Origin of the sequence: Paenibacillus oralis, assembly GCF_003863965.1 — a bacterium.
Taxonomy (GTDB): Bacteria; Bacillota; Bacilli; order Paenibacillales; family Paenibacillaceae; genus Fontibacillus; species Fontibacillus oralis.
In genome coordinates this window covers 4,090,342-4,321,027 of record NZ_RRCN01000001.1, presented here as the reverse complement: position 1 = coordinate 4,321,027, position 230,686 = coordinate 4,090,342, and the positions used below count along the sequence as shown (strand labels likewise).

The following is a 230,686-nucleotide window of genomic DNA, read 5'->3' as shown; positions in this document are numbered from 1 at the left end:
GTCCTTGCTTGATTAATTCGATTAATTGCTTGCTCGTATAACGCAAAGCTTCAATTTGTCCCTGAGGGGAAGGATCGTCGTTCAATATAGCGTTACCGCCCAATGCGATTACGATTCTTTTGCCCATAACTTCCTCCAATTTGCTTGTTTTAAAAAAGTAAGAACACCTATTAAAGTATCGTTTCCAGAGGTTGCGCCGTATGCTTGTATCTTTTTTATCGCCTCTGTAAGTTGCTGTTTATTTTCGGATTGAATCGCTTGACAAAGCTTTATCCATTGGGCATTTACATATCCATCAAACAGAGCCTGATAGTACGCTCGACTCACAGCTGTCGTTGATCGATGCTGTAATTGCCGCTGCGTCATACCGGTTAAGAAGGTTCCGCTGCCGGTTATACGCTCAAACAGGATCAGCCCTTGTAAAAAATCATCGCCGGCAGGCGTTAAGCCGACTCCCGCGCCGATCAAAGATCGGACAGCTTCTTCAGAAAAACAATTCGGTTCGTTAACGAAGTTCTCGTACAATGGTTTCAGCGGCGATGAAGCGAATCCGGAATGCTCCCAGATATCCGCTTCTTCAAGCAGATGCAATAAATCGCTTTTGCTCAGCTGCTCATGCGGCACGTACGGTATCGATAAATCCACGCTGCGGACCGACGGGATCGTCATCGTTGTCACCTGAGGCCGGGTGTAACAAATAAATATCAGGCTAAATTTTTCTTCAGATTGGGAAAAACTGCTGCTTATCTTTACCGGGTCGCCGACAGATAGCCCTGCTTGGATAAGCTTGAAATCTGCAGCGTCGATCGCGAGTCCGATTGCCGATAAGCTCTCCACGTCTTTTCCGACGAACAATAAGCGATCTTTGTATGTTAGGTTGAATCCATTCGAAAAAATCGAATGGATTCGCGCAAAGATACTTCCTTTTTGCTGGATCATATGCTGTACGTACGGGCTGATATAAACTTTTTCGCATTTTATGCTGCGTTCATTCATCTTCCACTTTGATGCCTAACGATTTGGCGTAGGCAACCAATGCTTTTTCAAAGCACACGAGAGGCGCTCTGACCGTACCCGCACCAATTTGACCGACACCGGCTTCCTTATGAGCAATACCTGTATTGATAATAGGCGTAATACCGGTTTCTACAACCTTGCGGATATCAATACCCAATGTCGCGCCTTTGAAGTTCCAGTTCGGAATAGCCCAGGCCGGATTGTTCGTAATGGAAATGCGCTGCATCTCTTCCGAAATGACTTGTGCATCGTTCAGTCCGCTTAATCCGACAAAACGTGTCACACCAGGCGCAGCGATCATGGCCATGCCGCCAACACCGACTGTTTCCGTTATGGCACTGTCTCCGATATCCGGATTGGCCAGTTCTGCCGAATAGCCCGCAAAGTATAATCCGTCCGGCGTATTCACGGGACCTGTAAACCATTCATCGCCCAAAGCGCTGATCCGAACCCCAAAGTTCTCCCCGTTACGCGACATGGTCGTCACGACACAGCCTTCTTTTACTTTACGCGCGTAATCGACCATCGCTTTACCTGTGGCCATCATAATATTCAGGAAAAATTGGTCGGTATTCGCCAAAAACTGAATCACGTCCGCTTTATCTTGTTCTTCCACGTCAAGTGTGACAATCGCAGGCGTAATTTCTTTTAGAAATACGAGTGACGCCGCGATGTTACGCTGGTGGAATTCATCTCCCATACCGATTGCCCGGGCAATCATGACGTTCAAATTCAATCCTTCGCCGAACGTTCTTAAAGCCTGTCCCAATACCGGCCCCAGAACATCGCGCATCCATTTCAAACGTTTGATGACATTTTCATTATTGGCGCCGAAACGAAGCACTTCACCGATACCTTCGTTCATAATGCAGTAGCCGGTTGTACCGTCCGTTTTATTTTCTACGATGAATACAGGGAAATTGGCAGATGTGATTCCGCCCATCGGTCCTACTGCACCGACGTGGTGGCAAGGAATGAATTTCACTTCATTGTTTTCCAATTGACGACGGGCGTCCTCATGATCCGCTGCCCATCCTTCGAATAACAGAGCGCCGATTACGGAACCTTTCATAGGCCCGGTCATATTTTCATATTTGATCGGCGGCCCGGCGTGAAGAATGACTTTTTCGCCGGTATTCAGTTCCGGAATAACTTCTTTGGCTGGACGCGCATCTACCAAGAAGGGTTGAGATTCCAACAATCGGCTAACGACTTTATCATTTGCCGCATTGATTTCCGCTTCGCGTTTTTCCAGTTCATTCAAGATGCGAATTAACTTCTGGTTGCCGCCGGCTCTTGGCCGCCATGAGAAATGTAAAGCTTGCCCATTAAATTTGATAATGGATTCGGTGAAGCTTTGAAGCCCGACATTAATAACTCTCGGTACGCTATTCAACAAATCCAGTACTTTCTCGCTTGGTTCCGGTACATCCATTTTCGCTTCCGTATATTCGACGCGGCCTTTATCGGCTACCTGCAGTTCATGTCCCATTAATTTCAAGGCAAGTCGAATGGCACGCGCATTGCTGCTTTCAACGATGACGCCGGCCTCTTTTAACGTTTGAACGGCTTGCGCATAATTTTGCGGATCATTGTCCGTTCCGACAACGCTGCCGATGACATACAGCTGGCGCCCTGTTTCTTTAGCTTCTTCCAAAGCCTTTTGGATACTCGGCGCCAATGCGCCCGCCATATCCGGATGCGCTCCGTATCCCAATACCACATCGACCAAGATGATGCCGGTTGTTTGGTCTTTCAATACTTCCTTTAACTTATTTACTCTGACTTCCGGGTCGATCATCGGATGAGGCTTGCCTTGCGTATAGACATCGTCGCCCAAATCCATCACTTGAAATCCTTGCGTGTTTAAAATATAGCCTTCTTCGCCTTTGACGTTATCAAGTCCCAGCGCGTCGGAGATCAGCGTAGCGGCTTCGCTCGCCAGTGTGCCCCCGGAATACAGCCCTTTTACGGTTTTACCTGCCGGCAGCGGTTGATCGACCTGGAACTCCATCGGATCGTTGTAGTTCGCTTTTACTTCATCTCCATTGGCGATATCGACCGCAATTTTGGCGGCTTCTTCCAATGTATAGGCCAACGACACATTGCCGACGTGCGCTTCGGGTTTCTCGCCCAAAAACAGGGCAACGACCGGTTTGGATAACGATTGCAGCAGCTTCATGACGTGGTCGCGGACTTTTTTTGCCGGCGGTTTGGAAATAATAAGGATCACATCGGTCGGAGCGTGCTGCTCAAGTGCGACGACCGCATCAATCATCGTCCGCGCTTGAACGTCCTCCTTTAAGTCTCGTCCGCCTGTCCCGATCGCATGAACTACGCCGCCGCCCAGGCGATCGATGATGGTTGTGGCTTCCTGGATGCCCGTACCCGATGCGGCGACAATTCCGATATTCCCAGGATTGGTTACGTTAGTGAAAGCCAATGGAACACTTGATAATACGCCGGTGCCACAGTCTGGACCCATCAAGAGCAAGCCTTTTTCATGTGCTTTTTGTTTAAGGCGTACTTCGTCTTCCAGGCTCACATTATCGCTGAACGAAAATACGTGTAACCCCAAATCCAAAGCCTTCTCAATCTCGCCGGCAGCGTAGATTCCCGGGATGGACAGCAGGGCCAGGTTTGCATCCGGCATCGTTTCTAAAGCATCTTTCCAATTGTCAACGCTTGATACCCCACTGTCTTTTTTCTTACCGGAAAGATTGCTTAAAAAGCGCTTTACTTCTTCAACAACCGAATCGAGCACGTGCTGATCGTCGGATTCGACAACAATCGCCATGTCGTTAGCGCCTGCGGCTTCGACTTCGTCGGTGAATAGTCCAGCCGCTTTTAAAATATCTTTATTAGCGTCTGTTGCCATCATAACCTGACCTTGTTTAACACCATCTAATTCATTAATGGAGTTGGTTAACAACATTAAATTGATAGAATCTTGATAATTATTTTTTTGAATCACGGAATACAACATAACACTCCTCCTTTTCACTTCACAGTATAACCGCTTTCAATAGAGCAAAATATGAGCACTCTCTATAAAAACGCTTATATTTTTGTGCACTTTAAATAATAGAGTCGAGGATGCTTTGTGATATGTTAATAAATACAATCGTTAAACCAAATAAAAGTTTGTACAAAAGGTGCTGAGTAAATTGTTTGCCTATGAACGCGTTACGATTCCGATTCATACGATTAACGAGCTCCAATTATATGGAAGTTTTTATCGCGGAAGTAAAAATCAAACCTATAAAGGAACGATTCTTTACTTTCATGGGGGAGGATTGATTTTCGGTCACAGAGAAGATATGCCCAAAAAATATATATCGCTGTTAACGGAAAACGGCTATGGCCTGCTCGCACTGGATTATTTGCTTGCCCCTGAAAGTAAGCTGCCGGCTATTATGCAAGCTATACATCGTTCAATCGAATGGTTTATGAAAGAAGGGCTGCATACATTAAAGATCGATCCTTCTAATTACTATGTAATGGGACGTTCTGCCGGGGGGTATTTGGCTTTGTATCATGCTGTCCATGCTAGCGTTCGGCCTCGCGGAGTGATTGTGTTTTATGGATATTACACATTGAGCGATGCAAGCTTCACTGTACCTAGTCGACACTTCCTTAACTATCCGAAAGTATCGGATAAGATGATCCAGCAGTTGGTGGGAAATCAACCTATTAGCTCAGCGCCGACTGATCAACGCTATCCTCTCTATTTAGCAGCTCGTCAACGTGGAGATTGGCTCAGTGTGATCCTTGATGATACAGATCATCAAAGAACATATTCTTTAACAAAGGAACAATTGATGGGCTTACCGCCAACATTCATTACTGCAGCTCACCAAGATCCGGATGTACCTGTAAGACAAGCAAAATGGCTGCATAAATATATACCGGAAAGCACACTTCATATCGTTGAATCAAATGAACATGACTTTGACCGAACTCATATCGATACTTTAGGTATAAACACATATACGGTATTAGTTGAATGGCTTAATAATCCCCAACAAAAATATAAACTGAAAGGAATTATTTGATGCAGATAGATTTTTTTCTAACTTTACAGAAAGTATCCGTTTTATTTCTACTAATTGTTATTGGATTTATTGCAGGTCGCGCAAATTTAATCTCCGAAAAAGGGCAAAAAGATATAACGCAGTTAGTTCTTTATATAACGATGCCGGCTACAATTTTTTCTGCCATGCAACTTGAGATGAATCAAGAGCGACTGAACACATCGTTTGTCATATTGGGAGTTGTGATATTCTGCTATGTTGTTATGTTTATTACTGGCTTTTTAGTCTCACGACGACTCTCCTTATCTAAAGGGCAGAAAGATATCTTCCAAACAGCATTATTACTATCCAATACATCATTCATGGGATATCCCATCATCCTAAGTCTACTAGGACCTGATGCTCTATTCTATGCCGTTGTTGGAGCTGGCTTTATATTTGAGATCGTATCATGGTCATTGGGCGTTTATTTAATCTCCCGCAATGGATCAGAGACTACGGGATTCAATTGGAAGAAAGTTCTCTTCAGTCCAGGAATCCTCTCAATTATCATTGGTTTGATCTTCTTTATTTTCCAGTGGTCAGTACCCGAACCACTTAACAGTGTGATCGATATAATGAGTCCTGCGACATCCCCCCTTGCAATGATAGTGATCGGACTGATGTTGTCACGCAGTAATATCAATGAGGCATTCAAGAATAAATACTTATATATAGCTGTTGCATTCAAACTACTCATTGTTCCATTTATTATAACAATGGTGCTTAAACTCTTTGGTCTAACGGGTATAGCTCTAGTTATTCCGGTTATGATGATTTCAATGCCTACTGCCTCCTATGTGGCTATGTTCAGTAATAATTACGGTAATGATGCTAAATTTGCGAGTCAGATCGTATTCTTATCATCATTGATGTCAATGATCTCTATTCCTATAATTACATTATTATTCTAACTCATACTCCTCTTCCATAAGCTGATCGGTGTGGTAGATTCGAAATTTAGGTTCAATACAAGTTGACCCCGGAAAGCTAGATTTTCATCTATCTTTCCGGGGTCACGAACCATTACTAAACGATATTAGGTTTCATACATTTTTTGACTGTATTTTTACAAATTCTCCGGGAAAATCCTTTGTCACACCTTCTGCTTGAGAATAAATGACCTCACCCCGTAAAATCGTTGTCGCAACTTGTGCACCAATCTCACGACCGATGTATGGGCTGATCTTGTTGCGGTATTCCAAGTCTTCTGCTTGTAATGTGTAAGGTGCATCTGGTTTGATCAATACAAAATCTGCATCTTTACCTACACTAATACGTCCTTTGTTATCGATCCCGAATCGATCAGCAACGTTTGTTGCAATGACTTCAGCAAATTGTTTTAATGACATGCCGCGTTTTTGGACGCCTTCATCGAATAGAACATCCACATTATTTTGCAATCCGGATATACCGCCCCATGCTTCAAAGGCGTTTTCTTTGTCTTTCAAGTCTGGTGTACATGGTGAATGGTCTGATGTAACAAAGGCAATATTGCCAGCTAATAATTGTTTCCACAAACCGTCCTGATTTTTCTTATCTCTGATGGGTGGTGAACATTTTACAACTGGACCAATCGCATCCAATTCTTCTGTTTCAAAATATAGGTAATGCGTACATGTCTCACAAGTTACATCAACACCTTCTTGGCGCGCCTTCGCAACAGCTTCAACACCCTCTGGACAAGCAACGTGGCAGATATGAATGCGGCAACCTGTTTCTTTTGCGAATAAGATTGCACGTTGAATAGGTTCAACTTCTGTAAATACGGGCCGTGTTGCTACATAGGCTTTTAGTGTTGTTTCATTGTTTTTGTAAGCAATTTCTCCAAGTCGATCAGTAATCCGGGCATTTTCAGCATGAATAGACAATATTTTTCCTGTCTTAGCAACTTGTTTCATACCTTCATATAGAGAGTAGTCATCAACATTCATGAAGTCACCATCAATAGAACGATCTCCGCATGTCGCCATAAAACACTTATAAGCTATAACGCCGCCTTCATCTAATTCTTGGATACCACCTTCATTGACTGTGTAAGGAACTAGTCCGCCATAAGAATATACATCGGATTTCAGTTTCCCTTCACCTGCCGCATATTTAATATTCAATGTCTCGCCATTTGTTGTAGCAGGAATTTGATTGAGCGGCATCTCTAAGAATGACGTTACACCACCCTTTGCTGCAGAAGCAGTCCCGGTAGAATAACCTTCCCATTCACCGCGATACCCGCCACCCGGTTCAGTGATGTGAACATGAGCATCGATCATACCAGGACTAACAATTAACCCTTCTGCATCTATTATCTTTGTTCCTTCAAGGTTAGATCCAATCGTAACGATCACTCCATTATTTACACCAATATCTGTTTGGATTTCTCCACTGTCTAGTATCACTAAACCATTCTTAATAACTAGATCATAACTCATTTGGCTTCCTCCTATTTTTTATTATTTCCAATACCTTAATTCGCTAGATGACAACTTTGTTAAAACAAAATAAATAGTAAATGCAGACGCAAACCCTGCTATCCAAGCAATATCAGAAAGCACTGATAATACCGGAATAAACTGCCCAATAAGTGATAAAATCAAACCTACTAGGGTTGCTATATACGCCTTACGATTGACTCCGTTATATATCCTTTTCGCTGAACCGTCTTTAGCATCATAATATAGTTGATCTAAATCAATGACCTGGTTTTTCACAAAATAATAATGAGCAATCAATACACCGGCAACAGGTCCTAGTAATGCACCAACCGCATTGAGAAAAGCAATAATCGCACCGCCATCAGCCATAAAACGCCATGGCATAATTAAGAAACTAATGATTCCAGCGATGATAACGCCCTTACGATAGTCGATCGATTTAGGAAACAGTGCTGTTAGTTGATAACCAGCAGGAATAATATTGCCTGTTGCATTGGTTGAAATCGTTGTCATCAAAAACACTAATGTGGTCAATAATATTGCAGGCACACTATCCCATTGATTAATAAAATCCAATACTCCATTGCCTGAAGTTGGTGCACCATAATGAATCGTGCCGCCAATAATGATAATTACTGACATGACTGCAAAAACTAAATATCCTATAAATAAACTACCTATCTGGCCAACGGTTTGGTCTTTTTGTGACTTAGCATTTTGGGTAAAATCAGCTACACTCACTCCTGGTGCCGCCCATACTGCTAATACTGAAGCAATGATGACAAGGTATCCAAAGACGGGATTTACGGCAGTTGTTTGAACTCCCTCGTATGAAAGAATATTGCCAATTCCTCCTCCAACATGGATTGCCCAGATCGTCATCCCGCCGAATACAATATAAATAATTGGACTAAGTACTGCTGTAAACTTATTAAGGATTCCACCTCCTCCAAGACCAATAGCCATATTCGCAATCCAAAAAATGACGAAACTAATTAATTCCGGCACAGATATACCCAAGATATCCGCTCCGCCGCCAATCTCTAAATAGGTTGGCCACACTTTTCCAAGTAGAATTGTTAAAGCTGCCGCCCCGGTATATGTTTGAACACCAAACCATGCGATCGCAGCTACACACCCTCTTAGAAATCCTGGTAATTTTGCCCCTACGCTGCCATAAGTGGAACGCAAATGCATGGCAAAAGGAATACCGTATTTTGCACCTGCCCGTCCATTAATAACCATGAATAATGCAACAGCCAATCCACTGAGAGTTATTGCAATGATTACATTTAATGGTGACAGTCCTAATAATAAATAACCTGCAACCGCAGCATAGTTAGGAATGTTGTGAATCGAACCCATCCACAATGTAAAATAATTCAAAGCACTCATATTCCGCTTATTTTGAGTCTTGGGCAAAGTATCCTCACTTTGATAGCCCCTCTGCCGGTATACTTCAACCTCATCATTTGTAACCTGATAATCTAGATTCTCCAACAGTTTCCCCCCTTCAACATTCGCCAATTCAATAACCTATTTCCTATGGCACCGATAACTTCCAACGATGATTACAAATTAATTGTAAGCGCTTATATTTATTAAAACATTGTCTACAATAACTAAATCTATCAAAGAAATTGGTTACTTTGATTAGACTTAACTTTCGTCTTCATCGATTTTTCTATGATAAATCAATAGGCCAATTGCTCAATGGCACTCGCCAAAACCTGAATACCAGGTACGATATCTACCGCTTCAGTATGTTCTCTAGGATTATGGCTAATCCCATCAATAGAAGGTACAAAGATCATAGCTGTTGGGACATAAGCTGCAAAAATCTGAGAATCATGTCCAGCCCCTGAATGCATCACTTTATAATTCAATTTGTTTTCTTTACATACAGATTCAATAATTCGGATAATCTCAGGGTCCATAGGAACTGGTTGCTCATTCATCCAATTATCGATATGAATGTCGATACCCATTTGCTGCGCAATGTCCTTCATGTCACTTTCAATTTCCTGCGTAAATCGATCTAATACTGCTTCTTCTGTATGACGACAATCCATTGAGAAGAGCGTCTCACCAGGAACGACATTCACTGTATTAGGCTTAGGCTCAACTTTACCGAACGTAAGAACGAGTGGATTGCCTTCTTTTTTCGCTTTATCGATACTTTGCGTAATGATTCGTGCCATACATTCAACCGTATCTTTTCGGTACTCCATCAATGTTGTACCAGCATGGTTGGCTTGTCCCTTAAGCGTGATATCATAGCGTTTCTGACCCACGATGGCATTCACGACACCAACTTGATTATGCGTATTCTCGAGGAAATTACCTTGCTCGATATGTAATTCAATAAATGCAGAAATCTTATTGAATCTTGGTTTTCCTTCCAAGAAACCAAACCCGGCCTCATGCATTGCATCGACGAAGCTTACGCCTTGAGCATCCTTGATGTGCTCTACATCATTACGGTCCGCAATGCCAAAGATATTTTTAGAACCCCAAAACGCATACGGGAAACGTGATCCTTCTTCTTCAGCCATCGAGATGATCTGCAGCGTTTTTTTAGGCTTTCCTTTTTTTTCCAATAATTCCTTAATGGCTATATAACCTGCTATTATCCCAAGTTGTCCGTCTAAACGTCCACCCTTATCTACTGTATCAATATGAGATCCTGTCGCAATGATCTCTTCTGGGCTGTCAGTTCCTTTTAATGTCGCAAATAAGTTACCCACTTCATCAAATTCAACGGTCATACCAAGTTCTTCGAATTTTTCTTTCAATGCATTTTGTGCTTCAAGCCACGATTTGCTATAAAGCAAACGTGTTGTTCCAGGACCTGTTTTATCTGATATCCCGGATATCCAATCCATCAAATCATCTACAGTTTGTGGTTCTAACTTTATCACCAAGATTCCCTCCTATTTGACCTTTTCTAAACATAATTTGAACCGATTTCTAAAAATAGTATAATTACACCCGCTTTCAATATCACTGTTCATTTACACAAAAGGTTATTTATTTTTGTTGACTCTGCACAGCTATGATTAATGTTAAAATATCTGTATACTAAATTGTATTTCCAGATGACTGACGATTCTTTTAGTTCGATCTTTATTTCATAGTTAAAGAAAGGATACGAACATGACTACGATTGCTGATATTTTAAATTTACCCCGCTATTCAGACCTAAAGTTATTAACGAATGCGCATCAGACCGACACCGACCAAACCGTTCAAAGTGTAGAAATTTCTGAAACACCCGATATTGAATACTATATTCCGAATGGTGTCTTGCTTCTAACAACGGCGATGAGCTACGCGGACGACCAACAAGGATTAATTTCTTTAATCGATTCTTTGATTCGCGCCAAAGCAGTGGGCTTAGGGATTAAGACTGGACGGTTCTTGGGTGAGATCGAGCCTCAAATTATTGAATATGCAGAGAAAGTTAATTTCCCATTGATTGATATTCCCAATAACTATTCGTTAGGCTCGCTATTGCATCAATTGTTAAATCAAATATGGGGAACGCGTTATGAAGAAATCTCTTTTGCCCTGGATATTCAAAAAAAATTTTTTAACTTACTGCTACAAAATGCGACTAATCAAATTATTATCAACAAATTAAGCCAGATCGTTAAAACGCCGATTATTTTATTGAATCCATTCAAAGAAATTATGGATTATTCCAAACATTTCAATCATTCCAGCAATCCTGTACAGCATTATGTGAATCAGATCGTACAGAAAATTCACGAAACAAATAAAGAGGACGATTCATTTATTATCAATAGTCCAAAAGGGCATGAAATTCAGATCTCGCTTGTTCCGATTCAAGTCCATTCTCACTTTCCGCATTATTTGGTTGTGGTTAATCCCGAACAAATTCCTTATCCGATCTCCAGTTTTGCGATTGACCAGGCGGCTATGGTATTATCGTTTGTTTTATTCAAAAACGAAAAAGTATCGGAATCTCAACAGTCGATTGCAACCGAATATTTCAAAGAATTGATTGATTACCACTCCAGTTCGGATCCGTCCGTACGTTCCTTTGAATTAAACATGAAATACGGTTACTTATTGTCCGATTATTATCAAGTTGTTCACGTTTTTAGCCAAGCGGCTTTAGAAGATACAGCGCCTAGTCTCAATCAGGAAGAACGATTAATATTAGCCTCGCAATGGTTACAAAAACATATTCCGGATTACTTCACCAACGGCTTGGTGCTGTTCTTTAGTGTTACAAAAGAGACTATCATTTTAATCCAACGCGAAGCCCCGGATCTGGACGAAAAATTATTGGCTATCCGTACCCAGCTCAATGACAGTCTGAATATAGAGTTGATTTTTAGTATCGGAAACCCGTATACAGATTGGAAACGCATTAACCAATCCTATATTGAAGCAAAGCTGGTGTTCGACGAACGTAAAAGCAAGCTGCAAACTCAGCCGATTATCCATTATAAAGATAAAGGGATGGTTCAGTTGTTCCATCACCTTGAAAAAAATGATGTTCGATTTTTCTGCGAGAATATATTGAAGGATTTTGCTTATCCGAAAGACCCTACCCTAATCGAACTACGCAAAACGTTATCGGTATACTTAGGCGCACAATGCGAAATTGCCAGTGCAGCCTCCACTTTATTCGTGCATCGCAATACGGTCAAATACCGTATTCTTCGCTGCGAAGAAATACTCGGTCACGCTGTCAATTCGCCCAGTCATTCACTGAATTTACGCCTCGCGCTTGCACTCAGTGAAGAAAATCTTTAAACAAAAAGCATTGAAGCTTGAATCATCAACAAGCCTTCACGATTCAAGCTTCAATGCTTTTATCTATTTTATTAATTTGCAAAAGCCCCGAGTCCTTCATAACGATTGTAATGAATGTCGTCTGACTCAAGGTAGCTAATAATCGATTCGGGAATCTCTACCCCTTCTTGCAAGTTTTTCGCGTAACGTTCATGACTGCCTTGTCCCGGGTACTGAACGTAGTCAAAGCCGGTTGCGGGTCTAATCTCATTCAATTCTTTCATCGTACGCGAAATAGATTGTTTGAACATGTCAAGACCGACAAAACGCTCGGGATCAATAATGATATAAAGCTGTCCAAGATTACGCCCTTCATGCAAATTCCGATACATCGAGCTAACCTCTTTGCCAAACGGCAATCCAAGCAATACCCCGGATAAAATGTCTACCATCATCATTAGGCCGTAGCCTTTCGGTCCGGCAATAGGCAGCAATCCGTTCACTTTATTCGGATCTGTTGTCGGAGCGCCGTTTTTATCCACTGCCCAGGTATCCGGAATCGATTTGCCTTTGGAACGCGCATCCAGAATTTTGCCCCATGCTTGTACCGTTGTGGCCATATCAAAAATTAACGGGTCCGCTCCGTTACTCGGCACGCCAAATGCGATTGGATTGGTTCCGTAATAGGTTTCCGCACCGCCATACGGTACAACCATTGGATCGGATTGACACATCGAGATCCCGATTAAATTGGCTTCGGCAATTTTACGCACATAGTAGGACAGCGTTCCCGTATGACCCACTCTCGACACGCCGACAACCGCTACGCCGCTTTCTTTTGCCATCTTAATGGCTGGTGCCAATGCTTCGTTGGCCGCATAATGACCTTGAGCATTTTCACCGTGGAAGATCGCGGAGCTTGGACCCGTTTGTTTAAACAAAAGCTCGGGATGAATATTGATGCCGCCTTTGTGAATACGCTCTGCGTAATATTCAACGCGTACAGCTCCGTGAGAATGGATGCCGCATAAGTCGGCATATACTAAATGATTAGCCGTTTCCTCGGCTTGCTCTTCTTTCAAACCCGCTTTGATAAGCTTGTTTTTGATTAATTTGTGCAAATGTTCCCCGCTAACTTTTACTACTTTTTCTTCAGCATTCGACACTCTTTATAGCTCCTTTCTCGACACTTATACACCCGGGTTGCGATTCGCGTCTTTGGAGTATACGTAAGCTAAAGGTTCCTTGCGGTCCGTTGAATAAGCGGCTTGCGGGGTATAAGCAGCCATAAAGATATAGTCGCCTTTCTCAACCGGATACCAATTGTTGTCCAGATTATACATCCCTTTACCGGACAATAAATAAGCGCCGTGCTCTTGATAATGGGTTTCTATATAACCGTGACTGGCGGCAGGAGCAAAAGATAAAATATGCATATTCATATCGAATCCTAAATCATCGGTAGGCAATAAGTTCCAAAGCAATACATCTTCCATATCTTCATAATGAATAGGCGTATGATCGGCGCGGTTGCCTACCACTTTATAAGCTTTATGCCCTTCTAATGGCTCGTATTTGCGTTGATACAAGAAAGCTTCCGTTGTTTCAGTCTGTCCATTTTCGAAATACATCTTTTCGTTTACGGGGAAGAAAGCATAACCTCCCTCTGTTAATTCATGCGTTTCATTACTATCGCTTACATTTAACTTTCCGGATATTACATAAACAAACGTTTCAATCCCTGCGCCGCCAAAACCCAAATCATTTTTTCCGCCTTCCAAAAATTCGGCGATAAAATCGGAGAAGCTGGCTCCGATTCTGGGAGAACCCAAAATGCTGATCTTCGTATTCTCAAATCCCGGGACAACGTTATTCACTAAACCATCATGCGGCAAAATGGCATAATTGTTTTTTTTAATGACTGCACGCGATGTCAATACACCGTCAAGATAGCCGACGTTATTATTTTTATAACCCATGTTTAATCGTTTCCCTTCCATGAATAGTATGACAGTCAACAGCACTGTTTCAATTCATTGTAAACGCTTATTCAGGATGAAACTAGTTTCAAAAGCTACAATTCTCGCTGCAAAGTTGTTGATGATGAACAAAGAAACTCCAAAACGCCGGCGATGGCGCCTTCCCGGCAAGCGCAGCAAAAAAGGGACCCTCCAAGGTGTGATCCATCACCTGAAGGCCCCTTTCTCCCGTTACTGTACAGGCGGGGAGGACAAAGCCTGCTGCACGCGGGTTACGCCCTGCGACAGCGCGTTTCCGGCCAAAGCCGCGGAAGCTACAGCGACCGTTTCCAAAATTTCCGCATCGGTCGCTCCCTTAGACTTCGCCTCCTCGGCATGGTAAAACGTACAGATTTCATTATTCGTGGACAAAGCGATGCCAAGCGCGATCAGCTGCTTCGTTTTGGCGTCCAGCTTACCGTCCGCAAGGCTTGCTCCGGTAAACGCGTGGTAAGCTTCCGTGATGCCCGGCAGCGAATCGCCGTAACGGCCGATCTCGTCTTTGTACGCTTTGATTTTCTCGCTCACGAGCGACATGGGCTTAAGCATCCTTTCCTGTAGAGGATAGTCAATCGTATCATTTATACGATGTCCCGCCCGGCAAAAAATATGCTATACCTCCGGCGTAACCCGCGGTTCCCGCGAAGGCTGGTAAATATAATTCCGGTCCAGCTTGACCACATTGCGGTTGGGCCTGCGAATGAGCACATGCGTATCATCCCAAGCCACCACAATCCCCCGGACGTCGTTGGCTTCGATCGCATCGCGAATCACCCGAACTTTTTCGCCGGATAGACGGTATGCGTTTAATTCTTCATCCGTGATCATCGGTAACACCCACCTCCAGCTCTCATTATACAATATATCCAGCCATGCAGAAAAAGACCCCGCCGGCCGAAAGGCCAGTCGGAGTCTTCGGTACTCCAAAACCTTATGGAAAATCGTCATGACTTAAGCTTACCGCTTACCGCGAAGCATGCTCCTTGGTGTCATTTGTCTCGAACCAAAAATCAAGCACCTTGGCCGACATGACCCTTTGTTCCAAATACCCTACCTGCTGCGGACTGAACTGTTCCTTCCAAGGCACATCGAGCTCTTGGCACAGCCCGGTTATCGTCAACAATTGCGACCATGCTACATAGCGTTTGTACCAGAAAAACTGAGGATGTTCTAGCATATAGGGATAAAGGTCGTCAAACTCTGTATGTTTGCAATCCAAGGCACGTTCAAAGGTAACCTTCGCTTCGGACAATTTCGAAAGGAAAAACTCCGCGTCTACTGCCAATTCTTTCCCCATTTTTTAAGCCTCCTCTCCCTAGTAATCCTCATTATAGCGAAAAAAAGGGGGCCTGCAAAGGATTGCTTGCAAAATTGTTTCTTTTTCCAAGCACGCTTTGTCCTTTTTCGCACTTAGTCCGCAAACGTGATTCGCCCGCCATCCAGCGATGCGATGCGGACCAGCGACTCCAAACGGATCCCTTGATCGCGAATCGCCTGGGCTCCCGGCTGGAAACATTTTTCAACGACGATGCCCGCTCCGACCAGCTCCGCTCCCGCGCGGCTGATGATTTTGATCAGCCCCCGGGCCGCGTCGCCGTTGGCGATGATGTCGTCGATGAACAAAACCCGGTCGTTTTCGCCAATAAACTCGCGCGACACGAGGATGTCCGTGACGATGCCTTTCGTAAACGAAGGCACCCGCTCGCACAGCATGTCCGGCTCAGCCAGCAGCGTTTTTTTGCGGCGCGCAAACAGCAGCGGCACCCCCAGCTCGTACGCCGTCGCGAACGCCACGGCGATGCCCGACGATTCTACCGTCACGACCCGCGTAACCCCGGCATCCCCAAACCGTTTCGCAAACTCTTTGCCCATTTCCATCGTTAATTTCGGGTCCACTTGATGATTCAGCAGACCGTCCAGCTTCAGCACCTGCTCCGATACGATCACGCCTTGCTCCGCAATCTTTTGCTTTAACAGCTCCATTTTTTTCCTCCAATAATCATTATCTAAAGTGAGTGTTCAAAAAGTCAGGTTTTCAGCACCGAAGCGTATGCTTCCGAAGTGCGTTTTTTCAAAACGCTTTAGGTCGGATGAAGCTAGGGACGTTAGGAGCGGAGCGTACGTTTTGGGTACGTGAGCACCGGAAGGCCCGGCTGAATTCAAGATTCGACGTCGATTCCGCTTCTTGACCTGCTTCGTGATCAAAAGATGACTTTTTGAACTACCTCTCTATAGGTTTGAGTCATGTCCCGTTCTTGGACAACATACCTTGTACTATATATAGCACATGAACCGGGGGGAAAACCATGAAAAATAGCGTGAAAGTTTTGCAAATCGCTTTCACATATATCGGTACCGTCGTTGGCGCCGGTTTTGCGACGGGACAGGAAATTCTCCAGTTTTTCACCCGGTACGGAAAATGGGGTATTCTCACGATTCTGCTGTCCACGCTGCTGTTCGTTTGGCTCGGCACCAAAATGATGTTGCTCGCCCGCGAGATCAAGGCCGCCTCGTACGAGGATTTGAACCGCAAGCTGTTCGGGGAGCGCGCCGGCCGTGCGCTCAGCTTGTTTACCCTGATTGTCCTGATCGGCGTCAACAGCGTCATGCTGGCGGGAGCCGGCTCGGTGTTCATGGAGCACCTGGGCCTGCATTATCAGACAGGACTTTGGATCACCCTGATTTTTACCTTTTTGCTGCTCGGGCGGGGGATCAAAGGCGTTATGCAGCTTAATTCCATCGTCGTACCGTTGATGCTGATCCTGTCGCTGGTGATCATTTTCAATACGGCGGTCTCGCCGGGGGCGGCGCGTTTTCTGACCCTGGAAACCGATACCCCTCTTCTGGCCGCCTGGGTGTCACCGCTGATGTACTCCGCCTTCAACCTATCGATGGCCCAGGCGGTGCTCGTGCCGATCGGCAGCCACACCGAAAGCCGAAAGGCGATCGTTATGGGCGGGGTTATCGGCGGCGCAGGCGTCGGCTTTATGCTGATGGCCGGCCATTTTGCCCTCTCCGCCAATATGCCGGGGATCGTCCAATATGAAATTCCGATGGGCAGTATAGCCCAGCAGCTTGGGACAACCGTCCAGCTCATTTATGTGCTGCTGATTTTTATGGAGATCTTCAGCACGTTCGTAGCCGACGTATATGGCGTCACTCTGCAGCTAAAGCAGTACATTCATGTGCCGCCGATGCTGATCTCGGTCACGGTATTGGTGATCTGCTACGTAACCAGCCAGTTCGGCTTCAGCTCCCTGCTTTCGGTGCTTTACCCGATTTTCGGTCTGTTCAGCCTGTTTTGGGCGTTTATGCTGGGAGCCTATAAGAGTAAAGGAAAAACCGGAAATTAGTAGGCTGCTCGGGAGCCGTAAGAAAAACGTCAATCGATGTACATTCAAAGAAGACAGACCGCATAAATCAATCCTAATGGACTACAGCGCCGTTATTTCGGCGAAATCAGCCGTTTTCCAAATGTAACGGACACCACAGACCTTATTTGGCGGTTTGGAGCGCGTCTGCAGCCATTTCCAGGCAAATAGAGGCTCTCCTGTCCGTTAAAAATAAAAACGGCGTTTATTCAAGCAAATAAGGTCTGTGGTGTCCGTTAGCCTGCATGCGCCGGATCAGCCGTCACCAACGATTGCGTTATTTAGAGACAATCCGCCCCTCACGATTACATTTCAACGATATGCGCTGCCGGGAGCACCGCCTTAACCCGGCCCACAACGTGTTCGTGGCAGGTCATCATGATGATTTGCTGGTGTTCGGCGACCGTCCGCAGCACCGACAGCGCCCCTTCCAGACGGGAAACATCGAAATTGACGAACAAATCGTCGAGCAGCAGCGGCAGCCTCCCTTGGCCTCCCGCCACCGCTTCGGACAAAGCCAGCCGCATCGACAGATACAGCTGTTCCGCCGTACCCCGGCTTAAATGAGCGCTGTCGATCGGACCATGGTCAGCATGCTCGGCCATCAGTTCCTGGCTGCCCATTTTCATCACAATCCGCCGGTACGTTCCGCCGGTCATCTGGGCAAAATACCGCGATGCCGCCTGCAGTACGGCAGGCTGACGTTCTTCCTCATAAATGCGCCGCACGCGGGAAATCAGCTCACGGCATACGGCCATCACCGCATATTGATCGGTGTATTCCTCCAGCGCCGCCTGCTGTTCCGCCAGCTGCTGCGTCAGATCCTCCTGCCGGCAGCGTGCATCCAGACTTTCCTGCTCCTGCAGCAGACGGCCCCGCCGTTCCTGCAGCTTGCGCCAGCGGGCTTCCGCGGCCTCGCCTGCCGCACGCGCTCCTTCATGCCGCTGCTTCAGTTCCGCTTCGTCCACGCTCGCAAGCAGCCGTTCCAAATCGTTTCGTTTGTCTTCGTCCAAACCGGCAAACAACACCAACTCGCGCTGCCGCAGTTCCCTTTCGAGCGCTTCCCGCCGCTCGGCTGCGGTCCCGATGCGGAGAAACTCCTCTCCGCTGGCGGCTTGTCCTTCCATGAGCAAATGCTGCTCCGTTTGAACTGCCTGCTGCAGGCGATCTTCCAAGCGCAGCCCTTCCTCGTCCAGCGGCCCCAGCTTGGCGGACAGCCGATCGTACCCGGCTTTTAGCTCAAGCTCGCTTTCAAGCTCCGCTAGAGCCTCCTCCAAAAACCTGACTGCGGCACCCGCCCCGGACTCTGGCGTTTCTGATACCGTTGTGTCATTAGCGCCGCCCGTGCCGGCATCCGGACCAGGCACCACTGCGGAGGAAACCGGAATTCCTGCGTTTATGCCGCCGTCCACCGCCTGTTTCTCACCCGGACCGTTCGCCGCTTGCCCACTTGTCCCGTCGTCGCTCTGCAAAGCCAGGCATTCCCGCTCAAACCGCTCATTTTCCGCCTGCAGCCCGGCGATTTTGTCCGTCAGCCCATCGATCCGGCTTAGCCATTCCCGTCCTTGACCGGCCAAATGAAACACATCCATCGCCGCCTCCGGCGACAGGTCGGCGGAAAGCCGCCGCTCCTCGAGCCAGCGCTCCCATTCGGCAGCGAGCTTGGCAAAATCCGCCTCGCGCCGGGACAACTCCCGCTCCACGCTTTGCAGTTCATCTTTCGCGGCCGCAGCGTGGCTGCGCGAAGCCGCGGCTTCCGCTTCGAGCCCGTCATGGCGCTGATCCCACAGCTGCCACTCTTCCATTAACCGCCGCAGCTGCCGCTCCTCCTCGTCCCAGTCCTCCGTGCGAAGCGAAGCCGCAAAGCTGCTTCCCGTGACGGCAGCCGCCGTCAGTGGATGCCGGACGAGCCGGGACAACAGCGCCGCGAGGCGCGTCTCCATTTCGCCGGCTTCCCCGGCTCCGGCTGCTCCGGCAGACCGGCGTGACGCCGAAGCGGAGCGCCGCCCCGGCGACCCCGCCGGCTTGCCGCGGAAAGCGCCGATGGCGAGGTAAACGTCAAGGCCCAGCAGCAGGGCGCCCGTGACAGCGGCGCTCCAAAGCGACCCCGCGGCCAGCCACAGCACGGCGGGAAGGGCAAGCGTCAGCACGCCGGCGCCGGCAAGCAGCTTGCGGTAAAGCGAGCGCAGCCGCGCCTCGGTCAGCGCTTCCGCGTCGGCGGCCCGGATTGCGGTGAGCCGGGAGGCTGCGTTGTCCCGCCAGCGGTCCAGCTCGCCGCGGAGCTCGCCCCACAAGGCGCGGATTTCGCCGCGCTCCTGCGGGAGGAGCATCGCGAACTGCCGGCGCGCCGCCGCCGCGCTGTCCTCGAGCCGCGCCGCCGCGGCCGCGCGGGCCGTCTCCGCGCTCGCCGCCGCCCGCTCCAGCTTGGAGCGTTCGCTTTGCAGCAGCTCCATCTCCTTGTCGTAGGCGGCGAAGCGCGCGCTGAACCGGCGAACCTGCTCCCGTTCGCCGACCGTTCCGGCAAAGGCGCGCAGGTGTTCAGCGCGCCAAGCCGGGTGGATGCTGCGCAGGCATTCCGCCAGCCGGGCCCGGACCAGGGCGGCTTCGCCCGCCAGTTCGGCCAGCTCGCGCCGCCGCGCCTCATAGGCCGGCAAGCGGGCGGCCAGCTGCCGCAGCAGCGGCTCTCGGGCCAGCACCGCCGCGCGCGGCTCCAGCGCGGCCAGCTCCGCCCGCAACGCTTCCCGCCGCCGGGCCCAGTCGCTGCGCTCCAGCTCCAGGCGGTCCTGCTCCGCCTGGAGCCCCTGCCAGCGCGCCAGCCCCTGCTCCGGGAAGCGCGCCGCCGCCGGCAGCGCGGCCAGCTCGGCGCGGATCGCTTCGCGCTGCAACCAGTCGCCGCGGCGCGCCGCCGCCTTTTGCAGGCGGGCGGTTTCCCGCGCGAGCTCAGCGCGCTCCGCTTCGCTGGCCGTCAGTTCCCCGGCCAGCTCCTCCAGTTCCTCGAGCACCTCGTTGTAGCGCGGGAGCAACGCTTTGGCCGCCTCCGCTTCGCGCTCCAGACGTTCGACCGCCTGCAGAAGCTGGGCGATCTCCTGGTTGCGGCCGCGCCGGCGGTACAGCTTGTCCATGTCCTGGGCCAGCTTTTTCTCCCCGCGCAGCACCGCCGCGCCCCCGCCGATGCCGGCGTGGAACAAAAAGCGGCTCAGCTCCTCGGACTGCAAAGCGCCGACCTCCTGCAGCTCCGTGAGCGAGACGGCAAACAGCTGCTTGAACATCGCCTTGGACAAGCCGCCCAGCAGCTCGCGCTGCATCTGCTCCTGCGTCATCTCCTGCAGCCGGCCGTCCGCATCGCTGCGCGTAATCCGCAGCCGGTCGCCGCGCGGGCCCGGCAGGTTTCTGCCTTCCGGCGGCTGCGCATAACGCTCGATGACCCAACGTGAGCCATCGCCCGCGGCGATCGTCAACACGCCGCCGTGCACGCCGCCGCGCACCGGCTCAAACCGCTCGGCGGCAAACGTCCGCGACGGGATGCCGAACAGCATCGCGCGCACGAAGCCGAGCAGCGTGCTTTTTCCCGCTTCGTTCGGGCCGTATAAAACCGTGACCGGGCCCGGCAGTTCCACATCCAGGCCGTGCAAATGTCCGAACCCGCTCACCTGTAATTTCTCCAGCCTCATGATGCTCCCCTCCCGCCAGCCGTTCCTTCTTCCGCAAGCAGCGCCCAGGCGAGTTCCTCCGCCCGTTGCAGCAAGGCCAGGCGCTCCTCGGGTCCCAGTTCCTTCAATAACCGCCGCAGCGTGCGGTTTTCCGTCAGCGGCGCCAGCGCGGCGCCTGTGATGTCCTCAAGCACCCCCGGCTCCCGCCCGGCCCGCTCGCCAAGCCGGAGCAGTTCGCCGAGGAAGCTGTCCTCTTCCAGCAGCCCAAGGCGGTCCATCTCCAGCGATGTCTCCACTTTAAAGCCGGCCGGCCAAACGACGCCGCCCAAGGGCGCCCACGCCGCACCGTCCGCCGCAACCGTTGCCGTAATGCCATGGTTCCTTGCCCCACCGCCGACCGGAGCGCTCCCCGTTTCATCGCCTGCCGTCCTGCCGGATGCATCCTTCGCTGAATCGCCCGCTGCAGCAAACGGCGTATTCTCCGGCGCGATGCCCAAGCCTTCTTCCTCCAGCAGCCGGCTTTCACGGCGCCGCAGCTCCTGCAGCAGCTCCGCGGCCTCCTGCCCGGATTGCAGCATCGCATGGAGCGGGCCGCGCCCGGCAAAGGTCAGCCGCACGATGCTGATCCGGCCCGGTTCGGCTTCCCGCACCTCCTCCAGCGCTTCCTCCACCCGGTCTTTCCACGCCTCCTCGCTTGCCAAACCGTCGATCGGCACCGTAATTTCCCGCCACAACACCTGATCCAGCCGGTGAAACGCCAGGCTTGCCCGTCCATTCTCATGCACATCGACGATGTAGCATCCTTTAGGGCCGGTTTCCTTCAAGCTGCGCCCCTGGATGTTGCCGGGATAAACAACCCAAGGGTTTTCGCTAAGGATCTGCCGTTTGTGAATATGGCCGAGCGCCCAATAATCGTAGCCGGATTCCTTCAACTCGCGAAGCGAACACGGGGCGTAAGCGTCATGCCCCTCTTGGCCGTCCACATTCGCGTGCAGCAGGGCAATGTGGTAGAGCGGCGAGTTCGCCTCAGCCTCATCGCGGCGAAACCGCGGCGCCAGGTTTTCCGTGACCGCCGGCGTTATGTAGGAGATTCCGCTGACGACCGCAACCTGCTCCCCGTCGCTCCGCCGGACGGCGACCCGGCTTTCCGCCTGCGCGCCGAACTCCGTCACATGCGGCGGCAGTTCGAGGCGCAAGCGGCGGCTGCCGAGCGGATCGTGGTTGCCGCGGATAAGATACACCGGGATGCCGTGCCGCCCCAGCTTGTCCCAGCCTTCCCGCAGCCGCAGCTGGGCGCGCAGCGACGAATCGGCGGCATCGTAAATGTCGCCGGCGAGAACGATGAAATCGACCGCTTCCGCAATCGCCAGCCGGATCAGCCGGTCAAAGGCGGCAAAGGTCGAGCCCCGCAAATATGCACGCAGCCGATCCGGCACGCCGGACATCCCGGAAAACGGGGTGTCCAGATGCAGATCGGCGGCGTGGAGAAAACGAAATGATTTCATGATACCAGCTCCATCATTTGAATTGCAGATACAGTTTTTTTAGTTCATGCACAACCCGGTTCAGCGAATAATGCGCTTTGGCCTTGTCCGAGCCGCTTCGCGCCAACTGGTAGCGGTAGTCCGGATCCACGATCACTTTTTCCAGCGCATCGGCCAACGCTAGAGCGTCCTCCGGCGGCACGAGCAGGCCGTTTGTTCCGTCCTCGATCTGCTCGGCGACTCCGCCGACCGCCGTGCCGACGAGCGCCAGGCTGCAGAGGGCGGCTTCGGCAAACACGGAGCCAAACGCCTCGGCCCGCGAGGGCAGGACGAAAATGTCGAAAAACGGCATAAACTCCTCCGGATGCAGCGTGTACCCGTAAAAAATCGTTTCATTGTAAATGCCCAGCCGCTGGGCAAGCTGCTCCAGCTCCTGGCGGATCGGGCCGTCGCCGATAATATGCAGCACGTAATTGTGCCCGCGCTTCTTGAGCTCGGCGCACGCGTGCAGAAGGACGTCGAGCCCTTTGGCCGGAACGAGGCGGCAGACCGTCACCAGTTGGGCCACTTCGTTTTCGTGCGGCACCGGCTTAAATCTTTTTTCATCAAAACCGTTAGGGATGACGCCGATCGCCCCGGGCTTCTCCACATAGGAACCCAAATATTCGGCAAAAGAACGCGACACGGTTAACAGCCGATCCGTCCGGTGCTCAAGCTCCCTATACAGTGAGGTGAGGAAGCGGTGCTCCGGACTGTCCGCGCGAATCCGCCCGTTTAAAATCAGCTCCCGCTCGTAACTCGAGTGAATGCTCTGGATGACGGGGGTATCCGGGAAAACCTCCTTCATGGCCAGCCCGGCAATCGGGTGGTGGGCATGGATCAAGTCGTACGGCTGTTTAATCCGCAGCTTGGTCCACCATAAGTAAGCGCGGTACGTTTGCACATATTTTTGCACGATCGGGCTGTCCCCGAACTCCTCCCAATCAAAGGTGGCAAATTGTACGGGATCGCTCCCTTTGGAGCGGATGCGTTTCGGCAGCGAAAATAACTCCATTTCCCAATGGGGAAGATTAAACCGGTCTTGCAGGTACGGAATCATCGACGATACGCCCCCCGGCTGTTCCGGAGGAAAAAATAAAGCCTGCAACAGTCTCATAGGGTTCTCCTTTGCGCGTCGTTCTTGTTTTGCGGATGACCGCTTCTTTTTCCATTATGCCATAGGCAGGAAGGAACATCCATTCCCCTTTTGAGATTGAAAAGCAATATGATACACTGCTGAAGTAATGTGTACCGGGATTTTTTGGAGGAAAGGAGCGGCGGAAATATGACCATACCTACCCTGCCAGCCGCATTTCGGGAATCGGTGCTGGCGATGCTCGGCCAGGATGAGGGGGAACGCTTTCTCGCCAGTTATACCCGCCCCCGCGCGTACGGGCTGCGGCTGAATACGCTGAAAGTCGAGCTGCACGGCGCGGCGGCGGCCCGGCTCGCGGAGCTGTTCGCTCTGCGCCCCGTTCCGTGGTGCGGTGCGGGCTTTTATTACGAGGAGCACACTCGGCCGGGAAAACATCCCTATCACGCCGCCGGACTATACTATATTCAGGAGCCCTCGGCGATGTCGGCCGTGGAGCTGCTCGATCCCCAGCCGGGCGAAACAGTGTTGGACCTGGCCGCGGCTCCCGGCGGCAAAACGACGCAAATCGCCGCCAAAATGAGGGGACAAGGCTTGCTCGTCAGCAATGAAATCCATCCGCAGCGCGCTCGCATTTTGGCGGAAAACGTGGAAAGGCTCGGCATCCGGAACGCCGTCGTGACGCAGGCCGCGCCCGCGGAGTTGTCCGCGCGCTTTCCGTTCGCCTTCGACCGGATCATGCTGGACGCTCCCTGCTCGGGCGAAGGCATGTTCCGCAAAGACCCGGAGGCCGTGGCCGAATGGTCCCCGGAGGCGGTGGAGCTTTGCGCGGCGCGGCAGTGGGATATTTTGCAGGACGCGGTGGCGATGCTAAAACCCGGCGGACGGCTCGCCTATTCCACTTGCACGTTTAACCGCCGCGAAAACGAGGACACGATCGCCCGCCTGCTGGAGGTTTATCCGTTCCTGCGGCTGATCGCCGAGAAGCGGATTTGGCCGCACCGCGAGCAAGGCGAGGGCCACTATGTGGCCCTGCTCGAGCGGGACGGCGCGGCGGAGGGCGGCGACGTCGCCAAAGGCGGGCGCGGGGAGCGCCCCGGCCGCAGCCGCCGCGAGTCCCGTGCCGGCCACGCCGGCCGGGAGACCGCCGCGGCCTGGGACGCCTTCCGCGCCTGGGCGGCGGACGAGCTGCCCGCCTTCGCGCCCGGGAGCGGCGCGCCGCTCCTGTTCGGCGAAGCGCTGTACCTGCTGCCTGCCAGCAGCAGCCTGCCGCTGTCGCCGGACCACCTGACCGGCCTGAAGGTGCCGCGCGCCGGGCTGCACCTCGGCGACGTCCGCAAAGGCCGGTTCCAGCCCGCCCACGCGCTCGCGATGGCGCTCGGCGCAGAAGACGCCGCGCGAATTTGGCCGCTCGGCGAAGACTCGCCCGCCGCGGCCGCTTACCTGCGCGGCGAAACGCTGGAGGTGCCCGCCGATCTGCGCGGCTGGCACCTCGTCACCCTCGCCTGCGGGGGCGCCAGCTTCCCGCTCGGCTGGGGCAAAGCCAGCGGCGGCCAGCTCAAAAACCACCTGCCTAAAGGCTTGCGGCAGCACTGTTAAAGAGAGGGGGCCAAGCTCCGAAGTCGGACACACGGCAAAATTTCCGAAAGAAGAAATTTGCCGTGTTTTTTAACCTCTCTCTCATGCTCACCAACCGCCCCCTTCACCCCTAATTGGAAAAATTCCAATAGATTACCGGGTATCGAACGCCATTTGCAGCCCTCATTGGAAAAAATCCAATAGATTTCGCTCACATTACCCATTTTACGCCCTACCGAACCCGATCTATTGGAAATATCCAATCAAGCTACTGTATTTACCACTAATATTCCAATTCTATTGGATATTCTCCAATCAACACAAAGTGCTGTGCCACAGAAGCGAGTCACTCGACTATACTATCCTGACAACTCACCGCCCACTAAAATTCCGCCTGCCATACGCAAATGCCAAAACTCCCCGCAACCCGTCCCCTCCCTTTACAGCCCAATCTATTGGAAATATCCAATCAGACTACCCTATTTATCACTCAAATTTCAATCAATTGGATATCTCCAATCAGCGCTTCCGAAACAATCTCCCCGGATTCAGACCCCGCGCTTGTTGACAATACGCTTTTTCCATGGAATAATACACTTATCTAATTAGATGATTATAAAATCAGGAGAGGGATAAACATGCAGCTTGACCGCCTCGTTCATTTCCATAAAGCCGTCGGGGACGTCACCCGCATCCGGATCATCGCGCTGCTTCAAAGCGGGCCGCTTCACGGCCAGGCGCTCGCCGGAAAATTAGGCGTTACGCCGCCGACGATTACCCATCACATCACCAAGCTCAGGGAAGCCGATTTGATATATGAGCGCCGGGACAAAAATACGATTTATTTTTATCTGAACGAAAAAAGCTTAACCCAGCAGGCCCAGGCCATCCTGAATGTCGGCAAATCGCTGCCCGCGGCGGCCGACGGCAAACACGAGGAAGCGCAGCGGAAAGCGTCCGTCGAAAGCAGCTTCTTCAACAAGGACGGCACGTTAAAGCATCTGCCTGCGCAGCGCAAGAAAAAGCTGGTTGTGCTCGAACGCCTCATCAAAGGTTTGGAGCCTCGCCGGAAATATACGGAGAAGGAGATCAACGAGTACATCCGGAAGTTTCACGACGATTTTGCGACCATCCGCCGCGAGTTTATCATGAATCACTATATGTACCGGGAAAACGGCATCTACGAGCTGAACCCTCCGGAAATGTGGGGCAAAAGCTAAAACCGCCGAGCGGCCTAGTCTATCTCACAATCACGATTTTGGCCGGTAATGCGGTAGCGGACGTACTTAGGACGCCTGGCCGCATGGCCTTTTTTTTGCCCAACTAATTAGATGAATATCAAATTAGATTATTATCTTATTTCTGCTTGCTAAGGAGTCTGATGTAAAAATGAAACACCACCAAATGCTGCGTGAAGAAAAACAGTACGCGCGGCTGTTCGCCGCCGGGATCGTAAACGGCATCGGAGACCGCTTCAGCCAGGTTGCCGTTCTCGGACTATTGCTGTCGCTGACGGGATCGGGTTTGGCCGTCGGCATTACTTTTGCCGTTCGCCTGATTCCCTATCTGTTGTTTGGGCCGCTGGGAGGGTTGCTCGCCGACCGCTTTTCCAAAAAATCGATCATGATCTTTACGGATATCGCCCGTTTTTTCTTTGCCTTGACCCCGCTGCTTGTCCGTCATGCGGACGATGTCTGGATCATTTACGTCAGCTCGTTTGCTCTATCGGCCGGCGAGGCGCTGTATGCTCCCGCCCGGATGTCCGTGATTCCCCGTTTAGTCCGCCGGGAGAACCTCCTGGCCGTCAACAGCTTGGAGCAGGCGATGGTCGGTTACGTGCTGATCGGCGGCTCCGTGACCGGTGGATTCGTTTCGGCCTTGATCGGCGGCCAGGCGTCGTTTGTACTGAACGCTCTGACTTTTCTCGCTTCGGCTTTGCTTTTGTCCGGATTGGATCTCTCCCGGGAGCCCAGACGGTCTACGGAAGCACGCGGCTCGGATGCGTCGTCCGGGGTTCCGGACAGGGCATTCACAGAGGCAAGCGAAGAGCCCTCGCGGTCCATTCCCGAGCCCCAAAGCAAACCTCCGGGAGCGCTTCGCCTGCTGCTGTCCCGTTCGTTGTATTTGCGGCTGATGATCATCGTGTTTGCCATTTGGCCAATCGGCGATGGGATGATTAACATTTTGATCAGCGTTTACGCGTCGGAAGTGTTTCATATGGGAGAAATCGGCATCGGCCTGCTGTACGGCGCTTTGGGGATCGGTCTTGTGGCGGGCTCCAAAATCACCGGCAAAATCGGCCGGCGTATGGAAACGGTGGCGATATTCGCCCTGCTGCTGGAAGGTGCGATCCATATGCTGATCAGCCAAAGCGCTTTTTTTATGCTCGCCCTGATCCTGATGGTCGGCTCGGCCATGGTGTCCAGCATCGGCAACGCCTGCAATGAAACGGTTTTGATGAAGACGGTTCCCGCCGGCTGGCAAGGGCGCTTCTTCGGCACGCTGGCCGCCCTGCAAAATGCGATCATGGGGGTATCCATGTTGTTGGCCGGGTTTCTTCTGGACTTCGCGGCTCCCAGGTCCCTTGGGCTTGCTGCCGGGATTTTATTTACGTTGTTGGGAGCCGGAGCAGGAATCGTCTGGGCCGTGTCCCCATCCCGGCAGGCTCGTACGAATATAGAGTCAGAGTCACTTTGAATATAGCGGAACTTTACCGTGTACCGGACAGCTGCATATGGGATAATGTGGTAGAAGCACTCATGAAAACTATGAGGAGGCAGATCATTTGCCGAAGTTTACGATTCGCAAAATGGAGCGGCCTTACGATTTTTCGCAGGTAGCGCCGCTGCTGAATTTCATTTGGTCCGAGCCAACGACGGCAGAACTGCTGAAGGAAGAAGAAGACAAAATCCCCCCGGGGAAGCTGCATTACAACGAAGAAGGCGAGCTGATGGGCTGGGATCGCCCAAAATGGGTGGCTGAAAACGAAGACGGACTCATCATCGGTTATGCACATGCGTGGCGGGCTCCTTGGTCGGACCCGGGGACTTTGCTCCATACCGTTGTTGTGCACCCGGAATTACGTGGAAACGGAGTTGGCCAAGCTTTGTACGATACGCTTCTGCGGTGGTCCGTTGAAGTCAAGGCCTCCCGCCTGATCAGCTTTATTCGGGAAAACGATCAGGAAGGAATTGCTTTTGCGGAACGGCGCGGCTACATCAGGGAACGGCATACCTTTGAATCCGTCCTGGACCTGTCGGCGTTTAACGACGATAAGCTGTTCGAATCGATCAAGGCAGCGGAGCAAACCGGGCTCCGTTTTGTTACACTGGCGGAGGAGCCGGGAGAAGCAAGCGAGAGAAAACTATATGAGCTGTATAAGGACACGCATCCTGACATTCCCGGATTCTCCGGCGACTTTCCCTGGTTTGAGGAATGGAAAAAATGGAGCATCGAGCAGCCCGGCGTACGCCCGGAGTGGATTCTTATCGCCAAGGACGGCGACCGTTACGTGGGTGTCGTTACGCTGCAGCAGAACGAACAGACGCAGGCGATGTATCATGAGTATACCGGCGTGCTTCGGGAATACCGCGGACGCCGGATTGCACTTGCCCTCAAGATGCTTGGCATCCAAACGGCATGCGCCTGCGGAGTTCCCTATTTAAAAACGCACAACGACTCCATGAACGGTCCGATGCTGCACATAAATCGCGACCTGATCGGTTTCCGGGCGGAGCCGGGAACTTACAAGATGGTGTGCGAGCTACAGTGAGAGCTTGGCCTGCAATTTTGAAGCTATGTCGCAGCTAGTAGATTGATCCGGAAATAATATGGCTTATCTGCGGACAGGGGCCATACAGGGGCCATGGATCGCTTTGTTCTATATTTTAGTCATGTGCTCAGTATCGTCCCCATAAAATAGCGGAACTTTAGGGTCTTATTTTCCGAATTTGAGCCTATTCATCACCATAGGGGAACTTTTGGGTCTTATTTTTCGATGAACACGTCGAAAGGCGGATGGCGTAAAATAAGTTGTGTAAGGACAGGTTAGTCTATCAAACGACAAAAAAGTAGGGTATGCTTGGGATTGCGAAGTCACCAAGGAGGAACCCTACTCAATGACAACTATACAACAAAACTCGTTCACAGAACAACTCGAAAATACAATGCAAAGTTTTCTAAAAGAAAAAATTGAAACTCTTTTAAAGGAGGAAATTAAAAATTACTTACAAGTAGAGCACCCGGAAGTGGCAAACAGCCGCAACGGATATTACAGCAGGAACTGGGAAACCCGACACGGGGTGATTCCGGATCTGCAAGTGCCGCGGGATCGCCAAGGCGACTTTCAGACGGAACTGTTCGCGCCCTACCAGCGGCGGGAAGCTTGGCTAGAGGACACGGTCATTCACATGTACAAGGGCGGGATGAGCACAAGAGACATCGCCGCCTTCATTGAAAAAATGTTTGGCGCCCAGTACTCGCCAACGACCGTGAGCAACATCACGAGCACGGTGCTGGAAGACGTTGCGGCCTGGCAGGCTCGACCGCTGGCCAAGCGTTATGCGGTCATCTATCTGGACGGGATGTACGTGAAGCTCAAGCGTCAGTCCGTCGCCAGCGAAGTCATTTATATTGCCATGGGTGTCGATGAGGCCGGACACCGTGAGATCCTTAGCTTCAGCCTTGGCGGCAAAGAAAGCGCCAACGGGTGGAGGGATGTCCTGCGAGACCTCTACAAACGTGGCGTGCACGAGGTGCTGCTGGGCGTATTCGATGGCTTAGCGGGACTGGAGGAGGCCTTCCGGGAAACGTATCCGCAGGCCGGCGTCCAGCGTTGCGTCACTCATAAAATGCGCAATACGCTACCGAAAATCCGCGATAAGGACAAAGCGGATTTCGTGACGGACATGAAGACGATTTACAGTGCCATGGATCGCGATGTCGCCATGGCCAATTTCGACCTCGTGCAAGCCAAGTGGGGCAAGATCTATCCGAAGGAGCTCGCGTCGTGGGAGAACGAGTTACCGGTCCTCCTTCGCTTTTACGATTTCCCAACGATGATCCACTATGCCATTTACACCTCGAACCCCATCGAGCGAACAAACAAGGAAATCCGCAAGCGGCTGCGGCCCATGAACAGTTTGACGAACATGGATGCAGCGGAGAAAATTATTTATCTAGAGGCCCTCTCCTATAACGAACGCTGGAGCAGCCGGGTGTTGCGTGGATTCGCGGATGCAAAAACCCAGCAAGCGCTCAAAAAAATGTTTGACGAAAAATATCCCCAGGCCTGAGCCGATGCAGTCGCGTTAGCCAGGTGTGGCACACAAAGCATAGATAACAAGGACACTTTGACAACTGGAAATGAAAAGGAAATTTTTCAGGGGGGATCCCCCCTGAAGCTTGAAAACCAATGATATCCATTGTCCCAATGGATACCCTACTTCGAACCCTAAAAGATAATTACACAAAACTCTTGACGCTACCGAAAGGCGGCCTTTTGCCACTAAATCGTGAAAATAGCGCCATAAAATTCCTCTATTGCACGCAACATGGGGGGTATCGCTGAAATAGCGCCCTTTTTTTCCTTTATGTTGTCACCCGAGATCCTTTAATAGACTAATTTTGCCGTTTTCTCAAGTCTTCACTTGCCATCATGCTAGCGTTATTTCCAGAATCGTCTACTAGTCGCTATTCGCCCATTTCCCGGGTAATTCCCAAACAATATTTTTCCAGCGCCAGTTTAACGCCTTCTTCGTTGTTGGACTCCGTTACGGCATCGGCCGCGGCTTTGACTTCCTGCGGGGAATTGTCCATGGCCACGCCAAGCCCAGCGAAAGTAAGCATCGTTAAATCGTTATAATAATTGCCGATGGCCATGACGTTTTCCGCCGGAATACCCCGCTTTTCCGCCAACTTTTGCAGCGCAGCGCCTTTAGAAGCATCCTTATGCATCAAATCGATGAAAAAATCGCCGCTGCGCAGCATGTTCAACTCCTGCCGCCATTCGCTCCATTCGGCAAACACGCGGTCGAGCTGCTCTATTTCCCCCGAAACGGTTAATTTGACGATTGGCTCGCGCAGATCGGCCCAAGCCGGAAGGTCCTGCGGCACTACAAAAAATTTGCTGTAGATATCCAGCACTTCCTGGCTCAAGCGGGATGCTCCCTCCACGTATACGGTAAACGTTGTATTAATGTCGAAATGCACTTTATGCTTGCGGCAATACTCCATATATGGCTCCAGCACTTGCCGGTCAAGCGCAAACTCATGGACGGCTTCCTCCGTCCGCACGTCAACCGTGACTGCGCCGTTATGTGTAATGACATACCCCTCCAGACCGATCCGGTGCATAAAAGGGAGCGAACTGATCGGAGCCCGTCCGGTGCACAGCACGAATTCCGCGCCTTGATCCGCAATGGCCCGAATCGTTTCCATCGTGCCAGGCGTCAATTCGTGGTCATCGTTCAGCAAAGTTCCGTCTACATCCAAAGCGATTAGCTTGTATTTCATAATTGTCTCTCCTTTATATTTCTCATCCCTCCCAAACCCTCCCTTACCGTAAGGGAGGGCCCCAAGGGCCTGCTGCCCTTTGGATACCCGCAAAGGGGAGGAACGTGGGAGCTACAGAGGCGCTCCTGCGGCTGTTCCCTGCGGGAATGCGCCCAGCTTCGTGCGTGGAACGCTTTTCCCCCTTCGGGTACGTCTTACTTGGGGTGCTCCCGGGTTACCTGGAAACACGCTGCAGGCACTGCTGCTTTCGCACGCACCCGGGTGACTATGGGGAAGCAGCCGCTTGTCGCCCTTCGGGCACGCTCTGCTTTTGGCGCTCCTGCGAGGGGTGGGGGACTGCTAAGTAGGCTGTTTTTACTGCAACATTTGTGCTTGCATCCGCTCTCCCTTCGGGATTCGCTCTACTTCGGCGCAAAGCTCTGGCTTGTTTGTGCTACTTAGGGCGCGCTGCCCAGTTCCTTCGTGCTTGGAGCCGCTCTCCCTTCGGGATTCGCTCTATTTCGGCGCAAAGCTCTAGCTTGTTTGTGCTACTTGGGGCGTGCTCCCCGGTTCCTTCGTGCTTGCACCCGCTCTCCCTTCGGGATTCGCTCTACTTCGGCGCAAAGCTCTGGCTTGTTTATGCTACTTGTGGTGTGTTACCCAGTTCTTTCGTGCTTACAGCCGCTCTCCCTTCGGGATTCGCTCTACTTCGGTGCAAAGCGTTAGCTACTTTTTATATGCTTTTAAAGCGGCCAGTTCGGCTACGGTCAACTCGCGGAAGGCGCCCATGGGGAGCGATTCGTCGAGGGCGAGCGGGCCCATGGAAATGCGCTTTAAATAGTTTACTTTGGAGCCGACGGCTTCGAACATTCGCTTCACCTGGTGGAACTTGCCTTCGGAAATGGTGAGCCGTATGCGCGAAGTCAGGGTGCCGTCGGCGAGTGTGTTTCGCTCAAGGATGTCAAGCTCGGCGGGCAGGGTGACGTAGCCGTCGTCGAGCTCGACGCCTTGTTTAAAGCGCTGGGCTTCATTGTCCCCAACGTGGCCGTCGACGATGGCCTCGTACGTTTTGGGGACGTGCTTGCGCGGGGACAGCAGGTCATGGGCCAGCTGGCCGTCGTTGGTGAGCAGCAGCAGGCCTTCGGTATCTTTGTCCAAACGGCCGACGGGAAACGGGTCGAAGGCGCGAAATTCGTCCGGCAGCAAGTCGAGCACGGTCTTTTGCCGGAGGTCCTCGGTGGCGGAAATGACGCCGGGCGGCTTATGCAGCATCAGATAAACGAACTCACGGTATACGATTCGTTCTCCATCCAGCTCGATGACGTCCCCGTAGGGGTCGCATTGCGCTCCGCTATCTTTGACGACAGTACCGTTTCGGGTCACCCGGCCTTGCTTCACGAGCTTTTTAATTTCGGCTCGCGAGCCGTATCCGAGATGACCCAGGATTTTGTCAAGTCTTTGTGTTTTTTTGCCTGGGCTCATCGTTATGTCCACCTCCAGCCGGCCGGATACTCGTTTTTGAGCAGGCCGTTTTGCCATTTGCCCCAACCGAGGGAATAACCGTCCACCGTGACGAGCACATAACCTTTCGGGTTAACCCCATCACGGGTATGAACTCGCGAGGGTTCGATTTCCAGCGTTTCCCCTTTCAAATAACGGACGGCCTCCCCGTCGTCGACGGACAAATCGAGCGTTCTGGCCGCCTCGGAAGGTGCCAGCGCCGTAGCCAGCGGATGCCCTGGCGTAAACCTGCCGTTTTTGACCGTGCCGACATACCAGCCCGGGCGTACAACCTTTAGCCCGTCCAGCTGTTCTTTGGCGACCGGGGAAAGGTATACGTTCCCGCCAAACGTCAGCGGCGTCCCAGACAGCTCGGCCCGCAAATGCTCAACGGCAAAAGCGCGCCAGCTGTCCAGCGTCTCCCGTTCGCCAGGACCTTTTTTGTCCGCGCCGGCCGCCTGCCGGGAACGCTGCGAAGGGCGAGCTGCCGCTCTGTCGCGCAACCTTCCATCACGCTCCGAAGCTATGAGTTCAGGTCCCGCCGAATGGGCCGGCAAGCCAGCTTGTTCGCTTTTTTGCTCCAATACCGCGACAAAATGCCCTTCGCCTTCCACTTGATGGGGCCATAGTCTGCCGCAGCCGGCGATTTGCGCTTTGATTTCCTCAGGGACCGAAGCCTTAATGCCCCCGTTTTTGCCGCTTAGCCAATCCAGCCATTCCGGCCGGCCCGGGGAAATACCGGTGTCCCGCGGCACGGGCACAACCTCGAAGTCCGGGTTCCCCAGCAAAAATTCCGCGATCATCGCCTCGTTCTCTTCCGGCGCAAACGTGCAGGTGGAGTAAACGATCCTGCCGCCGGGCGCCAGCATCGCCGCCGCCGTGTTCAAAATATCCCGCTGCATGACCGTACATTTCTCGATCGAATGCCGTTCCCACTGCCGGGCCATGTCCTCGTCCTTACGGAACATGCCTTCGCCCGAACAAGGAGCGTCGATCAGGATTTTGTCAAAATAATGCGGAAAAGCCCGGGCGATCCGCTCCGGCGATTCGTTCAGCACCACCGCGTTCCGCACGCCGTAGAGCTCGATGTTTTTGGCCAAGGCTTTCGTCCGCTCCGCATGAATATCGTTGGTGACGAGCGTGCCTGTGCCGTTCAGAAGGGCCGCGATTTGCGTCGACTTTCCGCCCGGAGCCGCGCACAAATCGAGCACCCGGTCCCCTTCGGATACGTTCAGCAGCTCCGCCGGCGCCATCGCGCTCGGCTCCTGTATGTAATACAAGCCGGCATGGTAATAGGGGTGTTTGCCGGGCTTGACCCGTTCATCCACATAAAAACCCGCCTTGCACCACGGAATCGGACGCAGCGCAAACGGCGACAGCTTCAGGAACGAGTCCAGATTGATTTTTAGCGTATTGACGCGGATTCCCGCATGCTTAGGATCGTCATAGGAGGACAGGAATACCTCAAACTCATCCCCAAGCAGCTCCTGCATTCTATCCAGAAAAACGCTCGGTAGTTGCACCGTCATCTCGTACCATCCATTCTTCAAAAACTCATGTTGAAAAACAACGCTATTGTACCACAGGTTCCCCTACCATAACCTCACATTGGAAAAATCCAATCGATTGACGGATCATGACCGCCATTTGGATTTTTCCCATCAGAACGTTGCGCTAGGTTAGCTTTTGTCCCCGATACGATATTAGGATGCCGAGGCTCCTCTATGTTTAAGCCCGCCCCGATTAAACAAAGGAGGCGGGCCTATAAATCAGCCGTTTAATTCCCGTTGTCTTTGCTCCAGCTTCAGCCGGCGTTCCTCATGTTTATCGCCTCGCTGCGGCTTGCGCCGCTGCGGGATGTTCGGCGCGATCGCCCCCGCCGCTTGCTCCACGGCGTCACGCAGCACTGGATCGACAATGTCAATCGTTAAATCATAATACACAAAAGAATGGACTTGACGTGGCTCCAAAGCTTCCGCATAAGCCGCCGCCTCCCGGCGCAGCTTGCCGAGGCCGATCCCCAGCGCCTCTTCCGGATACGGCGTGAGCCGCTCCAGCGCCGACAGCAGCATTTTCCGGCTGCCCGAAACGTTGCCGCTCCGCGCATGGAACAGCCCGACGGCTACCTGCAGCAGCCCTTTGTACAGCGGATCGTAATTCCGCTCCAGCCAAAGCTCCTCGAGCACCTCATGGCACTCAAAGTAATCGCGGTCCCGGTTAAAATAAACCAGATACGCCACGTACAGCGGCTCATAGCTCATCGCCGGGCTCCTCCACTTTTTTGTGCTGCTTGATCAAATCTTTGACCTCGGTCAGCAGATCCTTGATGCCCTCGAAGTCCTTCGCTTCCCAAAGCTCGTTAAACCGGTGCTGCGCGTCGATCGCTTCGGAGACAAGATGATAGAAATATAGCTGATGAATGGCCGCAAGCAGCGACGACACGATATTGGAGTCGTCCTCAAAGCTTTTTTGCGCCAACAGGATTTCCTGGCGGATGCTCGACATTTCGTTGTCCAGCACAAAGGCGGCTTCGGCCGCTTTCTTCAGCCGGGCGCGCATTTCCTCCGGCAGGCTTTCGCGGTATTTGTAGTTCAGCGAGTGCTCAATCGTCGCCCAAAAGTTCATCGCCAGCGTGCGAATCTGGATTTCGGCGAGCACGTTTTTTTGCCCAAGCGCGGTTTGCACCGGGTATTCGACGATCATATGGAAGCTGCGGTACCCGCTTTCCTTGTAGTTCGTGATGTAGTCCTTCTCGTACAGCACCTTCAGGTCTTTGCGCATGCGGATATATTCGGCCACCCGCCGGATATCCTCCACGAACTGGCACATGATGCGGATGCCGGCGATATCCTCAATGCCCGTCTCCAGATCGTCCATGGACACATTAAGCCGTTTGGCTTTTTCTAAAATGCTGGAAATTTTTTTGACCCGTCCGGTCACGAATTCAATCGGCGCATATTCCTCGCGTTTTTTTAGTTCGGACCGCATCGTTTTGAATTTCACTTTTAACTCCTCAACAGCTTGATCATATGGAAGCAAAAATGTTCCCCAATCTCTACTGTCCATCCCTATGCCTCCTGTCTTCTGTAACCCGGTTTTCTATCGGTGGTCGGCCCCCACCGCCTCGGAAATATGGTTAAACCCGTCGCGCGCAAGCAGCTCCCTCAAGCCGCGATGCAGCTTCCGGTTGATCTCCGGCCCCTCATAAATCAGCGCGGTATAAATTTCCACCAGGCTGGCGCCCGCACGTATTTTGTCATAGGCGTCGGCAACGGAAAAAATCCCGCCCGAACCGATAATCGGCAGTTTGCCGCCCGTCTGGCGATAAACGCGGGAGACGATTTCCGTCGATCTGGCGGCCAGCGGCTTGCCGCTAAGCCCGCCGGTCTCCTTGGCGTTCTTATGGTGAATCCCTTCTCTGGAAACGGTCGTATTCGTGGCGATCAAGCCGGAAACACCACTCTTCTCGATCGTATCGATCATAAACTCCAGCTCCAGGTCGCTTACGTCAGGCGCAATTTTAACCAGCACGGCTTTGCTCGCGCCATGCTTCCTTGCCTCCGCCGCCATCTGGTTCGTCACCGCCTGCAGCAGCGCGGACAGCTCGTCGCCATGCTGCAGATTACGCAAGTCCGGCGTGTTTGGCGAGCTGATGTTCACGACAAAAAAGTCCGCATACGGGTACAGCGCCGAAATGCATTTTTCATAATCGCGAAACGCCTCTTCATTGGGCGTCGTTTTGTTCTTCCCGATGTTCACGGCAACGGGAATCGGCCGCTGCTTCAACGCCCGCAGCCTTGCCGTCATCTCCTCCGTGCCGTGATTGTTAAAGCCCATCCGGTTGATGAGCGCTTCCTCCGGAGGAAGTCTGAACAGCCGCGGCCTGTCGTTGCCCGGTTGCCCGACCGGCGTCACCGTTCCCACTTCCATAAAGCCGAAGCCGATGGCCGAAAAACCCTCCACCGCATCCGCGTTTTTGTCGAGTCCGGCGGCGAGTCCCACCGGGGAAGGAAAATGAATTCCGAATAAATCCGTTGCCAGTTCCGGTACTTCCGGAACGCCGTACATACCGCGCATGAGGGTGAGGGCCCCCGGTATTTTTGCCGCATTATGCAAACTGTTAATGACTAGATGATGGGCATTTTCCGGATCCATCCGGAAAAAAACGGGTTTCCCCAAAAGCCGATACAACACGTTATTTGTCCACTCCGATCGCTGTTTCCTGTGCATTTTTTCTATAAACAGTTTAGCCGTTTCCGGCCGAAAAGAAAAGTTTAACCTCGCGCCATGTGAAAACCGCTACAAAGTGATGGAATTTTAAAATGAAAGCCATTACAATAGGAATATAGCAGTTGTAAAAGTGTGAGTTCAAAAAGTCAGGTTTTCAGCACCGAAGCGTATGCTTCCGAAGTGCGTTTTTTCAAAACGCTCTAGGTCGGATGAAGCTAGGGACGAAAGGAGCGGAGCGTACGTTTTGGGTACGTGAGTAACTGAAATGTTTCCGCAGGAAACATGCTTCGTAAGCATATGCTTGGCCCGGCTGAATTCAAGATTCGATGCCGAATACGCTCCATGTTCTTGCTTCGTGATCAAAAGTTGACTTTTTGAACAACCTCTAAAAGGGAGGGATGTAGCTGTGTCTACCAAACGTGTACCACCCACACTCCAGCAAAAAAAGGACGAAGTCAACAAGAAAGCGCTCATCTGGTCGATTTCCATCGCCGCGGCGCTTATTGTGGCAACTACCGTCCTCTTGATTTTGACGCAAACTTAAAGTCTTTTTAGTTAAGCCAGTGATATACCCGATGGGGATTGGTCTGATTCTGGCGGTGTCCAAGCTTGAATCTTTCTTTCGGGACGCTTTCCAAAGCGGGCAAAATCCCCTTTCCTATCGTCACCTTCGTTCCTTTCGGAGCGAGATCGAACAGCTCTTCCACGTCTTTTTTCCCCATGCGGATGCAGCCCAGCGATTCGTCTTTGCCGATGCTGTCCGGATCGTTCGTCCCGTGAATCGCGTAGTTCGTATCCGACAGCTGCATGCCGCGGCTGCCGAACTCACCGTTGTCTTTTCCGTTCGGGTTGATCACTTTGTCCGAAATGACGAAGGAGCCTTCCGGCGTCCTGTCGCCGCCCAATCCGACGGGGTAGCTGCGGATCAGCTTGTCTCCGCTGACGACGGCCAGCACATGCGCTTTCGTATCCACGATAATCTCAAACGGCTCGGTGAAGTACGGCTGTTCTTCCGGGGCAAGACCTTCCCTTGACGCGTCCGATTCCGCGCTCTGCTGACCCGCCGCACCGGAACCGGCGTTTTGCAGCTTCTTCAGCAGCGGCCCAAAAGCCTTGACCATGACAGGATCGCTGCCGGCAAGCCAATTGTCCGGAAAAGGGCCAGTCAAATCGTCCAGACTGGATGGCCATCCCCCCGTACCCTCTTGATATCTCTGCATCGCCGAAGCAAGCACGCCCAGCGACTCCTGGTACGGAATCCATCGCTCAGCCGCCGCCTGCAAGCCGGAAGCGTCCGGCGGGGTGCAGCGGCATGCTTCCGCGTCATAGGATTGGATCTTCGTCATTCCTTGATTCGGACTTTGCTCCAGTTCATAAACGACCGGCATGTCGTCCGTCCAGAGCAAATAATCGCCTTTCCGCTCCATGCCCAGCACCGCGGCATTTAGAATCGGCGCGCCGGTGCGGCGCTGCAAATCGATCAGCCCGCCGAGCGCTTCGGCCCCGGCCTGCGGCTTACCGAAGGCGTAACCTTGCGCCGTAAATACCGGGCCTTTGACGGCGTTCGCGGCATCCCCCTTCGCCGGATTCTCACCCGGCGGCTTGGCCGGCTTGGCATCGGGCACAGCAGGGGGCGTTTCCGCTCCCGGTTCGTCCTGAGTACCGGCCGTAGCCGGTTCTGCCATCTCCCCCCCGGGCGCATATGCCGAGGGAAGCCCAATCAGCAGGGCGATCAGCAAAGCGATGCCCAACTTGCGCAGAAAGCGGCCGCGCTTTTCCCGCCGCTTCGTCTCCTGCAGCAAATCGGCTTTGTAGCCCATCCATAAATCCTCCGGAATTTTGCTCGCTTCGAAAGCTTCATAGACGCCGTCCGCCTGAATATAACAGTACCGTGCCTTTCCCGTCTGGCCGCTCGCTTCATATTCCTTGCCCAGCAAATACCAGGCCATTTTATTTTTCGGGTGGTCTTCCACAAATTTTTTGAGGTAGGCTGAATCCCCCATACGTTTCCTCCATTAAACGGAAAAGATATGACTTAACTATTACTATATCGGCAAAACGGATGGCGTTTCTAACCCGAACCTGTGATAAAAGCGCATTTTGCGACTTAGTACCTACATCGATTCATCATTTCCCGGGACATTTCGGAAAAAGCAAAAAGCGCGGTTAGCAAGAAGCCCTGCTTTTCCGCGCTTTAGAACTATATAAGTTGCCAGCATGTATAGCCGCTTGATTAAAATTCTTAATCCCGGCTCGCCAATTTCGCCAGCAGGCGAAGGATCTCCAGGTACAGCCATACCAGCGTAACCATCAAGCCGAACGCCCCATACCATTCCATGAATTTCGGAGCTCCCCGGTGCGCTCCCTCTTCGATAAAATCGAAATCCAACACCAGGTTCAGGGCGGCGATGATGACGATCACGATCGAGACGCCGATGCCAATCCAGTCGTTGCTATGGAGATACGGCACCTGAATTCCGAACAGTCCGAGAATAAAGCTGAGCAAATAGACGAGAGCCACGCCCCCGGTCGCGGCGATGACCCCAAGTTTGAACTTCTCCGTCGCTCTGATTAGCCGGGTCTTGTAGGCGATAAGCAAAGCTACAAACACGCCCATGGTCAGAAGAGTCGCCTGCAGCGTGATTCCATGGTATAGGCTTTCATAAGTGGCTGAAAGGGCCCCCAGGAATATCCCTTCGGCAATGGCGTAAACCGGAACCAGATACGGCGCCGTTCTTGGCACAAAGCTGACGATCAGCGCCAGGATCAATCCGACAATCGCTCCCCCGATCGCCATCGGAATGACATTCATCCCGTCGAAATACAGCATCCATGCGCTGAACGCGCTACCGAGGAGGATGACCAAAGTGATAAACGATTTGTTTACCGTCCCCTCGACGGTCATCGCGTTCATTCCGGAGAAAGAATCCGGCCTGTCAAACGTATCGCTTCTTAAAGTTGGGTTACCACTGCGTCCGATCAAAAAACAACACCTCATTTATCAATTTGTTACTATGATATCATAAAATATTCCAACTATACTAGAACATATTGCCGTTTCCATTTGGCGCGATCCAGCCTGCCTATTTCCCGCGAAGTTCCCACGAAATGCACGAAATCCACGAAATGCAAAAGTGCATGCGATTTTCGTCGAAATTCCTCGAAAAGGGTGGTTCAAATGCAAAACTACAGTTCATTTCCGGTCAAAAGACTCTTTTTTATCAAAACGCTCATAATCAAATGTACTTTTGCTTTTCAGACGCTCCATAATTGGTGATCCCTAGAATATGGAATGCACTTTTGCAGTTGACCCGTATAAATTGTCTCATCAAACTTTCTCTTCAAAAAAAACAAACCCCACCGCTGCGGTGAGGTCCCCTGCATTTAACTCGCTTTCGGAAATTAGCCTTCTTTATTGAACGGCTCATCCGCTACTTTGATGGAGTCGGTCGGGCAGCCGTCGCAAGCATCTTGAAGATCATCGAATAAATCTTCCGGAATTTCCGTCACGCCGCGGTTCTTGTCCTCACCATAGATAACTTCCGCCAAACCTTCATCGTCGTAGTCATAAATATCCGGTGCAGTGGCGCCGCATGCGCCGCATGCAATGCAAGTGTCCTTTTCAACCCAAGTATATTTTGCCATCTTTAATCTGCCTCCTGAATAAACGGTACAAGTCCGGTGGTTTATATCACCATGTCCACTATAATATAAATAGAAAGCAATTTCAATTCATTTTCCGTATTATTCCAATCGAGAATCAGGATAATTTCCCTTTTGTTCCCGGAGAAAATCGGTCTGCAGCGAGGTGCCGCGAATTTTGTGGTCGCGAATCAGCGCCGAAGGGTCGTCGGTCAGCATGCCCGCCGTCAAAACGGCGTTTTCCCCGAATTTGTCGCGCAGCATGTCCATCACCCGTGTGAGCGACTCCTTTTTCGGCTGCTCCTCGTAGTCGAACAGATCAAGCTGCAGCGCAGCCTCCTCTTTGGGCACCAGATTCTGCAGCGTGATGCCAAGCAGACGCACCGGCTTATCTTCACTCCAGTGGCGCCGGTACAGCTCGCAGGCTTCGCGGTAAATTTCCTCCGCCTGCTCCGTCACCGTCTCAAGGCTTTGCGAACGGGTAATCGTCTTCATATCCGGCGTGCGGATCGTGATTTGCACCGTTTGCGCCATCAACTGCTGCCGCCGCAATCTGCGGGCGACCTGGTCGGCCAAATTCAGCATAACCCGCTGCACATCCTCCATCCGGCTGATGTCCGCCGGCAGCGTCGTCGTATGGCCGATCGATTTGTTTTTCTCGCGTTCGTCGGTCACCGGGGAATCGTCGATGCCGTTCGCCGCCCGCTTCATCCAGGCTCCGGCCACGCCGAAGCGGTCGATCAGCTTGTTTTCATCGGCCGCAGCCAGCTGGCCGATCGTGTAGATCCGCATCTTCTTCAGCTTTTCCGCCGTTTTACGGCCGATGCCGAACAGCTCGTTGCAAGGTTTGTCCCACAATAGGCGGGGAACGTCGCGGATTCTAAGCACCGTGATGCCGTTTGGCTTCTTCATGTCGGAGCCCATTTTCGCCAGCAGCTTGTTGGGAGCAACGCCGATGCTGCACGGAAGGCCCAGTTCATCTTTAATCCGCTGCTGGATTTGGGCCGCGATTTCCAGCGGCGTGCCGAACTGTTTGGAACCGGTAATATCCAGGTAACATTCGTCAATCGACATCGCCTGCAGCAAAGGCGTGTATTCGTAAGCGATGTCCATGAACGCCCGGGAATATTTGCGGTACAAATGAAAATCCGGCTGGATAACGAGCAGCTCGGGACATTTTTTTAGCCCCTGGCTGACCGTCATTCCGGTGGATATCCCCCTTTTCCGCGCCGTGTAGGAGCAGGTGACGATGACGCCTTTGCGCAGCTCGACGCTGCCGGCCACGGCCGTGGGACGGTTCCGGTATTTCTCCGGTTCCTCCGCCTCATGCACCGAACAGTAGAAGGCGTTCATATCGACATGAAGAATGACCCTGCCCTTGGCGGGATAATAATCAGCGGCATTTTTCACGTTGCTTCCCCTCATTTATCATTTGTTATTCTACCCCTCAGCATACCTTTCCAAGGAATAACGGTCAATATTGGACCATGCAATTTCGCAAAAAGCGTGTTACATTTAAAAAAACAGATGCTATAATTAGAAATTAATACACTCGGTGCTTGTATTTTCAGGACAACCAAAGGGGGACACTTCCATCATGTCAAAGGCTTTATCCATCTTCGACACCACCTTGCGCGACGGCACTCAAAGCGAGGGCATCAGCCTGTCGGCGGACGACAAGTTGAAGATTGCCAAGAAGCTGGATCAGCTGGGTGTCCATTATATTGAAGGTGGCATTCCGGGCAGCAACGGCAAAGACATCGAATTTTTCAAGCGGGTCAAGGAACTGGGGCTTCAGGCGAAAATCACGGCTTTTGGCAGCACGCGCCGGAAGGACAGCTTGGCCGAACATGATGCCAATTTGAAGCGCATGATCGAGTCAGGCGTGCAGGCGGCAACGCTGGTGGGCAAATCTTGGGATTTTCACGTTCATACGGCGCTGCAAACTTCGCTGGAGGAAAACTTAGCGATGATCTACGATTCCATCGCGTATTTGAAACGGCAAGGGCTGGAGGTTATTTTCGACGCCGAGCATTTTTTTGACGGCTACAAAAAGAACCCGGAATACGCCTTGTCCGTCATGCGCAAAGCGGAGGAAGCCGGGGCCGACTGGCTGGTCATGTGCGATACGAACGGCGGAACGATGCCGCATGAAGTACACGATATCGTCAGCGTGCTGGCCGGTACGATCACCGGCTCCCAACTCGGCATTCATACCCATAACGACTGCGAGCTGGCGGTGGCCAATTCCCTTAGCGCGGTGCGGGCGGGGGCGACGCAAATTCAGGGGACGATGAACGGATATGGCGAACGCTGCGGCAACGCCAATTTATGTTCGATCATCCCGAATCTGCAGCTCAAGCTGGGCTACCAGGTTCTCGAACCGGAGCAGCTTAAGCAGCTGACCAATACGGCGCGCTACATCAGCGAAATCGCCAATGTGCATATGCCGGTGAATCAGCCTTACGTCGGCACGGCCGCATTTGCGCATAAGGGCGGCATCCACGTATCGGCGATCCTTCGCGATTCCCGGACATACGAGCACATCGCCCCGGAGATGGTCGGCAACCGCCAGCGCGTGCTCGTCTCCGAGCTTGCCGGCCAAAGCAACATCGTGTCCAAGGCGCAGGAACTGGGCATCGATTTTGATCCGGAAAACGAGAACACGCGGGCGGTAATCAGCAAAATCAAGGACCTGGAGCACCAGGGCTATCAATTCGAAGGGGCCGACGCCTCCCTCGAACTGCTGCTCCGTCAGGCGAATGGCGAACTCAAGGAACTGTTCGTGTTCGAATCTTTTAAGATGCTGGTGGAAAAAACGGCCGACAGACCGGTTGTGTCCGAAGCTTTCGTCAAGCTGAACATCGACGGCGCGAGCGTATATACGGCCGCCGAAGGCAACGGTCCGGTCAACGCGCTCGACAACGCGCTGCGCAAAGCGCTGATTTCGTATTATCCGGGTTTGAAGGATATGCATTTGTCGGACTACAAAGTCCGCGTACTCGACGACAAAGACGCCACCGCCTCCAAGGTGCGCGTACTGATCGAATCCAAGGATTTCACCAACTCCTGGAACACCGTCGGCGTATCTAGCAACGTGATCGAAGCGAGCTGGGAAGCGCTGGTCGACGGTATCCGGTATGCTCTGCTAGGGCTGACAAAACGCGAGGACTACGAAGAAATCCCGTATGCCGGCACGGGTTTGGTGAATCAATAATCCGCCGTTTGACCAAAAGTAAAGCGCGGGGAGCAGGAGACTTTTCCTGCTGCCCGCGCTTTTTTTGCCGGCCATTTCCTGCTTTACAGCAGCTTTTTAATTTTCGCCTCCAGCTCTTCCGGAGAAATGACGCCAAGGATGACGTCCTGAATGATGCCGTTTTCGTCGATCAGCACATTGGTGGGAAAAGCGACGCCGTTAAATTGGCTGTACACTTTCTCTTTCTCATCCAGCAAAACAGGGAAGGTATAGCCGTAGTTTTGGACAAACGCTTTCGCATCGTCCAGCTTGTCGTAAAACGTCACGTTTACCCCGTATACGTCAAGCGAATCCTTGTATTTATCCGCAAGCTTGACCAGCTCCGGCGCCTCTTCCTTGCAAGGATCGCACCAGGAAGCCCAAAAGTTGAGAAGCAGCGGTTTATCCCGTTTGCCGCCGACGTCATACCGCTTTCCGTCCAGCCCCGTCAGCGAGAAAGACGGAGACGGTGTGCCCGGCTTCGGCGCTCCCTCCGCAGCCATGGCCGCGAGCGATTGCCCGTCCTTCCCGGCGGCCGCCTCGGAACCGGCCCATCCCAAGACCGACCGCCAGCCCTCCCGGGTGCCCTGGTCCAACAGCACCAGCACCAGCAGCACAAGCAGAACCCCGGACAATATCCATCGGTTTCGTTTCATCCTGTTCTTCCTTTTCCGGCTATATTAAGTTGAGCAGTTCACCTTATAGCCTTCTTTTTACGCTATTGTACCCTTTTTTCGCGATTTGTTACAATATTCGAAACAGCCTGAAGCGGCAGGACATGGAAAGCGGGGAGAGTGAATGGAAAGTAAATGGATTTTACCGGCAGACATACGCAGACAAATGCTTGAACATGGACGGGACTGCTACCCCGAGGAAGGCTGCGGGCTTCTGTTCGGGACAAAGGCGGAATTCGCGGTCAAGGTCATCACCAGCTTCCTCCCGGTATCCAATACGTCGCCTGCCCCGCTGCACAGGTTCGAATTGGCCCCCGCCGAATGGGTACGCAGTTGCTTTGATCCGGCATTGGTCGGTATTTTTCACACCCACCCCACTTCAAAGCCTGTACCGTCGCCGGAGGATTTAAAACAGCTGCAGCATTTCGCCGGCCAACTCCGGCTCTACTTCATCGGCTCGCCTGCGGAAAACGATAAGCCGCCCGGCGAACCGGACGGCTGGAGTTTAAACGCATATTCTATTGTGCGCGAAACGGACGGCCGCTTTGCCCTGCAACGCGTATCCGTAGGAAGACAGGAACGTGTTTAGTCTAAACCCATAGCGGTAGAAATAACGGTAAAAAAGGGCCTTATTTTCATCAAAAAAGGGGATCAAGTGAAAATAAAGGAATTTTTTACCGCTATTTTATAAAGTAAGGGGCAAACTACCGCTTTTTCTAAGCACAATCGCTAAATAACGGTAAGAATTTCCGCTATTTTGCATAGGAGGGGAGGAATCTCAAAATAACGCCATAAATTACCTCTATTTTTTCGGCAGAGGCAACCGGTCTGCACATCAAAGGACCGCCGGAACGAATACAGCGAAAATTTCTCCGGCGGTTCTTTTGCGAAAAAAGCTTAGTAGCCGACTCTTTCTTATCATCAGGTTTTGCTCAGGAACGTGTACAGATCACCTAACGTGATTACCCCCCGATCCTTTAAGCGGCCGATCAACACCGTCCACAGCTGCGCCGTCATCTTGGCGTCTTCCAGGGCGTGATGGCGCTGCGTAATGGGAATCCCACATACATTCAGCCAGTCGTCCAACCCGGAAATGCGGCAGTCCGGCTCCAGCTTGCGCGCAATCATCATCGTATCGAGCACCCGGTGACCCAGATGAGCTTTGGACGTTTTCCACAACGCCACGTCGAGAAAAGCTTTATCATGGGCGCTTCCGTGCGCAACCAGCACCCGGTCGTCCACAAACGCCATAAACTCGCGCAGCGCTTCGAGCAGAGCCGGCGCATCCTGAACCATCTCCGGCGTAATCCCGGTCAGCTCGGTGATCCGCTCCGGGATCGTGCAGGCCGGTTTGGCCAGGGAATAGTAGACTTCTTCGCTAATGTCCTCCCCTTCCACTTTAACGGCCCCGAAGGACAGGATTTCATCGCCGTAATGGTAATGAAATCCCGTAGTTTCCAGATCAAATACCGCTGTTTTTAATTCCGTGAGCGGAACGTGGAGCGTCTCCGGCCGCCGCTGCCCTTTGGTCAGCGAACGGACAAACGCGATTTGCTGCGCGCTGGGGGCCCCAAGCATTGAAGCGATCCGCGGCATCCCGCCGCCTTTTAACGCATCCCAAAAACCGCCGTTTCCTTTCATAGGTTCTTTCATAGCCATTTCCTTTCTGCGTACCGATGCTGTCTCTGCAGCGTCCGATACATCAGCCTGACTGTGCTGAGAGATTCCCGCAGCTCGCGCCGAAGCTCTTTTTGCTTGATCATCGCTTGCGGCAAATAATGGGTGCCGGTCAGCATCCCGTCTTCGGGCTTCGGCGGAACGATGGACCGGAATTTGACGGCCGTGGCAAAAGCTTTCCGGCACGATTCCAGCCACCGGGTCGGAACCGCTTCGAGCTGGTACAGCTGTGAAATCCTTTCCCAAGTCGAGGAAGACTCGATCCCATACTGCAGGGCAAAATAACGCACCGCGTTCACGATAGGGATATAGAGGCCGTATTTCACGTCAAAATCTCCGGCATGCTCGCCGGTTGGTTCGGTAATCACTTGTCCCAGGATGTTGAGCGCGGCTTTATGGCGCACCGTATTGCGCAAAACCGCGGCGATCACGTCCCGCTCGGTCCCTTGATCAAGCTCCATCACCCGCTTCATCGTTTTGCGCAAAGCAACGGACAACACCTGGTCTCCATAAATATGGCGCATATCCGAAGCGATCATCAGATAGCGGACCTGCTCCCACCCGAGCGCGTCGCGCCACTCCATGAACTGCCTCTCCCAGCGGCTCAAGTCGCCCCGCCACAACGGGTTCGACAGCATCACGTTGCCTGGGCAAGGAGGATAACCGGCCTGCTCCAAAATTAGCGAGAGCTTGTTCCCGAACGCTTCAAAATAAGCGGTGCTCTCCGCTTCATCGCCGTCCCCGTAAATCAGGCCGTTGTCCTGATCGCTCCACAGCGTTTGCTCTGCCCGTCCGGCGCTTCCAAATGCGATGAAGGCGTAATGTGAAGGAGGAGGGCCGAAGCCCTCCTGCCGCAACATCTCTTCGCATAAATGGCAAGCCTGCCCCATGACGGCGTCATGCATTTGCCCAACCGCGCGGTTCCATTCCAGGATCGGCATCGAGGCGAACCGGCCGTGCAGCACATTCTGCTCCTCGATCCTGGCCGACCTGAGCAATCCGGGAGAAGAAGCCGACCGGATCGCTTGCAAACCGCCGTTGTTCATGGCCGTTTCGTGGCTCATGGCCCCCATCTCCCTTCCTTTTCCCGGAACAAACCTCGTTCCCTTACATCATTTTATTCAGCCGGAACACCGGAAGAAGTATTTTTGTTCAGCAAATTCATTTGTTCAGGATAACCGTAAGTGCCATGTTCGCTGATATCGAGGCCCATCGTTTCCTCTTCTTCGGTAACGCGCAGCCCCATGAGCCACTTCATCGCGCCAAGAATCAGGAAGGAAAGGACCAGAACGAATGCGAACGTGCCGATAACTCCAAGGATCTGTACTCCCAATTGCCCGAAGCCACCGCCGTAAAACAGGCCGGGAGCTCCAACTCCAGTCTTCTCCACAAGCTCAGGCGTTGCGAACAGCCCCGTGGAAATCGCGCCCCATACGCCGGCGATCCCGTGTACGGAAGCAGCGAAGATCGGATCGTCCAGCCCGGCGCGCTCAAGCCATCTTCCAGTGAAGAACGTCAGGATTCCGGCGACAGCGCCGATCACGACCGAAGCCCATGCGTCTACAAATGCGCAAGAACCGGTGATGGCAACGAGTGCGGCCAGCACCCCGTTCAGCATGCTCGGGATGTCGGATTTGCCCATAACCGCCCAGGAGATGAGCAACGCGGCAACCGCGCCGGCCGCTGCGGCCAGGTTTGTCGTCATCAGGACATAGCCGAAAAATCCTTCGTTCAGCGGCGTCAAAGCGCTGCCTGGGTTAAAGCCGAACCAGCCGATCCACAAAATGATAACGCCGAGAACCGTCAATACTTGGTTGTGACCCGGAATATTGTTCGGTTTACCGTCTTTGTTGTATTTGCCAAGACGCGGTTTAAGCAAAAACGTTGCCGCAAGCGCCGCCGTTGCGCCGGTCAGGTGGACGACGGTCGAACCCGCGTAATCCTGCATACCCAAATTGCCGAGCCAACCGCCGCCCCACACCCAGTGAGCCACGATCGGATAAATAATGACGATAAAGATCGTTCCGAATACGATATATACGCTAAGCTTGGCGCGTTCCGCCATGCCGCCGCAGGCGATGGCCAGCGATACCGCCGCAAAAGCCATTTGGAACAGAAACATCAGGTTAAGGGGTACGCCGATTTCGGAAAATACGCTAAACGATCCGATATCCCCCTCGCCCCCAAACAGGAACCCGGTTGTTCCCAGGAAGCTGTTGCCGTCCCCAAATGCGAAACCGAAACCGAGCAGCCACCAGGCAAGCACCGCAATGCCCAGCGTCAGCACCGTTTTACCGGCTACGTGGCCGGCGTTCTTCATCCGGACCGTACCTGCCTCCAGCAAGGCGAACCCGGCTTGCATAAAGAATACCAGCATCGCCGCGACGAAAACAAATAATGAGTTCAGGCCCAGCTCAAGCACCGGAGCGGTAACCTCCCCTTCCGCTGCATAAGCCGAAACCGGAAATGCAAATACTGCCGATGATGCCAATAAACCGTAGAGCCATTTCTTTTTCATCTTACACACTCCCCTAATGTTATGTTTCCTAACACAAAATGAATTGTTAAAGTGATTATAAGACTAAAGAAGGAGATATGACAATAGTTTTTTTGAAAAAAACAGATTAATTGTATGTAAACTAACACTATATGTTATATTTTAAAGCATTTTTTGTATGAAGTTTGTTCCGGCAGAGCGAAATTTTCATCCCCACGAACTCCAGCGAATAACATAAGGGCCAAAAATGTCGCTATTCCGGTGATGTACGTCCATTTGAGAGCAATAGTGGAAATTTATGCCGCTATTTTCTCGAATCGCAAGGAAACGCCCGTGTTCTGGACTATTCACAGGAAAATAAGGACTAAAAGTGCCGCTAATGGGGCTGGACATGCCTAGTACCGGTTAATAAGTACAAAAAATACCGCTATTTGAATGCTGAAGATTCGCCATACCAATAGCCTAGATCTAGCCGGCTGTCAAGGACGGATTTCTAGGTTGACCCCAAACTGCTACTATAAAAAATAAAGTATGACGTTTGACTGTACGCTTAATGATCGGTATCATAAATATAAATAAGATATAAATATAAAGCATTGGATAGGCGGGAGAGGTGATTATATTGGAGTAAAAAAATTGTACCGGATCGGGGAACTGGCCAAGGCGGCAAATGTCAGCGAGCGTACGATCGATTATTATACCAAGCTTGGTCTGATATCCCCGGAGAAACGGACGCAGAAAAATTACCGTTTATACAGCGCTGAAACCTTAACCAGACTGGAACGTATTAACCAAATGAAGCAGGAGAAATATACGTTGGAAGAAATCCGTGAAAAGCTGGAGCAGTGGGATCGCGTCACGCACGAGGAACAGGTGTCCGAGAAGCTGAGTTCGCTGGAACTCCACCTGCAGCAGCTGGAACGAGAGGTTAAAGAATTGGAGCCCTTGATCTCCAATCTGCAGCCAAATCAGGTGAAACGCGCTTTTGCGCACCTGATGCCGCAAAGCCTCGCCTGCATGGAAGCGCTCCGGTTCCTGATCAATCACGGCCCCTTTTCATAACGTATAATTGCCTACAGCAGGAAGCCTCTTACTCATCAACGAGCAACTTTAATCGTATATGGAGGAATGATGTATGTATTCAGACGTTATGCTGATTCCGATTCTGCTCGCGTTCGGCCTGTCTCTATGGGCTCAGTTTCGAGTCAAGGGCACCTTCAACAAATACGCGCAGGTTGCGAACATGTACGGTTTGACCGGACATGACGCCGCCAGACGGATGCTGGACGCCAACGGACTGTACGATGTACCGATCGAACCGGTCCCCGGCGCCCTGTCGGACCACTACGATCCGATTCACCGCGTCGTCCGCTTGTCGGAACCCGTGTATTATGAAAGATCGATCTCCGCCGTGGCCGTGGCTTGCCACGAAGTGGGCCACGCGATTCAGCACAAGCAGAAATATCCGATGCTGGTGCTGCGCCACCGGATGTTCCCTGTCGTTAACTTCGCTTCGGGTATTGCGCCTTTTCTGCTGCTCGCCGGCTTCATATTTGGGGCATTGAACCTGATCGGCCTCGGGATTATTTTCTTCTCGGCCGCGGTTTTGTTCCAGCTCGTTACACTCCCGGTCGAGTTCAACGCCAGCAACCGGGCCCGTAAAATCATGGTGCAGCAAGGGTTCATTACGCACGATGAAACACGCGGGGTGGCCAAAGTATTGAACGCCGCCGCTCTGACCTATGTCGCCGCAGCGCTGGTTTCCTTACTGGAACTGTTCCGCTATGCTTTGATCTTCTTCAGCGGCAGCAGCAGCCGCGAGGACAACTAATCGTTCCTTATACAAAAATCAAGCGCAAGCGGCCGAGGGACCTTCCCCGGCCGCTTGCGCTTGTTTCGTTTCGGCAAAGATTTCAGCACCGCTATTGAGCCGGCGGCGTATCGACCTGCAATCCGAAATATTCCAGCAAAAACACCCGGAACGATTGGGCCACCAGCGGCAGCTTTTCATCCATCCTATGGATAAGTCCGATCGTTCGCGTCACCTTCGGCTCGGAAATCCGCACCCGGCTGGGCTGAAGGGTAAAGCTCTGAAACAGCGCCGTCTCCGGCAGCAGACTGACGCCCATGCCGGCGGCCACCAGCCCGCGGATCGTATCGGTCTCCTCCCCTTCAAAGGCGATCTTCGGCGTAAATCCCGCTTCCAGGCAGGCATGCCAAACGATCGGCCGCAAGGAATACCCTTTGCTGAACAAAATAAATTTCTCGTCTTTCAGCTGGCTTAGCTTGATGCTTTGCTCCTCGGACAAAGGATGGCCCGGCGGCAAAATCGCCACCAAATCCTCGGTCAGCACCACGTTGCCCGTTACTTGGTCATGATTTTCCGGAAACGGAGAAATAAAAGCCAGATCCACTTCTCCCGATACGACGTCACGGATTAACGTGGGATAGGTTCCCTGGCGGAAACGAAACTTCACGTTGGGGTACAACTTGCGGAATTCCGCCACAACGCTGGGAATAATGTGAATCCCCAAACTGTTCGGAAACCCGAGCCGAATTTCCCCTTGCTCCGGATCGATAAACTCGTGAACCTCGTTCACCGCCCGATCCAAATCCTTCAGAATCGTTTCCACCCGGCTGCAGAACAGCTGCCCGACGGCCGTCAAATGCAGGTTTCTTCCCTTTTGCATAAACAGATTGATGCCCAGTTCCTGCTCAAGCTGATGGATTTGCCGGCTTACGGCAGATTGCGCCACATGCAGCTCCTCGGCCGCCTGTGTGACATGCTCTTTTTTAGCCACTTTCACAAAATACTGCAATTGTCTTAATTCCACGAGTCTGATCGCTCCATTTCGCATCCGCTGATAATCCGAATTAGGGCTTTTAAAAAATAAGTATTTTTAACATAAATGTACCATTTACCCGCCCCCGGTTCAACGCCGTTTTAACATTCGGATAATCAATCCGTAGATGAAGAAGCCTCCGATAAGCCCGCCGAAATGCGCCATCCAGTTGATTTTAGGGGCAATCAGCGAAAAAACGACACCGATGATCAGCAAACTGTAAAGCGTCTTGCGCGAGCTTTCGTCCATTAGATGACGCTGGAGCAGGGCGATGTACAGAAACGCCCCATACACCCCGTAGACGGCGCCCGAAGCGCCGGCGGAAAGGTGAAGTTCCCCCGATTGCTGATACATCCCAAAGCTGAGCAGATTGCCGATGACACCGCTGCCGAGATACAGCAGCACATACCGCCAGTGGCCGAGCAGCCGCTCCAGCGGCGGGGCAAACACGAGAATCGCAAAGCTGTTGGAAAATAAATGGCTGAAGCCCATGTGCAGGAACATCGCCGTGAACAACCGCCACCACTGGTGTTCAAACGGTCCGTAATTGGTTATCGCGCCATATTTCAGCAGCGTTTCGAAGTTAAGCGAACCCCCGTTAAAGGTCAGAACGAGAAACATGATGATGTTCGCCGCCAATAACAAGCAGGTCACGGGATAATAACGGATATAACTTCTCCAGTTTTCATATCGGATAAAAATCATCAGATCCATCCTTTGCATTCTTTTTTTCCTGATGTTGGACATTTTCTTTTTAAAAAGATTATAATTAATTTTGAATGAATAAATCCATCTGTTTAGGAGGAAATGTATATGGCGCAAGAACGTGCAAACGTAGCTACATTCAAAGGCAACCCGCTTACCCTGGTCGGACCGGAACTCAAGGTTGGCGACACGGCCCCAGACTTCCGCTTGAATAAAAATCTGCTGGAGGAAGCAACCCTTCAGGACTATGCCGGTAAAATCAAGCTGATCAGCGTCGTTCCTTCTTTGGATACGGGCGTATGCGACGCGCAAACCCGCCGCTTCAACGAGGAAGCCTCCAGCCTGGGCGACGATGTCGTTGTGCTGACCGTCAGCGCGGACCTGCCTTTCGCCCAAGCCCGCTGGTGCGGCGCCGCCGGCGTCGACCGCGTCGTAACGCTGTCCGATTACAAAGACAACTCCTTCGGTAAAGCATACGGCGTTCTCATCAAAGAGTTTGCCCTGGATATGCGCGCCGTGTTCGTAGTGGATAAGGAGAACAAAATCCAGTACGTTCAAGTGCTGGGCGAAATGACCGAGCATCCCGATTACGACAAGCCGGTCGCGGCCGTAAAAGCATTGCTGTCCTAAACCAGTGCCAAAACGAAAAGCGAGTAGGAGAGAGAACTCCCTGCTCGCTTTTTTAAATGAATGGCGGCGCATCATCGGAGCTTCTGCGTTCCGTTTCGGCAAACTTGGAACGATATGCGCGGGTTATGTAGATGAGGACGTTTTATATGCGGACAGCTTCTTGTCCAAAACGGAAAACAAATGCAAAATCGTGCGGTAGTTTGCCCCCAAATCGCCCAGCGACCCGCGCGTCGCGGAATAAATGTCCACCGCGCTCCGGACCGGCCCCGTGCCGACGATCGACACCGTAATGTCCATCGTTCTTCCAAAGGCGGTGCGTTTCTCCAGCGTAATTTCGCCGACATTCTGCACCTCGTGCAGCACCTTGTACCCCGGGATTTTTTTGAGTGTGGAGGACACCTCCTCCCAGAGCTTCTCTTTCGAAAGCTGGTAATATCTCGTTTTCAGTTCGGGCACCTTCGCGCGATCGCTTGTTCCTTCCTGGCTCCGGAATATTCCCGTCAACGTTCGCTTCAATGACAACTGTCCTTCCTCCTTCACGATCCTTAAAAACCTGTAGGGTATGCGTTTTCTTTATTATAGTTTAACATTGTTGGAAGACAAACAAAAGCGAACCTGCGGCATTACCCGCGAGCAAAAAAGCACCTCGTCCCTTTTTGTTCAAAAAGAGGACAAGGTGCCGTTCTCATTTCGTATGTAGGACCCGCCTATGCCGTCCGGTTTCACTGTCTCGAACCTGCACCCGCAGGTGGGTGACCGCAACGTCGTTTTTGAAGTCCCCGCATCCTATGGATAGGGCCTTTCAGCCGCGCCGCAATATAGGTCTCCCGAGACATTGTCATTGGTTCAAAACAACATGGAACCGCAACGCACATCGCAGGACGTAAACCTATTATAGTGCTTCGTAAACGAAATGTAAACCAACGCCGCAAGGAAAAACAAGGAAAATTGAAGACGCTTTAATTGGTAAAACAAAACTTGGTCGCGCAAGCGGTCCGCTCAGTCCTTCTCCTTGTCTTCTCCCGCCGACAGATTCAGTTCCAAATCGTCATCGGTTTTGGACAAATTTATACCGTTTGATTCCTCTTCCGCCTCGCGCATTTTTTCCACTTTCTCCTGGATCTTATTATAGGCAATGTAGAAATTGTAGAAAGCGACCAGCGCGGCCAAGCTGCCGAAACCAAACAAGATCAGCCACGTAAAGCGCATCGTCAAAACTCCGAGCACTACCACGCAGATCAGCGTGGACAATGTGCGAAACGGACGGATGATCGTGAACAAAATCGCATTTTTGATCAGTTGGAATGCGCCCAAATGGTAATGGGCCACCAAGGAGAAAAAGTTGAACAGCGACAGCAGCAGCAGAAACAACAAAAACAGCATGATCATGCCGATAATCTGCATATTGCTGATTTGGGTCATGTATACCGTGTAATCCACGTACATGATCACGATCAAAAGCGTATAAAAAATACCGCCCAGCATGCTTTGCTTGTAATTTTCCTTGTATCCTTTGAAGTACACCTTGATAATGCTCAAATCGGCTTCACCCATCACCCATTTCCGCGTCACCGAAAACAGCGCGGCCGTAGCGGGGAACAATGTAAACGGTGCCAATATCCCCATCGCCCATAACGTCAGGTTTTCCTGGGGGGCGTTGGGGCTTTGCAGCAGCAATAGCTTCGTCAGCAAGAAAAACAAAAACGGGGATGAACAGAGCAGCCACAGCAGGTTGCTGCCTGAGATTCTCATAATCCATTCGGTGATTTTATAAAAACCGCCCATAAAACCTTTGTATTCCAAGCAAAAATCTCCTCTCGAGCATAGTTTGTTTCCGTCTATCTTAACTATACATGATTCGCCCATCCCATTCCAGCGCCTAATTTGACGATTATGGGTTAGCATCCAATCTTAACCGAGAGGGCTGCCATAATATAAACCGTAACCACAAAACATCCCAAATCTTTAAAGGAGCCATTCCTGTAATGAAGTAATTTGCCCCTTGAAAAGAAAAAGCGCCTCCTGTATGCTGGGTCTCGGAATGGTGGCCATTCACTGCCCTAATTGAAGGAGGACGCTCTACATGAAGTATAAGCTGAAACAGAAAAAGAATCAACGAATTACACGAATTACCGAATCGACACTGGTCGTCGGAGCGGATATCGCCAAGAAGATTCATGTGGCTCGTGCAGTAGATTTCCGTGGCATTGAGCTTGGAAAAGACTGCGTGTTTCATAATAGCCAGGAAGGGCTGACGAAGCTGGCGACGTGGATGAAGGAGCTCGGGCAGACACACGGCAAGACGGACATCATATTTGGCATCGAGCCTACTGGACACTACTGGTTTCCGTTAGCAGCCTTCTTACAGGATCAAGGGATTCAAGTCGTAGTGGTAAACCCGCATCATGTCAATAAGTCGAAAGAGCTTGAAGATAACTCACCGACGAAGAGTGACTACAAGGATGCAAAAGTCATCGCAAAACTCATTCGGGATGGGAATTACTCCGAACCGAAGTTGCCGACGAAGGAATTCGCAGAACTGCGGATCCTGATGAACCTCCGCGAGAAGGTATCGGACAGTCTAACTCAAGTCAAAAGCCGCATCGGCAATTGGTTTGATCGATTCTTTCCGGAGTACGCAAAAGTGTTTAAAAACTGGAGTGGCAAGGCATCGTTCATGACCATGCGAGCCTTCCCGTTGCCTGCTGATATCGTCGCCAAGGGCGCTAGAGACGTCCTAGCGCATTGGAAGACGGAAGTCAGGCGTGGCGTTGGAATCAAGCGGGCAGAAGCGCTTTACGCTGCAGCAAGCGTCTCCATCGGTCTGACAGAAGGCATCGTTGCCGCCAGGCTGGAACTAAGTACGCTACTGTCGCAGTTTGACCTGTTTAACGAGCAGCTTGAAACGATTATGCATCAAGTGGCCGGAATTTTGGAGGGCATTCCAGGAACGACAGAAATGCTGTCTGTACCCGGAATCGGCGTTCTGACCGTAGCCGGATTTCTAGCCGAGGTTGGAGATCTGAATCACTACGATCACGGTCAGCAGATCATTCGTCTGGCGGGCCTTAATCTGATGGAAAACAGTTCAGGCATACGGAAAGGACAGACAGGCATAACCAAGCGAGGGCGATCACGCCTACGGGCGCTGTTGTTCCGAGCGGTGATGCCGCTGGTTGCAAAGAATCCGGAGTTCCAAGCGCTTCACCGGTATTACACGACGCGGAGCCAGAACCCGCTGAAGAAGAAGCAATCTCTCATTGCCCTATGTGGAAAACTCATACGGGTGCTTTATACCCTGGGAACAAAGCAAAGAATGTATAACGCCAACGATGTCATGGGCCCCGTTAGGCAAGCCCAGCTGCAACAATTGGCTGCATAAAGTCAAGGAAGCAATCACCCTGCAATATCGCTTATTCACATGTGTACAACTAGACAACGGAAGCACCGGAGAAGCCGACGCACGACACACCGTAAGGGCAACGACCCTGTAAAGGAGCGAGAAACGGCATCCACCCCTTGAGAGGTAGAACGAAGGAATGTAAGGGCATAGACCCAGTGTGACATGGGAGGGTGAACCCCAAGGGCGGAATGTGGAGATCCATTGTGCGATCATAACCAATTATCTACAGTTTTGGAAACGAGAAGATCCTAAGCTCTGTTCCCGCCTACGCTCTTACAGAAAATCGTGGTGTAGACTATATTCTCCACCAGTATCTCTTACACTGTCAAAGTTGAAATATTGAGAATGAACGAGAAAACAGGAGAAGTTATTACTTTATAGTGGGAGGTTTTCTTATGTCCGCAGGTTTAGGAGGAGGTTTCTTTACTTCCACAGGTGTAATTCTGGTGTTGTTCATTCTGCTCGTTATTGTGAGCCGTTCGCTTTTCATCTAAATCAAAGCACAGTTAAAACAAAGAAGACGGAGTTTGTCTCCGTCTTCTTTGTTTTGTCCGTTTCCGGACGCTCCGAATGAATCAATTGTCAAAAGATTTGTTCTCGTTGTACTTAGACGGTCTGCGGTCGCCGCCGGAGCGAGGCTTACGGTCGGAGGAACGGTAGGAGTCGCGCCCGCCGTCCCGGCTGTAGCCTCCTTTAGAACCATAACCGCCACGGCTTCCGCCCTCGCGGTTGTCCCGGCGGTACCCTCCGCCGCGGCTGCCGTATCCCGAAGGCTTGCGGCCGCTGGACCGGATGTCCGGATTGCGGCGTTTTACCCGGATCGGTTCTTCCGGCGTTAATTCGATCGCCGAATTTTCCGTTTTATCCCCGGTAATCAACTTGAATGCGGCCGCTAACAGGTTCACCGAATCGTACTGCTCCAGCAGTTGAATGGCGATGCCTTTGTATTCGTTCAGTTCGCCGGCTTCAACGAGCTCCAGCAGACGCTCCGCGGTGATCCGCTGCTTGCCCTCGATCGCTTCGGCGATGCTGGGCAGAGGCTTGCGGGTAATTTTGTGACGCGTGATCCGCTCGATAAAGTGGAGATGGTCGATTTCCCGCGGCGTCACGAACGAATAGGCCGCCCCTTCCTTGCCCGCGCGCCCGGTCCGGCCGATCCGGTGAACATAACTTTCCGGATCCTGCGGCAGGTCGAAGTTGACGACATGGGTTACGCCGGATACGTCAAGCCCCCGCGCCGCTACGTCCGTAGCCACCAGCACATCGATGCTGCCGTCGCGGAATTTGCGCATCACATTGTCGCGCTGATTTTGCGACAGGTCGCCGTGCAGCCCGTCGGCGGAATAACCGCGTTTTTGCAAAGCTTCCGACAGTTCGTCAACCCGGCGTTTGGTCCGGCCGAACACGATCGCCAGCTCCGGCGATTCCATATCCAGCAAGCGGGTTAAAGCGTCGAATTTCTGGCGTTCATGCACTTCGATATAGGCCTGATCAATCAGCGGGGCGCTGACCTGCTTCGGAATCACGGAGACATGCTCCGGATTTTTCAGGAACTGCTGCGCCAGCTTTTGGATATTCGCCGGCATCGTGGCCGAGAATAACATCGTCTGCCGTTCTTCCGGCACAAGCTTCAGGATCGACTGAATATCGTCCATAAAGCCCATATCGAGCATTTCATCCGCTTCATCCAGAACGACGGTCTGTACATCGTCGAGTTTGATCGTTTTCCGGTTAATGTGGTCAAGCAAACGGCCCGGCGTACCGATAATAATTTGGGGTTTCTTCTTCAAAGCGCGAATTTGGCGTACGATATCTTGTCCGCCGTAGATCGGAAGGGAGCGTATGCCTTTGAAGCGGGAAAGCTTGCCGATTTCCTCGGCGACCTGAATGGCGAGCTCACGGGTCGGCGCCATGACCAGGGCTACGATGCGGTCTTCTTCCTTGGTAATTTTTTGGATCAACGGAAGGCCAAACGCCGCCGTTTTCCCTGTGCCCGTTTGGGCTTGTCCGATTAAATCACGTCCGGTCAAGGCGATCGGAATCGACTTCGCCTGAATCGGCGTCGCTTCCTCGAAACCGAGTTCAGTTATGGCTTGTAATACTTTAGGCTCTAGGCCGAATTCTGCAAATGTGCTCAAATTGTTCTACTCCTTCTATATAGTGGACATACCACCGGCTTAACTGTATTCTTAAGTAGCGTTTAAACGTTTATAGACTGTCCAATCAGCCTGAAATTTTACTCATCGCTCTATCGTCGAAAACGGAAAATGGTCCCTACTCAAGAATATCTCAAACATTATAGCACAAAACATAAATGGAACACCAGCAAGCAGGTTGGGATACTTCTATATATTTGAGGTGAAGATCCATGGTTAAAGAGGCTCGAAATGTCACAGTCATTCTGCTTGGGGCGCTCCTGATCGCCGCGGGCTTTAATTTGTTTCTCGTTCCGCTTCACCTGCTGAGCGGCGGGGTATCCGGCTTGGCTATGCTTACCGCTTATTTCTCGCCGCTTGGCATCAGCACGATGTATTTGGCCTACAACGTGCCGATTCTGATCGCCGGCTTGTTCTTGCTTGGCAGACGTTTCGTCGGCCTAAGCATTCTGTCGGTAGCCGGAGCCACCTGGTTTATCGAACTCATCCCGACGCCGGACAAGCTGCTCGCTTCCGACACGCTGATTTCCGCCGTATTCGGCGGCGTGCTCGTGGGGATCGGCAGCGGGATTTCTTTTCGCGTAGGCGGATCGTCCGGAGGGTTCGATATCATCGGCTCGATCATCACCCGGTATCGCGATTTTCCGGTAGGCAACGTGCTGGTCGGCCTGAACGCCAGCGTCATTCTGGCGATGGGATATTTGGAGGGAAACTGGGATCTCGCGCTGGCCTCCATGATTTCAATTTACATCTCCGGCAAGGTCGTCGATCTCATTCATGTCAGCCACATTAAAATCACCTTGTTTATCGTGACCGACAAAACCGACGCGATGGTGCAGCGGCTCCTGACCCTGCCCCGCGGGGTGACGAAGATCAGAACCGAAGGCGCTTTTTCCCATAAGGAAAAAGATATGCTGATGACGGTGACGACGAGATACGAACTGACCGAGCTGCGGGAGATCATCAAACAAACCGATCCGCAGGCGTTCGTCAATATCGTGGAGACCGTCGGCGTGATGGGATCGTTCCGCCGAAGATAACGGATGCGGATTAAACGATCCGCCATTTTCAAGCGCCGGTTTATTTGTTATAATGAACTAAGCGGTTCCTTGTCAATTCCATAAATATCAGCTTTACCTGCTTTCACAGGCTCTGTGCTTTTCCGATTTAGGAACATTCCGAGGTGAATATTTCTTAAGTGGAAAGGGTGATGAATGTGGAAATGGAAACGGTAAAACTGGAACAGATCGTCATGAAGTGGTTTCCTGACATGCTGCCTTTTTTGAAACAGAAGGAACTCAATTCGATGATTGTCCTCCGGGATGGCTTGACCATCTTGGAACCGCAGGACGCGCTGGAGATCATCCAATTCAGCATCTGCGAGCACCAAAACCCGGCTTTTCTTCATTAAAAGCGATATATGCAACACCCGGTCGTTTCTTTTGCTCCGGCAAGAGAAACGGCCTTTTTTGCGCGATAATCTATGAAACTTTTAAAAATATTTCCAAAAGTGACAATCCTGTTCTTTCTCGGGACTTTCCTTCCGATATAATCAATAGCGAGTGCATACAAGGGAGAGGAAATTAAAAATGAACATCATCTGGACGCTGCTGCTTCTGGCCTTGAGTATGGGGAATGGAGGCGCGCAGCCGGCGACGGATCAAGCCGCGGGGAACGGCAAATCGGAATCCATCCTTCCATCCGTCATGCAAACGATGGCCGCCAATCTGGCCGCGGGCCGGATCGACGACCCGTTAACGCCTGCCGATCTGAAGGCCGCTTCCCTGGGGGATGCTCCCAAAGTGAAGGGAATTTACGTCACCGCATACAGCGCGGGAGGCTCGCGCATGAACGAGCTGGTCGACCTCGTCGATAAGACGGAGCTGAACGCTATGGTCATCGACATTAAAGACGATACCGGCTACATTACTTACAAAACGGAAAACCCCGAGTTAAACAAGCTGGGGAAAGCCCAGCCGTTCATTGGCGACATCGACGCCTTGATGGACCGGCTGGAAAAACACGACATTTACCCCATCGCCCGGATCGTTGTGTTCAAGGATACGATTTTGGCCAAAAAACATCCGGAATATTCGTTTGTGCAAAAAGACGGCTCCGTTTGGAGCAACAGAGGCGGCGACAGCTTCGTCAACCCGTACAGCAAGGATGTGTGGGATTACAACATCGAAATCGCCAAGGAAGCGGCCAACCTCGGATTTAAGGAAATCCAGTTCGATTACGTGCGCTTCCCCGAAGGTTTTGAGAAAAGGGCCGATTCGTTAAAATATGAAAAAAACGAGATGAGCCGCGTTGACGCCGTATCCTCGTTCGTGAAATACGCCAAAGAGCAGCTGGAGCCGCTCGGCATCCGCGTCTCGGTCGACATTTTCGGCTATGCGGCATCGGTGCCGGCCGCAGAGGGCATCGGCCAGGATTTTGTCAAAATATCCGACAACGTCAACATCATCTGCCCGATGATCTATCCAAGCCATTATACGACGGGCTGGTTCAACGCCAAAGATCCTGACAAAGCGCCGTATCAGACGATCAAAGGGGCCATCAAGGACACCCAGGACAAACTGGCTCCGCTTGGCGAGGAGCAGCCGATCGTGCGCCCGTGGATCCAGGATTTTACCGCAAGCTGGCTGGGGAAAGGCCATTACACCAAATACGGAAAACATGAAGTCGAAGAGCAAATCCGCGCGCTGCGCGACATGAACGTCGACGAATACCTGTTATGGAACGCGTCCAACCGCTATACACAGGGCGTATCCTATAAATAAAACGTGATGTTATACCATTTGCGGACAGACTAAGTAATAGGGAATTTAACGGTAACCATCCAACCAAACTCGGGTCATAAGCGCCCGGACGGAGCATCCAGCAAACCAAACCCGGGCCACAAGCGCCCGGGTTTGGTTTGGCGTTTTTGCGTTTTGGGGGATGGTTTCCCGCACAGGAAATGGAGTATGGACCAATGAAAGAAACAAACAGCTTAAAACAAAAATACGGGCAATTTATTCGCATTCTTATCCCGATTTTAGTTACCCAGGTGACGATGTCCTTAATGACTTTTTTCGATACGATGATGTCGGGGCACGCGAGCCCCGCGGACCTGGCCGGAACCGCGATCGGATCCAGCCTTTGGGTCCCGGTGCAGACGGGGCTTAGCGGGATTTTGATGGGCATCACCCCCATCGTTTCACAATTGGTGGGCGGCGGCAAGCGCGATAAGGTCGGATACCACGTTATTCAAGCGTTGTGGCTCGCGTTCACTGTCGGACTGATCGTTCTTGTCGCCGGCGGCGTCGCGATCTCCCCCCTGCTGAACGGGATGAACTTAGAGCCGAAGGTGCATCATGTGGCCTTTTATTTTCTCGTGGCCATCTCGGCCGGGATTGTTCCGCTGTTCGGATACATCGTGCTGCGCTCCTTCATCGACGCCTTGGGGCAAACCCGGACATCGATGATCATCTCCTTGATCTCTTTGCCGCTGAATGTCGGCGCCGGATACCTGCTCATTTTCGGCCACGGCGGTTTCCCAAGGCTTGGCGGCATCGGGTCAGGCATCGCCAGCGCCTTTACGTATTGGTGCATCTTTCTCATCGCCGTCTGGATCGTTCATCGCAGCGAGCCGTTTGCTTCCTACGGCGTATTTCGCAAGCTGCATAAAGTATCGCTCGAAAAGTGGTGGGAGCTCGCCAAGCTCGGCGTGCCAATCGGCTTCGCGATCTTCTTCGAAACGGCGGTGTTTGCCGCCGTCACCTTGCTGATGAGCCGGTTCGACACGCTCACGATCGCCGCCCATCAAGCGGCCAACAACTTCGCTTCCACGCTGTACATGATTCCGTTAAGCATCTGTCTTGCGCTAACCATTTTGGTCGGCTTCGAGACCGGGGCCGCACGCCTGAAGGATGCCCGCCAATATGCCGTTATAGGTGTCGGTACGGCCGCGGGGATGGCGCTGTTTACCGCCGTCCTCCTGATGCTGTTCCGCCAAGGCGTGGCCGAAATCTACTCCAGCGATTCCGAAGTCGTCGCGCTGATCAAGCATTTTTTGATCTACGCCATTTTCTTTCAAATGTCGGATGCGATTGCCACGCCTACCCAGGGCGTGCTGCGCGGATACAAGGACGTTAACCCCGGCTTCTGGATCTCGCTGTTGGCCTACTGGATCATCGGGCTGCCGCTCGGGTTTGTGCTCGCCAACTACACGCCGCAAGGCCCTTACGGCTACTGGATCGGCCTCATCACTGGGCTCGCCGTCGCCGCCGTCCTGCTGCTGCGCCGCCTCGTCGTCATCCAGCGGCGGATCGGCCAAAAGCTTCAGGCCGGCGAGCCGCTTTGAATCACATATCCCGCGCCGGGTACGATCCGCTTCTTCTCCACGATGCTGATCTCCCCGATCGCCTTGGCCGGCAACATATGCCGCTGCACATGCTCTTCCGCGGCGGCAAACGCCTGCTCCTCCCCCTCCGCGGCAATGACCAGCGCCAGCAGCCCGGCGGAAGTCTCCGCCTCCAGGTGATATAGATACATTTGATGTCCTCCTTTGTTATTTGAGTTTGATTTTCACCGGAAAACCGGCTAGACTAGTGGGCCACATTTGGGCTAAGGGACCTGAGAGCCCTTATTCGCCCCGAAAAACCGAGTTTCAAATTCTAACGGACCGTAGAGCTCTTATTTGTGCAAAAAAGGCTAAAAAACCGCCCTTCCATGCCAAATAAGGACTCTGGTGTCCGTTAGAACCTGAAAGCTCCCGATTTCGCCGAAATAACGGCGCTACGGTCCGTTAGAATTAGACGGTGCGCTTAGTTCACTTATTATAGCAGTATACGGCGCAGAGCAAAAAATCGAGCCAAGGAAACCCTTGCTCGATTTTTTGCTCTGCGCTGCTTGGTAAAGGAGAAGAGAATAACGAATCGTAGAGAGTTTACGTCCGCATTTGGGAGCCGCTTGTCATCCTTCTATCCATTCAAAAAGACAAGCGGCGGACAAAAGCGGCCCGAAGATCGTTATTCTCGTTCCACCGTCACGCAGCTATACAAAAAGAGCCGGGGAAAACCCGGCTCGGCTTTTAACTTGCCCGTATAACTTTACTCAATGAGAAGCTATGAGAAGCTTCCTACCCTTATTGCGACAACCGCGAAGCCAGCTCGTACAGCTCCATATTAAATTCCTTCTTCGTGGCGACAACTTTCTCGATGTCGGTAAGCACCATTTCGCCGCCGATCATGCCGCAAGCTTTGTTCGATTCGCCCGCGATCAGGCTGCGAACGGCGAAATCGCCGAGCCGGCTGGCCAGGTTGCGGTCGAACGGAGTCGGCGAACCGCCGCGTTGGATATGGCCCAGCACCGTTGCGCGCGGCTCCAGGGAAGGCTGGCGCTTCTTGATCGCTTCCACGACGTCATCGCCTTTGCCCACGCCTTCGGCCACGATGACGATGCTGTGCCGTTTGCCTTTGTCGAAGTTTTGTCTCATGCGATCGGCCACTTCGTTCAGATCAAACGGAACTTCCGGCACAAGGATCGTTTCGGCGCCTGCGGCCAGACCGGCATGCAGCGCGATATCCCCGCAGTGACGGCCCATGACTTCAACGACGGACGCCCGCTCATGGGAGGACATCGTGTCGCGCAGCTTGTTGACGGCGTCGACGACGATGCTGACGGCCGTATCAAAGCCGATTGTGTAGTCCGTAAAGGAAATGTCGTTGTCGATTGTTCCCGGCAGGCCCATCGTTTTGATGCCCAGCTTGCTCAGCTTTTCGGCCCCTTGATAGGAGCCGTCCCCGCCGACGACTACCAGTCCGTCGATGCCGCGGTCGCGCAAAATCTGCGCCCCTTTCTGCTGTCCTTCCGGCGTCTTGAACTCCAGGCACCGCGCCGACTGCAGAATCGTTCCGCCGCGTTGGATAATGTCGCCCACACTGCGGATATCCATCGCGAAGATGTCGTTGTTCAACAGACCTTGATAGCCGCGCTGAATGCCGTAAACCTCAAGCCCGTAAAACAATCCGCTGCGCACAACGGCCCGCACTGCAGCGTTCATGCCCTGGGAGTCTCCTCCGCTAGTAAGAACTGCGATCTTTTTCACTGCTGACATGATAATTCCTCCTAAAAAATTACAGATATTTGCGAATCCAACGGCTATTGACAAAGAAAAACAACCTCATCAGCGGACTTCTTCGCATCAGTCGCCGGGATACCTCACGGATGTCTTCCTGCTGGCTGACTTTCGGATCGGATAAATAAAGCGCCAGCAGCCCTTCTATAATCATTTTATGAAACGAGGAAGCAGGCAACTTTTTGATGTCCCGCCGCGCTCCCTCGACGATAAACGCAATCCGGTCAAGCATCGTTTCCTTATTATCATAATAGCTGCAAAAATTCAAATCCCCGCCAAGCTCGTCCTCCGCCTGGTCAATTAGGTAATCCAGCATAATGTGCAGCCCGCAAACATGGGGGAAATAAGCATCATGAATCACCTTGGCGCTCTTCCCGTCCAAACCCGGGTTGCTGGCCGCCAAAAACAACATGAACACACCCAGGGTCGAACCGGTGGCTGCGGCAAACTCGTTCCAGTGCAATTGCGGCGCCCGGTATTCATGCGTTTCCCACCAGCTTAACAGTTTGGCTTCGCGCAGCTGCGGATCGATATGCTTGTATACCTGAAGATCGCAGTAGAGCCCGACCAAATCGATAATAAACGGCATGGCTGCGGCATATCCGCGAAGCTCGGCGATGTTGGCCCGGCAAGTGCGCACCAGCCGGTGCAAATAGCCCCCATCGTCCTGCTCGGCACGCAGGGCATAGTAGTTTTGCAGTATGCCCTCAGGATTAACGGCATCCAGCATGCTTTGGTGCAATAAGCGGAAATCCTGCTCGTCCTTGGAGGTGCTGCGGTCGCACAGGTTGTCCAAATAATCGCTGATCGTCTGAAATGCTACGATTAAGGGGATCAAAATATGGCGCATCGGCAGGTTAGCGGCAGCGTAGACGGCGCCGCCCTGGCAGTGGAACTCTTTCGTAGCGATGCTGGCAAGCGCCTGCCTTCTGAGTTCGGGGTCGGGGATGGCTTCCGCGTCTTCTCTCCAGCCATCCAGTTCCTGACGGACGTCCGGCAAAATAAACTTGTATACCCGGCTCATCAACCGGATCGGCTCTCTCGGAAACTGATTTCGGCTTTGCTTAAGTTCAATCACTGCCCTGCCCCCATTACGTTGTGTAATGCGCAGTTTGAAAATCAAACTGAAAAGAAAATCATTCTTTATTATAATATGATCCAACTTTTAGCACAAATAATCAATATCACATATGCCTTTTGACCGTCGGTTCGTCCTGGGTCGTCCGGTACCAAATATGCAGATCGTTAATCTGGCTGGCGAGCTCGGCAATTTCCCCGTTAAGCCGGCAGCTTTTCTCAAAATCGCTTTCCTCGTTCATCTCCCGCAGCATCCGTTCGATCGCATGCTCCAGCATCATCACCTTGCTTGGTATGCGGCCGCGGATATCCTCCCAAACCTCGATCATCGACAACCGTTCCTCCAAAGCGTATTCCTCAAAAGGGCGCTCCAGCAGCGGAACGTGGATGTCCAGCCGCTCGTCGTAAACAAAACAGGAATGATTCATGGCGAAAAGCCTCCTTTTATCGTATAAAATATAGAGCCTCTGGTGGAAATTTTAGTACCGCCCGATTTGTTTTTTTCTGATATACTAGCGGTAACTTCATTCATCAGAAACGGAGTTTTGAGACCGGCATGAAAATAAAACCGATGGCCGAGCCCGACATCCAGTGGCTTCGATCCTTTACTTTTACAGTATACGGAACAAGCGTCCTTGTTTCCTCTTATTTTCCGCTTTTTTATGCGCAGCTTGGTTTTACGGGCAGTCAAATCGGCCTGCTGTACGCCCTTGGGCCGATGATATCCCTGCTCTCCAATTTGCTGTGGAGCCTGGCGAGCGACCGCTATAAAACGATCAAACGGATTTTGATGATTTTGTTGGCCGGCCAAGCCGCGCTGGCGTTCCTTCTGTCGGAGTCCACCGCGTTTTCCGCCATTATCGCCGTGATTACTGCGTTCTATTTTTTCTATTATCCCGTCTTCCCTTTGTCGGATACAATCGTCATCTCCACCGCCAATCGGCATCGCATCAATTTTATCTCGATCCGCTTGTTCGGGTCCGTCGGATTCGCCGTATTTGCGATCGTCATCGGTTATGTGCTTGACCGCGTCGGCTCCGCAAAAACGATGTGGGTGGAAATGGCCGTCGCCGGACTTGCGCTGCTGCTCGTGCTTTGGGTAAAGGATCAGCCGGCAGCGCTGGCAAAAATGAATTTGTCGGGGATTTGGGCGATTTTAAAGCAGAAGGAGCTGCTGTGGTTTTTCGGCTGCGTCTTTTGCCTGGCGATCGGCATGCGAATGAACGACGCCTTCCTGGCGATTTCCCTTAAGGAGCTTGGCGCCGGTGAAAACTTGATCGGCTGGGCGATGCTGGCCTCGTCTCTGTCGGAAATTCCCGTGTTTATCTATCTCAGTTTCCATGGGGACAAATACAAGGAGCTGCCGCTGCTGCTGTTCGCCAGCCTGCTGTTTGCGGTCCGCTTTTTCCTGATGGGATTAACCCAATCGGCCTACGGCATCCTGCTGATCCAAATGATGCACGGATTGACGTTTGGCGTGTTTTACGTGACGGCGATCCGCATGCTGACCCGGCTGATTCCGGAGCAGTTCCGGGCAACGGGCATGGCGCTTTACACCATCATGTGGTCGAGCCTGTCCGGCCTGCTCAGCGGCACGTTCGGCGGCATCGTGTTCGAGCAGTTGGGAAGACCTATTTTTTACTGGGTGGCCATGGGTTCCTCGGTCGTCGCGTTTATCGGCTTTGCCAGCCGCTATTTAGTCCGCCGGGCAAACCTGAGCAAACCTGCCGGTCTGGACGAAGAAGCCTGAGCCGCTTCACCTGTAGCCGGACCGCACCCGAGAGACCACTTTGTCGCAATACGCGCTCCCGATTAACCTGCTGAAAGATCAGTTGTTGCAATAGGGTTGTTACTATATAATGGTTATTATCAGATGATAGTACCTGGTATTAAAAAATATAAAGCAGGTGAAAACATGGAGTTCGCAATGTTCCAAGACGTGCTCAAAACCCGCCGCAGCATCCGGGAATTTACCGGGGAGCGCGTCAGCCTTTCCGATATCGAAGACATTATCGACTGCGCCCGTTATGCGCCCAGCGATACTAACTCGCAAACCTGGGAATTTATCGCGGTTATCAATTCGGAGAAAATAAAACGGATCGAAGAGTTTACCTGGGAGAAACTGCATGAAACGGCGGCCCGTGCGGTGGAGAAGGGGCTGGAGCGGGAAGCGAAGCTGCTCGTGAAATCATTTGGGCCTTATGCCACCGCTTTTTCCGGGGCACCGGCCCTGATCGTCTGCCTTTCGACCCCGTACGCTTCCAAATTTCGCGAAAAAATCTTCGATCCGATCGATTTCGTTTCGCCGGAAATTTGGCAAGAGGAAGGGCTGAAAAGCAGCTGCCTCGCCTCCCAAAACCTGATGCTGGCTGCCCATGCCAAAGGCCTTGCCACCTGCCCGATGACCGGCCCGGTGCTGCTGGCCGAGGACAAGCTGCGCGAATTTCTCGACATCCCCGCCGACCGCGGCGTGAACATGGTGATCGCGCTTGGCCACCCGGCCATCGCGCCAAAGCCCGTGCCCCGCAAAGAGGTCGCGGAAATTCTTAGAATTGTGGAGTAGCGCGGTTAAGTGCCAAGATACGTTGGATACGTTGGAAATATCCAATAGATGCCGCAAATCGGCTCTATTTTTGAAGCCAGGTTGGAAATATCCAATAGAACTGGGAATTGAATGGTAAATACGGCAGCGTGAATGGATATTTCCAATAGATTAGGGTTGGCAGGGCGGAAAATAGGTGGGTTGAGCGAATTCTATTGGATTTTTTCCAATGAGCGCTCCAATATACGTCCGATTTCCGTCAATCTATTGGATTTTTTCCAATGTAAGATGGAAAGACATGCATCAAAAAAAAGAGGTCCCCGGACAGCTGCAAAAGCTGCTCTTGGAACCTCTTTTACCTTACAACCGCCCGTAAGCCTTGAGCGTCTTCAGCCTTTCCACAGTGAGCCAGCCCCGCCATTCCTGTTCCCCCGCCGGACTTACCGCCGGAAACGACAAGGGCCAACCGCCGTCTTCCTGCTGCGAATCGATCAGTACATCGAGATGGCGGTTGACCTCCTCCTCGGTCACGAGGCGGGCGGCGTAGCTGTCCGGCGAAGGCGCATAATCCAGCACCTTGTGGACATAACCTCCTGCCAGCGGATTCAGCTCGATGCCGTCCGGCCCGGCCAGCCAGTCATCGAGCACCGCCTTCAACCGGTCCGCCCTCCCCAGATCCGGCTCCGGCACATGCTCCAAAAAGGCGATCCATTGCACAGCGTCATGGTAATCCCCCGGAACGCCCCCGTTCTCCAGCGAGCGCCACAAAAAAGCGATATTGCTTCGGAACCACGATTCCTCCGCAAAATCCGTGCGCTCGCGCTGGGCAAGCAGCAACCCGATGATGCTGCCGGTCGGATTCAGCGAAGGAATCCCGTCCCGCTCGGTGGTCCACCAAGGCGCGTGGGGGTAGGCGTTCACGTCCGTGGTCGCCCTCGGCAATCCACCGCCGTCCAAAGTGATGCTCCGCAAATACCTCAGCACCCCGTCCATCATGTCCGAGCCAAACCCGCCGGCTTCCCGGATCACCATCAGCGCTGTTTCCGTCGTGACCGGTTGGCTTTGCGGGCAGCGCATATCGGGCTCAAGCGCGTTTCCGAAGCCTCCGTCCGCGTTTTGGTAAGGTTTAAGCGCCTCCAGAACCTCCTCTGCCGAACCGTCTTCAAAATAGAACGCAAACCTTTTCCGATCCAGCAGTCTGGCGTTCGTGTAAATAAATTCCCTCGCCCGCCGCAAAGTTTCCTGTTCCTTTTTTACCATGCCGTTTCCTCCTTCACATAGGTTCAAGTTCATGCCCGTTATACCGCCTGATCGCGTAGTATGACTGTTGTTCGCATTCATTGGTATTTTTTCGCTAAAGCCAACGCCCGCTCATGAATCGCCAGGCGCAATTCCTTTGGCTCAATCACTTCCGCATCCGGCCCCATCGAGAAAAAGAACGACACCGCCCAATTCAGCTCCGAAGCGGGCAAGCGGCAATCCAGCAGCCACTGCTCATCGCTTGTCTGCTGAACCTCATGGCCGAAATGCGGGTCCTGCTCGGCAAGCAGTGAACCGCGATAGGTAAGCTTTACGCGGAGATGTACGGTGTCCTTCCCGTCCGCAGGGGTACCGTCCTCGCTATCTTTGGCACTCTTGGCATCTCCGTCCTTGTCACCCTTAACCCCCGTCCCCTCCTTGCCTCCCCTTTCGGTCCCTATCTCCAGCGGGGGAGAGGTTTCGGCGATGTCCTCAAACCGGTCGACGCGGAAGGTGCGCACTTCCCCATGCTCCAGCGACTCGGCCTCGCAGTACCAAAAGCCGTTTGCGGCGTACACGCGCTTCGGCCGAATCGTAAGGTGCCGGCGGTAGTTTTGCGACCGGTACAACACGCGCAGCCAGCGTCCCTCGGCGGCGTGGGACATCAGCGCCTTCAAATGCGGCGTCTTATAACGGCGGTCCGGCACCTCCATCTCCACGTGACGGAGCAGCGGAGCGATTTGGCCAAGCATGGGCCCCGGCAGCGCGGACCGGATTTTGTCGGCCGCCGTCCATTTCGCCTGCCCAAAAGGGCTGTCGCTGTATTTGGCCATCGCGTCCAAAGCAAGCAAAACGGTTAAAGCCTCACCGGCATCAAACTGCAACGGCGGCAGGCGGTAGCCGTCCATCAGCCGGTAGCCGCCGCCCGGCCCGGGCAGAGCGCTGATCGGAACACCGATCTCCGACAAAGCTTGTATATCGCGCAGCACCGTCCGTTTGGAAACCTCAAGCTTGTCCGCCAGGGACAAGGCCGTTTCCGGACGCTGCTGCAGCGCCATGACGATCGCCATCATCCTGTCCATTCGCTTCATCCTGCTCTTTGCCTCCCGCTTATGTCCACTATATCAGGCTAATGGTGACAACAGATTGTCACCATTCTTGCCTGTCTTTTTATACATATGTACAAAAAAACACAGCCCCATAAAGAGCTGTGCTTTTCATTATCGCGCTTGGAACCAAACTTTATAAGTGATCCGTTACCGGAAGTGATCTTATAATTTGATTACGTTAGCAGCTTGAGGACCACGGTTGCCTTCAGTGATCTCGAATTCTACGGCTTGACCTTCTTCCAGAGTTTTGAAGCCGTCACCTTGGATTGCGGAGAAGTGTACGAATACGTCTTCGCCACCTTCAACTTGGATGAAGCCATAGCCTTTTTCTGCGTTAAACCATTTAACTGTACCTTTCAAATGAACAACCTCCTAAAAATAACCGCCATCGTTGGCGAATATCCATATTATACTCTATGCCCACAGACAATGCAACGTGACAATTTCCGAAAGGTTTTTTTCGGGTGTCTGCCACAGAGGAACCAACGGTTTTATTTGCTTTCCTCCAGAGCGTGAGTTATCATTTTACATAAAAATATTACCAATTTTACGCGGCGTTTAAACCCGTGAGCAAAGCCAGAGATTGGAGAAATTACGATGATCAAAAAACACGAAATATACAAAAAAGACAAATGGAATATGATGACTGTAGAAGTTCAGGGCAAATACATCATTCTCCGCGAAATTTCCGATCAGTGGGGTGAAGAATCGCATACCTTCCTCAGCCGCCCGGCGATGATGGATTGGGTGAACCGCCGTTTTCCTAAGGAGGATTTTGCCGGCAACGAAGAGGAATGGAACGACATCATGAACGCCTTCAAGCAGGTTTAGCCTGCCGGCCAAGCCTGCTTGGCAATCATTTTAATGAAACGGAGCAAAGGTAAATGTATAGTTCCAGCATTTTAATCTTCATTATTTGTGCGTTTGCGCTGGCCGTCATACTGATCATGAACAAGGACAACATCCATCCTCGTCTCAAACGCGGGCTTGCCCTCACTGCCTTGATTATGGTGGTGGCGGCGTTTGGTTTAATCATCTACAGCTTTCTGGCTTAGGAAGAGGGTGGCAAATATTTCTTCGGCAGGCGGCCCATACTAGGATAATGCCCGTAGCAGCGAAGTCAACTTCTTAATGCTCCGGGCCCTGATCAAAACAGGGAGGTTTCCTAGTTATGAAATGGCCGCGCACCATCCCTTTGCTGTTATCCTGCTGCCTGCTGATTTCCACGCTGCAGGGCGGCTCCGCTGCGGGCCAGCCCGCGGCTTCACCTTACCCAAAACAAAGGAGGATTCCGATGAGCACCTTAATGAAACGCTCGGAAGTATCACAGGAGAATACATGGAAGCTTGAGGATCTGTTTTCCGGCCAGGCTTCTTGGGACAAATCGTATGACGAACTGAAGGCATTGAAAGGCAAAGCCGCCGAATTCGAAGGCAAACTGAACAATGCCCAAAATATCAAAGCCGTTTTCGAGCTGGAAGACGATCTTTCCTTAAAAATCGAACGGTTGTACGTTTACGCCCACTTGCATCACGATGAGGATACGACCAACCCTACATATCAGGCGCTTGTGCAGAAAGCGAAAAAGCTGAGCGTCGAAGTCAACGAAGCGCTGTCGTTCATCACCCCGGAGATATTGTCCCTGCCGGAACAGGAGCTTGACCGTCTGATCAGCGATCCTGAGCTTGCGGATTACAAATTCACACTGCAGGAAATCAAACGCGAGAAAGCGCATGTGCTGAGCAAAACGGAAGAAGCGCTGCTCGCCCAGGTCGGCAATCTGTCGCAGGCGCCGCAGCAAATTTTTGGCATGATCAACAATGCGGATATGAAGTTCCCGAAAATCAAGGACGAAAACGGGAACGAAGTCGAGTTGACGCACGGCAGCTACATTCAGTTCCTGGAAAACCCGAATCGCGAAGTGCGGGAGCGGGCGTTTAAAGCCGTTTACGAAACGTACCGCAAGCAAAAAAATACGATCGCGGCCACCTTAACCGCCAACATCAACAAAAACATGTTTTATTCCCGGGTGCGCAAATACCCCTCCGTGCTGGAAATGTCCCTATATGGCGACAACATTCCGAAGGAAGTGTACACAAACCTGATCGACACGATTCATGAAAGCCTCCCGCTGCTGCACCGCTACATGAAGCTGCGAAAGAAGCTGCTTGGCGTCGATGAGCTGCATATGTACGACCTGTTTGCGCCGCTCGTAGAGGAATACAAATGGGACATCAGCTATGAGGAAGCGAAAAAAATGGTCGAGGATGGCCTGAAGCCGCTTGGCGAAGATTACCTCAAAGCGCTTCGTTCCGGCTTCGAAAACCGCTGGATCGACGTGTACGAGAACGAAGGCAAGCGGACGGGGGCTTACAGCTGGGGAGCTTACGGCACCCACCCTTACGTGCTGCTGAACCACAAGGACAACCTGAACAGCATGTTTACGCTCGCGCACGAGATGGGCCATGCCCTGCATTCCCATTTTTCGGACGAAGCTTTAAAGTACCGCGATGCCCAATACACGATTTTTCTGGCCGAGGTCGCTTCGACGACCAACGAGGCGCTGCTGATGGATTATTTGCTGAAAAAATCGACCGATCCGAATCAAAAGCTGTACCTGCTGACGTATTATGCCGACCAGTTCCGGACGACCGTGTTCCGGCAGACGATGTTCGCCGAGTTCGAGAAAATCGTTCACGAGAAGGCGGAAGCCGGCGAATCGCTGACCCCGCAGGAGCTGTCTTCCATTTATTACGATTTGAACGCAAAATACCATGGCAAAGACATGGCCGTCGACCAGGATATCGAAATGGAATGGGCGCGCATCCCCCATTTCTACACCAGCTTCTATGTGTATAAATACGCGACCGGCTTCTCTGCAGCGACCAGCTTTTCCAAACAGATTTTGGAGGAAGGCCAGCCGGCGGTCGACCGCTACCTCGGGTTCCTGAAGAGCGGCGGCAGCGACTATTCGATTAATATTTTGAAAAAAGCCGGCGTCGACATGTCCTCGCCGGAGCCGATTCGCGAAGCAATGAGCGTGTTCGAAGACGTCATCGAGCAAATGGAGCAACTGACGAAATAGCGTCCCGCCCTGCGCGGCCGCCCGGTTCCATAAAATCCCTTGCCCGCTTGGGGCAAGGGATTTTATACTGACTTAAAGGAGGTGTTACCTCATGCGAATTCAATGGTCCTTGATCTTAGCGCTTATTTTCGCCTTGATCACCGCCGTGTTTGCCGTTATCAACGTCAACCCGGTACAGGTTAATTTATTGTTCGGCGCCGTCAGCCTTCCGCTGATTTTACTGATCCTCGGTTGCACGCTGCTTGGCGGCATCATCGTCGGCTCGTTTGGCATCTACCGCGGATACCGGCTGCAGCGGGAAGTGAAAGGCTTGCACGCCAAGCTTGTACATATCCAAGAAGCGACCGGCTACACCTTCCCCGAACCGGAAAAGCCCGAAAAAAGGAAGAAAGCGGCCGGCAAAAGCGAAAATTCCGCCGGCAAGCCGGAACCTTCCGCGGAAGATTTAGCTTCGTCCGAGCAATGATCCGGCGGCAGCGAGTTCCTAATTTTTGAGGAGGTTCCCATGAAGATTCAACCCAATGAAACCTATATTTTAAACATTCTGAAAACGCTGCTCGATACGCCAAGCCCCAGCGGTTTTACGCGCGGCATTATGAGTCTGATCCAGCGTGAAGCGGAGGCTTTGGGCATCCCTTTCGCGCAAAACGAAAAAGGCGGCGCCTTCCTGACGCTGCCCGGCCGCGACTCGTCCCGGCGGATCGCGCTGAGCGCTCACGTCGATACTTTGGGCGCCATGGTCCGTTCGATCACCGAGCGCGGCACGCTGAAGATCACCTCGGTCGGCGGATTTATGATGCACAGCATCGAAAACGAATACTGCCAAATCCACACCCGCAGCGGCAAGGTTTACACGGGGACGATCTTGTCGACGCAGCCTTCCGTCCACGTTTACACCGACGCCCGCGACTTCAAGCGCGAGGAGAAAAATATGGAGGTGCGAATTGACGAGCTAGTGGAAAATAAAGACGACGTACTGAAGCTCGGCGTCTCCGCCGGCGATTTTATTTCCTTCGATTCCCGCGCGGTCATCACAACCAGCGGGTACATCAAGTCCCGCCACCTCGACGACAAGGCGAGCGTGGCCGCCCTGTTCGGCCTGCTGGAATCGAGCCGGCGCGAGGGCTGGACGCCGCGCCATGATCTGGTTTTCCTCATTTCCAACTATGAGGAAGTCGGGCACGGCGCAGCGTGGATTCCGGACGGCGTGAACGAAATGATCGCCGTGGACATGGGCGCGATGGGCGACGATTTAAGCTGCAAAGAGACCGATGTGTCGATTTGCGCCAAAGACTCCAGCGGGCCGTACGATTACGACATGACCGGCAAGCTGATCGAGCTCGCCCGAGACTTGGAAATACCGCACGCGGTCGATATTTACCCGCATTACGGCTCGGACGCCTCGGCGGCGCTGCGCGGCGGGAACAACATCCGCGCCGCGTTGATCGGTCCGGGCGTGCACGCATCGCACGCCATGGAGCGGACGCACAAGCAGGCCGTCATCAACACGACCCGCCTGCTCGCCGCTTATGTGGCCGAGTAACGGGGCGGCTAGAACCAAAGGGCCGGGATCGCCCAGTGGACTCGGGCGCTGGGCCGCTGCCTCCGCTGCAGCGGCGGTCATCTTCCTCGGCGTCCTGGCGATGCTCTTGTGGGGAAGCCGATTTCTCCTTCCCCATGCTTACACTTATTATGAAACCGCTGCGGATAACGGCGTGAAGCTGCACGCGCTGGCCGCTTCGCCGGAGCATATCGAGCTGCGGGCTGCGGACCGGCCGTTGGAAGATTACCGCGTATATGGAATTAACGGCGGATTTTTTTACAATGACGCCGTTTTGTCCATCGCGGTCAACGATGACCGGCCGGTCCAAGTCGCTGCCGGCGATTACGGCTCCGGCTGGTTCAACGCCAAATACGCGCGCGGCACGCTCGTTTGGGACGCGGCGGCCGGCCGCTTTTCGGTGCAGGTCGTCTCCGCCGCCGCCGAGCTTAGCGTCACCGACCGCGGCCGCTATTTTGCCCAGGGCGGCGTCAGCATGAAGCTGCGGGACGATGCCGGATGGCGGGCGGCCGCCGTGGACGCCGAGCATCTGCCCTACCCGGATGAGGAGCGCCTCCGCTCCGGCCTCGTCTACGACGATGCGGGCCGGCTGTGGCTGATCGTCACGTCGACCCGTTGCACGGCGGAGGCCTTCCGTACCGCCGTCAAGGAGACGATTGCCCCCAGCTCGGCCGTGGACGGCATCTTCCTCGACGGCGACGGCTCCTCGCAACTGAACGCCGCCGAGATCAAACTCCACGGCGACTCGCGCGATCTGCGGCAGATTATTGCGATTCAGTAATGGCATAAAACAAATAGAATTAACAAAAAGACAATTCGACGGATTTTTGCCGGAGAATTGTTTTTTTATTTTTCAGTTAGAAATTTATATCAACTGCTTGTATTTTCGCTCCTAAATTTACCTTTATGGGTGAGAGAGAAAACGGCAGCGAGTTTGCAGGTTTGGGAATGACCTACAGCCGCTGATTCCCCCTAATATCTCCTCACTAATAATATTTGAGGAGCGATTGAAATGGCAAATTACACATATGCTGCTTACACGGCTTCGAATGGAGTTAAGTTGCACACGATCAAAACTTCCCCAAATAATATCTGGATTAATTATATTGGTGCGTCTAATGTACCCAGTCAAAGTTACTATGGTGTTAATGGTGGTTATTTTGATCCTGATACTGGAAACTTACTTCAAATTGCTTTAAACAATGATAAACCGGTAAATGGGACTAAAAATGATTACGGAAGTGGATATGAAAATGTTAAGGTTGCTCGCGGTACATTGGTTTGGGACGCTACGGAAAGTCAATTTTCCGTACAAATCGTTAAGTCCGCTGCTGATCTCCACGTCATTAAACGAACGAGATATTGGGCGCAAGGCGGTATTAGCATGTCTCTAAACAGTGACAGTACCTGGGCTTCTCAGGCTGATAAAGAAAATATGCAGAATAGAACCGGAAATGCATTTCGAACTGGCCTTGTATACAACAATACTAATAACATTTGGCTTATTGTTACTGATGTAAAATGTACTGCCGCAGAATTTAGAACCGCAATTAAGGAAAAGGTCGGCTCAGGAACGCTCGTCAATGGGATATTCTTGGATGGCAGTGGTTCTTCACAAATGAAGTGCAAAGAGAAAAAAGTGTATGGTGATGAGCGAGAAGTTTATCAAATGGTTGCATTAAGAAACGAATAAATACAATAAATATACCCTAGATTGAGACCCCGGTTTACCTTATTGGTAGCCGGCGGTCTCATTTTCAAATTTGCAATATAAACAAGGTAACTTTTCCATATTTTAGACGTCTATATTTATATAAAGAAAATATGGAGGATAATTTATGAATAAGGTGATTTTCTATACGGTTACTGGAATTGTTACTCTAGGGATACTTACATCATGTGCAAATGGGAAAAACAAGGATCATGTTCAGGAGCAAAACGAAACTCAAACCATTGATACAAATACTTCTCAAAATCAGCAAACAGAAAATAACGACTCGTTTCAAACCGGCGTTGTTATAGACTTTGATGCCATTGACAATTCATTATTCAATGCAGAAATTAAGACATTGCTGAAAACTACCCTGGAAGCAATGGCCAATAAAGATGAAGAATCGTATCGGAGTGTTTTTAGAGATACGCAATCCGCTGATACTTATATGTACTTATTTGGTAAAGATTATTATTATGATTATTTGGGAACTATCGAACAAGATCGTTCGGGTAGAATTGTTGTTGAAGTCAGAGGCAAAGTCAAAGATGATCATGGAATCAGGGAGACACCTAACGGATTTTTTTACTTTATTAAAAATAAAGAAGGGCACTGGGTACTTGGAGCGATTGATTAGGATTGCGGGATGGGGGTTAACTTATGAGGAGGTTTGTTATCTATACTGTAACTGGAATTGTTATTCTAGGAATACTAACATCATGTCGCAATAAGGATCATGTTCAGAAGCAAGCGAAACTCAAACCACTGATACAAACACTTCTCAAAATCAGTAAGCAGAAAATAACGACTCGTTTAAAACTGGCATTTTTGTAGACTTTGATGCCTTGGGCGATCCATTGTATACTGGGGAATTAGGTCCCTTATGAAAACCACCTTGGAAGCCTTGGTCAATAAGGACGAGCAGGCGTTTCGAAGTATATATTACACCAAGCCATCCGAAACAATTCTTGAAGATTATTTAGAAAGAGATTATTATTTCGAGTCTATGGAAGGTATTACGAAAGACCATAATAGATTAAATTGTTCAAGTCAAAACAAAAGCCAGAATTGAAAATGAAGTCATTGAACGTAATGAAGATTATTGCTTAGTCAAGGGCAAGAACGGTCTTGGAAGTTGTGGGTTTAATTTAGCTTGCTTCCCTTATTAAAATAACCATAATATTCGGCATGTCAACAACATGAACATATCGATATTTCTAACAACAAAGCCTTGTTGGCATAAGAGCCAACTAAGGCTTTGTTGCTTTTTGTACTATTAATAGAGATTCATTCTTTCTGCTTAATACATTTAATAGCATCAGACAATTCATTAAGTGATGAATCTAGCTTGTCCAGCTTTTTTCCAATCGTTTGAAGCACATACCTCAACAAAATAAAACACATGGCGACCGGAAAACCAACATTTGTGACGAATGAAGCAAATTCCTCATAATCCATAAAACTCTCTCCTTCATACTTTTTTTTAAATATGGTAATTTGAGAGATGAAAATACAATATCTAATTTAAGAACATTTTGTTATATTTTATTGAACTGTCTCAAACGCCCATTCTTTTCACTTGTTAAATGTAGTTATGAATCGCCATATATTATAGAAAATTCTAAAATATGGGGTGATTAGTATGAAGAAAGAAACGATTATGGATTACTATAGAGGAGAACTAAAACGAATTGCTTGGAAGATTCAATACAAGGCAAGAGTAACCTCTAAACATGAATTACCTTTAAAGTCGGAAAACGTTAGCCGAGCAGCCAACTTTCAAAACGAAGTGGATCGTAAGTTATATGTAGAGTATCTAATCAACTCAATCCCTACAGACATCGGAAGGAAAATTATTTTCGAGATTTATATAAACGAAAAAACCGAAGTTCAAGTTGCTAAAGAATTGAATATAAGCCAACAGGGGGTAAATCAATGGAAAAGAAAAACCTTGAAGTACCTATGTCAGAAGATGAGTTCCTGAACCTGTTGCAATTGGCAAGAAATCATGATCAGACCGCGATGTATAAACTAATTGAATATTATAAGAATGACATCTACAAACTTAGCATGTATATGAAAATGCCACAAGAAGACGCGGTTCAAAGTATCGTTGTGGAAATGATAGATTTATTTATGAAAGCGGATTAATTTACTCATATTCCTGACAAACACACTTTTTACTTTCTATTTCGCAAAAAACAAGGAGACATTTTCCATCTTACAAACGTCAATATAGATAAAAAGCAAAATATGGGGGAAAAATCCATGAACAAATTGATTATATATTCTGTAACAGTAATTGTTACACTAGGGATACTAACATCGTGTTCAAATGAGAGCAATAAGGATCATCTTCAGGAGCAAAACGAAACTCAATTCATTGGGGCTAACGCTTCTCAAAATCAGCAAGTAGAAAATGACGACTCTTTTCAAACCGGTGTTTTTGTAGACTTCGACGCCTTGGACGATCCGTTGTACACGGAAGAAATTAAGTCCCTTATGAAAACCACTTTGGAAGCCTTGGCCAATAAGGATGAACAGGCACTTCGGAGAATATATTACCGAGAGGACTCCGAAGGTATTCGTGAGTATTTTTTTGATAGAGACTATTGTTTTAAGTCCTTAGAAGGTATTACAAAGGACCATGATAGATTAATTGTTAGAGTCAAAACAAAAGCCAGAATGGAAAGTGAAGTCTTTGAACGCACTGAAGATTATTGGTTAGTCAAGGACAAAAGCGGCCAATGGAAGCTAGGATCCATCGATTAGTTACATTCCCAGACAAAGAAGCCTCAGTTGGCATAAAGTCAACTAAGGCTTCTTCCGCTTAGGCCATCATTTTCGCGGTTTCGGCCAGCGGTGGCGGGGGACGTAGCGGATCAAGGCGTGGTGGACCGTCGCCCATTGCGCTTCGGTTAAGGTTCCGACCGCTGTCCGCGTGCCATCGATGCCTAATGTTCGCCTCAAAACCGTTAATTGCGGTTTGGTGAAAAAGGCACTTAAAACGGCATCAAATGAAGCATACGGAGATTTTAGCGCAGCTTCCGCAAGCCCCAGAAAAACGCTGCGTTCATGATAAGGCACAAGCGGCTCGCGTTTTCGGTCTATCCGCACCAGCGCCGAATCGACGCTTGGCGGGGGAGCGAAATTGTCCCTGGAGATGATCTGAATAAATTTGAAATCGAACCACATTTTCCACGCCAATACGTACGGGTCTTTCACCTGTCTTCCCGTAAACCTCCTGGCCGCCCCCTTCTCCATGACCAGGACAGCCCTTTGCAGAGGCGTTGCCGGCTGACTCAATAATTTTTTTAGAATCGGGGTCGTGATGGAGTACGGGATATTGGACACGACGAGAAAAGCTTCCTTCGGAAAACGGATATTCAGGATATCCTGGTGAATTACCTTTATGTTCGCGTGATGCCCGATTTTCCGTTGTAAAATCTCGACGAAGGCCGGGTCGTATTCGACAGCCACTACCTTTTGGGCTTTTTGGCATAACTCGGCCGTTAAAGCTCCTTGGCCGGCCCCCAGCTCCAGCACCGTATCCCCTTCCGAAATACCGGCCATGGCGACGATCTCCCGAATGAGCTTCCGGTTATGCAACAAATGCTGTCCCAAGTCATTGGGAGGTTCTCCTCGTTTTAATCGGGTTTGGTTAGGTTTTTTATTTTTTCGGCTCACTTGCGCTCATCCCTTCGCAAAACGTCACAGCTTCCCAGCCTGCGGCCGGAGCAAAGGGAGTCAGCGCGTAAAAAAGCCCGAATGTGCAACGAAAACAATCCCTCCCCAGCCGGGAAAAGATCATTTAAGCACGCAAAAAAAAGAAGGCAGATGCCCCACCTTCTCTTCTAACCGTTACAGATTGTATGCAGAAAAAAGGCAGACTGAACCCGTTGCTCCGCCTCGCAGGCAGAGCGCTTGAACGTCATTTAATTGTTCAATTCGCGGCGGTTCAGTCTGTCGTTTATCACACGTGATGCTCCTTTCCGTAAAAATCCACATTTTGGACAACAAAAAAACACAGGCAGTTCTCTGCCTGTGCAAGCCGTAATCGGGTGCGGAAAATAAACCTCCCCGCGATTCGCTGGGGAAAGCTTCTTTTCCAGATGCATATCAAATGACAGGTTACCGCATGGGCAGACCAATCCCGATTACTCCGCTACAGGCAGAATGTCAAGAAAACCGTATAAGCACACGTTTTTCTTATCGGGAAAAATCTATCACACGTAACCCTCCGTTCAACTAAGATATGAGAAAGAATAGCATAGAAGCCAGCAAATATCAAATTTTCGCCGGCTCAGCCTCTACCAGCCGGTGCCGGTGCCATTTAGTCCCGTAGAACCGGCGCAGGAAGATGGCTCCCCGGATCCCCCATTCAATATTCATGGCCAGCCATACGCCGATGACGCCAAACGGCAGAACAACGCCCAAAATGTAGCCAAGCACGACGCGGAACAGCCACATGGACAACATCGACACGACCGAAGTATATTTGGCGTCGCCCGCCGCCCGCAAGGCCGACGGAGTAATAAAACTGATCGACCACAGCGGAATTTGCATGATCGTGTTGATCAGGATAATCGTAAAGATTTCGCCTACGATTTCGGCGGGCGGATGAAACAGCGACACCAGCGGGTGGAACAGCGGCAGGATAATCAGTCCCATGACGATGAACGTGGCCGACGATAGCCAGATGAAGGATCGCGTCAATTTTTTGGCGTCCCCGACGTCTCCCCGCCCGATGCATTGCCCCACCACGGTGACGATGGCGATCGACAAGGCGTTGGCCGGAATTTGCACCACGCCCGCCAGCGACGAGCTGATCGCATTGGCGGCGATCGCGTAAGTTCCCAGGCTGACGATAAAAATTTGCGTCAGAATCTTCCCGCCGTTAAAAAACATCTGCTCCGCGGCAAACGGCATGCCGATGGACATGATTTTTTTCAGCATCCCCCAATTTGCCATCAACATGTCCCGGATCCGAATATGCAGGGAAGCGTCCACCCTGACTAAATAATAAATCGCGCAGGCGGCGGCCAAATACCGCGAAACATTGACGGCTACGGTCATCCCGAACACTCCCATATCGGCCAGATTAATGAACACGAAATTCAGCAGGACGTAAGATAAGTTCATGATTAGCGACAGAAAAAGCGATGCCCGCGACCTCCCGATCCCCCGCAGCACCCCGCACACCGCCTCGACGATCGCAATCCCGCAAAAGGAAACGCTGCTGCCGATCAGATATGTTTTGGCGTTACTGAATACATCGGCCTCCGCGGAACCAAACAGCAAGTTCAAGGTCGGATTATGAAGCAAAATAATCAGCAAGCTGATCGCCAGCGCCAGCAAAAATACCGAAGAAACCGAGCCGGCAGCCGATTTGGATACCATTTGATCGTTCCGGTTTCCTTTGTACTGCGCCACCACGACGGTGCCCCCGGTCGCGACGCCGACAAAAACGTTGATCAGAAAAATGTTCAGCGAATCGACCATATTGACGGCGCTGACCGCGGCGACGCCGGAGGAGCTGATCATCGCCGTGTTGACCAGATTGAGTCCGACGATAAACGCCTGGTCGATCAGGATCGGAATGATCAAGGCGATAATCTGCCGGTAAGCCATCGATTCGGCGGAGAAATGTTTGTTCAAGAAACGGTGCGTTTTGGCGCGGATGGCTGCGTTAACCACGTAATCACTTCTTTTTCATAAAAATATTTAGAAAAAATAAAAGACTCTTCAGCGCGAAGAGTTCTATCAGTCACAGCTTTATGGATCGTCTTACATGGTCCGCACCATATTATATCAGCAATCATAAATAAAGGCTCCCCGCTGAAATCGTCCAATTCCACGTTTATCTGAAAAAAAGAGAGATTAATAGGGACTAATCCCCATTTACCTCTCCGGAGCTTCCGTTTTTAAAGTTCCTCATCTAAAGGCGATGAACAGGGCAAAAATCAACGCGAGAATACCCACGGTGATCAGCAAATTCGCCGCTTCACGAAAAATTCCCCGCGCCCCCTCACTTAGAAGCCGTTGTGGCGATTCTCCGAGCTTTCGCTCCGAGAACCGCCCCATTCGTCACTTATTTCTCAACCGGAATCGTTACTTCGAGTTCTTTGATATAAGTTTTGTCGCCATGGCTGTAAGTTCCGTTGCTGTCTTTGCCCTGTCCGACAACGCTCCAGTCGTTTTTATTTACCGTAAGGGTAAACGGTTTGATGGTAATTGACTTCGGCGTCCCGTTAAACGGGCTGTACAACTCGTCAACATGATATTCGGTTTTGGGCTCGCTATGGAAATATCCGAACTTATTCTGGTCCAGCAGGTTGCCCTGATCGTCGACAATATCGTAATACATCATGCTGGCGATATAATCGCCGGTTTGCTCCGCGGATCTCGGCACCTTCCCGGTGCTGTCGATGACCAACTGGGCTGTTACAGGCGTGAGCTTAAGCTGCTTTACCGTATAACTGAAATCCTCGTAGGTTTTGGTGGCATTTGGCTGCAGTAAGATGGCATTGTCCGTGATTTTGACCGGAACTTTAAATTCAAACGGCTCGTCGATCCGCGTTACTTCGGCTCGAATCGTCAATTCAAATTCGTCGCCCCAGTTCACTTCCGGGTTCTCGCCCACCGACATCTCGACTTCGTACGCATTTTCACGTTTCCCAGTATCCCCAAACCCGCCAAATCGTGCCGGTTCACCATTAATAAGGACATCTACATTACTTACGTAGCCCTTCTCCTGCTTTTCCTCGGGAACAACCTTAGGCGCATCACCATACACAATAACCCCCTCTGTTCTCCGGTATGGGGAGGCTGTCCCCTCAAGATCCACGCCTTCCCGGTCCAGCATAAAGGACAGTCTTGTCCCGTCATACAGTAGATCGTTCAGTTTCAGCGTCACCCCGTCATGCGTCACGCTCAGGTTCGGGGCTTTGACGATTCCCTGATCCATCGCGGCCTTCACAGCCTCTTCGGTGGTGCCCTTAAAAATCGTACCGAACACCGGAACTTGCTTTAAAGCCTCCGCCATCGCCGGGGACACGAATCCCGAGCCGATGATCCCGCCTCCGAGAATAACGGCGGCCGAAGCGGCGACTACGGTCCGTTTCCACACTTTTCCTTTGTTTGCAGCGTATTTTCTCGTTCTGCTCATATTCATCTCTCCAATTTTGTTCATAATTTCATCGCTCATGCTTGTTTTCGGCATCGCCGAATGACGAATCATTCGCTCGATCGCCTCCATTTCAGCGGGCTCCGCTCGATCCGGCAAACGTCCCATGGGCCAACACTCCTTTTTCAGTTGCTTTTTCCATCAGCTTTTTGCGTATACGCTCGTACTTCTTGCGCAAGGTCGCCGGCTTGATTCCCATCACTTCGCCAATCTCCTCAAAACGGTATTGTTCTACCGACTTGAGCAGCAGAATATGGCGTTCCTCCGCCGTCAGATACGTTAATAGTTCCTCTACCGCCGACTGATGCGGGGAAATCTCCGGCACCGGGTGCTGTTCCTGGCAGCGGTCGATCAATTTCAACAACCGGCCCTGCTTCTTCTTCATATTGATCAAATGATGGTAGGCTACCTTGTACAGCCAGGCGGAAAACGAAACTTGATTGCTGTACTGATGAAGATTCATATAGGCCCTGATAAAAATCTCCTGAACCGCGTCCTCCGTTTCCGCGTGATTCCGCAAAATGTAATAACAATACGTATACATCTGCCGTTCAAACTGGAGGATAATGGGAGCGTAAGCCTCTTTGTCTCCAGCTTTCACGCGCTCAATCTGCGCTTCGATTTTTTGCCTATCCGTCGTTTCCCCGGGGATGACTGGTTGCAAAAAGCTCACCTCCTTTGCTGTCTACACCTATATAACAACCCGAAAATACCGTTTTGTGACATGCCCTTCAATTTTGCCGAGGATCAATAAAAATAAAAACCCGGATGAGGCCACCATTTGCGGAGTGACCATCATTCGGGTCCATCATTAGGGTTATGCGTCGTCTAAGCAAACTTGTCAGCTGCATTACGAATTCCGCTGGGCCTCGATTTTTTCGGCCAGCTCGTTCAAATACGTCCAGCGCTCCATAAGCCGCTCAAGCTCCGCTTCAGCTTCCTCCTGCTGCTTCATTAGCTCCTGCAGCCGTCCTGCGTCGCTCGACGCCACTGCCATTTCCCCGGCAATATCCGCCAGGCGCTGTTCTGCCGCTTCGATCGTCGCTTCGATCGTTTCAAATTCCCGCTGTTCGTTATAGCTGAATTTCAGCTTGTCGCCGCGGGAAGCGCCACGGTTGTTCGAGGCGGTATCTGCCGCCGCTGACGAGCCCGAATTACCGGCTCCCGATCCCGATGGGCCGGACGAATCGCTCCCGGCCGAAGCTTTCGGCCCGCCGGCCACCGGCTTGCCCGCTCCGCCGCCAACTGCGGTCTTGCTTAATCCGCCGCCGCCCGCCCGCAGCCGCTCCTCATAGTCGCTGTAGTCCCCGACATGCACGGCCACCACGCCGCTGCCTTCGAACGCCATGATTTTATCGACGGTCCGGTCAAGGAAATAGCGGTCATGGGAGACGACGAATACGGCGCCGGGGAACTCATCCAAATAGGCCTCCAGCACGGTCAGCGTCTGGATGTCGAGATCGTTCGTCGGTTCGTCCAGCAGCAGCACGTTTGGCGCGCCCATCAGCACACGCAGCAAATATAAACGCCGCTTCTCGCCGCCCGACAGTTTGGCTACCTGCGTCCACTGCATATCCGGCGAAAACAGGAAGCGCTCCAGCATTTGCGCGGCGGTGATCCGCGTCCCGTCGGCCGTGGTGACAACCTCCGCGGCTTCTTTGATATATTCGATCACCCGCTGTTTGCCGTCCATCTCCTGGTGCTCCTGGGTGAAATACCCCAAATTAACCGTTTGGCCGATCACGATTTCTCCCTGATCCGGCTCAAGCCGCCCGGCGATCATGTTCAGCAGCGTCGATTTGCCGCTGCCGTTTGGGCCTACGATGCCGACGCGGTCTCCGGGCACCGCCGTATAGGTCAGCTCACCGATCAATAGCCGTTCTCCCGCCGATTTGCGGATGCCTTGAATCTCCACGATTTTGCGCCCGAGCCGCGTAGAGGCCACCGAAATATCAAGCGTATCGCTTTTGTATTCGGTTTTTGCCGCCTGCAGCTGCTCAAACCGTTCAATCCGCGCCTTTTGCTTCGTCGAGCGCGCTTTCGCTCCCCGCCGGATCCAGGCCAGCTCGGTGCGCATCAAATTTTGCCGCTTCTGCTCGGATGCGGCCTCCCGCTCCTCGCGTTCGCTTTTAAGCTCCAGGAAACGGCTGTAATTCGCCTCGTAGCGGAACAGCCGCCCATGATCGAGCTCCAGCATGACGTTGCAGACCCGGTCGAGAAAATAGCGGTCATGGGTAATCAGCAGCAGCGCCCCGCGCCGTTTCTGCAAATAAGTTTCCAGCCAGGCCACGGAATCGTTGTCGATATGGTTCGTCGGTTCGTCCATAATCAGCAGCTCGGACGGGACGATCAGGGCGGAAGCAAGCGCCACCCGTTTTCGCTGCCCGCCGGACAAGGTGCCCATCTTCTGGCCAAAATCGCCAATCCCCAGCTTGGACAACACGCTTTTGGCGTCGCTGACCAGCGTCCAGGCCTGCAGCCGGTCCATCTCCTGGGCCAGCCGCGTCAGCTCCGCCTGCCGGGCGGCATCCTCCGGACTTTGCTCCAGCGCTTCCTCGGCCTCCATATAAGCGGATACCACCTGCAGCTCGGGGCCGCCGCCTTGAAACACCCCGCGCAGAACGGAAATTTCCGGCTCGTATTCGGGGTTTTGGGCAAGGAAGTTCACCCGCACATCCCGGTTTATGGCAATACGCCCGTCATCGGCCGGCTCCAGCCCGGCAATCACCCGCAAAAACGTCGATTTGCCCGTGCCGTTGACGCCGATAACGCCGATTTTGTCGTTCTCCTCCATGCCAAAGGAGGCGTCCTGAAACAGTACCTTTTCTCCATAGGTTTTCGTGATATGTTCTACGGTTAGTATATTCATGCCTGATCCCTACTTTATTTAGAGGTTGTTCAAAAAGTCAGCTTCCGGCTTTTTGAACTTACACTTTATAGCATCATCCCGATTCCTAGGGCCAGCCCGCCGGCGGCCAGGGAACTGAGTAAATTCACCGCGTCGTTGTTCATCCAGCGGAAGCCGCGCACCGGCACGGTATCCCGGCCGCAGTGGGAAGCGACCTCCACCTCTTTGCCGCAGACGGTGCAGCGGTGCATCCACTGCAGCGTCGCCCCGAGCCAAGAGTCGGCGAACGCGCCGAGCAGGCCGGACAGACCGCCGATCAGCACCCACCGCAAGAGTTCAGATGCGCCAGTACCAGTAGGCTCGCTGCCCGCCGCATTCCCTGTCCAGATAAGCAGCAGCCAGGCCCCACCGCCGATGAAGACGGCCCCGGCCAGCGCCGCAGCGCTGCCAAGCAAGGTCACCCCGCCCGATGTTCCCGGAGGAATCCGCCGTCCGGTCAAAATCGAGCGCGGCTCCGTCCGGCTGAGCCCGCCCAGCTCGGTCGCCCAGGTGTCCGCGGTGACCGCGGCCATCGTGCCGACAAAAAACCAGCCCCATCCCGGATCCGGCCAGATCCAGTTGCCCAGGCACGCCAGCATGCCGAGCCCGCCGTTCGCCAGCACCTGCCCGGCGTCCCTGCGCCCGCTTTTGGCATAGGAGCGCTCCAATTCCTCCTTGCGGTCGCCGCGATAACGAGACAGCACGGACGAGCTGATGAAAAACAGCAAAAGCAGGCCAAACCAAAACAAGTTGCCCGCGCCATAATACACCGTCCCCATCACCGCAGCCGCAACCATCCCCGACAGGGATAACGAACGTTTCAGGTAAGCCGCTCCAGACACAAGCAGGGCGCAAAGCGCCCCTACGATCCAATCCATCATCATGTTGCGGACGGGCCGGCCTCAATCACGCAGCTGCCGAGCGTCCGCGAGCCGTACGCAAGCTCCAGCTTGTCCCCTCGATAAGCAGGCCCTACTCCTTCGGGCGTTCCCGTAAAGATAAGATCCCCTTCACCAAGCCCATATTGTCCGGCGATGTGATCCACGATCTGCTGCAACGAAAAAATCATCCGGCTGATGTTGCCGCGCTGCACGATTTCCCCGTTTTTGCGCAGCAGGAAATCCTCCTGAGCGGTTGCGGCCGCCCCGGGGAAAGCGATGTAAGGGGTCACTGGTGCGGAATGGAGAAAGCCTTTTGCCGCCGTCCAGGGATGGCCTTTCTTTTTGAGCTCGCTTTGCACGTCCCGCAGCGTAAAATCGATGCCGAACGCCATCACATCCACCAACTCGTCGACCGTCATGCCCGGCTCATAACGGCGGCCGATCCGCAGCACGAGTTCGGCTTCGTAATGCACTTCGCCCCGATCCGCCGGCAGCGCGATCCCGCTCCCGTCCATCACGGTTACGGCGTGGGACGGTTTCAGAAAGATCATCGGCTCGGCCGGGACGTCGTTGCCCAGTTCCTCGGCGTGGGCCCGGTAATTCCGGCCGACGCAATACACATTAGCGATCAATTTGTTCATCATGGCATTTCCTCCAATTTAAAATAGCCTCCCGCCAAATATCCGGCCGGTTCGTGCACAGCAGGATAGCCGGGTGAAGCGCCGCCACCTTCCGCAGCGTCCGCACCTCGTCCATCGTCCAGGCCATCACCTCGATCCCCCGCTTAAACGCTTTGTCCGCAAGCTCCGCCGTTAAGGCGCGGTAATGGATGGACAGAAAATTGCAGCGCAAAAGCTGCATCCGAAGCAGCAGGTCTTTCGGATAATGGTCGATGATCAGGCCGGTGCGGATGCCGCGGCCGAGCTCTCTGATTTTCGCCAGCACGCGAGGCTCAAAGGAGGTAAGCACAACCTCCTGCTCCAAATGCCGCCGCTTGACGGCGGAAATCACTTTTTCCTCCAGGCCGGTGTAAAGATCGCCTTCCGTCTTGATTTCGATATTGGCCCGCAGACGGCCGGCGATCGCATCCAGGAAGTCGCTTAGGCTGAGCAACCGCTCGCCTGCGTAAGCTTTCGATTTCCAACTCCCGGCATCAAGCTCCTGCAGCTCGGCCCATGTTTTGTCCTTGACCGGACCGCGCCCGCTCGTCGTCCGGTTGAGCGTAAAATCATGAATCAGCAGCGGAACGCCGTCCTTGGAGAGCTGAACGTCCACCTCGATCCAGTGGACACCTTGCTGCTCCATCGCCAGTTTGACCGCGGCCATCGTATTCTCCGGCGCGATGCCGGAAAACCCGCGATGGGCTACACATTGATTACGCAAGCTTATATCCTCCCTCCGCGGCCATACCGTTCGCTCTCATGTTCCGATTTGCTCATTAATCAACCCGAGGCGGACACCTCGCCCCTCTCATCGATGGCTACGCCCGGCGATAAGCTCTCCACTTCCTGCAGCAGTTTTTTCCCTTCCTCCGCCGCCATCGGCACCGGCTGCCCCAGCTCCGTGCGGTACGGGATGAGCTGCAGGCGGCAGTCCCCCTCGCGCGTGCATTTGGCCGCAAATACGGCGGTTTCCCAAGTTTTCTGGTCCAGCGATTTCGTAAAAATAAAATTGCCCGTACTGTAGGCAATCCACTTCCCTTTATACTTCTCCAGGCCTTGCATCACATGCGGATGACCGCCGATCACCAGATCGGCTCCGGCGTCGATAAACGCATGGGCCAATTCCTGCTGATGGTCTTCAAGTTCGGTCACACGCTCCTTGCCCCAATGAGCCATCACCAGCACCAGGTCGGCCTGCTTGCGCGCCTCGCGGATTGCTTTAAGCGCCGGTTCGGGGTCATATACGGCCGCCACGCCCGGGTGCTTTTTCAAGGCGGTCCACTCATACTCCGGGATGACGCGGCTGAAGCCGAACAAAGCGATTTTCACGCCTTTGCGTTCGACGTAAACCGGCGCGTACGCTTCCTTGCTGTTTTCGCCCGCACCCATATACAAAATTCCGTTCTTCCGCAAATTCTTTAGCGTATCTTTGAGACCGGACACGCCTTGGTCCAATACATGGTTGTTGGCCAGGTTGACCGCGTCGACGCCGGCAGCGGCCATCGGGCCCAGCGCCTTGGGCGGCGATTTGAACACAAACGTTTTGTTTTCGGCCGCTTCACCGCCCGCCGTCACCGGCGTTTCCAGGTTCAGCACGCTGAAATCGTCGTTTTGAAACAAATCTTGAACGTACTTATACGGATAATCATAGCCGGTTTTTTCGAGTTTTTCCTCCACCTTGCCTGAAAAAATCGTGTCGCCCGCAAAATGAATCAGCAGTTCCTTCCCGCTCCCCGTCTCGGCACCGTCCGTATCCGGCGTTTCTTCCGGCTTGGCTTCGTCCGGGTCCAGGACTGCTCCGTCATCCGCAGCAGCGTCTCCTTCACCGGGGTTCTCGTTTCCGGAAGAGGAATCGTCAGACGAGACCTCCGGCGTTTCGTTATTCCCCTGATTTCCCAGAGCTATGTTCAGATCGTCGCCCGCTTGTTCCGCGCCGTTCCTGGCGCTGTCCTGCCGCGTACGTTCTTCCAAATAGAAATAAGTTCCCAGCACGATGATCAACGAGATAAGGGTCAGATTGATCAACACCCACACGCGGGTTTGCCGCCGCTGTTTTTCAAGTTTCCGTTGCTTGTGTTTTTCCGATCTTGGCGGGTACATTACGGACTCCTTTTAACGCTGTATTTGACCGTATAATTTTATTATATCAGGGATCGGAAAATAAATAGAACCCCTCGCCTATTTTATAGGCAAGGGGTCGCAAAGTCCCTCTCCAAGGGGATTGTCTCTAGGTCTGTGCGACTGTCAATTTGGCGGCCATCCGCTCGGCCAGTTCTTTGGCCTGTTTAATACAATCGGGCAGACCTACGCCTTCAAACGCAGCCCCGGTCGCGTAAACGTTCGGCAGCGAAGTCTCCAGCCGCTTGCGGAAAGCGGCGATGTTCTGCAAATGGCCTACCGGATACTGCGGCATCGATTTCGGCAGGCGGGTAATTTCCGCGAACAGCGGCCGGGCCGTCACGCCCATCAGCTTGTGCAAATCCCCCAGCACCAGTTCGGTGATCTCCTCGTCGGACAGGAACACTTTGTCTTCATCTCCTGAACGGCCGACGTAGCAGCGGAGCAGCATTTTATCCTCCGGGCTCGTATGCAGCCATTTGATCCCGGTCCACGTGCAGGCCGTGATGTTCAGACCTTCCTTGCGCGGCACGAGGAATCCCGAGCCGTCGAAGCTGCCGGTCACGTCTTCCCTTTCAAAAGCGAGCACAACGTTCGCCACGGAGACGTAATTGACCGCATCAAGCGCGGCTACGTCAACATGCGGCCGAAGCAGGCCGGCCGCGGCAAACGCCGGCACGGTCACGATGACGTCGTCCGCCGCCAGCTTTTCGCCGGAAGCCAAAACCACCTCATACCGGTTTTCCCCTGTACGGCGGATTTCCGCCACTTCGCTTTCCAGGCGCTGATCCACGTCGGAAAGCCCTGCCACCAGGCCTTCCACGAGCGTTTTCAAGCCTTTGCGGAACGTCAGGAAGGCGCTGCGCTTCGTACCGGTATGGGTCTCGACCGGCTTTTTCCCGTTCATCATGCCTTTGATCAAGCTGCCGTAGGCCCGCTCCACCTCGCCAAACTGCGGGAAGGTCGACTGCAGGCTGAGCTTGTAGGTGTCGCCCGCGTAAATGCCGGCCAGCAGCGGCTCAGTGATATTTTGCAGCACCTCGGCGCCGAGCCGCCGTTCGATAAAGGCCCCCAGCGATTCGTCCTCCTCGCTCATGCGCGGCGGCGTGACCAGGTCGAGCATCGCCCGCATTTTTCCGTTCCAGGACACCAGATCGGTTGTGAGGAAAGGCTCCAGCTCGGTAGGGATGCCGAGCACCAGGCCGGACGGCATCGGATGCAGGCGGCCGCCGCTGACGATGTACGTTTTTTTCGCGTTCGGGTTCATTTGCACCAGTTCCTGCTCCAGCCCCAACTCCCGCGCCAGATCGATCATCGCCGTTTTGCGGGCGAGGAAGGAGTCCGGACCTTTTTCGATCACGAACTCGCCTTGCTCCAGCGTGTCGATTTTGCCGCCCAGCGTGTTTCCTTTTTCAAGCAGTGTGATTTGCGGTTCCACGCCTTTTTCCAAATAAAATTTGCGGATGTAAAAAGCCGCGCTGAGTCCGGTTAATCCTCCGCCAATGATGACAACCTTGCGGGAAGATTCGCTCATCGTTCTCATCTCTTTTCCCATGTATTCATAATGACGTCGCTCAGCGCCTCCATATACAGCGGTTCGGTGTTCAGCGATTCGATCCGTTCCAGCCGCATATCCAGCTCTTTGGCGATCGTTTTGGCCTCAATGTCGAGGTCGTACAGCACTTCCAAATGGTCGGACACGAATCCGACGGGAGCCACAAGCACGTCTTCCACCTGCTCCTGGCTCAAGTCCTTCAAAGTGTCCAGAATGTCCGGACCAAGCCATGGATCGGCCGTCCGCCCCGCGCTTTGCCAGGTGAACTGCCAATTGGATAACCCGGCTTTGTCCGCAACGGCCTTCGACGTTTCCAGCAGTTGGTCGCGGTACGGGTCGCCCATGTCCAAAATTTTCTCCGGCAGGCTGTGGGCGCTAAACAGTACTTTCACTTCGTCCCGCTTGGCTCCGGCTTCCTCGAACTGGTCGAGCTTGCGGGACACCCGGCCGGCAAAAGCCTCGATCAGTTTCGGATGCAGATGATAGCTATGTACAAAGCTCATGCGGATGCCGGTTTCCTGCGCTTTTGCTTCGGCCCGTTTGATGTAGCCGCCGATGCTCATCACGGAATAATGGGGGGCCAGCACGATGCCTACCGCGTCCTTGATCCCGTCTTTGGCCATCTCGGCCACGCCGTCCTCGATAAATGGCCGCGCATGTTTCAGTCCCTGATAGCAAACGAATTCCCGGTCCGCGCTCGCGTTCAGGCGGTTTAACGTTTCCTGCAGCGCGGCGACCTGTTTGTCCGTGTTGGCGCGCAGCGGAAAAACGCCGCCGACGATCGCCTCGTAGCGGCCGACGAGTTCGGCGAGCTGTTCCGCGGTTGGCGGATGCCCGCGCCGAATGTGCGTATAATAAGCCTCTACCTGATCCATACTTTCCGGCGTACCGTAAGACATCACCAAAACACCGATTTTTGTTTTCACGATTATGGGGTCACCTCTGATCTATTATTTCGAATAAAATAAATTGCGATTGCCCCGCCTGCCTACGTCCGCGGCACCGCCTGGCTCGCGATCGCTTCGGCCGAGTAGGCATGCACAAATTCGGTCAGCTCCCGCAGCTTGTCGAGCGAAGCTTCCGGGAACAGGCCGTGGCCGAGATTAAACACAAAGCCGGGGGCTTTGACGCCATCATCGATAATTTCCTTGGCCTGCTGCTTGATGACGTTCATCGGCGCGGTCAGCACGTACGGATCCAGATTCCCCTGCACCGCAAACTTTCCGCCCGTGCGGCGCCGGCCTTCCGAAATCGACACGCGCCAGTCCAAACCGATGCAATCCGCCGCGAGGCCGGTCAACGCCGGCAGCAGCTCGCCCGAGCTTACCCCAGGGAAATAAATTTTCGGTACATCCAAATCCTGAAGTTCGGCAAAAATACGAGTGATCGTCGGCAGCACATACTTCTGAAAATCTTTTGGCGCCAGCGCCCCGACCCAGCTGTCGAACAGTTGGAACGCTTTGCCGCCGCTTCGTACATGAGCCCGCAAATAGGCGATAACCATATCGCCAAGTTTGTCCATGAGCCGGAACCAAAGCTCCGGTTCGCCGTACATCATCTCTTTGGTGCGGATATAGCTTTTGGACGGGCTGCCTTCGATCAAATAGCTGGCGATCGTAAACGGCGCGCCGGCAAACGTAATCAGCGGCACGTCCAGCTCCCGGTCGAGGATGGAGATCGTCTCCAAAATATGGGACAGATCCTGCTCCACCTCAATCGGCTTCAAACGATCGATATCCGCCGCCGTGCGGAGCGGCTGATCGATGACCGGGCCGATATTTTTGACGATGTCGAATTCGACGCCTAGCGAAGCAACCGGATTCATAATGTCGGAATACAAAATGGCCGCGTCCACCCCGAGCTTACGGACCGGCATCAGGGTAACTTCCGCCGCGAGCTCCGGCTGCCGGCAAATTTCCAGCAAGCTGTATTTTTCTTTGATTTTTCGGTAATCGGGATCATATCTGCCCGCCTGGCGCATGTACCAAACAGGAAGACGATCTACCTCCTGCCTTCTCAGGGCCCGGATCAAACGATCGTTATAAACCAACCAACACGCCTCCAATACGCTATAAAAGCAATTCTAAATGCAGATGTCTGCGAACTTACACTATAAACATTCTAATTTACATTATGCCCTTTTTAAAAGTAAGTAACAACTGTCACAACGGCAAATCGGATGACGATCGCATGACATTCGCATGAAAATGCTATGAAGTCGCCCGCAAACTGCGCCAGCCTACTTGTGATATACTTATAGGACGTGATCAAAAGCGGACTTTTTGAACTCCCCCTAAAGGGTGTTGTTTGCAACCAGATGCGCGGAAAGGAAGTGAAAGCACTTTGAAGACGTGGAAAGTCAATCTCATTGTGCTTTGGTTTGGAGCGTTTTTGGTCAATGCGGGAATGACGATGATTACACCGTTTCTCTCGCTGTATCTGGCCAGGGATTTGCATGTGCAGGGCGAACACGCCATCGGCCTGTGGGCGGGGACGATTTTCGCCGCCAACTTTGCGACGTCATTTATTTTTCAGCCGATTTGGGGCAAGCTTTCCGATAAGTACGGGCGCAAAATCATGCTGCTTCGCTCGGGGTTTGGCATGGCGATCGTCATCACTTTGATGGGCTTCGCGACCCAGCCGTGGCACTTGCTGGCGCTGCGGCTGCTCAACGGGACGATCTCCGGCTTCAATCCCGCCTCGGTTTCGCTCATCTCCGGCACGGCGCCAAAAGAACGGATGGGCTTTGCCATGGGCACGATCCAATCCGGCAACGTCGCCGGCACGATTCTGGGACCGCTCATCGGCGGCTTGATGGCCGAATGGATCGGCTTCCGCCCGATCTTTTACATAACCGGCGCTTTGATGTTTATCGGCACACTGCTGGCGCTCGTATTCGTACGGGAAAACTTCAACCGCGAGGAAGCGGCGCATACCCCACAGCCCTCGGTGCTGCAAGGCTTTTTGGAACTGAATAAAACGCCGCAGCTGACAGCGCTGTTCGCCGTCACCTTCCTGCTGCAATTCGCCATGCTCAGCCCGATGTCGCTGCTGCCGCTTTATGTGGAGAAGCTGCATGGCGCGGCGGCCAACGTTTCGTTTTGGGCCGGGTTCGTCAGCGCGGTCACCGGCATTTCCAACATGGTCACCTCGCCGGTGCTCGGCCGGGTCAGCGACAAGGTCGGAGCCCACCGCATCCTGACGTACTGCCTGATCGGGGCGGCGGCCACGCTGATCCCGCAGGCGTTTGTCCATACCGTCTGGCAACTCATCATGATCCGGTTTCTGATGGGCGTCTTTATGGGCGGGCTGCTGCCGAGCGTCAACGCGCTGATCCGCTTCTACACCCCCGACGGGATGGAAAGCCGGGCGTTTGGCTTCAACAGCAGCACGCTCGCGCTCGGCAACATGCTGGGCTCGCTGATCGGCGGCTTTCTCTCCGGATTTATCGGCATCGAAGGCCTGTTTATCATCTCCGGTATCCTGCTTCTGATCAACACGGTATGGGTACGAATCAAGCTGTACGAAAAGCCGAAAGTTGCAATGCTGCGGCACGGGCGGGGGTAGGCGGGGCGGCTCATACGCGGCTGGCGAGATGTCTCGTGCGGCTGGCTATACGTTGCGGTTGCAGAGTTGCAGAGCCAAGCATCGGCCCTTGCAGTGGTAGCGAGATGTGAGCGGCGGCTCATACGTCGCGGCTGCAGAGCACATCGGCCTATAAACAGCTGGGTAAATGCCAGTGGCGGCTCATGCAATGCGGTTGCTAACCACACTCCGGCCGTTTTAATGTAAGTGAGCCAAGTTGCCAGCAATATCGCCGATCCTAACGGACCACAGCGCCGCTATTTCGGTGAAATCAAAGGTTTTCGGAATGTAACGGACACCAGAGACCTTATTTGGCATGTAAACGCTGGTTTTCGGTCTTGTTTAGGCAAATAAGAGCTCTCAGGTCCGTTAGAAAATAAAACACCCCTTTTTGCGTCAAAAAAGGTCATCTGAGTCCGTTAGCCGCACGCGGTCGCGATCGGGGCCGTCTCCAAGGCCGTCTGGAACTGCGGATATTTACCCATATTATCCGTCAAATAAGTGAAATATCGTTCCGGCTCGTTCGGGAAAATCCGTATGGACGGAGGCTGGACTTAGGAACCTAATGTGCGTTTGGCGTATTCGACGAAAGCTTGCGCATCCTCCCAGGTATCGAACCCGGCCTGCGCCTGCTTGTCGCTGCCGCCGCCCTTGCCGTTAAAAGCCGGCAGATGCTCTTTAAAAAACGCGCCGCAGGAAACCGCCGCTCCTCCGTTATGGGCCATCACCGCTTTATTGTCCGCCGCGGTGGCAAGCAGCACAAGCGCGTCTGCGTCTGCATCTGCGTCCGCGGCCGCGGTCAGCTTCGCCGCCAGGTTTTGCAGATCTTTTAAAGACTTGTCCGCAAAAACAAAAGCGATGATGCCGCCCTCCCGCCGCGATAACAGCTCCCGCGCCAAGTATTCATCATTGAGCGCCTTCACGTTGGCCAACTCCTGCTGCAGTTGCTTTTGCTCCTGCTCAAACTTTTCGATCCGCTCGGCAAGCCCTTCCCGGCCCGTTTTGAGTTTACCCGTCAGCAGCCCCAAAATCCGCTGGTTTTCGTTGAATTCGGCCAGGGCGCGCAGACCGCATTTGAAGTAGATCCGGATGTTGCCCTTCTGCTTTTCCGCCTTTAACAGCTTGATCATCCCGATTTCACCCGTGGACGAGACATGCGTCCCCCCGCAGCCGTTATATTCCACGTCCTTCATCTCGACGATGCGGATGTTCTCCGTCACCTTCGGCCGTTTCACCAAAGGCAGCTTGGCCGCTTCCTCCCCGGTCACGAAATAGCTGATGATCTCGTGGTTCCGGTAAATATGCCGGTTCGCGGCCAGTTCGATGGCGGCTAGTTGTTCCGGTGCGAGCTCCGGACGCTCCACATCGATCGTGCAGTAGTCGGCCCCCAGGTGGAAGCTGACCGTCATCGCCCCGTAAAGCTCGCGGCAGACGGCGGACAGCAGATGCTGGCCGCTGTGCTGCTGCATATGGTCAAACCTGCGCTCCCAGTTCACAGTGCAGTCCACCGCCGCTTCGTCAGGCAAGCGCTCCACTTTGTGCAGCACCTCGTCATTTTCGCTGATCACGTCAAGTACAGGAATGCCCTGGATCGTTCCTTCATCGTCCGGCTGCCCTCCCCCATGGGGGTAAAAGGCGCTTTCCTCCAGGACGACGTAATCCCCGTCCTCGCGCTTCAGCGTGCGGGTGACGCGCGTCTGCCACTCGGTAAGATACGCAGATTCGAAATAAAGTCTTTTTGTCATATTTCATTTTCCTTCCCGTTCCAAGTACCATTACCATACAATTTTTCCCGCCTGCGGTAAAGGAAAGATCAAGACTAGCATACGGCTCCCGAATTAACGTGAGCCTGCGCGGCGGCTCCGCTCTTCTGATGAAGCGAAGGCTTGGGTAAGAAAACAGCCAAGAGTATCGAGCCGCCATAAGGGAAAAAAATGGCGCTATTTCGGCGATATCCCTCATTCTGGCGGCAATAGCGGAATTTTATGGCGCTATTTTCACGAATCGCAGGGAAACGGCCGCTTTTCGTACCATCCCCCCAGAATAAGGCCTAAAAATTCCGCTATTGATGGTGAACCTGCACAAATCCGGAAAATAAGACCATAAAGTTCCGCTATTTTCATGGAGGATCTTCAGCCTTGCCCTCAGATGGATTACGTTATTTCAGGATCGCTCTACTAGCAGAACGATCCGGCGAAAAGCCGATCCTAACGGACACCACAGGCCTTAGTTCGGCAAAATAGCCCGCTTCATCATGCCCCCTCCTCCACATTCATATAAATGAGATGATCGTAACGAGGAGGGAGTAAGTATGGGTCAAAACATAACCGGCATCCGCGAGGAGATTCGCCGATGGTCCGAGGAGTTGGTCCAGCGGCAGGAGCCGGACGGGACCTGGCGGTTTTGCTTCGAAAACGGGACGACGCTCGACGCGGGCGTGATCGTGCTGTTTCGCTCGCTGAACGCGGGCAGCGAAGCGCTGATCCGTTCGCTGCACGACCGCATCCTCGCCGCGCAGCAGCCCGAAGGCTGCTGGCGCTGGTACCGCGACGACGCCGAAGGCCATCTGTCCGCCACGATCGAGGCGTATTACGCGCTGCTGTATTCCGGGTACAGCCGGCGCGAAGACGAATCGCTGCAACGGGCGAAACGCTATATTCTTGAGCGCGGCGGCATCGGAAAAGCAACAAGCCTGCTGACCAAAGCGCTGTTGGCCGCGACCGGGCAAAGGGAATGGCCGGCGTCGCTGTCGCTCATTCCGATCGAGATGCTGCTGCTGCCGTCCTCTTTTCCGCTGAGCTTTTACGATTTCTCCGGTTATTCCCGCGTCCACCTCGTTCCGCTGCTGATCATGGCCGAGCGGAGCTACTCCGTAAAAACCGCGCAAACGCCCGATCTTGGCGAGCTTTACATCGATCGCGGCCCGGAGCAAGCGCCGCTTACAAGGGAGGCCCGGGAACCGTTGGATCACATTCAATCGGCGCTTGGCCATCTGGTCGGCACGCCCCAGCGCATCCGGCAGGCAGCCGTCAAAAAGGCGGAGCAATACCTGCTCGAGCGGATCGAAAGCGACGGCACGTTGTACACGTATGCCAGCTGCACCGTGATGATGGTGTTCGCTTTGCTGGCATTGGGTTACGAGCCGCAGCATCCGGTCATCCAACGCGCGGTGGAGGGCTTGTCCAATCTGCAGTTTACGGTTCGCGGCGGCGAGGACGGGAGTTACACCACGATCCAAAACTCCCCTTCCACGGTGTGGGATACCGCGTTGTTGTCCTATGCCCTGCAGGAAGCGGGGCTGCCGCCATCGCACCCGGCCATTCGCCGGGCCGCCGCTTATTTGCACGGCAAACAGCACCGTAAGCACGGCGACTGGCAAATCCATAATCCCGGCACCGTACCCGGCGGCTGGGGATTCTCCGAAACGAACACGTTCGTTCCCGACGTCGACGATACCACCGCCGCATTGCGTGCCCTCGGCGGCCTTTACGACAGCGATCCCGCCTTCCTCGAAGCCTGGAACCGCGGGCTGAACTGGGTATGGTCGATGCAAAACGGCGACGGCGGTTGGCCGGCCTTCGAAAAAAACACCGATAAGGAAATGCTCACCTGGCTCGCAATCGAAGGGGCGAAATCCGCGGCCACCGATCCTTCGGAAGCGGACCTGACCGGCCGGACGCTGGAGTATTTGGGCAACTTCGCCAAACTTGGCGTTCGGCACGACTGGATCGCGCGCGGAGCCGACTGGCTGATCAGCCATCAAAAGGCGGACGGTTCGTGGTATGGCCGCTGGGGAATCTGTTACATTTACGGAACCTGGGCGGCATTGACGGGATTGAAAGCGGTGGGCATGCCCTCCGGTCACCCGGCGATAGCCAAGGGCGCCGATTGGCTGCTAAGCATTCAAAACGCGGACGGCGGCTGGGGGGAATCGTGCCGAAGCGATCAATCCGAGCGTTATGTGCCGCTACACGCCAGCACGCCCTCGCAAACGGCCTGGGCGCTGGACGCGTTGGTCGCGGTGCACGACCGGCCAACGCCGGCGATGGAGCGTGGAGCCGCCCGTTTGACCGAGCTGCTGCGCGAAGACGGCTGGCCCGCGTCGTATCCGACCGGAGCCGGACTGCCGGGGTATTTTTACGTCCATTATCACAGCTACCGCTACATCTGGCCGCTGCTGGCGCTGGCGCATTACGCGAACAAATATGGGGACGGTTCGCCTTAACGGCGGGTGGTCCGCCCCCTCTTCGTCCGCAATGGATTAAACGACGTTTCGGAAGCCGCAATAGCTTGCTACTTTTGCGCTTGGCCGAGCGCGTTCTCCACCGACTTGAGATAAGCTTTGGAAGTGATGGTCGCGCCGCTGATCGTGTCGACCTGCAACGACTGCGATGCGATCACCCTGCCGTACAGTTTGCCGGTAAATTCCGGCGTTTTATTCTCTTTATGCATCAGCAGCCTGATGTCCGTCACTTTGCCCGAAGACACGGTAACTTGAACTCGGTTGGCTCTCAATTTGTACTTTCCGCCTTCGTATTCTCCGACATACGTGCCGTCCTTCAGGCTATGGAAATCCACGGCGCGGATCGGGAGGTTTTTCCCTTCCCGCCGCTCTCCGGCCGTTAAAAGTATCCCGCCTCCGGCGCTTGCCGCAAGCAGAACCACAACCGCGATAATCCACATCTTCATCCTTCCTTTCCGTTTCTTTGGGATCGCTTTTCCGTTCATACCGCTTTCTCCTCCCTTGGATTTTGAGGTTGAACTGGCACTTTAAACCATGACCACGGCGGTTCCCTCCGCCGCCAGGAAACAATCGTTTAATCCCCGCGTCACGTAGACCTGCAGGCGGTGATCAACGATGACGGCCTCGGCTCCGGGGAAGCTGCGGAGGATCGCCCTCCCCCGCTCCATGCCGGCCACAAACACGGCCGTCGACAACGCGTCGGCTGCCGCCGTGCTGTCCGCGACGATCGTGACGCTGATCAGGCCGGCATCCGCGGGATATCCGGTCGACGGATCGAGGAGATGATGCCGCCGTATTCCCAAGGCATCGATAAAATAACGCTGATCGTCCCCCGACGTGACGACCGCTTTATCGATAACGTCCACCGCGCCGATCAAGCGGTTTTCCCGCCTCGGATGGCGGATGCCGACACGCCACGGCGAGCCGTCCGGTTTGGTACCAAGGACGGCCACGTTCCCGCCGAGGTTGCTGAACGCAGAGGTGACGCCGAAACGGCGGAACACCCCGAGCAGCTTGTCGCTGGCATATCCTTTGCCGATCGCACCCAGATCTACGGATTGGCCTTTACGGCGAAGCCCGGCCGTTTGCGACGCGGGATTCAGGCGCAGATCCGCATGATTCACCAGGGAAAGCGCCTCCCTGATCCTTTCGCGGTCCGGAGCCGCGGCGGCATTCTTATAATCCCACAGCTCTACCAGCGGGCCGACGGTAACATCAAACGCATCTCGGCAGAGGCCCGAAAAATGACCGGCCAGCGCCAGGACTTCAAAGGCCTCCGGGCTAAGTTCAACCTCTCCTCTGCCCGCCAACCTGTTGATCTTTGCGATATCGCTCTCGGGAGCAAAGCGGCTCAGCAGGCGCTCCAAACGTTTGACCTCCGCCCCGACCGCCTGAAGCGCCTTTTCCGCGTTTTTGCCGTAGGCTTTGTGGCACAAGCCGGTTCCCATCCCCAAACCTGCGGATTCGACCGACTCTGTTGATTTTGACAGGCCCATGCTCGGATGGCCTCCTCCCCCACAATCACGTTATTGAGAACGACGAGTCAGGCCGTCCATGATAAACTCCGTCATATAATCCAGCAACTGTGGAAAATTGGCCAGCCCGATTTCTTCCTTGTGCGTATCGATGCTGATGATGGCCGCAAACATCGCCATAATCATCTCGCTGTCGATATCCCCTCGCATCTTCCCTTCCGCCTGCCACCGTTTCACCAGTTCGAGCGAATCACCATAAAAGCAATCGACGGCACTCCGGCCGTTTTCTTCCCGATACAGCTTTTCGATCTTGCCGAACACGTCGCGGTTGTACCATTCCTTCAGGATCGGGTGCGACTTCATGCCTTCCTGATTCCGTACCAGGATACCTTGAATCACCCGTAAAGGTTCTTCGTTCAGGTCTGCCGATTCCATCAGGTTTTTCTTGAGCCGTGCGTTTTCCTCCAAAAAAATCTCCATGAACAGCTTCTCTTTTGAAGAATAACAGTTATAAAACGTTCCTACGCTTACCCCGGCTTTTCGGGTGATATCGGCCACATTCGTGTCCTTGAATCCTTTGGCGCCGAACAACTCCTTCCCGCATTCGTAAATTCGGATTTTCTTGTCCTCCACTGTCTTGACCTCCGATGTTGGATTGGCCAGGAATGTTCATTTTTGTGATATTTTTCACTTTTCCCGGCGGAGCTTGCCGATGAATGAATATTTTTTCGTTCATTCATAATATATTCGAGCCCCCTCTTTTTGTCAATAGTTTCCGGTGCAACGAACTCAATCGGGAAACGTTTTTGGCAGCGATGGGATTTCAGGTTGTTTCCTTTGCTTACGATGATGCCGCGAGCCGCCCGGAGCTGTGCATCACCCTACTGCGCTTGATGCTAAACCGTTAATATCCGGCAACTGCCCCGGCCGATCTAAAAAATCGCCGATAAATCCGTCTCCCGGATCCATGGAATACGCCATACAGCTATCTTCCTTTCAGCCCGCTTTCTATATAACCCATGTATTTTCGGCGAATAAAATCATGTCCTTAGATTTCATCCAAACAAATTTGGGTGAATTGCTCAGGCTTAATGCCTTATCCACTTCTTCGCGGCTAACGTATAATGTGCAGACAACTAACGTGAAGAAAGGACAAATCAGATGATCGAATTAGCTTTGGCTTTCCAAGATAAGGATGGGCAGTATGCCGAGCATGCCGGTGTCGTTTTGGCGTCGGTTTTCCAAAATACGAGATCCTCTGTAAATGTTCATATTTTGCATGATGAGACCTTGAGCGAGGATAACCGGCAAAAACTCATCGAATTAACCGCCAGCTATAATCAGACGATTATTTTTTATCCCCTTGCGCTGCCTGAAGATTTACTCCAGGTGATGGCGAGTGTGGGCTCGATTAACGTGTGGACGCCGGCCTGCATGTATCGATTGCTTTTGCCGGCAATCATACCGGCGGACAGAATTATTTACCTGGACTGCGATGTTTTGGTGAACATGGATCTTGAAGAACTGTGGCAGGTCGAATTAAATCATTTTTATTTGGGCGCGGTTTGGGACCAGAACATCATGAACGTAACAAATACGATCAGCTCCAAGGGGCTGAATCCGGAACTTTATTTTAACTCCGGGGTTATTTTATTCGCCTTGAACACGATCCGCGCGAATCTTAATTGGTACGGAGAAACGCTTAACTTTTTACGGAATTTCCCCGATACTGCGATGCCGGATCAGGATGCGCTCAATGCGGTTTATGGTAGAGCTTACCTCCCTTTGGATGTACGTTTCAACTTATTCAACATGGCTGCGCCCGATCGCGACTTTTCGAATAAAATCGTCCATTTCGCCGGAGATGAAAAATGCTGGGACCGCCATTCTTCAGGCTGGGAACTATACCGGTATTACCTCAACCTGACGCCATGGAGAGAACAAACGGTCGAAGAACCCGTAAATGCGGACTTTTCCGCCACGCCGATCAATGGGAACCGCATAAAATCGAGAAAGCGGAAAACAACCGGAAGAAGATTCCGCACCAGAAGAAACAGGTTTGTCCGGATTGCTTTAACCAATTTGACATCTGTCAAATCAGCCAAGCGCAACAGGGCGGCAGGAATCCGAAAAAGAAGAAAAATCCGTCGGCGGATCTATCGTTGATGGTCCGGCTCAGGCGGCTTATTTCATAAACCAGCGGATCAAGTACATGATCAAAGAGAACACAACGCTGATCAAAATGCAGGTGACGAGCGGAAAATAAAACTTGAAGTTGCCCCGATCGATCACGATGTCGCCGGGAAGCCGGCCCAATTGGATAAACCGGCCGAGGAACATCCAGGCGAGCCCGATGACAATCAGGACGATGCCGGAAACGATGAGGATTTTCGGAAAGTTGCTCATAACGCAATATCGCCCTCCTATTCGCTAAAATCCTATTTTCACTTAATCTCTTCCCGAATCATAGTCTACCGGCCCTGTGCATAAATATCCAGTAGAAGTACAACGCCTAAGCGAAATAAGAAAGGCAGGGAACAATTATGGCGGTCTCTTATAAGGATTTCACTTCGCCATCCGCGCAATTTACGTATGACGTCAACCACAACACATCCGTTAAAAAGGATAATCGCAACTTTATCAACGAGCTGTCCATCAAACAACTGAATACGCTCGGCAATTTGTCGATGCTGGACACCTATTTGGACAAAGGCAACGCCATCGAACCCCACCACCACCCAAACGCTTCGGAGCTCGTATATTGCGTTGCGGGCGAGGTCGTCGTCTCGGTCATCAATCCGTTTACGAAAGAGCTCCGGCATTATCCGAACCGGCCCGGCCAGGTGACCAGCATCCCCCAGGGGTGGTGGCATTATGACACCGCTACCGTGGACGGGACACACTTTTTGGCTATTTTCGACGCGCCGGTCCCAGAAATCATCCCCGTCTCCGATATGCTCCGGCTCACGCCGCCCGAGGCGCTCGCGCACATGTACTGCCTCGATCCGGCCAAAGTCAGCGTGGCGCTTGCGCCGCTGAACCAAACCGTAATCATTGGGCCGCCAGCAGACTGCCCGAAAGAAAATCAGGACGTCGATTACCAAACGCAAAATCCGCAGCCCGATGCCGCAGCCCATACCAGCCACCCGCCCTACAACCAGGGCTACGGCCTTCGCCCATACCAGCAAAGCGACGGCAATCCCCGGCGGCCGCAGGTCATCGGAAACGGCTGGGCACATCTGTACCATGACGGGCCTTAAAGAATCGGCCAGGACTCCGCTGTTAACACAAGGGACGTACCGTAAGTCGTCTGACGGCTTGGGGACGCCCCTTATTCATTAAATTTAATGAATTACCGATACTTTTCCGTTGAATGCGAGTGCGAGATTTTTCCCCAAATACAAAAGTGCATGCGATTTTCGTCGAAACTCCCCGAAACGGGTGGCTCAAATGCATAAGTGCAGTTCATTTCCGGCCCAAAGACCCTTTTTTATCGAACAACCTCAAATGAGATGTACTTTTGCATTTCAATCGTTCTAAGGGCGGCATTTAAAGAAAATAAGATGCACTTTTGCAGCACAATTAGAACCGCATGTCCGGCAAAGTTAATTAAGCAACAATTCGACCCGGCTTTTCTTTCTCCCCCAAGCGATGCTTACGGCGGCGGCCACAAGGCCTGACCCGATCAAAAGTCCTCCCAGCCAGGGATGAAAGTAAAGCGTCCCCGTCGATTCGAGCACGAGGCCTCCCCCACCGGCGCCAAGCGCCAGCCCCAAGTGGGTGATGGAGGTGTTGATGCTAAGCACCAGATTGGAGGACTGCGGCGCCCGCGCGATAAAATAGCTTTGAATGGCCGTTCCTGCGGCAAACATGGACAACACCATAAGGGAAAGGAATACGATCCCCGGTATCGTCCTGCCCGCCCACAATGGCAAAATCGAAATGGTCACGGCATGGATCACCAGACCGGCGAGTAAGACGCGGGAGGCTCCCCAGCGGTCGATGCAGTAACCGCCCAGGCGTGATCCGACGGCCCCGACAATGCCTAACAGGAGCATGACGAAGCTGCTGTAGGAAGAAGGTAAAGCAAAGATGTTTTGCATAAAAGGAATGACGTACGTAAACAGCAGGTTATTGCCCGACTCTCTGAACAACGTAATCATAAGCCCGCTGACGATAACCGCGCTGCCGAGAACTTTAAACTGCCGGAAAAAAGGAACCGCCGCATCTCCTTCCATGGCCGGAGCCAGCTTGTAAATTAAGTACGCCACCCCTATGCTAAGCAGGGCCAGGATCAGGAAAATCGCCCGCCAGTTCAGCCATTCGGCAATGGCCATACCGATCGGAATTCCCAAAATCATCGCGCTGCTGAAACCGAGGACAACGGTGCCGATCGCGCTGCCGATTTTGTCCGGGGGGACGATTTTGGCGGCTGCGCCGAACACAACGACCAGAAAGACACCTGAACTCACGCCCAAAATAACTCGGGATATCATCAAAACGGCCATATTCGGGCTCATCCATGCCGCCAGGCAGCCGGCGATAAACACGGCCAGCGAGGCCAGCAGCATTCGTTTGCGGTCCTGCCACGAGGTTAGCGATATGATCACCGGGGTACCGATGGCGAAAGACAGAGAGTAAACCGTAACCAGCTGTCCGGCTAACGCCAGCGAAACGCCCAAATCTTCGGATATCGTACCGATGATCCCGGAAACGATCAGCTCCGAGGTCGCCGTAAGAAATACGCCGATGGTCAACACGTAAATTGCAAGCTTTAGTCTATTCATGTTAAATTCTCCTCCTCACATCTTCTTGATTGCATTATAATGAGGTTACATACGATATGTAAGAAGGCAAATCTTTTGGATATTATCCAATTATTTTGACTAACTATATTTAAGTAAGTATGAGGAGGAAGAAAAATGGAACAGCAACAAAAAGAAACCGAGGACCTTTCCGACATCTGCTCCGTACTGCAAATCCTCGGAGCCAAATGGTCCTTTCTGATCATCGCCGAGCTGTCCAAAGGCCCGCGGCGCTTTCAGCAGCTCCACCGCGATTTGAAGATCGTCCGTACGCAATCCTTAACCGATGCGCTGCGGCATTTGGAGAAAAGCGGCATCGTGCGCCGTGAGGTTTTTCCCACCGTCCCGGTAACGGTCGAATATTCGCTGACGCCAAAAGGCCTGGATTTTCAAAGCTCGCTTAAGGAAATGGAAAAATGGGCGGCCAGGTGGAGAAATTGACAAAAAAACCGTGATCCCTACGTTTGTGGCGCATGAATCACGGCCCTTTCTATTTCACCATCGCCAGCGCAAGGCCGTCATAAGCCGGCAGCAGCGTGCTGATCAGCCGCTCGTCCCGGGCGATCATCTCGTTGAACCTGCGCATCGCCTGCACCGACGGTCCACTCTTCTCCTCATTGAGGGTACGCCCCCGCAGCAAAATATTGTCCCCGGCAATGAGCGCGCCCGGCTTGGCCAGTTTTATCGCGTATTCGAGGTACGCCGGATAGTTTTCTTTGTCCGCATCGATGAAAAAGAAATCGAACCGCTCCCCCCGGGCCTCCAGCGTCGCTAGACTATCCAGCGCAGGGCCGATCATATACTCGGCCAGGCTGCCGAATCCGGCGGCTTCCAAATTCCGCCGCGCCAATCCGGCGTTCTCCTCTTTCAGTTCCAGCGACACGAGCCGCCCGTCCGCCGGCAGTCCCCGGGCCAGGCAAATCCCGCTGTAGCCGCCAAGGGCACCGATCTCCAGCACCGCTTTGGCTCCCGCCAGCTTGGCCAGCAAGGTCAAAAGCCGGCCATATCCCGGCGCGATCGACACGTCCTTCAACCCGCTGTCCAAAATGGACCGGGTCACCCGCTCCAGTACTTCATCTTTGGCATATAATTCGTCCCCGTATTGTTCCGGCATCAGCATCGCAATCTACATCCTTTCGTTCGTTTCCTTATGTATACGGCGCAGATCGTCTCGCAACATTTTTGCATTGCGATCCAAAGAACCGTTTGTAACTTGACAAGCATTGGCCTATACTGAATTGTATGGTTTTTACGCAGTTCTCACAAGTATAATGCCGAAGCTGGAGTGATCTACAAGAATGTCTGGACCTTTGCAACTGATCGCGACCGCCCCGATGGGGCTGGAAGCCGTGGTGGCGCGCGAATTGAAAGAATTGGGATACGAAGATACGGCGGTCGAAAACGGCCGCGTCCATTTTACCGGCAATCTGATCGATATTTGCCGCTGTAATTTGTGGCTGCGGACGTCCGACCGGATTTTGATCAAGATGGGCGAATTTACCGCCCTGACCTTCGACGAGCTGTTTGAAGGCACCAAAGCGCTGCCTTGGCAGGAGTGGATTCCCGCAAACGGGGAATTCCCGGTGGAAGGCCGGTCGCACAAGTCGCAGCTCAGCAGCGTCCCTGCCTGCCAGGGAATCGTCAAAAAAGCGGTCGTCGAAAAGCTCAAGCAATCGCACTCTACCGAATGGTTTAAGGAAACCGGCCCGCGTTATGTCATCGAAGTTAATCTATTGAATGACAAGGCGCTGCTCACGCTCGATACGACCGGGCCGGCGCTGCACAAACGGGGCTACCGCAAGCATGCGACAGAGGCGCCGCTGAAGGAAACGATGGCCGCCGCGCTCATTTTGCTCAGCCGCTGGAACCAAAATCCGGCGCGGCCGTTCTACGATCCTTGCTGCGGCTCGGGCACGCTGCCCATCGAAGCGGCGATGATCGGCTGGAACCTGGCGCCGGGACTGCGCCGCACGTTTAATGCCGAAAGCTGGCCGGCTGTGCCGGAGCGCTTATGGCAAGAGGCCCGGGAAGAGGCGTTTGACGCGGTGCGGGACGATATCCCGCTGAACATCGCCGGCAGCGACATCGACCCGGAGGCGATCGAAATCGCCAAGGCCGCCGCCAAAAGCGCCGGATTGGCGAAGGAAATCAAGTTCGAATGCCTCCCCGCCGTCAAAATCCAACCGCAGGGCGATTACGGCTGCATGATTACTAATCCGCCTTACGGCGAGCGGATCGGGGAAGAAAAGGAAGTGCGGAAGCTGATCTCCCAGTTCGGCCGGATCATGGCGGGACTGCCTACCTGGTCCTTTTTCGCGCTGACGCCTACTAAGCAATTCGAGCACGATTTTCAGCGCAAGGCGGACAAACGCCGCAAGCTGTACAACGGCCGCATCGAATGCCAATATTTGCAGTTTCTCGGGCCCCTTCCTCCACGCCACTAAACGTGGAAGAAGGGTTCTCCCTTTTAATAGGTAGTGGTGCTTAAAAGCTGACTTTTTGAACTATATATGTTGAACTAAAAAAATGAGCGAGTTAGGCAAGAGTGTGAAATGATTCTGAAGAAACGGCAGTGGTCGCCTTTGTGACCGGATTTCTACCATTTATGAATCAACTTAATCATAGAAATCTGGGAGCAACAGCGATCGTAAGAACATTTCACACGGCTGCCCTATCACGTACAATCATTAGTTCAACTTATATAGTAAGTTAAGGAAAGGAGTTTTTTAGAACATGCTGCGTCTTACCGGGGATCGCGGGTTGGCCGAGCGGATAAATTGGCTACTGCGCATCATCCCGTTTGGATATATTTTGTTTGTGCTCGCGATTTTTTTGAAGCTCAGGATGCTGCACAGCCAGCTGCACGCCCTCTATATCGACATGAACCTGCTCGACAACCTGATTGCCATCGGTTCGGTGATGCTTGTCTCGTTCTGGACGCTGTGGCTGCCGCCGCGCGGCAGGTCGATCGCCCTAGCCGCTCTGAACGTGCTGCTTACCGCTCTGATTTTTTCCGATCTCGTATATTACCGCTATTTCAGGGATTTTATTACGGTGCCCGTGCTGCTGCAGGCTGGTCAGGTCGGGGAGCTTGGCGGCAGCATCCGCTCGCTGATTTATCCTTACGACCTGTGGCTGATCGCGGATTGGGGAGCATGGCTGGCGCTTAAGCTGGGAATGATGGCGTTGAAGAAAGGATTCGGACGCGGCGGACAAGGACAAGATCAACCGGTGTTCCAACAGGCAAACCGATTGGCGGATGGCGGTGCAGGCACCTTGTCCGAGGCCGCCCGCCGCCAAGAACGGCGGCGCCGCTTGCTGGGACGTTTCTCCGCCGGCGTCATCGCCTTTGCGGTCGGCTTTGTCCTCGCTGTGGGACCGATCCGTCATTACGCCAAAACATGGGCGGGCGACCTGTTTGAGAATAACTGGTGGAACGTTTCACTATACAACGTGACCGGCCTGTTGGGATTTCATTTTTACGACGCATCGAAATACGTTATGGAGCAGCTCAGCGGAACGGACACGGTGTCCGCGCAGGAACAGACGGAGATTAAGCGCTGGTTTGATGAAGCCCGGAGCCGCCGCGCGGTACAGAATGAAACGTTCGGCGCTTATGCGGGCAGCAACGTCATTGTGATTCAAGCCGAAGCGTTTATGAATTTCATGATCGGCAAACAAATCGGCGGACAAGAGATTACGCCCCATTTCAACCGGTTGATGGAGGACAGTCTTTATTATCCGAACTATTATCACCAGACCGGGCAGGGGCGCACCTCCGATGCGGACTTTTCCTCACACAGCTCACTGCATCCGCTGCCGGCCGGCTCGGTGGCCATGCGTTATCCAAGCCATACGTTTGACGTGCTGCCGCGGATATTGAAGGAGCAAGGAGGATATACGGCGGAAGCTTTTCACGCTTACGAAGGCAGCTTTTGGAACCGCAATAACATGTACCAGGCAATGGGTTACGACCGGTTTTTCAGCAAAAAAGACTTCACGATGGACGAACCGCTCGGCTGGTCCTTGGGCGACAAATCGTTTTTCCGCCAGTCGCTGGCCCGGATGACGCAGGAGAAGCAGCCATTTTATAACTTTCTGATCACCTTGTCCAGCCATCATCCGTATACACTGCCGGCCGACAAGAAAGAACTGGATACCGGAGAGTTTGAGGGCACGGTGTTCGGCGATTATCTGCAGTCCGTCCATTACGTGGACGCCGCGCTTGGCGAACTGGTCGAGGGGCTTAAACAAGCAGGGTTATGGGACAACACGATTCTGTATTTCTACGGAGATCATGACAATTCACTTACGGACAAAGCGGATTACGAGCGGTTTCTCGGCAAATCTCTGTCCGATCTGGACATGCATCAAATCATGAATCAGGTGCCGCTGCTGATCCATCTGCCGGACGGCAATTTAACCGGCACCGATGATCGGCCCGCCGGGCAGTTGGATATGGCCCCGTCGCTGCTTCATCTGTTGGGCATTTCTTCGGCGCCTTATTACATGATGGGCAACAATTTGTTCGCCGGCGCCGAAACGGAACGACTGGTCGTGCTGCGCTCGGGAGCTTTCACCGACGGCGGGCTGTATTACATCCCGTCGGCCGACAACCGCTTCGAAAACGGGCAATGCTACGATTTGGAGAGCCGCTTACCCATCGGTATCGAGCGCTGCCGGGCCCCTTACGAGGAAGCTCAGACACGGCTGCGCATCTCCGACACGATCATCACCGGGGACCTGATCGCTGATTTTAGAAAGGAAAATTAGTAAAAATCAATTTTACGGGTTGCCCGCCCTCCCTTTTTGCTGTGCAATATCATGTGCGGTATATAGCGGATGACGGTACCTGCCTTTGGCCATCGATTTGGTTTTGCGGATTTGGATGGCTTGGCGCGGACAGTGATTGATGCAGGCAAAGCAAAAATAACATTCCGTCTCTTCTTTCCAAACCGGCCTGCCGTCCTGCTGCTCAATTTTCCTGGACAAGCATACTTTCGAACACAGGCCGCATCCGATACAACGGTCATCGGCATAAAAATTTTTGTCCGTGTGCAAATAGTTTGTTTTGCGCAAGACGAACGACAAAGCCGGAAAAAGCAGCATTTTTCTCCAAAACGACTTTTCCGAGTCCGGTGCGTGCACTTCATCCTTGTTCCTGATGGCTGTTTTAATCGGTTCCAGCTTGACCCGCGCTTCCGCGCACAACCTTTCTATGAGTGTCTGATCAGGCGTGTCCGCAATATGGCAAAAATTGTTGGGCATATCAATAAACCAGTGCGCGTTCAGCACCTTTCCTTTTTTCCGAAGCAGACGGTCCATATCCCGAAATACATTGCAGGGAGAGCCTCCCCGCGTTGCGATGGCAAAAAGATAGGAGGCCTCCTCCAGGTTTATTTTCTCCAAAAAATGCTTAACCGGTGCCGGCATCGTAAACGCATGAACCGGGAAAACGAAACCCACGACATCAGCTTTAACGGAATAGTCCGTTAATTGGATGATCGGTACGACGGCAGCCTCGGGAAACGATTTATGCAGCTCCTGGGCGATAAACAGCGAGTTGCCCGTTCCCGAAAAATAAAAAATCTGCATGCTCGTCATACCGCCGTATATCCCCCATCCACCATCAGGCTGGTTCCTGTGATGAATGAAGCGTCGTCACTGGCCAGAAACAGAACCGCTTTAGCGATCTCCTCAGCCGTACCCAATCGGCCTGCAGGGTGTAAACCTATGAGGTAGTTTTTGACCTCCTCGCCCAAACGGTTGATCATCGGCGTATCGACATATCCCGGGCATACGGCGTTTACGCGGATATTTCTGGCCGCGTAAGCTACCGCCGTAGATTGGGTCAGCATTTTGACCCCGCCTTTGGCCGCCGCATACGCACTGACTCTCGCTTTCCCGACATGGCTGTGGACCGAGCCGCAATTGACGATCGCGCCGCCGTTTCCCTGGCTCAGCATTTGCTTGATCGCGTATTTGTTGCAAAGAAACACACCGGTCAGGTTTATATCAACGGCAAGCTTCCAATCCTCAAGGCTTAACTGATCCGTCGGGCCATCGGCTCCGACACCGGCGTTGGCGAACAGAATATCCAGCTTGCCGTAGCGCTCGACGGTTTTCTCCACCATCCGCTCGACTTCACCTTCTTGGGTCACGTCCGTTTTTATAAAACTTGCCGTGAGCCCGCTTTTTGTTAATTCATCCGCCAGCATCTGCCCTTCCTCGGATAAATCGGCAATAGCCACCTTGGCTCCTTCCTCCGCGAACAATCGGGCTGTCGCAGCGCCGATCCCGCCGGCTCCACCGGTGACAATAACGACCTTTTGCTGAAATCTCATAACATTCATCCTCCAATTTAATCTAACTAGTTATTTATATTTAAGGCGAAAATATTGCCAAGCTCCCTAGGCTACAGGATACTTGGCTCCATTACACCGTAAATAACGAATTTTGCGATCTGTTCTCTAAACTGTTCCTGCGTCATCGGCGGCATACGGTCATCCGGAAAAATCTCGCTAAATCTCCGGAAAGATTGAAGGAACGGGATCACCGTATTCATCAGAATCATCGGGACCATCATCGGTTCCATATCCCGCCTGATAATTCCATTCTTCTTCGCCGCCAAAGTCAATTCATACAAACGGGGAAAATCATCATCCGGATTGTAGGCGATTTTCTTCCATGTCTTCCAGTTCTCAGCAGCTTCCCAGGCGAATATTTTCAAATAACGGGGATTGTCCGTCAACAGCTGATAGGAAAAGTCGATCACCTGTTCAAGCAGCTGCCTGAACTTGTCGGGGTCCGAGGCGGTTGTCTCATCCTTAAGCAGGTCCCCCACCCGCTCTTCCGACATTTTGTTTCCGTACAGGTCCGCCCGCTTGACCACCTCCGTATAAAGTCCCAGTTTATCTTTAAAATACTGATAAATCAGACTTTTGTTATAGCCTGCCTCGTCAGCGATCGCATCGATTCGCGTAGCGGAGTAGCCATGTTCCGCAAACAATCCTTCCGCCGCGTCAAGAATGATCGCTTTAGTGCGGGCGGCATCGTAAGTCCTCTTCTTTTTGTCGGTCATCATCATCTTCTCCACCAAAATAAACTAACTGTTTAGATTTTAATGTGAAATCATAAACGTGTCAAGCAATGACTCCCCCCGGCCCTTCGCACGTTGCCTGCGGACATGGTATAGTTAGTAACAACGGAATCATATTGCCGATCGTTGAGGGGGATGCCAGTATCTATGTACAACAAGCTAACAGCCTATTGCTTATCGAAAAAAGGGGCCGTTCAGGAATATCCCTTTGGTCCGGACCCGTTGGTCATGAAGGTGGGAGGGAAAATATTCGCCCTGATCTCCGGCACGGGAAATGAATCCGCAGTACAAATTTCCTTAAAATGCGATCCGGTTATCGCCGCCAATCTAAGGGAACAGCATGCGTGCGTTCAGCCCGGTTACCATTTGAACAAGCAGCACTGGAACACGGTGACCGCCGATGGCAGCCTGCCGATAGACGATCTGCAAGCGATGATCGATCATTCCTATGACCTGGTGCTCAAGGGGTTGACGAAGGCGGCTCGCGAGGCCGTCCTGATGAGAATAGAGGGGGATCGCGCCGGCGATTTTTGAACCTGTGAAAAAAATGAAACGGGCCGGGCAGTTGCCCGGCTTAGCGCTGTAACTGCTCCCGCAAAAAAGCGTACGCCTTCAAGCGGTGTTCGTCGGGACCTTCCTCATGGCCCATAAATGGATAGAGGAGGAGTTCCTTTCCCGGCGCGGGATTGCGGTTGTATGCCGCGGCGATCGTCTCCGGCCAGCAGATCATGTCCTTGAAGCCCGCCGAATACAGCACGGGGATATTGATTTTTTCGGCCAGATTGAGATTATCGAAATAACTCAGCGTCGCCAGCACCCGCTCCAGTTCTCCCGGATTTCTGGCCAGAAACTCGGCGATTTCCGCTACTGAACCGGTCGAATTCATCAAGGCGAACTCCAGATGGCACAGATTGGGGACATTGGCCACGGCCACGCGCGGGACGTCGCTTAACGCCGCCATCTGCAAGGCCAGGCCGCCGCCCTGGCTCGTTCCGTACACCCCAATTCGCTCCGGATCGATCTCCGGCTGCTCCTTGACCCACTCTAACGCCTTCCAGGCGTCAATCGTCATCGCTTTGGCGTAAAATTGCTCCGGCTCCAAAATGCCCTGGGTCATCCACCCTTTCACGATGCCTTGGCCGGAGGTCAGCCGGTTCCCCGTCTCCCCGGTCTGCCCCCGCGTATCGACGGCAAAAACGGCGTAACCCATCAGCAGCCAAGCGGCGTAATTTTCCGGAAGCCCCCGATGGCACTGGTAGCCTTGATAGATCACTAGGCAAGGATGCTTTTTCCCGCCCCCGCCCCCGTCCGGTACCAAAAACCAGCCGTGCAGCGGGGTGTCGTCGAAGCCTTCAAACATCACATGCTCGGCCGTAATCCCCTGCATCATCGTTTCCGCACGCTCCCGGCGGCCGTTCAAAGGTTTGGACGCCAACCGGTCCAGCGTCCGGCTCCAGAACTCGTCAAAATCCCCTCTCGCCGTACGTTCGGCCCGGTACCGCTCCACTTCCGCAATGCGCTCCTGAATCGCTCCCATAATTGTCTCCTTGTTTTTCGTTTATAGCTAAAAATATGCTTAGATCCATTCTATCTTTCCGCCCGGATTACATCAAACCGCTTATTCCAGGATAAGTTAGCCGGGTCACCCAGCAGCAAGTCGGGAGCTAGGAGAAATAGCGGTAATTTTAGGCGTTATTTCGGTGATGAGACTACTCTATTATAATATAACGGCATTTTGTGGCGTTATTTCTCAGCGCAAGTGGTGTAACCGCCATTTCCGGCCCTTCGCTGGGAAAATAAGGACAAAAAAGTCCGCTATCGGGGCAAATTTGTTGGATCGCCTTGAATAGTGGACTTTTTTACCGTTAAATTGGGCTCAACCTCAAAATCGGCACTTGTTAATACATAGATTTGCGATGCATATTAATTCTATGTATAATGATTGGTATGAAAATGGAAGGGGGCGCCCAAATTGAAAGTAAATAAGGAACTGCTTAAAGGAAGCACCGGCATGCTGATCCTGACGCTGCTGGACAAGCAGGACCTGTACGGTTACCAGTTGATCAAAGAGCTGGAGCGTATGTCGGAAGGCACGTTTGCCCTGAAGGAAGGCACGCTTTACCCGATTCTTCACGGCATGGAGACCGAACGCTGGCTGGAAGCCTATTGGGAGGAAGCCGAAGGGCGAAAACGCAAGTATTACCGGATCACGGATAGCGGCAGACAGCAGCTTCAGGAAAAGAAGCGGGAATGGCAGTTGTTCCGTGGGGCCGTCGATCGGGTGCTCGGGGAGGGACCAGCATGAGAAATTTGCATCCGCTTTTGCAGGAGTATGCGAAACAGGTGTGCAGGCAAGTAAAGGCGCGAGAGCTGCGTCAAGAAATAAGCGAGGAGATTTCCGGCCATTTGGACGAGCTTTGGGAATCCCTGCGCGCCCAAGGCTTGGATGATGAAGCGGCCGCGCGGCAGGCCATTGCCCAGATGGGAGATACGGATGCGGTCGCGCTAGGGTTGAACCGGGTGCACAAACCGCGTGTTCCATGGGCCATGTTGTCCGTCTTGACGCTGCTGCTGGGCATTGCGCTGCTATCCATGTATGCCGTGCAGCTCAGCTATGGTGCCGGAAGCAGTTATATGTCAGGTGTCTCCTTATTCCCCAAACAAGCAGTCTATATGGCGGGGGGATTGGCGGTTCTGTTCGCGTTAAGCCGGATTCATTATCGAGGTCTGCGCAATTATTTGTGGGCGATTTACGGAACAGCGATCGTGTTTTTGCTGGGGGCACAGCTTTGGGGCCAGCAGGTTAACGGTACGCGTGATTGGTTCAGCTTGGGATTGGGGCTGAATTTGAATTCCACCGTGTTCTCCCCCTATCTCTTTACCGTCGCGGCGGCAGGTGTGCTTTCCCGGGGATATGAGAACGGCAGAACCGCTTTTCGGCAGCTCGTTGTTTTCGGCATTATCCCGCTGCTTATGTTTGCGTTGATTCCATCCTTCGTAAACCTGGTACTCTACGCTGCTACCTTCGTCTTGATGTTATGCTTTTCCGGGTATGGCCGGCGCTGGGTTATGGCGTACCTTTCCCTGGTCACGGTGGTCTTTCTTCTTCCGGCGTTGCTTAGCGGCCAGGATCGGCTGATCGCCTTTTTATGGCGCTATCGGGACGCCGACGGTTCAGGATACACTTATACGAAAATCGATGAGGCGATTCGTTCGGCCGGATGGCGGGGACATGGCTTCGGTTTGCAAATGGACTGGTTGCCCTCCATCCATTCGGATCAAATATTTACATATCTTGTTTACAGTTTAGGTTGGTTGTTCGGTGCCTTCGTTTTGCTCAGCGTCCTGTTTTTCATTTTCCATTTGATCAAGGCAGGTTTGGCCATCAAAGAATCCTACGGAAAAATGCTCATCACCGGTCTCGGAGCTTTATTCGCCGTTCAATTCGCCTGGAGCATCGGTATGTCGCTGGGGATTTTGCCGATCTCCGCCGTATCCTTTCCTTTCATCAGCTACGGAGGAAGCGGACTGCTGGCGCAGCTCGCTGCCATCGGACTCATCTACAGCGTATACCGGCGGAAGGATATGATTCGCGTAAGGTGACAGGGAACGCTCGCGCTTGAGGTCCGGCGTGCAGCTCCCAGCGCGCGATGTTGCGCGCGATGCTACAATTTGAGGTTGATGTAACGATTTGAGGATAATGTATCGATTTGATGCGGCAATTTGAGGACGATGTGACAATTGGAGAATGATGCGACATTTCATGAAATGCAAAAGTGCAGGCGATTGAAGCCAATCCCCCTTGATAATGACCTGCCAAATGCAAAAGTACATCTCTTTAGGGACTGTTAGACAATTTGGCCGGAAATGAACTGCATTTTTGCAGTTGAACCACCCGTTTCGAGGTATTTCGACGAAAACCGCATGCACTTTTGCAGTTAGCGCAGTTAGCGCTAGTTGGTGCACTTAGCGCACTTAACGCACTTAACGCAGTTGACCCAGCTCTAAAAAAAACCGCCGGAGCATAATCCCCCGGCGGTAATCTATTGGCCGCGTCTCCCGGCCTAATTTCCAGGCAGCCCTAACTGGCTGCCTTCTATAGTTTCGGTTTTTTCACAAACGGGGCTGCTTTAGCCAGCACTTCGTCTTCCGTCGACGCGCTGATGTACCGGCCGTTGATATATACGAACGCTCTTTTGCCGCAAGGGCCGCAATAAGATTTGCAGCCGACTTTGATTTCGGCGTCCGGCGCGAGCTTCTGCAATTTTGGTACAAACGTCTTCATGCGGATATGATTGCATTTATCGCAAATCCGAATATCGTTAGCCATGCTTGATCCCTTCTTTACTGATGCTTTGCCTTAGTGATCTCCGTGGTTGCCTTTGGACGGATTGGTGATGACGAAACCTTCCTCCGGAAAATACAAGTAATCGATCTTCACGCCGTCGAGCAGCGGGTCCGTACCTTCAACAAGCACGTCGATCTCTTTATCCGTCTTTACAATCTGCCCCTTCTCGTCCTGTTTCACCAGATCCAGGCCATAGTGGGCATGGTCGCCATGCGAGTGGGTGATGAACACTTTAAGCACCAGGCCCTGGTTTTCTTCCTTTTCCAATTCTTTTTTTATCACTTTCGCCGCGTTGCGGGTAATTTTCACGTTCATACGATCTCTCCTATCCTTAAATGGCTTGCCTAACATTCCTATTGTAAAGAAACCCGGCAAAACAAGCAAGGCCGCCTGCTAAAAATTGTCTGCTAAAAATCCGTATTGCACCACCAACGTTCCATCAAATCAGATCTGACAAGATACATTTCTAACCACGTAACTATTTTAACGGTTGCCACAGCCGCTATTTGCTCCAAAAACGCCAATTTCAAACTCTAACGGTTGCCACCCGCGCTTATTTCACTTAAAACTGGCTAATTTCACCTGGATCAAGGCAAATAACGGCGCTCACAACCGTTAAAATTTAGAAAAGGTCTTTTTTCGTAAAATAGCAGCTGTTACAACCGTTAGATTTCAAGGCGGCCAATAGATAGGATCAATTCGTAATCAATCGAAATCAATCAAAAAAAGCCCGCCCGGCTTACACCAGGTGAGGCCAAAGCTAAACTCCCGGATATTTCCGCTCCGTCCGAGTGACGAACCAATTCATCAACAGCAGCGTCACGGCCATGTCATCGATCGGAATAAACGGCAGCACATCCGGCAGAACCCAATACAATAGCGCCGGTGCGACCAGCAGCAGCTTGTCGGTGAACGGCACGTTCCCGGAGGTCAGGAGCGGCAGAGTGCGGCGAAAAATATGGGACCAATGCCGAAGCGATAAAATTTTCGTCCATCTCAAATGACTTCACCCTCCTCTTTGAATCCCTAAACCCTACTATATAGTTTATCCCAAATCGTTGATTTCAGCATCCGGAACCCTTTCGGCGCAAAATTATATCCCCAGAATATAAACCACCACCGCCAAAACGGCCAGATGCGCCGGATAAAAAGCCCGCCACACCCAGCGCGGCAGCGTCCAGGACTCCAATCTTCTCCACAGCCCGGGTCCGTAAGCAATCACCAGCGTCGGAACGATGCTGGCCAGTTGAATCACCCAGCCGTAAGCCAGGAGATAGGCCAAATTCAGGAGCAAATGCATCACAACCATTCCGCCCTTGTCCGCATATTTGAAAATCAGCACGAGAAGCAGACCGTAGGCGCCGTAGTCGAACGGCAGAACCTCCATAATGATGCAGGCGGCCGCGATCGTGAGAGCGGATACAATCCCCGGTTTAACCGAATCCAGCAGCCTCAGAACCAGGGAAGAGACGAAAAGCGTGGCGACGACGTTCAGGCCGTTGGTGTCGAAAGCGAGCTGATAGGGGATTTGCGACAATACGGCGATGATAAACAAGCGGGAAATATATTTCCGGTAATTGGAAGTGTAGACATGCCCCTGTACCAACGCGTAGGCATAAATGGGAAAGGCGATTCGTCCGATGATCCGCCACAGCATTTCTCCGGGAAAAAACAGCAGCCCGACATGGTCGATCAACATCGTGATCATCGCTATGAATTGCATGGTCCGCCCCCCTTTTCTTGACAATTTTGAAAAAACCTTTGGCCGGGAGAACGTCCCGCCAAAGGTTTAAGGCGCGGGTCAGATTGCACTGAACACCTGCCACACGATGGGCGTCAACTCGATCTGCTCGCCCAGCCATTGCCGGGCGATTTTGCGGAAGATCCCCGGATCGCCACTGCAGAAAAACTGATGCACCGGAATTTCGTCCCTGTGTGCCAAGCAGCCTCTTTGATGCAAAACCGTGCTGATTTCCCTGGCCGTTTCATCCGCCGAGCTGATCAGTTTGACTTTAGGACCCATGACTTGCTGAATCGGCTGTTTTAAAAAAGGATAATGAGTGCAGCCCAGAATCAGGCAATCGATCGGATGTTCCTTCATATCCCGCAGCGAGTCCTGGACGACGTACAAGGCCTCCGGATTTTCATAGAGCCCTCGCTCGACCAGGGGGACAAAATCGGGACAGGCTTCGCTGACGATCTCGATTTGCGGGTTGAGTTCGCGGAGGGCCTTGTCGTAAGCGCCGCTGCAAATGGTGCCGATCGTGCCGATAACCCCGACTTTCCCCGTTTTGGTGGCGCTGATGGCTGCCCTGGAACCGGGATGAATCACGCCGATAACAGGAATTTTGACCTTCGCCTTAATATAATCCAGCGCAGCCGCCGTTGCCGTATTGCAGGCGATGACGATCATTTTCGGATCGAACTGAATGAGATAATCGACGATTTGCTCGGTAAACAAGCGGACTTCTTCGGGAGAACGGGGACCGTAGGGAGCTCTGGCCGTATCTCCGAAGTAAATAATTTTCTCTCTGGGAAGCTGTCTCATGACTTCCTTGCAGACAGTGAGGCCTCCTACTCCCGAGTCTAGTATAGCGATGGCTTGCTGCACGAACATACCGCATCCTTCATGTGTAGTTTAATGCTCTCCCGTTACTTTATGAAATTAGAGCGTAAAGCGTACCTAAATATTACCTCAATTTATAGGGCGGAACAAGGATTCAGCCATTCCCTGAACATAGAAAAAGACCCTTTAAACAGGGTCTTCTTCGTATGATTAGGATTCTTCTTTAGACGCGGCGCCGGCCAATGACGTGGCCTTTTCCGCTTCGCCTGCGATATCCTCCGCAAATCCCGACGCTTGTGCCGCCTGCGCTTCTTCCTCTTCCGGAACATGGCCGGCACGGCGCGCTTGGAATTCGCTGATGATTCCTTCGGCCGTATCTTTAATTTTGCCGACCAGGACAGCACCTTGCTCCGTCACCTTGCCGGCGATCTCCTGCGTTTTCTCGCCGGCCTGCCGGGCCCCGTCCGCGATATCCTTACGCAGCTCGCGTCCGGGTTTCGGAGCAAACAACAGCGCAGCCACCGAACCGACGATCGTGCCGACAGCGGCACCCCACAACCAACCTTTGTTTCCTTTGCTCACGACTCATCTCTCCCTTGCCGGCATTTCCCTGCCCATACGAAAGCGGAGCGGGAGTCGCTTGCGGACTGCCGGTTAACCATGGATCAGGGCGAATGCCTATATAGTTAATTTATATATAAGCAGCGGTGCCCAAATTGGTCACACCGGACGAGTCCGAATTTTTACCGGCTTGTCAAGATTAGCCCGTTTGCTTCAGGAAGTAATGCCCTCACGGGTCAAATAGTCCCGTACGCTATCCGCAAAAGCGGCGAGAACGCCGGGAAGCCGGTCCGCCAGCCCGCGAACCTGCGAGCGGTCCCAGGCATAATAATCCTGCACCAGCGGTTTTCGGAGGCGTACCAATTCCGTTAACACCGCATGCTGCCCGGAATCGATCACCTTCTCGTCGAAAATGATGTCCACGATGTCCTCATAGCTGCTGGCGTCGCGCATAATAAAGCCGTCGATCAAGTAGCTGCCGACGTCGGTGACGATTTCCACCGCCAAGTGCAGGGCGCGTTCCTCCGCGTAACGCTCCGTCAAAGACGGCTGCGGCGCCTTGTCCGCTCCCCGCAAAACCTGGGCCAGCTCCGGCAAAAGCTCCAGCCTGCGTTCGATTTGTTCCCGGTTTACGTAATACACGGCGTTTCCTCCTTCAGCCCGTAGCGGCTGTCTAATTAGAGAACGGTCCCCCTTCGGGAACGACGTTAAAATTCAAAATCGACGGCCACCTGGCTTTCCCGGACCTGGGTCATATGTTCGATCACTTTTTTATGCTCCGGATGAACCTGATATCCTTCAAGATCCTCCAGCGAATCAAAGGTGGCGATCAGCGCGATGTCATAAGAACGCTGGGAGCGGACCACATCAATGCCGACCTCCAGCGCGCGCAGTTGCTCCACCTTGCCTTCCAAACCGCGCAGCACCGCGGCCGTGCGCTCCACGCTTTCCGGCGATGCGTCTTTTAATTTAAACAAAACGATATGCTTAATCATCTTTAACGTCTCCCCTTGTGCTCAATTTCGATATCTGTAAAAAATATAACATAACCGATATCCGCAGGAAAGACGAGCACCCGCACGCTATGAATCTATCAACATACTATATAGTGTCTCTTTTGATAGAGACCATATTTGATAGAGGAGGTGACACCTAATGAGCGTTCTTCGCTTCCTTCTTAACGGCCCGCTGCGCAGACGGATTCGCAGGCTTCAGGCGCAGCTGGAACTGCTGACCGGCCGCGTCGAGCGGTTGGAGGAAAGCATCGCCGCCGCCTCTTTTCCCGATCCGGACACGCAGCAAAAACTGTCGCAATCGGTAGGACAGAACATTTCGATCGAAACGTCAAACTCGGCCCTGCGCGGAATTTTGATCTCCGTGCAAAGCGATTCCCTGGACCTGAGCGACGAGCTTGGGCAGCGCGTAATCGTGCCCGCCGCCAGAATTACGGCGATTCGCTTGAAAGAGAAGTAATCTTTTTCATCTTTTGCTTCCGGCTAATCATTGCCGGATTTTTTTTGCGAGATCACATGGCAATTCAGGTCATTGCGCTTCGCCTCGAATATGGTGCCACATCTTTGGTGCCACATCGTTATCATATCGATCCAGCCGCGATGCTCGGCGATCTTTCCGTCCACTACGCGGGTATTGACGATACAACGAAACATCAATTTGGTTCCCCGTAGGCGCAGTTCCAAAAAACACGCCTTGGTGCGTGCCTTTTACCGTCATTCTTACGAGTACCTTTTCCCCTTGACCGATGATCTCTTCCGCCAACGGATTGCCGATCGTCATTTCGGGATTAAAAACTTTGCTGAAAACCGGCGAAATGCTGGCAAGCGAGTAAACAAATCATGTTGAAATCCCCTATGAAAAGAGCTGTGTGACAACATGGTTATTTTTGATAGGATATTTTATTAAAAATAGCTTGACACCTAATACTCACTTTTATATAATAAAATAGTCGCTCACGGGGCCATAGCTCAGCTGGGAGAGCGCATCGCTGGCAGCGATGAGGTCAGGGGTTCGATCCCCCTTGGCTCCACCATATTACACCTTGAGGATCGTTAGCTCAGTTGGTAGAGCAGTTGACTCTTAATCATCTGGTCCAGGGTTCGAGTCCCTGACGATCCATAGACGAAAACGGCAGATATGCCGTTTTTTTGTTTATGTTTGCGATGGTCACGGTTTGACTGCGAAAATAGCGGTAAAAAAGGTCTCTATTTTAGCCAATGATGAAGTTTTGCTAAAATAAAGGAATTTTTTACCGCTATTGTCGTTAGATGAGGTGGATTAGAGCTTTTTCCAAGGGTTATCGGCGAGATAAGAACAAAAAATTCCGCTATTACACCGACAAGGGCCGGAGTATCAAAAATAACGCCCAAAATTACCGCTATCTTCGGCGTGGGCGGCCGAAAATTCCCGACTAGGCATTAAAAAGAAGCCCCTTACAACGGTTGCTTGCCGCTTCCGCCGTCTAAGGGAGCTTCTTTTTTTCGTGTTTCGTGTATTAATTGATAAATTCGAGGTATTCCAGCATGCGTTTCAGCAGAACAGCGCTTTGGGCGCGGGTGGCAAGCTCGTCGGGAGCAAACGCGTTGTTGTTCGCGCCTTCGATTATCCCTGCCGCAAGCAGTTGCTTGACGGGGTCCTGAGCCCAGCCCGCAATGCCGGAATGGTCGGAAAAGCGCTCAAGCGAAAGAGTATGCGCCTCCGGCAATTTCCCGGCAAAATCCGCGGCGCGGGCAATCATGACCGCCATCTGCTCGCGGGTGATCGGCGCGTTTGGCTTAAACGAACCGTCCGGATACCCGTTAATGAGCCCGGCGGCAACGGCAGCTTCTACCGTCCCTGCGTACCAGGCGCCGCCCGCCGGAACGTCGTTAAAAGCGGATTGGCCCGTTTTTTCGCGAAGCCCCAGGGACCGTACGAGCATTGCTGAAAATTCGGCGCGGGTGACTTGACCGTCAGGCGTAAAACGCCCGTCAAAGCTGCCGGTCAGGACAAGCTTGTTCGCGAGCATTTCAACATCGGTTTGCGCCCAATGCCCCCGGACATCCGAAAAATTGCGTTCCGATTGAACCACGGTATACATGCCGTTATGCGGCGCATAGATGAAGGCTTCGGTTCCGTCCCCTTCCGCTTTAAATACCGAAGGGACAAAATGTGCCCGCCCGTTTGCATCCACCCGCACCGCGGTGGACTTGGCGGGATTAACCCCGCTAGTAAGCCTGATCGATCGCTTCGTATAAACCGCTCCTGTATCCGTCAGCTCCTCACCATCTAAGGAAAGTGAAAAGTCAACCGGTGCCGCAAGCAATTGGTAGCCTTGTCCGGCCAGCGTTTCTTCCAGTTCACCGGCTGCGGCGTCCGTCTGTTTGGCGATGGTGACGCTTAGGACCGGTCCGCCGGAAATGTTGTCCATGACTTGCAGCGGCAGGCCGTAGCTAAGCCCGCCTGAACGTATCTGCAAAACCCCCTCCGGCTGCGTCAAGAGCGACTCCCGCAATGCTTCCACGGGCAAGTCGGCTATGGTGATCGGATCCAAGCCGTTAACGGCGATGATGACTTCGCGTTCCGAGGCAAATGCGGCGCTTAGGAGCTCTCCATCCAGAATGAGCCGCGTTATAGTTCTCCCATCGTTTGCCGTTTCTTTTACGACATTAACCTTGGCTTCCTTCCCGTTGACTTCAATTGTCATGGTTGAACCCGACGCCGGAGTATCTCCCGGCTTATCCGCACCGGCTGAGGAACGGGAGCGGTGCGATCCCGAAGAACCGGAACTCCCCGGTGTACCCGGATCAGTCGGGCCGGTTGGGCCGGTTGGGTCGGTTGGGTCGGTTGGATCAGTTGGACCGGCCGGGCCATCCGGATCATCGGGATCCCCCGGATTTTCCGGCGTATCTTCGATCGTCATCGCGATGCGGCCCACATCCGTGCTCTCCCCCGCGGTTACGTTTACAGTAAGGGAATAGGTTTTATACCCTGAAGCCGTAAACGTAACGGTTTGCTTTCCTTCAGGAATGTTATACAAAATAAAATTCCCTTGGCTGTCGGTCGTGGCACTGTTGCCGTACACGGCGGCCGTAACTCCGGAAAGCGGGGCTTCCCCCCTTCCGTAAACAGTTCCTGTCACCGTTCCGGCGGTTGCCGGAGGCGGCATTACGGTCACCTTGGCGGTTGCCGTAAAGGAGCCGTCCACGGTCGTGACCGTGATCTCGGCTTCACCCATCGCCACCGGAGTGACTTCGCCGCTTTGGTTGACCTCGGCCACCTCCGGTGCGCTGGAACTCCAAATCACCGCAGGTTCGGTCGCCCCTTCGGGCAGGACGACGGCGGCAAGCTTTTGCGGCGCCTGGCCCAGGACAAACGTCAGCCGATCCGGCTCCAGCCTAACTCCGGTGACGCGAACCGCTGCCTGAATATCGGCCGCCGTAAGCCGGACGCTGGTCCAGGCCCGGATCAAGCCATTCGAATCCGCCTCGAATACGTTTAAATACTGCCCCGAAGTAACGTCCGGAATGTCCTCTCCTAACCGGTACGCCACAGCGCCCTCAGGAAGCCCGGCGCCAAGCAGCGGCCGAACATCCGCCGAATCGCTAAGCGTATAAGCAAACGTATGATTCGCGCCTTGCGGCTCCGCCGTCACCTTGGCGGATTGGTACGCGGCGCCGGGGCCGACACTGAAGGTAGCTATCTCGGGCGCTTGCTCTTTAACCGTCAGCTGGAGCGTCGTACGGTCGGTGGCGCCTCCGGCATCCGTTACCGTAATATTGATGCTGTACGTGCCGGGCTGCTCCGCCGTACCTTGAAGCACCGCCGTATGCATCCCCGTACCGATTAGGCTCAGACCGTCGGGAAGGCCGGTCGCGCTCCAGGTAATTCCGCCTCTTGCACCGTCAAATACCGCAAGCGAAACCGAATAAGGGACAGCTTTGACCGCATCCGGTAAATCTTCAGTTAGAATCGCCGGTCTTAGGTAAGGATACCCGTCATTTACCGCCGGATTGATCGCCCACGTATTCGTGAAATCCCAGCCCGCATCCGTATATGTGGATTGCTGCCGCATCTCGCTCGTCTCCCGGGCGTTCGCTCCGCTCGGATCGCTGCCGGCCGTTACCCCGGTGGTAACGGAGTCGAAAAAAGAATCCGCAACGAAAGAACCTGCGAAATTGTCTATCCCCACCAATCCGGCGATCAACGAGTAAGACGCCCCCGCTAAATTGGACTTGTCGACATACCCGGCCGCATAAGTACGCTGAGCGCTGCCGTAAACGATATGGGGCACAAGGCCGCTGGAGAAGAGATAATAGTTCGTGCTGGTCTGGTTCGATACGTTTCCTATCGCATACGAATCGCTGATCCCGCCTCTGCTTTGACTGCCGGCCAACCCGCCGACATAGATGTTGGGGGCCGTACCGCTAACGACGGATGCCATAGAAAAGGAGCGGGTGATTTCGCCTCTGGTCCCTCCTGCCAATCCGCCAGTAACCGCACCCGGAGCGGCGTTCTCCCCCCCTTTGACACTGCCCGTTACATAAGCACGGTCGATGCTGCCGTCGTTCATCAGACCGACCAGTCCGCCGGTATAGGCGCCTCCCTCGATATGAACATCTACCCCCAGGTTTTTGATCACCCCCGTTGAGCTGCCGAAAAATCCGACATTTTCCCGTTGGCTGTCGATCACCTCAATACCGGAGACCAAATGGCCCCTTCCATCAAAAATACCGCTAAATGCGGCATGCTCGTTGCCGCCGAAAGGAATCCAGTTAAAACCGGTTAAATCAATATCGTTCTCAAGGCGAATCTTCCGGTTTAGATATTCCTCCTGGTTTTGATCGATATAAACGAGTTGCTCCACCGTGAATATTTGAACCCAGCCATCCGCTTCGGGCGGCGCTGAAATAGCGGCTTCGGCATGGACGGCACGGCTTCCCCACGGTTCAAGTATCGCAAACATCATTAGCAAGGCTAAGAAAGCAGATAAGCGTTTTGTCATATTGGATCCCCTTTACAAGTAATAGATGCGTAAGAAAAACGCCTGACGTCGTCTTTCAGTGGCTCTGACTTCTACTTTGGAGCGATTGGAGGCTCTTCCTAAACTTTGGACGCTGCTCTAACGGACACCAGCGACCTTATCCGCCTATTTCCCGGGTATTTCCCAGCCTAACGGACACAGGCGACCCTATTTCGCCCTAAACCCGTTCATCCAGGACGATTTGAGGTAAATAACGTCATCTGTGTCCGTTACATTTTGCAAACTCCCGTTTTTTCGCAAATAACGGCTCTGGTGTCCCTTAGCCTCCGCCCCAGGTTCCTCTTCTCCTCCCCCTCTCTACCTGCGGATCACCCTCTACCATGCCCGAAATTTTATAAATTCGATAAGGTTAAGAAAAACGTCTATCGACGTACTCTCTGAGCAGCCACACCGCGTTTAGCGGTAGTTTTTCCCCACGATTATAGAATCGCTACCGCTCCGCTGAAAATTTATAGATTCTATAACCTTAAAAAATACGAATTTTTATTTTTAATAGTCGCATTTCATAGTGTAATATAATGGCATGATCATGATGTTTCATTTTTGTTTCAGATTTTAAATATAGAAGGAAGATGGGGAATGGAATCGATATCGACAGAAAAAAATGAAATTGCCCGCCGTCAAGTAATCGGCTTTTCCCGGGAAATGAACAGTCTGGAGCAGTGGGTGGCGGACCCCAGTGGGGATTTACGGCTATTCTCGGTTTCCGGTATCGGCGGCATCGGTAAAACGACGCTGCTGACGGAAATGTTCCGTAGGGCCAAACAAGCTTCGCTGCTTGTGTTGTGGCTGGATGGCCAATCCGAGCTAACGACTTCCGGAGCTTTTTTATCCAGTCTGGAAATGAGCCTGCAAAACGAATACGGCAGATTCAGGGACCCGGATGTCCCCCTCCTGCCTTATCTGGTGGCGGAGCTGTCCAAGCAGCGGTCCGTTTTGGTGATGGATAACTGCGAACGTTTGGACCTGATTGAAAGCTGGCTGCTTTCCAGCTTTTTGCCGAGGCTGAAAGATGCGGAGGTGCTGCTTGTCATCGCCTCGCGAAACGGCCTTCCCGTCAAATGGCGGACGAATCCGCTTCTGGACGGGCGCATTCAAACGTTTCCCCTGAAGCTTTTTTCGCGTGAAGAAATACACGAGTATTTGCGCGATAGCGGTTTGGAAGAGGCCGTGCAAAAGGAAATCGCGCAAAAAACGGAGGGGCTTCCCCTGCTGCTGGCGATGATCGTGGACTTGCAGCGTTCCCGGGAAGGGGATGTCCGGGAAATCCCCAGCATGCTTAGCGCCGAATTTTTAAAAGAAGTCGCTTCCCCTTCCCTGTTCCAAGCGTTAACCGTCCTGTCGCTGCTGCCGGCAGCCGACCAGCCTGCCATCGACAATTTGCTGGACGATCCGATAACCGCTTCCGGCTATTTTGAGCTCGGGAAGCTGTCCTTTATCCGCAGCACTCCATACGGCCTGTCCCTGCACCATGTCGTTGCCCGCCTTTTGCGGGAAGAGCACGCCCGGCGAAACCCAAGCCAGTTTCGGCGGCAGCGTCTTCATGTGTTCAAGCTGCTCGCCGAACAATTCCGGCTGGCGGATAAACGCCGGCAAATGCAGATTGCCGCCCATGTGCTGGAGCTTTACCGGGAGTTTCTGCCGGCTGCCCATGCCTACGCCGATTTTTCGTCCACCCTGAAGCCGCAGGAACACAGCCCTTATCGTGCGGAGGATTTGCCCGACCTGCAGCGGTTTCTGGGCTGGTCGATTTCCAACTCCGATTGGCAATCCGAACTGGTCGATCCGCGAGAATATCACGAACTTCTGGAAACGATCGCCACCGATCATCCCGAGGGGATTTTTGTCGTGCGTGACCCGGGCGGAACCCCAGTGGCGTTTTGCGCCGGCTTCTGGCTGCATGCCGGGACGATGCCGCTATTGGATCGTTACGCTCCCCGGCTTAGTTCCATATTGGGTGAGGATTCTTCCGGGCTGCGCCTTCTCCCCGCGGAAGCGGCCGACACGATCTGCGTGCTGCTCGCCGCGGTGAATATCCGGCACCCCCTTTACCGTCCTGAGGAATTGGGCGCTTTGCTGATGCGGCAATGGCTGATTTTTATGACCCGCGGATTTAAGGGCATCAATATCACCGCAGATCCGAATTTAAACAGCTTATTTTCCCTGATGGGTTTCAAGGAAAGCGGCCGGATCAAACCCGAAGGCCCTGAAGATACGGGAGGACTGACGCAATGGGAACTCGATTTTCGGCAAGCTGCGTTTGAGGAATGGGTGCAAAAGGTGATCCGGCAGACCGGCCCGGCAGACGATGCGCCAAACATGCCAATGCCCGGAGCTGGCCAAGACCTGTCCGTGCCGATCGATGGCAAGACCGTAAAACGAATCTTGGAGCGGCTGTACGATACCGAACAGCTGGAACGGATACCGTCCGTTCGTGCCCTGCATCTGCCCGCTGCCGCCTTGCAAAAAAACGTGCTGGATCTATTGATGGCCGAACCTCCAGCCTATCCTTTAACAAAGCTGGAACAGCAAATCCTCAGGGAAAGCTTTGTGCGGAAAGAATGGAACAAAAACGAGCTCGCCGCCCGTTTCCATATGAGCCGGACGACATTTTACCGCCATTCCCGGACCGCCTTGGAACATTTTGCCCATGTGCTGTCACGTCTGGTCTGATGTTGCATTCGAATTCACTCATGTACACGCCGATCCGTCCGGGTCGGCTACCCGTTTTTCCGCACGGCGCCTGCACTTCCTCCCCTTTTCTCCGCCAATCACCTCTATTCCTAACCCTGCATACCTATAAAGAACCATTCAAATTTAGAATAATTTTTTCGGCAACAAAGTATGTTTTTATCAAAAGGGCTTGTAAGCGGATACAATCCGGCAAGCTTTTTCCGCTACACTATCGGCATTCTTACTTCAGGGAGGGAAAAAACATGGCCTTCATGAAACAAAACGGTTGGCAGATTGCGTCCGTCGTGTTGTGCATCGCATTGTGCGGAGCTTTGCTATTCGGCTGTTCCGGCAAAAGCGGCGAAGGGGCTGGCGGGTCCGGAAAAACGGCGATTACGATCACGTACCGGGACGACGGCGCCGGGGAAAAAGGTACGTTTTACAAATGGATCAATGAAGTTGCCGCCGGCTATCCGAATAAAAACGTGGTAATCAAGCCGACGCCGATTCAGGCGTCCGAAGGGGACTATTTTGCTAAAGTCGCTTTGGCTCTGAAATCGAAAGATACGGCGCCGGACATCGTCACGGAGGATACGTTTATCTTGAACTCCGACGCCAGCGCGGGTTACCTTGAGCCGCTTGATGAACGGCTGAAAGCATGGGAGGATTGGACCAACGGCTCGTTTATCGAAGCGATGAAAAAAGGCGTGACCGCCAGCGACGGCAAGGTGTACGGGGTACCCTACAATACCGATTCACGCGGACTTTGGTATAACAAGGAAATTTTCAAGCGGGCCGGACTTCCCGAGGATTGGCAGCCCAAAACCTGGGACGAAGTGCTGGGCGCAGCCCGGACGATCAAAGAAAAGGAACCGGACGTCGTGCCGATCTGGATGAACATGGGCAAGGCAACGGGCGAAGCCACCTCGATGCAAACTTATGAAATGCTGCTGTACGGGACGGGCGAACGGCTTTACGATGAGGCCGGCGGAAAATGGATCGTGCAAAGCCAAGGCATCCTCGACGCGCTCGGGTTTATAGAAACCGTGAACAAGGAGCAGCTCGGGCCGCCGCTCTCCAAAGTGCTGAACGGTCAGGCCGGCAACACCGCTTCGCGTGAATATTTGCCGAAGGGCAAGCTGGCGATTTCGCTCGACGGCTCCTGGATTACCGGCAACTATCTGGACACCGGAGCCGCCCCTTGGCCGGAATACAAAGACGTGCTCGGCTTTGCCCCGATGCCGACGAGTCAAGGCCAGGATCCCGGCACGATCACGCTGGCCGGCGGTTGGGCGTTGTCCATCCCAAGCAATGCCAAACATAAAGACGAAGCTTGGGAGTTTATCAAATACGCGCTAAACAAAGAAAACAGCCAAAAACTCGTCATGTCCTCCGGTAACATTACGGTTCGGGCCGATGTGGCCAAAGATCCGGAATATACGAAAATGCCGTTTAACGAAATCGCCACGGAATATTTGCAAAACGCCGAGTTCAGACCGGCCCAGGAAAAGTACCCGGAAGTGTCCACGCAAATCCAAACGATGGTCGAATCCGTAGCCACGGGAACATCTCCAGCCGACGCCGCCAAAAAATACGCTCAGGATATCACCCGCATCGTCGGCGTAGATCATGTGACGCAAAAATAGCGGTGAGCGACTTGCCTTCGGGAGGTGAACGACATGAGCAGCATAACGGCCGAACCGTATCGGCAAAAAAGAAATTCATTAACGTGGCTCTACTTTTTGCTTCCGTCCGTCCTCATCATGCTGATTTTCTTCATTTATCCGGTATTCCTGACCTTTTTCTATTCGTTCACGAATTTGGCCTTAACCGGAGAATCCGCGAAGGAACTGAAATTTGTCGGGATCGATAACTATATCCATATGTTCAAGGACCCCACGGTTCGCATCAGCATCTGGAATACGCTGATTTTCCTGTTTGGCTCGGCGGTGATCGGCCAGCAGGTGCTCGGTTTTGTCATCGCTTTATTGATGAAGCATAAAAACAAGCTGTTCCGCCGCGTCATCGGCACGATCGTGCTGGCCGGCTGGGTAACTCCGGAAATCGTCTGCGCCTTGTGCCTGTACAGTTTTTTCGGAGACGAAGGCACGTTAAACTCAGGTCTCGCCTTTTTTGGCATCCCGGTGGTCACCTGGCTGTTCACCGTGCCGATGCTGACGATCATTCTGGCCAACATCTGGCACGGGACCGCCTTCTCCATGCTCGTGTTTCAAGCGGCGCTGGACGATGTGCCAAGCGAGGTCGAAGAGGCGGCCGTCGTCGACGGGGCCTCGAGATGGCAGGTGCTCACCCGGATCATCTTGCCCTATATTAAGGAAAGTTTTGTCACCAATATGATGCTCGTTACCTTGCAGACGCTTGGGGTATTTGGGCTGATCTACGCCATGACCGGCGGAGGACCGGGCACTTCGACGACGACGCTGCCAATCTTTATGTACAATCAGGCCTTTGTCAATTATCAGCTGGGATACGGAACGGCGATCTCCCTGCTGCTCCTGCTGATCGGAGTGGTGCTCAGCCTGTTCTATATCCGTTCGTTGAAATAACCTTTTGACAAGGAGACTTCGTATGAACGCCAAACAACGCAAAATCGTCTACAGGGTGTTGCCGTACGCCATTCTTACCTTTATCGGCATCTGTTTCGTGCTGCCGCTGCTTTGGGTCATCGTCGCCTCGATTGACTCGAACGCGATGCAGACGCTGAAACTTCCGCATCGGGTGACGGCGGATAACTATATCGAAGTGATCACCAGCCGGGAAAATCAGCGCGCCTTCCTGATCGGACTTCTTATGTCGCTTGGCCAGGCGGTGCTCGTCGTGGTCCTGGCCCTGCTTGCGGCCTATCCCTTATCACGGTACCAAATGAAATATAAAAAGCCGTTCATGCTGACCGTTTTATTTATGACCTCCCTGCCGATTACGGCCGTGATGGTCCCGGTGTACCAATTGTTCCTCACCCTGAATTTGTATGATCAGATTTACGGGGTAATCCTGTTTTATGTCGCCTCCTCAATGCCTTACGGGATCTGGATGCTGAAAAACTTTATGGACTCCGTGCCGCAGGACCTGGAGGAAGCGGCATGGGTCGACGGAGCGTCGGTGTTTACGGGCATCCGCAAAGTGATTGCTCCCCTGATGATACCGGGCATCTGCACGGTGGCCATCTTCACGTTTTCGGGAAGCTGGGGCAATTTCTTCGTTCCGTATATTTTGCTGCAAACCCCCGAAAACTTCCCGGCTTCCTTAAAGCTGTACCAGTTTTTCGGACAATACGGGATGGTGGAGTACGGGAACCTGGCCGCTTTCTCCATCCTGTATGCGGTCCCTTCCGTCGTTTTGTATATCCTTTCGCAGCGGTTTATGTCCAAAGGCTTTGGCCTTCAGGGCGGCACGAAAGGATAAGAAGAACGTCCATCAACGTACTTTCGAGGAAGCCAAACCGCGCTTAAAGGTAGCTTTTCTTGCGATTATAGAATTGCTAAAGAAGAGGGGAAAGCCCACGAAATGCAAAAGTGCAGGCGGTTTTTGTCGAAACTCCCCTAAACCGGTGGCTCAAATGTATAAGTGCAGTTCATTTCCGGTCAAAAGTTACTTTTTTAGCGTACAGCCCTAAATGAGATGTACTTTTGCAGTTGATCTCACCGGGTTCCCTTTCTTCCCATGAAAAACAATCTTTCCGCCGCTCTGTTTCAGCGTCAACTCTACAGGTAGATGATGGCTTTCCCCAATTACATCAAGGCCTACTTGCCGATATAAATAATCTTACAAAGAAGCAGGGCCGCGCCTGCGGACGCGGTCTCCCTTATTTATTCAGCTTCCTTGTTCATCCCCTCATAGTGGCCGGCCATATCCGCGCAAATCCCCGCCATCCGCCGTACGAGACGGTCAGGCTCGCGAATCGTCAGCGCTTTGCCGTAAGGCAGCAAATAGTACGGCACATAAGTATACAGAGCGGATGAATCCATTTTGAATTCCGCTTCCCCTTCACTCCGCCGAACCAGCGTGTGGCCGAACATCCAATGGTTTTGCAGTTCATTTAAGACCCGGTCATGTCCGGTTATGCGAACGGTGACCAGGGACTCCTCCCGCAGCGAAGACGGCAGCAATCCGCCCAGCAAAAAATCTTTCGCGGAAAAATCCGCCGGCCGCTCAAACCGGTGATCCGAAGGCTCCAAGCGGACGATGCGGTCCACCCGGAAGCTGCGCAGACCCTGCCGCAGGCGGCAAAAACCGGCCGTATACCAGCTCCCCTTCCAGTGAATGATGCCGTAACAATCAAACACGCGGCTCTCCACGGCCGAATCCTTGCCCCGCGCATACTCCATAACAAGCGATCGGCCTTCCGCCGCCGCTTCCTCCAGCTGCTGCAGAAAAACCGACTGCTTCTCGCCCACGGGCGGATAAATCACGGACACGCCGCGGCCGTGGCGTTCCATTTGATCCAGTTGCTTCTCGTTCGTATAACGCTTAAGTTTCTCTAACGCCCGCTCCAACTCGGCGGAAAACGGGTACCCCGCCTCCTTGGCGAATATCGAAGCGTGCACCAGCGCCTTCTGCTCGTCCGCATCAAACAGCAGCGGCGATTCCGCGAAGTCGCCGAGAATCCGATAACCCCCGTTAGGTCCTGAATCGGCGATGATCGGCACGCCGCTGGCGCACAAAGAATCGATGCAGCGGTATACGGTTCGGATATGGATCTCCAGCTCGTCCGCCAGCTGCTGGGCCGTCATCTTTTTTCCCGACCGCAGCAGCCAAAGAATGGACAACATATTATCGGCTTTGGACACGGCTCTCTACCTTTCTCATGGGAAATTCTTGTGCGTGAAGTAATGCCTCTATTGTAAATGGATCAGGCGAGCGGCGCCATCTCTTAAACTTTAGTTGGAGTAACTGCGGCATCCCGGGCTCCAGTCTTTTGCTAACGGTTGTATATGAGTGGGGCGCCCAGTTTCGTTTAAACATGACCATCGTTTTCATTTGCAGCATATGATAATGCAAGTTGACTTCAAAGCAGGTGGTGTGCTTGGCAAAAAGAAGACGAAAGACGAAAAAAACGGACGATGCGATAGTTACCGCCAACGATCTGGCGATCATCGGGGCCGGATTCGCCGCTCTGGGGAACTTTTTTGAATTGCTGTCCCTGCTAAAGCTTCGGGAGGAGGAGACAGCCGACGGGGAAGCGGCGAAGACCCCCAAGCCTAAAAGGTCATAAGGGGTTCAGAATAGTCAAAAAAGGCGCGGGATCATCGACCCCGGGCTCCTTTAAGTGCGTATGAACTACCTTTTAAGAGTTTCGCGACAGCTTGGCTACTTTTAGCCGCCACTTTCTCCACTTCACATATACAATCACCAGCAACAGAGCCCCAAGGCCCATAAAGAAATACTTCAGATACTTCTCCACCAGCCCGATCACGTACTGCCACTGCTCGCCAAACACGAATCCAATGCTTACAAAAGCGGTAACCCATATAGCCGCACCGACATAGGCATAAAGGGCAAACGTACGAAAAGGGACGCGAATGATGCCTACAAAATATCCGAAAAACTGTCTGACCCCAGGTACGAAAAAGTTGATCAACAGCATCTTATTCCCGTACTTTTCATAAATCCGCCTTGTTTTCTCTAAATGGGAAGGTTTCAAAAAAATCCATTTGCCGTAGCGCTCAATCAGCGGCGCCCCGATCCGGCGGCCGATCCAATACGTAATCGTTACGCCGATCACCGATCCGGCGTAGCCGGCCAGTAAAGCCGGAACGAACTGGAGTACCCCTTTATAGGCCAAATAACCGGTATATGTTAGCGTCGTTTGTCCCGGCGGCAACGGCAGCGCGATAAAATCCACCGGCAGTCCGAGCAACAATACGAAATAACCGTAATGCTCGAACATCCGCTCAATCCAAGCCAGCACATTCATGATCGTTCTCCTTTTACGAGTTCAAGGCGCCGCCATCAATTCGCCTCATTCTTTTTTTATGTTAACAGTATACGCGGAGAATTTCCAATCCAAAATGGCCCGGGGGCGGGTTCCATCCTGGACTGCGGGCGGGGCGGCCTTTCAGTGTGGACGCTGCTCTAACGGACTCCAGCGACCTTATTCACCCATTTCCCGGGTATTTCCCAGCCTAACGGACTCACATGTCCCTATTTCGCTCTAAACTAGTTCATCCAGGCCGATTTGAGGTAAATAAGTGCATCTGTGTCCGTTACATTTTGTAAACCTCCGTTTTTCCGAAATTAACGGCTCTGGTGTCCCTTAGCCCCCAGCTCCCTCTTCTCCCCCCTCTCTACCTGCGCATCACCCTCTACCAGACCCAAAATTTTATAATTTCTAATCTTAAGGCAAAAACCGAGCCCGAGGAAGCTGACTCCCCTGACTCGGTCTTTTTAAAAAACCGGTTCATCCAAACCGCCCGGAAATGTAATCGTCCGTCCGTTTTTCCGAAGGGTTCGTAAAGATTTTGCTGGTGTCGTCAAACTCGACCAGCTCACCCATAAGGAAAAACGCGGTTTTCTCCGATACCCGCGCGGCCTGATGCATGTTGTGGGTAACGATGATAATGCAGTATTCGCGTTTTAATTCGGCGATCAGTTCCTCGATTTTGGCGCTCGAAATCGGGTCCAGCGCAGAAGCCGGCTCATCCATCAAGATGATGCTCGGATTCACCGCGATCGAGCGGGCGATGCAGAGACGCTGCTGCTGTCCTCCGGATAAAGCCAGCGCCGAGCTGTGCAGCCGGTCTTTCGTCTCGTTCCAGAGCGCGGCTTTGGTGAGCGACTCCTCCACGATCTGATCCAGCTTCTTCTTGTCGCGAATGCCGTGATAACGCGGTCCAAACGCGATATTTTCATAGATCGATTTATGAAAAGGATTCGGTTTCTGCCACACCATGCCGATCTTTTGCCGCAGCAGCACGACATCGGTTTTCGAATCATTGATATTGTCGTCCCCGATCCAGATGTCCCCGGTGATCCGGGCGCCGGATATCAAATCGTTCATCCGGTTCAGACTGCGCAGGAACGTCGATTTCCCGCAGCCGGACGGCCCGATTAACGCCGTCACCTGCCGCGAGGCGAAGTCGAGCGAAATGTCTTTTACGGCTTGTTTTTCTCCGTAAAACACGCTCAAGTTTTTCGTGGATAATGCGGTATTTTGCACCTCGGAGCCCTCCTATTTCGTAGCCGTAAATTTCTTGTACATCAGGCGGCCGACCCAACGTGCGAGCAGGTTGAACAGAAGCACCGTGATGATGAGCACGGCCGATGCGCCCGCGGCGATTTCGGGAGCATCCGGAGCCAGTCCTTCGGAATTGATCTTCCAGATATGGACGGCAAGCGTCTCCGCCGGGCGAAACGGGTTCAGCGGCGACGTCGGGCTAAGCGGGTTCCAGTTCCCGAAATCCAGTCTCGGGCTGCTCATGCCCGCCGTAAACAACAGTGCCGCCGCTTCGCCAAACACGCGGCCCGCAGCCAGAATCGTCCCGGTCAAAATGACCGGCAGCGCGATCGGCAGCATGATCGATTTGATCGTTTTCCATTTGGACAGGCCCAGCGCCAGGCTCGCTTCCTTCTGCGCCTGCGGCACGCTGGCCATGCCCTGCTCCGTAATCCGCACCATCAGCGGCAGGTTAAATACAGTTAACGCCAGCGCCCCGGAGAACAAGGAGAAGCCGAAACCAAAAACGTTAACGATCACAAGCAAGCCGAACAAACCGACGACAATCGACGGAAAAGAAGACAATACTTCGACGATCAGCCGGATAAAATTCGTCAGTTTGCCCGGTTTCGCATATTCACTCATATAGATGCCGGCGCCGAGTCCAAGCGGAATCGTGATGATCAGCGTCAGAACAAGCAGGAACAAGGAATTGAATAATTGCGGACCAATCCCGCCGCCCGCCTTGATCGTTTCCGGCGGAGAAGTCAGAAAATCAAAGCTGATATGGCCTAGCCCGCGGACTAAAATAAACCCGAGCAGCCCGACCATGATCAGCACAATAACGCCTGCCAGCGCAATAATGACGGCAGTGGCGATTTTGTCTGCTGTTTTTGCACTCATCGTTTTGCTCTCCTTTCAAGCCACCGTACGATAAAGACGAAGACGAAGGTCATCAGCATCAAAATTAAGGCAAGCGTCCAAAGCACGTTGTTTTGCATCGTCCCCATAACCGTATTGCCCATGCTGAGCGTAATGACGCTGGTCAGCGTGGAGGTGGATTCAAACAGCGAGCGCGGAATATGCGGCGCGTTCCCGATCACCATCTGTACGGCGAGCGCTTCCCCGAAGGCCCGGGCCATCCCCAGCACGACCCCGGTGAGCAGCGAAGGCAACGTGGTTGGCAGGACGGTCCGCCACAAGGTTTGCCACCGCGTGGCCCCCAAAGCATAAGAACCTTCTTTCAAGCCGGGAGGTAGAGCGGTGATCGCATCCGTGGCGATGGACGTAATCGTAGGCAATATCATGATCGACAATACCGTCGCCCCCGCAAAAATGCCCAGCCCTTGTCCGGGAAAAATGTCCCGGTAAAACGGGACGATCACGCTCAGGCCTACAAAACCATAAACGACCGAAGGGATCCCGGCCAGCAGCTCGATCACCGGCAGCAAAAACTTTTTGCCGAATTTTGGCATAATTTCGACCATAAACAGAGCCGCGCAGATGCTGAGCGGCGCAGCGATGAGAGCCGCCAGGATCGAAGTGCTGAACGATCCCAAAATGAAAGGGAGCGCTCCGAACATCGGAGGTACGCCCTCCGGCCTCCACTCGGTGCTTCCAAAAATTTGGCCGATCGAAATCCCGTCCTGAAAAAAGGTGCTTAAGCCCTTGGTTGAGACAAAATACACCATCGAGAAAATCGTCACAACCAGCAGCACGATGCAAAATGAAGTAAATATTTTACCGGTCCATTCCTCTATAATGTGCGGCTGTACTTTTTTATTTTCGCCGGACTGAGCCATGAAACCTCTCCCTTTACACAGCACAGAAAGAGGCAGAAATGTCCGCCTCTTCACTCTGCCGATATGATGTTATCGTATACTGTTATTTATTTGGTAATGTTGCCGTCTACATCGCGTTTAACTTGCATTTTGCTAATCGGAATGTAGCCAAGCTCTACAACATCGCCGTCTTCTTTTTGCACATCTTCGGAAACCATGTAGTCGAGGAATGCCTTAGTAACTTCGTTAGGCTCGCCCTTCGTGTACATATGCTCGTAAGCCCATACCGGATAAGTGCCGTTTGCCACATTGTCTACAGTCGCATCCACACCTTCGTATTTCACGACTTTTACGCTGTCATCGAGGTAGGAAAGCGCCAGATAACCGATGGCTCCCGGCGTTTCGCCGACAAGCTTCTTAACCGTACCGGAGGAATCCTCTTGAATCGAGCCTTGCAGGTCTTCCGTTTTCGTGCCAAGCGCGTATTTCTCAAAAGTAGCGCGCGTACCGGAACTCGAAGGACGGTTTACGATTTGAATCTTTTGATCCGGGCCGCCCAGGTCTTTCCAGTTCGTTACTTTACCCGTAAAGATTTGCACCAGTTGGTCTTTCGTAAGGTTATCGATCGTTACCTCCGGATTCACTACAGCGGCCATAGCGACAACCGCTACTTGATGGTCAACCAGCTCGGAAGCTTGAGCGGCTTCCAGTTTCTCTTCGGCAAACACGTCGGAGTTGCCGATGTCAGCCTGTCCTCCGGAAACTTGCGTCAGCCCCGTGCCGCTGCCTCCGCCTTGAACCTGAATGGACACGTTTGGATTTTGCTCCATGAATTTTTTCGAAACTTGATCTACCAGCGGTTGGAGAGCCGAGGAACCTACAGCCAGGATCGAACCGGACAAATCCGAAGTTGCCGCGTTCCCGCCGTTGTTCGCCGGTGCCTCGTTCGTCGCCCCACCGTTACCGCCTTCAGCACCCGAGGTGTTAGTTTTCGCGTTGCCACCCTGACCACAAGCCGCCAAGGTCAAGCTTAATACCAAAGTCAAAACCATAAGCATACTCTTTTTCATTGTCTTAGGTTTCCCCCTTATTTGTTTTACAAACTGATTATAGGCGGCGAAGATCAATCCCGTGTTTTCGTAATGTAAACTTTGTGTAAAATAACAATGTTGGGCCCCCTTTAATTTCGACAAAGGCAAACAAAAATAAACACTCCCCTCAAATGGATACAGGGAGTGTTTGTTCAATCAAACCGGTTATTCGATTTCTCTCGTATTTTTGGACAGCAGCCCGGTCAGTTCCTTCATAAACATATTGATATCTTTAAACTGGCGGTACACCGAAGCAAAACGAACATAAGCCACTTCGTCCACGGGATACAATTGCTCCATCACCAGTTCGCCGATCTCGCGGCTTTCCACTTCGGCATTGGCCGAATGGCGCACGGACCGCTCCACCTCGGACACGATGCTTTCCAGCCGCTCCACGGAAACGGGGCGTTTCTCGCAGGCGCGGATCAAGCCGCGCAGCATTTTCTCGCGGCTGAACTCCTCGCGGCTTCCATCCTTTTTAATGACGATCAGCGGCATTTCTTCCACCATTTCAAAGGTCGTAAACCGCCGGCTGCATTGCTCGCATTCCCGCCGGCGGCGGATCGACCTGTTTTCGTTGGCCGGCCTTGAATCCAGCACCTTTGTCCCCAAATAATCGCAATACGGACATTTCAACGTAAGTCTCCTCCCTTCCACAGATTGCAATTTACATTAATTCCAATAAATAACTTCGAAAAAAAGTAATGAAGTTGATAGTCCCGGCACATAATACTGTTACCAACCACAAGGAGGTGAACATCATGGCACAAAATAATAACTCTTCGAACGACCTGGTGGTTAGACAAGCTTCCGGAGCATTGGATCAAATGAAATATGAAATCGCTCAGGAACTTGGCATCTCTTTCCCACAAGACGGATATGCTGGTAACCTGACTTCTTACGAAAACGGTTCGATCGGTGGTTTCATTACGAAACGCTTGGTTACTCTCGCTGAACAACAGCTGGCGGGCCAAGCTGGCCAAGCAGGCCAATTCTAATAACGCCGATCACCCCGAAGCATTGACAGGCGGATAACGCCGGTCAGTGCTTCTCTTTTTTCATGATAAATCAAAACTCGTCGTAAATGTCGGAATACTGTTTATAGTAATGCGTTACCCGCTGAACGTAATGACGGGTTTCGCCAAAGGGTATATTTTTGGACGTTTCCAAACGGCCGTCCCATTTCCCGCTTTTGATCCAGTTCTTGACATTGGTCGGCCCCGCGTTGTAAGCGGCGATCATGGCAATCGCATTGCCGTCAAACTGGTCCGAGAGCGACTTTAAATACCAGGTCCCGATTTCGATGTTGGTCCCGATCTCGTTTTGCACCTGATCCAGCGACGTATCGGGCAAACCCGCTTTCGTAATGACCCAATTCGCCGTATCCGGCATGATTTGCATGATCCCCAAAGCCCCTTTTTTCGACTGGGCTCCGGTCTTGTAATTGGTCTCCACTTTGATGATGGCCGCCACGATAAACGGGTCGATGCCGTTGTTTTTCGCGTGAGAGCGAATTTCTTCCTTATAATAAATCGGATAAAACAACGAGAGCCAAGCGGAATTAAAAAAGATCAAAACGATAAACCCCAGGAATAACAAAAGCAGCACTCTTTTTTTGCGAAGCCACCTCATAGCAGTCCCTGATCCCGCCAAAACTCGTCAATCTGACGCTCCGTCTCATCCAGTCCACGGCTGTTGTCGATCAAGATATCCGCCCTTTCTTTTTTCAGTTCGATATCCATTTGCGCATTCAGCCTGCGCTCTGCCTCTTCCCGGCTTAAACCGTCCCGCTGCATCAATCTGGACAGCTGCACGTCCCTCGGTACGTAAACCACCATGATCCGTTCATAGAGCCGTTCGAGCCCCGACTCGTACAAGAGCGGAATATCCGCGACGACAAGCCGGCGGGGACTTTCGGCTTCGAGCTCGGCCATGCGTTTTCTCATCTCGGCGCGTATCGCCGGATGTGTCAAGCTTTCCAGCGCTTTTCGCTCCTCAGGGCTTGCGAACACGATTTCGCCCAGCTTTTTGCGGTTGACTGTCCCGTCAGGGTGCAGCACGGCTTGTCCGAAACGCTCCGCAACGGCGGCCAAAACCGGATGCCCGGGCTCCATGATTTCCCTGGCGATGACGTCCGCGTCGATCAAAACGGCTCCCTTTCGCACCAGCATGCGGGATACCGTGCTTTTGCCTGTGGCGATGCCTCCGGTCAGGCCGATGTTCATCCCTTCAACACCTCACTGTTTTCGCGGGAGCGGGAACCGGGCCGTCCGGGCCCTGCCTTGCTTTGTCCGCGGCTGGGCCGGTAAGGCTTCTGGCATATGGGGCAAAAATGGGTTCCCCGGCCGCCGACGACCGTCTTTTCCACCGGATGCCCGCATACGAGACAAGCCTGGCCGGTCCGCCCGTAGATGCGCAAGGCATGCTGGAACATGCCCATCTCCCCTTGACCGTTCACATACGATTTGATTGAGGAGCCGCCGGCGTTCACCGCTTCGTTCAGCGTGGCCACGATCGCCTCGTGCAGCCGGTCGAGCTTAAGACCGCTAAGCTTGTCCGCCGGATGCTCCGGATGGATGCCGGCACGGAACAAGGCTTCATCCACATAAATATTCCCCAAGCCGACGACATATTCCTGGTTCAGCAGCGCGGGTTTGATTTTCGTCTTCCGCCGCGATATCAGCTGCCGGAAGATCTCCGGCGTAAAGGAATCCTCCAGCGGCTCCAGTCCCAGTTTGGCCAAAGGCTGGTTCGTAAATTCCTCCCCCGGCGAAAACAGATGCATCGTGCCGAACTGTCTGACATCCTTATATCTCAGCTCCGTACCGTCCGTAAATTTGAAAATGACATGCGTATGCTTTTCGACGGGCTCGCCCTCGGAATACAGTCCGTATCTGCCCTCCATACGCAAATGGGAAACGAGCACAAGCCCGTCCATCACGATCCGCAAAAACTTGCCTCTGCGGCCGATTTCCACGATCCGGTGGCCCGCAAGCTCCGTCTCAAACCGCTGTATATCGTCCGGCCGCTGGATAATTCGCGGCAGGTACACTTTGACGGAGCGGATCGTTTTCCCCACGATCAATTCGGTCAGCGTTCTTCTGACCGTTTCCACCTCCGGCAATTCCGGCATGTTAGTCACCTCTTCGCTCGTTCTACTTCGCTTCGTACCAGTTGTCGCCGCTGCTGACCTCCGCCTTCAGCGGCACGGACAGCTTAATCGCGTTCTCCATCGTTTCGGGCACGAGCTTCTTCATCATGTCCAGCTCCTCCGGAGGGACTTCGAATACCAATTCGTCATGCACCTGCAGCAGCATCCGGCTCTTCAAGCCGTGCTCATAAAGCGCCTTGTCCATCTTCACCATCGCCAGCTTGATAATATCCGCCGCGGTTCCTTGGATCGGCGTGTTCATCGCGGTGCGTTCGGCAAACGAACGCAAATTGAAGTTCGAAGCGTTGATTTCCGGCAAATAGCGCCGCCGCTCCAAGAGTGTTTTAACGTAACCGTCACGTTTGGCGTCCTTGACGATCTCGTCCATATACCGGCGAACGCCCTGGAACGCTTCAAAATACTGCTCGATAAAGCGGGCCGCTTCCTTCCGCGTAATGTTCAGGTTCTGGGATAAGCCGTAATCGCTGATTCCGTATACGATGCCGAAGTTGACCGCTTTTGCCGAACGGCGCATATTCGCGTCCACTTCGTCCGGCCCGACGCCAAAGACGTCCATCGCCGTCTTTGTATGGATGTCCATATCGTGCAGGAAAGCCTCCTGCAGCCCCTCGTCGCCGGAAATATGGGCCAGGACGCGAAGCTCGATCTGGGAGTAGTCGGCGGCGAGAATAAACCAGCCTTCCTCCGACGGAACGAACACTTTGCGGATTTTGCGGCCTTCCTCCAGGCGGATCGGGATATTTTGCAAGTTCGGATATTGGCTGCTCAGCCGTCCGGTAGCGGCGACCGTTTGCCGGAAATAGGTGTGCACTTTGCCCGTCTGCGGCATAATTTCCTTCAGCAAACCTTCCACATAGGTGGACTGCAGCTTAGCGAGCTGACGGTATTCGAGGATAAACTGGACGATCTCGTGGTACGGCGCCAACTTTTCAAGAACCTCCGCATCGGTGGAATAACCCGTCTTGGTCTTTTTAATGACCGGCAGCCCCAGTTTATCGAACAGAATTTCCCCTAATTGTTTAGTCGAGTTCAGGTTGAATTCCTGCCCGGCGATTTCATAAATTTGCGCCACCAGCTTGTTGATCTGCGCTTCGAATTCGACTCCGAGCTCTTTCAGGTCTTCCCGGTTGACGGCTACGCCCTGCTTCTCCATGTCGGCCAGGATCCGCGACAGCGGCATCTCCAGATCATAAAACAGCCCGTGCATTTCGTATTTCTCCAAATCGGCGCGCTGAAGCGGAACGATGCGCAGCAGGGCGTCCCCTTTGCGGGCCAAATGCCGGCCGAGCGTCTCGGGATCGGGCACCTTGAATTTCGCGCCTTTGCCGTACACGTCTTCATCCGCAGGCACGTGCGGAAGACCGTATTTTACGGCCAGTCCGCTGATCGTCTGGTCGTTTTCCGTCGGATCGAGCAAATAAGCGGCAAGCTGGACGTCATGCTCCGCGCCGGCAAAAGTGATGCCCTGCCAAAACAACGCAAGATCGGCGCGATGCAGATCGTATCCGCGTTTGGGGATGTTTTCGTCCGCCAGCCAGGACAGCACATCCGCCGCTTCCTCCCGCTTCAGCAATTCAAAGGGCAGGAAAAAATGCCGCTTCGGCGTCGACAGCAGCAGCCCCATCAGCGTGGCATGATGCGGATTATCCCCGTAAGACTCGATGATCATCCCTTCTACTTCCGCAAGCTGCCCGGATACTTCCGGCAAGGTGTCCGCGTCCACCATCGTCACGTTGATGTCCGCCGCCTGGGCCGCATCCGCATCCGCCGCGGCGTTCCCGCCAGCTCCCGCGGTAAAGGACAAGCGCTCCAGCAGCGATTTGAATTCCAGCTTGCGCAGCATCGGAACCGCTTTGTCCTCTTCAATGCCGGAGAATTGCATATCCTCCCAGGACCGCTCCACCGGCACTTCGCGGAAAATCGTCGCCAACTGCTTGCTGAGCCGCGCATCCTCGGCATGGTTCACGAGATTCTCCTTCATTTTGCCCTTGAGCTCATCGGTATGGGCCAATACTTCCTCCACGGAGCCGAATTGATGCAGCAGCTTCAGCGCCGTCTTCTCCCCGATGCCCGGCACGCCCGGGATATTGTCGGACGTATCGCCCATCAGTCCCTTCAGGTCGATGATTTGCAGCGGCTTAAGGCCGTACCGCTCTTCAATTTCCTTCGGCCCGTAAGGCTCCACTTCGCTAACGCCCTTGCGGGTTAGCGCCACCTTGACCCGGCCTGTGACCACCTGCAGCATATCCTTGTCCCCGGTGACGACAAGCACTTCGCGGTCCGAATCCTCGGCCTGTTTGCTCAGCGTGCCAATGATGTCGTCGGCCTCGTAGCCGGGCAGTTCAAACCAGGCGATGCCGAAGCTTTCCAGCAGCTCCCGCATCAGCGGGAACTGTTCCGACAGCTCCGGCGGCGTTTTTTCCCGGCCGCCCTTATACTCCTGGTAGCCTTCATGGCGAAACGTCGTTTTGCCCGCGTCAAACGCGACCAGAATGTGAGTGGGCTGCTCCTCCTGAATGAGCCGGAGCAGCATATTGGTAAAACCGTAAACGGCATTCGTGTGCAGCCCGCCGGAGTTCGTCAGCGGCGGCATCGCAAAAAACGCCCGGTAAATAATGCTGTTGCCATCTATAAGGATCAATTTATCCATACTACACCTCGTCCCGAGTGTTTTGTTCCTGTTACCTATGATAACACAGCAGGCCTCCGGTTAACACCGCGATGCCCCGTAAAGAGCGCAAAACAATAAAACCGGCAGCCGCCTGCATTTTGCGCAAGGCAGCTGCCGGTTGATCAACCGGTACACAGCGTGTTAAAGAACATTTTTACTGATTCAAGTCCGGACGTTGGCCGGTGACGAGATACACCGCGCTTTCCCCGATATTCGTGGCATGGTCGGCGATCCGCTCGATATAGCGTCCAACCAGGGTCAGCAGCATCGCCTGCTGCAGGGAATCCGGATTTTCAATCATAAACGTATACAGCTCCTGGATCGTCTGGCTGTACAGATGATCGACCTCGTCGTCGTCCTTGGCCATTTTGTAGGCCAGGTCCGTATTTTCGTCCAAGTAAGACTGCAACGACTCCCGCAGCATCAGGATAACCAGGTCCGACATTTTCGGGATATCGACCAGCGGCTTGATCAGCTTCTGGCCTTCCAAACGCATCGTTACTTTCGCAATATCGACGGCCAAATCGCCCATCCGTTCAAGATCGCTGGAAATTCTAAAGGCGACGATAATCCGCCGCAGGTCCTTGGCCACCGGCTGCTGCGTTACAATGAGCCGCGACCCGATTTCCATCACCTGCTCTTCCATCTGGTTCAGCTCGATATCGCGCTCAACGATCTCTTTGGCTTTCTGCGAATCCATGGCCCGCAGGGCCCCGATAGCTTCCGTAAGCCCTTGTTCAACATGCTCCCCCATTTGTCTGAGCAATTGCCGTAGTTCTTCCAGATTCTGATCGAATTCTTTTCTTTGAATCATTCAGCAGCAGCCTCCTTGTTATCCGAAACGACCGGAAATATAATCTTCTGTGCGCGAATCCTGCGGGGTGGAAAACAGCTTCTGCGTATCGTCCGCCTCAACGATTTCCCCGTTCAGGAAAAAGACGGTCCGGCCGGAAATCCGCGCCGCCTGGTGCATGTTATGCGTGACCATCACGATCGTATACCTGTCTTTGAGCTGCTGGACCAGTTCTTCGATTTTCAAGGTGGAAATCGGGTCCAGCGCCGATGTCGCTTCATCCATCAGCAGAATGTCAGGCTGCACCGCAATCGCCCGCGCTATGCAAAGCCGCTGCTGCTGCCCGCCCGACAGGCTGAGCGCCGAGCGCTTGAGGAAATCCTTCACCTCGTCCCAAAGGACGGCCTGGCGCAGGCTTTGCTCCACAATTTCATCGAGGGCGGCCTTGTTTTTGATCCCGTGCAAGCGGGGGCCATAGGCCACGTTATCGTAAATCGATTTCGGGAAAGGGTTTGGCTGTTGAAATACCATCCCCACCCGTTTGCGCAGCTCCTCGACTTCCACCTCATCGCCGTAGATGTCGCCCCCTGCGATTTCCACACTGCCTTCGATCCGCGTTCCGGGAATCATGTCGTTCATCCGGTTCAACGTGCGCAGCAGCGTCGATTTGCCGCAGCCGGACGGTCCGATGAAGGCGGTAATCGTTCGCTCGGGGATATCCAAAGAAACGTCCTTTAACGCATGAAATTGTTCATAATATAAGTTCAAATGTTGAATCCGGATCACGGTTTCCATGTCAGTTCTCCTTCGTCCAACTACCGTTTATTATTAAAGCACGATTAAATCCTTATCCATTTTAGCTTGCTTATGTAAAAGAAAATGAATCAAAATGTAAACGTAATGTAAAATATGTTTAAGTGCGTGTTCAAAACGTCGGCTTTTCAGCACCGAAGCGTATGCTTTCGATGTGCGTTTTTCCAAAACGCTTTAGGTCGGATGAAGCCAGGGACTGAGGAGCGGAGCTGAACGTTTTCGGAGAAAACGGCTTCGGAAGCATAGGATCTTGTGAGGGTACGTGAGCACCTGAAATGTTTCCGTAGGAAACATGCTTCGGAAGCATATGCTTGGCCCGGCTGAATTCAAGATTCGACGTCGAAACCACTTCCTGACCTGCTTCGTGATCAAAAGATGGCTTTTTGAACAACCTCTTTAAGCTTTCGTAAATTGCTCCAGCTCACGCAGCACGGTTTCCGTTCTTCGTGCAGCGATATCCGCGGCATCGCGCATCTCCCGTTCCCTCGTCTCCACGGACCGGACCGACCGCACCAAGGCCTCGAACGTTTCATCCGCTTTGCCCACCCGCATATGGCCGGCTTCCATCTCCGCGGCCGTCTGGCCGGACGTCGCCGCCGCTTGCTGCACATGACGGTTGACGATATCCAGCGTTTCGCCGATTTCCCCCGACAGTTTCTGCGTCTGCAGAGCAAGCTTGCGGATTTCGCTCGCGACGACGGCGAAGCCGCGTCCATGTTCTCCGGCGTGCGCCGCTTCGATCGAAGCGTTCAGCGCCAGGATCCCGCTCAGATTGGCCAATGCCTGAATGCTGGCGGTGATCGACGAAATTTGCTGCGTGCGCTCCAGCAGCTCCGACATTTGCGCCGCCTGGCTGCGGGACGCCTCCAGCACCCGGTCGAAGGCGGCCTTCACTACTTCGAGTTCGGCCCTGCCCGTTTCGGCCTGTCCGCTCATCGATTCCGACTCCCGCAAGCTTCGTCCGGCGGAATCGGACACTTGCCTAACCGAATGTTCGATGTCCTTGATCAGCGAATAGCTTTCGCGAACGACTTCCCCCCGGATTTGATCCGCTTCCCGCTGCAGATCACGCGACATCCGCATGAGGTCCTGCACCGTCAGGATGCCGTAAAACCGCCCATTTTCGGTCATAATCAAACCCTCGTAAAAATGGGCGCCCTCCCGGTTTAACGCCGCATCCACCACATCTCTGGCCGGAGTCTGCAAATCGCATACAAGCGGATGCTCATCGGCAAATCCGGACGCCGGGCGATCGTAAAACAAATCGGCCGCAAAACGCCCGGCCAAAAAGCGGTAAAACCGGTCCCGCATCAAAATTCCCAGCGGTTTGTTACTTTCATCACAAAGGACGATGCACGAAAGTTCGGAATCGCGCTGAAACCGCTGCAGCACACCGCGGCAGGATTCCTTCCGCCCGATCACCGGCACGCTTCTGCAGTACTTACGCACATCCACCGCAGTTTCCTCCAGGTTGGACGGGACCGCCGCCTGCTTTGCCTCCGGTTCCCCGCCGGCGGTTTGTATCGGCTCCAGCCGCTCCAATTCCGCTACCATCTGTGCTCCCAACACGAACAACTCCCCTCAGATTGGCGCATATTCATTAACAAAGCATACCCGGAAACTGTTTGCTTAATGTTTACGGCATTTTGATCGTATGTAAAAAAACGTCCATCATCTTGCTTAGGTGATGGGCGTTTTTTTCTTGTTTACGACCAGCTTATATCCTACGCCGCGAATGGAATCGATATGCACCGACTGGGGATCAAGCTCCAGCTTTTTGCGCAGCGAGCTGACATGGACGTCCACTGTACGCTGACCGCCGATGTAATCGAAGCCCCAGACCGCGTTCATCAGATCGTCGCGGGTCATCACGACTCCCGGCTTTCGCGCCAGGTACAGCAGCACTTCAAATTCCTTCGGTCTTAGCGTAATGGCTTCCCCGTTTAAAGTAACCTCGTATTTCTCGGGGAAGATGGTCAAAGCCCCCAGCGAAATCTGGGAGTTGTCCTGTACCATGGCTTCCCGTTCCTCCTGGCCGTTTGCTCTGCGGAGGACCGCCGCCACCCGCGCCAACAATTCGGCGACCCCAAAAGGCTTGGTAATGTAATCGTCAGCGCCCGATTTGAGGCCCTGCACCACTTCTTCCTCCGCATTTTTGGCGGTCAGAATAATTACCGGGGTCGTCACGCCTTCGCCCCTCAGCTTGGACATGATTTCAAACCCGTTCATGCCCGGAAGCATCAAATCCAGCAATATCAGGTCAAATTTTTGTTTGAGCGCCGTCTCATATCCGGTCTGCCCATGATCTTCCACGACAACCTCATAGCCTTCGCTGGTAAGATTGTAAGACAGCAGCCTGGATAACGTCGGTTCATCTTCGATAACCAATAGACGTTGCGTCATAGAACCCCTCATCTCTACGTGTTTGATGACAAGCCCAGCATATCACGGGAATGTTAACGCGGTGTAAAAAATATAAAAATGGGTAAAATCGGCTCTGTATAAGTTGAACTAATGATGTACGTGATAGGGGCAGCCGTGAGAAATGTTCCTACGATCGCTGTTGTTCGCGGATTTCTATGATCAACTAAATTCGAATGCGGTTGAAATCCGCTCACAAAGGCGACCACTGCCGTTTCTTCGGAATCATTTCACACTCTTGCCTAACTCACGTTTTTCTTTAGTTCAACTTGTACTAACCCTCATCCAAAGTATGCATAAACGGGAGCTCCACTATGAATGAAGAGCCTTCGCCGACTTTGCTTTCCACGCTGATCGTGCCATGGTGCAGATCGACGAGATGCTTCACGATGGACAGCCCCAAGCCGGTTCCTCCGGAGCTGCGGGATCTCGCTTTGTCCACCCGGTAAAAACGTTCGAAAATGCGCGGCAAATCTTTTTTCGGGATGCCGATCCCCGTATCGCTGACGATGATGCGAACCTTCTCGTCTTCCCCGCCCTCGCCCAAAATGGCGACATCGACGCGGACTCTGCCGCCTTCCTGCGTATAACTGATCGCGTTGGACAGCAGGTTCATGAATATTTGCCGGAGCCGGTCTTCGTCCCCTTCCATAAACAGGTGTTCGGGAATGTCGTGGTCCATCGCAATCGACTTCTTCCTGGCCGCGGGCAGCAGCACTTCATAGATGCTGTCGAACAATTCCTTTAGGTTCACGGGAGCGTATTCCAGCGGCACGAGCTTGGATTCGATTTTGGACAGATCGAGAATGTCGCCGATCAGGCGGTTCAGCCGGTCCCCTTCATCGTAAATGATCTGCAGGAACGAACGGGCCGTTTCCTCATCTTTCACGCCTCCGGCGAGCAGCGTTTCGGCAAAGCCTTTGACCGCGGCAATCGGCGTTTTCAACTCATGGGACACGTTGGCCACGAATTCGCTGCGCATTCGTTCCAGCCTGCGAATGTCGGTCACGTCCCGGAGCAGAAACAGCATCCCCCGGTAATTCCCGTTGTCCTCGAACATCGGCACGCTGTCGAACAGCAGTATTTTTTCCTCCGGATCGTAGACGTTGCGCTCCTCCTGGACATATTCCTGGCGGGAAATCCCCTCCTCGGCGAACTTCGTAAATTCGTAGTTGCGTTTGATGTCGCGGTACGATCTTCCCAACAGCTGATCACCCTTGACATGCAGGATGCGCTCCGCCTCCCGGTTGATCAGGGCGATGTTGCCCGAAGCGTCAACCATTACGATCCCGCCGGTCATGTTGGCCAGCACGCTTTGCAGCAGATCTTCATTGTCATGAATCCGCTTGAGCTGCTGCTGCAGGCTGTCCGCCATCCCGTTGATCGCCTCACCCAACTGGCCGATTTCGTCCCGGCGGGTCAGCCTTACCCGGGCGTTGTAGTCCAGCTTGGAGATGCGGTGCGCGACGCGCGTGATCTGCTCCAGAGGCCGGGTCATTCCCGCGGCGATCCGGTAGCTGACGAAGCCGGCTACGAGGAATAAAATCAGCAGCCCGCCGGCCATCAGTATCCACCCTTGGGTCAATCCCTTTTCCACGGTGGCCAGGCTCATCGACAGGCGGATGTAACCGTCGAATCCGTTCGCGGAGGTGACGCGGCGGGCGACGTAAAGCATATTTTCGCCGACCGTATGGCTGTAGCGGATCGCGCTGCCTGCGCCCCCGCCCGCCGCCGATTCGATTTCCTTCCGATGGGCGTGATTGTCCATCGCCTCGGCATCCATTTCCGAATCGCCGACTACCTTTCCGTCCAAGGTAATGAAGGTGACGCGGGAATCGGTCATTTCTTCCAAGGCTTTGGCCTGCTCCTCGTAATAGGCTTCCGCGCCGGCGTTACCTTGAACCGGGACAAACCGGAACGTATCCTCCAGCAGGCTGATTTCCCGCTCCATATTCTCCTCCAGAGCATGGATATGGGAATTTTTAAACAGCTGGGCCATCGTCAGGCCGGCAGCCAACATCGAGATGCCGACGAGACCCATCAAAATGAGGGAAAGCTTGGTTCTGAACGTCTTCATCTTATTTAAAAACCGGCTCTTTGAATGCGGACAACTTCGCGAGCGAGTCCTTTTCCACTCCTTCATGCAGGCTGTCTCCATGGGAGTCCATCGTGACGATCGCGGCAAACCCGTCAACCTCAAGATGCCACATCGCTTCCGGGACGCCGAATTCCATAAAGTCGACGCCGTTCACATTCTTGATACATTCCGCATAATATTGGGCGGCTCCGCCGATGGCGTTTAGGTATACCCCGCCATGCTCCTGCAAAGCGGCTAGCGTCTTGGGGCCCATTCCGCCTTTGCCGATGACGGCGCGGATGCCGAATTTCTTCATGACATCGCCTTGATACGGCTCCTCCCGGATGCTGGTCGTCGGACCAGCCGCTTTGACATGCCAGCCTTCCTCGTCCTTCAGCATGACCGGTCCGCAGTGGTAAATCACCGCTCCGTTCAAATCCACCGGGGCATCGTGATCCATCAAATATTTGTGCAAAGCGTCGCGGCCGGTGTGCATTTCGCCTTTGAACACCACAACGTCGCCCACGCGAAGCTGCCGGATTTGCTCCTCCGTAACCGGCGTCTGCAGCACGATTTCCCGGCTTTCCCCCGCGGCTGCGGACGCCTCGGCATCGGCCGCTCCCCCTGCTGCGGCGAGATCTTCGGCTCCTTGCCCCGCCGATTCCTCTACGGAAACATCGCTGCCGCGCTCGTACAACCAATTGCTGATCGCGCCGGTGGCGCCATCGATCTCCACCCCTTGGCGGCGGAAAGCCCAGCAGTTGTAGGCTACCGACACAAAGAAGCTGGCAGGCAGCCGGTTCTCGACGCCTACTTTGCAGCCCAGTAAGGTAACTTCGCCGCCGAAACCCATCGTGCCGATGCCCAATTGATTGGCCGTTTCCACAATATATTGTTCCAAACGGTCCAGGTCCGGCTTTGGATTGACATCGTCGACGGTGCGGAACAACTGCCGTTTGGCCAGTTCATAGCCCGTCGTCCGGTCGCCGCCGATGCCGACGCCGATAAATCCCGCGCTGCATCCCTGACCTTGAGCCTGGTATACCGCGTGCAAAATGCATTTGCGGATCCCGTCCAGGTCGCGGCCCGCGCGGCCCAGGCCTTCCAAATCGGCGGGGAGGCTGTATTGAATGTTTTTGTTCTCGCAGCCGCCGCCTTTCAGAATCAGGCGCATATCGATATAGTCATTTTCCCACTGTTCAAAATGAATGACCGGCGTGCCCGGCCCCAAATTGTCGCCGCTGTTCGCCCCGGTCAGCGAATCCACGGAGTTCGAGCGCAGCTTGCCTTCCTTGGTGGCCCGCTGTACCGCGCTTTTGATGGCCCGCTTCATTTCAATCTGATTCGCTCCGACCGGGGTATGGATGATGAAAGTTGGCATTCCGGTATCCTGGCAGATCGGCGACACCTGCTCCTCCGCCATTTTAATGTTGCGGGCGATAGTCGACATCGCCAGCCCGGCCCGCGTGGCCCGGTTTTCCATGGAGCGGCCAAGGTTGATCGCCCGGCGCACATCTCCCGGCAAATTGGTGGAGGTTTCCACGATTAATTGGTATACGCTTTCTTCAAACTGTTGCATGGTTCAAGAATCCCCTCTCTCGTCATCTTGATAAACATATAAGCCCGAAAGGCAGCTTCAAAATTCCATCGCAATTCATATCTTCTTCAACAAGTTTATAATAACATAATAACTACCTTGAGATGACGATTTCTGTCCAAAAGAAAGTCCGAAAAAGAGAGGTTTATCACTGCACAAAAAAATCCCCTGCCTCCAGTGAATCAAAGGGCAAGGGGATATGCTCCGAAGATCAGCCGCCTACAATTTCGCCACCATTGACGTGCAGGACCTGGCCGCTCATATAAGAGGAGTCCTCCGAGCCGAGGAAGACGTAGGCCGGAGCGACCTCCTCCGGCTGGCCGGGGCGCTGCATCGGCGTCGTGCCGCCGAATTCCGCCACCTGCTTCGCATCAAAGGTGGACGGAATAAGCGGCGTCCAGATCGGCCCGGGCGCGACGGCGTTGACCCGTACCCCCTTGCTGCCGGCCAGGTTCATCGACAACGAGCGCGTAAAGCTGACGATCGCGCCTTTGGTCGCCGAATAATCCAGCAGCTGCGGGTTTCCTTTATACGCGGTCACCGATGCCGTATTGATGATGGCGCTGCCTTTTTTCAGATGGGGCAGGGCGGCTTTGGTCAAATAAAACATCGCGAAAATATTCGTCCGGAACGTCTTCTCCAGCTGTTCGGCCGTAATACCCGAAATATCCTGCTGCGGATGCTGCTCCGCCGCGTTGTTGATCAGTATATCGAGGCCGCCAAGCTCGTCCACCGTGCGCTTGACCGCTTCTTTTACAAAAGATTCGTCGCCGATATCCCCGGAAACAAGCAGGCATTTGCTTCCCTCTTGCTCGACCTCTTTTTTCGTCGTCTCCGCATCGCCGTGCTCGTTCAAATAGACGACCGTCACGTCGGCTCCCTCTTTGGCGTAAGCCACCGCAACCGCCCGCCCGATGCCGCTGTCGCCGCCGGTGATCAACGCCACCTTGCCTTTCAGCTTCCCGGCCGCTTTGTACGTTCCTTCATACACCGGACGGGGAAACATGTCCGCTTCGACGCCGGGCTGCTGATTTTGATGCTGGGGAGGCATCGTCTGCTTGCTCTGTCCATTTGCCATCCTGGCACTCTCCTTTGCCGTGTTGTCGACTGTTGCCTTATAGTGGTTGTTCACGCACTTATAGGATAGCCCGGACAGGCGTGCTTATGCTCCTTACCCCATGCAAAATACGATGCCAAAGCGGTTTAGAAACCACGTATCGTCGTGTTGCCGGCAAAGCGCGTACTTCTGCCTTCTTTCATACGTCAACTCCCCGACCACCAGCTCGTCCCCGCCTTCGGGGCCAAAAACGTCTTCCGCCAACTGCCGGCAAAACGAGATTTGAGGTTCCGAGAAATGCAAATAGGCCAGTACCATCAGATCCCTTCCCCATCGTTCCCCGCTGTGATCGTAAGGGAAATTTTGCCGAAAAACCTGCACCAGAGACACCTCCGGAACATAACGGCAGGTTCCTCCGAGCAGCCACATTCTTAGCGAAAATTCCGCGGTTTCCAGTTCTTTTCCGGCAAACCCGTCCTCCATCCCGCCGATTTCCTGAAACCGGTCCCTCCGGATCGCAAAACATTCCCACGACAACCACGGCAATTCATTACGCTCTTCCGATACGGCCGGGTAACACCGTATGGATTTTAGCCAGCCCGAAACGGCTTCCGTCTTTGGCACCACGGAACGCTCATGCATGATGAAGGAAGGCGAACAGCAATCGGCTTCTCCCTGGATGAGCGGCTCAAGCAACGCCTCCATCCAACCGTCATCGTAATACAGATGCGCCCCGCAGAAGATCAGGTAGTCTCCGGTAGCATGCTCGGCGCCGATATTTCGAGCCGGCACCCCCGGCGTTCCTTTCAGACGTTTAAGCGGTTTCTCAAAACGGTAACCAAGCAAAAAGTCACAGCATCCATCCACCGAGCCTTCATCGACGATAATCACTTCATAAGGAAGAGTGGTGCGCGACACCTTGAGCGATTCCATCGTCGTGTAGAGATCGATTCCATTGTTTTTTACGGTAATGATGATCGATACGGTCTTTGATTCGCTAGACATCATATAAGCTCCTTAAAATGGGTATAATATATAAATTATTGTAAATCAGTATAGACGATAATTCCATAATAACCCAATTCATACTTTCAGTAAACACAAACAAAACACCTAGTTTATTATATTTCCCTTTAGTTCTCACTATGGTAAATACAGGAGGGGGTTTTATGGACTACGAGGCATTGGGGAAAAGGCTGCGCCAAGAACGGCATAAAATGCATTTGACTCAGGAGAAACTTGCCGAAAAAATCGAGGTTTCGGACGCATACATAGGACAAATTGAACGGGGCGAACGCAGTTTATCTTTGGATACGCTCGTGAAGCTCGCTAATCAATTGGGAGTTACCGTCGATTATTTGCTCCATGATTCGCTGGAAATCAGCGACGATCATTTTATCGATCAAATTCAGCAAATCATGGCAGGGCGCACCTCAAAAGAGAAACAACTCGCGCTCGATATCATGAAACTGATGTTCACCCATCTCGATGAATTGCAAAAGGAAACGAAGGAGCCTTCATAAGTCCGCTGATTTCGTTAGAAAACAAAGACCTGCCGGCAGTTCCGGCAGGTCTTTGTTTGCGGATTTAGATAATGGTGCTGAACACCATGAAAAACGAAATGACGAGCACGGACACGGACAACAGCGCGCTTAATGTACGCAGCTTGCCCTCCTCGGCCGCAATCGGTTTGTTCTGGCGAATGCCCTCCAGCGCCAATCGCAGCGGCTTGCCCATAATCCCGCTGAGCGCGCCGATGGCCAGGAACAATAAGACGATCACGATCATCCAAGGCACCGAGTAGTTGCCCTGACCGATCAGATATCCGCCGGTCAAAAGCTGGAGAATCAGGCCAAACTGCGCAAATCGGTTCAACGTCTTCACGGCCGACACGGTGCCTTCCTGCCCGGCAAGCGACAATTTGCCCAGCGTCCCCAGCACAAACGGCAATATCAAATAAAAGCCGAGCGCCAAAGCCCCAATAATATGTAGGAATAACATGACCTGATACATTAACACAACCGCCTTTCAACGTCAATTACATTTATTATAAACTATTGTAACAATAAATGGAACGGCTCCTTGGGAAGGCGAGTTTGCACAAGTTAAATAGCGATAATGTACTTTATAATACTTTCTTCTGGCGGCTTTAAACCAAAACGGTGCTTGAAGTTAACGGACACCACAGCCTCTATTTGGCTTCGTGGGGCTTAAAGGTAGTTTTCCCTACGATTATAGAATTCCTCAGCTCCGTTGAGAACTTATAAGAGGGGGAAATCCCACGAAATGCAAAAGTGCATGCGATTTCCGTCGAAATCCCTCGAACCGGGCAGTTCAACTGCAAATATGCAGTTCATTTCCGATTATAAGCTACTTTTTTATCCGATAGCCGCAAATGAGATGTATTTTTGCACTTCAACCGCTCAAAAGCAGAAATTTGCGGAAATTCAAATGTACTTTTGCATTTGATCCCATCGAGCCGTCCTTCTTCCCATGAAAAACGAGCAACTGCTGGAACTGATCCATGAAGTCGCTGTCAAAGACAGGAAAAAGAGCTTTCCACTCTAATTTAGCGTCAATTCTACGGGTAGAGGGTGGTTCCCCAATTACATCAAGGCTTGCTTGCCAATCCATGCTTGGCCGCACCGAAAGTTGAGTTATCAATTCTTAATCTTAAAAAACCCCGTCCAGTTTTAAAAGGACGGGGTTTTTCAGCAACTAAAACAGAGGATTATCCAACGATCAGCCTTTCACGACCGCAATCACGCTTCGGACCGAGGCGGCGGATTGGTCGAGCGCGGCTTTTTCCTCGGCCGTTAATGCAAGCTCGAACACCTTTTCGATGCCGCCCCCGCCGAGAATAACCGGTACGCCCATGAACAAATTGTCGTAGCCGTATTCGCCTTCAAGCAAGGCGATGACCGGCAAAATCCGCTTTTTGTCCTTGAGGATCGCTTCGGTCATCTGCACCAGCGACGCCGCAGGCGCGTAATAAGCGCTGCCGTTGCCAAGCAGGCTGACGATTTCGCCGCCGCCGGCGCGCGTCCGCTGCACGATCGCTTCGATGCGGTCAGCCGAAAGCAGCGTATCGATCGGAATCCCGCCGACGCTGGAATAGCGTACGAGCGGAACCATATCATCGCCATGGCCGCCAAGCACAAAACCGCGCACATCTTCCACGGAAACGTTCAGCTCTTCGGCGATAAACGTGCAATACCGGGCCGTATCCAGGACGCCGGACTGACCGATGACGCGTTTTTTTGGGAAACCAAGCGTTTGATAAGCCACGTATGTCATCGCGTCCACCGGGTTGCTGAGGATGATAACCGTGGCATCCGGACAGTAATTTTTCACGTTTTCGCATACGGAGCGGACGATGCCTGCGTTTGTGTTGACGAGGTCGTCCCGGCTCATCCCGGGTTTGCGGGCGATCCCCGCCGTAATGATGACGAGGTCGGAGCCTGCCGCATCCTCGTAGGAGGAAGTGCCGGCGATACGGCTGTCGAACCCTAGAACCGGGCCGGCCTCGAGCATATCGAGCGCCTTGCCTTTCGTCGGGCTTTCCAGTTGCGGAATGTCAACCAACACGACGTCTCCAAGTTCTTTTTGCGCAAGCATAAACGCCGTGGTTGCGCCGGTAAAACCGGCGCCGACAACGGTTATCTTTTTGCGTTGGATAGCCATGCGGGGCAAGCCTCCTACATGTTTTTGATCACTTCACCGGCAAATTCGGAGCATTTTACCTCTTTAGCGCCATCCATCAGACGGGCGAAGTCGTAAGTTACCGTCTTATTGTTAATCGAAGTTTCCAGTCCCTTGTAAATGAGGTCCGCCGCTTCCTGCCATCCGAGATGCTCAAGCATCATAACGCCGGACAAAATGACGGAACCCGGGTTCACGACGTCCAGATCGGCGTATTTTGGCGCCGTGCCATGCGTTGCTTCAAAGATCGCATGCCCGGTAACGTAGTTGATGTTCGCCCCCGGCGCGATCCCGATGCCGCCCACTTGCGCAGCCAAAGCGTCGGACAAGTAATCGCCGTTCAGGTTCAGCGTGGCGATGACTTCAAAGTCGGTCGGGCGTGTCAGCACCTGCTGCAGCGCGATGTCGGCAATGGCATCCTTCACGATGATTTTGCCGGCTTCCTGCGCGGCTTTTTGCGCCTGGTTCGCCGCATCCGTGCCCGACTGCTCCTTGATCCGGTCATATTCGGCCCAGGTGAACACTTTATCGCCGAATTCCGCTTCGGCCACTTCGTAACCCCAGTTTTTGAACGCGCCTTCGGTGAATTTCATGATATTGCCTTTATGCACCAGCGTAACGCTCTTACGGCCATGCTTGATCGCATATTCCACGGCGGCTCGGACAAGGCGCTTCGAGCCCTCCTCGGAAACCGGCTTGATGCCGATGCCGGACGTTTCCGGGAAGCGGATTTTTTTCACGCCCATTTCATTTTGCAGGAACGCAAGCACTTTCTTGACTTCCTCGGAGCCTTCCTTGTATTCGATTCCCGCATAAATATCTTCCGTGTTCTCCCGGAAAATCACCATATCCACCAGTTCCGGATGTTTCACCGGGGAAGGCACCCCATCAAAATAACGGACAGGGCGCAGGCAGACGTACAGGTCCAGCTCCTGGCGCAGCGCTACGTTCAGCGAGCGGATGCCGCCGCCGATCGGCGTTGTGAGCGGTCCCTTGATGGCCACGATATACTCGCGGATCGCGGTCAGCGTGTCAGCCGGCAGCCACTCCCCGTAGGCATTAAAGGCCTTTTCCCCCGCAAAAACTTCGTACCAGGCGATTTTCTTGTCCCCGCCGTAGGCTTTCTCCACGGCGGCGTCCAATACGCGTTTGGATGCTTTCCAGATATCGCGGCCGGTACCGTCGCCCTCGATAAACGGAACGATCGGATGGTTCGGCACCTGCAGCTTTCCGTCTTGAATCGTAATTTTTTCACCTTCGGTAGGGAGATCAAACTTTTCTAGCTTCAACATGTTTTCGGTTTCCTCCTCGCATTCTTTTCAACTTTTCACGGTCTCCATTTTATCATAAATTTCCATGGAGCTCCCGTACTGCTGCTTATCTTAGTTCAATCGGTACATAAGACTGGTTCGTGGCCCCTACATATTCCGCGCGCGGACGGATAAGCCGGTTGTCCTCAAGCTGCTCCAAAATATGCGCAGTCCAGCCGGAGAGACGGCTTATCGCAAAAATCGGCGTAAACAAATCGCCCGGAATGCCCAGCATCGTATATACGGAAGCGGAATAGAAGTCTACGTTAGGCTTCAACCCTTTTTGTCCTGTCACGAGCTGATCCACTTTGACGGAAATGTCGTACAGCGTCGAGTCGCCTTTGAGCGCGCTGAGCTGACGGGACATTTTTTGCAGGTGTTTGGCCCGCGGGTCGCCGTTTTTGTATACACGGTGTCCAAAGCCCATGATTTTCTCCCGGTTGGCCAGCTTCCGCTGAATATAGGGTTCCGCCTGATCAAGCGTCCCGATTTCGCTCAGCATCTTCATCACCGCTTCGTTGGCGCCGCCGTGGAGCGGCCCTTTCAACGTCCCGATCGCCGACGTCACCCCGGAGTAGATGTCCGACAGCGTCGCGATCGTTACGCGCGCGGAGAACGTGGATGCGTTGAGCTCATGGTCCGCATGCAGCACAAGCGCCTGGTCCAGCGCTCGGACGGCGATCGGATCGGGTTCTTCACCGGTTAGCATGTATAAGAAATTGTGGGCGATGGATACGCCTTTTAGCGGAGCCACCGGTTCCTTGCCTTGACGGATACGGGCAAACGCGGCAATCAACGTCGGAATTTGTGCTTGCAGCTTGATCGCTTTTTTCAAATTGCTTTCGCGCGTGTTGTCATTGGCGTTCTCATCGTACAAAGCAAGAGCCGATACGGCAGTACGAAGCACTGCCATCGTGTTTGCACCCTGCGGATACAACTTCATCTGCGCGAGAACCGCCTGCGGGACAGCCGCATAATCGCTGAACTGCCGCTGGAGCTGCTCCAGCTCGGATTGGTTGGGCAGTTTACCGTTCCACAGCAAGTAAGCCGTTTCTTCAAAACTGGCGCGTTCAGCCAAATCATCGATATTAATGCCGCGATAGCAGAGTACGCCGTCATGAATGGAGCTGATCGAAGAAGTTGCCGCAACAATGCCTTCAAGGCCTTTCGTAGCTGTCATGATACATCTCTCCTTTGTTAACATTTTGTGAGCAACAAGCTGTGAAAACATTTTCAAATTAAAAGTTTTAAATTTTTACGAAGTGACGCGAAAACGACCCTGAAAAAAGGAATCACGCTATAAATGCTTACTAATTCATCATACTGGATTTCTCGGAGCATGGGAACCCGCTACGGCGCAGCCCGCCAGATCAAAAATTTCTTTCACAATCATAAAGAATTTTTGTAAACGATTTCAGTTTTGCAATAAAAAATGTCACATTAATTGAAAAAAAGTAGGCTCGTCATACTCCCCGCGGACCCATAATATCCTAGAACTAGGACATGTATTCATGAAAAAGGGGGAATGCCGTTTGGATAGCGTAGTCGTCAAACGCGTATTGCGCGGAAGCTGGATTTGCGTCGTCGTTGTCGGTTCCCTCGCCGCGGTTTACTGGCTGATCCCGCTCCTTTACCCGTTTCTGATCGCCTGGCTGATCTCCTATGCGATGAATCCGTTTGTCCTCTGGCTTCAGCAAAATATAAAACTCCCAAGGTGGCTGGCGGTTACGGTCTCGCTGCTCGTCTATGTCGGCAGTGCCGCCATCATCCTGTCCGCGGCGTTAACCCGGCTCGTCAAGGAGCTCATCCATCTGGCCGAATCCTTCGACGTTCGCATTGAGGAGTGGAGGCGTCTGTTTATCTCCTGGACGCAAAGCGAAAGCATTCAGTCGATCCTCACTGAAATCAACCGATTTATCGCCGATAATCCCGGCTATGAAAATACGATCCACAAAAACATCGACAACACCGCGGAAAAGATAGGTTCCGCCGTCTCGCACCTCGTCAACAATTTTTTAAACATTGTGGTAGGTTTGATATCTTCACTGCCGAACCTCGGCGTCATTCTCGCCGTCATTCTGCTCGCGACTTTTTTTATCAGCAGCCATTGGGAGCGGGACATGCGCTTTCTGGCGCGCAGCATTCCCGCTCCGTTCCGGAGAACCGCCGGCGACATTTGGAAAGATCTGCAAAAGGCGCTGTCCGGCTACCTGCGCGCCCAGTTTATCATGATCTCGATAACCGCCTTCATCGTGCTGATCGGCCTGCTGATTTTGGGCGTGGAATCCGCGTTCACTTATGCGCTGCTGATCGGGCTGGTCGATCTGCTGCCTTATTTGGGTGTGGGAACGATCATGATCCCCTGGCTCATCTATGCCTTTGCGACCGGCGACATGACGCTCGGCATAGGTCTGTCGGTCCTGTACGGCATCATCCTGGTGTCCAGACAGCTCATTGAACCGAAAGTGCTGGCCAGCAGCGTCGGCCTTGATCCCTTACCCACCTTGATCGCCATGTTTGCCGGTCTAAAGCTGTTTGGCGTGTTGGGCCTGATCGTCGGCCCCGTGACTCTGGTCATCTTTGGCGCGGCCTTCCGCGCCGGAGTGGTGCGGGACTTGCGCAATTATATCCTGCACGGAAGATTGAGGTGAATAATCCCCCTACATTCGCTCGGGCGCCTGCAGGCCCAGAAGACGCAGCCCGTTGTGCAGCGTGATTTGTACGCATTTCACCAAAGCGCCCCGGGCTTCCCGAAGCTCGCGATCATCGATAAGCACAGGACACTCATGATAAAAACGGTTAAACGCCTGGGCCAAATCGATCAAATAACGGCTGACGATCGACGGCTCCATTTTGCCGGCGGCCAACTTGATCCGTTCCGGAAACTGCGACAACCGCTTCGCTGCGCCGTACTCTGCCGAATGCGTCAACAACCCGCTTTTTATGCCGCCGTCACGCTCAGCGCCGAGTTTGTCCTGTTCGTCCAATTTGCGCAGAATGCTGCACGCTCTGGCATGAGTATATTGCAGGTAAGGGCCTGTTTCCCCTTCAAAGCTTAGCGCTTCCTCCCAGGAGAAATGGATATCCTTGATCCGGCTGCCGCTTAAATCGTGAAAAATGACCGCCCCGACGCCAGCCGCTCCTCATCCCCCCATAAGCGGTAGGCGACGATCAGCTTCCCATACTGAGTCCCCCAGTCTCCCAAATGATTAACCCCGATCACGCGGTATCCGAGACATGAGAAGATCCGGTAAATCGCGCTTCCGATCACCGTCGAACGCAAATGCCCGATATGAAAAGGCTTGGCGATGTTGGGCGAGGAAAAATCGATCACAATCACGCGGCCTTGGCCGATATTTTGCACCCCGTATTTTTCACCGGCGGCATGTATTTCACTGACCACTTCCTGCGCAAAAATCCCTTTGTCCCAATAAAAGTTCAAATATCCCGATGCGGCCTCACCCGCTCCCTTATCCAAAAATTCGGGAAAACAAAAAAAGCCCCCCGTCTCAAAAAGAGACGAGAAACCTCTGGTTCCCGCGGTGCCACTCTAAGTGCTAACCATAATTAGCCACTCTTTACGTTTAACGGCCTGTTGCCGGATTTGCCTACGCCGTGCTGCCGGTTCGGCAAACCATTTCCCGGGTCCGCTTCATTCACGCCTTTCGTACCGGAGTCAACGCCGGAAATAGGTGATCGTGCCGTCCTTCATTTTTTTATGGATCCATTTCATCAGCGGGAAACGGTACAGCGGCCGGGTTAACGGAAACACCATCGTAAACCCGATGATATCCGTAACAAATCCGGGGATCAGCAGCAGGATGCCGCCGGCAAAAACGCAAATACCGTCGAGCACCATCCGCCCGGGAATCTGCCCTCCGGTCATTTGGGCCCTAGCATCCGCCAGCACCTTGCGCCCTTCAAACTGCATCATCAGCCCGCCGATCACCGAAGTGGCCAAGGTCAAAAAGATCGTCTTCCCGACCCCCAATCTTTCGCCGACAAACAAATACCCCCAAAACTCCACGAGCGGGACTACGATAATTAAAGCGGCAATCCATTTACGCATATTTATAGAAACTCCTTTAAGCTTGCAGCATAATAAAATATTGATCGTATATATATATTTTACCGCTACAAAGGAGGAGAATCAAAAATCATGATTTGCTCGCTTTCTCAAAGGCCGCAAACCATTCGGGAAATACCTTTTTGAACTGAACCGGCTTAAAATCCTCGCGCCGTACGACATAGTGAGAGGACGAGCCTTCCACGCAAAGCGTACCCTCCCCGTTAAACACATGGTACCCGTAAACGGTCTTCACGCCGCCGTTTTCGATGATCCATGTCCTCAGCAGCACTTCGTCGCCGTAACGGATGCCTTTTTTGTACTCCACCTTCATTTCATGAACGGGAGATATGTATCCCGCCTGCTCCATATCAATATATTTGAAGCCGAGGTCCTCGCACAGCTTCGAACGTCCCGCCTCAAACCAGCCGAGGTAGTGAGCGTGATAAATGATCCCCATCATATCGAATTCAAAATATTTCGGCTCTATAGCCAGTTCGCTGACATACACGTGATCCCTCGCTCCTTTCTTTTGCTGCAAAAAAAGCAATGGTTCCCGGTTTACAGGGTTCCCCATTGCCTTTTTTTAAATCGTTCGCACGATCGTTGCTATATCTTAAACCAGAGCTACTTACGGATTTGGCCAATCTTGATCAAATTGGTGGACCCGGAACGCCCCAGCGGAACCCCAGCGGTAATGACGACAAGGTCGCCTTCTTTCACCACTCCGGAATCCAGGCCGCCCTTCATCGCCTTGTCGAACATTTCGTCCGTGGACGAAGCAACCGCGCCCTTCACCGGCGTAACGCCCCAGTTCAAAGCCAAGCGGCGCAGCGTTTGGTCTTCGGTCGTCACCGCGATGATCGGCGCTTTCGGACGATATTTGGACACCATCCGCGCCGTATAACCCGTTTCCGTGGAAGTGATGATCGCTTTGGCGTTCAGTTCCAGCGCGGAGTTGGCTACCGCCTGGCTGATCGCTTCCGTCACGGTTGTTTGCTGGGCATTGCTTTGCTTAATGAAAATTTCACGGTATTCGAGACCGGATTCGGCTTTTTCCGCAATACGGGCCATCGTCAGCACCGATTCCACCGGATATTTCCCGGCAGCCGTTTCGCCGGACAACATGATTGCGTCCGTACCGTCGAAAATCGCGTTCGCCACGTCGCTCGCTTCGGCGCGTGTCGGTCTTGGATTACGCTGCATCGAGTCCAGCATTTGCGTGGCGGTAATAACCGGTTTGCCGACGCGGTTGCATTTTTCGATCATCCGTTTTTGTACCAGCGGCACGTCTTCGGCAGGGATTTCCACGCCAAGGTCGCCGCGGGCTACCATCAAACCGTCGGACACTTCCAGGATTTCGTCCAGGTTGTCGACGCCTTGCTGGTTTTCGATTTTGGAGATAATTTGGATGTGCGCAGCGTTATGTTTCTCAAGCAATTGACGGATTTCAAGCACGTCGCTCGCTTTACGAACGAAGGAAGCGGCAATAAAATCGATGCCTTGCTCGATCCCAAACTTGATATCGTTAGCATCTTTCTCGGTGATGCCTGGCAGGGAAATGTTAACGCCGGGAACATTTACACCTTTCTTGCTCTTAATGGTGCCGCCGTTGACGATCCGGCACTTGATTTCCGTACCTTGGATGTCAACTACCGTCAGTCCGATCAAACCGTCATCGATCAAAATGGTCGAACCTGCTTCCACATCACCCGGAAGCTCTTTGTACGTAATCGAGAGGCGATTCTTGTCCCCGAGAATTTCTTCCGTAGTAAGGGTGATGAATTCGTCTTGCACGAGCTCGATCGGTTCTTCCTTTAATTTGCCGGTACGGATTTCTGGACCTTTGGTGTCCAACAGTATGGCGATTGATTTCCCCAGCTCCGCGCTCGCTTGGCGGATCGTTTTGATCCGGCCGCCATGCTCTTCAAAATCTCCATGGGAGAAGTTCAGGCGAGCGACGTTCATTCCGGCCATGATCAACTTCTTGATGTTCTCTAACGATTCACTGGAAGGACCGATAGTACATACGATTTTTGTTTTGCGCATTTGGGTTTCCTCCGTTTTAATAGTTCTCTCTATATAGTCTTTTCCAACAACTAAATTTACTACAATTTTGTCGATTTGTATAGGAAGTTTATCATATTGTCACGAACATTCTATTCTTTTACACTGCGAAAACAATCTATAATAGCCGAAAAATCCGAGGCCAAAGCCCCGATTTTTCGGCTATTTGATAGTTTATTCCTGCTTATGCACCAATTCCGAGGAGGCGGCCTTTGGGGCATCGGGCTTGTCGCTAGTTTCTTGCTCGGCATCGGCTTCCCCATCGCCGGCATCTTCGCCGTCCCGGCCGGAATATCCCGAAACATCCAGAGACGTTTGTTCCTGGCCCAAGTCCTCCACCGGCACGGCGGAACCCGCGGGAGATCCCGCGTATACACGCGCATCCGTATTCTCAGCCACCGTAAACTTGCCGATTTTCCGGAATTTCCGATACCGGTCCTCAAGCAGCTCGTCCGCGTGCATGATCGACAATTCCTCCAAATGGCGGACAATCGCTTCCTTAATGGCGCCTGCGGTAACTTCGTAATCGCGGTGCGCCCCGCCCCGCGGCTCCGGAATGACCTCTTCGATCACTTCCATTTCCAGCAGGTCCTGGGCCGTAATCTTCATCGCTTCCGCCGCCTGGTCTGCCTTGGATGCGTCCTTCCACAGAATCGAAGCCGCACCGTTCGGCGAGATCACGGAATATATGGCGTTCTCCAGCATCAGCACGCGGTTGCCGACGCCAAGCGCCAGCGCGCCACCGCTTCCGCCTTCGCCGAGGACCACACAAATAACGGGCACCCGAAGCATCGCCATTTCCCGCAGGTTGCGGGCGATCGCCTCGGATTGTCCCCGTTCCTCCGCCGTAATGCCCGGATAAGCCCCTTTCGTATCGATAAACGTAACGATCGGCCGCCGGAACTTGTCCGCCTGCTGCATCAGCCGAAGCGCTTTGCGGAAGCCCTCCGGATGCGCGCTCCCGAAGAAGCGGGCGATGTTGTCCTTCGTATCTTTGCCGCGCTGCTGTCCGAGCACCGTCACGGGGATGCCGTTCAGCTTGGCCAATCCGCCAACGACGGCAAGGTCGTCCCCAAATACCCGGTCCCCGTGAAGCTCAATGAAGTCCTCAAAGATCAGGCCGATCATATCCAGGGAAGTCGGACGCTGGTGATGCCGGGCCAGATGCATTTTTTGCGAGGGCGAAATTTGGCTGTATATCTCCTCTTCCAATTGCCGGTACCGTTCTTCCAAACGAGCAATCTCCTCGGCAAAATCGATGCCTTTTTCTTTACCAAACTGCTCCAATTCCTGAATTTTCTCGCGCAGCTTCACAAGCGGCGTCTCGAAAGGCAATTCGCCCGCCATTTATGCTCCTCCCTTCACACCGTGCAAATCCAGCAATTTGGACAGCGTGGCTTTCATTTCCTTGCGGTGAACCACCAGATCGAGCTGCCCGTGCTGCAGGTTGAATTCGGCCGTCTGAAAATCGTCCGGCAGCTTTTGCCGGATCGTCTGCTCGATTACGATTCTCCCGGCAAAACCAAACACCGCTCCCGGCTCGGCCAGAATGATATCTCCGAGCATGGCAAAGCTGGCCGATACGCCTCCGGTCGTCGGATCCGTAATGACCGATATGTAGAGACCGCCCTGCTCGCTCAAGCGGGCCAAAGCGGCGCTCGTTTTCGCCATCTGCATCAGACTGAGGATGCTCTCCTGCATGCGGGCTCCGCCTGACGTCGAGAAAATAATCATCGGCAGCCGTTTCTCCGCCGCTGCTTCAATGGCGCGCGTAATTTTTTCGCCGACCACGGAACCCATGCTGCCGGTGAAAAAATCAAAGCTCATGACCGCCACAACGGCCGGAAAACCGCCGATGGTGCCTTGTCCGGTCACAACGGCCTCGCGCAGCCCCGATTTTAGCGCCTGCTGCTCCAGCTTGCCGGCATACCCCGGAAATTCGAGCGGATCAACGGAGATCAGGTCTGCGTCAAATTCCGTAAAACTTCCTTCGTCCATCGTATAGCGGATGCGCTCCAGCGCGTTAAGCCGCATATGATAGCCGCAGGAAGAGCAAACTTTAAAATTCTTCTCCAATTCCTTGCTGTACTGAATACTGCCGCAACGGGCGCATTTATTCATCAGACCTTCGGGAATTTCCCGTTTAGGCCGGTCCATCGACTGCGATCCGTCTTCGCTCCCTCGACGTTCTGAAGGAATGGTCGCGTATTTTCTTTTTTTCTGAAACAAGTCTTTAAACACAACTACACCTCTTCAGCCGTTTATATTCATGGCCAGTAATACAGTCATGGATCTATCGCACCATAGCCTTGCGCATTTTTTAGGACAATCCCGCCTAAGGATGCAAAATCGTATTCAAAACCTCTTGCACTTCCTCCAGCTCCCCGGAAGGAACCAGGATTTCGAACTGCTGCTTGGATAAATTGACAGGACGTGTTTGGACGAGGAAGCCTTCTTCGGTGAGTTTCGTTTTGATCATATCCGCAACCTTGGCGGTTGGCGCAATATACATTACAGTCCACATGTCCTTTTCAAAGCCCCCTACTTTAATCTTTGAGCCCGTATAATAGAGTTATGATAACATAATTTTCAAATCCCCCGCAACAAAGGGAAGGGTCGCAAAATGGAAGCGGCAGGCGCGAAATCCGTCGGAATTCGGGCTGTCCTCCTAAGCTGCGAAACGCCCGTTCCCGCCGGAGAGGGAATCGCGGGCCCCCCTATGCCGCGAAGCATGTCATAAGCTGTCCGTCTTAAAAAATTGCAATTTCTATATGCTAAAATAGCAGCTTCCTTACATTTCAGTATCAATTCCTTTTCTGCAATAGCAGCTCCTTCAATTCGGGGCAAGGCACTGTTATTTTTGGGAATAAGTGGCGGCATTTTTGTGGTTATGGGCGATTCTGGCCGAAGCGGCCGCGGCCAAGCCGGCTACGAGATCATCCATAAACACATGAATGTTCGCGCCCTTGTTGTTCAACTTGCCGATGATTTCGGGCTTAACCTTGTCCAAATAACCAAAGCTTGTCAGCCCGATCATGCCGAAAACGCTCGTAATGCCTAACGCCATCGTTTCGTCAACGCCGTACAGCGGCTCATCCGCTTCCATGATCGATTGCAGCGGCTCGGGAAGAAGCCCTTGTTCCGCCAGCTCATCCAAGGCAATACCCGTAAACAAAGTGTACTGCACCTCTCTTTTTTGCAGCACCGCCTTTACGCTATCCAAGCACTGCTCCAGCGTCAAATCGTCGTGATAGGCAATTTGCAAAGAATGGACGATTTGCGCGATTTCCTCCAACCTAACACCTCTTCGCAGCAACTGGGCTTCAGCCATTTCATAGGACATCTGATTACCTCCTTACATTCCGGAATAAGCGCTCTGCTTGGGTCGTCCGTCCGCCGGCATGCAGGGCAACACCGTCCCGCTCTAGGAGACGCGCCGGGAGCAGCACGCTTTTCCGAAATACCACTCAGACCCGGGGGGCCTTGCTCATGGCGTATTGTGTTCCTAAGTGTATGCTTGAAGCGTAAAAAATGTTCGTTAAAAACGGAGCCAAGCCTGAAAATCCACTGGTATAGGGGGGCTTATAGGAGCTAGGGTAGCCAGTACAGCCGGGCGACAGACTTTCGTGATCTGACGCCTCATTCTGATTGGAAATATCCGTTAGAACTGGAAATGTGGGACGAGTGGGCTGCTTTGTATTTTTTGGGCCAGACTGGGGTTGCCTGCAAAATTAGAAGACCTTGCTGACCGCCCGCGTTACTGGTGTCCATTAAACCTTGTGCTGCTGCGTCCCACGCCTTTTTAAGTCTGAACCGCACTCTTTAACGTACACTGGGCGGGCTTACCAAAAATGCAGCCCTCCTTCAATGGGTGCTTGTCGCTTCCATTTTGCAAGGAGGGCTGCTTTTACATCCTTTTCAAGTTAGCTAGTTGAAAAGCTCAGGCGAAAACATAAGAGAAAAAAATGGCGCTATTTCGGCGATAGCCCCACTTTGAGTGAAATAGCGGAAATTTATGGCGTTATTTCTACGTATCGCAGGGGAATAGCCACTTTGTGCACCATCCGTTGGGAAATAAGGCCAAAAAATTCCGCTAATGGTGTTGAACATGCTCATTTCCGGAAAATAAGACCTTAAAGTTCCGCTATTTTTTGGGTGTTCCGCCAGTCTGACTCTTGCCATCTATTCCGTTCATGCTCGCTGAGCGTTTGCGATACTATTGCCAGGATCGGATGGGGAACAGCGATTTATAGTACTCACCTAGAGATAAACCATGTTATTTCCGGATCGGTCTACTAGTTTTTCGCGAAAAGCACACCTTTCCCGCGTGAAAGCTTTGCTAGGGAGGCAAGCGATAGTCCGGCCAATGGACATGAATGCGAAGCCGACCAATGGACAAGGACGAGCATAGTCCGATTACCTCACCTTTACGGTGTCCGGTCCGAGCATCTGTTCCATTTCACGGAAAAGCGCAGGGGACGGTTTGATGCTGTAACGTTCGGACAAGGCCAACAGCTTGCCGGTGCTCTCGTAGAACAGCACCGTCCCAACCGGTCCGGGGTGCTGCTCGAGCAGCGTCTTCAACTGCTCGAGCAGGCGCGCGTTCTCCGACGCGGCCGTGATTTTGATGAAGACGCGCTGCTGTCCGCGCGTCTCCCGCCCGTGGCGGCCGCCCTGCGCGGGCGGTGCGGCGCTGCCCGCGGCATCGCCCGCGCCGGGGCACCCAGCAGCGGCGCCTTGCGGCGCCCCTGCCGGCGCGGGCTCGCGCCGGGGCTGGCCCGCAGCCGCAGGCGCGTCCTGCGCCGCCGCTGCAAGCGCGGGCGGCTGCTCAGCGCCGCCGCTCCGGCCGGCGCTCGCGCCCCTGCCGCCGCTGCCCGCTGCGGCGCTTCGGCCGGCGCCGCGCCCGCGCGTAAGCCCGCGGCGCAGCTGCGCCAGCGCCGGCGCGCCAAGCGGGGCCACTTCGTCGGCCAGCAGCTTGAAGCCTTCGTCCTGCAGCTGGACAGTGGCGCGCAGCGCAAGCAAAGCCCCCTTGCTGACATGCGCCGAGCAGCGCCGCCACACCTCGGGGAACAGCACGACCTCACAGCGTTCGATCTGGTCCTCCAATTCCATGAAAGCCATCGCCTTGCCCTGCTTGGTCGTGATCGCTTTGACCGACACGACCATCCCGGCCACAACCGTCCGGCTTTCATCCGCCGCTTCCGCCAAATCCATCAGCCGGTCAACGCCCCCCTGCTCAAGCAACTCATCGTAATCGTCCAGCGGGTGGCCGGACAGGTACAAACCGAGCAGCTCCCGCTCCAATTCCAGCTGTTGCGCGGCCGTAAACGGCGGAACTTCGGGATACTCGATGTCCCAGTTTGGCGATTCCACAAAATCGAACAGCTGGATCTGCAAATCCTCCCGCTCCTTGCGCCATTTGAGCGCGGCTTCCACCGTCTCGTCCAGCATTGCCAACAGTTGAGCGCGGTGTCCCGGGAGGGAGTCGAACGCGCCGCCCTGGATCAACGATTCAATGACGCGTTTGTTGCACGTCCGCAAATCGACGCGGCGGCAAAAATCGAGCAGGCTGTCGAACGGCCGCTCCTTCCGCTCGCGCATAATGCTTTCGATCGCCTGGGTGCCAACGTTTTTGATCGCCGCGAGCCCGAAACGGATCACGCCCAAGGCAACATCAGAATCGCCCGTCGCCTCGCCGTCTTCCCCGCCGGACTCACCGGCCTTAGCCTGTTCCGTCAAGCCGGTTTCGGCCGCAAACGCGCCTTCCCCTGCTTCCGGGCCTCCCGCCGTTCCTCCAGCGGAGCCCTCGTCCGCAGCCCCGGCGCCAACCCGAGCCTGCGGCGTAAACAGCACGCCGCTTTCGTTCACGTCCGGCGGCAGCACGGTGATGCCCATCCGCCGGCATTCGACGATATACTCCGCCACCTTGCGGTGGCTGCCCATAACGGCGGTCAGCATCGAGGCCATGAACTGGACGGGGTAATGCGCCTTAAGATACGCCGTCTGGAACGCCAGCACGCCATAGGCGGCCGCATGCGCCCGCGCAAAGCCGTAATCGGCAAAGCGAACGATCATATCGTACACGGCGTTTGCCTCCTCGGCGGTATAACCCTGGGCCAAGCTGCCGCTGACGAAATGCTCACGCTGCTCGTCGAGCACTTCCCGCTTTTTCTTCGAGACGGCGCGCCGCAGCAAATCGGCTTCTCCCAAGGAAAATCCAGCCATTTTGGAGGCGATTTGCATGATTTGCTCCTGATAGACGATGATCCCATACGTGTCCTTCAGAATCGGCTCAAGATCCGGATGCGGAAACTCAACCGTGATCTGCCCGTGCTTGCTGGCGATGTATTTCGGAATGAACTCCATCGGACCGGGACGGTAAAGCGCGTTCACCGAAACGATATCTTCGAACAACGTCGGCTTCAATTCGCGCAAAACCCGGCGCATCCCCGCGGATTCCATCTGGAACACCCCGGTCGTCTCGCCCCGTCCGAGCATGTTATAAGTAGCCGGATCATTATCGGGAACATGCCGGAAATCGGGAACGCTTCCCGTCTGCTCTTCGATCCAGCGCAGGCACCGCTCGATGATGGACAATGTGCGCAGGCCCAAAAAGTCCATTTTGAGCAGGCCGATCGATTCGAGGTTTTCCATTGAAAATTGAGTTAAAGCGGTATCCTCGCTCCCGGATTGCAGCGGCACCGCGTCCGTCAGCGGATCGCGCGAGATGACGACCCCGGCGGCGTGCGTGGAGGCGTGCCGCGGCATGCCTTCCACCTTCATCGCCATGTCCAGCAAATTTTTAATTCGCGGCGCCGATTCGTACATCGCTTTTAAATCCGGGCTCTCTTTCAGGGCCCGCTCAATCGTGATGCCCAGATGCGCCGGAATCAGCTTCGCCGCCTTGTCGACTTCGCCAAACGGCACGTTCAGCGCCCGGCCTACATCGCGAACGGCGGCGCGGGCCGCCATCGTTCCGAACGTAATGATCTGGGCCACGTGCTCCGCACCGTACTTGTCGGCCACATAGGCAATCACCTCGTCGCGGCGCTCGTCGCTGAAATCGATATCGATATCCGGCATCGTCACCCGCTCCGGATTCAAAAACCGTTCAAACAGCAGGTTATATTTAATCGGGTCAACGTCGGTAATATGCAGCACGTAAGCGACCAGGCTGCCCGCCGACGATCCCCGGCCCGGGCCGGTGACGATCCCGCTTTGGTGAGCGAAGGCGATGAAATCCCAAACGATAAGAAAATAATCGGAAAATCCCATCTTGCCGATCACTTCCAGCTCATACCGCAGCCGCTGCTCAAGCCGTTCCCGATCCGCCTTATCCCGCCACACGTCCAGATGGCCGTAGCGCTCCTCCAGTCCTTTTTCGCACAGCTCAGCCAAATAACTCTCCGCGGTCATCCCTTCCGGAATCGGGCGGTAAGCCGGCAAAATATGGCGGCCGAATTCCAGCTCAAGCTCGCAGCGGTCAGCTATCTTCACCGTATTGGCCAGCGCCTCCGGCACATGCGGGAACAATGCGGCCATCTCATCTCCGGTTTTTAAGTAGAGCTGGTCCGTGTTCATCTTGAGCCGGTTTTCGTCGTCGACCGTTTTGCCGGTGCCGATGCAAATGAGCACATCCTGAACCTCGGCGTCCTCCCTGTTCAAGTAATGCACATCGTTGGTGGCCACCAGTTCGATCCCTGTCTCTTGCGCCAGCTGAACGAGCTGGGGGTTTACCTTTTTTTGCTCCGGAAGGCCGTGATCCTGCAGCTCCAGATAAAAATCTCCCCCAAACGCCGACTTATAGCGCAGCGCCGCTTTTTTCGCTTCTTCGTAAGACCCGCGCAGCAAATGATGCGGCACCTCTCCGCCCAGGCAGGCGCTTAAGCAGATCAGCCCTTCCCGATGCCGCTCCAGCGCCTCCCAATCGATCCGGGGCTTGTAGTGGAAGCCTTCCAGATGACCGATCGAGACCAGCTTCATCAAATTCCGGTACCCGGTCTCGTTTTTAGCCAGCAAAATCAGATGATGGATCGGCTGATCCTGACGGCTCCCCCGCTCCTTGCGCGAGCCTGCCGTAAAATAAACCTCGCAGCCGATAATCGGCTTGATCCCGTGAGCCTTGCACAATTTATAAAAAGGAACCGCGCCGTACATGACTCCATGATCCGTCAGCGCGAGCGCCTTCATACCGGAAGCCGCCGCCTTGGCGACGAGCTCTTCCAGCCTGGCCGCGCCGTCAAGCAAGCTGTATTCGCTATGTACGTGCAGATGAACGAAATTGTCCATGCGATCCCTTCCTTTCCTTTTGCTTATATCTATAAATATTTTATCATACATGGCCCAAGCGCGCCCATAGAATGGTAGAGGACAGGACAGACCTCGGAAAGGGGAGCTTTTATCGTGAGTTCGTTTTTGAGCAAAGCGGTTATGGACTTTTTTATCGCATTCGGAATCGTCGTGGGCGGGGCAATGGTTGGCGGAATCGGTGCCGTCGTTTCCCTGCAGCCGCCGACCCAAACGATGCTGGACATCGCCGACCGCATTAAAATTTGGGCGCTTGCCGCCGCGATCGGGGGCACGATCGATCCGATGCGGGTCATCGAAAGCAATTTTTTTGACGGAAACTTGTCCCCGGCCATCAAGCAGATTTTGTATTTGCTGTTTGCTTTCTTTGGCGCCCATATGGGTTCCGAGCTGGTGAGATGGATGTGCGGGGGAAGCCGGGGATGAGTGAAGCAAAGCGGCCGGAAATCAAGGGATTCCGTCGGTTTTTGCAGCTTGCCGCCGTGTTTGTTTTGGGGATGGTGGCGGGAAGCATCGTATATAACGTAATCTATCAGACAAGCTACAACATGCTGTGGATTCAGAACAAGGATCTGCAGATCCAACTGCATCAAGCCGAGGAAGACCTCCGGACGCTGAAAAAATACAATAACCGCTCGACCGTGATCAAAGAAATCAAGGTGCGCGTGGAGGAACGTGACCCCCCGCTCGATTCGCTTGCGGTCAAAGAGGTCACCAAACAGCTGCATGACGAACTTGAGGTGCTTCGCGGCAGGAACATTTTCGACATCGATTCCGACGCCAAAATGGCCAGGACGCTGCTGAACCGGAAAATCTATGTCGTGCGCGACAAGGAATACAGCATCCAGATCAAAACGATGCTCGTGAGCGAAGGCGTGCTGCAGGTGTGGGTGGACATGCGGCCGTATATCCGGCTCTAACTTTTCATGCTACAATAGGGTTGTTAAAAAACGGATTTTGATCGCGAAGCTGTTCTTGGGGGCGGATTCGGCGTCCAATCTTGAATTCAGCCGGGCCTAAGCGGACGCTTCCGAAGTATGTTTCCTGCGGAAACTTTTCAGTTGCTCACGTAAGCCGTGTGCTTAAAAATGAGGAAAAATAAGGGCTCAAGACGCAGTGCTTGACAAAATAAATGATGACGGAGATGAGGGGGGGTTGTCTCTCCAAACCACTTTGCACGATTATCCCTTTGGTTCAGAAAGCCAAGTCACATGATCAAACGGGATAATCGTGCAAAGCCTCCGGATAGCGAGTCTCGCTCCAGGCCACGGTCTGTTTCCGGCTTGACTGTCAAGCACTGATGATTAGGTTGAACCAAAATAAGAGCAAAAAATGTCGCTAATGGGGATGAACAGGCCTGGCTCCAGATAAATAAGTACATAAAGTGCCGCTATTTTGAAGACCGGCGGTCGGCCGCTCCAGTAACCGGCGGTTCGTCGTTCCAGTAACCGGCGGTTAAGCGCTGATTTCTAAGTTGAGCCGATGCTCACTCGCATTTTTCATAGCAATCAAGCCATTCATATAAAGGAGCTGTAGATCTAGCCATGATCCAAACGATTCAATACGTCCTGTACGCGGTGCTCATTATCGCTTGCCTCTGTTCCGTTTTCTTCAGCTTTAAGTCGCGCCGTTCGCTCGATCCTAAGGTTCGCGGGCTGTCCGCCGCCAAAACCAACATCAGCATGGGGGTCATGCTCATCATACTGGCTCTGATCCAAATGTTCATGTTCAGCGGCTCTTCGCTCCGCGTCGTCATCGGCGCGTTGTTTATGGTGCTTGGCGCGTTTAACATTTTTGCCGGCATCCGCAATCACGGTGTCTTTTCCCGCCGCCAAAAAGCAGAGTAGTTAAGCTCGTTTCCGGGAAATTTCCGTATATCCCCGCTATGCGTGGTCGATCGATTGCAGCGCCATGACCGCCTTGGAGATGAGGAGGTCCTGGTAGGTTAACATAATCTCCAGCTTGCAGGCCCGGCGGCTCATTTCCAAAACTACCGGAAGGATGACGACCGGGTTTTCGATCTGCACCGGCCGCACGAAATAGGTCGTAATGTTGTCGACGACGAAGTCCATGCCGCTTGCGTCCTTGGCGGCCCGCAGGCCGGCCTGGCTCATCAGCGAGGTGAGCACGCCGTGCGAAATCGTGCCGAGGTCGGTGGCCATCTGAGGCGTAATCATCCCGCGAAAAAACAGTTTTCCCTCCGCATCGCGCTCTTCGGCAAAACCGTTCCACATCAGGTGCTCGAACGTTTCCCCGAGCTGCGGCTGGTTGCGCACGTCGCGCATCGCCTGCAGCACCTCCCGGCGCGTAACGGAAGAAACCAGCTTCCGGTTGCGGTCCACCACCGGCAAGAAATCGATCCCTTCCCAGACCATGATTTGCGCGGCCGATGCCAGCGACGTCTGCAGCCCCACCGTAATCGGATGGCGGGTCATGCACTTTTCAATGGGCTGATCCCCGCTGAGCTCCTCCACATTTTTGCGGCTGACGATCCCGATGACCCGGTTCCATTCGTCGACGACCGGAAAATGCTGATTCCCCGTTTCCAGCGACAATTCGTCAAAATCGGAGATATTGCTCGCAGCTTTCAGCATGTTCACCCGCGGCTTCCGGGCGACGATATCCTCGACCAGCATGATTTTTTTCTTGATCAACCTGTCGAAAATGGCCCTGTTGATCATGGAAGCAACGGTAAACGTATCGTGGCGCGAGGAAATGATCGGCAGCGCCAGCTTGTCCGCCAGCGCTTTGACCTCGCGGCTGGTGCCGAAGCCCCCGGTCACCAGCACCCCCGCTCCTTGTTCCAAGGCGAGCGAGTGGGCGTTGTCGCGGTTCCCGATGATCAGCAGGCTCCCGGCGTCGATATACCGCGCCATGGCATCGATTTTCATCGCGCCGATGACGTATTTGTGCAGCGTTTTGTCCAGCCCTTCACCGCCGCCCAGCACATGTCCTTCCACGATATCGACCACATCGCCGAACGTCAGCTGGTCGGAGATGTTTCGCGGCTTCTTCTCGACCCGAACGGTGCCGATCCGCTCCTTGGTGATGACGATGCCGAGGTTTTCCGCCTCTTTAACCGCACGGTAAGCCGTTCCCTCGCTCACCCCCATAGCCTTGGCCAGCTTGCGCACCGAAATTTTCGTCCCGATCTTAAGGTGTTCGATATGTTGAAGCAGCTGTTCATGTTTTGTTACGCTCTCGTCCCGCCCCTCCAACTGTTATACCCCCTTGCCCGAATCTGTACTATTCTGTTTCTATTATACACGTTCAGGCATAAGTCATCCATACGGCCGCAAGCACGATCACGGAATAGACAATTTCCATGATTCCGGTTTGCTTCGCCGTCATCCCAGTGCGCGGACACCACGCGGCTCTGGCCAGCAACAGCAAAGCCGGCAGCAATAGCGGGAGGGGGAGCAGCCATGCGGTGAGCAGTATCAAAATCAGGTGATAGCCCACGGAATACCAATAATAACGGGGGTTGTTCCGCTCGCGGATAATCGTTTTTACATAAAAAGCCGTGCCGACGAAATAACCTGTGCTGATCAAAAACAGCTTCACAGCTAACCTGTAATCCGTGCCGCCGCCCAGTTCGAACGAAAGGAATACCATGATGCTGAACTGCACGATGGCGACGATGTCATTGACTAGCGCGCGCTCGCGTTTTTGCCTGGCGTAGTAGACGTTGACGGCAAACAGGGGCAGGAACCACAGCGCCATGATGATGACGTCGGGGCGAAGCAGGACGAGCGCCGTTCCGGCAGGGACGAGAAGCGCTCCATACAGGAGAGCCGGTTTGCGGTAGCGGTCGCCTTTGCCTGTGCGGACCCACTGCAGCAAAGGAAACATCAGCAAGTAAATCAGCAGCCAGCAAACAAACAGCAGGGCATGAATCCACCCGGGGGTCGAGGCGGCCATGCCGAACAGAAACGGAATGATCAACATCGCCCAAGCTCCATGCTGATTGGGGATATAATGCTTCAAGCGCATGACGGCATTCTCTCCTTATTTTCCAAGTGGATGGGGTAAATTCCCGATCATTATATCCGCCGGAAGAAAACTCCCCAGTGACGCGAGTCACTGCATTCATGACAGCTTCCCAACAGATAAAAAGCCGATTTTATGCGGCTCCTCAATCTTGTGACTGATATCACAATCGTTTCCGAAACCGTTGATATAATGAGGGCGAATCGTTAAATTTTTAAATTATGGGAGGACTACACATGAGTCAATTTAAAGCAACCGTTAACGCCACCGAATATCCGCCGCAACTCAAGCATAAAACGATTTTTGCCGCATACAACGACTTGGCGCCGGGGGAAGCGATGCTGCTGATCAATGACCACGATCCGGTACCGCTGCGTTTCCAATTTGAAGCGATGCATCCGGGAGAATTCACCTGGGAGTATCTTGAGCAGGGGCCGGAAAAGTTCCAGGTGAAGATCGGCAAAAACTAAGCGGGGGAATGCCCTATGGCTACGATTACGGTTATCGATGAAAAGACGATAAAAATCGCCGTCGAGCTGGAGGACGCTTTGCGCATGATTGAGGAAGCGGAGAGCGATCCGGAGCTTTACGCCAACGAGATTTTAACGATCGCCGAAAAAATGCCCGAATTTCAATATACGTATTTCTGTTTCTACGCCTATGACACCGCCGCCTTGTTTGAAAAAATGCTGGGAATCGATCCGAAGCAATATCTTTCTTTTTCGCTGGATGCCCCGGATGCATTTTTCTATACGTTGTATGGCGGCATGAAAGGGCTTAGCGGCATGGCAAGGCTGTGCCGATCGCTGGCCGCGGAACGTACCGACGTGGAGGTGAACATTTAATGGAAAACCGGGTCGTTGAACTCGACGTACGCCCGCAGCTGCGCCAAGGTGAGGAGCCGTTTGGGATCATCATGGACGCCTTTGAACGGTTGGAGGCGGACGAAATTTTCGTGCTGCACGCTACGATCAAACCCGTTCCGCTGCTTAAGCTGCTGGAGACGAAAGGCTACACAAACGAATGCGAGCAGTTGGCTGCGGATCACTGGAAGGTGACTTTTAAGCCAAGCAATTAAAGTTAGCGGTTTGCCATATGAACGCGTTAAAAAAGCGCGGGCGCAGGAGTTCCATACCTCCTGCTGCTCGCGCTTTTTGGTTTTGCTTGCCCACGAAATTGCCGCCGCGCCCTCCGGCCTTAAGTCTTGGCTCCATATCCCTGCGGGATATACACGCAGTACGGGTCGCTCTCCAGATAATCGCCGGTCACGGCGTACGCTCTGGCCCGGGAACCGCCGCAAAGCTGCTTGAACTCGCAGGCGCCGCATTTGCCCTTCAGCAGCGACTTGTCGCGGAGCTGCCGCATGACCGGCGAATTCCGGTAAATGTCGGGAAGCCGCGAATCCCTCATATTGCCGCAGCTTACCGGCAAAAATCCGCTCGGATACACCTCGCCGGTATGGCTGATAAACACGAACCCGTCCCCGTCGTTAACGCCCTTGGGCGAACGGCCGAGCACATCCTTCCGCTTCACCGCCCCGGCCTCTTCGCCGGCAGCTGCGCCGCGTTTTTGCTGCTGCAGAAACACGCGGCGGTAGTGCGGCGCCTCCGTCGCTTTGATGCCGTAAGGCATCGCCCGCTGCATCTTGGCCAGCCATTCCATCACCCGTTCATGCTCCTCGGGCGTAATCATGTCCTTCACCATGCCCCGCCCTGTCGGCACGAGGAAAAACACGCTCCAAAGCACGGCCCCCATCTCCTTCACCGCTTCGGCGATCCGCGGCAGGTCGTCCAGATTGTAACGTGAGACCGTCGTATTGATCTGGATCGGAATATTGAGCTGTTGCAAAAAACCGATCCCCTTCATCGTCATTTGATAGGAACCCGGTGTTCCGCGAAAATGGTCGTGGATTTCGGCCGTCGAACCATCGAGGCTAAACGCCCAGCGGGACAAGCCAACCTCCTTCGCCTTGCTCACAGCGGAAAACGTGACCCGCGGCGTGGCGCTTGGCGTCATCGAGACGGGCAGCCCTTTGTCCTGAATCGCGTACCGGGCCAGCTCGAACAAATCGGGGCGCATCAGCGGATCGCCGCCGGTAAACACAAACAGCGGTTTATCCATTTCCGCGATGTCGTCGATCAGCTTCTTCCCCTCCTCAAGGCTAAGCTGCCTCGGGTCGGGATGATACTGGGCTTCCGCCCGGCAGTGCAGGCATTTTAACGCGCAAGCCCGCGTCACTTCCCAGATGACGATAAACGGATTTACGTTGTAGTCCCTGTCCTGAATCATTTGCATCACCGTCCATCCCCCAAATAAGCTGCCATGTTTTCAGCGGCTTCCTTGCCTTGCCGGATGCAGTCGGGGATGCCTACGCCGGCATATCCCGCGCCGCACAGCTGCAGCCCCGGCTTCGCGCGGGCCAATGTTTCGCGCAGCGCCGCAAGCCGCTCAACATGGCCGACCGGATACTGGGGCATCGATTCCGGCAAAGAAGCGAACTCGCAAAACAGCGGGCTGGCGGTGATGCCCAGCAAATCGTGCAGCTCGGCGGCCACCCGGCGCTCGATGTCGGCCCTGGTCATCGCGGTCCATGCCTCGTCGCCCAAGCGGCCGATATAGGTTCGCAGCAGCGCTTTATCGCCGGGAGCCGAGTGCAGCCATTTCGAAGAAACCCAAGTAATCGCCGTAATCATCCGGCCTTCCCCGCGCGGGATAAGCACGCCGGAGCCGTTCAAATCGTGCGGAACGTCTTCCCGCCGGTAGGCGAAGGCCAAATTGGCCACAGACACATAGCGGATTCGCTCCAGATAAGCCGCTTCGGGAACGTCTTCCAGCAGCCGGGCCGCGGCAAAAGCCGGCGCCGCCAAAATGACCCCGTCGGCGATCAAACGCTCGCCCCCGCTTAAGCTAAGCTCATAACCTGCTCCTGCTCCTGCTTCTTGCTTCGACAGCCCGGTTACCGACTGCCCCGTAATTACGTCTTCTTCCTTCAGCGATTCCGCCAGCGCGTCCGTCAGCACTTCCAAACCGCCGGTTAACGTCAGAAACATGCTGGTTTGCGCGGCCTTCGGCAGCGGATCCTGGCTTCGCCCCTGCGGCGGCTGCTTTTTGCTGGCCAGCAGCCCGAGGATCAGACTGCGGTGCTTGCGCTCCATCTCCATAAACTGCGGAAACGTCGCTTTCAAACTAAGCTGCCCGGTATCCCCGGCATAAATGCCGGCCAAGAGCGGCTCCGTCATCTGCTCCAGCACCTCTCTGCCGAGCCGGCGGCGGATGAATCCGCCCAGCGATTCGTCGCCGCCGCCGCGCCGCGCGGGGAGCAGCAGGTCCATGGCGGCTCGCAGCTTGCCGGCCGGAGAAAGCAGCCCCGTCTTGACCATCGGCCACATTTGCGTCGGTATGCCGAGCATCAGCCCCGGCGGCATCGGGTGAAATTTGCTCCGATGCAAGATATAACTCCGCTTCGCCTGCGGGTTCGTCCCCGCCAGCAAATGTTCCAGCCCGAGTTCCCGGATCAATTCCAGCGCGGCGGGCTTGCGCGCGATCATGGAATCCGGGCCTTGTTCTATCGTAAAGCCGTCACGGCGCAGGGAACGGATTTTACCGCCCAGCCGATCGGACTGCTCGATGAGGGTAACCCCGGCGTCCACTCCCCGTTCGCGCAGCGATTTGCGCACGTAATAAGCCGCGCTTAACCCGGTGATTCCCCCGCCGATGACGGCGATTTTTTTGCTCACGTCTAACTTTCGACCTCCTTAATACCGCAAGCCGAACGCCTTAAGGCTTTTAGGGCCTACGTATTTTTTGCTCTTAAGCTATCGTAACCTCTGGACCAGCGCGTTTTTTATGACTTGAGTCACTCCGGGTTCAACATTTCTCGGTTAAAATTGTCAAAAATCAAGCGGAAAGGAAGCTAACGATGAGTACAAACCAGACATTGCGGCTTAAAACGGGAGCGGAGCTGTTGATCGAATGCTTGCGGGAGGAAAAGGTCGATACGATTTTCGGGTATCCCGGCGGCGCGGTAATTCCGATTTATGACGCGCTTTATGACTGCTCCGGGATGCGGCATATTTTGACCCGCCACGAACAGGCCGCCGTGCACGCGGCGGACGGATATGCGCGGGTTACGGGCCGGGCCGGCGTAGCCCTGGTCACCTCGGGACCGGGAGCCACAAACGCGGTGACGGGCATCGCCAACGCCTTTATGGACTCGGTGCCGCTGGTGGTGTTGACGGGCCAGGTATCCACCGATCTGATCGGGCGCGACAGCTTCCAGGAAGTGAACATTTTCGGCATGACGATGGATGTGACGAAGCATAATTATGCCGTTTCGGACATCGGCCAATTGCCGCGGATCGTGAAGGAAGCCTTTTATATCGCCACGACGGGAAGACCCGGACCGGTGCTGATCGATTTGCCCAAAAATGTGATGGCGGGCAAAACCGGACTCGTTCCGGCCCTGCAAACCTCGATCCGCGGTTATCAGCCCGCTCCTCCCATTCCTGATGAATCCGTGCGTATCATCCGGGACAAACTTGCTGCATCCCGGCGGCCGGTCCTGGTGGCCGGGGGCGGCGTGGTCTCATCCGGCGCCGCCGAGGAGCTCGTCCGGTTCGCGGAGAGCGCGCGGATTCCCGTCGCTACCACGCTGATGGGGATCGGAGCTTTCCCTTCCCGGCATCCGCTGTACCTCGGCATGCTCGGCATGCACGGAACCTATGCCGCCAACCGGGCCGTCCATCAGGCCGACCTGCTGCTCTGCCTCGGCACGAGGCTAAACGACCGCTTGTCCGGCAAAGCCAAATCGTTTTCCCCGCAGTCCTGGAAAATCCAGGTCGATATCGACAACGCCGAGTTGGATAAAAATATCCCCATGGATCTGAACGTCCAGGGCGATATCCGGGAACTGCTGGCCAAGCTGAACGCTTCGCCTTGCGGTGGCCCAGGAAGCGAATGGGCGGATGGCACCGCCGGCTGGCAAAGAAAAGTCCCGCACTTTACCGCCCCCGCCGATGCCGGCAAGGACGCGCTGAATCCGCAGGAAGTCATTAAGCTGCTCGATACACTGACGGAAGGCGGGGCGGTCGTAGCCACGGATGTCGGCCAGCATCAAATATGGACCGCCCACCACTACAGATTTTCCCGTCCCCGTTCGTTCCTGACGTCGGGGGGACTCGGCACGATGGGCTTTGGCTTCCCCGCCGCCATCGGGGCGGCGGTCGCCCAAGGCAGCGAAACGCGGCCGATCCTGTGCGTGACCGGAGACGGGAGCTTTCAAATGAACCTCCAGGAGTTGATGACGGCCGTCGACTACAAGCTGCCGATTAAGATCGCTATCCTGAACAACGGTTATTTGGGGATGGTCCGGCAGTGGCAGCAGCTGTTCTATGATCGGCGTTATTCCTCCGTGCAAATTTCCTCGCCGGATTTTGTCGCTTTCGCGGGCGCATACGGGGTTCCCGGTTTTCGCGCGCAGACGGTGGAGGAAGCCGAATTCGCGATTCGCCGGGCTCTGGAAATCCCGGGTCCTGTGCTGATGGAGTTCAACGTCAAGGAAGAGCAAAACGTTTACCCGATGGTGCCGCCCGGAGAAAGCAACGACAAGATGCTGACCGGCGAGGACGACCTGTAGCTCCCGGTCGAAGCATGGCCTCGGCAGGCAAAACCGAAGTACTCGGTACTGCTGATCATGAAAGAAGGGGAAGGATTCTCGTAGTAGAACAGAAGAGGGGATGGGTATGGGGTGGAACCCCATACCCATCCCTCCCCTTGCGCTGAGCGTATGGGTTTGCGCGGGCAAGGGCCTCGCCGGCGGCGAGGTTTTTCCTAAGCCGGGGCTCTTGCTAAACTGCGGACGCTGCTCTAACGGACACCAGCGACCTTATCCGCCCATTTCCCGGGTATTTCCCAGCCTAACGGACACACATGACTCTATTTCGCTTTAAACGAGTTCACCCTCGCCGATTTGAGCTAAATAAGGTCATCTGTGTCCGTTACATTTTGCAAACCTCCGTTTTTCCGTAAATAACGGCTCTGGTGTCCCTTAGCCTCCAGATTCCTCTCCTCCTCCCCTCGCTATCTGCGCATCGTCCTCTCCTTCCCCTCTCTACCTTCGCATCGTGCTCTCCCCCTCCCCTTCTACCTTCGCATCGTCCGCTACCTCGCCGGAAATTTTGTGAATAATGTAAAAAAGGGCTCCCCGAGAAGCATCATCTTCGTCGGGAAAGCCCTTTTTCTCTTAGCCCAAGCCCTGAATGGTTCAATCGAAACCGCCGTCTTGCCAAGCAACCGGCGTTATACACTCTGGCCGCGCCCGCCTTCCTCCTGCCACTTCAGCTCCCATTCCCGCAGTTTCGCCCGGCGGATTTTGTCGAGTTCGCGCTGTTTCTCTTCGTTTACGCCCAGCAAAAAATGCAGATGCGCTCCGATCACAAGAAAAGCAAAACCCGCCCATACCGCGCCGAACAGCGATACCCAGCCGGCCCAGGGATCAAAGGAAATAAGCGGCAGCGCGTACACGAGCATCGCCAGCGCCAGAATTAAATAAACGACATGCTTCCATTTGTTTGGTTTCTTTACCGTCTTCATCTTTCGCAGCTCCTTTATTTCATAGATTAAGAGATTAAGAGATTCGCACCTTCGCCTGTCCGCTTGTTCTCTTCTAATCTATGAAGGGAAACGAAAGAATATGAGAACCTTTTTTCGTTTACATTCCCGCCCCGTACAAATGCTGCAGGCTGTCCGTAATGATCTTGTTGATGTCTTGGATAATTACGCTAAGCCGGCGCTCCGCATCAAACAGGCGGCGAATGTTCAGGTTCAGGCTCAGCACCTCGAACTGCTTCTCCATCTGTTCCATTTCTTCGGGAGCCGGCATTTCCCCCGCCATCATCCGCTGCTGCACCGCGTTTTGGCGGACGCGGAAATCATCCAGCATCCGTTTGCTCTCCGGGTCGGCTTCGATCAGCTTCATCGCTGCCGTAATTTCCGTCACTTCCGGGCTGCCTTTCAAGGCGGCCGCCAAATCATGCGCTTTGTCGTAAATACTCATGTGTATTCCTCCTAAAATTGACTTTATTCTTATTCCGAAATTTATGCTACCTTGACACCAGCATCAACAGCGACTGGAACAGTCCGATGATCCCGCCAAGCAGAACGCCCAGCCAGGTGATCGCGCGAAATTCCTTGCCGGACACGCTGAGAATGATTTCCTCGAGGCGCTCCACCGGAAACTTCCGCACCTGCTCCTCAACCAATTGCGGCAGCTGCACGGCCTGCATGGCGGCGGGGATTCCATTGGCCGTGAGGTTTAGCGCCCGCAGGGTCACCGCGGGAACCGCCGCGATCGCCCGCTCTTTCCACGGGGCCAGCAAGGACCGCAGCGGCGTTTCTTCCGCATGTTCGATCCATGCTTCCACCGGAAGAAGCCCGAGCTTCCCGGCCAGCCAGTCCAAAGCCTCTTCCCCGGTCAGGGCGGCAAGCAGCTCGGCGGCCGGCTTTTCTCCGTACAGCTCAAGCCGCGCTTCGATCGCTCCCGCCGTTTTGCTTACCGTCTCTTCCCCCCGCAGCGCCCGGACGAGGGCTGGCGTCAGCTTTTGCACCAGCTTATCCTCATCCACAAATATCGCGGCCATCGTGCCGAGAAATCCGCCGGCGTTGTCCATCAGGCCGGAAGCCATCTTGGACAACATGCGCTGCCCTCCGGCGGACAACAACTCCTCCTCCACCGCCTGCAGGATCGCTTGCGCCGCCGCGGTGCTCCATTTCTTGCGGTTTTCCTCCGACCAGCCGGGAACGAGCTGTTTCAAAGGAATGCCGTCCCACTCGTAACGCCGCCACAGGTGTTCAAGTCCTGCCGCCGACGCACGCCGCACTTCGCCGGCCAGCCGCGATTTCATTGCTTCCCATTCCGCTTCGCCCCAGGTCCTCACGGCCGCTTCGCCAAGCGTCAGCGGGCTTGCCTCCCAGCGCTCGATCAGACCGCGCAAATACCCCTCCGCTTTTTGGCGGAAGGCCGGCCGCAGCACGGTCTCCTGCAGTCCTTCGGCCGTAACCAGGTATTCCGCCACCACTCGGCCCAGCGACCCGGCGATATCGTCCCGGCGCTTCGGAATGAGCCCCGGCGTAAACGGAATCTTGAACTTGCCGATATGTACCGGTTTTCTGGGATGAAACAGCATTTTAATCGCAAAATGATTGGTTATTCCGCCCACGAAGGCAGCCACTACCACGTTAATGACTACATAAAGCCAATCGGCCACCCCGATTTCCTCCTTATCTTAGGCTACTACCTAATATCTTAGGCTATTACCTAACTCTTCTCTCGCAGACTTACGCTTTCCGCCCGCGCCCGGACCGGGAAACGCCGCTTCATCGCCAGCCCTTAAAGCCCGCGAAAACGGGCATGGGTTAATCACCAAGGATTCTATGTCCTCATATGATGCATTACATGCATTTGACGCAGACGGTCTTTGCTTGCATCCAAGACTCAAGCTTAGCTTGGAAGGAGATCCGCTACATGCCCTCCAAAAAAATTAAGATACAGATCATGGGTCCGGGCCTGCTTGAAGACGATACCCTCGCGCTCGGAGACATGCTGATCAAACAGTGGAAAATACCGACCGATCTTCCACTCTTCCTGGCCTTCGGATCATTCCGGCATAGTGTAAAAGTCATCCCTTTAATCAGATCCGACGGAGTTCGAATGAGTGCTGGACTTGCAAGGAAAATGGGAATTCAGCCGCGATCGCCGCTGCGGCTCATATATCGCCCTCATTCATCTACCATTCAATTCGGCCCCTTGCTCGGCGTGTTGCTTAGCCAGGATGATGCGGAAAATCCGGAAAGACCTTTCGGTAAAATGACTTCATTTTGCAGGGAACTCGCTAACGCATGCTCCAGGCAAGGGGTGTTTGTCTACTTTTTTACGCCGGAGCATATCGGCAAAGACTCCGAACAAGTGTCCGGCTGGGTCTTCCACAAAGACGAATGGAAAAAGACCCCCTTGCCGGCCGCAGACGTATTTTACAATCGGCTGACATCCCGCAAACTGGAGAACAAACCTAGCGTACAGCATTTTATGAAAGAAGTAAAATCCCGCTACGGGAGCCATTTTTTCAACGAGAAATATCTCGATAAGACCGAGGTGTTTGACGCGCTGGCCAAAGACGGCCCGCTGCTCCGTTATTTGCCGGAATCCCATCTGTTTCGGGGCTATGCCATGCTCAAGACCATGTGCGCCAAATACCCGATCATTTTTTTGAAGCCGGTCAAAGGCAGCTTGGGAAAAGGGATCATTCGCATTTCAAAGCTCGAAAGCGGCGCCTATCAGGCGCTTACTGCTCAGGTCGGCGGCACGCGGCGCCATACCTATCCCAGCCTCGCCAAGCTTTTCTCCGCCTTAAGCGGCAGAATGAAGACGACAAGATACCAGATCCAGCAAGGGCTGCACCTGATCGAGATCGATCATCGGCCGGTCGATTTTCGCGCGCTTGTCCAGAAAAATTTGTCCGGCAAATGGAGCACGACCTCGATCGTCGCCCGGATTGCCGGAAACCAGCATTTCGTGTCCAATCTGGCCCGCGGAGGGACGCTCAGCACGGTCAAGGACGCGAGTACCCGCAGTTCATTGCTGCCGGGAATGAAGAGCAAGGTCGGCGCCAGATTGAAAAAGGCGGCGCTGGACATCGCCCAGGGCGTTGACGCCAACTTGCCGGCTCATTTCGGGGAATTCGGCATCGATCTGGCGGTCGACACAAACGGCAGGGTTTGGCTGCTGGAGGTCAACTCCAAACCTTCCAAAAACGACAATACCCCGATGGGCACTGGAAAGATCCGCCCGTCGGTCAAGCGAATTATAGAATACACCCGCTATTTGTCCGGCTTCTAAGGAGGAATCATCCGATGAATCATGCTCTCAAAGGCAGCGTCGGCGTTCTTGTCGCCGAAAGCGAAGGCCCGCTTCCTTTCGCTGAAGCTTCCTTTTGCCGCAAGCTTTGCCGGATCGGCGAAAGGAAGGGCATGTGCGTGTATGTATTTTGTTTGCCTTCGATTTCGGAGGGCAACGCAAACGGGATTCCGGGTTACATGTTTGAGCGGGGAATCTGGGTCCGCAAATGGCTCCCCAGGCCTGACATCATTTATGACCGCTGCCTGACCCATGACCGCAAAGGGCAGCTGCGCAAACATCGCCTGCTGTCCCAGTTGGCCGACAAGCATCCGTATATCTATCTGACGCGGGGGCTTGCGGGAAAATGGGCGGTGTACCAGGCGCTGCGCAAATGCCGGGATCTCGCTCCCTATTTGCCGGAAACCGCATTGTACGAAGGTCCGCTGAGGCTTGCCGAATGGCTTGAAGCCCACGACAAGGAGGTTTTTCTGAAACCCCGAAACGGTACGCACGGCAGAAGGACGCTTTACGTCAAGCTGGCGGACTCCGGCGAACAAATCGGAATTATCGGCCGGAGCGGCAGCAATACGTTGTTCAAACGGCGTTTCTGTTCCCGTAAAGCCGGGCTGGAATGGATCGATAAGTTTATCGGAGCCCGCCCCTTTCTAATCCAGCCTTATCTGCAGTTAAACAACGCGCAAGGCGAGCCGTTCGATATTCGAGTTCTCATGCAAAAAAACGAAAAAGGGGAATGGAGCTTAACGGGAATGGCGGTGCGGGTCGGTCCAAAGCATTCGCTGACCTCCAATCTTCACGGCGGCGGCACCGCGCATAAAGCGCTGCCTTATCTGATTCGGGAGCTAGGGGAAACCGCCGGGAAATCCGCCGTCCAAACCATCCGCCATCTGTCCTTGCGGATACCGGAATATTTGGAGACCTGTTTTGGCCGCCTGGCGGAGCTTGGCCTCGATTTCGGCGTGGACCGCGAAGGCCAAGTTTGGATCCTGGAGGTGAATTCCAAACCGGGACGGACTTCGTTTTTCCGGATCGGTGACCCGATAAGCGCCCGAAAATCGATTGAAAATCCGATTTCCTACGCCCGCTATTTGCTTCTGAGCAAACCCTGAAAACGTTTAGGAGGATAAAATTCATGAGTTTGACTTATTGCAACGTCCATTTCACGCAGGAACCCGAGCGGGTCGTCTACTTGTCCGGGGCATTAATGAAGAACCTGAAGCTGTCAGGCAAAAAGTCGGTTCATCTGAGACTCGGCGGGGAACGGGTGCCCGCCGCCGTCAAGCGGATCAATAAAACGGGCAAACACTTGTACTTGGCTAACGGGGTACGCAAAGGCATCAAAATTCCGAAGCAGGGCGGCGTTTATCTCCGCAGTCTTCAGGAAGGCGAGGTGCAAATCGGACCGCTGATCGGCGTGCTGTCCGACGGGCCGGCATCCTCCCGCGCGAACCCGTTTGGTTCGCGTACCGGCTTTATCAGGCAGCTAATGCGCCAAGGCAGCAAAATGTCCTACATTTTTGCTTTTACCCCGCGCGACATTAACTGGGATAACGAAACCATCAACGGGTATTTCCTGAACGAAGCCGGACGTTTCGTAAGAAAACGTGTGCCGCTGCCCGATGTCGTGTACAACCGGCTGCCCAGCCGCCGGGCGGAGACATCGCCCTTGATCAATCAGCTCAGGGACCGGTTTGTCCGCCGGAGGATCCCTTTTTTCAACTGGAGCTTCTTCAACAAATCTGACATTTACCGTCTCCTGGAAAGGGACCCCACGGTCAGCCGTTATGTGCCCGAATCGATCATGAGCCCAACCCCGGAGCAAATCAAGGATATGCTCGACCGCCATTCGCTCGTTTATTACAAACCAAACAGCGGAAGCCTGGGCAACGGGATATATCGCCTTTCCTATATACCGAAAAGCGGCTATTACGCCCGTTACCGCAAAAACGGCCATAACGCCCTGCTCAGGTTCAACTCCTTCGCCAGCCTGATGCGAACGCTGCAGGCCAGACACGGCCGCTCGCTGCGGGGCTATGTCGCCCAGCAGGGCATCCGCCTGATCGAGATCGACGGCTGTCCGATCGATTTCCGTTTTCATATGCACAAAAACGGCAGAAACCAGTGGGTTGTCGTCGGCATCGGCGCCAAAAAAGCCGGAAAAGGCAGTGTAACGACCCATTTGAAAAACGGCGGCTCCCTGTTGACGCCGGACCAGGCGCTCAATCGTGCCTTTGGCTCACGCGCCGACGAGGTGCTGAGGCACGCGAAAAACGCAGCCATTACGCTGGCGGAGGCGATCGAGTCGCATCATCAGCATCTGATCGGCGAAATCGGCTTCGACATCGGGATCGACCGGGACGAACGAGTCTGGATGTTTGAAGCCAACGCCAAACCCGGGCGCTCCATTTTCAAGCATCCCTCGCTCCGCGCCGAAGGGAAGGCCTCGATCGATCATATCCTCGAACATTGCCTGTATTTAAGCAAATTCCGTAGGAGGGACGGCTGATGAGCAGTCCGCTTTTGAGCGAAAAAAAACCGGTAGTCGCCGTGCTGACGGTCGATGACGATTTCAAACTATTCCGGGGTAACCGCGCCAATTTCCGGGATATCGTAAAAACGGGTCTGGAGCTTGATATCCCGGTTTACGTCGTCACCGCCCGGGACCTCAAGCTCAGCGCCAAAAAAGTGCAGGGGTACGTGTTCCATCCGGAGGATAAAACGTGGAAAAAGCACTGGGTCCCCCTGCCCGACGTCGTCTACAACCGGGTCCCGCTGCGCGAGGATGAACGGAAAGCGGAGGTGCGGCGGAAAATCGACGAGTGCCTCCGGCATGAGTCGATCCAATTGTACAATCCTTTTTTCTTCAATAAATGGCGCCTGTTCGATTGGCTGAAAAAGGGCCGAACGACCCGAGCGCTCGTGCCGGATACGAAAAAAATGATCGGCCCCAATACGCTGGATGCGATGCTGCAAAAATACGGCAGCCTTTATTTAAAACCGGTGAGCGGCAAGGCGGGGAAGGGGATTATGCTGGTGAAGCTTAACGAGAACGAGGAGAAGCGCTACCGGCTGACGCTTCAGGGCAAAAGAAGCAGGAACGTCGTGTTCAAAACGGCCAGTCTTCCGGCCCTTTGGAAGCGGGTCAAGTCCGAAGCGGGCAGGACCCCGTACATTATGCAGGAAAGCATCCCCCTCGCCTCTTACCGCGGACGCCACTTCGATATGCGCGTGCTTGTGCAGAAGACGGGCAAGGGCGTCTGGACGGTCACCGGGGTCGGCGCCCGCCTCGCCGGGCCGAAGCGAATTACAACTCATGTACCGCAAGGGGGGAGCATTGAGGATCCGGAAAAGCTGCTGTCCCCGGCTTTCGGCTCGGACATGACGGACTTTCTGATCAGCCGCGTGAAATCAAACGCCCTGCTCATCGCCAAGCAAATCGAAAAGGAATGCGGTCATACACTGGGGGAAATGTCCATGGACTTAGGGATTGATACGGAAGGACAAATCTGGTTTTTTGAAGCCAATGCCAAGCCGATGAAATTCGATGAGCCGCATATTCGTAAAAAGTCGCTGGAGCGGATATTTCAATACAGCCAATTTTTATCCCGGCAGCCGAAGCACAAGTAGCGAGGGGGTGAGGAGCGATGGAAATTCGAAAACTAAAACCCGAAGACGGGCCGGGTTGGGAACAGCAGCACGGCGATGTGCTGGTCTTTGCGCGCAAGTATGGGGCGGGACGCATCCCGCCCTTCGCCTTCCGGGCACTGATGAAGCTGTCGCCGAGAGAGCTCGGCTTCCCGGGGAGCTCGCTGCTTGTAGCCCGGATTCAAGCTGACGACGGGCCCCGCATTGCCGGCGTCTCCTGCGTTACGGATTACGGCCGCGGGCTTTGCCTCGTCGTGGTCCATCCGCTGTATCGGGGACGTGGGCTCGGCTCCAGGCTGCTTGCGGAGCAGCTTTCCATTTTGCGGCAATTGTCGTGCCTGGTGGCCTGCGACCAGATCTCCAGCCTGCAGATGTGTTTCCGCGCAGGCCTTTATGCCCGCCGGCTGGTCAAGGTCCGCGGCGGAAAACCGCAGCTGCTCCTCGAAAACAGCCTATCGCGGACAGCAAGCGGAGGCGGCACTGCCCATTTCAACGAAGAAGGTGATTCTCTTTGTCTCAACCCGTTTTAGGGATCTTGACTTTGTACCTAAATGACAAGAAACGGTTGGAGGAACCGCATATTTACCAAAAAATGATCTCCGAAGGACAGCGGCTTGGGCTGGACGTTTTTGTATTTACCCCTGCGGATGTCTATGAGAAAAAAAAGCTGATTTATGCGCTCGTTTACGATCCGAAACACAAAAAATGGTCCCGTAAATGGCGCCGGTTTCCGAATCTCATTTTCGACCGCTGCCGGATCCAACGCAGCAAAAGGTTCGAACAGCTGAGGCGCTTCCGGGCGCGCCACGGCAGCCTGACCTTCCTCAACCGCCCGCTGCGCAACAAATGGACCATCTACCAAACGTTATCCCGCATCGAGAGGTTCAGGGAGCATCTCCCCGAAACCATGTTGTTTCAGCATAGCGGGGATGTGCTCGGGTTGCTGAAAAAATATCCGACCGTTTACGTCAAGCCAATCAGCGGTACCGGAGGCCGGGGAATCCTGCGGATCGAGCGCTTTGGAGCGGATCAGTTCTTGATTCAAGGTCGGGAACAAAACCGCAGCATCGTTTCCCCCCGGAAAATCCATAAATCCCGGCTGAGCGCTTACCTGCTTGCCTGGAAGGGCAGCGCCGAATTTCTCGCCCAGCAGGGGATTCAAATCAAGCTGCCGAACGGCCGGGTTCACGATTACCGGATGCTGGTGCAAAAAAACGGGCAGGGCCGCTGGGAAGCGACCGGTTGTGCCGGGCGCGTCGGCCCGCCCCGCAGCGTAACCTCCAATTTGCACGGCGGCGGGCATGCGGTGGCGATGAACACGCTCCTTAAGCAGTGGATTCCCGGGGAGGAACGGCGCGCCGAAGTGCGCAGAACCGCTGAGCGGCTAAGCCTGGACATCGCGGAATATTTGGAAAAAACCTTCGGTTCCCTGTGCGAGTTGGCCCTCGATTTAGCCATCAATAAGCAAGGGCATATCTACGTCCTCGAGGTGAACCCCAAGCCGGCGCGGGAGGTCTTCATGAAATCCGGCGATCCCGACGCCTACCGGAAAGCGATCGTACGGCCGCTCGAATACGCCATGTGGGTACACAAACAGAAAGCCGCCCCTTCCTGACGGAAGGAGCGGCTTCGCTTTATTTGGCCTGCAGCGGCTCTATGGTTACTCGCCTTTGAGGTATACCGGATCCGATTGGTTGCCGGCATAATCCTCCATGATGACATACACTTCTTTCGCCGCCGAGGTGAAACTGAGGCTCGCCTTGGTCGTCCTGCCCCGAATGATCCGGTCCTTGTCTCCCACACCATAGGTTATCGGGAATTTTTTTCGGACCCCGTCCTCGTATACATACATGTACCGCCAATCTCTGGTGCTTGGCATCGGCAAATTCAGTTTATCGCCGTCCCATGACCAATCCTCGGCGTACGGCTCGGAAATTTTATCGATAAACCGGCCGCTTATCGAAACCGGCGTAGCGTCTTCCGAAGCAATCGTCACCAGATAATCGTCCCCGTTTATTGGCATGCCGCTAAACAGCGCGGAGGTGGACCCTTTCGGAACCGTTACTTTGGCGGAGACGGGTTCCTTAGTGGTGATCCAGTTTAGTGATTGCACGCTGACCGTAATATCGCCCGCCGGTTTATGCGGATTGGTCCAGGTTACCCGGAGGTCGCCGTTTTCCTGCGAATCCGCGGCGATATCCGAGACCGAATGGGTCAGATTGAAGTTGATTTTCGCGGCCTGTCCTTCCCGGCCGTCCGCCCCTACGGCGGCGACTTTGATCGTGCCCGATTTCGCCGGCAAATTTTTAATGTAATAGATGCCGTCGTATTTACCGCCAATGAATACATCGTTTACGTATACATTGTATTGTTTAACCACGGAGTAATCCGGGTCCATATCCCATTTGACCGTCATCTCGCCGGTATTCGGATAGGCTGCGGAAATCGTTAGCCCCACAGGCGCGGATGGCTTGACCGCCGAACCGTCATCGATACGGATTTGCCCGATATTGATCTGATAGTTATCCACCGGTTGTTTCCCCGGATCGAACACGAGGCCGAAAGCGGCAATGGATTTTCCGCTGTAGCCGCTAAGGTCAAGCTCCGCCGTGACCCAATCTTTCGTGCGTTTCCCGCTGTCCGGAACGGCAATTTTCACCACGTGCTCCGGATCGTCCGCCAGGATCAGGCCGGCATACATCGTCGAACCGTCATTGGCCGAGCTTTTGTTGTAGGTTAGCGAAAGCTTCGAGCTTTTATTTACGTCAAGATCCGTCTTATACAAGCGCAAGAAATTCTCCGCATTCAAATCGCCGTTCACGACCAGCGAGCTGCCGCCTTGGTAAGCGCCGATTTGCTCATAGTCGTATCGATCCGTATCCGTGAAGTTATATTCCGGGCCATAGTCGAAATCGACGGTAAGCTTGTTGCCGGCCGTATCCTGCCACCATTGCCAGGTCACCGGAACGTCCTGCAAGCTCATATTGGACCACTCGTCCCCGCCCGACACCTTGCCGTCCACGTAATAGGACAATCCGTGTCCCGTGTTGAAATTCGTATAGAAGTCCGAACTGCCGATAACGGAACGCTCGGCGATCACGGACGCCATGCCCGGCCAATACCGGTTGTCCGCATAGACGTCGCCGGCCGTGTTCGTCCCGGGCACCTGTGTGTTTTGCGGATCAATGTTGGGTCCCGACCACCACAATTGTTCGCGGACCTTCGTCATCCATTGGTATTCGTTTTCCTGGCGATGCCGGACCGGCCACGCTTGATTCATATCCTCGTCGAGCCCGGCATGGACGAAATCGGCGCCAAGCGTGGCGATGCTAAGCAGCGGCAGGCCGTTATTGAGTTTATTTTTCAGCGCCGTTCCCTGAACGCTCTTAAACCGGTCGCGTCCGGCCTCAAGCCCGGCAAATCCGACATCGTAAATATCGAAGCTCGTTCCCTGGGAATCGTTTAGCTTGTTCAAATAGCTTTTGGCTGCCGCGATTTGGCTCGCGCCCATACCGTAATCAAAAAAGAAGGATTGGGCAACCTGCTTACTATCGTTTTTGTCGTACAAGAACGAAATATTGTTATCGTTGAACGTTCTGGCAAAGGTGTTCGCACCGGTGCGGGTATCCAGCGAATCATACCACTGAACGTACAACCCGCCATTTTGCAGCGCTTTCATAAAGGCGATATAGTCGGGAATGTCCTTGGTGTCGACATTGGGGCCGATTTCCTCCTGGTTGATAAAGTACCCGTCATACCCGAAATAGCCGGCCATTTCAATCAGCTTGTCGGCCACCGGAAAATGGCCGCGCTCATCCTTGACGATCATCTGTTTATACGTCTGTTGCCCGCGGTCGTTGTTGGAGAAGAAAATCCCCGCCAAAGACAGCACCCCGTTTTTGTGGGCCGCGTCGGTATACGTCGGATTCGGAATGTTCAGGATGCCGAATTCAAACCATTTTTGCTGCCAGTCCTTCTGCGCCAATTCGTCGTAATATTCCGGCGGGGTATAGGCCGTCGCCGTTCCGTGCCAATAGGAGTAATAATCGATGTACTGCCAAAAATTAAAATGATATTGGGCAAATTTGTTCGTGTAAGGCGCATTTTCGATAAAAGCGTTTCCATAATCGCCCGCCACGTTCATCATTTGCACGTCCGTGCTTAGCTTGGGATTGGCTTGGGTGGCCGGGAACGGGGCGATTCGTTTTTGCAGCGGCACATGGGATCTGAGCAGTTCGGCGTCAGGGTCGGTTTCCGGGCTCCAATTCTGAATATGTCCGCTGGTATATCCGTGTACGCTGGGCTGGTTTTGCCCGTGAGCGCTCGCTCCCTCAAAAGGCCAGGTGTCCCCCGCCTGCGCCTCAAGCGGAAAACCCGTGACAACCACGGCTAACACCACTGCGATCGAAGTGATTTTGGCGATTGCTTTTTTTCCGGTTTTTACGATCATTATTTCCCCTCCATTTTCATGTCATCATGCTTGCCCCAATCCGGATTGGTCATTTACGTTATCACTCTATCCGATGAAAACCCTTCCAACAATGGGACAAATTAAAGATATTATGGTTGATTTAAAGAAAAAGCAGACCTCTCCCTTGGGGAGAAAGATCTGCTTAACCTTCATTATTTGCTATTTGCCGCTTCGTCATATAATTCGAGCAGCTCAGCGAAGGCGCCGATCAACACGTCGGCCCCCGCCAATTCCCGGTCATTCCCAAAACCCGCGTAAGCGCAGCCGATGACGGTCTGACCGTTTTTACTGCCCGCTTCCACATCGGAGGAGCGATCACCAACCATCCAGGCGGTGCGGATGCCGTGGTTGTCCAGCAGCAGCTTGACCAAATCCACTTTGGACGCCGTCTGATATTCGCCGGCGCTGTATAGTCCTTCAAACAACGGAAGAATGCCGTGCGTGCCGGCCACACCCTTTACGTAATGCTCCAGCCCGTTGCTGGCCACAAAAAGTCTGACGCCCTGCTCTTTTAGCCGCGTCAAAGTTTCGCGCACCTGCGGGTACAGCTCGGAGGGGAGTTCCTTCAGTCCGGCCAGCTCTAGCTCGAGCAACAGCTCGTCGGCCCGTTGACGCACCTTTTCACTTTGATCCGGCAGCACTCTTTTCCAGATTTCCGGCAGCAGCATGCCCAGACAGCTTAAAATCAATTCCTCAGGTGGTGTTTCGCCTTCATACAGCCGCTCCTCCCGCAGCCGGTCAAACACTTGGTGAAACACGGGAACAAGCAGCGTTTCCGTCTTGAACAACGTTCCGTCCATGTCAAAAATCATCGCTTCGGGTTTCGTCAGCATAGGTTTTGCGTTCTCCATCCCCACAGTCCTTCCCTCTATTGTATAGCCCCATAATATGTCAAAACGGCGTCATTTGTAAACCTTGCCCTTAAAAAGCAAAAACCGCCCCTTCCGTGAGGAAAGGGCGGCTTGAAACATCCGTTATTTTTATGAGGATCGTTTATCCAAAGACGAGCTGCGGTTGTCGGCATCATAGACATATCCGCGAATTCTGTAGTCCGGATAGTTGTCTTCCAAGTCGTCAATCATGTCGCCCAACAGATTTCTTTGATTAGAGCTGGAGAGATTCTCCCAGTTGCTCTTTTTGATGTAGACTTTTAAAGAGACCTCTTCACGTTTATCATCCACGGACAGGACGATGCTTACCGGATAACCCCGATAAGGGGAGTATTCATCCTCCAATTTCTCCAGCATTCTGGATTCGCTTAGGCCGCTGCTGCTGTTGCTGCCTAAACGAACTGTTCCCGAGCTGTTGACGGAGAAGTTTGTCAGTTTGGAAGATTTTTTGTTTTTCACGCTTCCCTCGATATCCGCTTTGCTGTACTCATGCAAAATATCGTCGACGATGTCCTGCAGATACGATTCCTGTCTCGAGGACGACAAATAGTTCCATTCGTCTTCGTCCACTTTAATGGTCACTGTAATGTCGTTTTTATCCCCGGACAGGGAAATCGAGGCGTCCAGATCGAAAGAGTCTTCGTAGTCGCGATTAAGGTTTTTTTCCAAACTGCTCAGGTTGTCGTTTTTGTTGTCCAAGGCACTTTGCAGTGATTTGATTTGCGATTCCAGCGAGGAAATCGTTGAATCCTTCGACGTAATCGTCGAATTCGCCGTGCTTAATTCTGATTTTAAATTCGCAAGCTGTTTGTTCAATTCCGTAACTTCCGCATTCAGTTTGTCGAGCTCGGCTTTATCCGTAGACGACGTAACATCCGTAATCGTGACGATCTTGTTCGTCCCGTCCCAGGATAACGATTTGCCGAGCGCTTCGCCCGCCATCCGGATCGGCACATAGGTGGTTCCGTCAACCATAAAAGGCTCCTGGCCAGAGGTAGACGAAATCGTTTGTCCGTTATATACGAGTTTAATATTGCTAAAAACCGCCTTCAATGTTTTCGTGGCATTCGCCGCAAATGCGTCGTTGGTCAGCAAAGTCCCGGAAATCAGCACGGAAGACAAGGCTATGAGGCCGACCGCTTTCTTGTTAAACTTCATTATTACCGACATTCTCCTTTTCCCAATTATTGCCCTGCCGTTTAAAGATTGGATTAGCTGACAAGCTCTCTATTAAATTTAATTAGCAGGTAGCTTAAGGTTACCATATTTTTCAGCCACAGGCCAATTTCATTTTGGTAACAATTTGGTATTTCTTAAGTGCTACTTCAGGCGGATTCCCTTCACCGTGCCGCCGTCAAAATCCTTCACAAGGAATTCATCGCCCGCAAGAATTCCGTAGGAATGGGGATAGTTGTCCTTCGGCAGGGCGATCGATCCCGGATTCAGCACAAACACCCCGCCCTTGCGGTCGGCGACAGGGATATGGGTATGCCCCTGAATAAACACGTCGTTTTCGGCCAGCGGCGGCAACTGGTCGATATTAAAGCCGTGGCCGTGGGTTGCATAGATGCGGCGGCCCTCATGCAAAATCATGGCGTAGTCCGCCATCATCGGAAACTCCAGCAGCATCTGGTCGACTTCCGCGTCGCAGTTGCCGCGAACGGCGGCGATTTTGTGCTTGTGCCGGTTCAGCGTCTCCGCAACCCGCTTAGGATCGTAGCCTTCCGGGAGCGGATTACGCGGCCCATGGTAGAGGAAATCCCCCAGCATGACGAGTTGGTCCGGCCGCTCCTCCTCCATCTTCTCCAGCGCCCGGTCCAGCCAATGGCCGGACCCGTGGATGTCCGAAATAAACATCAATTTCATGGCTTACTCTCCGTTCAACCGGTACCCCGCATGGAACACCGGTCCGACATATTCATTAAAGCGATATCCGGAACGGATGGCGGCGGTAACGAATTTCTTTGCCTTAGCCACCGCTTCCTTGACCGTTAAGCCGTTCGCCAAACCGCCGGTAATGGCTGCCGCAAACGTACAGCCAGCGCCGTGATTATAGGCCGGTTCAATTTTCGGCGACTCCAAAACGACATACTCTGCGCCGTCGTAGAACAGGTCGATCGCCATTTCCCCGTCCAGCGCTTTGCCGCCTTTAATGACGACGTTTTTGGCGCCGCGCTTGTAGATCGCTTGAGCCGCCGCCTTCATCTCATCCAGCGTGGTAAGACGCCCAAGCCCCGACAATACCCCGGCTTCGAACAAATTCGGCGTCGTCACCGTGGCCAGCGGCAGCAGCAAATCGCGGATCGCGTCCGCGCTTTCCGGGTTCAACACTTCATCCTCGCCTTTGCAGACCATCACTGGGTCGATGACGACATTTGGCTGATCATATTTACGGATGCAGGACTCCACGGCTTCGATAATCGGTACGCTGCCCAGCATTCCGGTTTTCATCGCGTCAACGGGGCCTCCGGCATAGACGGTTTTGAGCTGCTCGGCTACCAATGCGGCTTCCATCGGGTAAACGTTATGGTGCCACCCCCGGTCCGGATCCATCGTGACGATCGTCGTCAAGGCGCTGAAGCCGTAAGTACCGTACTCTTCGAATGTTTTCAAATCGGCCTGAATCCCGGCTCCCCCGCTGGAATCACTGCCGGCAATCGTTAATGTTTTGAAGATCTTTGACATGTTGGGTTGCTCCTTTACGATGAACTTCCTAGCTCCCGAATTTCGGCGGGAACTGATAACATCTATTTTAGCACTATTTTTAGAAAGTTCAGACGAAATTACTCGAATATGGCCCATCAAATGCAAAAGTACAGTTCATTCCCGATCAAAAGTCCCTTTTTTATCAAATAGCCCCAAATGAGATGCACTTTTGCATTTCAAGCGATCTAAAACGAACATTCGTAGAAAATCAGATGTACTTTTGCATTTGGTTCGGCCAAGCCACGAAAATTCGAATCGCCCCGGTAAAGTGTTCCATGCCAAATGTTGAGGGTTGTCCCCCTTCTCCCCCCACCATACAATGGATAACATGGGAGGAGGTGATCCGCAGTGAAGATATTCCGGGGATTGATATTGGTTATGGTCATAACCTTCGGATTAGGATTCTACGGCGAAACCACGCAAGCCGCAGCCAGCACACTGCAAGTGGGCAGTAAGGGCGGTGATGTATGGGATCTGCAATACCGGCTGAAGGCGCTTGGCTTGTTTAACCAGCAGCTAACCGGCTATTACGGAACCTACACGAAAAACGCGGTGCAAAGCTTCCAGCGAAATTACGGGCTCCAGGTTGATGGGAAGGCAGGCTCGCAAACCTGGCAAGCGCTCAAAAAATACTCGCTGAATCAAAGCGAAATGGACATTATGGCAAAAGTGATCTACAGTGAAGCCAGGGGAGAACCTTACGTGGGTCAGGTAGCTGTCGGCGCCGTCGTCATGAATCGGATCCAATCCGCTAAGTTTCCCGACAATATACGCGATGTTGTGTTTCAGCGCGGTGCGTTTACGGCCGTAGATGACGGCCAGTTCTGGCTTACGCCGGACAAAACGTCTTATCTGGCCGCCCAGGATGCTGTCCGCGGATGGGATCCGACATACAACTCGCTGTTTTATTTTAATCCGAAAACTGCAACAAGCGCCTGGATTTGGACGCGTCCGCAAAACGTTACCATAGGCAATCATATATTCACCGATTAATCCGGTAAAACTGGGACAGGATATGCAGCAGTGCTGCAGCCTGTCCTTTTTTACATAGTTTCGTTGTTTTTGCATCGGGGCCTAAGAAATTTTTGACATTCATATTTCAGCTTAGGCTCGGAAACACTTTTTCTTAGTTCAGCAAATTAAAAAAGATAGGTGTGTACAGCTTCATGTATTTGACCCCGCGATTGTATCACTCCATCGTACGCCCCAGATGGTTTACCGAAAAATATATTCACAACCATATTCGAGACCACTTCTCCTTGGAGAATAAAATGGTGCTTGATTTTGGCTGCGGAACCGGGGCGAACTGTTCCATGAGTCAGGCTGAGCATTACTGCGGTATCGATCTCGATAGCCGGAGAATCGGCTTTGCCAAACGGTTGTTTCCAAACCACACTTTTGTCGTATTTGACGGAAAACAAATCCCGCTGCCTGATCAAACGGTGGATCTCATATTGATTATCGCGGTTCTTCACCATATCCCAAACGAGCTCATTAACGACTATTTGTATGAGTTCCGCAGAGTTTTGAAGCCGGGCGGCAACATGGTCGTTATTGAACCTTATTTATGCCAAAAAAACAAATTCAATAACTGGTTTATGAACCGCTATGACGACGGAAACTACATTCGCAATGAAAATGATTACCTCCAGTTATTTAAAAACGGGCGGTATGATTGTAAAGTGTTAGAAAAATTCAGAAAGTGTTTCCTGTATAACGAAATTTTTTTTAGCGCTACCCCCCACAATCCCCATATGTTGACAGAACAACATGAAATATAGCAATATCGAATAAACAGATAGGCTTCAGATTTTTTAGAATAAAAGATCTAAGCCTGAACGGGGGGCTGTGCATTGAAAAGCGAGCAGGAAATGAGAAATTTGTTTTTGGATTTCGCCGCGAAAGAGGATAGAATCCGCTTAGTGACTATGGAAGGATCGCGCACCAACGTAAACATTCCCCCCGATTCATTCCAGGATTACGACATTTCTTATTTTGTTACGGATATGGATTTTTTCAAGGAAAACGATGAATGGCTCGGCGTTTTTGGAAAGCGCATCATGATGCAGAAACCCGAGGATATGGAGCTTTTTCCTCCGGAACTGGGCAATTGGTTCTCCTACATCATTCTTTTTGAGGATGGCAATAAATTGGATTTGACCCTGATTCCCGTAAAAGAGTTGGAGCTTTATTTCGCCGAAAGCGACGGTTTGGTGCAGGTATTGCTTGATAAAGACCGTCTCGTCAACAATGAAGTGACCGCAAGCGACCGCCAGTATTGGATTAAGAAGCCGGCCGCCAGGGAATTCGATGATTGCTGCAACGAGTTCTGGATGGTTTCGACCTATGTCGTTAAAGGGCTGGCGCGACAAGAAATTCTGTTTGCCATCGATCATTTGAACGAAATCGCACGGCCCAATTTGCTGCGGATGATGGCCTGGCACATCGGCTCGGTGCATGGGTATACGTTTAGCGTGGGGAAGAACTATAAATTTATTAACCGCTATCTTCCGCGTGAAGATTGGGAAACATTGCTGTCAACCTATGATGGAACCGGCTATCCGGAAATGTGGCGCTCTTTATTTACTTGTTATGAGCTGTTTAGAAAATACTCCAAAGCGGTGGCGCAAAACCTTAGGATTACATACCCGGATTATGATGAAGCGATCACGAAGTATACCGGGGCGGTTTATGATTCGTTGGCGGAAACGAGGTAAACGCTTTGCACGCTGCCCTTTCGGCAAGTGAAAACCGCCGGAGAATTTGCTCCGGCGGTGCTTCGATACGCGGGTTTAATCGCAGCCTCCCCTGCTGAACACGTGATCTATAAATATAGCGGTAAATTATGGCGCTATTGTTGAAATGTTGCTTTCAGCGCGCAAAATAGCAGAATTTTTCGGTCTTATTTGGGGACCAAGCTCGGAAAAAAGTGCCTCTTTCTCCCCGTCCCTCAAAATTAGCGGTAAGAAATTCCTTTACTTGAGCTAACCTCCCTGTCTTGGCAAAAATAACGCCCTTTTTTACCGCTATTGTCTCGGCCGGCCGTTTACGTCATGGCTCTAATTCAATCTCAAGCGTCTTATCCACCTGAACGGGATCCGTCTCCCGCATCATGCGAATTTCGTAGGTATCCTGTTTGGGAACCAAAAAGGACAATTCGTATTCCTCTTTCCCCTTGGACGGAATGATCAGTTCCTTCCTTAAGTCCGCTTTCTCCCCGTAGTACTCCTCCCAAAGCTCCGGAGACTCCTCTTTATCGGGACGCAACGAAGGGATATCGAAACGGACGCTCATGCGGTCTTCCGCTTTCTGCAGCACCTTAAGCTTTAACAACCCGTCTTCATACCGCGTTTCCGTAATCGTCATTTCCTTACCTTTAAAACGGATCGGCTTCGGCAGTTCATCGTTCAGGCCAAGCGTAAACGTATCGCTTCCCGTCCAGTCCGATATCTCCACAGCGTTGACATGAAGCGTTAAGCTTTTCACCGTCTCGTCAAAAAACGGGGAGGAGTTAAACGTCAGCTCGATCATGCCTGGCTGATATCTCTCATCCAAAGGCAGGTATTCCGAAATCGGCCGGTAGGAGTCCAGCGGATACACCTTGCCGTTGTTATCCGTCAGTTTGATGGCATCTTCGGCCGAATCGATATCCAGCAAATAATCTCTACTGTTATCGAGCCGCAATTCAGCGTAGGTATTCAGCGGTGTGATCCTGATATTTTCCAGTACAAGGCCCCTAATATCCGGATCGCCCGCAACTTCAATCCGCTGCTGTCCCTGAATGATCCGGTCTTCCAACCATTGAGAAGACGAAAACGGCACATTCATGGCATAATTCCGTTCCCCTTCCCGTTGTCCGAGTTTTGGTTCTGGGTCTACAAAAATCGTAAAATGCAAGGTGTCGGGATTTCCTTTCAGAAACGCTTGGACTTCCTCCGGGTTCAGTTCCATGATTTCGGAAATGACCAAAATCGGCTCTCCCGTTTCCTGGTCAGTAATAATGTCTTCGCTGCTGCCCGCCCCGCTTATATCTTCGAAGTCCGAATTCTGCACAGCGTAGAAGTCGGCAGTTCTGTCGAGTGTCAAGCTGCCATCGGGATTTTTGGCAAGATGGTCTTTGATTCCATCCGTTTGAATAAAAGCTTTGTACATCAGTTTATCGCTGGTCAGATAGACGTCCGCCAGGCTTACCTTCATATCTCCGAACTGCTGAACCACTGGTTCAAAGGGAGTATACTTATTAGCAGCGGCGTTCTTGACCCCGTCCTGGCTGCGGATCGAGTCCAGCCAGTCGGCGGCGACCGAAATGCCGGGGATTTGCTTAAGCATGCTGGCAAATGCCGGAGAGATCTCGGCCGAAATGAACAAGATCGAAACGGCGGCGGCTCCCGCGGCTACCCCGGTAAGCCATGCTTTTCTCTTTTTCGGAAGGGGATGCACCTTGCTGCTCTCACTATGTAACGCGATATTCCGGGCAAAATCCCTCAGTGCCTCTGGGGCCGTTAACTGGTTCAGCGACCACTGCAATTCCTTTTTCATGTTCATTTCAATCTTTGTATCCAACATTCATCATCACCTTCCTGTTATCGGTAGATTGATAAAGCTTGAGCAGTTTGTGCCGTGCCCGGTGCAGCCGGGATTTTACCGTTCCTTCCTTCACACCGAGCGCGGCCGAAATCTCCTCGATGGACATTTCCTGATAGTAAAAGAGCAGGATCACCGAACGATGTTGAATGTCCAGCGACATCACCTGGGAGAGCAGTCTGTGCTGTTCCTCTTTTTTCAATAGGGCTTCGATTGGCTGCGCCCCCTGATCCACAGGCTCCAAATGCTCCAGATCCTCGGTCATTCTGTTCAGCCGCGAACGCTTCCTCGCCAGATCGATCGCTCTCATGGCGCACAGGTGCTTGAACCAACCGGCAAAACTGCGGATTTCCTTTCCGTTCATAATGGCCCTATAAGCCTCGATCATGGCGTTCTGCACGGCATCCTCCGCCAAATGCGTCGAGCGCAGTATCGCGGCGGATGCGCTGTATACCCGGTCCAGCAGCGGTTCGACCAGCTTGTAAAACGCCTCCCGATCACCGTTCCTGCATCGTTCCATCAACGCTTGTTCCTCTTGCATTAATATCACTTCCTAAAGTTGATCTCGATATATAGGCGCAGCCAGCTTGGCACTGGTTCATTTTTCGGAGAAAAAAGAATAACGCCTCCTCTGGATTTATCGGCTCCAAAGAAGGCGCTGTGCAGGATAAGAAAATTAGGGCAATTCGTTAGCCGTTAACTGCCGGCAGACTTTTGGGGCAAAGGACGTGGGAGAATGTTGTCCAAACCATCGGCAATTCGCAAACGGTCCCGCGCTTCGATCCATTCCTCCGGAATGATCAGATGCCGGCAGGCGCTGCTCTGCAGATAGGTGTAGATGATCTGCGCTTCGTCAATTTCGTCGCGGGCCAGCGGGCTGGCCGGCAGCGTCTTCTCCGCTCCGAAACCGCCGAGGATCGCCTCCGTGATCTCGGCCCGCAACTGCTCAGGCGGTCTGCCGGCAACATGATATTTTTCACTGAAAAGCACGCGATTCCGCTTCACCAGAAACAGCTTGATTGTCTGTTCGTCCAGGGCTTCAACGATGGCGAGGCTAAGGTTCTGCTCGGTGAAATGAATCATGGCTTCCTTATTTACCAGCAGGTTCACCGCTTGAAGCGAGTCCCTGTACCTGGCCGCGGCCGCAAAATCATACCGTTCGGCAGCCGCCGCCATCTCTTGTTCCATGGCCTCGTATAAACTCCGGTCTCTCCCCGCCAGAAGCTCGATAAAGCGGTCGACAATCCGCTCGTATTCCCGGACCGCCTCGCCTCCGAGACACATGCCGCGGCATAACCCAAGCGAATAATTCAAACAAGGGGTTTGACTGATGGAAGATCGGGCACAGGCGATTTGCAAGCACTCCTGAATCCCCCGGACCGCCTCCAGGACGGTATTTTTGCTGGCCGTATAAGGTCCGAAACACGCCGCCCCGGCCTCCCCAATGCCCGAATGATGGGTGACCTCAATGCGGCGGAAGCCGTTCCCCGGCCGGATGGTGATATAAACATATGCGAGCGGGTTTTTCATTTTTTTGTTGTATACCGGCTTCCATTCGCGAATTAACCGGCATTCCAGCATAAACGCTTCGAATTCGGTATCGGTCACCCTGATCTCCAAATCGCGTACGTTATTGACCAGCCTTTTGATTTTATTGGAATGGGGCGCGGAAGGATAAAAATAAGACCGAACCCGCTGCTGCAAATTTTTCGACTTGCCGACGTACAAAATTCCCCCGTTCCCGTCTTTCATCAAGTAGACTCCCGGCGATGACGGCAGATTTCCAAGCTTGTCCTTCATCTGCGTGCTTCCCCCTCTCTTAACCAGTCTCGACTCTTTGAAATTACCATAAAAACCGGACTCTTCAAAGAGGCTGTCCTCTGCCCCCCTGCTGCTTCATAATATCGGTCCCCGGAGCTAATTTGTGCAAAATGTAACAAACTAGATTGACAATTTTGCTTTCAAAGTGGGAGCATGTAAGAAGTAAGATTTTTCAATATTTTTCTATTGCATCCATAAACAAGATGTCTATCAAAACAAGGGTGATGTGAAATGAACTGGAATCCCCAGCACACGGAAGTCATTATACGTTACCGCGACGGGACCGTCACTGCGGCGGAAGATGCCGTCGTATCCGAACAGCCGGTTACGATCAAAATCAATCGCGAAGAATTCGTGACCCTCGTCTGCACACCGGAATACATCGAAGACATGGTGATCGGCTACCTGGCTTCGGAAGGCATCATCGAACGCATGGACGATGTCCGGGAAATGTGGGTGGAGGAGGCGGGCGGCTTCGTTCACGTGACGTTAAAAGAGTGGAACCCCCTGTACCGCAAGCTGTTCGCCAAACGTTACGTCACCTCGTGCTGCGGAGCGAGCCGGCACGGGTTTGTGTACGTCAACGACGCGCGGACGGCCAAGGTTTTGCTGGACCGGCAGGTGCAGCTCAGTTTTGCCGACTGTTTTCGGCTTATGGAGGAGCTGCAGCGAGGGGCCGAATTGTTTCGCCACACCGGAGGCGTACACAGCGCGGCCCTTTGCGATGCCGGCGGGATCCTGCTCGCCCGCAGCGACATCGGGCGCCATAACGCGCTCGATAAAATTTACGGCCACCGCCTGAGGCACGGCATGAGCCCGGACGGGCAAATCATCGCCTTCAGCGGCCGGATCTCTTCGGAAATCCTGCTCAAGGCGGCGAAGATCGGCTGCGCGGTCGTGTTGTCCAAATCCGCCCCCACGGCGCTGGCCCTGGAACTCGCCGAACATCTCGGGATTACGACGGTCGGCTTCATCCGCGGTCATTCCTGCAACGTATACACCCATCCGGAGCGGATCAGCGGCTGCGACCCGGAATCGCTGTTACATTGATTTAGAATTCATCTTTAAGATTGGAGGAAAACGCGACGAGTCGAATCCATTCACCCCAAGTCGGAACGTTATTGGACCGTCTGTATGCCGAGGCCGCCTTAAACCGTCAGGAGCTGCTTGACGTTCTGCGCCACCTGAATCCGGAGACCCGGGCACAGCTGCGCGCGCTTGCGCACCAAAAACGGCTCCGCATGTACGGAACCAAAGTGTATTTACGCGGCCTGATTGAATTTTCGAACATCTGTAAACAAAACTGCCTGTATTGCGGACTGCGTTCCGCAAACCGGTCGCTGGAGCGCTATCGGCTGACCCCGGAAGAAATTACGGATTGCTGCCGGGAAGGCTACGAACTGGGCTATCGTACATTTGTGCTGCAGAGCGGGGAAGACGACTGGTACACGGCGGATAAGCTGGTGCGCCTCGTCAGCGGGATCAAACGGCGGTTCCCGGACACGGCGGTCACCCTGTCGATCGGGGAACGGGACGACGAGACCTACGCCCGCCTGTATGCCGCCGGAGCCGACCGGTTTTTGCTGCGCCACGAAACCGCCTCTCCCCGCCTTTATCGGGAGCTGCACCCGACCATGTCGTTTGAGAACCGGCGGGACCGGCTTCACGCTTTGCAGCGGATCGGCTATCAGGTGGGAGCCGGGTTCATGGTCGGTTTGCCGGGTCAAACCGCCGAGGATTTGGCCAGGGATCTGCTGTATCTCAAACGGCTTGACCCCGATATGGTCGGAATCGGCCCGTTCCTGCCCCACCATGCGACGCCGCTTAAGGATTATCCTGCCGGAACGCTGGAGGCGACGCTCGACATGATTGCTCTGACCCGGCTTTTGCTCCCGGCCGCTCTGATTCCGGCCACAACCGCGATGGGAACGGCCCATCCTTACGGCCGGGAGATGGCGCTCAAAGCCGGAGCCAACGTGGTCATGCCGAATTTGTCGCCATTGACCGTACGCCCTAAATACGCGCTTTACGACAACAAAATTTGCATGGGCGACGAATCCGCGCAGTGCCGTTTTTGCCTGGAACGGCGGATAACTTCCGTTGGCCTGGAGGTCGACATGGGCCGCGGCGACAGCCTAAAATCGCTGTCCGGCGCGATTTGAAATTTTTACTAAAACTTCACTTCGTGATCAAAAGCGGACTTTTTGAACTACCTCTATACAAATATTCCAAAAGGAGTGGATCATTTTGAGTCGAGTTACCGAAAGCGAACCTGCCCGTTTTATTCAGGATGAGGAGATTGCCGCGGCATTGGGTTATGGAAAAGAGGCGGCAAAAGACCACGGCGCGGTCGAGGCGATTTTGGAAAAAGCGATGGACTGCAAGGGGCTGACCGCCCTCGAAGCGGCCGTTCTGTTATACGTTGATGACGATGACATTCTGCAGCGGTTGTTCGCGGCTTCCAGACAGATCAAAGAGCGGATTTACGGCAACCGGATCGTGTTGTTCGCCCCGCTCTATGTTAGCGACTACTGCGTTAATCACTGCGTTTACTGCGGATACAAACATTCCAATACCGAATTTGAGCGCCATCGCCTGACTATGGAGGAGATCGCCAAGGAAGTGAGCGTGCTGGAGTCGCTAGGCCACAAGCGTATCGTGATTGAGGCGGGCGAAGATTCCCGCTACTGCGACATCGACTATATCCTCGATTGCATCAATACCGCCTACGCAACCAAAACGGGCAACGGCAGCATCCGCCGGATCAACATCAACATCGCGGCCACGACGGAAGAGGAATACCGCCTGCTCGCGGGAGCCGGCATCGGCACTTATATTTTGTTTCAGGAAACCTACCATCGTCCCAGCTACCTCCATTACCATCCCCGCGGACCCAAAAGAGACTATGACTGGCACACCACCGCCATGGACAGAGCCATGCGCGCCGGAATCGACGATGTTGGCATCGGCGTGCTTTACGGTCTTTACGACTATCATTACGAAACGGTCGCCATGCTGAAGCATGCCGAGCATTTGGAAGAAACCTTCGGCTGCGGTCCGCACACCATTTCCGTTCCGCGTCTGCGCGCGGCGGAAAATGTGCATCTCGACAACTACCCTTACCTCGTCAACGACCGGGATTTCATGAAAGTGGTGGCCGTATTGCGCTTGGCGGTCCCTTATACCGGCATGATCCTGTCCACGCGCGAGGACCCTGAGCTGCGGGATGAGATCATTAAACTCGGCATCTCCCAAATCAGCGCGGGTTCCGCCACCGGTGTCGGCGGATACGCGGTCAACAAGGGAAAGGACGACAACCCGCAATTTCAGGTTGGTGACCATCGTTCACCGCAGGAAATCATCAAGTGCTTATGCCAGGACGGTTACGTCCCCAGCTACTGCACCGCCTGCTATCGCGAGGGCCGGACGGGCGACCGGTTTATGCAGCTCGCCAAGTCCGGACAAATCCATAACATCTGCCAGCCCAACTCCCTGCTTACCTTTCAGGAATATTTGCTGGACTATGCGGACGATGAAATGCGCGAGCTTGGAGAACGGACAATTGCGGAAAATCTCCAACGCATCCCCCGCGAATCGACGCGCAAGCTGACGATGAAACGCCTGGATCGCGTTCGTAACGGCGAAAGGGATTTGAGATTTTAGACCACAGCAAAAACGCCTGCGGAAGTGTCGCTTCCGCAGGCGTTTTTTTGGTGATCCAGGTAAAAGTAGGAAAGAATAGGAGGGTGCAAAGGTGCAGGAAAAATAGCGGTATTTTAGGGCGTTATTCCGAACTTTCTGTCATGAATTTCATAAATAGCGGTAATTTTGGGTTTTATCCCCTGGGAAACTTCCCATGAAGCGGCCTTCATCACCTTTCGGACGAAAATAAGGCCATTATATTCCGCTAATTCCCGATACGCCCGTAACTCCGAAGAATAGGGCCCTTTTTTACCGCTATCCCAATACCACCGCTTCAACTGTTTCATGAATGACTAACGGGAGATCCCGCCAAACAGCAGCAAAGCCTGAGCCGTGGCCGTGCGTTTATCGGCGACGGATTCCTGAACGCGCGCGGGGACGATGAGCTGCAGCGCATTGGTCGGACAGACGTTGACGCATGCCGGCCCGCCGGAGGTACCCTCGCACAGGTCGCATTTGCTGGCCACGATTTTTTCCTTGGGAATCCATGTTCCGTATACGTTAAAGCGCAATCCCGCTTGCAGCTGTTTCTCTCCATCGCGAAACAACGGCACCATCTCGATCGCTCCGTACGGGCAAGCCAACATGCAGGTTTTGCAGCCGATACAGGTGTCCTGATTGATGCAAATACCGTCGCCGCTGCTGGTGATCGAACCGTTTGGGCACACATTGGCGCATGGCGCATCCTCGCAATGCCGGCATTGCACCGGGGCCGTTATATTTCCCGTCTTCACAACGGTAAGCCTGGGGTAGAACTCCGTTTCTTCGGGCGTTTGCCGAAAAAAATCCTGGTCCGAATGAGCCACCGCGCAGGCCGCTTCGCAAGTATGGCAGCCGATGCATTTATCGGGCTCGGCAAGCACAAAGCTGTTCATAGTTTGACCTCCTCAAAGTTGTTGTGAGTGTTACATCTTAGCTATACTTCGAACAAGAACTCGCTGCGGAAGCATTAACTTTAAGGCTTACTTCCTCGGACTTCCGCCGGGACTGGAAATGGGTATGCAGCAAATGGTGCGAAACGCTGCCCAGCGGCTCGCCCAAGACATCTTCGTACACTTTTTTAATCGCCGGGTTTTCATGCGCTTTGCGTACAGACAGCCCAGCGTCATGCCGGTAAACCGCACTTTTCCGGGCGCGGTGAGCAAGCTCGCGCATTTGCTGCGTCAACAGCTTCGGCTGTCCCCCGCCGCTGATGCAGCCCGCCGGGCAAGCCATCACTTCGATGAAATGATACGGGCAAGTCCCGTCCGCCACCGCCTGCAGCACGGGACCGACATGCTGCAGTCCGGCGACCACCGCCACTTTGAGCTCCAGCTCGCCGACCTGCACGTCCGCGGTGCGGATCCCTTCCTCGCCGCGCACAAAGTCGAGCTGCAGCCGGGGAATTTCCTGCTGCGTCAGCAGCTCGTAGCCGGTGCGGATCGCGGCTTCCATGACGCCGCCGGTGACGCCGAAAATCGTGCCTGCGCCCGAATATTCCCCGAGCGGAGTGTCGAACGGTTCGTCGGGCAAACCGGCAAAATCGATCCCCTGGTCCTTAATTAGATAGGCCAGTTCACGGGTCGTAATGACCGCGTCCACGTCGCGATATCCGCTGGCCTGCAGCTCCGGGCGGGCGCATTCAAATTTTTTGCAGGTGCAGGGCATAACCGCCACGCTGTAAATGTCCGCCGGGTTCACTCCGGCCAGCTCCGCGCCGTAGGTTTTAATCAAAGCTCCGGCCATCTGCATCGGCGATTTGCAGCTGGATAAATGGTCAAGCAGCTCCGGAGCCGCCGTCTCGGCGTGCTTCACCCAGGCCGGGCAGCAGGAGGTGAACATCGGCAGCCGTTCCCCGTCCAGCACCCGCCGGATCAGCTCCGTCCCTTCCTCCATCACCGTTAAATCAGCGCCAAAGTTCGTATCGTAAATTTTGTCGAACCCAAGCCGCCGCAGCGCGGCCGCCATTTTGCCCGGCGTCAGCGTCCCCAGCGGAAAGCCGAACTCCTCTGCCAGCGACACGCGGATAGCCGGTGCGCATTGCACGACCTTGTGCAGCCCCGGACGGCCCAGCATTTGCCGGACCTCAAGCGCGTGCCCGGTGGAATAAGCGGCAAACAGCGGCTCCCGCACACTGGCGGGCATTCCCCGGAGCGTACGCTTCTCCGCCAGCCGCTCCCGCTTCTCGAACCCGCCGGCAAGGCCGCTACCCGCCGGATCCCCGCTCGATTCGGCGGCGTAATCTTCGGTATAGTCTGCGGCAAACGCAGTGCACACCTGCACACATTGCCCGCAAATCACGCAGCGGTCGGCGTCGATCGTCTGGGGGCTGCCCGCGTCTCCAAGAATCGCACCGACCGGACAAACGGAGGCGCACCGCCTGCAGCCGGTGCATAATTGTTCATCGATATGAATAATTGGATCATCATAGCTGGAACTTGGCATAACTCTACCTTCTTTGCCATTCATTTGGTTTGCTTATTAAAGCGGAACTGCCTTTAAATCCGGAAATGGGCGCACTGTCCGCTCCGGCTTCCCCGTTACCAGGGACAATGCGCCGACCGGACAGGCGTCGACGCAAGCGGGAGACGCTGCGGCGTCCGCAGGCTCGGACCCCAACGACCGGCCTGCAGGCCGCGATTCCGCCGCTCCCGCCTCCATGGCGCCGTCCTGCGTTTGGTCCGCCACCTCGGCCCATGTATGCAGCGGCGCGCAGCTTTGGCACAGGTCGCATTTGCTGGCGACCAGCCTTGGTTTGCGTTCCGCGCCGTGTTCGGTATGCTCCGAAAGTCCGCTCTGCAATACTTCCCGGCTATGCGAGTACGATTTGACCAGCGCGATCGCTCCAAACGGACAAGCCAGCGCACAGGCCTTGCAGCCGATGCAGCGCTCCTCTTCGATCAGGATGACGCCGTTTTCCTGGCGGATCGCCCCTACCGGGCAAGCCGCCGCGCAAGGCGCGTTTTCGCAATGCCGGCATTGCACCGGCGCCGCGGAGCGCCCCGTCTTCGTTACGTATAACCGCGGGATTACCGGAACGGTAATCGTCCCGATGGCGGCGCTCACTCCGTTTTTCCGGTTATGCACCGCAAAGCAGGCCAGCTCGCAGGCTTTGCAGCCGATGCATTTGCCGGCGTCCGCTATGACGAATGGGTTCGTCTCCATTTTCCCGGTGCCCATATGCTTCTCTCCTTTCCAAAAATGCACGCGCCGGCCGCGTTTCATCGCATAGCCCGCGCTTGCACGCTTAACTTGCACGCTTATACCGTGACGTGCATCTGCTTGCGGAGCTCCTCATATTGCTGCCGGACCTCCTGCTCGGCCCGTTCCTGATCGGCGATCCGCTCAAGCCGAATGGCGCAGAATTTATACTCCGGCGTTTTGGATACCGGGTCCAGGAAATCGCCGGTCAGCTCATTGCATGCCCCGATCCAGTAATGGTAGGTCATGTACGTGGCTCCGGGCTTGACCCGGTCGCTGATCTGCGCCCTGGACACGACCCGCCCGCGCCGGGACATCACCCACACCAGTTCCCCGTCGCGCACCTGAAGCGCCGCCCCGTCCTCCAGGCTGATTTGGATAAAACCCGGTTCATCGGACAGCCGGCTGAGCGCGCGGCAGTTTCCGGTCATCGTGCGCACCGAATAATGTCCTACTTCGCGCACCGTGGACAAAGTGAGCGGGTAGTCCGCATCCGGCAGTTCCTGGGGAGCCCGCCATTCGCAGGCGAACAACCGTCCTTTGCCGTTGGGCGTGCTGAAGCGGTTGCCTTCGTACAGGAATGGAGTCCCAGGATGATCGTCGGACGGACAAGGCCACTGCACGCTTCCCTGCTCCTCCATCTTCCGGTAACTGGCGCCGGCAAATTTCGGGCACAAACTGCGCATTTCATCCCAAATTTCCTCCGTATTGCGGTAAGACATCGGATAACCCATCGCCGTGGCCACTTCACAAATAATTTGCCAATCCGGCTTGGCTTCGCCCTGCGGCTCCACCGCCTTGCGAATCCGCTGAAAACCGCGGTCCGCCGAGGAATACACTCCGTCATGCTCGCCCCAGGAGGTGGCCGGCAGGACAACATCCGCGTGCAGCGCTGTCTTGTTCATGAAGATGTCCTGCACGATCACCAGCTCCATCTCATCCAGCGCTTCGCGCAGCTCGGCCGCGTTCGGGTCGCTTTGCACCGGATCTTCGCCGAAAATATAATAAGCTTTCAGCTTCTTTTCCTTAAGCACCAGCCGGGGCACCTCCGTCAAATGGAGGCCGACTTTATCCGGCAGACTCACGCCCCATGCTTTCTCGAATTTTTGTCTGATCTTCTTGTCGGTCACCGGCTGATATCCCGGGTAAACATTCGGCAAAGCGCCCATATCGCACGACCCTTGGACATTGTTCTGTCCGCGCACCGGCCCGATCCCTACGCCGCGCCGCCCGAAATTTCCGGTCAGCAGGGCCAGGGAAGCCAGTCCTTTCACGACGTCCACTGCCTGTGAGAACTGGCAGACTCCCATCCCGTACAAAATGACCGCCTTATCCGCCCGCGCATACTCCCGCATCGCCCGGCGAATGTCGGCGGGATCGACACCGGCAATCGCCGCGGCGTATTCCGGGGAATATTTTTTGATCCCCTCCGCATACTCGTCGAAGCCTTCCACGTAACGGGAGACATAGTCCCGGTCGTATAAACCCTCGTGCACCAGCACATGCCCAAACGCGTTGACCAGGGCCATGTTGGTTCCGCCTTTGAGCGGCAGCCATAAATCGGCGATGCGCGCCGATTCCGTTTTGCGCGGGTCCACGACGATCACGGTCGCTCCTTTTTGCTTGGCGTTAACGATTCTTCTGGCAACGATCGGATGAGTATCCGCCGCGTTGTAGCCAAAAACCAGCACAAGGCTCGCTTCCTCGATCTCCGGAATCGAATTGGACATCGCCCCGTCGCCCAGCGAATAGCTCAGCCCCGCTACCGACGGGCCGTGGCATACCCTGGCGCAATGGTCGATGTTGTTGGTGCCGATGCAGGCGCGCATAAATTTTTGCATTACATAATTCGCTTCATTGCCCGGCCCCCGGGCTGACCCGGTCCCCATTATCGCGTCGGGTCCGTACTTCTCTTTAATGGCCGCAAGACGCTCAGCCGTAAACCGGATCGCCTCCTCCCAGGGAACCTCCCTTAGCTGCCCCTCCTTGCGGATCATCGGCTTGCGCAGCCGTGCCGTCAAAAGCTGCGGATCGTTCAAAAAATCCCAGCCATAATGCCCCTTCAGGCATAACTTGCCTTCGTTGGTTCGCCCGTTCGCAGGTTCGGCGCCAACCACCTGCCCGTCCTCCACCTTTAAATACAGCTGACAACCGCTCCCGCAATACGGGCAAACCGTAAGCACTTTGTTTCCCATTGCTCTAACGCCACCTCTTTTGTGAATTTTTGCACAAGTGTGATTAAACAAAAAAGCCAATACAAAGGCGCGCTTGTCACACCATGTATTGGCTTATTAAACAGCGAAAAGGCAGGCGCCTCCTTCTCTTTAATCAAACCGCTTATTCAGTTCAATGATGATGGCCCGTTCCCCTTGCCGGTCATGGCTAATGGTCCATGAATAGGTAAAGGGGCCGCCCACCGTATCCGCCGCTTCCTGCATAAATTCGCGTTCCAAATAAGGCTGCAACACGTTCCAGTATTGTTTGACGAGGTCGGTGGCACCTTCTTTCACTAAAATTTCCGATAAGTTAGATAAAATCCCCTTGATTTCGACGGTCACCTTGCCTGCGCCGTCCAAGTTCACTTTTACGTTCTCCGGCCCTTTTCCCCGGTAGTGTTTGACGATTTTGATCGCCAGCCTTCTTATCTTCTCCTGAACTTCAAATACCGTGGCAATAGACATACTGAGAACCTCGACAAATGAATGCCTTATTTTGGAAAATATTTCACAATTTAAATGTTACCCCCGTCAGAAATGTTTTGTCAAACCAAAAAAAGGGTTATATCCACCCATTTCTATGAAATTTCCGCAACTTCTCCGCCAAAACAATGTGATTTCTGCGAAATAATCGTCGTCATGTGGACAGGAGGGCAGCGCAGAAAAGGAAGCGGGGCTGCCCCGCTTCCTTTCGATTTCCTATCTGTTTGTCCGGGTTATTGCAATTGCCACAAAGCTGGCACATTCGCCGGCTCCCAGCCGGAAAGCGAAGTGTGCGCCTGAAGGCACAAGTAGATGCTGCCGTTGTAGGACACGAGGTCATTTACACTGTAGGCCACTCCCGCTTCCCACGGCCGAACCTCGCCATCGCCCGGATTTTCCTCCGCCGTCGTCTTCCCTTGAACGGAAGCGGCCGCGGATACATTGCCGGCGGCGTCTCTTGCGGTTACCGTGAAGGTGTAAGCCGTGTCCGGCGACAGACCGGTAATGGTTGCCGAAGTTTCGGTTACATTTATGCTGCCGGTACCATAAGCAACGGTGTATCCGGCAACGCCCACGTCATCCGTGGAAGCGTCCCAAGCCAGGCTGATGCTTGTTGGCGCGGCTCCCGTCACGCGCAGCTGGCCGGGAGCGGCCGGCGGCGTGGTATCCTGTCCCGGTTCAGGCTCGGGCTGCGGATCGATTGATCCGTTCGGGCAATCCTCAATATATTTCCATGCGCCATCCGCGCCGCTTTGATCAGGGCGATCCCCTTGGGTCCACCATTTGGCTTCATATATTTTGCCGTTGTAAACTGCACGCTGGCCGCCGGTATATACCGCGTTGCTATCCCAGGCCGCGTACGGGCAGTCGCTTCCCTCGGCAGTCTTCACCTTGATCGAAGCGGCTGCGGACAGGTTGCCGGCCGCATCTTTCGCCTTGACCGTAAAAGTATATTCCGTATTCGGCGAAAGGCCGCCAACCGTAGCCGTGGTGCCTGTTACATTCAGGCTGCCCGCGCCATAAGCGACGGTGTATCCGGTCACGCCCACATTGTCCGTGGAAGCGTCCCAGGCGAGCGTTACGCTGGTGGCCGATTGGGCCGTCGTACGGAGATTGCCGGGGACGGTAGGCGGTGTTTGATCGTCGTTCCCGCCATCGCCGCCACCGCCGCCGTCAACGGCCAAATCGCCGGCCAGCTTGTTCAGCAGCGTTTTGTTCCGGTCGCCGCTAAACTCCCAGAACATGGCGCCGCCCAAATGGTTCGCTTTAATGAAATCGCTCTTGTAGCCGATCGATTCTTGATCGTCATAGCTGATGAAGGTTCCGTTATTCGGATTGAACAGATAAGGCACCTTGGCGGTATCGTTCCAATAACGGGTATAACCGTTTTTGCTGATATAGTTTTTCTCCAAATCACTATAGTCGAAAACGCCCTTTTCCCAGGTTCCTGCCGAAGGGCCGGCGTTTTTTTGATATTGGCCGTTGCCGGCAGCCGCCGCTCCGGTCCAGCCCCGTCCGTAGAACGGAACTCCAAGCACGAGCTTACCCGCCGGTACGCCCGCGTTCAGATGCCCGCGTACGCCCGCTTCCGCATAAAAGCTTTCCGAGTCCGGAACACCGGCCGCCACCGCCGCCGGATCCAGGTACAAGGGAGCGTTGTGGGCGGTGATGTTCTGCCAGCCGCCATTGAAATCATAAGTCATGATGTTGATCCAGTCGACAATTTCGGAGATTTTGTCCAGCTCGGTGTTCTGAGCAAACGCGGGGGATGCGCCCGAGGCGATCGTCAGCAGATAATGCTTACCGTCCTTGGCTCCCGCGGCGTCCAGCTTCTCCCGGGTTTTCTGCAGCAGCAGCGTGAAGTTTTGCTTATCCTCCACCCGTCTGCTGTTGCCCTGAAGTCCTCCGCTGACCGGATACTCCCAATCCAAGTCGACGCCATCAAATTGATATTTGCGGAGAAAATCGACGGCGGAATTGGCGAAATTTTCGCGTAACGCCGGGTCGGCGGCCACGTCCGAAAACCGGTTGGACCACGACCAGCCGCCGACGGAAATGAGCGTCTTCAGATGCGGGTACTGCTGCTTCAGCTTGATCAGCTGATTGAAATTGCCGCGCAGCGGTTGGTCCCAGGTATCACCGGAATAACTTTTTTGCCCGTCGATCCACGGATCGCCCATCACAATTGTACCGTTCGGTACGTTGATAACCCCGACCTCATCCTGCGTACTCCAGGTTTGCGGGTTGGGACCGGTCGGGTCCGGATTGCCGTGGATGCCGTTCCAGGCGATATCGGCAAATGCGTAATTGATATGCGTAACTTTGGAAGCATCGATATCCGAAACTAGATAATTTCTCGCATAAGCCCCCCAGGAAGGATAATAGCCTACGATCTTGTAATCTGTCGTGCCGGCGGCTGCCACACGATTCTCACCCAACGGGGAAAGCGAAAATAAAGGAACGATAAGCGCGGCAACGAGCAGCCATATCCCCGGTTTCTTGAATCCTTTTGCATGCATCAACAATGCTTCTCCTCCTCACACAGTAAAAATAAGATGTTGAACTTCAAGTCAACCATCAGCCGAATTGCATGAATTTACCTATCATATGCCCCCTCCCTAAATATGGTTAATCTCCTAAACTAAAATAAAAAAGAGACTACCAAAATAGATATTTTTACATATTCCGCCATTATTCCTCCTATTATTTTCAATATTTACTTTGATTTGATAGGGATACGCTCGATTTCCCTCTAATTTCTGTCGAAAATGCCCGATGGTTAAAGGGTTTCGGGAAATTATGACAAAAAAGGGAACTTTCAAGAAGGATCATAGATTCAATGGAATCCTCCCCAACATACAACAAGCCCGGCGCCGTTTCCGGCACCGGGCTCGTTTAGACGCTCCAGAGCGAACTAACTTAATTGGAGAGTTGTGATGCAAGTGTTGTCGCTGTCAAACGTGGAAATCTCCGACTCGGCCGTTTTCCCGTCGTGACCGACCGTTATTCGGTACGTCTTGTCCCGCGGCAGCCACAGGTCGATAAATCCGTTGGCCTGAGACTTCATTTTTTGATCCATTATGGTGTTGCCCTCCAGATCGGCGATGGATACATCAAACTCTTTATCCGCCAGTTCCCCTTGGCAGCCTGTCAAACTGTGGATATCGCATGGATGCGTTTGCTCGAGATACGGCGCGATGGACACAAAAAACTCGTCTTCCGGCAGATCATAGGCCGTAGAGTCTTTCCCTTCGTCGGTCACTACGAGCTGACGCGCCGTGATCGAAGCTGATTGGGCTTGCAGTTTGTCCGTGCTGTAATCGTGCACCAGTTGCTTCACGCTTTGCGCATCCAGCTTGGTGGTTGCAACTTCTTTTTCAGCGCTTCCCGTAAAAATATAGTAGGTTCCTAACGCCGCAACCACAATAACTCCGGCTGCCAGCAAGATATTTCTCCGTTTCATTCCTTGCACCCCTTCTGTTTCACAGGTTATTTTCTTCACTTAATAGGTTGAACGCTTCCTCATTCTGCCTAATTATACCATACATACGTATAGTATTGAGCAAAAAGAGGACGTTCATTCCTGAACGTCCTCTGAGTGGCCTGCCTAGTTTACCCGCTCTATTTTTATGGAAGAGGTCTTGTCATTAAAATCGTCGCCGACATAGGAAGTGTCCGCAAGCAATACTTTGCTTGCTCCCTGGAAATCCTTATGCTCGTAGAGTGTAACCTTGTAGCCGCTTGGTACTTTCACCGAAGAAATCGAATCGTTAGGAATCCCTTTGGCGATTAAATCAGCAACATTATAACTGCCTGCTTCGAGGCTGACTGAGTTTCCTTTGTAATTAGCATCGACATAAAAGGCCGGTATTCTTTCGACTTTGAGGGAAGATGTCTTATCGTTAAAGTCGCCGAGATAAGCGGTGTCCGAGGTGATGACTACTTTCCCGCCGCCGAAATTCGCATCTTCATAGAGTGTCACTTTAATGCCGGGAGTCACCTTCACCGAGGAGAGCTTATCGTTGGGAATGCCGGCCTTGATCATTTCATTGTAGTTGTATGTGCCAACTCCCAGCGCCACGGCAAAACCGCCATAGTTGGCGTCTCCATAGAAGACAGCCCCCTCTGAAATCGTCACGTCTCCACCATAAGAGATTTGCGGAAATTCCTTGCGTGCCGCCTGATATTGGCTTTCGTATTCGTTCGTCCAGCCGAAAGCACCGGACGCCAGCGATTTCAAATCGGCTTTTGCCGCGCCGCTCATAAAATGCACATACTCGCCCATGTTCAGATCTCTCGTGAAGTAACCGGCAGAATTTCTCGGAAAATATTGGGCAAGCAGCTGGAAGAAGCGCGTAAGCGCTTGATTTTTTCCATAGTTGTCGTAAACCGGATAGAACCAGTTCTTAAACCAGTAGGTCCCCGCCCGCGGGAAGTTTTCCGACGTGCTAATAAAGCTGTTATAAATTCGCTTTGCTTCGCTATCGTATCCTAAAGCTTTGTAAACGTCATATTGGTAAATTTCCGCCCATTTGCTGTCGCCCCAGAGCCTGAAAGCCGGGGAGCCCTTGGCCCCGTTTGCAGCAAATTCAACGATATGAGCGATTTCATGGACAAGGATATCCAAATTCCATCCGCCCCGGCTGCTGAAATCCGAGCCGCCGATATCGATCACGTTGCGGTAGTCATGGTCGGCATTATAATAGTAGCCGGGATGACCGCCGCTGTATTTTTTGTTGTGGACCACAACGTAAAGTCGGCCGTCGCCGCCCATGGGGCCGTAGGTTTGCTTCGTATACCTCCATACGTCGGCGGCCGTAGAATAAATCCAGTTGGCTTGATTCGGGTTAATATCATCGTCAAAATACACGGCCACCTCATCGTCATAATAGGCGAGCTTGAGCAATTCCTTATGCTCGAACCAATGCTCCTGCCAGGTCGAAGGCGGAGCGCTCGCCGCGTTTGCCGGAGTTTGCGGAAGAAAACCGAAGATCATCACCAACGCCATCAGTAAAGCAAACAATTTTTTCATCATTCATACCTCCTCAAAATGATTAATGATTAATGATAATTTCGCCGCATCACCATCCTTGAATTTTGATATTTTACTATAATATTACAATATATGATATAATTAGAATAGTTGATTTTCATAGAAAAATCAACATGAAAATAGATATTCAGCTATTACTCCAGATAATTTATATTGACAAAAAAATAAATCTAATGTAGCTTTTACAGTACTGATAACGTTGTCAAAAAGATAGGTGCAAAATGATCATCGAGAAGAGAATCAATAACAACGTTGTTCTTGCTAAGGATAACACTCAACAATTCATCTTAATGGGAAAAGGCATTGGATTTCAGGCGTACCCGGGAAATATAGTGAATGCGGAATTGATCGAGAAGAAATTTTTCTCGGCCGGTTCCTTGTCCATTGAGCAAATGTCCGCATTAGTCACCGACGCTTCCCAGGAAGAGATTGAAGTCATTGATCAGGCAGTCTCCATGGGTGAAGAGATTTTAAATGCCAAATTAAATCCGAATATTTTTTTCACCTTGTTGGATCACGTGCTCTTCGCTATTTCCAGGGTAAAAAAACAAATGGATATCGCTAACCCTTTGGAGTGGGAAATCAAAAAGTTTTATCCTGCGGAATATAAAATCGGCAAAGAAATCGTCAGCTTAATTAATAAGCGATTAAATGTCGAGCTCCCTCCTAGCGAAGCTGCATCTATTGCATTGCATTTCGTGAATGGGCAAATCGAATCGAAAACGGTTCAAAAAGTCATTGAGTTGACCGAGATCATTAACAGTATCGTTAAGCTGATCAAGTATCACTTTCAAGTTGATTTTGATGATGAGTCCATTGCTTTTAATCGCTTTGTCACCCATCTGAGATATTATTTGATGAGACAAAAAAGCGGAGAGGTTTTGGATTTTGAACAATCGTCGCTAACCCAACTCATCAGCGAAAAATTTCCTGAAGAAAAACAGTGTGCAGATAAGATCGCTCTATATATTCAAGATCAAATGGGCCTGCAAACATCGGATATCGAAAAAATGTATCTCACGATGCACATCGGAAATTTAGTGAGAAAAACATAATAACGTTAATCAAGGATTCGTTACAGTTCGGCTGGCAAGACCTTAATCACTTTCATCCTATTTGTGATGAGAGCGGTTAGGGTCTTTTTTTCATAAAAAACCTCATAATACCCATCAAGGATTCGTTACAGTTCGGCTGGCAAGACCTTAGTAGATTTCATCATTGTGTTGGTGAAGTTTATTAAGGTCTTTTTATATAGATTGATCTGCATCCATTAAAAGGAGGAAGTTTTATGGACAATAAGGAAATGTCCAAGAAAATCATCGAGTTCATCGGGGGAAAAGACAATATTTCGGAGTTAACCCACTGTGTTACGAGGCTTAGATTTGTGCTGAAAGATGAGGCAAAGGCACAGACGGAAGAAATCGAAAAATTAAATGTTTTGGGTGTGCAAAAGCAAGGCGGCCAATATCAAATTATTGTCGGCGATAATGTAGGGAAGTTATATAACGAGATTATTGAGCAAATTCCCGGATTCGAAGATAGTTCCAATCAAGCGCAAGCACCGGCAGATACGAAAAAAGAGTCTATTTTTAACCGGCTGATCAGCACGCTTTCCAGTATTCTGGTCAAAGCCTTGCCGCCATTGGTGGGCGGCGGGATGCTCAAAGGTATTTTGTATTTTTTCACATCCAATGGTTGGCTCGATCCCGCCAGTTCATTAGGGATGATTTTGGATATCGCTTCGAGCTGTATGTTTTATTTCTTCCCGTTCTTGTTGGCTGTAAGTGCGGCGCAAAAATTTAAAACCAATGAATATATGGCTCTATCACTCGCAGGTGCATTAATGTATCCAAGCATTATTAAGGCGGCCTCGGAAGGTGCGGATCCTATCCGGCTGTTTGGGCTGCCTATTCCAATGCTGGATTACAGTTCTTCGGTAATTCCGATTATTTTATCCGTTCTATTATTGAAATACGTTTACGGCTACATTCAAAAGATCATGCCGTCTATCGTCAATTCTATATTTACGCCGCTTTTAACGATTATCATTATGGTCCCTGTTTCCCTGTCGCTGCTTGCGCCGTTGGGTTATTACGGGGGGAACTATCTCGCTTACGGGATCGACTGGATCGTCAAAACCGTCCCGTGGCTGGCCGGATTTGTTATTGGCGCGATTCGCCCGTTCCTGGTATTAACCGGCATGCACCACGCCATCCGGCCGATTTTGCTGCAGCAAATCGCCACGTTTGGTTATACCAATATCAGCCCGGCCAATTTCTTAAGCACCATGGCGCAAGCGACATCCACATTGGCGGTCTACATGCTGATTAAGGAAAAAAGCAAGAAACAGCTCGCTTTATCATCGACCTTTTCCGGGTTTTTGGGTGTTACGGAACCGGCCCTTTACGGCATTATCATCAAATATAAAGCGGCGCTGATCGGTACTGTTTTAGGCGGCGGGATCGGCGGAATGGTCGCCACGATTATGGGAGCGAAGGCGTACGCCTCTTCCATGCCGAGTATTTTTAGTATTCCCGTTTATGCCGGCGGCGGTTTTGCCAGCATTTTGGTCGGTCTTCTCTTCACGTTGGTCGCCACTTTTGTGATCACCATAGTGCTTGGCAAAGGGATTTTCCGGATCAATCCGGCGGAACCCGAGCAAGCTTCGGAAACAGAAACAAAAGCTCCGGCGGCTCCGGCTGAAAAAACTTCGGCTGCCGAACAAGCGGGTACGCTGGAAATTTTCAGCCCGGTATCGGGCAATTTCCTGGATCTGAAAGAGTTAAATGATCGTACTTTTTCCGAAAAATTACTGGGCGAAGGCCTGGCGATCGTCGCTGATCAACATCACATTGTCGCTCCAGCAGACGGTAAATTGACGGTTTATCGCACGAACCATGCCGTGGGCATTGAAACGGACGCCGGCGTTGAACTCCTGATCCATGTCGGGATTGACACCGTGAAATTAAAAGGAAAGCATTTTAAATCTTTCCGTAAAACCGGAGATGTTGTAAAGAAGGGCGATATTCTGTTGGAATTTGATAAAGAAGCGATTGAAGCTGAAGGATATAATTCAGCCGTCGTGATCATCGTTACCAATCCGAATAACTATGCTTCCGTACAAATCGTTTCTAATAAACCATATGTAGGCCAAAAAGATGTTATTTTGACACTTAAATAAATAGGAGGAGTCATGAAGATGTTTGAGCGATTCGCAGGATTTCCCGATCGGTTTTTATGGGGGGGCGCCATTTCGGCTCCCCAGGCTGAAGGGGCTTACCAAGAAGGCGGAAAAGGATTAACGGTAGCCGATATGGCTTTGCGATACGATAAGAGCGTTTCAAGGAAAGAACGCAAATACGTTGACAGACAAAGAATCGAAGACGCGATTAACTACGAGGGGACCGACAAATATCCCAAGAGAAGCGGTGTTGATTTTTATCATAGATACAAAGAGGATATAAAATTATGCGCCGAGATGGGATTTAAAGTTTTTAGAATGTCCATTTCGTGGAGCCGGATTTTCCCAAAAGGAAATGAACAACACCCTAATCAAGCCGGGCTCGATTTTTATGATCAAGTGATTGGGAAGATTGTCGATTACGGGATGGAACCGCTCATCACCATAAGCCACTTTGATTTACCGCTGCATTTAGTTGCTGAACATGGCGGCTGGAAAAACCGTGAGCTGATTGATTTCTATGTCCGGTATGCGACGCTTCTATTTGATCGATATGGAGATAAGGTGAAGTATTGGATCGCGTTTAACGAGATCAATGGCGCCCGTTTTACCCCGTTCAATTCACTCGGAATCTATGCGGAAGGAAGCGAGCACTTTGTCCAAGATTGTTATCAGGCGGTGCACCATCAATTCGTTGCGTCAGCTCTGGCGGCCAAAATTTTGCATAAAAAATATCCGGAGGCAAAAATCGGCTGCATGATCGCAAAATTCACTACGTATCCGGCCACCTGCAACCCGGAAGACGCCATGTTATCCGTGATCGATGAGCAGATCGATAATTACTTCTTTACGGATGTATTATTAAGAGGGACGTATCCTAGATATATCCATCGCTATTTTAATGAACACGATATTTCGATCCAAGCCCAGGATGAGGATTTCGAGCTGCTAAAAGAACATACCGCGGATTTTCTGGCCTTTAGCTATTATATGTCCTCCATATCCAGCAGCAAAAAAGAAGATTTGGAAAAAACGGACGGCAATCTTCGCGAGCAATTAAAAAATCCGTATCTGGAAACATCCGAATGGGGATGGCAAATTGACCCTATCGGCTTAAGATATACATTAAACACGCTGTATGATCGTTACCAAGCGCCATTATTTATCGTTGAAAATGGAATCGGCGCCAACGATACGCTTGATGAACACGGAGAAATCCATGATGATTATCGAATTTCATACTTATCCAAGCATATCGAACAAATCAGAGAATCGATTATCGATGGAGTTGAAGTTATCGGTTATACCGCTTGGTCTTCCTTCGATATTGTTTCGTCCGGGACGTCGGAAATGTCCAAAAGATACGGATTTATTTACGTTGATTTGGATAACCATGGCGAGGGAACATTAAACAGAATTAAAAAAGATTCATTTCATTGGTATCAAAAAGTGATTGAAACCAATGGGGCTTCTTTAAGCGAAAAAGAATGACGTAATGGATAGGAATAATAAAAACCCACCTTTGGCGCACAATTTTTGGGTGGGTTTTTGTTATTCCACACTTGCCCAAAATCCCCTGCGATGAAATCGAAATCTTCGATTTCAAATTGCTGCTCGATGAACCCCTACGTTAATTTAAAATTATTAGTTTATAAATTTTAACTTATAGGTTCAAATTAACCTTGTATGCATGTATCGCCCATGAAAGGATTGTTACAATTTAGGCAGGTGATGACATGGGTTACGATTATTCGCAAATTGGCAAAAGAATCAAACGGGTCAGAGAGAATCGAGGGTTGACGCAAGAAGTGTTGGCCGAGAAATTGGATGTCTCCAACGCCTATATAAGCAAAATTGAACGCGGAAAAACGGCGATCAATCTGGACAGATTGTCCCAGCTTTGCGTTGTTCTCGAAGAATCGCCCGAATATATTTTGAGCGGCACCAACATTCAGGGAAAGGATTATCTCCGGCACGAGATTCTCGAACTGCTGGAGGATTGCTCTCCCGACAAGATTAATTTGATTATGCAGGTGATCAAGCCGATCGTGGACTTCAAGGAAAACGCCACGTCCGACGGCTATGATACCTAGAAGCGCCGCTCCTCCGTCATAAACGGAAGAAACCCCAACCCCCGCAATTCCCGCGGTTTTTGAGGTTTCTTTTTTTCTGCTCACAGACCATTTTTGGTAGTCCCCGTCTGTCGGCACCTGCATGTTGTACAAAGCCCCCCATTCTTTGACGGGAAAATCTTTTTCACTGGGGAACAGGTCTTTCCAGGTTGTTGCTTGGTAAGCGGCCAAAGTTTCCTTCTCGGGGAATGATTTGAGCAACGTATATTTAAAATGGTTTACAGCGGATGAACAGTTTCCTTTTTTTATTCAATACGGAGGGCATGAAAATGATACGTCCCTTCATCGGCATGTTGACTTTTCCGAGCTGGTCATTGTGCTGAACGGAAATGCAACGCACCTCGTCAATAACGATGCGTCATTCATCAAGAAGGGGAACGTTTTTGTCATCAACGGCGAACCCCCGCATGCCTACAAAGAAATTTGCGCAAGCATCCCCGCCTATACAACCGCTTTTCTGGTTAAAGATCCGTCATGCTCCGGCAGGTCCCGCTCCGGCTCCGGCTGCAGGTTTTACGGTCTTATGGCTGCACTCGCTTACCGGGCGTTCGGCATGGCCATCATCGTCGGTACACCATGATTGCGACTGGAACGCAAGAAACATCCCTGCCCACCGGTTTTCTTGCGCAAAATGAATCAAAATCCCTCCGTCCTGCCAGATCCCGTCGTCCTCGCGAAACCTCGGATCGTTCCCTTGGTTCATATGGATATCGTGCATACCATTACCGCTGGAGAATTTTTCGCCATAGACGTAGATGTCGGCATTTTTCGTTTTTGCTTCCTGAATGTAATGGTCCACTTTCTCATTCAAATCATTATCCGGGCCGTCTTCATTAAATGGAAGCTCCATCATTTGAGAAGGGTCAAAAAGTCCGCCGCGGATATAATCCAGAGCAAGCTCCCGATTGGACCGGGAAATCTCCGTAAAACCTTCATTTAAATCCGGTAAATGGGTGATTTGCTCGGAATTAAAATGTTCACTAACCAGATAAAGCAGCTCGGAAGGTTTCTTCAGAGACTTTACATTAATCGCCAGTTGGTAATTCCGACGATTTGCGCGCACTACGGCATGATAATGAGGGGTTTTGTCGCCATCTATGGGTGCCTTAGTTCCTTCCACTACTTTTCCTTTCAAAACACCATACGGATGGATAGGCATAGCTGATCTTCTCCTTTTTTGTTGTTATTAGGTATATTGGCTTAAATCAGGTTTGTTCCGCTTCCAGTACTCGGCTAGCAGTCCGGGAGCGGTCAAGTAGAGCAAACCGTTTCCCTCCGCGGATTTTTTTCTGCCGAGCGGGATGGTGCATTTTACGATTTGAGCATACAATTCGGCTTCGGTCAAGGAACGGCCGAATTGCTCTGGTCCCTGGCAATAATTGAGCACCAGCGCCAACGCCCCCGCTACGTGCGGAGAGGACATGGAAGTTCCGGAAATCACTTTGTAAGGTTCATTGCGGTCAGGAACCAGATTGAGCGGATAACAAGACTTTATATTAACCCCCGGGGCAGTTAGGTCAACCTCATTATTTTTGGTTAAAAAAACGGCGTCCTCACCGTTAAAATCGACGGCTCCTACCGAAACGCACTCATTGTACGCTGCCGGATAACGTTTTTCCTCCCTCGATGAGTTTCCGGCCGCGCAGACGACGATGATGTTATTTTCGACGGCGCGCTGAATCGCCTTGTGTATCCCATCGTGTTCGCCCCCGGCGGAAAGGGACATATTGATAATGTTCACCCTTTGAGCGATTGCGTATTCAATCGCCTTGGCAATCCATTCGGGCCGGCCTTCTCCACGGCGGTTAAGAACTTTTAAAATTAACACCCCCGCCTCCGGGGCTACGCCCACAACGCCGTTATCATTTTTGGAGGCTGCTATCGTCCCGGCCACATGCGTACCATGTCCATTGTAATCAGTATATATCTCGGAATTACCGCCGTCGTCATCCGTAAAATTCCGCCCGCCGATGATTCGCTCCTTTAAATCGGGATGGGAGACGTCGCAGCCGGTATCCAAGACGGCAATCTTTACTCCCCTCCCGTAGCTTCCTTTTTCCCAAAAAGCCGGAGCCTGGATCATCTGAATCCCTTTCGGAATTTCTTTAACATGGCGGGTAACGTCCTCTGCTTCAAAAGGTAAAAGCTCTACCGTATCGTTTACACTTGCCGTTACGGACATATCTTACGTCTCCTTTTTATTTTTTAGTTCTAGTGCAATGGGCGGAAAACGCTGAAATCAATCCGATCCGCCAACTGCGGAAGATCGATCAAGGGATTGCGGTTGCCCTGAATTTGGTAAATCTCCTGGTTTCTGTGTTTCTCATACTTGAGGTTGGGCGGAAAATCCTTGTGCCACTTCAGCAGCACATCGATATCCATTTTCACTTTGTGTCGAAGCTCAATCGCCCGCGGATAGCGCAGGATAAAATAAAGCATCGCTCTGGCAACCATCCCTTTACCGTGCTCCGGCTCGAAACGTCCGTCAATATGACCTTCGCCTCCCTCACCTTTCCCGCATTCATTCCGTACCGAATCGGCACCGAACAGATCCGGGTTATAGTCCGCGAAATCCCAATACACTTTATTGCCTCGAAAAGAGTTGCAATCCTTTTCGCAGTAAAACAGATGGTGGAGATCTCCGCGCATGGGTTCTTTTTCGTTAAACCATGATTGGGGCACCACATGTTCGACATTGGCGAGATGCCCGCTCTCCGTTATTTGATCTTCCGCTGCGGTAAATTCCTCCTCATCCTCCTCATCCTCCTCAATGACTTTATGAGGCTCGGCTTCTTTACCGGAGTAGATACTTCTCAGAAAACCGTCGTCGTGCAGATCCACCAGCGTCTTTAAATAATCATCGCTTCTCTTGTACCGAATTCGATTAGTATGCGTACGCTCAAGCAAATCCGTCAGCGCATGGTAGAGCTCTCTGCCGTCTAATCCGTCAAGTTGAACGGAGGCGTAATACCGCTGCGCATCGGCTCGGTCAGCGGCAGAATCGTAATACTCCCGTTCATCGGCCCGAAATTTTTCCAGGTTGGCTTCGAGTCTCGACAATCGATCCGCAGCAAAGACGTTCTCTTCCTCATGAGATTGAGTACGTAGTTCAGTATCCATCTGAACAACTCCTTTACGTGAAATTTAATTTTATAAAAACACTACGATCGGACAGGCTCGCGAACTTTCAATTCCGTCACGGCATAGCAAAATTCCGTAATCGCCGCGCTGACATCGGCGATAATCAACTTCATTTCCTCGTATGGCGGAACGAATTGCCGGCCGAATTCAAAAGTAAAGCCATAGATCTTCGGTTTGCTCGGATCGACGAGATGGCGGCTGTAAGCATAGTCGGTAGTTGTTCCACTCGTGTAGTACAATCCTGACCCGGGCTTTACTTTATAAGATTTTCCGCGAACCGCCTGCAAAGCCTGGTTCATCCGGTTGGCCAGGCTGATTTCCAGGCGTTCGTCGTCCGGAGAAATATATTCTTCATACAAATTTCTCTCAGGTATGCTTCCAAACAACCCGCGCATCCCGTTAAAACGCTTATTTTGAAAATTTTTGTCCTTATCAAGGCTCTGATTTTCATCATCGCCCCAATTGTACAGAATCAGTTCCCCATAGCTATGAATATCGAGGTAGAAGCGGATATTCGTGTCCGTATCCAGCAAGTGAATGATGTTTTGCGTTTCCGGCTCGGAAGCCGGCGACGGTCCTCTATATACAAGAGACTTCTCATCGGTCGATGCGCCGATTCCGCTTTCCCATAAAAAATCAAAGTTGCGATTCACATCGACACCAACCACGGTTCCTTGCTGGTTGCGGTAACGATTTTTACGCCACCAAAATTTTTCGCCCGAATTAGAATCGAAGCCCCGTTCATTTTCCTCAGCGAAGCTCTGGCTGTATATTTTGCCGTCGGGATTAACCTCCGGAAAAACATACAGATCAATGTTTTCAAGAATCCGGCGGATCTGCTCAAAAGCGAAGTTTTTACCGCCATAAGCTATAGCTTGTCTAGAATCATAAGCCTGAACGAGCTGCTTAAGAACATTGAGCGTGATATCAGAGCCTCCCCATTCACGGGCATGAACGTTGCCGGTGAGTAAAATGCCAATCCGCTCCCCGCTGCTGTTCCGTGAATTTACGCTTAACTTGGCGGCTAAACAACTCCGGCCTTCCCGGGTCCCGAAAGGCAGTTCTATGAGCTTTACCCAATTTGGAAAAAGCCGTGCAGTTTGCCTTAGTTCCTGTTCGATTTCCGCTACCGTCAAGTAGCCATCGC

The 230,686-nt window shown here is 53.0% G+C and carries 213 protein-coding genes, 2 tRNA genes, 1 other RNA gene and 2 pseudogenes (2 of these 218 running past the window's edge); 79 read left to right on the top strand and 139 right to left on the bottom strand.

Annotated elements, in window-relative coordinates; translation table 11 throughout:
- From arcC to fdrA, 4 genes and pseudogenes are all read right to left on the bottom strand, one after another.
- Window positions 1–127 carry the 5' portion of a carbamate kinase gene (gene arcC / locus EHV15_RS19350; protein WP_128632642.1) on the bottom strand. 815 nt of this gene lie to the left of the window's left edge, so 127 of the gene's 942 nt are visible here — the first part of the coding sequence; its start codon is at window positions 125–127; its stop codon lies beyond the left edge, outside the window.
- On the bottom strand, window positions 109–996 hold the full coding sequence (locus EHV15_RS19345; RefSeq protein WP_128632641.1) for an oxamate carbamoyltransferase subunit AllH family protein: 888 nt from the start codon (window positions 994–996) through the stop codon (window positions 109–111). The genes arcC and EHV15_RS19345 overlap by 19 nt, the downstream gene beginning before the upstream one ends.
- On the bottom strand, window positions 989–2,251 hold the full coding sequence (locus EHV15_RS37405) for a YlbE family protein (protein WP_246061949.1): 1,263 nt from the start codon (window positions 2,249–2,251) through the stop codon (window positions 989–991). The genes EHV15_RS19345 and EHV15_RS37405 overlap by 8 nt, the downstream gene beginning before the upstream one ends.
- A gap of 30 nt (window positions 2,252–2,281) precedes the next feature.
- Window positions 2,282–4,003 (bottom strand): annotated as a pseudogene (gene fdrA / locus EHV15_RS37400) (acyl-CoA synthetase FdrA); the annotation flags it as partial.
- Window positions 4,004–4,184: 181 nt separating this feature from the next.
- On the opposite strand from fdrA, the gene EHV15_RS19335 reads away from it, so the two are divergent.
- Both EHV15_RS19335 and EHV15_RS19330 read left to right on the top strand, forming a co-directional pair.
- Window positions 4,185–5,072 carry an alpha/beta hydrolase gene (locus tag EHV15_RS19335; RefSeq protein WP_178075894.1) on the top strand — a complete coding sequence of 296 codons (888 nt, stop codon included), beginning with the start codon at window positions 4,185–4,187 and terminating at the stop codon, window positions 5,070–5,072.
- Window positions 5,072–6,004, top strand: a complete 933-nt coding sequence (locus EHV15_RS19330; RefSeq protein WP_128632638.1) for an AEC family transporter — start codon at window positions 5,072–5,074, stop codon at window positions 6,002–6,004. Before EHV15_RS19335 ends, EHV15_RS19330 begins: the two co-directional genes overlap by 1 nt.
- 132 nt (window positions 6,005–6,136) lie before the next feature.
- Here EHV15_RS19330 and allB read toward each other — a convergent pair whose 3' ends face one another.
- From allB to allC, 3 genes are all read right to left on the bottom strand, one after another.
- On the bottom strand, window positions 6,137–7,519 hold the full coding sequence (allB, locus tag EHV15_RS19325; protein ID WP_128632637.1) for an allantoinase AllB: 1,383 nt from the start codon (window positions 7,517–7,519) through the stop codon (window positions 6,137–6,139).
- A 21-nt stretch (window positions 7,520–7,540) separates the two neighbouring features.
- Window positions 7,541–9,022, bottom strand: a complete 1,482-nt coding sequence (allW, locus tag EHV15_RS19320) for an allantoin permease (RefSeq protein ID WP_128632636.1) — start codon at window positions 9,020–9,022, stop codon at window positions 7,541–7,543.
- 194 nt (window positions 9,023–9,216) lie between these two features.
- On the bottom strand, window positions 9,217–10,443 hold the full coding sequence (allC, locus tag EHV15_RS19315; protein ID WP_218571241.1) for an allantoate deiminase: 1,227 nt from the start codon (window positions 10,441–10,443) through the stop codon (window positions 9,217–9,219).
- Window positions 10,444–10,678: 235 nt separating this feature from the next.
- Between allC and EHV15_RS19310 the strand changes: the two genes are divergently transcribed.
- Entirely contained in the window at window positions 10,679–12,310 is a 1,632-nt protein-coding gene (locus EHV15_RS19310; RefSeq protein ID WP_128632634.1) for a PucR family transcriptional regulator, read from the top strand.
- A 71-nt stretch (window positions 12,311–12,381) separates the two neighbouring features.
- Here EHV15_RS19310 and allD read toward each other — a convergent pair whose 3' ends face one another.
- The 6 genes from allD to EHV15_RS19280 form a co-directional block, all read right to left on the bottom strand.
- Window positions 12,382–13,455, bottom strand: coding sequence for an ureidoglycolate dehydrogenase (gene allD / locus EHV15_RS19305; protein WP_128632633.1), 1,074 nt, complete (start codon window positions 13,453–13,455; stop codon window positions 12,382–12,384).
- Between the two features lie 24 nt (window positions 13,456–13,479).
- On the bottom strand, window positions 13,480–14,268 hold the full coding sequence (allE, locus tag EHV15_RS19300) for a (S)-ureidoglycine aminohydrolase (protein WP_128632632.1): 789 nt from the start codon (window positions 14,266–14,268) through the stop codon (window positions 13,480–13,482).
- Window positions 14,269–14,499: 231 nt separating this feature from the next.
- Window positions 14,500–14,844: a carboxymuconolactone decarboxylase family protein gene (locus tag EHV15_RS19295; RefSeq protein WP_128632631.1), complete on the bottom strand. Its 345-nt coding sequence runs from the start codon at window positions 14,842–14,844 to the stop codon at window positions 14,500–14,502.
- 75 nt (window positions 14,845–14,919) lie between these two features.
- Entirely contained in the window at window positions 14,920–15,135 is a 216-nt protein-coding gene (locus EHV15_RS19290; RefSeq protein WP_036624225.1) for a hypothetical protein, read from the bottom strand.
- Window positions 15,136–15,271: 136 nt separating this feature from the next.
- Entirely contained in the window at window positions 15,272–15,604 is a 333-nt protein-coding gene (locus EHV15_RS19285; protein ID WP_128632630.1) for a hypothetical protein, read from the bottom strand.
- A gap of 113 nt (window positions 15,605–15,717) precedes the next feature.
- On the bottom strand, window positions 15,718–16,290 hold the full coding sequence (locus tag EHV15_RS19280; RefSeq protein ID WP_128632629.1) for a xanthine phosphoribosyltransferase: 573 nt from the start codon (window positions 16,288–16,290) through the stop codon (window positions 15,718–15,720).
- A gap of 323 nt (window positions 16,291–16,613) precedes the next feature.
- On the opposite strand from EHV15_RS19280, the gene EHV15_RS19275 reads away from it, so the two are divergent.
- The gene (locus EHV15_RS19275; RefSeq protein ID WP_128632628.1) at window positions 16,614–17,660 is read left to right on the top strand and encodes a YkvI family membrane protein; all 1,047 of its coding nucleotides are present in this window, start codon (window positions 16,614–16,616) and stop codon (window positions 17,658–17,660) included.
- A gap of 323 nt (window positions 17,661–17,983) precedes the next feature.
- Here the strand turns inward: EHV15_RS19275 and EHV15_RS19270 are convergent, their stop codons facing one another.
- The 3 genes from EHV15_RS19270 to EHV15_RS19260 are packed head-to-tail and all read right to left on the bottom strand — an operon-like array spanning window position 17,984 to window position 23,968.
- A complete protein-coding gene (locus tag EHV15_RS19270) occupies window positions 17,984–21,349 on the bottom strand; it encodes an AAA family ATPase (protein ID WP_128632627.1) in 3,366 nt (1,121 codons plus the stop codon).
- Entirely contained in the window at window positions 21,346–22,833 is a 1,488-nt protein-coding gene (locus EHV15_RS19265; RefSeq protein ID WP_246061679.1) for a metallophosphoesterase family protein, read from the bottom strand. The genes EHV15_RS19270 and EHV15_RS19265 overlap by 4 nt, the downstream gene beginning before the upstream one ends.
- A gap of 13 nt (window positions 22,834–22,846) precedes the next feature.
- The gene (locus EHV15_RS19260) at window positions 22,847–23,968 is read right to left on the bottom strand and encodes a glycosyltransferase family 4 protein (RefSeq protein WP_128632626.1); all 1,122 of its coding nucleotides are present in this window, start codon (window positions 23,966–23,968) and stop codon (window positions 22,847–22,849) included.
- Window positions 23,969–24,136: 168 nt separating this feature from the next.
- Here EHV15_RS19260 and EHV15_RS19255 point away from each other — a divergent pair, with 168 nt between their 5' ends.
- The 5 genes from EHV15_RS19255 to EHV15_RS19235 all read left to right on the top strand — a co-directional run bounded on the left by EHV15_RS19255 (window position 24,137) and on the right by EHV15_RS19235 (window position 30,816).
- The gene (locus EHV15_RS19255) at window positions 24,137–25,543 is read left to right on the top strand and encodes an RsmB/NOP family class I SAM-dependent RNA methyltransferase (RefSeq protein WP_128632625.1); all 1,407 of its coding nucleotides are present in this window, start codon (window positions 24,137–24,139) and stop codon (window positions 25,541–25,543) included.
- A gap of 617 nt (window positions 25,544–26,160) precedes the next feature.
- The gene (locus EHV15_RS19250) at window positions 26,161–26,742 is read left to right on the top strand and encodes a DUF2087 domain-containing protein (RefSeq protein ID WP_128632624.1); all 582 of its coding nucleotides are present in this window, start codon (window positions 26,161–26,163) and stop codon (window positions 26,740–26,742) included.
- A gap of 169 nt (window positions 26,743–26,911) precedes the next feature.
- Window positions 26,912–28,219: an MFS transporter gene (locus EHV15_RS19245; RefSeq protein WP_128632623.1), complete on the top strand. Its 1,308-nt coding sequence runs from the start codon at window positions 26,912–26,914 to the stop codon at window positions 28,217–28,219.
- 88 nt (window positions 28,220–28,307) lie between these two features.
- Window positions 28,308–29,294 (top strand): GNAT family N-acetyltransferase, encoded by a 987-nt coding sequence (locus EHV15_RS19240; protein ID WP_128632622.1) that lies wholly within the window; start codon window positions 28,308–28,310, stop codon window positions 29,292–29,294.
- A 346-nt stretch (window positions 29,295–29,640) separates the two neighbouring features.
- The gene (locus EHV15_RS19235) at window positions 29,641–30,816 is read left to right on the top strand and encodes an IS256 family transposase (RefSeq protein WP_128630411.1); all 1,176 of its coding nucleotides are present in this window, start codon (window positions 29,641–29,643) and stop codon (window positions 30,814–30,816) included.
- A 397-nt stretch (window positions 30,817–31,213) separates the two neighbouring features.
- On the opposite strand, the gene EHV15_RS19230 is transcribed toward EHV15_RS19235, so the two are convergent.
- From EHV15_RS19230 to EHV15_RS19205, 6 genes are all read right to left on the bottom strand, one after another.
- On the bottom strand, window positions 31,214–32,035 hold the full coding sequence (locus EHV15_RS19230) for a Cof-type HAD-IIB family hydrolase (RefSeq protein ID WP_128632621.1): 822 nt from the start codon (window positions 32,033–32,035) through the stop codon (window positions 31,214–31,216).
- A gap of 705 nt (window positions 32,036–32,740) precedes the next feature.
- Window positions 32,741–33,496, bottom strand: coding sequence for a pseudouridine synthase (locus EHV15_RS19225; RefSeq protein ID WP_128632620.1), 756 nt, complete (start codon window positions 33,494–33,496; stop codon window positions 32,741–32,743).
- 2 nt (window positions 33,497–33,498) lie between these two features.
- The gene (locus tag EHV15_RS19220; RefSeq protein ID WP_128632619.1) at window positions 33,499–35,043 is read right to left on the bottom strand and encodes an RsmB/NOP family class I SAM-dependent RNA methyltransferase; all 1,545 of its coding nucleotides are present in this window, start codon (window positions 35,041–35,043) and stop codon (window positions 33,499–33,501) included.
- Window positions 35,044–35,283: 240 nt separating this feature from the next.
- Entirely contained in the window at window positions 35,284–35,775 is a 492-nt protein-coding gene (locus tag EHV15_RS19215; RefSeq protein ID WP_128632618.1) for a DUF309 domain-containing protein, read from the bottom strand.
- Entirely contained in the window at window positions 35,765–36,580 is an 816-nt protein-coding gene (gene yjbM, locus EHV15_RS19210) for a GTP diphosphokinase (protein ID WP_128632617.1), read from the bottom strand. Before yjbM ends, EHV15_RS19215 begins: the two co-directional genes overlap by 11 nt.
- 33 nt (window positions 36,581–36,613) lie before the next feature.
- Window positions 36,614–37,708 (bottom strand): quinone-dependent dihydroorotate dehydrogenase, encoded by a 1,095-nt coding sequence (locus EHV15_RS19205; RefSeq protein WP_178075893.1) that lies wholly within the window; start codon window positions 37,706–37,708, stop codon window positions 36,614–36,616.
- Between the two features lie 442 nt (window positions 37,709–38,150).
- Between EHV15_RS19205 and EHV15_RS36575 the strand changes: the two genes are divergently transcribed.
- A complete protein-coding gene (locus tag EHV15_RS36575) occupies window positions 38,151–38,288 on the top strand; it encodes a hypothetical protein (RefSeq protein ID WP_178075892.1) in 138 nt (45 codons plus the stop codon).
- A gap of 7 nt (window positions 38,289–38,295) precedes the next feature.
- Here the strand turns inward: EHV15_RS36575 and EHV15_RS19200 are convergent, their stop codons facing one another.
- From EHV15_RS19200 to EHV15_RS19185, 4 genes are all read right to left on the bottom strand, one after another.
- Window positions 38,296–39,747, bottom strand: coding sequence for a L,D-transpeptidase family protein (locus tag EHV15_RS19200; RefSeq protein ID WP_128632615.1), 1,452 nt, complete (start codon window positions 39,745–39,747; stop codon window positions 38,296–38,298).
- Window positions 39,748–39,986: 239 nt separating this feature from the next.
- On the bottom strand, window positions 39,987–40,727 hold the full coding sequence (locus EHV15_RS19195) for a Bax inhibitor-1/YccA family protein (RefSeq protein WP_128632614.1): 741 nt from the start codon (window positions 40,725–40,727) through the stop codon (window positions 39,987–39,989).
- 419 nt (window positions 40,728–41,146) lie between these two features.
- Window positions 41,147–41,389 carry a ferredoxin gene (locus tag EHV15_RS19190; RefSeq protein WP_128632613.1) on the bottom strand — a complete coding sequence of 81 codons (243 nt, stop codon included), beginning with the start codon at window positions 41,387–41,389 and terminating at the stop codon, window positions 41,147–41,149.
- 99 nt (window positions 41,390–41,488) lie between these two features.
- A complete protein-coding gene (locus EHV15_RS19185) occupies window positions 41,489–42,796 on the bottom strand; it encodes a DNA polymerase IV (protein ID WP_128632612.1) in 1,308 nt (435 codons plus the stop codon).
- A gap of 187 nt (window positions 42,797–42,983) precedes the next feature.
- Between EHV15_RS19185 and cimA the strand changes: the two genes are divergently transcribed.
- Window positions 42,984–44,603 (top strand): citramalate synthase, encoded by a 1,620-nt coding sequence (gene cimA / locus EHV15_RS19180; protein ID WP_128632611.1) that lies wholly within the window; start codon window positions 42,984–42,986, stop codon window positions 44,601–44,603.
- A gap of 83 nt (window positions 44,604–44,686) precedes the next feature.
- On the opposite strand, the gene EHV15_RS19175 is transcribed toward cimA, so the two are convergent.
- Window positions 44,687–45,277, bottom strand: a complete 591-nt coding sequence (locus EHV15_RS19175) for a TlpA family protein disulfide reductase (protein ID WP_178075890.1) — start codon at window positions 45,275–45,277, stop codon at window positions 44,687–44,689.
- A 142-nt stretch (window positions 45,278–45,419) separates the two neighbouring features.
- Here EHV15_RS19175 and EHV15_RS19170 point away from each other — a divergent pair, with 142 nt between their 5' ends.
- Window positions 45,420–45,884, top strand: a complete 465-nt coding sequence (locus EHV15_RS19170) for a M67 family metallopeptidase (protein WP_128632610.1) — start codon at window positions 45,420–45,422, stop codon at window positions 45,882–45,884.
- Between the two features lie 332 nt (window positions 45,885–46,216).
- Here the strand turns inward: EHV15_RS19170 and EHV15_RS19165 are convergent, their stop codons facing one another.
- Genes EHV15_RS19165 through EHV15_RS19155 form a run of 3 tightly spaced genes read right to left on the bottom strand, consistent with a single transcriptional unit; the run spans window position 46,217 to window position 49,490 of the window.
- Entirely contained in the window at window positions 46,217–46,948 is a 732-nt protein-coding gene (locus EHV15_RS19165; protein ID WP_128632609.1) for an exonuclease domain-containing protein, read from the bottom strand.
- Window positions 46,945–48,036, bottom strand: coding sequence for a DUF294 nucleotidyltransferase-like domain-containing protein (locus EHV15_RS19160; protein ID WP_128632608.1), 1,092 nt, complete (start codon window positions 48,034–48,036; stop codon window positions 46,945–46,947). The genes EHV15_RS19165 and EHV15_RS19160 overlap by 4 nt, the downstream gene beginning before the upstream one ends.
- Before the next feature lie 53 nt (window positions 48,037–48,089).
- Entirely contained in the window at window positions 48,090–49,490 is a 1,401-nt protein-coding gene (locus EHV15_RS19155; protein WP_128632607.1) for an ammonium transporter, read from the bottom strand.
- Window positions 49,491–50,105: 615 nt separating this feature from the next.
- Between EHV15_RS19155 and EHV15_RS19150 the strand changes: the two genes are divergently transcribed.
- Both EHV15_RS19150 and EHV15_RS19145 read left to right on the top strand, forming a co-directional pair.
- Complete coding sequence (locus EHV15_RS19150) at window positions 50,106–50,531, top strand: MerR family transcriptional regulator (protein WP_246061678.1); 426 nt, start codon at window positions 50,106–50,108, stop codon at window positions 50,529–50,531.
- 73 nt (window positions 50,532–50,604) lie between these two features.
- A complete protein-coding gene (locus tag EHV15_RS19145) occupies window positions 50,605–51,300 on the top strand; it encodes a zinc metallopeptidase (RefSeq protein WP_128632606.1) in 696 nt (231 codons plus the stop codon).
- Between the two features lie 91 nt (window positions 51,301–51,391).
- Here EHV15_RS19145 and gltC read toward each other — a convergent pair whose 3' ends face one another.
- Both gltC and EHV15_RS19135 read right to left on the bottom strand, forming a co-directional pair.
- Window positions 51,392–52,303, bottom strand: coding sequence for a glutamate biosynthesis transcriptional regulator GltC (gene gltC / locus EHV15_RS19140; RefSeq protein ID WP_128632605.1), 912 nt, complete (start codon window positions 52,301–52,303; stop codon window positions 51,392–51,394).
- A 99-nt stretch (window positions 52,304–52,402) separates the two neighbouring features.
- Window positions 52,403–53,017 (bottom strand): rhomboid family intramembrane serine protease, encoded by a 615-nt coding sequence (locus EHV15_RS19135; protein ID WP_128632604.1) that lies wholly within the window; start codon window positions 53,015–53,017, stop codon window positions 52,403–52,405.
- 108 nt (window positions 53,018–53,125) lie between these two features.
- Here EHV15_RS19135 and tpx point away from each other — a divergent pair, with 108 nt between their 5' ends.
- Window positions 53,126–53,647, top strand: a complete 522-nt coding sequence (gene tpx, locus EHV15_RS19130; RefSeq protein ID WP_128632603.1) for a thiol peroxidase — start codon at window positions 53,126–53,128, stop codon at window positions 53,645–53,647.
- Between the two features lie 123 nt (window positions 53,648–53,770).
- Here the strand turns inward: tpx and EHV15_RS19125 are convergent, their stop codons facing one another.
- The 3 genes from EHV15_RS19125 to EHV15_RS19115 form a co-directional block, all read right to left on the bottom strand.
- Window positions 53,771–54,169 carry a DUF1499 domain-containing protein gene (locus EHV15_RS19125; protein WP_128632602.1) on the bottom strand — a complete coding sequence of 133 codons (399 nt, stop codon included), beginning with the start codon at window positions 54,167–54,169 and terminating at the stop codon, window positions 53,771–53,773.
- Between the two features lie 174 nt (window positions 54,170–54,343).
- Window positions 54,344–54,533: non-coding RNA, 6S RNA (gene ssrS, locus EHV15_RS19120), on the bottom strand.
- A gap of 113 nt (window positions 54,534–54,646) precedes the next feature.
- Window positions 54,647–55,450, bottom strand: a complete 804-nt coding sequence (locus EHV15_RS19115) for a YesL family protein (RefSeq protein WP_128632601.1) — start codon at window positions 55,448–55,450, stop codon at window positions 54,647–54,649.
- A gap of 280 nt (window positions 55,451–55,730) precedes the next feature.
- On the opposite strand from EHV15_RS19115, the gene EHV15_RS19110 reads away from it, so the two are divergent.
- Both EHV15_RS19110 and EHV15_RS37395 read left to right on the top strand, forming a co-directional pair.
- Window positions 55,731–57,029, top strand: a complete 1,299-nt coding sequence (locus EHV15_RS19110) for an IS110 family RNA-guided transposase (protein ID WP_128631682.1) — start codon at window positions 55,731–55,733, stop codon at window positions 57,027–57,029.
- A gap of 416 nt (window positions 57,030–57,445) precedes the next feature.
- Complete coding sequence (locus EHV15_RS37395; protein ID WP_128632600.1) at window positions 57,446–57,544, top strand: sporulation protein YjcZ; 99 nt, start codon at window positions 57,446–57,448, stop codon at window positions 57,542–57,544.
- An 81-nt stretch (window positions 57,545–57,625) separates the two neighbouring features.
- Here the strand turns inward: EHV15_RS37395 and cshA are convergent, their stop codons facing one another.
- A complete protein-coding gene (gene cshA / locus EHV15_RS19100) occupies window positions 57,626–59,188 on the bottom strand; it encodes a degradosome RNA helicase CshA (RefSeq protein WP_128632599.1) in 1,563 nt (520 codons plus the stop codon).
- 230 nt (window positions 59,189–59,418) lie between these two features.
- Here cshA and EHV15_RS19095 point away from each other — a divergent pair, with 230 nt between their 5' ends.
- The 4 genes from EHV15_RS19095 to EHV15_RS19080 all read left to right on the top strand — a co-directional run bounded on the left by EHV15_RS19095 (window position 59,419) and on the right by EHV15_RS19080 (window position 63,554).
- Window positions 59,419–60,246 carry a YitT family protein gene (locus EHV15_RS19095; RefSeq protein WP_128632598.1) on the top strand — a complete coding sequence of 276 codons (828 nt, stop codon included), beginning with the start codon at window positions 59,419–59,421 and terminating at the stop codon, window positions 60,244–60,246.
- A 170-nt stretch (window positions 60,247–60,416) separates the two neighbouring features.
- Window positions 60,417–60,617, top strand: a complete 201-nt coding sequence (locus EHV15_RS19090) for a hypothetical protein (RefSeq protein ID WP_178075889.1) — start codon at window positions 60,417–60,419, stop codon at window positions 60,615–60,617.
- 178 nt (window positions 60,618–60,795) lie between these two features.
- Window positions 60,796–61,989, top strand: coding sequence for a putative glycoside hydrolase (locus EHV15_RS19085; protein WP_128632597.1), 1,194 nt, complete (start codon window positions 60,796–60,798; stop codon window positions 61,987–61,989).
- Between the two features lie 194 nt (window positions 61,990–62,183).
- On the top strand, window positions 62,184–63,554 hold the full coding sequence (locus tag EHV15_RS19080) for an MATE family efflux transporter (RefSeq protein WP_128632596.1): 1,371 nt from the start codon (window positions 62,184–62,186) through the stop codon (window positions 63,552–63,554).
- Here EHV15_RS19080 and EHV15_RS19075 read toward each other — a convergent pair.
- From EHV15_RS19075 to EHV15_RS19060, 4 genes are all read right to left on the bottom strand, one after another.
- Entirely contained in the window at window positions 63,533–63,745 is a 213-nt protein-coding gene (locus EHV15_RS19075) for a DUF3906 family protein (RefSeq protein ID WP_128632595.1), read from the bottom strand. The genes EHV15_RS19080 and EHV15_RS19075 overlap by 22 nt on opposite strands.
- Window positions 63,746–64,337: 592 nt before the next feature.
- Entirely contained in the window at window positions 64,338–65,309 is a 972-nt protein-coding gene (gene pfkA / locus EHV15_RS19070; RefSeq protein WP_128632594.1) for a 6-phosphofructokinase, read from the bottom strand.
- 19 nt (window positions 65,310–65,328) lie between these two features.
- Window positions 65,329–66,408, bottom strand: a complete 1,080-nt coding sequence (locus EHV15_RS19065) for a tetraprenyl-beta-curcumene synthase family protein (RefSeq protein WP_128632593.1) — start codon at window positions 66,406–66,408, stop codon at window positions 65,329–65,331.
- Window positions 66,409–66,514: 106 nt separating this feature from the next.
- Window positions 66,515–66,835 (bottom strand): hypothetical protein, encoded by a 321-nt coding sequence (locus EHV15_RS19060; protein ID WP_128632592.1) that lies wholly within the window; start codon window positions 66,833–66,835, stop codon window positions 66,515–66,517.
- Window positions 66,836–66,963: 128 nt separating this feature from the next.
- Between EHV15_RS19060 and EHV15_RS19055 the strand changes: the two genes are divergently transcribed.
- Complete coding sequence (locus EHV15_RS19055; RefSeq protein ID WP_128632591.1) at window positions 66,964–68,157, top strand: MFS transporter; 1,194 nt, start codon at window positions 66,964–66,966, stop codon at window positions 68,155–68,157.
- A 165-nt stretch (window positions 68,158–68,322) separates the two neighbouring features.
- Window positions 68,323–68,970 (top strand): nitroreductase family protein, encoded by a 648-nt coding sequence (locus tag EHV15_RS19050; protein WP_128632590.1) that lies wholly within the window; start codon window positions 68,323–68,325, stop codon window positions 68,968–68,970.
- Window positions 68,971–69,309: 339 nt separating this feature from the next.
- Here the strand turns inward: EHV15_RS19050 and EHV15_RS19045 are convergent, their stop codons facing one another.
- The 3 genes from EHV15_RS19045 to EHV15_RS19035 all read right to left on the bottom strand — a co-directional run bounded on the left by EHV15_RS19045 (window position 69,310) and on the right by EHV15_RS19035 (window position 71,657).
- Window positions 69,310–70,209: a hypothetical protein gene (locus EHV15_RS19045; RefSeq protein WP_128632589.1), complete on the bottom strand. Its 900-nt coding sequence runs from the start codon at window positions 70,207–70,209 to the stop codon at window positions 69,310–69,312.
- A 77-nt stretch (window positions 70,210–70,286) separates the two neighbouring features.
- Window positions 70,287–71,279, bottom strand: a complete 993-nt coding sequence (locus EHV15_RS19040) for a helix-turn-helix transcriptional regulator (RefSeq protein ID WP_128632588.1) — start codon at window positions 71,277–71,279, stop codon at window positions 70,287–70,289.
- A 180-nt stretch (window positions 71,280–71,459) separates the two neighbouring features.
- Window positions 71,460–71,657, bottom strand: coding sequence for a cold shock domain-containing protein (locus tag EHV15_RS19035; protein ID WP_036624279.1), 198 nt, complete (start codon window positions 71,655–71,657; stop codon window positions 71,460–71,462).
- Between the two features lie 237 nt (window positions 71,658–71,894).
- Between EHV15_RS19035 and EHV15_RS19030 the strand changes: the two genes are divergently transcribed.
- From EHV15_RS19030 to EHV15_RS19000, 8 genes are all read left to right on the top strand, one after another.
- Window positions 71,895–72,128: a hypothetical protein gene (locus EHV15_RS19030; RefSeq protein WP_128632587.1), complete on the top strand. Its 234-nt coding sequence runs from the start codon at window positions 71,895–71,897 to the stop codon at window positions 72,126–72,128.
- A gap of 53 nt (window positions 72,129–72,181) precedes the next feature.
- The gene (locus tag EHV15_RS36570) at window positions 72,182–72,352 is read left to right on the top strand and encodes a hypothetical protein (protein WP_178075888.1); all 171 of its coding nucleotides are present in this window, start codon (window positions 72,182–72,184) and stop codon (window positions 72,350–72,352) included.
- 239 nt (window positions 72,353–72,591) lie between these two features.
- Window positions 72,592–74,382 (top strand): oligoendopeptidase F, encoded by a 1,791-nt coding sequence (gene pepF / locus EHV15_RS19025; protein ID WP_128635427.1) that lies wholly within the window; start codon window positions 72,592–72,594, stop codon window positions 74,380–74,382.
- A gap of 91 nt (window positions 74,383–74,473) precedes the next feature.
- The gene (locus tag EHV15_RS19020; RefSeq protein WP_128632586.1) at window positions 74,474–74,848 is read left to right on the top strand and encodes a LapA family protein; all 375 of its coding nucleotides are present in this window, start codon (window positions 74,474–74,476) and stop codon (window positions 74,846–74,848) included.
- A 39-nt stretch (window positions 74,849–74,887) separates the two neighbouring features.
- Window positions 74,888–75,925, top strand: coding sequence for a M42 family metallopeptidase (locus EHV15_RS19015; RefSeq protein WP_128632585.1), 1,038 nt, complete (start codon window positions 74,888–74,890; stop codon window positions 75,923–75,925).
- Window positions 75,912–76,724, top strand: a complete 813-nt coding sequence (locus tag EHV15_RS19010) for a hypothetical protein (RefSeq protein ID WP_246061677.1) — start codon at window positions 75,912–75,914, stop codon at window positions 76,722–76,724. The genes EHV15_RS19015 and EHV15_RS19010 overlap by 14 nt, the downstream gene beginning before the upstream one ends.
- Window positions 76,725–76,955: 231 nt before the next feature.
- Window positions 76,956–77,636: a phosphodiester glycosidase family protein gene (locus EHV15_RS19005; protein ID WP_128632584.1), complete on the top strand. Its 681-nt coding sequence runs from the start codon at window positions 76,956–76,958 to the stop codon at window positions 77,634–77,636.
- A 145-nt stretch (window positions 77,637–77,781) separates the two neighbouring features.
- The gene (locus EHV15_RS19000; protein ID WP_128632583.1) at window positions 77,782–78,291 is read left to right on the top strand and encodes a hypothetical protein; all 510 of its coding nucleotides are present in this window, start codon (window positions 77,782–77,784) and stop codon (window positions 78,289–78,291) included.
- A 650-nt stretch (window positions 78,292–78,941) separates the two neighbouring features.
- Here the strand turns inward: EHV15_RS19000 and EHV15_RS36565 are convergent.
- Complete coding sequence (locus EHV15_RS36565) at window positions 78,942–79,112, bottom strand: hypothetical protein (protein WP_164815309.1); 171 nt, start codon at window positions 79,110–79,112, stop codon at window positions 78,942–78,944.
- 184 nt (window positions 79,113–79,296) lie between these two features.
- Between EHV15_RS36565 and EHV15_RS18995 the strand changes: the two genes are divergently transcribed.
- From EHV15_RS18995 to EHV15_RS18985, 3 genes are all read left to right on the top strand, one after another.
- Window positions 79,297–79,638 carry a DUF1492 domain-containing protein gene (locus EHV15_RS18995; protein WP_128632582.1) on the top strand — a complete coding sequence of 114 codons (342 nt, stop codon included), beginning with the start codon at window positions 79,297–79,299 and terminating at the stop codon, window positions 79,636–79,638.
- On the top strand, window positions 79,590–79,805 hold the full coding sequence (locus EHV15_RS18990; RefSeq protein WP_036624288.1) for a helix-turn-helix domain-containing protein: 216 nt from the start codon (window positions 79,590–79,592) through the stop codon (window positions 79,803–79,805). The genes EHV15_RS18995 and EHV15_RS18990 overlap by 49 nt, the downstream gene beginning before the upstream one ends.
- Window positions 79,806–79,922: 117 nt before the next feature.
- Window positions 79,923–80,426, top strand: a complete 504-nt coding sequence (locus EHV15_RS18985; RefSeq protein WP_128632581.1) for a hypothetical protein — start codon at window positions 79,923–79,925, stop codon at window positions 80,424–80,426.
- A 66-nt stretch (window positions 80,427–80,492) separates the two neighbouring features.
- On the opposite strand, the gene erm is transcribed toward EHV15_RS18985, so the two are convergent.
- The 12 genes from erm to hemE all read right to left on the bottom strand — a co-directional run bounded on the left by erm (window position 80,493) and on the right by hemE (window position 94,993).
- A complete protein-coding gene (erm, locus tag EHV15_RS18980) occupies window positions 80,493–81,341 on the bottom strand; it encodes a 23S ribosomal RNA methyltransferase Erm (protein ID WP_128632580.1) in 849 nt (282 codons plus the stop codon).
- A gap of 600 nt (window positions 81,342–81,941) precedes the next feature.
- Window positions 81,942–83,285, bottom strand: a complete 1,344-nt coding sequence (locus tag EHV15_RS18975; RefSeq protein ID WP_425464480.1) for an MATE family efflux transporter — start codon at window positions 83,283–83,285, stop codon at window positions 81,942–81,944.
- Between the two features lie 460 nt (window positions 83,286–83,745).
- Window positions 83,746–84,948 (bottom strand): DUF4179 domain-containing protein, encoded by a 1,203-nt coding sequence (locus EHV15_RS18970; RefSeq protein ID WP_128632578.1) that lies wholly within the window; start codon window positions 84,946–84,948, stop codon window positions 83,746–83,748.
- Window positions 84,914–85,504, bottom strand: a complete 591-nt coding sequence (locus tag EHV15_RS18965) for an RNA polymerase sigma factor (protein ID WP_128632577.1) — start codon at window positions 85,502–85,504, stop codon at window positions 84,914–84,916. The genes EHV15_RS18970 and EHV15_RS18965 overlap by 35 nt, the downstream gene beginning before the upstream one ends.
- A gap of 186 nt (window positions 85,505–85,690) precedes the next feature.
- Window positions 85,691–87,709, bottom strand: coding sequence for an ABC-F family ATP-binding cassette domain-containing protein (locus EHV15_RS18960; RefSeq protein WP_128632576.1), 2,019 nt, complete (start codon window positions 87,707–87,709; stop codon window positions 85,691–85,693).
- 65 nt (window positions 87,710–87,774) lie between these two features.
- A complete protein-coding gene (locus tag EHV15_RS18955; RefSeq protein ID WP_128635425.1) occupies window positions 87,775–88,605 on the bottom strand; it encodes a DUF92 domain-containing protein in 831 nt (276 codons plus the stop codon).
- Between the two features lie 2 nt (window positions 88,606–88,607).
- On the bottom strand, window positions 88,608–89,249 hold the full coding sequence (locus tag EHV15_RS18950; protein ID WP_128635424.1) for a fumarylacetoacetate hydrolase family protein: 642 nt from the start codon (window positions 89,247–89,249) through the stop codon (window positions 88,608–88,610).
- A complete protein-coding gene (locus EHV15_RS18945) occupies window positions 89,230–89,991 on the bottom strand; it encodes a glycerophosphodiester phosphodiesterase (protein WP_128632575.1) in 762 nt (253 codons plus the stop codon). The genes EHV15_RS18950 and EHV15_RS18945 overlap by 20 nt, the downstream gene beginning before the upstream one ends.
- Window positions 89,992–90,050: 59 nt before the next feature.
- Window positions 90,051–91,370 (bottom strand): CapA family protein, encoded by a 1,320-nt coding sequence (locus tag EHV15_RS18940; protein WP_128632574.1) that lies wholly within the window; start codon window positions 91,368–91,370, stop codon window positions 90,051–90,053.
- A 127-nt stretch (window positions 91,371–91,497) separates the two neighbouring features.
- Window positions 91,498–92,922, bottom strand: a complete 1,425-nt coding sequence (hemG, locus tag EHV15_RS18935) for a protoporphyrinogen oxidase (protein ID WP_128632573.1) — start codon at window positions 92,920–92,922, stop codon at window positions 91,498–91,500.
- A 5-nt stretch (window positions 92,923–92,927) separates the two neighbouring features.
- Entirely contained in the window at window positions 92,928–93,869 is a 942-nt protein-coding gene (hemH, locus tag EHV15_RS18930; RefSeq protein WP_128632572.1) for a ferrochelatase, read from the bottom strand.
- A 62-nt stretch (window positions 93,870–93,931) separates the two neighbouring features.
- The gene (gene hemE / locus EHV15_RS18925) at window positions 93,932–94,993 is read right to left on the bottom strand and encodes a uroporphyrinogen decarboxylase (RefSeq protein WP_128632571.1); all 1,062 of its coding nucleotides are present in this window, start codon (window positions 94,991–94,993) and stop codon (window positions 93,932–93,934) included.
- Between the two features lie 293 nt (window positions 94,994–95,286).
- Between hemE and EHV15_RS18920 the strand changes: the two genes are divergently transcribed.
- The gene (locus EHV15_RS18920) at window positions 95,287–96,510 is read left to right on the top strand and encodes an MFS transporter (protein ID WP_128632570.1); all 1,224 of its coding nucleotides are present in this window, start codon (window positions 95,287–95,289) and stop codon (window positions 96,508–96,510) included.
- Between the two features lie 572 nt (window positions 96,511–97,082).
- Here the strand turns inward: EHV15_RS18920 and EHV15_RS18915 are convergent.
- Window positions 97,083–98,273, bottom strand: coding sequence for an alanyl-tRNA editing protein (locus EHV15_RS18915; RefSeq protein ID WP_128632569.1), 1,191 nt, complete (start codon window positions 98,271–98,273; stop codon window positions 97,083–97,085).
- Window positions 98,274–98,839: 566 nt separating this feature from the next.
- Between EHV15_RS18915 and shc the strand changes: the two genes are divergently transcribed.
- Window positions 98,840–100,753: a squalene--hopene cyclase gene (shc, locus tag EHV15_RS18910; protein ID WP_128632568.1), complete on the top strand. Its 1,914-nt coding sequence runs from the start codon at window positions 98,840–98,842 to the stop codon at window positions 100,751–100,753.
- 68 nt (window positions 100,754–100,821) lie between these two features.
- Here the strand turns inward: shc and EHV15_RS18905 are convergent, their stop codons facing one another.
- Genes EHV15_RS18905 through EHV15_RS18895 form a run of 3 tightly spaced genes read right to left on the bottom strand, consistent with a single transcriptional unit; the run spans window position 100,822 to window position 102,879 of the window.
- Window positions 100,822–101,256, bottom strand: a complete 435-nt coding sequence (locus EHV15_RS18905; protein ID WP_128632567.1) for an FMN-binding protein — start codon at window positions 101,254–101,256, stop codon at window positions 100,822–100,824.
- A gap of 42 nt (window positions 101,257–101,298) precedes the next feature.
- The gene (locus EHV15_RS18900; RefSeq protein WP_128632566.1) at window positions 101,299–102,267 is read right to left on the bottom strand and encodes an FAD:protein FMN transferase; all 969 of its coding nucleotides are present in this window, start codon (window positions 102,265–102,267) and stop codon (window positions 101,299–101,301) included.
- A gap of 30 nt (window positions 102,268–102,297) precedes the next feature.
- Window positions 102,298–102,879 (bottom strand): TetR/AcrR family transcriptional regulator, encoded by a 582-nt coding sequence (locus EHV15_RS18895; protein WP_128632565.1) that lies wholly within the window; start codon window positions 102,877–102,879, stop codon window positions 102,298–102,300.
- A gap of 528 nt (window positions 102,880–103,407) precedes the next feature.
- Here EHV15_RS18895 and EHV15_RS18885 point away from each other — a divergent pair.
- Window positions 103,408–104,412, top strand: a complete 1,005-nt coding sequence (locus tag EHV15_RS18885) for a glycosyltransferase family 8 protein (RefSeq protein WP_128632563.1) — start codon at window positions 103,408–103,410, stop codon at window positions 104,410–104,412.
- Window positions 104,413–104,430: 18 nt separating this feature from the next.
- Here the strand turns inward: EHV15_RS18885 and EHV15_RS18880 are convergent, their stop codons facing one another.
- Window positions 104,431–104,652 carry a DUF2905 domain-containing protein gene (locus tag EHV15_RS18880; RefSeq protein ID WP_128632562.1) on the bottom strand — a complete coding sequence of 74 codons (222 nt, stop codon included), beginning with the start codon at window positions 104,650–104,652 and terminating at the stop codon, window positions 104,431–104,433.
- Between the two features lie 137 nt (window positions 104,653–104,789).
- Between EHV15_RS18880 and EHV15_RS18875 the strand changes: the two genes are divergently transcribed.
- Complete coding sequence (locus tag EHV15_RS18875; RefSeq protein ID WP_128632561.1) at window positions 104,790–105,506, top strand: cupin domain-containing protein; 717 nt, start codon at window positions 104,790–104,792, stop codon at window positions 105,504–105,506.
- Window positions 105,507–105,851: 345 nt separating this feature from the next.
- Here EHV15_RS18875 and EHV15_RS18870 read toward each other — a convergent pair whose 3' ends face one another.
- Window positions 105,852–107,033, bottom strand: a complete 1,182-nt coding sequence (locus EHV15_RS18870) for an MFS transporter (protein ID WP_128632560.1) — start codon at window positions 107,031–107,033, stop codon at window positions 105,852–105,854.
- A gap of 135 nt (window positions 107,034–107,168) precedes the next feature.
- On the opposite strand from EHV15_RS18870, the gene EHV15_RS18865 reads away from it, so the two are divergent.
- On the top strand, window positions 107,169–107,492 hold the full coding sequence (locus EHV15_RS18865; protein ID WP_128632559.1) for a winged helix-turn-helix transcriptional regulator: 324 nt from the start codon (window positions 107,169–107,171) through the stop codon (window positions 107,490–107,492).
- A gap of 49 nt (window positions 107,493–107,541) precedes the next feature.
- Here the strand turns inward: EHV15_RS18865 and EHV15_RS18860 are convergent, their stop codons facing one another.
- Window positions 107,542–108,171: an O-methyltransferase gene (locus tag EHV15_RS18860; protein ID WP_128632558.1), complete on the bottom strand. Its 630-nt coding sequence runs from the start codon at window positions 108,169–108,171 to the stop codon at window positions 107,542–107,544.
- 178 nt (window positions 108,172–108,349) lie between these two features.
- Here EHV15_RS18860 and EHV15_RS18855 point away from each other — a divergent pair, with 178 nt between their 5' ends.
- Both EHV15_RS18855 and EHV15_RS18850 read left to right on the top strand, forming a co-directional pair.
- Entirely contained in the window at window positions 108,350–109,495 is a 1,146-nt protein-coding gene (locus EHV15_RS18855) for a THUMP domain-containing class I SAM-dependent RNA methyltransferase (protein ID WP_128632557.1), read from the top strand.
- Window positions 109,496–109,784: 289 nt separating this feature from the next.
- A complete protein-coding gene (locus EHV15_RS18850) occupies window positions 109,785–111,824 on the top strand; it encodes an LTA synthase family protein (RefSeq protein ID WP_128632556.1) in 2,040 nt (679 codons plus the stop codon).
- A gap of 12 nt (window positions 111,825–111,836) precedes the next feature.
- Here the strand turns inward: EHV15_RS18850 and EHV15_RS18845 are convergent, their stop codons facing one another.
- The 3 genes from EHV15_RS18845 to EHV15_RS18835 all read right to left on the bottom strand — a co-directional run bounded on the left by EHV15_RS18845 (window position 111,837) and on the right by EHV15_RS18835 (window position 114,138).
- The gene (locus tag EHV15_RS18845; protein ID WP_128632555.1) at window positions 111,837–112,655 is read right to left on the bottom strand and encodes an EFR1 family ferrodoxin; all 819 of its coding nucleotides are present in this window, start codon (window positions 112,653–112,655) and stop codon (window positions 111,837–111,839) included.
- Window positions 112,652–113,395: an SDR family NAD(P)-dependent oxidoreductase gene (locus tag EHV15_RS18840; RefSeq protein ID WP_128632554.1), complete on the bottom strand. Its 744-nt coding sequence runs from the start codon at window positions 113,393–113,395 to the stop codon at window positions 112,652–112,654. The genes EHV15_RS18845 and EHV15_RS18840 overlap by 4 nt, the downstream gene beginning before the upstream one ends.
- Before the next feature lie 71 nt (window positions 113,396–113,466).
- Entirely contained in the window at window positions 113,467–114,138 is a 672-nt protein-coding gene (locus EHV15_RS18835; RefSeq protein WP_128632553.1) for a TetR/AcrR family transcriptional regulator, read from the bottom strand.
- Window positions 114,139–114,297: 159 nt separating this feature from the next.
- Between EHV15_RS18835 and EHV15_RS18830 the strand changes: the two genes are divergently transcribed.
- Entirely contained in the window at window positions 114,298–114,684 is a 387-nt protein-coding gene (locus tag EHV15_RS18830) for an MmcQ/YjbR family DNA-binding protein (RefSeq protein ID WP_128632552.1), read from the top strand.
- Between the two features lie 40 nt (window positions 114,685–114,724).
- Here EHV15_RS18830 and EHV15_RS18825 read toward each other — a convergent pair whose 3' ends face one another.
- Window positions 114,725–115,687 carry an acetylxylan esterase gene (locus EHV15_RS18825; RefSeq protein ID WP_128632551.1) on the bottom strand — a complete coding sequence of 321 codons (963 nt, stop codon included), beginning with the start codon at window positions 115,685–115,687 and terminating at the stop codon, window positions 114,725–114,727.
- 435 nt (window positions 115,688–116,122) lie between these two features.
- Between EHV15_RS18825 and EHV15_RS18820 the strand changes: the two genes are divergently transcribed.
- Both EHV15_RS18820 and EHV15_RS18815 read left to right on the top strand, forming a co-directional pair.
- A complete protein-coding gene (locus EHV15_RS18820; RefSeq protein WP_178075887.1) occupies window positions 116,123–116,455 on the top strand; it encodes a PadR family transcriptional regulator in 333 nt (110 codons plus the stop codon).
- Entirely contained in the window at window positions 116,452–117,753 is a 1,302-nt protein-coding gene (locus tag EHV15_RS18815; RefSeq protein WP_178075886.1) for an FtsW/RodA/SpoVE family cell cycle protein, read from the top strand. Before EHV15_RS18820 ends, EHV15_RS18815 begins: the two co-directional genes overlap by 4 nt.
- A gap of 493 nt (window positions 117,754–118,246) precedes the next feature.
- Here the strand turns inward: EHV15_RS18815 and EHV15_RS18810 are convergent, their stop codons facing one another.
- The 8 genes from EHV15_RS18810 to EHV15_RS18775 all read right to left on the bottom strand — a co-directional run bounded on the left by EHV15_RS18810 (window position 118,247) and on the right by EHV15_RS18775 (window position 122,620).
- On the bottom strand, window positions 118,247–118,480 hold the full coding sequence (locus tag EHV15_RS18810) for a DUF1450 domain-containing protein (RefSeq protein WP_128632549.1): 234 nt from the start codon (window positions 118,478–118,480) through the stop codon (window positions 118,247–118,249).
- Between the two features lie 30 nt (window positions 118,481–118,510).
- Window positions 118,511–118,813: an iron-sulfur cluster assembly accessory protein gene (locus tag EHV15_RS18805; RefSeq protein WP_128632548.1), complete on the bottom strand. Its 303-nt coding sequence runs from the start codon at window positions 118,811–118,813 to the stop codon at window positions 118,511–118,513.
- A 445-nt stretch (window positions 118,814–119,258) separates the two neighbouring features.
- Entirely contained in the window at window positions 119,259–119,498 is a 240-nt protein-coding gene (locus tag EHV15_RS18800; RefSeq protein ID WP_128632547.1) for a hypothetical protein, read from the bottom strand.
- 93 nt (window positions 119,499–119,591) lie between these two features.
- Entirely contained in the window at window positions 119,592–120,221 is a 630-nt protein-coding gene (locus EHV15_RS18795; protein WP_128632546.1) for a TraX family protein, read from the bottom strand.
- 78 nt (window positions 120,222–120,299) lie between these two features.
- Window positions 120,300–121,115: a glutamate racemase gene (gene racE / locus EHV15_RS18790; protein ID WP_178075885.1), complete on the bottom strand. Its 816-nt coding sequence runs from the start codon at window positions 121,113–121,115 to the stop codon at window positions 120,300–120,302.
- A gap of 159 nt (window positions 121,116–121,274) precedes the next feature.
- Window positions 121,275–121,646 (bottom strand): YtxH domain-containing protein, encoded by a 372-nt coding sequence (locus EHV15_RS18785; protein WP_128632545.1) that lies wholly within the window; start codon window positions 121,644–121,646, stop codon window positions 121,275–121,277.
- A 192-nt stretch (window positions 121,647–121,838) separates the two neighbouring features.
- Complete coding sequence (locus EHV15_RS18780; protein WP_128632544.1) at window positions 121,839–122,267, bottom strand: DUF86 domain-containing protein; 429 nt, start codon at window positions 122,265–122,267, stop codon at window positions 121,839–121,841.
- Between the two features lie 65 nt (window positions 122,268–122,332).
- Window positions 122,333–122,620 carry a Dabb family protein gene (locus tag EHV15_RS18775; RefSeq protein ID WP_128632543.1) on the bottom strand — a complete coding sequence of 96 codons (288 nt, stop codon included), beginning with the start codon at window positions 122,618–122,620 and terminating at the stop codon, window positions 122,333–122,335.
- A gap of 160 nt (window positions 122,621–122,780) precedes the next feature.
- Here EHV15_RS18775 and EHV15_RS18770 point away from each other — a divergent pair, with 160 nt between their 5' ends.
- Window positions 122,781–123,098, top strand: a complete 318-nt coding sequence (locus EHV15_RS18770) for a DUF2642 domain-containing protein (RefSeq protein WP_128632542.1) — start codon at window positions 122,781–122,783, stop codon at window positions 123,096–123,098.
- 23 nt (window positions 123,099–123,121) lie between these two features.
- Here EHV15_RS18770 and EHV15_RS37390 read toward each other — a convergent pair whose 3' ends face one another.
- Window positions 123,122–123,295 (bottom strand): ester cyclase, encoded by a 174-nt coding sequence (locus EHV15_RS37390; RefSeq protein ID WP_246062032.1) that lies wholly within the window; start codon window positions 123,293–123,295, stop codon window positions 123,122–123,124.
- A 301-nt stretch (window positions 123,296–123,596) separates the two neighbouring features.
- Between EHV15_RS37390 and EHV15_RS18760 the strand changes: the two genes are divergently transcribed.
- Window positions 123,597–123,672, top strand: a tRNA-Ala gene (locus tag EHV15_RS18760).
- A 13-nt stretch (window positions 123,673–123,685) separates the two neighbouring features.
- A tRNA-Lys gene (locus EHV15_RS18755) sits at window positions 123,686–123,758 on the top strand.
- 376 nt (window positions 123,759–124,134) lie between these two features.
- Here the strand turns inward: EHV15_RS18755 and EHV15_RS18750 are convergent.
- Entirely contained in the window at window positions 124,135–127,623 is a 3,489-nt protein-coding gene (locus EHV15_RS18750; protein ID WP_128632541.1) for an S-layer homology domain-containing protein, read from the bottom strand.
- Window positions 127,624–128,241: 618 nt separating this feature from the next.
- Between EHV15_RS18750 and EHV15_RS18745 the strand changes: the two genes are divergently transcribed.
- The 4 genes from EHV15_RS18745 (at window position 128,242) to EHV15_RS18730 (ending at window position 133,758) form a co-directional block, all read left to right on the top strand.
- Window positions 128,242–130,335, top strand: coding sequence for a P-loop NTPase family protein (locus EHV15_RS18745; protein ID WP_128632540.1), 2,094 nt, complete (start codon window positions 128,242–128,244; stop codon window positions 130,333–130,335).
- Window positions 130,336–130,607: 272 nt separating this feature from the next.
- Window positions 130,608–131,981, top strand: coding sequence for an ABC transporter substrate-binding protein (locus tag EHV15_RS18740; protein WP_425464479.1), 1,374 nt, complete (start codon window positions 130,608–130,610; stop codon window positions 131,979–131,981).
- A 33-nt stretch (window positions 131,982–132,014) separates the two neighbouring features.
- On the top strand, window positions 132,015–132,902 hold the full coding sequence (locus EHV15_RS18735) for a carbohydrate ABC transporter permease (protein WP_128632538.1): 888 nt from the start codon (window positions 132,015–132,017) through the stop codon (window positions 132,900–132,902).
- A 22-nt stretch (window positions 132,903–132,924) separates the two neighbouring features.
- Window positions 132,925–133,758, top strand: coding sequence for a carbohydrate ABC transporter permease (locus EHV15_RS18730; protein ID WP_128632537.1), 834 nt, complete (start codon window positions 132,925–132,927; stop codon window positions 133,756–133,758).
- A gap of 404 nt (window positions 133,759–134,162) precedes the next feature.
- On the opposite strand, the gene EHV15_RS18725 is transcribed toward EHV15_RS18730, so the two are convergent.
- Entirely contained in the window at window positions 134,163–135,143 is a 981-nt protein-coding gene (locus EHV15_RS18725; protein WP_128632536.1) for a helix-turn-helix transcriptional regulator, read from the bottom strand.
- 236 nt (window positions 135,144–135,379) lie between these two features.
- Between EHV15_RS18725 and EHV15_RS18720 the strand changes: the two genes are divergently transcribed.
- Window positions 135,380–135,568 (top strand): hypothetical protein, encoded by a 189-nt coding sequence (locus EHV15_RS18720; RefSeq protein WP_128632535.1) that lies wholly within the window; start codon window positions 135,380–135,382, stop codon window positions 135,566–135,568.
- Window positions 135,569–135,640: 72 nt separating this feature from the next.
- On the opposite strand, the gene EHV15_RS18715 is transcribed toward EHV15_RS18720, so the two are convergent.
- From EHV15_RS18715 to nrdR, 6 genes are all read right to left on the bottom strand, one after another.
- Window positions 135,641–136,270: a DedA family protein gene (locus EHV15_RS18715; RefSeq protein WP_128632534.1), complete on the bottom strand. Its 630-nt coding sequence runs from the start codon at window positions 136,268–136,270 to the stop codon at window positions 135,641–135,643.
- Window positions 136,271–136,753: 483 nt separating this feature from the next.
- A complete protein-coding gene (pstB, locus tag EHV15_RS18710; RefSeq protein ID WP_128632533.1) occupies window positions 136,754–137,512 on the bottom strand; it encodes a phosphate ABC transporter ATP-binding protein PstB in 759 nt (252 codons plus the stop codon).
- Window positions 137,513–137,524: 12 nt separating this feature from the next.
- The gene (gene pstA / locus EHV15_RS18705; protein ID WP_128632532.1) at window positions 137,525–138,412 is read right to left on the bottom strand and encodes a phosphate ABC transporter permease PstA; all 888 of its coding nucleotides are present in this window, start codon (window positions 138,410–138,412) and stop codon (window positions 137,525–137,527) included.
- On the bottom strand, window positions 138,409–139,311 hold the full coding sequence (gene pstC / locus EHV15_RS18700; protein WP_128632531.1) for a phosphate ABC transporter permease subunit PstC: 903 nt from the start codon (window positions 139,309–139,311) through the stop codon (window positions 138,409–138,411). Before pstC ends, pstA begins: the two co-directional genes overlap by 4 nt.
- 86 nt (window positions 139,312–139,397) lie before the next feature.
- On the bottom strand, window positions 139,398–140,360 hold the full coding sequence (locus EHV15_RS18695) for a phosphate ABC transporter substrate-binding protein (protein WP_128632530.1): 963 nt from the start codon (window positions 140,358–140,360) through the stop codon (window positions 139,398–139,400).
- Between the two features lie 186 nt (window positions 140,361–140,546).
- Window positions 140,547–141,017: a transcriptional regulator NrdR gene (gene nrdR / locus EHV15_RS18690; protein ID WP_128632529.1), complete on the bottom strand. Its 471-nt coding sequence runs from the start codon at window positions 141,015–141,017 to the stop codon at window positions 140,547–140,549.
- Between the two features lie 125 nt (window positions 141,018–141,142).
- Between nrdR and EHV15_RS18685 the strand changes: the two genes are divergently transcribed.
- Complete coding sequence (locus EHV15_RS18685) at window positions 141,143–141,379, top strand: alpha/beta-type small acid-soluble spore protein (RefSeq protein ID WP_128632528.1); 237 nt, start codon at window positions 141,143–141,145, stop codon at window positions 141,377–141,379.
- A gap of 70 nt (window positions 141,380–141,449) precedes the next feature.
- Here the strand turns inward: EHV15_RS18685 and EHV15_RS18680 are convergent, their stop codons facing one another.
- From EHV15_RS18680 to EHV15_RS18625, 12 genes are all read right to left on the bottom strand, one after another.
- On the bottom strand, window positions 141,450–142,013 hold the full coding sequence (locus tag EHV15_RS18680; RefSeq protein WP_128632527.1) for a lytic transglycosylase domain-containing protein: 564 nt from the start codon (window positions 142,011–142,013) through the stop codon (window positions 141,450–141,452).
- On the bottom strand, window positions 142,010–142,606 hold the full coding sequence (gene coaE, locus EHV15_RS18675; protein WP_128632526.1) for a dephospho-CoA kinase: 597 nt from the start codon (window positions 142,604–142,606) through the stop codon (window positions 142,010–142,012). Before coaE ends, EHV15_RS18680 begins: the two co-directional genes overlap by 4 nt.
- On the bottom strand, window positions 142,603–143,514 hold the full coding sequence (gene mutM / locus EHV15_RS18670; protein ID WP_128632525.1) for a DNA-formamidopyrimidine glycosylase: 912 nt from the start codon (window positions 143,512–143,514) through the stop codon (window positions 142,603–142,605). The genes coaE and mutM overlap by 4 nt, the downstream gene beginning before the upstream one ends.
- Window positions 143,515–143,536: 22 nt before the next feature.
- Entirely contained in the window at window positions 143,537–146,203 is a 2,667-nt protein-coding gene (gene polA / locus EHV15_RS18665) for a DNA polymerase I (protein ID WP_128632524.1), read from the bottom strand.
- 175 nt (window positions 146,204–146,378) lie between these two features.
- Window positions 146,379–147,038 carry a phosphate signaling complex protein PhoU gene (gene phoU / locus EHV15_RS18660; protein ID WP_128632523.1) on the bottom strand — a complete coding sequence of 220 codons (660 nt, stop codon included), beginning with the start codon at window positions 147,036–147,038 and terminating at the stop codon, window positions 146,379–146,381.
- An 18-nt stretch (window positions 147,039–147,056) separates the two neighbouring features.
- Window positions 147,057–147,812: a phosphate ABC transporter ATP-binding protein PstB gene (pstB, locus tag EHV15_RS18655; protein WP_128632522.1), complete on the bottom strand. Its 756-nt coding sequence runs from the start codon at window positions 147,810–147,812 to the stop codon at window positions 147,057–147,059.
- 414 nt (window positions 147,813–148,226) lie between these two features.
- Window positions 148,227–149,399, bottom strand: coding sequence for a methyl-accepting chemotaxis protein (locus EHV15_RS18650; RefSeq protein ID WP_128632521.1), 1,173 nt, complete (start codon window positions 149,397–149,399; stop codon window positions 148,227–148,229).
- Between the two features lie 111 nt (window positions 149,400–149,510).
- Window positions 149,511–150,233, bottom strand: a complete 723-nt coding sequence (locus EHV15_RS18645; protein WP_128632520.1) for a response regulator transcription factor — start codon at window positions 150,231–150,233, stop codon at window positions 149,511–149,513.
- A 292-nt stretch (window positions 150,234–150,525) separates the two neighbouring features.
- The gene (pnpS, locus tag EHV15_RS18640) at window positions 150,526–152,328 is read right to left on the bottom strand and encodes a two-component system histidine kinase PnpS (RefSeq protein WP_128632519.1); all 1,803 of its coding nucleotides are present in this window, start codon (window positions 152,326–152,328) and stop codon (window positions 150,526–150,528) included.
- A 1-nt stretch (window position 152,329) separates the two neighbouring features.
- On the bottom strand, window positions 152,330–153,907 hold the full coding sequence (locus EHV15_RS18635) for a fumarate hydratase (protein WP_128632518.1): 1,578 nt from the start codon (window positions 153,905–153,907) through the stop codon (window positions 152,330–152,332).
- Window positions 153,908–154,136: 229 nt separating this feature from the next.
- Window positions 154,137–155,003 carry an SDR family oxidoreductase gene (locus tag EHV15_RS18630; RefSeq protein ID WP_128632517.1) on the bottom strand — a complete coding sequence of 289 codons (867 nt, stop codon included), beginning with the start codon at window positions 155,001–155,003 and terminating at the stop codon, window positions 154,137–154,139.
- 93 nt (window positions 155,004–155,096) lie between these two features.
- Window positions 155,097–155,987, bottom strand: a complete 891-nt coding sequence (locus tag EHV15_RS18625; RefSeq protein ID WP_128632516.1) for a glycosyltransferase family 2 protein — start codon at window positions 155,985–155,987, stop codon at window positions 155,097–155,099.
- Window positions 155,988–156,151: 164 nt separating this feature from the next.
- Here EHV15_RS18625 and EHV15_RS18620 point away from each other — a divergent pair, with 164 nt between their 5' ends.
- Entirely contained in the window at window positions 156,152–156,505 is a 354-nt protein-coding gene (locus EHV15_RS18620; RefSeq protein ID WP_128632515.1) for a helix-turn-helix domain-containing protein, read from the top strand.
- A 64-nt stretch (window positions 156,506–156,569) separates the two neighbouring features.
- On the opposite strand, the gene EHV15_RS18615 is transcribed toward EHV15_RS18620, so the two are convergent.
- The 5 genes from EHV15_RS18615 to citZ all read right to left on the bottom strand — a co-directional run bounded on the left by EHV15_RS18615 (window position 156,570) and on the right by citZ (window position 161,174).
- A complete protein-coding gene (locus tag EHV15_RS18615; protein WP_128632514.1) occupies window positions 156,570–156,995 on the bottom strand; it encodes a hypothetical protein in 426 nt (141 codons plus the stop codon).
- Window positions 156,996–157,397: 402 nt separating this feature from the next.
- A complete protein-coding gene (locus tag EHV15_RS18610; protein ID WP_128632513.1) occupies window positions 157,398–157,616 on the bottom strand; it encodes a hypothetical protein in 219 nt (72 codons plus the stop codon).
- 108 nt (window positions 157,617–157,724) lie between these two features.
- Window positions 157,725–158,666, bottom strand: coding sequence for a malate dehydrogenase (gene mdh, locus EHV15_RS18605; RefSeq protein ID WP_128632512.1), 942 nt, complete (start codon window positions 158,664–158,666; stop codon window positions 157,725–157,727).
- Window positions 158,667–158,680: 14 nt separating this feature from the next.
- Window positions 158,681–159,976, bottom strand: a complete 1,296-nt coding sequence (icd, locus tag EHV15_RS18600; protein ID WP_128632511.1) for an NADP-dependent isocitrate dehydrogenase — start codon at window positions 159,974–159,976, stop codon at window positions 158,681–158,683.
- 85 nt (window positions 159,977–160,061) lie between these two features.
- Window positions 160,062–161,174: a citrate synthase gene (citZ, locus tag EHV15_RS18595; RefSeq protein ID WP_128632510.1), complete on the bottom strand. Its 1,113-nt coding sequence runs from the start codon at window positions 161,172–161,174 to the stop codon at window positions 160,062–160,064.
- Between the two features lie 352 nt (window positions 161,175–161,526).
- Between citZ and ytvI the strand changes: the two genes are divergently transcribed.
- Window positions 161,527–162,645, top strand: a complete 1,119-nt coding sequence (gene ytvI, locus EHV15_RS18590; protein ID WP_128632509.1) for a sporulation integral membrane protein YtvI — start codon at window positions 161,527–161,529, stop codon at window positions 162,643–162,645.
- Window positions 162,646–162,654: 9 nt separating this feature from the next.
- Here the strand turns inward: ytvI and EHV15_RS37380 are convergent, their stop codons facing one another.
- The 11 genes from EHV15_RS37380 to EHV15_RS18540 form a co-directional block, all read right to left on the bottom strand.
- Window positions 162,655–162,981, bottom strand: coding sequence for a DALR anticodon-binding domain-containing protein (locus EHV15_RS37380; RefSeq protein ID WP_246061676.1), 327 nt, complete (start codon window positions 162,979–162,981; stop codon window positions 162,655–162,657).
- A gap of 116 nt (window positions 162,982–163,097) precedes the next feature.
- Window positions 163,098–163,436, bottom strand: coding sequence for an arginine--tRNA ligase domain-containing protein (argS, locus tag EHV15_RS37375; protein ID WP_246061675.1), 339 nt, complete (start codon window positions 163,434–163,436; stop codon window positions 163,098–163,100).
- A 234-nt stretch (window positions 163,437–163,670) separates the two neighbouring features.
- A complete protein-coding gene (locus EHV15_RS18580; RefSeq protein ID WP_128632508.1) occupies window positions 163,671–164,063 on the bottom strand; it encodes an FxsA family protein in 393 nt (130 codons plus the stop codon).
- A gap of 88 nt (window positions 164,064–164,151) precedes the next feature.
- Entirely contained in the window at window positions 164,152–164,571 is a 420-nt protein-coding gene (locus tag EHV15_RS18575) for an acyl-CoA thioesterase (RefSeq protein ID WP_128632507.1), read from the bottom strand.
- A 116-nt stretch (window positions 164,572–164,687) separates the two neighbouring features.
- The gene (gene pyk / locus EHV15_RS18570) at window positions 164,688–166,109 is read right to left on the bottom strand and encodes a pyruvate kinase (RefSeq protein WP_128632506.1); all 1,422 of its coding nucleotides are present in this window, start codon (window positions 166,107–166,109) and stop codon (window positions 164,688–164,690) included.
- A gap of 192 nt (window positions 166,110–166,301) precedes the next feature.
- Window positions 166,302–167,474, bottom strand: coding sequence for an acetyl-CoA carboxylase carboxyltransferase subunit alpha (locus EHV15_RS18565; RefSeq protein WP_246061673.1), 1,173 nt, complete (start codon window positions 167,472–167,474; stop codon window positions 166,302–166,304).
- The gene (gene accD / locus EHV15_RS18560; RefSeq protein ID WP_128632505.1) at window positions 167,475–168,368 is read right to left on the bottom strand and encodes an acetyl-CoA carboxylase, carboxyltransferase subunit beta; all 894 of its coding nucleotides are present in this window, start codon (window positions 168,366–168,368) and stop codon (window positions 167,475–167,477) included.
- 94 nt (window positions 168,369–168,462) lie between these two features.
- Complete coding sequence (locus EHV15_RS18555; protein ID WP_128632504.1) at window positions 168,463–168,651, bottom strand: glutamate decarboxylase; 189 nt, start codon at window positions 168,649–168,651, stop codon at window positions 168,463–168,465.
- Window positions 168,652–168,981: 330 nt separating this feature from the next.
- On the bottom strand, window positions 168,982–169,470 hold the full coding sequence (locus tag EHV15_RS18550) for a phosphatidylglycerophosphatase A family protein (RefSeq protein ID WP_128632503.1): 489 nt from the start codon (window positions 169,468–169,470) through the stop codon (window positions 168,982–168,984).
- A gap of 584 nt (window positions 169,471–170,054) precedes the next feature.
- Window positions 170,055–170,309: a hypothetical protein gene (locus EHV15_RS18545; RefSeq protein WP_128632502.1), complete on the bottom strand. Its 255-nt coding sequence runs from the start codon at window positions 170,307–170,309 to the stop codon at window positions 170,055–170,057.
- A gap of 234 nt (window positions 170,310–170,543) precedes the next feature.
- Window positions 170,544–174,416, bottom strand: coding sequence for a DNA polymerase III subunit alpha (locus EHV15_RS18540; protein WP_128632501.1), 3,873 nt, complete (start codon window positions 174,414–174,416; stop codon window positions 170,544–170,546).
- 114 nt (window positions 174,417–174,530) lie between these two features.
- Between EHV15_RS18540 and EHV15_RS18535 the strand changes: the two genes are divergently transcribed.
- From EHV15_RS18535 to EHV15_RS18525, 3 genes are all read left to right on the top strand, one after another.
- A complete protein-coding gene (locus tag EHV15_RS18535) occupies window positions 174,531–174,860 on the top strand; it encodes a YtrH family sporulation protein (RefSeq protein ID WP_036624406.1) in 330 nt (109 codons plus the stop codon).
- Window positions 174,857–175,354 carry a sporulation membrane protein YtrI gene (locus EHV15_RS18530; protein WP_128632500.1) on the top strand — a complete coding sequence of 166 codons (498 nt, stop codon included), beginning with the start codon at window positions 174,857–174,859 and terminating at the stop codon, window positions 175,352–175,354. Before EHV15_RS18535 ends, EHV15_RS18530 begins: the two co-directional genes overlap by 4 nt.
- Before the next feature lie 624 nt (window positions 175,355–175,978).
- A complete protein-coding gene (locus EHV15_RS18525; protein WP_128632499.1) occupies window positions 175,979–176,281 on the top strand; it encodes a YtpI family protein in 303 nt (100 codons plus the stop codon).
- Between the two features lie 36 nt (window positions 176,282–176,317).
- Here the strand turns inward: EHV15_RS18525 and EHV15_RS18520 are convergent, their stop codons facing one another.
- Together EHV15_RS18520 and EHV15_RS18515 are read right to left on the bottom strand one after the other, a co-directional pair.
- A complete protein-coding gene (locus EHV15_RS18520) occupies window positions 176,318–177,652 on the bottom strand; it encodes a DRTGG domain-containing protein (RefSeq protein WP_128632498.1) in 1,335 nt (444 codons plus the stop codon).
- Between the two features lie 52 nt (window positions 177,653–177,704).
- Window positions 177,705–178,427: a YwiC-like family protein gene (locus EHV15_RS18515; RefSeq protein WP_128632497.1), complete on the bottom strand. Its 723-nt coding sequence runs from the start codon at window positions 178,425–178,427 to the stop codon at window positions 177,705–177,707.
- Between the two features lie 233 nt (window positions 178,428–178,660).
- Between EHV15_RS18515 and EHV15_RS18510 the strand changes: the two genes are divergently transcribed.
- The 3 genes from EHV15_RS18510 to EHV15_RS18500 are packed head-to-tail and all read left to right on the top strand — an operon-like array spanning window position 178,661 to window position 179,502.
- Complete coding sequence (locus EHV15_RS18510; RefSeq protein ID WP_128632496.1) at window positions 178,661–178,894, top strand: DUF2249 domain-containing protein; 234 nt, start codon at window positions 178,661–178,663, stop codon at window positions 178,892–178,894.
- Window positions 178,895–178,909: 15 nt separating this feature from the next.
- A complete protein-coding gene (locus EHV15_RS18505; protein WP_128632495.1) occupies window positions 178,910–179,269 on the top strand; it encodes a hypothetical protein in 360 nt (119 codons plus the stop codon).
- Window positions 179,269–179,502 (top strand): DUF2249 domain-containing protein, encoded by a 234-nt coding sequence (locus EHV15_RS18500; protein ID WP_128632494.1) that lies wholly within the window; start codon window positions 179,269–179,271, stop codon window positions 179,500–179,502. Before EHV15_RS18505 ends, EHV15_RS18500 begins: the two co-directional genes overlap by 1 nt.
- 119 nt (window positions 179,503–179,621) lie before the next feature.
- On the opposite strand, the gene EHV15_RS18495 is transcribed toward EHV15_RS18500, so the two are convergent.
- Together EHV15_RS18495 and hemG (EHV15_RS18490) are read right to left on the bottom strand one after the other, a co-directional pair.
- Window positions 179,622–180,719, bottom strand: a complete 1,098-nt coding sequence (locus EHV15_RS18495; RefSeq protein ID WP_128635421.1) for a TIGR04053 family radical SAM/SPASM domain-containing protein — start codon at window positions 180,717–180,719, stop codon at window positions 179,622–179,624.
- Window positions 180,719–182,161: a protoporphyrinogen oxidase gene (gene hemG, locus EHV15_RS18490; protein WP_128632493.1), complete on the bottom strand. Its 1,443-nt coding sequence runs from the start codon at window positions 182,159–182,161 to the stop codon at window positions 180,719–180,721. The genes EHV15_RS18495 and hemG (EHV15_RS18490) overlap by 1 nt, the downstream gene beginning before the upstream one ends.
- Before the next feature lie 182 nt (window positions 182,162–182,343).
- Between hemG (EHV15_RS18490) and ilvB the strand changes: the two genes are divergently transcribed.
- Window positions 182,344–184,059, top strand: coding sequence for a biosynthetic-type acetolactate synthase large subunit (ilvB, locus tag EHV15_RS18485; protein ID WP_128632492.1), 1,716 nt, complete (start codon window positions 182,344–182,346; stop codon window positions 184,057–184,059).
- Between the two features lie 662 nt (window positions 184,060–184,721).
- Here the strand turns inward: ilvB and EHV15_RS18480 are convergent.
- The 3 genes from EHV15_RS18480 to EHV15_RS18470 all read right to left on the bottom strand — a co-directional run bounded on the left by EHV15_RS18480 (window position 184,722) and on the right by EHV15_RS18470 (window position 186,688).
- Window positions 184,722–185,015 (bottom strand): hypothetical protein, encoded by a 294-nt coding sequence (locus EHV15_RS18480; protein WP_128632491.1) that lies wholly within the window; start codon window positions 185,013–185,015, stop codon window positions 184,722–184,724.
- Between the two features lie 118 nt (window positions 185,016–185,133).
- Window positions 185,134–185,478, bottom strand: a complete 345-nt coding sequence (locus tag EHV15_RS18475; RefSeq protein WP_128632490.1) for a YlbF/YmcA family competence regulator — start codon at window positions 185,476–185,478, stop codon at window positions 185,134–185,136.
- Window positions 185,479–185,524: 46 nt separating this feature from the next.
- Complete coding sequence (locus tag EHV15_RS18470) at window positions 185,525–186,688, bottom strand: DUF445 family protein (RefSeq protein ID WP_128632489.1); 1,164 nt, start codon at window positions 186,686–186,688, stop codon at window positions 185,525–185,527.
- A 257-nt stretch (window positions 186,689–186,945) separates the two neighbouring features.
- Between EHV15_RS18470 and EHV15_RS18465 the strand changes: the two genes are divergently transcribed.
- Genes EHV15_RS18465 through EHV15_RS18440 form a run of 6 tightly spaced genes read left to right on the top strand, consistent with a single transcriptional unit; the run spans window position 186,946 to window position 193,594 of the window.
- Window positions 186,946–188,316: a YheC/YheD family endospore coat-associated protein gene (locus EHV15_RS18465; protein ID WP_128632488.1), complete on the top strand. Its 1,371-nt coding sequence runs from the start codon at window positions 186,946–186,948 to the stop codon at window positions 188,314–188,316.
- A gap of 14 nt (window positions 188,317–188,330) precedes the next feature.
- Entirely contained in the window at window positions 188,331–189,443 is a 1,113-nt protein-coding gene (locus tag EHV15_RS18460; protein WP_128632487.1) for a YheC/YheD family endospore coat-associated protein, read from the top strand.
- A 23-nt stretch (window positions 189,444–189,466) separates the two neighbouring features.
- On the top strand, window positions 189,467–190,840 hold the full coding sequence (locus EHV15_RS18455) for a YheC/YheD family endospore coat-associated protein (RefSeq protein WP_128632486.1): 1,374 nt from the start codon (window positions 189,467–189,469) through the stop codon (window positions 190,838–190,840).
- Window positions 190,840–191,961 carry a YheC/YheD family endospore coat-associated protein gene (locus tag EHV15_RS18450; protein ID WP_128632485.1) on the top strand — a complete coding sequence of 374 codons (1,122 nt, stop codon included), beginning with the start codon at window positions 190,840–190,842 and terminating at the stop codon, window positions 191,959–191,961. The genes EHV15_RS18455 and EHV15_RS18450 overlap by 1 nt, the downstream gene beginning before the upstream one ends.
- Before the next feature lie 17 nt (window positions 191,962–191,978).
- Entirely contained in the window at window positions 191,979–192,509 is a 531-nt protein-coding gene (locus EHV15_RS18445; protein WP_128632484.1) for a GNAT family N-acetyltransferase, read from the top strand.
- The gene (locus EHV15_RS18440; RefSeq protein ID WP_128632483.1) at window positions 192,491–193,594 is read left to right on the top strand and encodes a YheC/YheD family endospore coat-associated protein; all 1,104 of its coding nucleotides are present in this window, start codon (window positions 192,491–192,493) and stop codon (window positions 193,592–193,594) included. Before EHV15_RS18445 ends, EHV15_RS18440 begins: the two co-directional genes overlap by 19 nt.
- A 45-nt stretch (window positions 193,595–193,639) precedes the next feature.
- On the opposite strand, the gene EHV15_RS18435 is transcribed toward EHV15_RS18440, so the two are convergent.
- The 5 genes from EHV15_RS18435 to thiD form a co-directional block, all read right to left on the bottom strand.
- A complete protein-coding gene (locus EHV15_RS18435; RefSeq protein WP_128632482.1) occupies window positions 193,640–196,429 on the bottom strand; it encodes an endo-beta-N-acetylglucosaminidase in 2,790 nt (929 codons plus the stop codon).
- Window positions 196,430–196,602: 173 nt separating this feature from the next.
- A complete protein-coding gene (locus EHV15_RS18430; protein WP_128632481.1) occupies window positions 196,603–197,301 on the bottom strand; it encodes an HAD family hydrolase in 699 nt (232 codons plus the stop codon).
- A gap of 129 nt (window positions 197,302–197,430) precedes the next feature.
- The gene (locus tag EHV15_RS18425) at window positions 197,431–198,498 is read right to left on the bottom strand and encodes a stalk domain-containing protein (protein WP_178075884.1); all 1,068 of its coding nucleotides are present in this window, start codon (window positions 198,496–198,498) and stop codon (window positions 197,431–197,433) included.
- A 162-nt stretch (window positions 198,499–198,660) separates the two neighbouring features.
- Window positions 198,661–199,206 carry a phosphodiesterase gene (yfcE, locus tag EHV15_RS18420; protein ID WP_128632479.1) on the bottom strand — a complete coding sequence of 182 codons (546 nt, stop codon included), beginning with the start codon at window positions 199,204–199,206 and terminating at the stop codon, window positions 198,661–198,663.
- Between the two features lie 3 nt (window positions 199,207–199,209).
- Window positions 199,210–200,025, bottom strand: coding sequence for a bifunctional hydroxymethylpyrimidine kinase/phosphomethylpyrimidine kinase (gene thiD, locus EHV15_RS18415; RefSeq protein ID WP_128632478.1), 816 nt, complete (start codon window positions 200,023–200,025; stop codon window positions 199,210–199,212).
- A gap of 399 nt (window positions 200,026–200,424) precedes the next feature.
- Between thiD and sleB the strand changes: the two genes are divergently transcribed.
- From sleB to ant(6), 3 genes are all read left to right on the top strand, one after another.
- Window positions 200,425–201,039 carry a spore cortex-lytic enzyme gene (gene sleB, locus EHV15_RS18410; protein ID WP_128635420.1) on the top strand — a complete coding sequence of 205 codons (615 nt, stop codon included), beginning with the start codon at window positions 200,425–200,427 and terminating at the stop codon, window positions 201,037–201,039.
- 173 nt (window positions 201,040–201,212) lie between these two features.
- Window positions 201,213–201,827, top strand: coding sequence for a class I SAM-dependent methyltransferase (locus EHV15_RS18405; RefSeq protein WP_128632477.1), 615 nt, complete (start codon window positions 201,213–201,215; stop codon window positions 201,825–201,827).
- Window positions 201,828–201,899: 72 nt separating this feature from the next.
- A complete protein-coding gene (gene ant(6), locus EHV15_RS18400; protein ID WP_128632476.1) occupies window positions 201,900–202,763 on the top strand; it encodes an aminoglycoside 6-adenylyltransferase in 864 nt (287 codons plus the stop codon).
- A 334-nt stretch (window positions 202,764–203,097) separates the two neighbouring features.
- Here ant(6) and EHV15_RS18395 read toward each other — a convergent pair whose 3' ends face one another.
- From EHV15_RS18395 to EHV15_RS18385, 3 genes are all read right to left on the bottom strand, one after another.
- Window positions 203,098–204,612 (bottom strand): hypothetical protein, encoded by a 1,515-nt coding sequence (locus tag EHV15_RS18395; RefSeq protein WP_128632475.1) that lies wholly within the window; start codon window positions 204,610–204,612, stop codon window positions 203,098–203,100.
- A complete protein-coding gene (locus tag EHV15_RS18390; protein ID WP_178075883.1) occupies window positions 204,593–205,171 on the bottom strand; it encodes an RNA polymerase sigma factor in 579 nt (192 codons plus the stop codon). Before EHV15_RS18390 ends, EHV15_RS18395 begins: the two co-directional genes overlap by 20 nt.
- A 155-nt stretch (window positions 205,172–205,326) precedes the next feature.
- Window positions 205,327–206,430: a GIY-YIG nuclease family protein gene (locus EHV15_RS18385; RefSeq protein WP_128632474.1), complete on the bottom strand. Its 1,104-nt coding sequence runs from the start codon at window positions 206,428–206,430 to the stop codon at window positions 205,327–205,329.
- A 252-nt stretch (window positions 206,431–206,682) separates the two neighbouring features.
- Between EHV15_RS18385 and fdhD the strand changes: the two genes are divergently transcribed.
- From fdhD to hydG, 3 genes are all read left to right on the top strand, one after another.
- A complete protein-coding gene (gene fdhD, locus EHV15_RS18380) occupies window positions 206,683–207,501 on the top strand; it encodes a formate dehydrogenase accessory sulfurtransferase FdhD (RefSeq protein ID WP_128632473.1) in 819 nt (272 codons plus the stop codon).
- Between the two features lie 80 nt (window positions 207,502–207,581).
- Entirely contained in the window at window positions 207,582–208,613 is a 1,032-nt protein-coding gene (gene hydE / locus EHV15_RS18375; protein WP_128635418.1) for a [FeFe] hydrogenase H-cluster radical SAM maturase HydE, read from the top strand.
- An 85-nt stretch (window positions 208,614–208,698) separates the two neighbouring features.
- Entirely contained in the window at window positions 208,699–210,114 is a 1,416-nt protein-coding gene (gene hydG / locus EHV15_RS18370) for a [FeFe] hydrogenase H-cluster radical SAM maturase HydG (protein ID WP_128632472.1), read from the top strand.
- A gap of 332 nt (window positions 210,115–210,446) precedes the next feature.
- Here hydG and EHV15_RS18365 read toward each other — a convergent pair whose 3' ends face one another.
- The 8 genes from EHV15_RS18365 to EHV15_RS18330 form a co-directional block, all read right to left on the bottom strand.
- Window positions 210,447–211,028, bottom strand: a complete 582-nt coding sequence (locus EHV15_RS18365) for a 4Fe-4S dicluster domain-containing protein (protein WP_128632471.1) — start codon at window positions 211,026–211,028, stop codon at window positions 210,447–210,449.
- Between the two features lie 37 nt (window positions 211,029–211,065).
- Window positions 211,066–212,577: a [FeFe] hydrogenase, group A gene (locus tag EHV15_RS18360; protein WP_128632470.1), complete on the bottom strand. Its 1,512-nt coding sequence runs from the start codon at window positions 212,575–212,577 to the stop codon at window positions 211,066–211,068.
- A 36-nt stretch (window positions 212,578–212,613) separates the two neighbouring features.
- Window positions 212,614–213,312 (bottom strand): 4Fe-4S dicluster domain-containing protein, encoded by a 699-nt coding sequence (locus EHV15_RS18355; protein WP_246061671.1) that lies wholly within the window; start codon window positions 213,310–213,312, stop codon window positions 212,614–212,616.
- An 80-nt stretch (window positions 213,313–213,392) separates the two neighbouring features.
- Window positions 213,393–215,528, bottom strand: coding sequence for a formate dehydrogenase subunit alpha (fdhF, locus tag EHV15_RS18350; protein WP_128632468.1), 2,136 nt, complete (start codon window positions 215,526–215,528; stop codon window positions 213,393–213,395).
- A 129-nt stretch (window positions 215,529–215,657) separates the two neighbouring features.
- Window positions 215,658–216,014, bottom strand: coding sequence for a Na-translocating system protein MpsC family protein (locus tag EHV15_RS18345; protein WP_128632467.1), 357 nt, complete (start codon window positions 216,012–216,014; stop codon window positions 215,658–215,660).
- A gap of 251 nt (window positions 216,015–216,265) precedes the next feature.
- Entirely contained in the window at window positions 216,266–218,551 is a 2,286-nt protein-coding gene (locus EHV15_RS18340; RefSeq protein ID WP_128635417.1) for a glycosyl hydrolase family 18 protein, read from the bottom strand.
- A gap of 395 nt (window positions 218,552–218,946) precedes the next feature.
- On the bottom strand, window positions 218,947–219,495 hold the full coding sequence (locus tag EHV15_RS18335; RefSeq protein ID WP_128632466.1) for a CueP family metal-binding protein: 549 nt from the start codon (window positions 219,493–219,495) through the stop codon (window positions 218,947–218,949).
- Window positions 219,496–219,639: 144 nt separating this feature from the next.
- Window positions 219,640–221,067 carry a beta/gamma-crystallin domain-containing protein gene (locus tag EHV15_RS18330; protein ID WP_246061669.1) on the bottom strand — a complete coding sequence of 476 codons (1,428 nt, stop codon included), beginning with the start codon at window positions 221,065–221,067 and terminating at the stop codon, window positions 219,640–219,642.
- 239 nt (window positions 221,068–221,306) lie between these two features.
- Here EHV15_RS18330 and EHV15_RS18325 point away from each other — a divergent pair, with 239 nt between their 5' ends.
- The 5 genes and pseudogenes from EHV15_RS18325 to EHV15_RS37370 form a co-directional block, all read left to right on the top strand.
- A complete protein-coding gene (locus EHV15_RS18325) occupies window positions 221,307–222,140 on the top strand; it encodes a PRD domain-containing protein (protein WP_128632465.1) in 834 nt (277 codons plus the stop codon).
- A gap of 233 nt (window positions 222,141–222,373) precedes the next feature.
- Complete coding sequence (locus EHV15_RS18320; RefSeq protein WP_128632464.1) at window positions 222,374–224,266, top strand: beta-glucoside-specific PTS transporter subunit IIABC; 1,893 nt, start codon at window positions 222,374–222,376, stop codon at window positions 224,264–224,266.
- Between the two features lie 18 nt (window positions 224,267–224,284).
- Window positions 224,285–225,757, top strand: a complete 1,473-nt coding sequence (locus EHV15_RS18315) for a glycoside hydrolase family 1 protein (RefSeq protein ID WP_128635415.1) — start codon at window positions 224,285–224,287, stop codon at window positions 225,755–225,757.
- 245 nt (window positions 225,758–226,002) lie between these two features.
- Entirely contained in the window at window positions 226,003–226,359 is a 357-nt protein-coding gene (locus tag EHV15_RS18310) for a helix-turn-helix domain-containing protein (protein WP_128632463.1), read from the top strand.
- A gap of 232 nt (window positions 226,360–226,591) precedes the next feature.
- Window positions 226,592–226,819, top strand: a pseudogene (locus EHV15_RS37370) (AraC family transcriptional regulator); the annotation flags it as partial.
- Between the two features lie 51 nt (window positions 226,820–226,870).
- Here the strand turns inward: EHV15_RS37370 and EHV15_RS18300 are convergent.
- The 4 genes in view from EHV15_RS18300 to EHV15_RS18285 are tightly spaced (at most 41 nt apart) and all read right to left on the bottom strand, a layout consistent with a single transcriptional unit that may run on beyond the window.
- Complete coding sequence (locus EHV15_RS18300) at window positions 226,871–227,557, bottom strand: YukJ family protein (protein ID WP_128632462.1); 687 nt, start codon at window positions 227,555–227,557, stop codon at window positions 226,871–226,873.
- A 27-nt stretch (window positions 227,558–227,584) separates the two neighbouring features.
- The gene (locus EHV15_RS18295) at window positions 227,585–228,580 is read right to left on the bottom strand and encodes a S8 family peptidase (RefSeq protein WP_128632461.1); all 996 of its coding nucleotides are present in this window, start codon (window positions 228,578–228,580) and stop codon (window positions 227,585–227,587) included.
- A 29-nt stretch (window positions 228,581–228,609) separates the two neighbouring features.
- The gene (locus EHV15_RS18290) at window positions 228,610–229,518 is read right to left on the bottom strand and encodes an endonuclease I family protein (protein WP_128632460.1); all 909 of its coding nucleotides are present in this window, start codon (window positions 229,516–229,518) and stop codon (window positions 228,610–228,612) included.
- A gap of 41 nt (window positions 229,519–229,559) precedes the next feature.
- On the bottom strand, window positions 229,560–230,686 hold the 3' portion of the coding sequence (locus EHV15_RS18285; RefSeq protein ID WP_128632459.1) for a M14 family zinc carboxypeptidase. It continues 298 nt past the right edge of the window; the window shows 1,127 of its 1,425 coding nt (coding positions 299–1,425); the start codon falls outside the window, past its right edge — the gene reads right to left on this strand; it ends in the stop codon at window positions 229,560–229,562.

Excerpts from the sequence above, each read along its gene's own strand:
- EHV15_RS19345 (WP_128632641.1), bottom strand. The coding sequence starts at position 996 with ATGAATGAACGCAGCATAAAATGCGAAAAAGTTTATATCAGCCCGTAC.
- EHV15_RS19330 (WP_128632638.1), top strand. The coding sequence starts at position 5,072 with ATGCAGATAGATTTTTTTCTAACTTTACAGAAAGTATCCGTTTTATTT.
- allB (WP_128632637.1), bottom strand. The coding sequence starts at position 7,519 with ATGAGTTATGATCTAGTTATTAAGAATGGTTTAGTGATACTAGACAGT.
- EHV15_RS19310 (WP_128632634.1), top strand. The coding sequence starts at position 10,679 with ATGACTACGATTGCTGATATTTTAAATTTACCCCGCTATTCAGACCTA.
- allE (WP_128632632.1), bottom strand. The coding sequence starts at position 14,268 with ATGGGTTATAAAAATAATAACGTCGGCTATCTTGACGGTGTATTGACA.
- EHV15_RS19295 (WP_128632631.1), bottom strand. The coding sequence starts at position 14,844 with ATGTCGCTCGTGAGCGAGAAAATCAAAGCGTACAAAGACGAGATCGGC.
- EHV15_RS19290 (WP_036624225.1), bottom strand. The coding sequence starts at position 15,135 with ATGATCACGGATGAAGAATTAAACGCATACCGTCTATCCGGCGAAAAA.
- EHV15_RS19285 (WP_128632630.1), bottom strand. The coding sequence starts at position 15,604 with ATGGGGAAAGAATTGGCAGTAGACGCGGAGTTTTTCCTTTCGAAATTG.
- EHV15_RS19280 (WP_128632629.1), bottom strand. The coding sequence starts at position 16,290 with ATGGAGCTGTTAAAGCAAAAGATTGCGGAGCAAGGCGTGATCGTATCG.
- EHV15_RS19275 (WP_128632628.1), top strand. The coding sequence starts at position 16,614 with ATGAAAAATAGCGTGAAAGTTTTGCAAATCGCTTTCACATATATCGGT.
- EHV15_RS19270 (WP_128632627.1), bottom strand. The coding sequence starts at position 21,349 with ATGAGGCTGGAGAAATTACAGGTGAGCGGGTTCGGACATTTGCACGGC.
- EHV15_RS19265 (WP_246061679.1), bottom strand. The coding sequence starts at position 22,833 with ATGAAATCATTTCGTTTTCTCCACGCCGCCGATCTGCATCTGGACACC.
- EHV15_RS19260 (WP_128632626.1), bottom strand. The coding sequence starts at position 23,968 with ATGAGACTGTTGCAGGCTTTATTTTTTCCTCCGGAACAGCCGGGGGGC.
- EHV15_RS19255 (WP_128632625.1), top strand. The coding sequence starts at position 24,137 with ATGACCATACCTACCCTGCCAGCCGCATTTCGGGAATCGGTGCTGGCG.
- EHV15_RS19250 (WP_128632624.1), top strand. The coding sequence starts at position 26,161 with ATGCAGCTTGACCGCCTCGTTCATTTCCATAAAGCCGTCGGGGACGTC.
- EHV15_RS19245 (WP_128632623.1), top strand. The coding sequence starts at position 26,912 with ATGAAACACCACCAAATGCTGCGTGAAGAAAAACAGTACGCGCGGCTG.
- EHV15_RS19235 (WP_128630411.1), top strand. The coding sequence starts at position 29,641 with ATGACAACTATACAACAAAACTCGTTCACAGAACAACTCGAAAATACA.
- EHV15_RS19230 (WP_128632621.1), bottom strand. The coding sequence starts at position 32,035 with ATGAAATACAAGCTAATCGCTTTGGATGTAGACGGAACTTTGCTGAAC.
- EHV15_RS19225 (WP_128632620.1), bottom strand. The coding sequence starts at position 33,496 with ATGAGCCCAGGCAAAAAAACACAAAGACTTGACAAAATCCTGGGTCAT.
- EHV15_RS19220 (WP_128632619.1), bottom strand. The coding sequence starts at position 35,043 with ATGACGGTGCAACTACCGAGCGTTTTTCTGGATAGAATGCAGGAGCTG.
- EHV15_RS19215 (WP_128632618.1), bottom strand. The coding sequence starts at position 35,775 with ATGAGCTATGAGCCGCTGTACGTGGCGTATCTGGTTTATTTTAACCGG.
- yjbM (WP_128632617.1), bottom strand. The coding sequence starts at position 36,580 with ATGGACAGTAGAGATTGGGGAACATTTTTGCTTCCATATGATCAAGCT.
- EHV15_RS19200 (WP_128632615.1), bottom strand. The coding sequence starts at position 39,747 with ATGGGGGATTCAGCCTACCTCAAAAAATTTGTGGAAGACCACCCGAAA.
- EHV15_RS19190 (WP_128632613.1), bottom strand. The coding sequence starts at position 41,389 with ATGGCAAAATATACTTGGGTTGAAAAGGACACTTGCATTGCATGCGGC.
- cimA (WP_128632611.1), top strand. The coding sequence starts at position 42,984 with ATGTCAAAGGCTTTATCCATCTTCGACACCACCTTGCGCGACGGCACT.
- EHV15_RS19175 (WP_178075890.1), bottom strand. The coding sequence starts at position 45,277 with ATGAAACGAAACCGATGGATATTGTCCGGGGTTCTGCTTGTGCTGCTG.
- EHV15_RS19170 (WP_128632610.1), top strand. The coding sequence starts at position 45,420 with ATGGAAAGTAAATGGATTTTACCGGCAGACATACGCAGACAAATGCTT.
- EHV15_RS19165 (WP_128632609.1), bottom strand. The coding sequence starts at position 46,948 with ATGAAAGAACCTATGAAAGGAAACGGCGGTTTTTGGGATGCGTTAAAA.
- EHV15_RS19160 (WP_128632608.1), bottom strand. The coding sequence starts at position 48,036 with ATGAGCCACGAAACGGCCATGAACAACGGCGGTTTGCAAGCGATCCGG.
- EHV15_RS19155 (WP_128632607.1), bottom strand. The coding sequence starts at position 49,490 with ATGAAAAAGAAATGGCTCTACGGTTTATTGGCATCATCGGCAGTATTT.
- EHV15_RS19145 (WP_128632606.1), top strand. The coding sequence starts at position 50,605 with ATGTATTCAGACGTTATGCTGATTCCGATTCTGCTCGCGTTCGGCCTG.
- EHV15_RS19135 (WP_128632604.1), bottom strand. The coding sequence starts at position 53,017 with ATGATTTTTATCCGATATGAAAACTGGAGAAGTTATATCCGTTATTAT.
- tpx (WP_128632603.1), top strand. The coding sequence starts at position 53,126 with ATGGCGCAAGAACGTGCAAACGTAGCTACATTCAAAGGCAACCCGCTT.
- EHV15_RS19110 (WP_128631682.1), top strand. The coding sequence starts at position 55,731 with ATGAAGTATAAGCTGAAACAGAAAAAGAATCAACGAATTACACGAATT.
- EHV15_RS37395 (WP_128632600.1), top strand. The coding sequence starts at position 57,446 with ATGTCCGCAGGTTTAGGAGGAGGTTTCTTTACTTCCACAGGTGTAATT.
- EHV15_RS19095 (WP_128632598.1), top strand. The coding sequence starts at position 59,419 with ATGGTTAAAGAGGCTCGAAATGTCACAGTCATTCTGCTTGGGGCGCTC.
- EHV15_RS19090 (WP_178075889.1), top strand. The coding sequence starts at position 60,417 with ATGAATGTGGAAATGGAAACGGTAAAACTGGAACAGATCGTCATGAAG.
- EHV15_RS19085 (WP_128632597.1), top strand. The coding sequence starts at position 60,796 with ATGAACATCATCTGGACGCTGCTGCTTCTGGCCTTGAGTATGGGGAAT.
- EHV15_RS19080 (WP_128632596.1), top strand. The coding sequence starts at position 62,184 with ATGAAAGAAACAAACAGCTTAAAACAAAAATACGGGCAATTTATTCGC.
- EHV15_RS19075 (WP_128632595.1), bottom strand. The coding sequence starts at position 63,745 with ATGTATCTATATCACCTGGAGGCGGAGACTTCCGCCGGGCTGCTGGCG.
- pfkA (WP_128632594.1), bottom strand. The coding sequence starts at position 65,309 with ATGTCAGCAGTGAAAAAGATCGCAGTTCTTACTAGCGGAGGAGACTCC.
- EHV15_RS19060 (WP_128632592.1), bottom strand. The coding sequence starts at position 66,835 with ATGAATCATTCCTGTTTTGTTTACGACGAGCGGCTGGACATCCACGTT.
- EHV15_RS19055 (WP_128632591.1), top strand. The coding sequence starts at position 66,964 with ATGAAAATAAAACCGATGGCCGAGCCCGACATCCAGTGGCTTCGATCC.
- EHV15_RS19050 (WP_128632590.1), top strand. The coding sequence starts at position 68,323 with ATGGAGTTCGCAATGTTCCAAGACGTGCTCAAAACCCGCCGCAGCATC.
- EHV15_RS19045 (WP_128632589.1), bottom strand. The coding sequence starts at position 70,209 with ATGGTAAAAAAGGAACAGGAAACTTTGCGGCGGGCGAGGGAATTTATT.
- EHV15_RS19040 (WP_128632588.1), bottom strand. The coding sequence starts at position 71,279 with ATGAAGCGAATGGACAGGATGATGGCGATCGTCATGGCGCTGCAGCAG.
- EHV15_RS19030 (WP_128632587.1), top strand. The coding sequence starts at position 71,895 with ATGATCAAAAAACACGAAATATACAAAAAAGACAAATGGAATATGATG.
- EHV15_RS36570 (WP_178075888.1), top strand. The coding sequence starts at position 72,182 with ATGTATAGTTCCAGCATTTTAATCTTCATTATTTGTGCGTTTGCGCTG.
- pepF (WP_128635427.1), top strand. The coding sequence starts at position 72,592 with ATGAGCACCTTAATGAAACGCTCGGAAGTATCACAGGAGAATACATGG.
- EHV15_RS19020 (WP_128632586.1), top strand. The coding sequence starts at position 74,474 with ATGCGAATTCAATGGTCCTTGATCTTAGCGCTTATTTTCGCCTTGATC.
- EHV15_RS19015 (WP_128632585.1), top strand. The coding sequence starts at position 74,888 with ATGAAGATTCAACCCAATGAAACCTATATTTTAAACATTCTGAAAACG.
- EHV15_RS19010 (WP_246061677.1), top strand. The coding sequence starts at position 75,912 with ATGTGGCCGAGTAACGGGGCGGCTAGAACCAAAGGGCCGGGATCGCCC.
- EHV15_RS19005 (WP_128632584.1), top strand. The coding sequence starts at position 76,956 with ATGGCAAATTACACATATGCTGCTTACACGGCTTCGAATGGAGTTAAG.
- EHV15_RS19000 (WP_128632583.1), top strand. The coding sequence starts at position 77,782 with ATGAATAAGGTGATTTTCTATACGGTTACTGGAATTGTTACTCTAGGG.
- EHV15_RS36565 (WP_164815309.1), bottom strand. The coding sequence starts at position 79,112 with ATGGATTATGAGGAATTTGCTTCATTCGTCACAAATGTTGGTTTTCCG.
- EHV15_RS18995 (WP_128632582.1), top strand. The coding sequence starts at position 79,297 with ATGAAGAAAGAAACGATTATGGATTACTATAGAGGAGAACTAAAACGA.
- EHV15_RS18990 (WP_036624288.1), top strand. The coding sequence starts at position 79,590 with ATGGAAAAGAAAAACCTTGAAGTACCTATGTCAGAAGATGAGTTCCTG.
- EHV15_RS18985 (WP_128632581.1), top strand. The coding sequence starts at position 79,923 with ATGAACAAATTGATTATATATTCTGTAACAGTAATTGTTACACTAGGG.
- EHV15_RS18975 (WP_425464480.1), bottom strand. The coding sequence starts at position 83,285 with ATGGCTTACCGGCAGATTATCGCCTTGATCATTCCGATCCTGATCGAC.
- EHV15_RS18970 (WP_128632578.1), bottom strand. The coding sequence starts at position 84,948 with ATGGGACGTTTGCCGGATCGAGCGGAGCCCGCTGAAATGGAGGCGATC.
- EHV15_RS18960 (WP_128632576.1), bottom strand. The coding sequence starts at position 87,709 with ATGAATATACTAACCGTAGAACATATCACGAAAACCTATGGAGAAAAG.
- EHV15_RS18955 (WP_128635425.1), bottom strand. The coding sequence starts at position 88,605 with ATGGATTGGATCGTAGGGGCGCTTTGCGCCCTGCTTGTGTCTGGAGCG.
- EHV15_RS18950 (WP_128635424.1), bottom strand. The coding sequence starts at position 89,249 with ATGAACAAATTGATCGCTAATGTGTATTGCGTCGGCCGGAATTACCGG.
- EHV15_RS18940 (WP_128632574.1), bottom strand. The coding sequence starts at position 91,370 with ATGTACCCGCCAAGATCGGAAAAACACAAGCAACGGAAACTTGAAAAA.
- hemG (WP_128632573.1), bottom strand. The coding sequence starts at position 92,922 with ATGAGCGAATCTTCCCGCAAGGTTGTCATCATTGGCGGAGGATTAACC.
- EHV15_RS18915 (WP_128632569.1), bottom strand. The coding sequence starts at position 98,273 with ATGACAAAAAGACTTTATTTCGAATCTGCGTATCTTACCGAGTGGCAG.
- shc (WP_128632568.1), top strand. The coding sequence starts at position 98,840 with ATGGGTCAAAACATAACCGGCATCCGCGAGGAGATTCGCCGATGGTCC.
- EHV15_RS18905 (WP_128632567.1), bottom strand. The coding sequence starts at position 101,256 with ATGAACGGAAAAGCGATCCCAAAGAAACGGAAAGGAAGGATGAAGATG.
- EHV15_RS18900 (WP_128632566.1), bottom strand. The coding sequence starts at position 102,267 with ATGGGCCTGTCAAAATCAACAGAGTCGGTCGAATCCGCAGGTTTGGGG.
- EHV15_RS18885 (WP_128632563.1), top strand. The coding sequence starts at position 103,408 with ATGATCGAATTAGCTTTGGCTTTCCAAGATAAGGATGGGCAGTATGCC.
- EHV15_RS18880 (WP_128632562.1), bottom strand. The coding sequence starts at position 104,652 with ATGAGCAACTTTCCGAAAATCCTCATCGTTTCCGGCATCGTCCTGATT.
- EHV15_RS18875 (WP_128632561.1), top strand. The coding sequence starts at position 104,790 with ATGGCGGTCTCTTATAAGGATTTCACTTCGCCATCCGCGCAATTTACG.
- EHV15_RS18870 (WP_128632560.1), bottom strand. The coding sequence starts at position 107,033 with ATGAATAGACTAAAGCTTGCAATTTACGTGTTGACCATCGGCGTATTT.
- EHV15_RS18865 (WP_128632559.1), top strand. The coding sequence starts at position 107,169 with ATGGAACAGCAACAAAAAGAAACCGAGGACCTTTCCGACATCTGCTCC.
- EHV15_RS18860 (WP_128632558.1), bottom strand. The coding sequence starts at position 108,171 with ATGCTGATGCCGGAACAATACGGGGACGAATTATATGCCAAAGATGAA.
- EHV15_RS18855 (WP_128632557.1), top strand. The coding sequence starts at position 108,350 with ATGTCTGGACCTTTGCAACTGATCGCGACCGCCCCGATGGGGCTGGAA.
- EHV15_RS18850 (WP_128632556.1), top strand. The coding sequence starts at position 109,785 with ATGCTGCGTCTTACCGGGGATCGCGGGTTGGCCGAGCGGATAAATTGG.
- EHV15_RS18845 (WP_128632555.1), bottom strand. The coding sequence starts at position 112,655 with ATGACGAGCATGCAGATTTTTTATTTTTCGGGAACGGGCAACTCGCTG.
- EHV15_RS18840 (WP_128632554.1), bottom strand. The coding sequence starts at position 113,395 with ATGAGATTTCAGCAAAAGGTCGTTATTGTCACCGGTGGAGCCGGCGGG.
- EHV15_RS18835 (WP_128632553.1), bottom strand. The coding sequence starts at position 114,138 with ATGATGATGACCGACAAAAAGAAGAGGACTTACGATGCCGCCCGCACT.
- EHV15_RS18830 (WP_128632552.1), top strand. The coding sequence starts at position 114,298 with ATGTACAACAAGCTAACAGCCTATTGCTTATCGAAAAAAGGGGCCGTT.
- EHV15_RS18825 (WP_128632551.1), bottom strand. The coding sequence starts at position 115,687 with ATGGGAGCGATTCAGGAGCGCATTGCGGAAGTGGAGCGGTACCGGGCC.
- EHV15_RS18815 (WP_178075886.1), top strand. The coding sequence starts at position 116,452 with ATGAGAAATTTGCATCCGCTTTTGCAGGAGTATGCGAAACAGGTGTGC.
- EHV15_RS18810 (WP_128632549.1), bottom strand. The coding sequence starts at position 118,480 with ATGGCTAACGATATTCGGATTTGCGATAAATGCAATCATATCCGCATG.
- EHV15_RS18805 (WP_128632548.1), bottom strand. The coding sequence starts at position 118,813 with ATGAACGTGAAAATTACCCGCAACGCGGCGAAAGTGATAAAAAAAGAA.
- EHV15_RS18795 (WP_128632546.1), bottom strand. The coding sequence starts at position 120,221 with ATGCAATTCATAGCGATGATCACGATGTTGATCGACCATGTCGGGCTG.
- racE (WP_178075885.1), bottom strand. The coding sequence starts at position 121,115 with ATGTTCGTGCAGCAAGCCATCGCTATACTAGACTCGGGAGTAGGAGGC.
- EHV15_RS18775 (WP_128632543.1), bottom strand. The coding sequence starts at position 122,620 with ATGATTAAGCATATCGTTTTGTTTAAATTAAAAGACGCATCGCCGGAA.
- EHV15_RS18770 (WP_128632542.1), top strand. The coding sequence starts at position 122,781 with ATGAGCGTTCTTCGCTTCCTTCTTAACGGCCCGCTGCGCAGACGGATT.
- EHV15_RS18750 (WP_128632541.1), bottom strand. The coding sequence starts at position 127,623 with ATGACAAAACGCTTATCTGCTTTCTTAGCCTTGCTAATGATGTTTGCG.
- EHV15_RS18745 (WP_128632540.1), top strand. The coding sequence starts at position 128,242 with ATGGAATCGATATCGACAGAAAAAAATGAAATTGCCCGCCGTCAAGTA.
- EHV15_RS18740 (WP_425464479.1), top strand. The coding sequence starts at position 130,608 with ATGAAACAAAACGGTTGGCAGATTGCGTCCGTCGTGTTGTGCATCGCA.
- EHV15_RS18735 (WP_128632538.1), top strand. The coding sequence starts at position 132,015 with ATGAGCAGCATAACGGCCGAACCGTATCGGCAAAAAAGAAATTCATTA.
- EHV15_RS18730 (WP_128632537.1), top strand. The coding sequence starts at position 132,925 with ATGAACGCCAAACAACGCAAAATCGTCTACAGGGTGTTGCCGTACGCC.
- EHV15_RS18715 (WP_128632534.1), bottom strand. The coding sequence starts at position 136,270 with ATGAATGTGCTGGCTTGGATTGAGCGGATGTTCGAGCATTACGGTTAT.
- pstA (WP_128632532.1), bottom strand. The coding sequence starts at position 138,412 with ATGAGTGCAAAAACAGCAGACAAAATCGCCACTGCCGTCATTATTGCG.
- pstC (WP_128632531.1), bottom strand. The coding sequence starts at position 139,311 with ATGGCTCAGTCCGGCGAAAATAAAAAAGTACAGCCGCACATTATAGAG.
- EHV15_RS18695 (WP_128632530.1), bottom strand. The coding sequence starts at position 140,360 with ATGAAAAAGAGTATGCTTATGGTTTTGACTTTGGTATTAAGCTTGACC.
- EHV15_RS18685 (WP_128632528.1), top strand. The coding sequence starts at position 141,143 with ATGGCACAAAATAATAACTCTTCGAACGACCTGGTGGTTAGACAAGCT.
- EHV15_RS18680 (WP_128632527.1), bottom strand. The coding sequence starts at position 142,013 with ATGAGGTGGCTTCGCAAAAAAAGAGTGCTGCTTTTGTTATTCCTGGGG.
- coaE (WP_128632526.1), bottom strand. The coding sequence starts at position 142,606 with ATGAACATCGGCCTGACCGGAGGCATCGCCACAGGCAAAAGCACGGTA.
- mutM (WP_128632525.1), bottom strand. The coding sequence starts at position 143,514 with ATGCCGGAATTGCCGGAGGTGGAAACGGTCAGAAGAACGCTGACCGAA.
- polA (WP_128632524.1), bottom strand. The coding sequence starts at position 146,203 with ATGGATAAATTGATCCTTATAGATGGCAACAGCATTATTTACCGGGCG.
- phoU (WP_128632523.1), bottom strand. The coding sequence starts at position 147,038 with ATGATTCAAAGAAAAGAATTCGATCAGAATCTGGAAGAACTACGGCAA.
- pstB (WP_128632522.1), bottom strand. The coding sequence starts at position 147,812 with ATGGAAACCGTGATCCGGATTCAACATTTGAACTTATATTATGAACAA.
- EHV15_RS18645 (WP_128632520.1), bottom strand. The coding sequence starts at position 150,233 with ATGACGCAACGTCTATTGGTTATCGAAGATGAACCGACGTTATCCAGG.
- pnpS (WP_128632519.1), bottom strand. The coding sequence starts at position 152,328 with ATGAAGACGTTCAGAACCAAGCTTTCCCTCATTTTGATGGGTCTCGTC.
- EHV15_RS18635 (WP_128632518.1), bottom strand. The coding sequence starts at position 153,907 with ATGCAACAGTTTGAAGAAAGCGTATACCAATTAATCGTGGAAACCTCC.
- EHV15_RS18630 (WP_128632517.1), bottom strand. The coding sequence starts at position 155,003 with ATGGCAAATGGACAGAGCAAGCAGACGATGCCTCCCCAGCATCAAAAT.
- EHV15_RS18625 (WP_128632516.1), bottom strand. The coding sequence starts at position 155,987 with ATGTCTAGCGAATCAAAGACCGTATCGATCATCATTACCGTAAAAAAC.
- EHV15_RS18620 (WP_128632515.1), top strand. The coding sequence starts at position 156,152 with ATGGACTACGAGGCATTGGGGAAAAGGCTGCGCCAAGAACGGCATAAA.
- EHV15_RS18615 (WP_128632514.1), bottom strand. The coding sequence starts at position 156,995 with ATGTATCAGGTCATGTTATTCCTACATATTATTGGGGCTTTGGCGCTC.
- EHV15_RS18610 (WP_128632513.1), bottom strand. The coding sequence starts at position 157,616 with ATGGATTGGCAAGCAAGCCTTGATGTAATTGGGGAACCACCCTCTACC.
- mdh (WP_128632512.1), bottom strand. The coding sequence starts at position 158,666 with ATGGCTATCCAACGCAAAAAGATAACCGTTGTCGGCGCCGGTTTTACC.
- icd (WP_128632511.1), bottom strand. The coding sequence starts at position 159,976 with ATGTTGAAGCTAGAAAAGTTTGATCTCCCTACCGAAGGTGAAAAAATT.
- citZ (WP_128632510.1), bottom strand. The coding sequence starts at position 161,174 with ATGACAGCTACGAAAGGCCTTGAAGGCATTGTTGCGGCAACTTCTTCG.
- EHV15_RS18580 (WP_128632508.1), bottom strand. The coding sequence starts at position 164,063 with ATGCGTAAATGGATTGCCGCTTTAATTATCGTAGTCCCGCTCGTGGAG.
- pyk (WP_128632506.1), bottom strand. The coding sequence starts at position 166,109 with ATGCGCAAAACAAAAATCGTATGTACTATCGGTCCTTCCAGTGAATCG.
- EHV15_RS18565 (WP_246061673.1), bottom strand. The coding sequence starts at position 167,474 with ATGGCGGGCGAATTGCCTTTCGAGACGCCGCTTGTGAAGCTGCGCGAG.
- EHV15_RS18555 (WP_128632504.1), bottom strand. The coding sequence starts at position 168,651 with ATGTGGACTGTAATGTATATTGCGCCAACCGCCAAGGTTGCGGATATG.
- EHV15_RS18550 (WP_128632503.1), bottom strand. The coding sequence starts at position 169,470 with ATGTCCTATGAAATGGCTGAAGCCCAGTTGCTGCGAAGAGGTGTTAGG.
- EHV15_RS18545 (WP_128632502.1), bottom strand. The coding sequence starts at position 170,309 with ATGGCAAGAGTCAGACTGGCGGAACACCCAAAAAATAGCGGAACTTTA.
- EHV15_RS18540 (WP_128632501.1), bottom strand. The coding sequence starts at position 174,416 with ATGGACAATTTCGTTCATCTGCACGTACATAGCGAATACAGCTTGCTT.
- EHV15_RS18530 (WP_128632500.1), top strand. The coding sequence starts at position 174,857 with ATGAGTGAAGCAAAGCGGCCGGAAATCAAGGGATTCCGTCGGTTTTTG.
- EHV15_RS18525 (WP_128632499.1), top strand. The coding sequence starts at position 175,979 with ATGATCCAAACGATTCAATACGTCCTGTACGCGGTGCTCATTATCGCT.
- EHV15_RS18515 (WP_128632497.1), bottom strand. The coding sequence starts at position 178,427 with ATGCGCTTGAAGCATTATATCCCCAATCAGCATGGAGCTTGGGCGATG.
- EHV15_RS18510 (WP_128632496.1), top strand. The coding sequence starts at position 178,661 with ATGAGTCAATTTAAAGCAACCGTTAACGCCACCGAATATCCGCCGCAA.
- EHV15_RS18505 (WP_128632495.1), top strand. The coding sequence starts at position 178,910 with ATGGCTACGATTACGGTTATCGATGAAAAGACGATAAAAATCGCCGTC.
- EHV15_RS18500 (WP_128632494.1), top strand. The coding sequence starts at position 179,269 with ATGGAAAACCGGGTCGTTGAACTCGACGTACGCCCGCAGCTGCGCCAA.
- EHV15_RS18495 (WP_128635421.1), bottom strand. The coding sequence starts at position 180,719 with ATGCAAATGATTCAGGACAGGGACTACAACGTAAATCCGTTTATCGTC.
- ilvB (WP_128632492.1), top strand. The coding sequence starts at position 182,344 with ATGAGTACAAACCAGACATTGCGGCTTAAAACGGGAGCGGAGCTGTTG.
- EHV15_RS18480 (WP_128632491.1), bottom strand. The coding sequence starts at position 185,015 with ATGAAGACGGTAAAGAAACCAAACAAATGGAAGCATGTCGTTTATTTA.
- EHV15_RS18475 (WP_128632490.1), bottom strand. The coding sequence starts at position 185,478 with ATGAGTATTTACGACAAAGCGCATGATTTGGCGGCCGCCTTGAAAGGC.
- EHV15_RS18465 (WP_128632488.1), top strand. The coding sequence starts at position 186,946 with ATGCCCTCCAAAAAAATTAAGATACAGATCATGGGTCCGGGCCTGCTT.
- EHV15_RS18460 (WP_128632487.1), top strand. The coding sequence starts at position 188,331 with ATGAATCATGCTCTCAAAGGCAGCGTCGGCGTTCTTGTCGCCGAAAGC.
- EHV15_RS18455 (WP_128632486.1), top strand. The coding sequence starts at position 189,467 with ATGAGTTTGACTTATTGCAACGTCCATTTCACGCAGGAACCCGAGCGG.
- EHV15_RS18450 (WP_128632485.1), top strand. The coding sequence starts at position 190,840 with ATGAGCAGTCCGCTTTTGAGCGAAAAAAAACCGGTAGTCGCCGTGCTG.
- EHV15_RS18445 (WP_128632484.1), top strand. The coding sequence starts at position 191,979 with ATGGAAATTCGAAAACTAAAACCCGAAGACGGGCCGGGTTGGGAACAG.
- EHV15_RS18435 (WP_128632482.1), bottom strand. The coding sequence starts at position 196,429 with ATGATCGTAAAAACCGGAAAAAAAGCAATCGCCAAAATCACTTCGATC.
- EHV15_RS18430 (WP_128632481.1), bottom strand. The coding sequence starts at position 197,301 with ATGGAGAACGCAAAACCTATGCTGACGAAACCCGAAGCGATGATTTTT.
- EHV15_RS18425 (WP_178075884.1), bottom strand. The coding sequence starts at position 198,498 with ATGAAGTTTAACAAGAAAGCGGTCGGCCTCATAGCCTTGTCTTCCGTG.
- yfcE (WP_128632479.1), bottom strand. The coding sequence starts at position 199,206 with ATGAAATTGATGTTTATTTCGGACATCCACGGGTCCGGCCATTGGCTG.
- thiD (WP_128632478.1), bottom strand. The coding sequence starts at position 200,025 with ATGTCAAAGATCTTCAAAACATTAACGATTGCCGGCAGTGATTCCAGC.
- sleB (WP_128635420.1), top strand. The coding sequence starts at position 200,425 with ATGGTCATAACCTTCGGATTAGGATTCTACGGCGAAACCACGCAAGCC.
- EHV15_RS18405 (WP_128632477.1), top strand. The coding sequence starts at position 201,213 with ATGTATTTGACCCCGCGATTGTATCACTCCATCGTACGCCCCAGATGG.
- EHV15_RS18395 (WP_128632475.1), bottom strand. The coding sequence starts at position 204,612 with ATGTTGGATACAAAGATTGAAATGAACATGAAAAAGGAATTGCAGTGG.
- EHV15_RS18390 (WP_178075883.1), bottom strand. The coding sequence starts at position 205,171 with ATGCAAGAGGAACAAGCGTTGATGGAACGATGCAGGAACGGTGATCGG.
- EHV15_RS18385 (WP_128632474.1), bottom strand. The coding sequence starts at position 206,430 with ATGAAGGACAAGCTTGGAAATCTGCCGTCATCGCCGGGAGTCTACTTG.
- fdhD (WP_128632473.1), top strand. The coding sequence starts at position 206,683 with ATGAACTGGAATCCCCAGCACACGGAAGTCATTATACGTTACCGCGAC.
- EHV15_RS18365 (WP_128632471.1), bottom strand. The coding sequence starts at position 211,028 with ATGAACAGCTTTGTGCTTGCCGAGCCCGATAAATGCATCGGCTGCCAT.
- EHV15_RS18360 (WP_128632470.1), bottom strand. The coding sequence starts at position 212,577 with ATGCCAAGTTCCAGCTATGATGATCCAATTATTCATATCGATGAACAA.
- EHV15_RS18355 (WP_246061671.1), bottom strand. The coding sequence starts at position 213,312 with ATGGGCACCGGGAAAATGGAGACGAACCCATTCGTCATAGCGGACGCC.
- fdhF (WP_128632468.1), bottom strand. The coding sequence starts at position 215,528 with ATGGGAAACAAAGTGCTTACGGTTTGCCCGTATTGCGGGAGCGGTTGT.
- EHV15_RS18345 (WP_128632467.1), bottom strand. The coding sequence starts at position 216,014 with ATGTCTATTGCCACGGTATTTGAAGTTCAGGAGAAGATAAGAAGGCTG.
- EHV15_RS18340 (WP_128635417.1), bottom strand. The coding sequence starts at position 218,551 with ATGCATGCAAAAGGATTCAAGAAACCGGGGATATGGCTGCTCGTTGCC.
- EHV15_RS18335 (WP_128632466.1), bottom strand. The coding sequence starts at position 219,495 with ATGAAACGGAGAAATATCTTGCTGGCAGCCGGAGTTATTGTGGTTGCG.
- EHV15_RS18330 (WP_246061669.1), bottom strand. The coding sequence starts at position 221,067 with ATGATGAAAAAATTGTTTGCTTTACTGATGGCGTTGGTGATGATCTTC.
- EHV15_RS18325 (WP_128632465.1), top strand. The coding sequence starts at position 221,307 with ATGATCATCGAGAAGAGAATCAATAACAACGTTGTTCTTGCTAAGGAT.
- EHV15_RS18320 (WP_128632464.1), top strand. The coding sequence starts at position 222,374 with ATGGACAATAAGGAAATGTCCAAGAAAATCATCGAGTTCATCGGGGGA.
- EHV15_RS18315 (WP_128635415.1), top strand. The coding sequence starts at position 224,285 with ATGTTTGAGCGATTCGCAGGATTTCCCGATCGGTTTTTATGGGGGGGC.
- EHV15_RS18310 (WP_128632463.1), top strand. The coding sequence starts at position 226,003 with ATGGGTTACGATTATTCGCAAATTGGCAAAAGAATCAAACGGGTCAGA.
- EHV15_RS18300 (WP_128632462.1), bottom strand. The coding sequence starts at position 227,557 with ATGCCTATCCATCCGTATGGTGTTTTGAAAGGAAAAGTAGTGGAAGGA.
- EHV15_RS18295 (WP_128632461.1), bottom strand. The coding sequence starts at position 228,580 with ATGTCCGTAACGGCAAGTGTAAACGATACGGTAGAGCTTTTACCTTTT.
- EHV15_RS18290 (WP_128632460.1), bottom strand. The coding sequence starts at position 229,518 with ATGGATACTGAACTACGTACTCAATCTCATGAGGAAGAGAACGTCTTT.